At 69.5% G+C, this 224630-nt stretch carries 193 protein-coding genes, 3 tRNA genes, 14 pseudogenes and 2 riboswitches (2 of these 212 cut by a window edge); of the genes and pseudogenes, 87 read left to right on the top strand and 123 right to left on the bottom strand.

All coding sequences use genetic code 11. The annotated features are described in order from the left end of the window. Both ABTV91_RS15020 and ABTV91_RS15015 read right to left on the bottom strand, forming a co-directional pair. A protein-coding gene (locus ABTV91_RS15020) for a peptide chain release factor 3 (protein WP_433852141.1) crosses the window boundary here: on the bottom strand, positions 1-116 show its start. Its footprint begins 1489 nt before the window's first position; only the first 116 of its 1605 coding nucleotides appear in the window; the start codon lies at positions 114-116; its stop codon lies off the left edge, out of view. Between the two features lie 58 nt (positions 117-174). Next, positions 175-1005 (bottom strand): M23 family metallopeptidase, encoded by an 831-nt coding sequence (locus tag ABTV91_RS15015; RefSeq protein ID WP_433852140.1) that lies wholly within the window; start codon positions 1003-1005, stop codon positions 175-177. Positions 1006-1118: 113 nt separating this feature from the next. Continuing rightward, positions 1119-1238, top strand: a riboswitch (SAM riboswitch). On the opposite strand from ABTV91_RS15015, the gene metX reads away from it, so the two are divergent. From metX to ABTV91_RS15000, 3 genes and pseudogenes are all read left to right on the top strand, one after another. After that, complete coding sequence (gene metX / locus ABTV91_RS15010; protein WP_433852139.1) at positions 1232-2335, top strand: homoserine O-succinyltransferase MetX; 1104 nt, start codon at positions 1232-1234, stop codon at positions 2333-2335. Its footprint overlaps the riboswitch before it by 7 nt. Next, positions 2332-3519: pseudogene (locus ABTV91_RS15005) on the top strand (O-succinylhomoserine (thiol)-lyase); the annotation flags it as partial. The gene metX and the pseudogene ABTV91_RS15005, both read left to right, overlap by 4 nt. A gap of 103 nt (positions 3520-3622) precedes the next feature. Then, positions 3623-4647: pseudogene (locus ABTV91_RS15000) on the top strand (homoserine dehydrogenase). A gap of 360 nt (positions 4648-5007) precedes the next feature. On the opposite strand, the gene ABTV91_RS14995 reads toward ABTV91_RS15000, so the two are convergent. The 3 genes from ABTV91_RS14995 to ABTV91_RS14985 form a co-directional block, all read right to left on the bottom strand. Next, complete coding sequence (locus tag ABTV91_RS14995; RefSeq protein WP_433852138.1) at positions 5008-5775, bottom strand: hypothetical protein; 768 nt, start codon at positions 5773-5775, stop codon at positions 5008-5010. A gap of 215 nt (positions 5776-5990) precedes the next feature. Next, positions 5991-9014 (bottom strand): two-component regulator propeller domain-containing protein, encoded by a 3024-nt coding sequence (locus ABTV91_RS14990; protein WP_433852137.1) that lies wholly within the window; start codon positions 9012-9014, stop codon positions 5991-5993. A gap of 150 nt (positions 9015-9164) precedes the next feature. After that, positions 9165-10547, bottom strand: a complete 1383-nt coding sequence (locus ABTV91_RS14985) for an L-serine ammonia-lyase (protein WP_433852136.1) — start codon at positions 10545-10547, stop codon at positions 9165-9167. Positions 10548-10645: 98 nt separating this feature from the next. Here ABTV91_RS14985 and ABTV91_RS14980 point away from each other — a divergent pair, with 98 nt between their 5' ends. Further along, on the top strand, positions 10646-10870 hold the full coding sequence (locus ABTV91_RS14980; protein WP_433852135.1) for a glutaredoxin family protein: 225 nt from the start codon (positions 10646-10648) through the stop codon (positions 10868-10870). Further along, positions 10867-11331 carry a hypothetical protein gene (locus ABTV91_RS14975; protein ID WP_433852134.1) on the top strand — a complete coding sequence of 155 codons (465 nt, stop codon included), beginning with the start codon at positions 10867-10869 and terminating at the stop codon, positions 11329-11331. The genes ABTV91_RS14980 and ABTV91_RS14975 overlap by 4 nt, the downstream gene beginning before the upstream one ends. A gap of 24 nt (positions 11332-11355) precedes the next feature. Here the strand turns inward: ABTV91_RS14975 and ABTV91_RS14970 are convergent, their stop codons facing one another. Genes ABTV91_RS14970 through ABTV91_RS14960 form a run of 3 tightly spaced genes read right to left on the bottom strand, consistent with a single transcriptional unit; the run spans position 11356 to position 13213 of the window. After that, entirely contained in the window at positions 11356-11922 is a 567-nt protein-coding gene (locus tag ABTV91_RS14970) for a YceI family protein (protein ID WP_433852133.1), read from the bottom strand. Further along, on the bottom strand, positions 11919-12497 hold the full coding sequence (locus ABTV91_RS14965; protein ID WP_433852132.1) for a cytochrome b: 579 nt from the start codon (positions 12495-12497) through the stop codon (positions 11919-11921). Before ABTV91_RS14965 ends, ABTV91_RS14970 begins: the two co-directional genes overlap by 4 nt. After that, positions 12494-13213 (bottom strand): YceI family protein, encoded by a 720-nt coding sequence (locus tag ABTV91_RS14960; RefSeq protein ID WP_433852131.1) that lies wholly within the window; start codon positions 13211-13213, stop codon positions 12494-12496. The genes ABTV91_RS14965 and ABTV91_RS14960 overlap by 4 nt, the downstream gene beginning before the upstream one ends. 303 nt (positions 13214-13516) lie before the next feature. Here ABTV91_RS14960 and ABTV91_RS14955 point away from each other — a divergent pair. Beyond that, positions 13517-17206: pseudogene (locus ABTV91_RS14955) on the top strand (ATP-binding protein). Here the strand turns inward: ABTV91_RS14955 and mdtD are convergent. The 5 genes from mdtD to ABTV91_RS14930 form a co-directional block, all read right to left on the bottom strand. Then, positions 17207-18628 carry a multidrug transporter subunit MdtD gene (gene mdtD / locus ABTV91_RS14950; protein ID WP_433852130.1) on the bottom strand — a complete coding sequence of 474 codons (1422 nt, stop codon included), beginning with the start codon at positions 18626-18628 and terminating at the stop codon, positions 17207-17209. 136 nt (positions 18629-18764) lie between these two features. Further along, on the bottom strand, positions 18765-19838 hold the full coding sequence (gene hemE, locus ABTV91_RS14945; RefSeq protein ID WP_433852129.1) for a uroporphyrinogen decarboxylase: 1074 nt from the start codon (positions 19836-19838) through the stop codon (positions 18765-18767). 59 nt (positions 19839-19897) lie between these two features. Continuing rightward, positions 19898-20149 carry a WGR domain-containing protein gene (locus ABTV91_RS14940; protein ID WP_433852128.1) on the bottom strand — a complete coding sequence of 84 codons (252 nt, stop codon included), beginning with the start codon at positions 20147-20149 and terminating at the stop codon, positions 19898-19900. A 198-nt stretch (positions 20150-20347) separates the two neighbouring features. Continuing rightward, complete coding sequence (gene aroB / locus ABTV91_RS14935; RefSeq protein ID WP_433852127.1) at positions 20348-21484, bottom strand: 3-dehydroquinate synthase; 1137 nt, start codon at positions 21482-21484, stop codon at positions 20348-20350. Then, complete coding sequence (locus ABTV91_RS14930; protein ID WP_433852126.1) at positions 21457-21999, bottom strand: shikimate kinase; 543 nt, start codon at positions 21997-21999, stop codon at positions 21457-21459. The genes aroB and ABTV91_RS14930 overlap by 28 nt, the downstream gene beginning before the upstream one ends. 100 nt (positions 22000-22099) lie before the next feature. Between ABTV91_RS14930 and ABTV91_RS14925 the strand changes: the two genes are divergently transcribed. Next, positions 22100-22303 carry a dodecin family protein gene (locus tag ABTV91_RS14925; protein ID WP_433852125.1) on the top strand — a complete coding sequence of 68 codons (204 nt, stop codon included), beginning with the start codon at positions 22100-22102 and terminating at the stop codon, positions 22301-22303. 58 nt (positions 22304-22361) lie between these two features. On the opposite strand, the gene ABTV91_RS14920 is transcribed toward ABTV91_RS14925, so the two are convergent. Further along, entirely contained in the window at positions 22362-23180 is an 819-nt protein-coding gene (locus ABTV91_RS14920; RefSeq protein ID WP_433852124.1) for a kinase, read from the bottom strand. Between the two features lie 42 nt (positions 23181-23222). Between ABTV91_RS14920 and pdxH the strand changes: the two genes are divergently transcribed. The 3 genes from pdxH to ABTV91_RS14905 are packed head-to-tail and all read left to right on the top strand — an operon-like array spanning position 23223 to position 24978. Further along, positions 23223-23822, top strand: a complete 600-nt coding sequence (pdxH, locus tag ABTV91_RS14915; protein ID WP_433852123.1) for a pyridoxamine 5'-phosphate oxidase — start codon at positions 23223-23225, stop codon at positions 23820-23822. After that, the gene (locus ABTV91_RS14910) at positions 23819-24184 is read left to right on the top strand and encodes a hypothetical protein (RefSeq protein ID WP_433852122.1); all 366 of its coding nucleotides are present in this window, start codon (positions 23819-23821) and stop codon (positions 24182-24184) included. The genes pdxH and ABTV91_RS14910 overlap by 4 nt, the downstream gene beginning before the upstream one ends. After that, on the top strand, positions 24181-24978 hold the full coding sequence (locus ABTV91_RS14905) for a cobalamin-binding protein (protein ID WP_433852121.1): 798 nt from the start codon (positions 24181-24183) through the stop codon (positions 24976-24978). Before ABTV91_RS14910 ends, ABTV91_RS14905 begins: the two co-directional genes overlap by 4 nt. Before the next feature lie 267 nt (positions 24979-25245). On the opposite strand, the gene bla is transcribed toward ABTV91_RS14905, so the two are convergent. The 3 genes and pseudogenes from bla to ABTV91_RS14890 form a co-directional block, all read right to left on the bottom strand. Then, positions 25246-26220 (bottom strand): subclass B3 metallo-beta-lactamase, encoded by a 975-nt coding sequence (gene bla / locus ABTV91_RS14900; RefSeq protein WP_433852120.1) that lies wholly within the window; start codon positions 26218-26220, stop codon positions 25246-25248. 114 nt (positions 26221-26334) lie between these two features. Continuing rightward, positions 26335-27147, bottom strand: a complete 813-nt coding sequence (locus tag ABTV91_RS14895) for a citrate synthase (protein ID WP_433852119.1) — start codon at positions 27145-27147, stop codon at positions 26335-26337. Positions 27148-27443: 296 nt separating this feature from the next. Further along, positions 27444-27563, bottom strand: a pseudogene (locus ABTV91_RS14890) (helix-turn-helix transcriptional regulator); the annotation flags it as partial. A 113-nt stretch (positions 27564-27676) separates the two neighbouring features. Between ABTV91_RS14890 and prpB the strand changes: the two are divergent. The 10 genes and pseudogenes from prpB (at position 27677) to pbpC (ending at position 44818) form a co-directional block, all read left to right on the top strand. Beyond that, complete coding sequence (prpB, locus tag ABTV91_RS14885) at positions 27677-28564, top strand: methylisocitrate lyase (RefSeq protein ID WP_433852118.1); 888 nt, start codon at positions 27677-27679, stop codon at positions 28562-28564. A 32-nt stretch (positions 28565-28596) separates the two neighbouring features. Then, positions 28597-29193 carry a DUF1003 domain-containing protein gene (locus ABTV91_RS14880; RefSeq protein ID WP_433852117.1) on the top strand — a complete coding sequence of 199 codons (597 nt, stop codon included), beginning with the start codon at positions 28597-28599 and terminating at the stop codon, positions 29191-29193. Between the two features lie 25 nt (positions 29194-29218). Next, positions 29219-30379 carry a bifunctional 2-methylcitrate synthase/citrate synthase gene (gene prpC / locus ABTV91_RS14875; RefSeq protein WP_433852116.1) on the top strand — a complete coding sequence of 387 codons (1161 nt, stop codon included), beginning with the start codon at positions 29219-29221 and terminating at the stop codon, positions 30377-30379. A gap of 361 nt (positions 30380-30740) precedes the next feature. Continuing rightward, the gene (acnD, locus tag ABTV91_RS14870; RefSeq protein WP_433852115.1) at positions 30741-33359 is read left to right on the top strand and encodes a Fe/S-dependent 2-methylisocitrate dehydratase AcnD; all 2619 of its coding nucleotides are present in this window, start codon (positions 30741-30743) and stop codon (positions 33357-33359) included. Positions 33360-33444: 85 nt separating this feature from the next. After that, positions 33445-34170: a hypothetical protein gene (locus ABTV91_RS14865; RefSeq protein ID WP_433852114.1), complete on the top strand. Its 726-nt coding sequence runs from the start codon at positions 33445-33447 to the stop codon at positions 34168-34170. A gap of 81 nt (positions 34171-34251) precedes the next feature. Continuing rightward, positions 34252-35352, top strand: a complete 1101-nt coding sequence (locus ABTV91_RS14860; protein WP_433852113.1) for a virulence RhuM family protein — start codon at positions 34252-34254, stop codon at positions 35350-35352. A gap of 26 nt (positions 35353-35378) precedes the next feature. Then, complete coding sequence (locus ABTV91_RS14855) at positions 35379-36074, top strand: hypothetical protein (protein WP_433852112.1); 696 nt, start codon at positions 35379-35381, stop codon at positions 36072-36074. A 1-nt stretch (position 36075) separates the two neighbouring features. Next, a complete protein-coding gene (prpF, locus tag ABTV91_RS14850; protein WP_433852111.1) occupies positions 36076-37269 on the top strand; it encodes a 2-methylaconitate cis-trans isomerase PrpF in 1194 nt (397 codons plus the stop codon). A 124-nt stretch (positions 37270-37393) separates the two neighbouring features. Continuing rightward, a complete protein-coding gene (locus ABTV91_RS14845; RefSeq protein ID WP_433854197.1) occupies positions 37394-42289 on the top strand; it encodes an alpha-2-macroglobulin family protein in 4896 nt (1631 codons plus the stop codon). Positions 42290-42412: 123 nt separating this feature from the next. Continuing rightward, positions 42413-44818, top strand: a pseudogene (pbpC, locus tag ABTV91_RS14840) (penicillin-binding protein 1C). Between the two features lie 292 nt (positions 44819-45110). Here pbpC and ABTV91_RS14835 read toward each other — a convergent pair. Both ABTV91_RS14835 and ABTV91_RS14830 read right to left on the bottom strand, forming a co-directional pair. Next, positions 45111-45686, bottom strand: coding sequence for a ferritin-like domain-containing protein (locus ABTV91_RS14835; RefSeq protein WP_433852110.1), 576 nt, complete (start codon positions 45684-45686; stop codon positions 45111-45113). Positions 45687-45715: 29 nt separating this feature from the next. Beyond that, positions 45716-46198 carry a peroxiredoxin gene (locus ABTV91_RS14830; RefSeq protein WP_433852109.1) on the bottom strand — a complete coding sequence of 161 codons (483 nt, stop codon included), beginning with the start codon at positions 46196-46198 and terminating at the stop codon, positions 45716-45718. Between the two features lie 152 nt (positions 46199-46350). On the opposite strand from ABTV91_RS14830, the gene ABTV91_RS14825 reads away from it, so the two are divergent. After that, entirely contained in the window at positions 46351-46788 is a 438-nt protein-coding gene (locus ABTV91_RS14825) for an Hsp20/alpha crystallin family protein (protein ID WP_433852108.1), read from the top strand. Positions 46789-46912: 124 nt separating this feature from the next. Beyond that, a pseudogene (locus ABTV91_RS14820) lies at positions 46913-47816 on the top strand (DnaJ C-terminal domain-containing protein). A gap of 143 nt (positions 47817-47959) precedes the next feature. Here ABTV91_RS14820 and pilH read toward each other — a convergent pair. Continuing rightward, positions 47960-48346, bottom strand: a complete 387-nt coding sequence (gene pilH / locus ABTV91_RS14815; RefSeq protein ID WP_433852107.1) for a twitching motility response regulator PilH — start codon at positions 48344-48346, stop codon at positions 47960-47962. Positions 48347-48441: 95 nt separating this feature from the next. Next, positions 48442-49437, bottom strand: a complete 996-nt coding sequence (locus ABTV91_RS14810; RefSeq protein WP_433852106.1) for a YhdH/YhfP family quinone oxidoreductase — start codon at positions 49435-49437, stop codon at positions 48442-48444. A 147-nt stretch (positions 49438-49584) separates the two neighbouring features. Here ABTV91_RS14810 and hflK point away from each other — a divergent pair, with 147 nt between their 5' ends. From hflK to ABTV91_RS14790, 4 genes are all read left to right on the top strand, one after another. After that, positions 49585-50694: an FtsH protease activity modulator HflK gene (hflK, locus tag ABTV91_RS14805; protein WP_433852105.1), complete on the top strand. Its 1110-nt coding sequence runs from the start codon at positions 49585-49587 to the stop codon at positions 50692-50694. Further along, positions 50691-51554: a protease modulator HflC gene (gene hflC, locus ABTV91_RS14800; RefSeq protein ID WP_433852104.1), complete on the top strand. Its 864-nt coding sequence runs from the start codon at positions 50691-50693 to the stop codon at positions 51552-51554. The genes hflK and hflC overlap by 4 nt, the downstream gene beginning before the upstream one ends. Before the next feature lie 152 nt (positions 51555-51706). Next, the gene (locus ABTV91_RS14795; RefSeq protein ID WP_433852103.1) at positions 51707-51892 is read left to right on the top strand and encodes a DUF2065 domain-containing protein; all 186 of its coding nucleotides are present in this window, start codon (positions 51707-51709) and stop codon (positions 51890-51892) included. A 231-nt stretch (positions 51893-52123) separates the two neighbouring features. Continuing rightward, positions 52124-53416, top strand: a complete 1293-nt coding sequence (locus ABTV91_RS14790; RefSeq protein WP_433852102.1) for an adenylosuccinate synthase — start codon at positions 52124-52126, stop codon at positions 53414-53416. Positions 53417-53753: 337 nt separating this feature from the next. Here ABTV91_RS14790 and qatD read toward each other — a convergent pair whose 3' ends face one another. The 7 genes from qatD to ABTV91_RS14755 form a co-directional block, all read right to left on the bottom strand. Next, entirely contained in the window at positions 53754-54557 is an 804-nt protein-coding gene (gene qatD / locus ABTV91_RS14785; RefSeq protein WP_433852101.1) for a Qat anti-phage system TatD family nuclease QatD, read from the bottom strand. 5 nt (positions 54558-54562) lie between these two features. After that, positions 54563-55936: a Qat anti-phage system QueC-like protein QatC gene (qatC, locus tag ABTV91_RS14780; protein WP_433852100.1), complete on the bottom strand. Its 1374-nt coding sequence runs from the start codon at positions 55934-55936 to the stop codon at positions 54563-54565. Then, entirely contained in the window at positions 55933-56544 is a 612-nt protein-coding gene (gene qatB / locus ABTV91_RS14775; RefSeq protein ID WP_433854196.1) for a Qat anti-phage system associated protein QatB, read from the bottom strand. The genes qatC and qatB overlap by 4 nt, the downstream gene beginning before the upstream one ends. A gap of 243 nt (positions 56545-56787) precedes the next feature. Continuing rightward, positions 56788-58734 (bottom strand): Qat anti-phage system ATPase QatA, encoded by a 1947-nt coding sequence (qatA, locus tag ABTV91_RS14770; RefSeq protein WP_433852099.1) that lies wholly within the window; start codon positions 58732-58734, stop codon positions 56788-56790. Positions 58735-59099: 365 nt separating this feature from the next. After that, positions 59100-59924: a CYTH domain-containing protein gene (locus ABTV91_RS14765; RefSeq protein ID WP_433852098.1), complete on the bottom strand. Its 825-nt coding sequence runs from the start codon at positions 59922-59924 to the stop codon at positions 59100-59102. 198 nt (positions 59925-60122) lie between these two features. Beyond that, a complete protein-coding gene (locus ABTV91_RS14760) occupies positions 60123-61826 on the bottom strand; it encodes a DNA/RNA helicase domain-containing protein (protein WP_433852097.1) in 1704 nt (567 codons plus the stop codon). Between the two features lie 146 nt (positions 61827-61972). Next, positions 61973-62359, bottom strand: coding sequence for a nucleotide pyrophosphohydrolase (locus ABTV91_RS14755; protein WP_433852096.1), 387 nt, complete (start codon positions 62357-62359; stop codon positions 61973-61975). A 305-nt stretch (positions 62360-62664) separates the two neighbouring features. Between ABTV91_RS14755 and ABTV91_RS14750 the strand changes: the two genes are divergently transcribed. Continuing rightward, entirely contained in the window at positions 62665-63279 is a 615-nt protein-coding gene (locus tag ABTV91_RS14750; protein ID WP_433852095.1) for an XAC0095 family protein, read from the top strand. Positions 63280-63443: 164 nt separating this feature from the next. Continuing rightward, the gene (locus ABTV91_RS14745) at positions 63444-64229 is read left to right on the top strand and encodes a hypothetical protein (protein ID WP_433852094.1); all 786 of its coding nucleotides are present in this window, start codon (positions 63444-63446) and stop codon (positions 64227-64229) included. Positions 64230-64234: 5 nt separating this feature from the next. Here the strand turns inward: ABTV91_RS14745 and ABTV91_RS14740 are convergent, their stop codons facing one another. Beyond that, entirely contained in the window at positions 64235-64642 is a 408-nt protein-coding gene (locus ABTV91_RS14740; RefSeq protein WP_433852093.1) for a hypothetical protein, read from the bottom strand. 82 nt (positions 64643-64724) lie between these two features. Further along, positions 64725-64913 carry a hypothetical protein gene (locus ABTV91_RS14735; protein ID WP_427853173.1) on the bottom strand — a complete coding sequence of 63 codons (189 nt, stop codon included), beginning with the start codon at positions 64911-64913 and terminating at the stop codon, positions 64725-64727. Positions 64914-65070: 157 nt separating this feature from the next. Between ABTV91_RS14735 and ABTV91_RS14730 the strand changes: the two genes are divergently transcribed. Further along, the gene (locus tag ABTV91_RS14730) at positions 65071-65799 is read left to right on the top strand and encodes a helix-turn-helix domain-containing protein (protein ID WP_433852092.1); all 729 of its coding nucleotides are present in this window, start codon (positions 65071-65073) and stop codon (positions 65797-65799) included. A 105-nt stretch (positions 65800-65904) separates the two neighbouring features. Beyond that, positions 65905-68568, top strand: a complete 2664-nt coding sequence (locus tag ABTV91_RS14725) for a M1 family metallopeptidase (protein WP_433852091.1) — start codon at positions 65905-65907, stop codon at positions 68566-68568. 39 nt (positions 68569-68607) lie between these two features. Here the strand turns inward: ABTV91_RS14725 and ABTV91_RS14720 are convergent, their stop codons facing one another. Together ABTV91_RS14720 and ABTV91_RS14715 are read right to left on the bottom strand one after the other, a co-directional pair. After that, positions 68608-69036: a type II toxin-antitoxin system death-on-curing family toxin gene (locus ABTV91_RS14720; RefSeq protein WP_433852090.1), complete on the bottom strand. Its 429-nt coding sequence runs from the start codon at positions 69034-69036 to the stop codon at positions 68608-68610. 7 nt (positions 69037-69043) lie between these two features. Then, entirely contained in the window at positions 69044-69265 is a 222-nt protein-coding gene (locus ABTV91_RS14715; protein ID WP_153191670.1) for an AbrB/MazE/SpoVT family DNA-binding domain-containing protein, read from the bottom strand. 146 nt (positions 69266-69411) lie between these two features. Between ABTV91_RS14715 and ABTV91_RS14710 the strand changes: the two genes are divergently transcribed. Next, on the top strand, positions 69412-70941 hold the full coding sequence (locus ABTV91_RS14710; protein ID WP_433852089.1) for a PDZ domain-containing protein: 1530 nt from the start codon (positions 69412-69414) through the stop codon (positions 70939-70941). A gap of 84 nt (positions 70942-71025) precedes the next feature. On the opposite strand, the gene gcvP is transcribed toward ABTV91_RS14710, so the two are convergent. After that, positions 71026-73911: an aminomethyl-transferring glycine dehydrogenase gene (gcvP, locus tag ABTV91_RS14705; RefSeq protein ID WP_433852088.1), complete on the bottom strand. Its 2886-nt coding sequence runs from the start codon at positions 73909-73911 to the stop codon at positions 71026-71028. 106 nt (positions 73912-74017) lie between these two features. Then, positions 74018-74126: riboswitch (glycine riboswitch) on the bottom strand. Positions 74127-74714: 588 nt separating this feature from the next. Here gcvP and ABTV91_RS14700 point away from each other — a divergent pair. Together ABTV91_RS14700 and ABTV91_RS14695 are read left to right on the top strand one after the other, a co-directional pair. After that, the gene (locus ABTV91_RS14700) at positions 74715-75938 is read left to right on the top strand and encodes a multidrug effflux MFS transporter (protein ID WP_433852087.1); all 1224 of its coding nucleotides are present in this window, start codon (positions 74715-74717) and stop codon (positions 75936-75938) included. Positions 75939-76019: 81 nt separating this feature from the next. Then, positions 76020-76436, top strand: a complete 417-nt coding sequence (locus tag ABTV91_RS14695) for a hypothetical protein (protein ID WP_433852086.1) — start codon at positions 76020-76022, stop codon at positions 76434-76436. 86 nt (positions 76437-76522) lie between these two features. Here ABTV91_RS14695 and ABTV91_RS14690 read toward each other — a convergent pair whose 3' ends face one another. From ABTV91_RS14690 to ABTV91_RS14675, 4 genes are all read right to left on the bottom strand, one after another. Beyond that, positions 76523-76885 (bottom strand): GFA family protein, encoded by a 363-nt coding sequence (locus ABTV91_RS14690; protein WP_433852085.1) that lies wholly within the window; start codon positions 76883-76885, stop codon positions 76523-76525. A 118-nt stretch (positions 76886-77003) separates the two neighbouring features. Further along, entirely contained in the window at positions 77004-77498 is a 495-nt protein-coding gene (locus ABTV91_RS14685) for an N-acetyltransferase family protein (RefSeq protein ID WP_433852084.1), read from the bottom strand. Between the two features lie 52 nt (positions 77499-77550). Next, positions 77551-77925, bottom strand: coding sequence for a TonB family protein (locus ABTV91_RS14680; RefSeq protein WP_433852083.1), 375 nt, complete (start codon positions 77923-77925; stop codon positions 77551-77553). A 107-nt stretch (positions 77926-78032) separates the two neighbouring features. After that, on the bottom strand, positions 78033-78494 hold the full coding sequence (locus ABTV91_RS14675; RefSeq protein ID WP_433852082.1) for a hypothetical protein: 462 nt from the start codon (positions 78492-78494) through the stop codon (positions 78033-78035). 405 nt (positions 78495-78899) lie between these two features. Between ABTV91_RS14675 and ABTV91_RS14670 the strand changes: the two genes are divergently transcribed. Together ABTV91_RS14670 and ABTV91_RS14665 are read left to right on the top strand one after the other, a co-directional pair. Next, complete coding sequence (locus tag ABTV91_RS14670) at positions 78900-80597, top strand: Hsp70 family protein (RefSeq protein WP_433852081.1); 1698 nt, start codon at positions 78900-78902, stop codon at positions 80595-80597. Next, positions 80594-81400 carry a J domain-containing protein gene (locus ABTV91_RS14665; RefSeq protein WP_433852080.1) on the top strand — a complete coding sequence of 269 codons (807 nt, stop codon included), beginning with the start codon at positions 80594-80596 and terminating at the stop codon, positions 81398-81400. Before ABTV91_RS14670 ends, ABTV91_RS14665 begins: the two co-directional genes overlap by 4 nt. A 76-nt stretch (positions 81401-81476) precedes the next feature. Here ABTV91_RS14665 and ABTV91_RS14660 read toward each other — a convergent pair whose 3' ends face one another. From ABTV91_RS14660 to ABTV91_RS14640, 5 genes are all read right to left on the bottom strand, one after another. Then, positions 81477-83492, bottom strand: a complete 2016-nt coding sequence (locus tag ABTV91_RS14660; RefSeq protein ID WP_433852079.1) for a M2 family metallopeptidase — start codon at positions 83490-83492, stop codon at positions 81477-81479. Between the two features lie 163 nt (positions 83493-83655). Then, a complete protein-coding gene (locus tag ABTV91_RS14655; protein ID WP_433852078.1) occupies positions 83656-84090 on the bottom strand; it encodes an EamA family transporter in 435 nt (144 codons plus the stop codon). Positions 84091-84214: 124 nt separating this feature from the next. Then, on the bottom strand, positions 84215-85870 hold the full coding sequence (locus ABTV91_RS14650; RefSeq protein WP_433852077.1) for a phosphoethanolamine transferase: 1656 nt from the start codon (positions 85868-85870) through the stop codon (positions 84215-84217). Further along, complete coding sequence (locus ABTV91_RS14645) at positions 85867-86658, bottom strand: phosphatase PAP2 family protein (RefSeq protein ID WP_433852076.1); 792 nt, start codon at positions 86656-86658, stop codon at positions 85867-85869. Before ABTV91_RS14645 ends, ABTV91_RS14650 begins: the two co-directional genes overlap by 4 nt. Before the next feature lie 130 nt (positions 86659-86788). Further along, the gene (locus ABTV91_RS14640) at positions 86789-88576 is read right to left on the bottom strand and encodes an ArnT family glycosyltransferase (protein ID WP_433852075.1); all 1788 of its coding nucleotides are present in this window, start codon (positions 88574-88576) and stop codon (positions 86789-86791) included. Positions 88577-88712: 136 nt separating this feature from the next. Between ABTV91_RS14640 and ABTV91_RS14635 the strand changes: the two genes are divergently transcribed. Both ABTV91_RS14635 and ABTV91_RS14630 read left to right on the top strand, forming a co-directional pair. Continuing rightward, positions 88713-89405 (top strand): response regulator transcription factor, encoded by a 693-nt coding sequence (locus ABTV91_RS14635; RefSeq protein ID WP_433852074.1) that lies wholly within the window; start codon positions 88713-88715, stop codon positions 89403-89405. Continuing rightward, the gene (locus tag ABTV91_RS14630) at positions 89402-90679 is read left to right on the top strand and encodes a sensor histidine kinase (protein ID WP_433852073.1); all 1278 of its coding nucleotides are present in this window, start codon (positions 89402-89404) and stop codon (positions 90677-90679) included. The genes ABTV91_RS14635 and ABTV91_RS14630 overlap by 4 nt, the downstream gene beginning before the upstream one ends. A 276-nt stretch (positions 90680-90955) precedes the next feature. Here the strand turns inward: ABTV91_RS14630 and ABTV91_RS14625 are convergent, their stop codons facing one another. From ABTV91_RS14625 to ABTV91_RS14605, 5 genes and pseudogenes are all read right to left on the bottom strand, one after another. Then, the gene (locus ABTV91_RS14625; protein ID WP_433852072.1) at positions 90956-91444 is read right to left on the bottom strand and encodes a hypothetical protein; all 489 of its coding nucleotides are present in this window, start codon (positions 91442-91444) and stop codon (positions 90956-90958) included. A gap of 43 nt (positions 91445-91487) precedes the next feature. After that, complete coding sequence (minE, locus tag ABTV91_RS14620) at positions 91488-91745, bottom strand: cell division topological specificity factor MinE (RefSeq protein ID WP_055764330.1); 258 nt, start codon at positions 91743-91745, stop codon at positions 91488-91490. Positions 91746-91747: 2 nt separating this feature from the next. Then, positions 91748-92557, bottom strand: a complete 810-nt coding sequence (minD, locus tag ABTV91_RS14615) for a septum site-determining protein MinD (RefSeq protein ID WP_433852071.1) — start codon at positions 92555-92557, stop codon at positions 91748-91750. Between the two features lie 36 nt (positions 92558-92593). Next, positions 92594-93362 (bottom strand): annotated as a pseudogene (gene minC / locus ABTV91_RS14610) (septum site-determining protein MinC). Position 93363: 1 nt separating this feature from the next. Further along, positions 93364-93966: a GNAT family N-acetyltransferase gene (locus ABTV91_RS14605; protein ID WP_433852070.1), complete on the bottom strand. Its 603-nt coding sequence runs from the start codon at positions 93964-93966 to the stop codon at positions 93364-93366. Between the two features lie 147 nt (positions 93967-94113). On the opposite strand from ABTV91_RS14605, the gene ABTV91_RS14600 reads away from it, so the two are divergent. The 6 genes from ABTV91_RS14600 to ABTV91_RS14575 all read left to right on the top strand — a co-directional run bounded on the left by ABTV91_RS14600 (position 94114) and on the right by ABTV91_RS14575 (position 98811). Further along, positions 94114-95310: a sensor histidine kinase gene (locus tag ABTV91_RS14600; protein ID WP_433852069.1), complete on the top strand. Its 1197-nt coding sequence runs from the start codon at positions 94114-94116 to the stop codon at positions 95308-95310. After that, positions 95310-95951, top strand: a complete 642-nt coding sequence (locus ABTV91_RS14595) for a response regulator (protein ID WP_054666964.1) — start codon at positions 95310-95312, stop codon at positions 95949-95951. Before ABTV91_RS14600 ends, ABTV91_RS14595 begins: the two co-directional genes overlap by 1 nt. Continuing rightward, the gene (locus ABTV91_RS14590) at positions 95948-96103 is read left to right on the top strand and encodes a transcriptional regulator (RefSeq protein ID WP_433852068.1); all 156 of its coding nucleotides are present in this window, start codon (positions 95948-95950) and stop codon (positions 96101-96103) included. The genes ABTV91_RS14595 and ABTV91_RS14590 overlap by 4 nt, the downstream gene beginning before the upstream one ends. Before the next feature lie 351 nt (positions 96104-96454). Next, the gene (locus ABTV91_RS14585) at positions 96455-97585 is read left to right on the top strand and encodes an SRPBCC family protein (protein WP_433852067.1); all 1131 of its coding nucleotides are present in this window, start codon (positions 96455-96457) and stop codon (positions 97583-97585) included. Positions 97586-97759: 174 nt separating this feature from the next. Beyond that, positions 97760-98131 carry a DUF423 domain-containing protein gene (locus tag ABTV91_RS14580; protein WP_433854195.1) on the top strand — a complete coding sequence of 124 codons (372 nt, stop codon included), beginning with the start codon at positions 97760-97762 and terminating at the stop codon, positions 98129-98131. Positions 98132-98136: 5 nt separating this feature from the next. Further along, positions 98137-98811, top strand: a complete 675-nt coding sequence (locus ABTV91_RS14575) for a DNA-3-methyladenine glycosylase family protein (RefSeq protein WP_433852066.1) — start codon at positions 98137-98139, stop codon at positions 98809-98811. Between the two features lie 3 nt (positions 98812-98814). Here the strand turns inward: ABTV91_RS14575 and ABTV91_RS14570 are convergent, their stop codons facing one another. From ABTV91_RS14570 to ABTV91_RS14530, 9 genes are all read right to left on the bottom strand, one after another. Next, positions 98815-99135: a hypothetical protein gene (locus ABTV91_RS14570; RefSeq protein WP_433852065.1), complete on the bottom strand. Its 321-nt coding sequence runs from the start codon at positions 99133-99135 to the stop codon at positions 98815-98817. Then, positions 99132-99932: a M15 family metallopeptidase gene (locus ABTV91_RS14565; RefSeq protein WP_433852064.1), complete on the bottom strand. Its 801-nt coding sequence runs from the start codon at positions 99930-99932 to the stop codon at positions 99132-99134. The genes ABTV91_RS14570 and ABTV91_RS14565 overlap by 4 nt, the downstream gene beginning before the upstream one ends. 153 nt (positions 99933-100085) lie before the next feature. Continuing rightward, entirely contained in the window at positions 100086-100646 is a 561-nt protein-coding gene (locus ABTV91_RS14560; protein WP_433852063.1) for a PH domain-containing protein, read from the bottom strand. Between the two features lie 23 nt (positions 100647-100669). Then, positions 100670-101467, bottom strand: a complete 798-nt coding sequence (locus ABTV91_RS14555; RefSeq protein WP_433852062.1) for a CPBP family intramembrane glutamic endopeptidase — start codon at positions 101465-101467, stop codon at positions 100670-100672. Further along, a complete protein-coding gene (locus ABTV91_RS14550) occupies positions 101464-102759 on the bottom strand; it encodes an alpha/beta hydrolase (RefSeq protein WP_433852061.1) in 1296 nt (431 codons plus the stop codon). Before ABTV91_RS14550 ends, ABTV91_RS14555 begins: the two co-directional genes overlap by 4 nt. A gap of 1 nt (position 102760) precedes the next feature. Further along, on the bottom strand, positions 102761-102943 hold the full coding sequence (locus tag ABTV91_RS14545; protein WP_433852060.1) for a DUF4177 domain-containing protein: 183 nt from the start codon (positions 102941-102943) through the stop codon (positions 102761-102763). Further along, on the bottom strand, positions 102940-103122 hold the full coding sequence (locus ABTV91_RS14540; protein WP_433852059.1) for an Arc family DNA binding domain-containing protein: 183 nt from the start codon (positions 103120-103122) through the stop codon (positions 102940-102942). The genes ABTV91_RS14545 and ABTV91_RS14540 overlap by 4 nt, the downstream gene beginning before the upstream one ends. Further along, complete coding sequence (locus ABTV91_RS14535; protein WP_433852058.1) at positions 103122-103406, bottom strand: hypothetical protein; 285 nt, start codon at positions 103404-103406, stop codon at positions 103122-103124. Before ABTV91_RS14535 ends, ABTV91_RS14540 begins: the two co-directional genes overlap by 1 nt. A gap of 10 nt (positions 103407-103416) precedes the next feature. Further along, entirely contained in the window at positions 103417-104298 is an 882-nt protein-coding gene (locus tag ABTV91_RS14530) for an SPFH domain-containing protein (protein ID WP_433852057.1), read from the bottom strand. A gap of 118 nt (positions 104299-104416) precedes the next feature. Here ABTV91_RS14530 and purT point away from each other — a divergent pair, with 118 nt between their 5' ends. Then, positions 104417-105601 (top strand): formate-dependent phosphoribosylglycinamide formyltransferase, encoded by a 1185-nt coding sequence (purT, locus tag ABTV91_RS14525; RefSeq protein ID WP_433852056.1) that lies wholly within the window; start codon positions 104417-104419, stop codon positions 105599-105601. 146 nt (positions 105602-105747) lie between these two features. Here purT and ABTV91_RS14520 read toward each other — a convergent pair whose 3' ends face one another. Next, entirely contained in the window at positions 105748-106950 is a 1203-nt protein-coding gene (locus tag ABTV91_RS14520) for an endonuclease/exonuclease/phosphatase family protein (protein ID WP_433852055.1), read from the bottom strand. A gap of 46 nt (positions 106951-106996) precedes the next feature. After that, positions 106997-107761 carry an arginyltransferase gene (locus ABTV91_RS14515; protein WP_433852054.1) on the bottom strand — a complete coding sequence of 255 codons (765 nt, stop codon included), beginning with the start codon at positions 107759-107761 and terminating at the stop codon, positions 106997-106999. Between the two features lie 231 nt (positions 107762-107992). Here ABTV91_RS14515 and ABTV91_RS14510 point away from each other — a divergent pair, with 231 nt between their 5' ends. Continuing rightward, entirely contained in the window at positions 107993-108559 is a 567-nt protein-coding gene (locus ABTV91_RS14510) for an EF-hand domain-containing protein (protein ID WP_433852053.1), read from the top strand. A 151-nt stretch (positions 108560-108710) separates the two neighbouring features. Here the strand turns inward: ABTV91_RS14510 and ABTV91_RS14505 are convergent. From ABTV91_RS14505 to ABTV91_RS14490, 4 genes and pseudogenes are all read right to left on the bottom strand, one after another. Further along, positions 108711-109929 (bottom strand): annotated as a pseudogene (locus ABTV91_RS14505) (RNA polymerase sigma factor). A 67-nt stretch (positions 109930-109996) separates the two neighbouring features. Further along, a complete protein-coding gene (locus ABTV91_RS14500) occupies positions 109997-110533 on the bottom strand; it encodes a putative signal transducing protein (protein ID WP_433852052.1) in 537 nt (178 codons plus the stop codon). 2 nt (positions 110534-110535) lie between these two features. Continuing rightward, positions 110536-111435: an acyl-CoA thioesterase II gene (gene tesB, locus ABTV91_RS14495; protein ID WP_433852051.1), complete on the bottom strand. Its 900-nt coding sequence runs from the start codon at positions 111433-111435 to the stop codon at positions 110536-110538. Positions 111436-111589: 154 nt separating this feature from the next. Beyond that, the gene (locus tag ABTV91_RS14490) at positions 111590-112372 is read right to left on the bottom strand and encodes an enoyl-CoA hydratase/isomerase family protein (protein WP_433852050.1); all 783 of its coding nucleotides are present in this window, start codon (positions 112370-112372) and stop codon (positions 111590-111592) included. Positions 112373-112410: 38 nt separating this feature from the next. On the opposite strand from ABTV91_RS14490, the gene ABTV91_RS14485 reads away from it, so the two are divergent. After that, entirely contained in the window at positions 112411-112851 is a 441-nt protein-coding gene (locus tag ABTV91_RS14485; protein ID WP_433852049.1) for a copper chaperone PCu(A)C, read from the top strand. A 48-nt stretch (positions 112852-112899) separates the two neighbouring features. Here the strand turns inward: ABTV91_RS14485 and ABTV91_RS14480 are convergent, their stop codons facing one another. Further along, entirely contained in the window at positions 112900-113733 is an 834-nt protein-coding gene (locus ABTV91_RS14480) for a S1 family peptidase (RefSeq protein ID WP_433852048.1), read from the bottom strand. 220 nt (positions 113734-113953) lie between these two features. Between ABTV91_RS14480 and gltX the strand changes: the two genes are divergently transcribed. From gltX to ABTV91_RS14465, 3 genes are all read left to right on the top strand, one after another. Next, positions 113954-115357 carry a glutamate--tRNA ligase gene (gene gltX / locus ABTV91_RS14475; protein WP_433852047.1) on the top strand — a complete coding sequence of 468 codons (1404 nt, stop codon included), beginning with the start codon at positions 113954-113956 and terminating at the stop codon, positions 115355-115357. 16 nt (positions 115358-115373) lie between these two features. After that, positions 115374-115862 (top strand): transcriptional repressor, encoded by a 489-nt coding sequence (locus ABTV91_RS14470; protein WP_433852046.1) that lies wholly within the window; start codon positions 115374-115376, stop codon positions 115860-115862. A gap of 151 nt (positions 115863-116013) precedes the next feature. After that, complete coding sequence (locus ABTV91_RS14465; protein ID WP_433852045.1) at positions 116014-116136, top strand: hypothetical protein; 123 nt, start codon at positions 116014-116016, stop codon at positions 116134-116136. Between the two features lie 34 nt (positions 116137-116170). Here the strand turns inward: ABTV91_RS14465 and ABTV91_RS14460 are convergent, their stop codons facing one another. The 4 genes from ABTV91_RS14460 to ABTV91_RS14445 form a co-directional block, all read right to left on the bottom strand. Continuing rightward, positions 116171-117871 (bottom strand): amidohydrolase, encoded by a 1701-nt coding sequence (locus ABTV91_RS14460; protein WP_433852044.1) that lies wholly within the window; start codon positions 117869-117871, stop codon positions 116171-116173. A 75-nt stretch (positions 117872-117946) separates the two neighbouring features. Then, entirely contained in the window at positions 117947-119089 is a 1143-nt protein-coding gene (locus ABTV91_RS14455; RefSeq protein ID WP_433852043.1) for an HlyD family secretion protein, read from the bottom strand. 10 nt (positions 119090-119099) lie between these two features. After that, positions 119100-121316, bottom strand: coding sequence for an MFS transporter (locus ABTV91_RS14450; protein WP_433852042.1), 2217 nt, complete (start codon positions 121314-121316; stop codon positions 119100-119102). A gap of 155 nt (positions 121317-121471) precedes the next feature. Continuing rightward, a complete protein-coding gene (locus ABTV91_RS14445) occupies positions 121472-123700 on the bottom strand; it encodes a TonB-dependent receptor (protein ID WP_433852041.1) in 2229 nt (742 codons plus the stop codon). A 130-nt stretch (positions 123701-123830) separates the two neighbouring features. Here ABTV91_RS14445 and ABTV91_RS14440 point away from each other — a divergent pair, with 130 nt between their 5' ends. The 5 genes and pseudogenes from ABTV91_RS14440 to ABTV91_RS14420 all read left to right on the top strand — a co-directional run bounded on the left by ABTV91_RS14440 (position 123831) and on the right by ABTV91_RS14420 (position 128586). Continuing rightward, positions 123831-124241: a MerC domain-containing protein gene (locus ABTV91_RS14440; RefSeq protein WP_433852040.1), complete on the top strand. Its 411-nt coding sequence runs from the start codon at positions 123831-123833 to the stop codon at positions 124239-124241. Between the two features lie 109 nt (positions 124242-124350). Then, positions 124351-124533 carry a 30S ribosomal protein THX gene (locus tag ABTV91_RS14435; protein WP_054666917.1) on the top strand — a complete coding sequence of 61 codons (183 nt, stop codon included), beginning with the start codon at positions 124351-124353 and terminating at the stop codon, positions 124531-124533. Between the two features lie 335 nt (positions 124534-124868). Beyond that, positions 124869-126503: a serine hydrolase gene (locus ABTV91_RS14430; RefSeq protein WP_433852039.1), complete on the top strand. Its 1635-nt coding sequence runs from the start codon at positions 124869-124871 to the stop codon at positions 126501-126503. Further along, positions 126385-127761 (top strand): annotated as a pseudogene (locus tag ABTV91_RS14425) (sensor histidine kinase); the annotation flags it as partial. The gene ABTV91_RS14430 and the pseudogene ABTV91_RS14425, both read left to right, overlap by 119 nt. Positions 127762-127797: 36 nt before the next feature. Continuing rightward, complete coding sequence (locus tag ABTV91_RS14420) at positions 127798-128586, top strand: LytR/AlgR family response regulator transcription factor (RefSeq protein WP_433854194.1); 789 nt, start codon at positions 127798-127800, stop codon at positions 128584-128586. A gap of 21 nt (positions 128587-128607) precedes the next feature. Here the strand turns inward: ABTV91_RS14420 and ABTV91_RS14415 are convergent, their stop codons facing one another. The 3 genes from ABTV91_RS14415 to ABTV91_RS14405 form a co-directional block, all read right to left on the bottom strand. Continuing rightward, positions 128608-129870 (bottom strand): ectonucleotide pyrophosphatase/phosphodiesterase, encoded by a 1263-nt coding sequence (locus ABTV91_RS14415; protein ID WP_433852038.1) that lies wholly within the window; start codon positions 129868-129870, stop codon positions 128608-128610. 403 nt (positions 129871-130273) lie between these two features. Further along, complete coding sequence (locus ABTV91_RS14410; protein ID WP_433852037.1) at positions 130274-130783, bottom strand: methylated-DNA--[protein]-cysteine S-methyltransferase; 510 nt, start codon at positions 130781-130783, stop codon at positions 130274-130276. Continuing rightward, positions 130780-132249: an AlkA N-terminal domain-containing protein gene (locus ABTV91_RS14405; RefSeq protein ID WP_433852036.1), complete on the bottom strand. Its 1470-nt coding sequence runs from the start codon at positions 132247-132249 to the stop codon at positions 130780-130782. The genes ABTV91_RS14410 and ABTV91_RS14405 overlap by 4 nt, the downstream gene beginning before the upstream one ends. Before the next feature lie 163 nt (positions 132250-132412). Here ABTV91_RS14405 and ABTV91_RS14400 point away from each other — a divergent pair, with 163 nt between their 5' ends. Both ABTV91_RS14400 and ubiM read left to right on the top strand, forming a co-directional pair. Then, positions 132413-133537: a hypothetical protein gene (locus ABTV91_RS14400; protein ID WP_433852035.1), complete on the top strand. Its 1125-nt coding sequence runs from the start codon at positions 132413-132415 to the stop codon at positions 133535-133537. 126 nt (positions 133538-133663) lie between these two features. Next, a complete protein-coding gene (gene ubiM / locus ABTV91_RS14395; RefSeq protein ID WP_433852034.1) occupies positions 133664-134845 on the top strand; it encodes a 5-demethoxyubiquinol-8 5-hydroxylase UbiM in 1182 nt (393 codons plus the stop codon). Positions 134846-134993: 148 nt separating this feature from the next. On the opposite strand, the gene ABTV91_RS14390 is transcribed toward ubiM, so the two are convergent. Next, positions 134994-135206, bottom strand: coding sequence for an RNA-binding S4 domain-containing protein (locus tag ABTV91_RS14390; RefSeq protein ID WP_433852033.1), 213 nt, complete (start codon positions 135204-135206; stop codon positions 134994-134996). 344 nt (positions 135207-135550) lie between these two features. Between ABTV91_RS14390 and ABTV91_RS14385 the strand changes: the two are divergent. From ABTV91_RS14385 to ABTV91_RS14365, 5 genes and pseudogenes are all read left to right on the top strand, one after another. Then, a pseudogene (locus ABTV91_RS14385) lies at positions 135551-137486 on the top strand (DEAD/DEAH box helicase). 184 nt (positions 137487-137670) lie between these two features. Beyond that, on the top strand, positions 137671-138648 hold the full coding sequence (locus tag ABTV91_RS14380; RefSeq protein ID WP_433852032.1) for a hypothetical protein: 978 nt from the start codon (positions 137671-137673) through the stop codon (positions 138646-138648). Continuing rightward, a complete protein-coding gene (locus ABTV91_RS14375; RefSeq protein ID WP_433852031.1) occupies positions 138570-139337 on the top strand; it encodes a GGDEF domain-containing protein in 768 nt (255 codons plus the stop codon). The genes ABTV91_RS14380 and ABTV91_RS14375 overlap by 79 nt, the downstream gene beginning before the upstream one ends. 7 nt (positions 139338-139344) lie before the next feature. Further along, complete coding sequence (locus ABTV91_RS14370; RefSeq protein WP_433852030.1) at positions 139345-140067, top strand: pseudouridine synthase; 723 nt, start codon at positions 139345-139347, stop codon at positions 140065-140067. A gap of 90 nt (positions 140068-140157) precedes the next feature. Then, the gene (locus tag ABTV91_RS14365) at positions 140158-141222 is read left to right on the top strand and encodes a GGDEF domain-containing protein (protein ID WP_433852029.1); all 1065 of its coding nucleotides are present in this window, start codon (positions 140158-140160) and stop codon (positions 141220-141222) included. 4 nt (positions 141223-141226) lie between these two features. On the opposite strand, the gene ABTV91_RS14360 is transcribed toward ABTV91_RS14365, so the two are convergent. From ABTV91_RS14360 to ABTV91_RS14350, 3 genes are all read right to left on the bottom strand, one after another. Then, the gene (locus tag ABTV91_RS14360; RefSeq protein WP_433852028.1) at positions 141227-142150 is read right to left on the bottom strand and encodes a DMT family transporter; all 924 of its coding nucleotides are present in this window, start codon (positions 142148-142150) and stop codon (positions 141227-141229) included. Between the two features lie 46 nt (positions 142151-142196). After that, the gene (locus tag ABTV91_RS14355) at positions 142197-143036 is read right to left on the bottom strand and encodes a DUF72 domain-containing protein (RefSeq protein ID WP_433854193.1); all 840 of its coding nucleotides are present in this window, start codon (positions 143034-143036) and stop codon (positions 142197-142199) included. Positions 143037-143128: 92 nt separating this feature from the next. Continuing rightward, positions 143129-143560: a VOC family protein gene (locus ABTV91_RS14350; protein ID WP_433852027.1), complete on the bottom strand. Its 432-nt coding sequence runs from the start codon at positions 143558-143560 to the stop codon at positions 143129-143131. A gap of 134 nt (positions 143561-143694) precedes the next feature. Here ABTV91_RS14350 and ABTV91_RS14345 point away from each other — a divergent pair, with 134 nt between their 5' ends. Both ABTV91_RS14345 and ABTV91_RS14340 read left to right on the top strand, forming a co-directional pair. Continuing rightward, complete coding sequence (locus ABTV91_RS14345) at positions 143695-145239, top strand: serine hydrolase (protein ID WP_433854192.1); 1545 nt, start codon at positions 143695-143697, stop codon at positions 145237-145239. A gap of 171 nt (positions 145240-145410) precedes the next feature. After that, on the top strand, positions 145411-147243 hold the full coding sequence (locus ABTV91_RS14340) for an ABC transporter ATP-binding protein (RefSeq protein ID WP_433852026.1): 1833 nt from the start codon (positions 145411-145413) through the stop codon (positions 147241-147243). 104 nt (positions 147244-147347) lie between these two features. Here ABTV91_RS14340 and ABTV91_RS14335 read toward each other — a convergent pair whose 3' ends face one another. The 7 genes from ABTV91_RS14335 to ABTV91_RS14305 form a co-directional block, all read right to left on the bottom strand. Then, entirely contained in the window at positions 147348-147860 is a 513-nt protein-coding gene (locus tag ABTV91_RS14335; RefSeq protein ID WP_433852025.1) for a DUF1993 domain-containing protein, read from the bottom strand. 276 nt (positions 147861-148136) lie between these two features. Then, entirely contained in the window at positions 148137-148709 is a 573-nt protein-coding gene (locus ABTV91_RS14330) for a TMEM175 family protein (RefSeq protein ID WP_433852024.1), read from the bottom strand. A gap of 72 nt (positions 148710-148781) precedes the next feature. After that, entirely contained in the window at positions 148782-149273 is a 492-nt protein-coding gene (locus ABTV91_RS14325; protein ID WP_433852023.1) for an iron chaperone, read from the bottom strand. Positions 149274-149312: 39 nt separating this feature from the next. Beyond that, positions 149313-149564 carry a DUF6868 family protein gene (locus ABTV91_RS14320; RefSeq protein ID WP_433852022.1) on the bottom strand — a complete coding sequence of 84 codons (252 nt, stop codon included), beginning with the start codon at positions 149562-149564 and terminating at the stop codon, positions 149313-149315. 18 nt (positions 149565-149582) lie between these two features. Then, complete coding sequence (locus tag ABTV91_RS14315) at positions 149583-149921, bottom strand: tRNA-binding protein (RefSeq protein ID WP_433852021.1); 339 nt, start codon at positions 149919-149921, stop codon at positions 149583-149585. Positions 149922-150058: 137 nt separating this feature from the next. Next, positions 150059-150544, bottom strand: a complete 486-nt coding sequence (locus tag ABTV91_RS14310) for a LuxR family transcriptional regulator (protein WP_433854191.1) — start codon at positions 150542-150544, stop codon at positions 150059-150061. 269 nt (positions 150545-150813) lie between these two features. Beyond that, a complete protein-coding gene (locus ABTV91_RS14305; RefSeq protein ID WP_433852020.1) occupies positions 150814-152616 on the bottom strand; it encodes a DUF885 domain-containing protein in 1803 nt (600 codons plus the stop codon). Between the two features lie 191 nt (positions 152617-152807). On the opposite strand from ABTV91_RS14305, the gene ABTV91_RS14300 reads away from it, so the two are divergent. Beyond that, entirely contained in the window at positions 152808-153164 is a 357-nt protein-coding gene (locus tag ABTV91_RS14300) for a GFA family protein (RefSeq protein WP_433852019.1), read from the top strand. 42 nt (positions 153165-153206) lie between these two features. After that, a complete protein-coding gene (locus tag ABTV91_RS14295) occupies positions 153207-153959 on the top strand; it encodes a DUF4349 domain-containing protein (RefSeq protein ID WP_433854190.1) in 753 nt (250 codons plus the stop codon). 79 nt (positions 153960-154038) lie between these two features. On the opposite strand, the gene ABTV91_RS14290 is transcribed toward ABTV91_RS14295, so the two are convergent. Together ABTV91_RS14290 and ABTV91_RS14285 are read right to left on the bottom strand one after the other, a co-directional pair. Continuing rightward, positions 154039-154269 carry a hexameric tyrosine-coordinated heme protein gene (locus ABTV91_RS14290; RefSeq protein WP_433852018.1) on the bottom strand — a complete coding sequence of 77 codons (231 nt, stop codon included), beginning with the start codon at positions 154267-154269 and terminating at the stop codon, positions 154039-154041. A 125-nt stretch (positions 154270-154394) separates the two neighbouring features. Next, positions 154395-154688 carry a hypothetical protein gene (locus tag ABTV91_RS14285; RefSeq protein ID WP_433852017.1) on the bottom strand — a complete coding sequence of 98 codons (294 nt, stop codon included), beginning with the start codon at positions 154686-154688 and terminating at the stop codon, positions 154395-154397. A 209-nt stretch (positions 154689-154897) separates the two neighbouring features. On the opposite strand from ABTV91_RS14285, the pseudogene ABTV91_RS14280 reads away from it, so the two are divergent. Continuing rightward, positions 154898-155768, top strand: a pseudogene (locus tag ABTV91_RS14280) (DMT family transporter). 59 nt (positions 155769-155827) lie between these two features. On the opposite strand, the gene ABTV91_RS14275 reads toward ABTV91_RS14280, so the two are convergent. Further along, complete coding sequence (locus tag ABTV91_RS14275; protein WP_433852016.1) at positions 155828-156718, bottom strand: peptidylprolyl isomerase; 891 nt, start codon at positions 156716-156718, stop codon at positions 155828-155830. Positions 156719-156871: 153 nt separating this feature from the next. Here ABTV91_RS14275 and ABTV91_RS14270 point away from each other — a divergent pair, with 153 nt between their 5' ends. Together ABTV91_RS14270 and ABTV91_RS14265 are read left to right on the top strand one after the other, a co-directional pair. After that, positions 156872-157237 carry a PadR family transcriptional regulator gene (locus tag ABTV91_RS14270; protein WP_433852015.1) on the top strand — a complete coding sequence of 122 codons (366 nt, stop codon included), beginning with the start codon at positions 156872-156874 and terminating at the stop codon, positions 157235-157237. Then, the gene (locus tag ABTV91_RS14265) at positions 157234-158208 is read left to right on the top strand and encodes a sensor domain-containing protein (protein ID WP_433852014.1); all 975 of its coding nucleotides are present in this window, start codon (positions 157234-157236) and stop codon (positions 158206-158208) included. Before ABTV91_RS14270 ends, ABTV91_RS14265 begins: the two co-directional genes overlap by 4 nt. A gap of 60 nt (positions 158209-158268) precedes the next feature. Here ABTV91_RS14265 and ABTV91_RS14260 read toward each other — a convergent pair whose 3' ends face one another. The 3 genes from ABTV91_RS14260 to ABTV91_RS14250 form a co-directional block, all read right to left on the bottom strand. Then, positions 158269-159150, bottom strand: a complete 882-nt coding sequence (locus ABTV91_RS14260) for an IS110 family transposase (protein WP_433852013.1) — start codon at positions 159148-159150, stop codon at positions 158269-158271. A gap of 277 nt (positions 159151-159427) precedes the next feature. Then, positions 159428-160741, bottom strand: coding sequence for a polyhydroxyalkanoate depolymerase (locus tag ABTV91_RS14255; RefSeq protein ID WP_433852012.1), 1314 nt, complete (start codon positions 160739-160741; stop codon positions 159428-159430). A 407-nt stretch (positions 160742-161148) separates the two neighbouring features. After that, positions 161149-161745 (bottom strand): class I SAM-dependent DNA methyltransferase, encoded by a 597-nt coding sequence (locus tag ABTV91_RS14250; RefSeq protein ID WP_433852011.1) that lies wholly within the window; start codon positions 161743-161745, stop codon positions 161149-161151. A 59-nt stretch (positions 161746-161804) separates the two neighbouring features. On the opposite strand from ABTV91_RS14250, the gene ABTV91_RS14245 reads away from it, so the two are divergent. After that, positions 161805-162254, top strand: a complete 450-nt coding sequence (locus tag ABTV91_RS14245; RefSeq protein WP_433852010.1) for a CopD family protein — start codon at positions 161805-161807, stop codon at positions 162252-162254. A gap of 60 nt (positions 162255-162314) precedes the next feature. Here ABTV91_RS14245 and ABTV91_RS14240 read toward each other — a convergent pair whose 3' ends face one another. From ABTV91_RS14240 to rpsB, 17 genes and pseudogenes are all read right to left on the bottom strand, one after another. Beyond that, positions 162315-163319, bottom strand: a complete 1005-nt coding sequence (locus tag ABTV91_RS14240) for an acetyl-CoA carboxylase carboxyltransferase subunit alpha (RefSeq protein ID WP_433852009.1) — start codon at positions 163317-163319, stop codon at positions 162315-162317. Between the two features lie 76 nt (positions 163320-163395). Then, the gene (gene dnaE / locus ABTV91_RS14235) at positions 163396-166983 is read right to left on the bottom strand and encodes a DNA polymerase III subunit alpha (protein WP_433852008.1); all 3588 of its coding nucleotides are present in this window, start codon (positions 166981-166983) and stop codon (positions 163396-163398) included. A 240-nt stretch (positions 166984-167223) separates the two neighbouring features. Beyond that, positions 167224-167913: a ribonuclease HII gene (locus ABTV91_RS14230; protein WP_433852007.1), complete on the bottom strand. Its 690-nt coding sequence runs from the start codon at positions 167911-167913 to the stop codon at positions 167224-167226. Beyond that, positions 167910-169205, bottom strand: coding sequence for a lipid-A-disaccharide synthase (lpxB, locus tag ABTV91_RS14225; RefSeq protein WP_433852006.1), 1296 nt, complete (start codon positions 169203-169205; stop codon positions 167910-167912). Before lpxB ends, ABTV91_RS14230 begins: the two co-directional genes overlap by 4 nt. Further along, complete coding sequence (gene lpxA, locus ABTV91_RS14220) at positions 169202-169993, bottom strand: acyl-ACP--UDP-N-acetylglucosamine O-acyltransferase (protein WP_433852005.1); 792 nt, start codon at positions 169991-169993, stop codon at positions 169202-169204. The genes lpxB and lpxA overlap by 4 nt, the downstream gene beginning before the upstream one ends. Before the next feature lie 19 nt (positions 169994-170012). After that, complete coding sequence (fabZ, locus tag ABTV91_RS14215; protein WP_104939203.1) at positions 170013-170471, bottom strand: 3-hydroxyacyl-ACP dehydratase FabZ; 459 nt, start codon at positions 170469-170471, stop codon at positions 170013-170015. Further along, positions 170468-171490 carry a UDP-3-O-(3-hydroxymyristoyl)glucosamine N-acyltransferase gene (gene lpxD / locus ABTV91_RS14210; RefSeq protein WP_433852004.1) on the bottom strand — a complete coding sequence of 341 codons (1023 nt, stop codon included), beginning with the start codon at positions 171488-171490 and terminating at the stop codon, positions 170468-170470. Before lpxD ends, fabZ begins: the two co-directional genes overlap by 4 nt. Before the next feature lie 228 nt (positions 171491-171718). Then, the gene (bamA, locus tag ABTV91_RS14205) at positions 171719-174184 is read right to left on the bottom strand and encodes an outer membrane protein assembly factor BamA (protein ID WP_433852003.1); all 2466 of its coding nucleotides are present in this window, start codon (positions 174182-174184) and stop codon (positions 171719-171721) included. Between the two features lie 71 nt (positions 174185-174255). Continuing rightward, a complete protein-coding gene (rseP, locus tag ABTV91_RS14200; RefSeq protein WP_433852002.1) occupies positions 174256-175614 on the bottom strand; it encodes an RIP metalloprotease RseP in 1359 nt (452 codons plus the stop codon). A 26-nt stretch (positions 175615-175640) separates the two neighbouring features. Further along, a pseudogene (locus tag ABTV91_RS14195) lies at positions 175641-176856 on the bottom strand (1-deoxy-D-xylulose-5-phosphate reductoisomerase). A gap of 1 nt (position 176857) precedes the next feature. Then, positions 176858-177679, bottom strand: coding sequence for a phosphatidate cytidylyltransferase (locus ABTV91_RS14190; RefSeq protein WP_433852001.1), 822 nt, complete (start codon positions 177677-177679; stop codon positions 176858-176860). Then, positions 177676-178425, bottom strand: a complete 750-nt coding sequence (uppS, locus tag ABTV91_RS14185) for a polyprenyl diphosphate synthase (RefSeq protein WP_433852000.1) — start codon at positions 178423-178425, stop codon at positions 177676-177678. Before uppS ends, ABTV91_RS14190 begins: the two co-directional genes overlap by 4 nt. A gap of 27 nt (positions 178426-178452) precedes the next feature. Next, on the bottom strand, positions 178453-179010 hold the full coding sequence (gene frr, locus ABTV91_RS14180; RefSeq protein WP_433851999.1) for a ribosome recycling factor: 558 nt from the start codon (positions 179008-179010) through the stop codon (positions 178453-178455). Positions 179011-179153: 143 nt separating this feature from the next. Further along, positions 179154-179882, bottom strand: coding sequence for a UMP kinase (gene pyrH, locus ABTV91_RS14175; RefSeq protein WP_054666822.1), 729 nt, complete (start codon positions 179880-179882; stop codon positions 179154-179156). A 109-nt stretch (positions 179883-179991) separates the two neighbouring features. Continuing rightward, positions 179992-181497, bottom strand: a complete 1506-nt coding sequence (locus tag ABTV91_RS14170) for an HDOD domain-containing protein (protein WP_433851998.1) — start codon at positions 181495-181497, stop codon at positions 179992-179994. Positions 181498-181680: 183 nt separating this feature from the next. Beyond that, positions 181681-182562 carry a translation elongation factor Ts gene (gene tsf / locus ABTV91_RS14165; RefSeq protein WP_433851997.1) on the bottom strand — a complete coding sequence of 294 codons (882 nt, stop codon included), beginning with the start codon at positions 182560-182562 and terminating at the stop codon, positions 181681-181683. 131 nt (positions 182563-182693) lie between these two features. Beyond that, the gene (gene rpsB / locus ABTV91_RS14160; protein ID WP_433851996.1) at positions 182694-183500 is read right to left on the bottom strand and encodes a 30S ribosomal protein S2; all 807 of its coding nucleotides are present in this window, start codon (positions 183498-183500) and stop codon (positions 182694-182696) included. Positions 183501-183850: 350 nt separating this feature from the next. Here rpsB and map point away from each other — a divergent pair, with 350 nt between their 5' ends. The 8 genes and pseudogenes from map (at position 183851) to ABTV91_RS14120 (ending at position 194533) form a co-directional block, all read left to right on the top strand. Beyond that, positions 183851-184642 (top strand): type I methionyl aminopeptidase, encoded by a 792-nt coding sequence (gene map, locus ABTV91_RS14155; RefSeq protein WP_433851995.1) that lies wholly within the window; start codon positions 183851-183853, stop codon positions 184640-184642. Beyond that, positions 184639-187289: pseudogene (locus ABTV91_RS14150) on the top strand ([protein-PII] uridylyltransferase). The gene map and the pseudogene ABTV91_RS14150 overlap by 4 nt, the downstream one beginning before the upstream one ends. Further along, positions 187289-188353: a 2,3,4,5-tetrahydropyridine-2,6-dicarboxylate N-succinyltransferase gene (gene dapD / locus ABTV91_RS14145; protein WP_433851994.1), complete on the top strand. Its 1065-nt coding sequence runs from the start codon at positions 187289-187291 to the stop codon at positions 188351-188353. Before ABTV91_RS14150 ends, dapD begins: the two are co-directional and overlap by 1 nt. Before the next feature lie 50 nt (positions 188354-188403). After that, complete coding sequence (locus ABTV91_RS14140; protein ID WP_433851993.1) at positions 188404-190320, top strand: CocE/NonD family hydrolase; 1917 nt, start codon at positions 188404-188406, stop codon at positions 190318-190320. Beyond that, positions 190317-190676, top strand: coding sequence for an arsenate reductase (locus tag ABTV91_RS14135; RefSeq protein WP_433851992.1), 360 nt, complete (start codon positions 190317-190319; stop codon positions 190674-190676). Before ABTV91_RS14140 ends, ABTV91_RS14135 begins: the two co-directional genes overlap by 4 nt. 136 nt (positions 190677-190812) lie before the next feature. Further along, positions 190813-191940, top strand: coding sequence for a succinyl-diaminopimelate desuccinylase (dapE, locus tag ABTV91_RS14130; protein WP_433851991.1), 1128 nt, complete (start codon positions 190813-190815; stop codon positions 191938-191940). A gap of 333 nt (positions 191941-192273) precedes the next feature. Then, positions 192274-193959, top strand: a complete 1686-nt coding sequence (asnB, locus tag ABTV91_RS14125; protein WP_433851990.1) for an asparagine synthase B — start codon at positions 192274-192276, stop codon at positions 193957-193959. A gap of 148 nt (positions 193960-194107) precedes the next feature. Then, entirely contained in the window at positions 194108-194533 is a 426-nt protein-coding gene (locus ABTV91_RS14120; RefSeq protein WP_433851989.1) for a RidA family protein, read from the top strand. A gap of 37 nt (positions 194534-194570) precedes the next feature. On the opposite strand, the gene ABTV91_RS14115 is transcribed toward ABTV91_RS14120, so the two are convergent. After that, positions 194571-197015 (bottom strand): penicillin acylase family protein, encoded by a 2445-nt coding sequence (locus ABTV91_RS14115; protein WP_433851988.1) that lies wholly within the window; start codon positions 197013-197015, stop codon positions 194571-194573. Between the two features lie 143 nt (positions 197016-197158). Between ABTV91_RS14115 and bfr the strand changes: the two genes are divergently transcribed. Beyond that, positions 197159-197647 carry a bacterioferritin gene (gene bfr, locus ABTV91_RS14110; RefSeq protein ID WP_433851987.1) on the top strand — a complete coding sequence of 163 codons (489 nt, stop codon included), beginning with the start codon at positions 197159-197161 and terminating at the stop codon, positions 197645-197647. 74 nt (positions 197648-197721) lie between these two features. Here the strand turns inward: bfr and ABTV91_RS14105 are convergent, their stop codons facing one another. The 3 genes from ABTV91_RS14105 to ABTV91_RS14095 form a co-directional block, all read right to left on the bottom strand. Next, positions 197722-198381: a thiopurine S-methyltransferase gene (locus ABTV91_RS14105; RefSeq protein WP_433851986.1), complete on the bottom strand. Its 660-nt coding sequence runs from the start codon at positions 198379-198381 to the stop codon at positions 197722-197724. Positions 198382-198738: 357 nt separating this feature from the next. Next, positions 198739-200982 carry a DNA topoisomerase IV subunit A gene (parC, locus tag ABTV91_RS14100; protein ID WP_433851985.1) on the bottom strand — a complete coding sequence of 748 codons (2244 nt, stop codon included), beginning with the start codon at positions 200980-200982 and terminating at the stop codon, positions 198739-198741. 59 nt (positions 200983-201041) lie between these two features. Then, positions 201042-201926, bottom strand: a complete 885-nt coding sequence (locus ABTV91_RS14095; protein WP_433851984.1) for a helix-turn-helix domain-containing protein — start codon at positions 201924-201926, stop codon at positions 201042-201044. A 186-nt stretch (positions 201927-202112) separates the two neighbouring features. On the opposite strand from ABTV91_RS14095, the gene ABTV91_RS14090 reads away from it, so the two are divergent. The 4 genes and pseudogenes from ABTV91_RS14090 (at position 202113) to ABTV91_RS14075 (ending at position 206813) form a co-directional block, all read left to right on the top strand. Next, positions 202113-202553, top strand: a complete 441-nt coding sequence (locus tag ABTV91_RS14090) for a MarR family winged helix-turn-helix transcriptional regulator (protein ID WP_433851983.1) — start codon at positions 202113-202115, stop codon at positions 202551-202553. A 40-nt stretch (positions 202554-202593) separates the two neighbouring features. Next, a pseudogene (locus tag ABTV91_RS14085) lies at positions 202594-204049 on the top strand (efflux transporter outer membrane subunit). An 11-nt stretch (positions 204050-204060) separates the two neighbouring features. After that, complete coding sequence (emrA, locus tag ABTV91_RS14080) at positions 204061-205239, top strand: multidrug efflux MFS transporter periplasmic adaptor subunit EmrA (RefSeq protein ID WP_433851982.1); 1179 nt, start codon at positions 204061-204063, stop codon at positions 205237-205239. Between the two features lie 11 nt (positions 205240-205250). Beyond that, positions 205251-206813 (top strand): DHA2 family efflux MFS transporter permease subunit, encoded by a 1563-nt coding sequence (locus ABTV91_RS14075; RefSeq protein ID WP_433851981.1) that lies wholly within the window; start codon positions 205251-205253, stop codon positions 206811-206813. Positions 206814-207133: 320 nt separating this feature from the next. Here ABTV91_RS14075 and ABTV91_RS14070 read toward each other — a convergent pair. The 3 genes from ABTV91_RS14070 to ABTV91_RS14060 all read right to left on the bottom strand — a co-directional run bounded on the left by ABTV91_RS14070 (position 207134) and on the right by ABTV91_RS14060 (position 207990). Further along, positions 207134-207218, bottom strand: a tRNA-Leu gene (locus ABTV91_RS14070). Positions 207219-207587: 369 nt separating this feature from the next. Continuing rightward, a tRNA-Leu gene (locus ABTV91_RS14065) sits at positions 207588-207672 on the bottom strand. Positions 207673-207905: 233 nt separating this feature from the next. After that, positions 207906-207990: transfer RNA gene (locus tag ABTV91_RS14060), tRNA-Leu, on the bottom strand. Positions 207991-208206: 216 nt separating this feature from the next. Between ABTV91_RS14060 and rnr the strand changes: the two genes are divergently transcribed. Both rnr and rlmB read left to right on the top strand, forming a co-directional pair. Beyond that, positions 208207-210564, top strand: coding sequence for a ribonuclease R (rnr, locus tag ABTV91_RS14055; RefSeq protein ID WP_433854189.1), 2358 nt, complete (start codon positions 208207-208209; stop codon positions 210562-210564). A gap of 271 nt (positions 210565-210835) precedes the next feature. After that, positions 210836-211582, top strand: coding sequence for a 23S rRNA (guanosine(2251)-2'-O)-methyltransferase RlmB (rlmB, locus tag ABTV91_RS14050; RefSeq protein WP_433851980.1), 747 nt, complete (start codon positions 210836-210838; stop codon positions 211580-211582). Positions 211583-211643: 61 nt separating this feature from the next. Here the strand turns inward: rlmB and phoU are convergent, their stop codons facing one another. From phoU to ABTV91_RS13990, 12 genes are all read right to left on the bottom strand, one after another. Then, entirely contained in the window at positions 211644-212354 is a 711-nt protein-coding gene (gene phoU / locus ABTV91_RS14045; protein ID WP_433851979.1) for a phosphate signaling complex protein PhoU, read from the bottom strand. Between the two features lie 124 nt (positions 212355-212478). Then, a complete protein-coding gene (gene pstB / locus ABTV91_RS14040) occupies positions 212479-213309 on the bottom strand; it encodes a phosphate ABC transporter ATP-binding protein PstB (protein ID WP_433851978.1) in 831 nt (276 codons plus the stop codon). Positions 213310-213342: 33 nt separating this feature from the next. Continuing rightward, a complete protein-coding gene (pstA, locus tag ABTV91_RS14035; protein ID WP_433851977.1) occupies positions 213343-214203 on the bottom strand; it encodes a phosphate ABC transporter permease PstA in 861 nt (286 codons plus the stop codon). After that, on the bottom strand, positions 214203-215174 hold the full coding sequence (gene pstC, locus ABTV91_RS14030) for a phosphate ABC transporter permease subunit PstC (RefSeq protein WP_433851976.1): 972 nt from the start codon (positions 215172-215174) through the stop codon (positions 214203-214205). Before pstC ends, pstA begins: the two co-directional genes overlap by 1 nt. Before the next feature lie 224 nt (positions 215175-215398). Beyond that, positions 215399-216487, bottom strand: a complete 1089-nt coding sequence (pstS, locus tag ABTV91_RS14025) for a phosphate ABC transporter substrate-binding protein PstS (RefSeq protein ID WP_433851975.1) — start codon at positions 216485-216487, stop codon at positions 215399-215401. Between the two features lie 276 nt (positions 216488-216763). Further along, positions 216764-217783: a phosphate ABC transporter substrate-binding protein PstS gene (gene pstS / locus ABTV91_RS14020; protein ID WP_433851974.1), complete on the bottom strand. Its 1020-nt coding sequence runs from the start codon at positions 217781-217783 to the stop codon at positions 216764-216766. 539 nt (positions 217784-218322) lie between these two features. Continuing rightward, positions 218323-219534: an OprO/OprP family phosphate-selective porin gene (locus ABTV91_RS14015; RefSeq protein ID WP_433851973.1), complete on the bottom strand. Its 1212-nt coding sequence runs from the start codon at positions 219532-219534 to the stop codon at positions 218323-218325. Positions 219535-219933: 399 nt separating this feature from the next. Beyond that, entirely contained in the window at positions 219934-220032 is a 99-nt protein-coding gene (locus ABTV91_RS14010; protein ID WP_433851972.1) for a hypothetical protein, read from the bottom strand. A 40-nt stretch (positions 220033-220072) separates the two neighbouring features. Further along, positions 220073-220171 (bottom strand): hypothetical protein, encoded by a 99-nt coding sequence (locus tag ABTV91_RS14005; RefSeq protein WP_282883457.1) that lies wholly within the window; start codon positions 220169-220171, stop codon positions 220073-220075. Positions 220172-220214: 43 nt separating this feature from the next. Beyond that, positions 220215-220850, bottom strand: a complete 636-nt coding sequence (gene nth, locus ABTV91_RS14000) for an endonuclease III (protein WP_433851971.1) — start codon at positions 220848-220850, stop codon at positions 220215-220217. Positions 220851-221004: 154 nt separating this feature from the next. Continuing rightward, complete coding sequence (locus ABTV91_RS13995) at positions 221005-221346, bottom strand: hypothetical protein (RefSeq protein WP_433851970.1); 342 nt, start codon at positions 221344-221346, stop codon at positions 221005-221007. 11 nt (positions 221347-221357) lie between these two features. Further along, complete coding sequence (locus tag ABTV91_RS13990; protein ID WP_433851969.1) at positions 221358-222140, bottom strand: enoyl-CoA hydratase/isomerase family protein; 783 nt, start codon at positions 222138-222140, stop codon at positions 221358-221360. Between the two features lie 166 nt (positions 222141-222306). Here ABTV91_RS13990 and ABTV91_RS13985 point away from each other — a divergent pair, with 166 nt between their 5' ends. From ABTV91_RS13985 to ABTV91_RS13975, 3 genes are all read left to right on the top strand, one after another. Continuing rightward, the gene (locus tag ABTV91_RS13985) at positions 222307-223008 is read left to right on the top strand and encodes an FKBP-type peptidyl-prolyl cis-trans isomerase N-terminal domain-containing protein (RefSeq protein WP_433851968.1); all 702 of its coding nucleotides are present in this window, start codon (positions 222307-222309) and stop codon (positions 223006-223008) included. A gap of 144 nt (positions 223009-223152) precedes the next feature. Further along, positions 223153-223965 (top strand): CoA pyrophosphatase, encoded by an 813-nt coding sequence (locus tag ABTV91_RS13980; RefSeq protein WP_433851967.1) that lies wholly within the window; start codon positions 223153-223155, stop codon positions 223963-223965. Further along, positions 223962-224630 carry the 5' portion of a sulfurtransferase gene (locus tag ABTV91_RS13975; protein ID WP_433851966.1) on the top strand. The gene runs 234 nt beyond the window's last position, so 669 of the gene's 903 nt are visible here — the first part of the coding sequence; its start codon is at positions 223962-223964; its stop codon lies off the right edge, out of view. Before ABTV91_RS13980 ends, ABTV91_RS13975 begins: the two co-directional genes overlap by 4 nt.

Here is a 224630-nt window from a genome sequence, read left to right as displayed (position 1 = left end):
TGGATCGCGCCTCCGAACAGCAGCAGCTTTTCGGTCAGCGTGGTCTTGCCGGCGTCGGGGTGGGAAATGATGGCGAAGGTGCGGCGGCGCGCGGCTTCGGAGGCGACTTCGGACATGGCGGCTGCGCCCGCGGCGGGCGCGCATTGGGAAAGGGAAGCCGGCGATTATAGCCGCTCAGGGCGCGGCGCCCGTTTCGCGGGCGAAGCGCAGCTCGCCGTGCGGGCCGGCCATGCGGAACGGGATCGAAGCCAGCGCCAGCCCGGTATTGGCCTGCACCGCGAAGTGCAGGTGCGGGCCGGTGCTGCGGCCGGTGTTGCCGGAGCGGGCCAGCACCTGGCCGGCCTGGACCGCCTGCCCGGGGCGGACCGCCAGGCTGCCGGACTGCAGGTGGGCATACAGCGCCATGCCGCCATCGGCGTGCAGGATCCGGACCAGGCAGCCGTCCTCCGGCGAATCGGCCACCGCCTGCATCACCGTGCCGGCGCGGGCGGCGAGGACCGGCGTGCCTTCGGGCAGGGGGAAGTCGATGGCATGGCGGTTCTGCGCGTCGCGGTGGCTGCGGTGGCCGTCGATGCCCTGGCTGACACGGACCGGCGTGCCCTCGAACGGCAGCCGGTAGAGATGGTCGGTGGGGCGGGCGGACGGATCGCCGGGAACGGCATCAAGCAGCAGGCGCACGCCCTTGCCGTCGTCGGCCAGCCACAGCAGGCGGCGCTGCGCGCCGGCCGGCAGCAGCACCGGCGCGGCCATCGCGCCGCCACTGCCGCCATCGCGCAGGCGGACCTGGACCGGGCCGGCCAGCAGGTTGCGCGCCTGCGCCTCGTGGCCGCCGGCGCGGTGCTGCAGCTCCAGCAGGCGGGCGAAGCCGGTGCCGTGGGCAATGCCGTTTCCCTGCGGCGTCGAAGCGGTCAGCCCCCAGCCCTGGCGCCAGCGCGGCGCGGCGCCTTCGCCGTGGGCGGGCAGGGCGAGTGTCGCGGACAGGAGCAGGAGCGGCAGCTGGCGCATGCGATGACGGCGGAGGCGGGCCCCGGATTATGCCGGCATGGTTGCATCGGAAACTCCATCGCTCCATCCGAATAAAGAGATTGACAGGCGGCGGGGCGGCTGGCATCGTGTGCCCACCATCGAGACCGGCGGAGGGACAGGCCCTTTGATGCCGGGGCAACCAGCGGGTGCGCAAGCGCCTGTGTTTGGTGCCAAATCCTGCGGTGACCACTGTGTCCGCCGAAAGATGGTTCGATCCGTGCCAGCGCACGGCGAACACGGGCCCGCGAAGCTCGATGGCTGCTCCTTACCGGATATCGCCATGAGTTTCGCCACCGCCACCGCCCTCCGTGAAATCCCGGCCGCCGCGCATGACGGCGCGACGCCTGCCATTGCCGCCGTGCGCGGGGAAATCGAGGTGCGCCTGGCCATGCGCCATGCCGGCGCGCGCGTGCTGCGCCTGCGCTACGAGCTGGTCGGCCGCGCTGATGCGCCGGTGGTGCTGGTGGCCGGCGGCATTTCCGCGCACCGCCACATCGCCGCCAACGCGGTATTCGGCGAGAAGGGCTGGGCCGACGGCCTGGTCGGCGCCGGCCGCGCGCTGGACCCGTCGCGCCGCCGCCTGCTCGGCTTCGATTTCATCGGCGCCGATGGTGGGCTGGACGCGCCGATCGACACCGCCGACCAGGCCGACGCCGTCGCCGCGCTGCTGGACGCGCTGGGCATCGACTGCCTGCACGGCTGCGTCGGCTATTCCTACGGCGCCCTGGTCGGCCAGCAACTGGCCATCCGCCACCCGCAGCGGCTGGGCCGGCTGGTGGCGGTCAGCGGCGCGCACCGCCCGCATCCCTATGCCTCGGCCTGGCGCGCGCTGCAGCGGCGCGCGGTCGCACTGGGCCAGCTGCAGTGCGCCGAGACGCACGGGCTGGCGCTGGCGCGCCAGTTCGCCATGCTCAGCTACCGCACGCCGGAGGAGTTCGGCGAGCGCTTCGACGCCGCGCCCGAGGTGGTCAACGGCCGCGTGCGCGTGGCCGCCGAGGACTACCTCGACGCCGCCGGCGCGCAGTACGTGGCGCGCACCCGCGTCAACGCCTATCTGCGCCTGTCCGAATCCATCGACCTGCACCGCGTCGACCCGGCCGCCATCGGCGTGCCGACGCTGGTGGTCGCGGTGGAAGGCGACCGCCTGGTGCCGCTGTCCGACCTGGTCGCGCTGGTCGAGGGCCTGGGCACGCGCGGCAGCCTGCGCGTGCTGCGCTCGCCCTACGGCCACGACGCCTTCCTGAAAGAAACCGATCGCATCGACGCGATCCTCGCCAACGCCCTTCGCCTTCCCGGAGAAACCGCATGAGCCTGTCCACCGTTTCCGACGTGTCCTGTTGCCGCGCCACCGCGGCCGTGCGTGCCGGCATCGACCGCGATGCCGCCTTCGGCGCGGTGACGCCGCCGATCGTGCTGTCGTCCAACTTCAGCTTCGACGGCTTCGGCAACAAGCGCCAGTACGACTACACGCGCAGCGGCAACCCGACCCGCGACCTGCTGGGCGAGGCGCTGGCCGAACTGGAAGGCGGCGCCGGCGGCGTCATCACCTCCACCGGCATGGGCGCGATCAACCTGGTGCTCAACGCGCTGCTGCAGCCGGGCGACAGGCTGGTGGTGCCGCATGACGCCTACGGCGGCAGCTGGCGGCTGTTCAACGCGCTGGCGAGCAAGGGCCACTTCGAGCTGATCACCGCCGACCTGACCGATCCGCGCGCGCTGGCCGAGGCGCTGGCGCAGGCGCCGAAGCTGGTGCTGGTGGAGACCCCGTCCAACCCGCTGCTGCGCATCACCGACCTGCGCTTCGTGATCGACGCCGCGCACAGGGCCGGCGCCAGGGTGGTGGTGGACAACACCTTCCTGTCGCCGGCGCTGCAGAACCCGATCGCCTTCGGCGCCGACCTGGTGCTGCATTCGACCACCAAGTACGTCAATGGCCACAGCGACGTGGTCGGCGGCGCGGTGATCGCGCGCGACGCCGAGGTGCACCAGCAGCTGGTGTGGTGGGCCAACGCGCTGGGCCTGACCGGCTCGCCGTTCGACGCCTTCCTGACCCTGCGCGGCCTGCGCACGCTGGACGCGCGCCTGCGCGTGCACCAGGAAAACACCCGCGCCCTGGTCGATCTGCTCGCCACCAGCGACGTGGTGGCCAGGGTCTATTACCCGGGGCTGGAGTCGCATCCGGGCCATGCGGTGGCCGCGCGCCAGCAGAAGGGTTTCGGCGCGATGCTGTCCTTCGAACTGGCGCAGTGCGAAGGCGCCGATCCGCACGCGGCGGTGCGCGCCTTCGTCGAAGGCCTGCGCTATTTCACCCTGGCCGAATCGCTGGGCGGCGTGGAGAGCCTGGTCGCGCACCCGGCCACCATGACCCACGCGGCGATGACCGCCGAAGCGCGCGCCAAGGCCGGCATCAGCGATGGCCTGCTGCGCCTGTCGGTCGGCATCGAGGCCAGCGAGGACCTGGTGGCGGACCTGCAGGCGGGCCTGCTGCGCGCGCGCCGCGCGCGTGCTGGCCGACAGCCGCGCCGCCGCCCAGCGAAAAACGGTGGATGCATGAGCGCGCAGCTGCGTCCGCGGGCCGCAGCGCAGGCGGCTGCTGCTGCTGGGCACCGGCACGGTCGGTTCGGCGTTCGTGGCCCGCTACCAGCCCCCTGCGCCAGCGCCAGCTCAACCTGCCGCTGCTGCACGTGGTGGCGAACTCGCGCGTCGCGCTGGCCTGCGACGGCGCGCCCGACGCCGTGCTGTCGCGCGCGCGCGTCGCGGACCGGCAGGGCGACGCGCCGGCGCACCGTGAGGAAATCGGGCGCCTGCGCGCCGGCGACATCGTGGTCGACGCCACCGCCAGCGAGGATGTCGCCGCAGAACACGCGCACTGGCTGGCGCGCGGCATCCACGTGGTCACCGCCAACAAGCTGGGCAACGGCACCACGCTGGCGCGCGCGCGGCAGATCGGCGGGCTGGTGTCCGCGGGCGGCGTGCGCTACGGCGACGCGGCCACGGTCGGCGCGGGCCTGCCGCTGCTGTCCAGCATCCGAGCGCTGGTGGCCGGCGGCGACCAAGTGCATGCCATCGAAGGCGTGCTGTCCGGTTCGCTGGCGTGGCTGTTCCATCGTTTCGACGGCAGCCGGCCGTTCTCGGCCTGCGTGCGCGAGGCGGCGGCAGCCGGCTATACCGAGCCGGATCCGCGCATCGACCTGTCCGGCGAGGACGTGCGCCGCAAGCTGCTGATCCTGGCGCGCGCGGCCGGCCTGGCGCTGGACGCGGAGCAGGTGAAGGTCGAATCGCTGGTGCCGCCGGCGTTGGCGGCGCTGCCGGCCGACGAGGTCGATGCGGCGCTGGCGCAGCTGGATGCGCCGCTGCAGGAATGGCTGCAGCGGGCGCACGCGCAGGGGTTGAAGCCGTGTTTCGTCGGCCGCGTGGACGTGCAGGGCGCCAGCGTCGGCTGCTGCGCGCGCTGCCGGCCGACCACGTGCTGGCGGGGGCGGCCGCGGTACCGACAACCGCGTGGCGATCCACAGCGACCGCTACCGCGACCAGCCGCTGCTGATCCAGGGGCCGGGCGCCGGCGCCGGCGTCACCGCTGCGGCGCTGCTGGACGACGTGTTGGGCATCGTCAACCGCTGAGGGCGGAGGGGCGCGCGTCCGGCTGCACCTGGTTGGCAGACGGGAATGGAGGCTGGCCGACGGTCCGGCGCCGGAGGATTCATCGGCCAGGCCCTTTCGCGGCTCAAGCCGCTCCTACGGGGTCTTCTTGCGGCATGGCAGCGGCCTTTCGTGGATGCGGCGCTTCCCTGCGGATGGGGTGCGCCGATGCGCCGTGCGGCGGGCCGCGCCTTCGGGAACAAGGTGGGTGCCGGCCGTTGTCGTGCCCGCCGCAGAGCTTCCGTCCGGGCTGCTGTCGAACGCTGACCGCTGACCGCTGACCGCTGACCACGGACCGCGGACCGCGGACCGCGGACCGCGATAGCGGGCGCGGGCGGCTTCTCAATGCCGCGCGAACTTCCCGGCGAGAAAACGCTCGACCTCGGCGCGGCCCATGCGTGTTCCGTCGCCGTCCACGACGTTGAAATCGACGCCGTTGTCCCACAGCTGCGGCGCCGCCAGCACGGCGATGTCCTCCGACGCGGTGCGCGACTGCAGGTCGAGCAGGCGCTGGTTGAAGCCGGCGGCCTGCAGCCAGGCGCTGTAGCTGGAGTCGTGCTCGGTGGCGAACTGGTCCTGGTAGTGGCATTCCTCACGCGCCGGCGAGGGCAGGGCGTCGCACTGCGCGTTGCGCTGGTGCAGGCCGATCACGGCGTCCGGTTCCATCTGCCGCTGCGCGGCCGCGGCCCAGAGCGCGACGCAGATGCTGGCGCAATGCCCGCGCACGCGCACGGTGAGGTTGTTGCGGCGGACGATGCGCGCCGCTTCCAGCCCGGTGACGGCATAGCCGCCGCCGCTGGTGATGTCGATGCGCCGCACCGACGGCGCCGAATCCAGTATCGCCTTCAGGTCGGTGGCGAAGTTCCTGCCCACGCCGCCTTCGATGCGCAGCGTATTGCCCTGTTCCTGCAGGGACATGCTGGCCTCCCCGACGTTCGCCAGCGTGGTCGATTTCTCGCCGCGCACGACCATCGCTTCGGGTTGCGGGGAGGGCGCGGCGGCCACCGCCGGCGCGGCTTCCGCCGTTGGATCGGCGGCGCCCGGGTCCACCTTGACCGGCCTCCTGCCGATGAAATACGCCAGCACCAGCAGGACGATCGCCGCGATCACGAGCCTGGGCAGGGTGAGGCCGCCGCCGGTGCGCGGTGCAGGCCGCGCCGCGGGTCCGCGCAGGGCTGGCCGGCGCCGGCCGGTCGGTTGGCTGTTCGTTCTGCATCCTTTCCCCGCCCTGCCTGGTGATGCGGGATTCTGGTGCGCGCGGCGCGGTCGGCGCAATACGCGCGTCCGCGACGTGGGCGTCGCCGTGCGTGCCGGCCAGGGCATGGCTACGGCGTGGCTTCGCAGCGTATCTCGCCTTCGATGCCGAACATCTCCAGCAGGCCGTTTTCCACCAGCCACCATGGGTCGCCGGTGATGACCGACAGGTCGTCGGGCACGCGCGCGCCCGCTACCGGCTGGTAGGCGATCCAGCCGTTGCGGCCGGAGGTCTTGGCCCGGTACAGCGCCCGGTCGGCGAGGGTGACCAGCTGCTCCCAGCCGAGCAGCTGCGGGTGGCTGGGGAACAGCGGGCACTCGATCAGGCCGACCGAGGCGGTGAGCCGATGGCGCTTGCCGTTGCCCAGGTCGAAGCTGTGTTCGGCGATGCGCGTGCACAGGCGCTGTCCCAGCCGCGCCAGGCTGCCGCGCGGCAGCGGCCGGAACACCAGCAGGAATTCCTCGCCGCCCCAGCGCGCCACGTAGTCGCCGCTGCGCTTGAGCTCGCCGAGCAGTTGGCCGATCTGTTCCAGTACGCGGTCGCCTGCGGCGTGGCCGTGGGTGTCGTTGATCGACTTGAAATGGTCCACGTCGAGCAGTGCGAACACCACCGCCTCGGTGCCGCCCCTGTAACCGCCGTCGCGTTCGTAGAACGACAGGTCGGTGGGGATCTGCTGGGACAGGTAGCGCCGGTTGTGCAGGCCGGTGAGCGGGTCGGTGAAGCTGATCGCCTTGAGCTGCGCGTTGGCGGCCTGCAGGTCGCGGGTGCGCTCCTGCACCAGCCGTTCCAGCTGCGCGCGCTGGCGCGCGTAGCGGTGCTGCAGGCCGAGGTAGCCCAGCCAGATCAGGCCCGCCAGCCCCAGCACCGCCAGCAGGCGGAAGGCCAGGGTCTCGTGCAGGCGCCGCGGGATTTCCACCGCCACGTGCGCGGCGTGGCGCAGCGGCTCGGGGTGGCTGAAATCGGCGACCTCGAAGGTGTAGTAGCCGGGCGGCAGGCTGGCATAGCTGGCGTTGCGCATCGCCGGGTTGTCCAGCTCGCGCCAGTCCTTCTCGTAGCCGGCCAGGCGGTAGCGCAGCTGCGGGGTGTGCATCGGCTGGAAGTCGGGCAGGCTGAACTCGAAGCGCAGGTCGCGGGCGTCGAGCGGCAGCTTGAGCGTGCCCTGGCCGGCGGCCAGGCGGCGGCCCTGGACCTGCACGTCGTCGATCCTGATCGCGCGCGGCACGCTGTCCGCGGCCGTGCCCACGTCCACCAGCAGCGCGCCGTCGCGGGTGGGCAGCCACAGCTGGCCATCGCGCAGCACACCGCGGCTGTTGCCCGCGCCGTTGCAGCATTTGTCCTGCTGGCCACCGGCGCGGTCGGCGCCGGAGTTGATCACGATCTGCGCGGCCACCGGCTGCGCCGGATCGGCCAGCGCCCGGTCCAGCGACGACAGCGGCAGGCGGTAGACGCCGCGCATGCCGGCGACCCACAGGTCGTTGCCGTGCTCGGCCAGGTGGAAGGCGACATTGGCCGGCAGCTCGCGTTCGCGGTCCAGCCAGTGCCAGCGGCGGCCGTCGTAGAGGCGCAGGCTCTCGCCGTTGCTGGTGCCCAGCACCCAGCGCCCGTCCTCCAGTTCGAGGAAGGCGGTGACGGGGGTATCGTCGGACAGCCCGGTGAGCCGGCCGGTGGGCAGGATGCGCCCCTCGCGCCACTCGTACAGGCCCTGGTAGGTGCCCAGCAGAATGCGGCCGTCGCGGGTTTCGTGGACGAGGCGGATGCGCGGGTCGGCCAGGCCGTCGCGTTCGGCGTAGCGCGACAGGCGCGTGCCGTCCTCGAGCAGGAACAGGCCGCGGGTCGTGGCGAACCACAGCCGGTCGGCGCGGTCGCGCACGATGCCGTTGATCTGCGCGTCGCGCAGCGGCGCCAGTCCGGCCGGTTCCTCGATCCGGCCCTGGCGCAGCACCGCGACGCCAGCGCGGGTGCCGATCCAGACCTGGTCGCGCTCGGGCAGCAGGCTGTAGGCCTCGGGGTGCGGGAGCTGGCTGCCCGGTACGCGGTTGTGGAAGCGACCGTCGCGCCAGACGTCGACGCCGTCGCTGCTGCCGACCCAGACGTCGCCGTCCGGCGCGGCGGCGATCGACCACAGCAGGGGCGTGTCCAGACCGTCGGCCTGGCTCAGGCGCCGCGCCCAGCCGTTCCACGCGCGGGTCACGCCCTCGACCATGCTGCCCAGCCAGAGGTTGCCGTCGCGGTCCTCGAAGATCGAGCGGATGGCGATGGCGCCGGGCGTGTCGCGGATGCGCTCGGCCGGTTGCCCGGCGCGCAGCCGTTCCAGGTATTGCGGGGTCGCCACCCACAGGTTGCCGTCGCGGTCGGCCTGCATCGCCTCCACCGCCTGGGCGTCGGCCGGGCGGCCGGCGGCCGCCTGCCAGTTGCCGTCGTGCAGGCGGAACAGGCCATGGCGGGTTCCGGCCCAGAGCGTGCCGTCGGCCTGCGCCAGCGCGGTGACCGAGGCGCCGTTGGCCATGGCCGGCAGGGGCAGGGTCCGCACCTTGCCGTCGACCACGTGGAATACCCGGCCTTCGCCGCCGGCCCACAGCCCATCCTCGCGGGCCAGCAGGCTCAGCGCCGGGCCTGGCAGGGCGTGCACGCGCCGCAGCCGCCCGTCCTGTGGCGTGCAGATGCCTTCCGCGCAACCGACCAGGATGCGGCCGTCGACGTCCAGCAGGGCGCTGGCCGGCGCGGGGCGGTCGGCCACGGCTGGGGCGATGGCGCGGAAACGCTCGTCCTCCAGCACCAGCAGCCCCTGCGAGGTGCCGATCCACAACCGGCCGTCGCCGCCGGCGAGCAGGGCCAGGATGGTATTGCCCAGTTCGGGCGCGTCGCGCTGGGTGTAGCGCACGAAACGCACGCCGTCGAAGCGGGCGAGCCCGGTCTGGGTGCCGAACCACAGGTAGCCGGCCGGATCCTGGGCGATGGCCAGCACGCTGATCTGCGGCAGTCCCTGGTCCACCCCCCAGGTATCGGTGACGTAGTCGCGGAATGGCTTGCCGGCATCCAGGGCGGCAGCCGGCAGGGAAACCGCCAGCAGGACCAGCAGCCACAGGTGAGCCAACAGCCCGGCGCGGGCTGCCAGCGCCCGGCACGGATGGCAGATGGTGGATGGATTGTCGATCGAGATTCCCCCTGAATCCCGGACTGCGCGTCAGGTTACCTCGAATCCCTTAGCGGCCCCTCGACCGGCGACTTGAATCCCTTGCCGTATTCAGCATTCGATGACATTGACGGCCAGCCCGCCGCGGCTGGTTTCCTTGTACTTGTCCTGCATGTCGCGGCCGGTGTCGCGCATGGTCTTGATGACCTTGTCCAGGCTGACCTTGTGCTTGCCGTCGCCGCGCATGGCCATGCGCGCGGCGTTGATGGCCTTGACCGCGCCCATGGCGTTGCGCTCGATGCAGGGGATCTGCACCAGCCCGCCGATCGGGTCGCAGGTCAGGCCCAGGTTGTGTTCCATGCCGATCTCGGCGGCGTTCTCGATCTGCCCCGGCTTGCCGCCCAGGGCGGCCATCAGCCCGCCGGCGGCCATCGAGCAGGCCACGCCGACCTCGCCCTGGCAGCCGACCTCGGCGCCGGAGATCGAGGCGTTCTCCTTGTAGAGGATGCCGATGGCCGCGGCGGTAAGCAGGAAGTCGAACACGCCCTGCTCGTTGCTGCCCGGGCAGAAGCGGTCGTAGTAGTGCAGCACCGCCGGGATGATGCCGGCCGCGCCGTTGGTGGGCGCGGTGACCACGCGCCCGCCGGCGGCGTTCTCCTCGTTGACCGCCAGCGCGTACAGGTTGACCCAGTCCAGCGTGGTCAGCGGATCACGCATGGCCGCTTCCGGGCGCGCGGACAGCTCCCGGTGCAGCGCCGGGGCGCGGCGGCCCACGTGCAGGCCGCCGGGCAGGGTGCCCTCGGAGCGGATGCCGCGCGCCACGCAGGCCTGCATGGCGTCCCAGATCTCGCGCAGGCCGTCCCTGATTTCGGCCTCGCTGCGCCAGCACTTCTCGTTCTCGAACATCAGCGCGGCGATGCTCAGGCCGCTGCGCGCGGCCTGGGCCAGCAGCTCGTCGCCGCTTTTGAACGGATACGGCAGCGGCGTCTGGTCGGGCACGATGCGGTCGTCGGCGGCATCGTCGGCATTGACCACGAAGCCGCCGCCGACGGAGTAGTAGTCGCGCGTGGCGATGACGTCATCGTTGGCATCGAAGGCGGTGAAGCGCATGCCGTTGGTGTGGTAGGGCAGTTTCTGGCGCTTGTTCAGGGCCAGGTCGCGCTTCTCGTCGAAGGCGATTTCGTGCTGGCCCATCAGGTTGATGCGCTTGGCCGAGCGGATGCGCGCCAGCGTGGCGGGGATGATGTCCGGGTCGATCAGGTTGGGGCGGTGGCCTTCCAGGCCGAGCAGCACGGCGGTGTCGGTGCCGTGGCCGCGGCCGGTCAGGGCCAGCGAGCCGAACACCTCGGCGCGGATGCGCGCCACGTCCTGGAGCCTGCCCGGATCGAGCAGCCAGCGGTGGACGAAGCGCTCGGCCGCGCGCATCGGACCCACGGTGTGCGACGAACTCGGGCCGATGCCGATCTTGAACAGGTCGAACGTGCTGACGGACATGCGTTGTGCGTACTGCTTGGAGAGGATCGTTATTCTACGGGTTCGCCGCTGCCGGACCTGCCCGCAGCGCAGCATCGGACCGGCATGGGGTGTAGGGAATGGGCTTGATTCTGTATCAGCGCGACGACTGTCATCTGTGCGACCAAGCGCTGGCGGTGCTGGCGCAGGCGCGTGCGCCGGAGTTCGACAGCGTGTTCATCGACGAGGACGACGCGCTGGAAGCGCGTTACGGCACGCGCGTGCCGGTACTGCGCGACAGCGCGAGCGGCGCCGAACTGGACTGGCCGTTCGACGCGGACGGCCTGCGCCGGTGGCTGCGGTGAGCGCCCGCGCCTGGCCGCTGCTTGCCGCGCTGGGCATGACCGCAGCCACCGCCGGCGCGGCGGACGTGGACCTGGCCAAGGCGTCGCCGGAGCGGTCGGCGGGCTTCGCGTGGCAGGGGCGGACGCTGGCCCAGGTGGTAGCGGTGGACGATATCGAGCGCCTGGTCTTGCTGAAGGCGGTCACCAGCGCGCCGGCCGCGCTGGACATGCGCAACCTGCGGCGCATGCTGCGCGACGCGGCGGGCATGCCGTTGCAGGCCGCGCGGGAAGAAGAGCATCGGCCACTGCAGGCTGGCGGCCCGGACACGGTGTGGGAGGCGGTGCTGCTGATGCGCGACGGCGGCGTGTTCGGCCTGGCGGTGCGTCCCGGCGGGACGCAGGACCGGCGGCACCGCGCCTGCCTGACCGATGCCGCCGGCCGGCGCGGGTGTTTCGATATCCCGGCCGTCGCCCCCGGCTGATCGTCGCGCCGGGGGCGGAAGGGCTTACTTCGAGCGCAGCACGACCTTGGTGCTGATCGCGGTGTCGTCGGGAATGGTCTTGGTGTCGGCCCAGTCGCCGCCGCCGACGCCGAAGTCCAGGCGTTTCACCGTCGCCTTGCCGGTCAGCACCGGCTGCGTGCCGGGCGTCCAGGTGAAGGTGAGGGTGACCGGCTTGCTGACGCCGCGCAGCTGCAGCGTGCCGTCGGCCGCGTAGCGGTTCTCGCCCAGGGCGCGGAAGCCGCTGGCGGTGTAGCGCGCCTGCGCGAACTGGGCGACGTTGAAGAAATCCTTGCCCTGCAGGGTGGAGTCGCGGTCGCTGTTGCCGCTGCGCGCGCCGGCCAGCGGGATGGTGACGTCGAGCTTGCCGGCGGCCGGGTTGGCCGGGTCGAAGCTCAGCTGCGTCTGGAAACCGGGGAAGGTGCCGGTGAACACTTCGCCGTCGTACTTGGTGGCGAAGACCAGGATCGAGCCGGGCGCCTGTTCGTAGTCCGCGGCCATGGCCGGGGCCGCGGCCAGCATGCCGGCCAGGGCGGCCGCGACCGCGGACGGGGTGGTGAGCTTGATGTTCATGCGGATTCCTTCTGTGGGGTATCGAGCCAGCCCCGCGGCAGCATGCGGGCGAGCGTGGCGTCGCGCTGCTGGAGGTGGTGGTAGAAGGCGGCGCCGGCATGGCCCAGCACCGCCAGGATCAACAGCCAGAAGCCCCATTCGTGCAGGCCGTGCGAGAGCTGCGCGGCCTGCTCGCTGGGCGCGACGAGCTTGGGCATCTCGAACAGGCCGAACAGCTTGAACGGGCGCAGCCCGCTGGCCGAGTCGTACAGCCAGCCCGACAGCGGGATGGCGAACATCAGCGCGTACAGCAGCCAATGGGTGGCCGAGGCGATGCGCTCCTGCCAGCCCGGGGTGCCGGGCACCGGCCGCGGCGCGCCGGCGTAGAGCCGCCACGCCAGGCGCAGGGCCACCAGCGCCAGCACGCTGATGCCCAGCGATTTGTGCGCGGTATAGACCCAGAAATACTTCGGCGTCTTCGGCAGCTCGCCCATGGTCAGTCCGACGATGCCCAGGGCGAGGATCAGCAGGGCGATCAGCCAGTGCAGGGTCTGGCTGACGCCGCCCCAGCGGTCGGGCGTGTTTTTCAGGCTCATGGATGGTGTTCCGGTTGCGGGGAAGGATCGAGGGCGGCGTCGGCCGCGGCTTCGGTATCGGTATCGGGCGCGCCGGCGTCGTCGCCGGCTTCTGGCGCCTGGGCGTTATCGTCGCGTACCGCCTCGGCCTCGATGCGCAGCTCGACGCGGTCGCCGATCACCGAGGGCCATGCGGTGATGCCGAAGTCCGAGCGCTGCAGCGTGGCGGTGGCGGAGAAGCCGGCGGTGCGGCGGAACGGCGGCAGCGGGTGGCGCCTGAGCGCGTTGAGGCGGACGTCGAGCGCCACCTCGCGGCTGACGCCGCGCAGGGTCAGCAGGCCGTGCACGCGGGCATGGCCGGCCTCCAGCGGTTCGACGCGGGTGGAGACGAAGCGCGCCTGCGGGTGGCGCTCGCCGTCGAGCAGGTTGCGCGCCAGCGTGGCCTGGTTCCATTTGCCATCGCCCAGGTCGAGCCGGGCGATCGGGACGACCACGTCCAGGTGGGCGCTGCCCCAGTCGTCGGGGTCGAACTCCAGCACGCCCTCGCTGCCGGACACCGTGCCCAGCGCCTGCGAGAACCCGGCGTGCTCGACCGCGAACAGCACCCGCGTATGCACCGGGTCCAGCCGGTAGCGGTCGGCGGCGGACGCCGACAGCGGCAACAGGCAGGCGAACAGCAGGGCGAGGAAACGAGGCAAGGGTCCGGCTCCGGAAAGGATGGGGGATTCTAGGCACATGCCCGGCAGGGATTGTTGCCGTGCCGTGCAATGGATTGTTCCCGCCATCCCTGGCGGGAACCCTTCGGGCCATCGACAGGCGATGTCTAAAGACCGCCCCCGGCCGTTTTGGTTCCGGCCCTTCATGGCGGGAACGCCGTCGGCCACTGGCAAGCGATGTCGGACACCGTTCGTGGCGACTTCCCGCGGCTTGGCGCGGCTGCGGTCGCGCACGCATGGCGCCTGTCGCCGTACGGCTGCTGGACGATCGCGCCCGCGCCGGATGGTATTTTCCCCCGGGATACGGACAGCAGCGGGCGATGGATGGACGACGGGGACAGGCTTGAAACGAACGCATGCGCGCCGGCCTGCGCGGCCGGGACCGTGCGCGCTCCCGCTGTGCGGCGACGTTGGTTCCCGGCGCCGGTGCAGCATGCGGTGAACGGGTGGCGGTCGTGGCTGCTGTGCCTGTCGCTGCTGTCCGGCCCGGTGGTGCAGGCCGCCGCCGAGGTGCCGATCACCCCGCAGCCGCGCCGGCTGGGCGTGGCCGACGGCCTGCCCTCGGCCAACATCAACGCCTTCGCCGAAGACCGGCTCGGCTACCTGTGGCTGGCCAGCCATGACGGCCTGGCGCGTTTCGACGGGCGCAACTACCGCATCTGGCGGGCCGAGGACGGGCTGCGCGACAACCTGATCTGGAGCCTGCACGTGGATGCCGGCAACCGGTTGTGGTTCGGCACGCAGAACGCCGGCCTGGGCATGCTGTCGGCCGACCGCCGCAGTTTCCGTTTCTTCGACCGCGCGACCTATCCGCAGATCGGCAGCAACACGGTGTGGAGCGTGGCCTCCACGCCGGATGGCAGCGTCTGGTTCGGTACCCCGACCGCCGGCCTGCACCGGTTGGCCGCCGACGGCACGATCCAGCGCTTCATGCCGGTCGCCGGCCAGCGCGACAGCCTGCCCTCGGCCTCGATCGCCTACCTGGCGGTGACCCCGGACGGCGTGCTGTGGGTGGGAAGCAAGGGCGGCCTGGCGCGCTGGACCGGCACCGGTTTCGCGCGCGAGGGCGAAGGCGTGTTGCCGTCGCCGCGCATCAACGGGCTGAAGGTCGATGGCGGCCAGCGCCTGTGGATCGCGACCAACGGCGGGGTGGTGGTGCGCCACCGCGATGGCCGCTTCGAGCGCAAGGAATGGCCCGGCGCGGCGCCCGGCGACGTGCTCAACGTGCTGCAGTACGCGGCCGACGGCAATTACTGGCTGGATACGCTGCAGGGGCTGGGGCGCAGCCGCGACGGCGCGGCGGTGCGCAACGTGCCGCTGTACAGCGCGCAGGAGCGCGGGCTGGTCAAACCCAACTGGAGCACCGCCTACGAGGACCGCGACGGCGGCCTGTGGTTGGCCAGCACCAACGCCGGGCTGTGGCACCTGTCGCCGAACTGGCGGCAGTTCTCGGTGCTGACGCGGCATCTGGACGATCCGGCCTCGCTGCGCAACCCGTATGCGCTGGCGATGGCCGCGTCCGCCTCCGGCGGCATCTGGGTGGTCGGCACGCGCGGCGCGCTGGACCGGTTCGATCCGGCCAGCGGCGCGGTGGAGCACCACCTGCAGCCCATCGACGGCATCCACTGGCCGCAGTCGGTAGCCGAGGATACGCAGGGCCGGGTCTGGATCGGCAGCCTGGACACGCTGGTGCGCTACGACCCGCGCGACGGCGCGGTGCGCCACTGGCGCCACGACGACGCGGTGGACGCGGCGATGGTCGGCGACGGCGACATCGTGCGGATCTGCGACGGCGGCCGGATCTGGATCTATTCCGAGGACGGCGGCATCCAGCAGCGCGACGCGCAGGGGCGCGTGACGCTGCACCTGGCGCCGGGCCAGCGCGGATTCCCCGAGACCGCGCTGCAGGACATGCAGTGCGGCCCCGGCGACCGACTGTGGCTGTCCGGCGCCGCCGGCCTGGCCGCGTGGCAGCCCGATGCCGGCGCCTTCGCGCCGGTGCCGGGCGGTCCGCAGGCGCATGCCTATGCCTTCGATGCCGGTGCCGACGGCAGGGTGTGGGTCGCCGTGCTCGGCGGGCTGGAGCGTTACCGCTGGGACGGCGGGCGCCTGCTGCGCGAGGACGCCATCGGCGCCGGGCAGGGATTCCCCATGCTGGCCGCCGGTGCGCTGGTGGTGGATGCGAACGGCGTGGTCTGGGCGAGCAGCGCGCGCGGCCTGATCCGGGTCGATCCGGCGCGCCGCGCGGTGCGCCTGTACGGCGTGCACGACGGGCTGCCGGGCCAGGAGTTCCGGCGCCGCGGCCTGGTGCGGGCGCGCAGCGGCCAGGTGGCCGGCGGCACGCCCGACGGCGTGGTGCTGTTCGACCCGGCCCAGGTCAGGCCGCTGGCGCGGCGGCCGCCGCTGGTGATCGAGCGGATCAGCGTGCACCGCGGCGACCAGGAATTCGATCTTTCGGCGCAGCCATCCCTGCGCATCAAGGACGGCGACCGCGACCTGCACGTCGTCGCGCGCCTGCTGGCCTTCGCCGATTCCACCAACAACCTGTACCGGTTCCGGCTGACCGGCTACGACCCGGACTGGGTGAACGCCGGCGCCAACGGCGAGCGCGTGTTCCCGCGCCTGTCGCCGGGCAGCTACACCCTGCAGATCCAGGGCGCGGTGCCCGGCGGCGGCTGGATCGCCGCGCCCGACCTGCTGATCGAAGTCGCGCCGCCCTGGTGGCGCAGCGGCTGGGCGATGGCCGCCTACGCGCTGGCGGCGATCCTGGCGCTGGGCATCGCGGTGATGGCCTACCGCGCGCGCCTGCAGCGGCGCAGCGAGTGGCAACTGGCCGAGCAGCGGCGCGAGCTGGCCGAGCAGGCGTCCTCGGCCAAGACCCGCTTCCTGGCCACGCTCGGGCACGAGGTGCGCACGCCGATGACCGGCGTGCTGGGCATGACCGAACTGCTGCTGGACACGCCGCTGGACGCCACCCAGCGCCGCTATGCCAACTCGATCCAGCAGGCCGGCACCCACCTGCTGCACCTGGTGAACGACTCCCTCGACCTGGCGCGCATCGAGGCCGGCCGCCTGGAGCTGGACAGCCAGCCGTTCGAGCTGGCATCGCTGCTGGACGAGGTCGCCGCGCTCATCGCGCCGGTGGTGCGCAAGCGCGGCCTGCTGTTCGTGCAGGAGCCGCGCCTGCCGGTACCGGTCAGCGTGACCGGCGACGCGATGCGCCTGCGCCAGATCCTGATGAACCTGCTCGGCAACGCGGTCAAGTTCACCGAGCATGGCCAGGTCGGGCTGGGCGTGGCGCTGCTGGCGGACGGCGCCGGCATCCGCCTGGAGGTCAGCGATACCGGCCCGGGCATCACCGCCGAGCAGCAGGCGCGGCTGTTCCGCCGTTTCGAGCAGGCCGAGGGGCCGCATACGGCCTCGCGCTATGGCGGCAGCGGGCTGGGACTGGCGATCTGCCAGGAGCTGGCCGGCGCGATGGGCGGCCGCATCCGGATCGACAGCCGGCTCGGCGCGGGGCGCGCGTTTCATCGTCGAACTGCCGCTGCCGTGGACGCCGCTGCACGGTGGGCACGCCGTGCAGGCCAGGGCGCCGGGCGACGGGCCCGAAGGCAGCCTGCGCATCCCTGCTGGTCGAGGACGATCCCACCGTGGCCGACGTCATCGCCGGCCTGCTGCGCGCCCGCGGCCACCAGGTCGTGCACGCGCTGCACGGGCTGGCGGCGCTGGCCGAAGTGGCGGCGTGGTCGTTCGACATCGGCCTGCTCGACCTGGACCTGCCGGCGCTCGACGGGCTCGCCCTGGCCGCCCAGCTGCGCGGCCAGGGCCACCATTTCCCGCTGGTGGCGGTGACCGCCCGTTCCGACGCCGCCGCCGAACAGCAGCGCGCGCGCGGCCGGCTTCGACGGCTTCCTGCGCAAGCCGGTGACCGGCGAGATGCTGGTCGCGGCCATCGCCGCGGCGTGGCGTCCGGCCGCGGCGGAGGGCGCGCGGCCGGCCCCCGGCCTGGACTGACTACTCCACCACTTCCTCGACCGCGCGCGGATGCGGGCGGTTTTCCGGCAGTTGCCAGAACACCAGGGTCGAGCTGAGCGTGATCGCGCCGACGCAGACGAAGGTGGCGTGCAGCGCGGCGCTGGCGCCGTGGCCGGTGAGATGGGTGCCGAAGGCGGAAAGCAGGCTGCCGGCCGTGGCCGCGCCGAAGCCGGTGGCCAGCATCATCACCATCGACAGCAGGCTGTTGCCGCTGCTGGCCTGGCCCACGTCCAGGTCGCGCAGGGTCACGGTGTTCATCACCGTGAACTGCATCGAGTTGAACGCGCCGAACAGCGCCAGCTGCACCAGCCGCGCCCACAGCGGCTGCTGCACGGTGACGAACATGAAGCTGGCCATGGCCAGGCCCACGCAGACGGTGTTGATCATCAGGATGCGGCGGTAGCCGAAGCGTTCCACCAGGGTCACCGCCGCGCGCTTGGCGGCCATGCCGGCCAGTGCCACCGGGATCATCATCATGCCCGCGGCCATCGGGCTCATGCCCAGGCCCACCTGCAGCAGCAGCGGGATCAGCAGCGGCATGGCGCCGCTGCCGATGCGCGAGAACAGGTTGCCGAGGATGCCGATGCGGAAGCTGGCCACCTGGAACAGGGTCAGCGGGAACAGCGCGTCGCGGCGCCCGGCCGCGTGCAGCCAGTAGCCGGCCAGCGCGGCGATGCCGATCACCGCCAGCAGCAGCACCAGCGCGTGCGCCGAGCCGAAGCCGGAAGCGCCGTCCAGCGCCAGCGACAGCGCGACCATGCCGAAGGCCAGCATCAGGTAGCCGGCCAGGTCGAAGTGGTGCCGTTCCTGGCCGTAGTGGTCGGGCATGATGCGCAGCGCGGCGCACAGCCCGACCAGCCCGATCGGCAGATTGATCAGGAAAATCCAGTGCCAGGACGCGGCCTGCACCAGCCAGCCGCCGAGCGTCGGGCCCAGCAGCGGGCCGACCAGCGCCGGAATCGCGATGAAGCTCATCGCCGCCAGGAACTGCTCGCGCGGCACCGAACGCATCACCGCCAGCCGCCCCACCGGCAGCAGCATCGCCCCGCCGATGCCCTGCAGCACGCGCGCGGCTACCAGCCAGTGCAGCGTCGGCGACAGCGCGCAGGCCAGCGAGCCGAGGGTGAACAGCACGATCGCCGCCAGGAAGGTGCGGCGCGTGCCGAAGCGGTCGGCGATCCAGCCCGAGGCCGGGATGAAGCTGGCCACCGCCAGCGCATAGCTGAACACCACCGACTGCATCTGCAGCGGGCTCTCGCCCAGGCTGCGCGCCATCGCCGGCAACGCGGTGTTGACGATGGTCGAGTCCAGCATCTGCATGAAGATCGCCAGCGACACCAGCCACAGCAGGGGGCGGTGCGGATCGCCGGCGGGCAGCGGGCTGGAAGGGGGCTGGGACATCAGGCGCTCTCGTGACCGGGGCGGAGGCGGCATTGTCCCCGTTCATGCGTGCAGACGCCGCGCACGCCCCGGCGCGTATGCGCTGGGCGTCGTGAGGCTGTGGGAACCGGGCGGGCCTGGCCGCGCCCGGGCGCGCTCAGCGGCGGCTGAGGCGGTGCACGGCGTCCACCAGCACCGCCACGTGCTCGGGGTTCATGTCCGGCGACATGCCGTGGCCGAGGTTGAAGACGTGGCCCTCGCGCGAACCGCCGTTGCCGGCGGCGTAGCTGTCCAGCACCTTGCCCGCTTCGCGGGCGATGGCCTCGGGCGAGCCGTACAGCGTGGTCGGGTCGAGGTTGCCCTGCAGCGCCACCTTGCCGGCGGTCGCGCGCGCGGCGTCCTCCAGCGAAATGGTCCAGTCCACGCCCACGCCTTCGGCGCCGGTGGCGGCCAGCTCGGCCACGTACTGGCCGGTGCCCTTGCCGAACAGGATCAGCGGCGTGCGCTGCGCGCCGTCGCCGCGCTCCAGTTCGCGCGCGATGCGCGCCAGGTAGGGCAGCGAGAACTCGCGGTACATCGCCGGCGACAGCACCCCGCCCCAGGTGTCGAACACCTGCAGCGCCTGGGCGCCGGCCGCGCGCTGCGCCGCCAGGTAGGCGACGACCGCGTCGGTCACCACCTGCAGCAGCTGGTGCAGGGCCTTGGGTTCGTTCAGCGCCATCGCCTTGATGCGCGCGTAGTCCTTGCTGCCGCCGCCCTCGACCATGTAGCAGGCCAGCGTCCACGGGCTGCCGGAGAAGCCGATCAGCGGCACCTTGCCGTCCAGTTCGCGGCGGATCAGCCGCACCGCGTCCATCACGTAGCCCAGTTCGGTCTCCATGTCCGGCACCGCCAGCCGGGCGATGGCCGCGGCATCGCGCACCGGGTGGTGGAACTTCGGGCCCTCGCCCTCGGCGAAGTACAGGCCCAGGCCCATCGCGTCGGGCACGGTGAGGATGTCGGAGAACAGGATGGCCGCGTCCAGGTCGAAACGCTCCAGCGGCTGCAGCGTCACCTCGCAGGCGACCTCCGGGTGCTTGGCCATGCCCAGGAAGCTGCCGGCGCGGGCGCGGGTGGCGCGGTACTCCGGCAGGTAGCGGCCGGCTTGGCGCATCAGCCAGACGGGCGTGCAGTCCACCGGCTCGCGGCGCAGGGCGCGCAGGAAGCGATCGTTGCGGAGGGGGCGGGTCACGGAAAACTCCTTGGAACGTGGCCGTTGGGCCGGGGCGGCGCCAGGCGCGCCGGGGCCGGTCAGGGGTGCGGCTCGCCGCTGGCGAAGACGACCTGGAAACCGCGCTTGATCTGCGCATCGCGGGCCTTCTCGAAGGCGTGGCGGGCTTCGTCCTGCTGCAGGTACAGCTCGCGGCGCAGCTGCGCGCGGCCGCCGGTCTGGCCAGTCTCGCGCAGCAGCTCCCAGCCGCCGAGCAGGTCCGGCAACAGGGAAAGCTGCACATAACGGGGGGATTCATTGCCGCTGGGCGGCTGCTGCAGGTAGACGCGCATGGCGGCGATTGTAGCCGGGCACGCGGCATGGAGCGCGGTGCGCCACGCCTGGCGTTGCCTGCACAGCGCCCAACCGGGCGCATCCGCTCGGCGGATGCACGCCGCGCACTGCCTGTCCTTGCCGGGAAATCCCCGTAGAGCGCGGCTTGCCGCGCTTGGCATTGCCGCCGCGGACCCCGTATGGGGTGAGCCCCGCGGCTACGGGTGCGCGCGCAGCACCGCCAGCACCGCGGCTTCGTCCACGTCCGGCACTACTTCTGCCTTGCCGATGCCGCGCCACAGCACCAGGCGCAGGCGCCCGGCGATGTTCTTCTTGTCCAGGCGCATGTGCGCCAGCAGCGCTTCGGGTTCCAGCCCGGCCGGGATCGCCACCGGCAGGCCATAGGCGCGCAACAGGTCGCGCAGGATGTCGGCATCGGCGGCATCGGCCATGCCCAGCGCGGCCGACAGCCTTGCGGCCAGCACCATGCCCACCGCCACCGCCTCGCCGTGGTTGAGGTTGTCGTTGCCCGGCGCGCCATAGCCCTGCGCGGTCTCGATGGCGTGGCCGAAGGTATGGCCGAGGTTGAGCAGGGCGCGTTCGCCCTTTTCCAGCGGGTCGCGTTCGACGATCTCGGCCTTGTGCTCGCAGCTGCGGGCGATGGCCTGCGCCAGCGCGGCGTCATCACCGGCCAGCAGCGCCTGGCGTTCGGCCTGCAGCCACTGGAAGAACAGCGGGTCGCGGATGCAGCCGTACTTGATCACCTCGGCCAGGCCGGCGCGCAGCTCGCGCGCGGGCAGGGTGCGCAGCGCGGCGGTGTCGGCGATCACCGCGCGCGGCGGATGGAACGCGCCGACCAGGTTCTTGCCCTGGGCGATGTCCACCGCGGTCTTGCCGCCCACCGAGGAATCCACCATCGACAGCAGGGTGGTGGGCAGCTGCACGCAGTCCACGCCGCGCATCCAGCAGGCCGCGGCGAAGCCGGCCAGGTCGCCGACCACGCCGCCGCCGAGGGCGAGCACGCAGGCATCGCGGGTGGCGCCGAGCGTGGCCAGCGCGTCGATCGCGCCGCCGAAATGGTGCAGGGTCTTGGACGCTTCGCCGGCGGGAATCACGTGCTGGCCGATCTTCAGTTCCGGACGCGCGGCCTGCAGGGCGGCACGCACGCCGGCCAGGTACAGCGGCGCGACGGTGTCGTCGCTGACCAGCAGCGCGTGGCGGCCGCGCAGGGCGCCGGCCAGCAGGCAGCCGTCGCCGAGCAGACCCGGGCCGATGTGGATCAGGTAGGGCGAACCGCCGCCGACGGCGACGGTGCGGGGGGCGTTGCTCATGCGGGGAAGTCCGGGTTCTGCCATTGCGCGGCCAGGCGCACGACCAGCTGCGCGGTGGCCTCGGTAGGGGAATAGGGATCGGTATCGACGATCAGGTCGGCGACCTCGCGGTACAGCGGGTCGCGCAGCGCGGCCATGTCGTGCAGCACCTGCTCGCGGTTCTCGCGCTGCAGCAGCGGGCGGGTCTTGTCGCGCTGCAGGCGCTGCAGCTGCGCGGCCACGCCCACGCGCAGCCACACCACGAAGCCGCGCTGGCGTATCTGTCGGCGGTTGTCGGCGTCCAGCACCGCGCCGCCGCCGGTGGACACCAGCAGCCCGCCGCGTTCCAGCAGCCTGGCCAGCACGCGCTTTTCGTGCGCGCGGAAACCGGCTTCGCCGACGTTTTCGAAGATGGCCGGAATGGCCGAGCCCACGTCATCGACGATGGCCTGGTCGGCATCGACGAATTCCAGCCCGAAACGCTCGGCCAGGCGGCGGCCGATGCAGGTTTTGCCGGCGCCCATGGGGCCGACCAGGATGACGTTGGGGGCGGGATTCATTGCGGGCCGATGCTAGCACCTCGTGTCGGTGCCTTAACACGGTAGCAGCCAAGCTCGGTGCGGCCACGAGTGGTTCGTGGTGCAACCAACGGAGGCGGACATGGCAGTGGCGAAAATCATCGAAGTCAGCGCGTCGTCCGGCGCCAGCGTCGAGGACGCGGTGCGCAGCGGCCTGAAGAAGGTGGCCGGGACGGTCAAGGGCATCCAGGGCGCCTGGATCAACGAGACCAAGGTGGTCACCGACGGCGACGGCAACATCACCGAATGGCGGGTCAACCTGCGGGTGACTTTCTTGGTCGAGTAGGTGTGGGGCTTGCCCCGCACGGTTTTCCTGCATGGCGTGTGCGGGGCGGGCCCCGCACCTACGCCGCCACCCGGCGCTGCGCATCCAGCGCGATGGTGCGGTCAGCGATGTCCGGCAGGCAGCGCAGCGCCTGCCGGCTGACCCGCTCGTAGAACTGTACGAAGCGTTCGACCTGCGCGCGGTTCATGCCGGTGCGGCCGGGCGCGGCCTGCTGCAGCGCCTGCTTCTGCTGCCAGCGCCAGTGCGGCACCACCGAGAAGCCCGGCGGCTGCAGGAACCACAGCCGGTCGCAGCGCCGCCACAGCGCGGGGTAGTCGTCGGCCAGCGCCCGGTTGCACCAGCGCCGCCAGGTGCCCTGCGGGTCGGCGTCGCGTTCCAGCGCGTTCAGCGGTTCGTGCAGGGCGTCGTCGGTTTCGACCGGCGTGCCCAGGAACCAGCCCTCGAATACCAGCAGGTCCAAGCCGTCGATGCGTTCCCACTGCGCTTCGGGCACGCGTTCGTCGGCGAGCTTGTCGAAGCGCGGCAGCGCGAACGCCTGCCCGGCGCGCGCGGCGTCCAGCGTCGCCAACGCCAGCGGCAGGTCGTGCGTGCCCGGCGGGCCGCGCGTGGCAAGCAGCGGGTGGATGCGGTCGGCCAGGCGCTGGCGCTGGGCGCGGGTCAGGTAGACGTCGTCGATCGACAGCGCCGCCGCGCGCAGGCCGCGCGTGCGCGCCAGTTCCACCACCTGCGCGGCGAGGGTGGACTTGCCGCTGCCCTGCAGGCCGCTGATCGCAAGGACCGGCACGGGCTGGCCGGTGGCGAGCGCTTCGTCCAGTGCCTGCGCGACGAGTGCCTGCGGGAAGCGGCGTGCGGAGAAGCGGTGCGGAACGGACGACATGGCGCCACAATAGCCCAAACCCGTGCTGTCCGAAGTGGAGCCATGACCGATCTGTACGCAGAAGCGCTTTCGACCTTCGCCGACCTGTTCGAGGAGGCCAAGGCCAGCAATGAAATCGAGCCCAGCGCGATGACCGTGGCCACCGCCGACGTCGACGGCCGGCCGTCGGCGCGCACCGTGCTGCTCAAGGCCTTCGACGAGCGCGGCTTCGTGTTCTACACGCACCTGGACAGCCGCAAGGGCCGCGAACTGCACGCCAACCGCCAGGCCGCGCTGCTGCTGCTGTGGCGCAGCCTGCGCGGGGCCGGCATCCAGGTGCGGATCGATGGCGACGCGCAGCTGGTGTCCGCGGCCGAGGCCGACGCCTATTTCGCCTCGCGCCCGCGCATGAGCCAGATCGGCGCCTGGGCATCGATGCAGTCGCAGACGCTGGCCTCGCGCGAGGAGTTCGAGGAGCGCCTGCGCAATTTCGAGGCGCGCTTCGAGGGCCGCGACGTGCCGCGCCCGGACGGCTGGAGCGGCATCCGCGTGGTGCCGCAGCGCATCGAGTTCTGGTACGGGGCGACCTTCCGCCTGCACGAGCGCTGGTGCTACGAGGCCGACGCGGCCGGCACCTGGAGCAAGCGGCTGTTGTACCCGTGAGTACGCTGCGCCTGCACCCGGTCTACCGCATCACCGTGTTCGTGCCGCCGGCGCGGCTGGACGCGCTCAAGCGCGGCATCCTGGCGGTGGACGACCTGGCGGCCGGCGGCTACGCGGACGGCATGTGGGAATCGGCGCCGGGGCGGGAGCAGTTCCGCGCGCTGCCCGGCACCACCAGCGCCATGGGCGCTGCCGGCGAAGGGGTGAGCGAGCCCACGGTGCGGCTGGAGTTCTGCATTCCGCGCGGCGTGCCGGGCGACCGCGAACGGCTGCAGCGCCTGCTCGACCAAGGCATCGCCGCGCACCACCCGTGGAACAGCCCGGCGGTGTTCGTCGATGCGGTGGAGTTCGCCGCGCCATGAGCGGACCGCGCCGCATCGTCTGCCTCACCGAGGAGCCGACCGAGACCCTGTACGCGCTGGGCGAACAGGACCGCATCGTCGGCATCAGCGGGTTCACCGTGCGCCCGCCGCAGGCGCGCCGCGACAAGCCCAAGGTCAGCGCCTTCACCAGCGCCAAGGTGGAGGAAATCCTCAAGCTGCGGCCCGACCTGGCGATCGGCTTTTCCGACATCCAGGCCGACATCGCCGCCGAGCTGGTCCGCCGCGGCGTGGAGGTGTGGATCGCCAATCACCGCAGCGTCGCCGGCATCCTCGACTACGTCCGCCGGCTTGGCGCGCTGGTCGGCGTGGCCGCGCGCGCGCAGGCCTACGCCGATGAACTGCAGCGCGGGCTGGAGGCCATCGCCGCGCAGGCCGCGAGCCTGCCGCAGCGCCCGCGCGTATACGTGGAAGAGTGGGACGAGCCGATCATCACCGGCATCCAGTGGGGCGCCGAGCTGGTGGAGATCGCCGGCGGCATCGACGTGTTCCCCGAGCTGTCGCGCGAACCGCTGGCCAAAGCGCGCATCCTCGCCGATGGCGGGCCGGTGATCGCGCGCGACCCGGACATCATCATCGGCTCGTGGTGCGGCAAGAAGTTCCGCCCCGAGCGCGTGGCCGCGCGGCCGGGCTGGGACGCGATACGGGCGGTGCGCGACGGCGAACTGCACGAGATCAAGTCGCCGCTGATCCTGCAGCCGGGGCCGGCGGCGCTGACCGACGGCGTGCAGGCGATCGCGGCCATCATCCAGCGCTGGGCGCAGCGCCACGCGTAGGTGCGGGGGCTTGTCCCGCACGGGCTTTACCGATGGAGCACAAGACGGGGCGAGCCTCTGTCCTCTGTCGCCGCTCGTCTTTCTGCCTGCATCAAGCAATGGGCCGACCGGCGGCGTGCAGTGGTTGCGGTAATCATCCAGCGCTGGGCGCGGCATCACGCGTAGGTGCGGGGCTTGCCCCGCACGGGCTTTACCGACGGAGCACCAGACGGGGCAAGCCTCTGTCGCGGCCCGCCTTCCTTCCTTCATCAAGCAGCGGGTCCGGCCTCACGGTTTCAGTTCGCGGGCTTCATCGCCCAGCCTTTTCTCCAGATTGGCGCGCCCGCTCCGGGCGTAGCGCCTGCACGCCCCAGCGTCGACCAGAGGTTTGCCGTCCGTGCCCTGCAGGCGCGCGAACAGGTCGCTGGCCAGCGGGTGCGGGGTGATGTGGATGTCGCAGGGCAGGGCGGCCAGCGTGTCCAGGCCGCGGCGGAAGGCGGCCACCATCGCCGGGTGGTCGCTGTAGCGGTACTGGCTGTCCGACAGCGCGCTCACGCTGTCGGTGTAGGCCATGTCCAGGCAGCGCGTGCCCTCGCAGGAGCGCCAGGTCCAGCTGGTGCCGCCGGGGGTGTGGCCGGGCGTGGCGTGGGTGGTGAGCGCCAGCGCACCGACCCTCACCGCGTCGCCATCGTTGATGGTTTGCACCACCGGCACGGCGGGAAAGCCCTGCTCGAATTCCAGCTGTTGCGGGTCGCTGCGGTCGCTCACGCCGGTATGCAGCGTGTTGACGGCCGGCGCCCGCGCCAGCAGCGGCGCGCCGGTCGCGCGCTGCAGGTAGGCCAGGCCCGCGGCGTGGTCATGGTGCTCGTGCGAGTTCAGCAGGTACTTCACGTCCTTCGGGTCGAAGCCGAGCGCGCGGATGTTCGCTTCGATCAGCGGGCCGGCCGCTTCGGTGGCGCCGTCGATGAGGACGTGGCCGTCGTCGGAGGTGACCAGCAGCGCGGTCAGGCCGCAGGTGCCCACGTACCAGGTGTTGCCGAAGATGCGCCGCGGCGGCGCGCGCTCGTTCCAGCCCTCCATGGCGTTGTCGCTGGCCGGGCAGGCGGGGATATCCGGGGCTTCGTCCGTGCCCGCTGTCGCGGCGCTCGCGGCGGCGCCCGCCGGCGTGGACGCGCCCTGTGGCGCGGGTTGGCAGCCGGCCAGCAGGGCAAACCCCAGGGCGGCTGCGGCAAGCTGGTACGGCAGGAGGGCGTGTCGGCGCATCGCGGTCATCTGGCTGTTGGCTGCAGGTGCCGCAGCATAGGCAGGCCGGCGCATGGCGACCAACGCGAAATGTCTGCGGCAGGCATGAGCCGGATGCATGCCTCGCCGCGGGCATCACCGCCCGGGCGCCAGCCCCGTGTAACGCGCGCGCGGGCGGATCAGCGTGCCCAGCGCCTGCTGTTCCAGCGCGTGCGCCAGCCAGCCGGTCAGGCGTGCGGCGGCGAACATCACCAGCGCGTGCGCGCCGGGCAGGCCATGCACGTAGCAGATGGCCGCCAGCAGGCCATCGATGTTCGGATGCTGGCCGCTGTGCTCGGCGGTGGCGGCCAGCACCGTTTCGACGTGGCGCATGCGCGGCAGCTCGCCGCAGCGTTCGCGCAGCTGGCGCAGCATTTCGCTGCCGCGCGGGTCGCCGTCGGGGTAGAGCAGGTGATTGAAGCCGGGCAGCTCGTCGCCGCGGCGCCAGCGCTCGGCGATGAACGCAGCCGGCGCGCCGCTGGCCTCGGCGTCCAGCAGCAGCGCATGCGCGCGCGCGGTGGCGCCGCCGTGGCGCGGGCCGGACAGCGCGGCCAGGCCGGCGCTGACGGTGGCGTGCAGGTGCGCGCCGGTGGAGGCGACCACGCGCGCGGCGAACGCGGACACATTCAATTCGTGGTCGGCGCACAGCACCAGCGCCGAGCGCACCAGTTCGGCGAAGCCGGCGTCGCCCGGCTGCCATGTGTCGGCGAGCAGGCGATGCACCGGCCGCGCGTCGGGCTGGGTACCGACCAGCAGGGCCGCGTTCTGCCGCAGCAGCATCGCCGCCACCTCGCGCCGCACCGGCGCGGCGGCGTTGAGCGATTGCCGCTGCTCCAGCGCCAGCAGCGGGATGCAGGCCATGGTGCGTTCCAGCGGCGGCAGCGCGGCGTCCAGCGCCAGCGCCGCCACGCGCTCGGGCCAGGCCGCGGGCGGGCGGCGCCGCGGCGAACGGGTCCTGTTCCTCGCATTCCCACAGCAGCCGGGCGATGTCTTCCAGCGTGGCGCCGGCGCGTGCCGCCGCCACCGCCGAGCGGCCGCGATAATAGGGCGCATCCGGGCGGATCAGCGAGATCCGCGTCTCCAGCACCGGCAGGCCGCGGTCCAGGCTCTGCGCCGCCCCCGCGCGCGGCGCCGCGGCCGGCGCGCTTGCGCTGCACCAGCCGTTCCACCTCGGCGCGCAGGTAGACGCGGCTGCGCGGGTCCGGCCCGGGCCGCGAACTGAGCTGGCCGCGGCTGACATAGGCATAGAGCGTGGCCGGGCTGATGCCGAGCAGGGCGCAGGCGTCGCTGGCGGTAATCAGTTCCGGATCGGTGGGTTCGGCCATGGCGTTCGATATGTTGATTTGTTGAATCAAGATTGATCAATGGTTTGGATGGTGCCAGATTGTGCGCCATCGCGGAACGGCGCCCCCGCCGCCGCCAGACCAGGAGTCCCGCCATGTCCCTTTCCTCCGCCGGCGCCGCCTTCCGCGCCGCCCTGGCCGCCGAGCAGCCCCTGCAGGTGATCGGTGCGATCAACGCCAACCACGCGCTGCTGGCCAGACGCGCCGGCTACAAGGCCATCTACCTGTCCGGCGGCGGCGTCGCGGCCGGCTCGCTGGGCCTGCCGGACCTGGGCATCAACACCCTGGAAGACGTGCTGATCGACGTGCGCCGCATCACCGACGTGTGCGACCTGCCGCTGATGGTGGACATCGACACCGGCTTCGGCCCGAGCGCGTTCAACATCGCGCGCACGGTGAAGTCGCTGATCAAGGCCGGCGCCGCCGCCTGCCACATCGAGGACCAGGTCGGCGCCAAGCGCTGCGGCCACCGCCCGGGCAAGGAGATCGTGTCGCAGGGCGAAATGGTGGACCGGGTGAAGGCCGCGGCCGATGCGAAGACCGACCCGGACTTCTTCCTGATCGCGCGCACCGACGCCATCCAGATGGAAGGCGTGGATGCGGCCATCGAGCGCGCCATCGCCTGCGTCGAGGCCGGCGCCGACGGCATCTTCGCCGAGGCCGCCTACGATCTGGACACCTACCGCCGCTTCGTCGACGCGGTGAAGGTGCCGGTGCTGGCCAACATCACCGAGTTCGGCAAGACCCCGCTGTTCAGCCGCGACGAACTGGCCTCGGCCGGTGTCGCCATCCAGTTGTTCCCGCTGTCGGCGTTCCGCGCCGCCAACAAGGCCGCCGAGAGCGTGTACGAGGCGATCCGCCGCGACGGCCACCAGCGCAGCGTGGTGGACGCCATGCAGACCCGCGAGGAGCTGTACGACCGCATCGGCTACCACGCCTTCGAGGCGCAGCTGGACAAGGTATTCGCGCAGAAGGGCGCATGATGGCCGTCCCCGCGGCCACCTGAGTTCCCGCCATGGCGACGTCCTCTTCCCACCGCAACCGCGTCGACCGCCGCGACACCGCGCGGCGCCTGCTGCAGCGCGAGCTGGACCAGCTCACGCCGGAGGAACGGGTGGTGGTCGAACGCTTCATCTCCGGCGGGCGGGTCTCGCGCAACGTGCGGCGCGAGCTGCACGCCTCGCGCACCCTGGGCGAGCGCGTCGCCGACCGCGTCGCCGCGGTCGGCGGCAGCTGGGCCTTCATCGGGTGCTTCGGCGTGGTGCTGGTGGTATGGATGGTCGCCAACAGCTTCCTGCTGGCCAGGGCGTTCGATCCCTATCCCTACATCCTGCTCAACCTGGTGCTGTCGTGCCTGGCCGCGGTGCAGGCGCCGATCATCATGATGAGCCAGAACCGGCAGGCGGCAGTGGACCGCCTGCATGCGGAAAACGACTACCAGGTCAACGTGAAATCGGAACTGGAAGTGCTGCAGATCCACGAGAAGCTGGACGTGCTGCGCTCCCGCGAATGGGCACTGCTGGTCGAACAGCAGAACCGCCAGATCGAAATGCTGCAGCGACTGCTGGAATGCGCCACCGCGGCGCCCGGCGGCATGCAGAAACAACCGTAATCCTTCCCTCCAGAGGCAGAAGACCATGTCAGAACAGACCACCGCCACGCCCGGCTTCAAGCCCAAGAAGTCCGTCGCCCTGTCCGGCACCGCCGCCGGCAATACCGCGCTGTGCACCGTCGGCCGCAGCGGCAACGACCTGCACTACCGCGGCTACGACATCCTGGACCTGGCCAACACCAGCGAGTTCGAGGAAATCGCCCACCTGCTGGTGCACGGCAAGCTGCCCAACAAAGCCGAACTGCGCGCCTACAAGGCCAAGCTGAAGTCGCTGCGCGGCATCCCGGCCGCGGTCAAGGCCGCGCTGGAGGAACTGCCGCCGTCGGCGCACCCGATGGACGTGATGCGCACCGGCGTGTCGGTGCTGGGCTGCGTGTCGCCGGAGAAGGACGACCACAACCACCCCGGCGCGCGCGACATCGCCGACAAGCTGATGGCCTGCCTCGGCTCGATGCTGCTGTACTGGTACCACTGGAGCCACAACGGCCGCGTCATCGACGTGGAAACCGACGACGACTCCATCGGCGGCCACTTCCTGCACCTGCTGCACGGCGAGCAGCCGCGCGAATCGTGGGTCAGGGCGATGCACACCTCGCTGATCCTGTACGCCGAGCATGAGTTCAACGCCTCCACCTTCGCCTGCCGCGTCATCGCCGGCACCGGCAGCGACATGTACAGCGCCATCACCGGCGGCATCGGCGCGCTGCGCGGGCCCAAGCACGGCGGAGCCAACGAGGTCGCCTTCGAGGTGCAGAAGCGCTACGAGACGCCGGACGAGGCCGAGGCCGACATCAAGGCGCGCGTGGAACGCAAGGAAGTGGTCATCGGCTTCGGCCACCCGGTCTACACCGTGTCCGATCCGCGCAACAAGGTGATCAAGGAAGTGGCGCGCGAGCTGTCGGCCGAACAGCAGAACATGAAGATGTACGACATCGCCGAGCGCCTGGAGTCGGTGATGTGGGACATCAAGAAGATGTTCCCGAACCTGGACTGGTTCAGCGCCGTCAGCTACCACATGATGGGCGTGCCGACCGCCATGTTCACTCCCCTGTTCGTGATCGCCCGCACCGCCGGCTGGAGCGCGCACATCATCGAGCAGCGCATCGACGGCAAGATCATCCGCCCCAGCGCCAACTACACCGGTCCGGAAGACCAGCAGTTCGTGCCGATCGACCAGCGCGCCTGATGCGCTTTTAAGCCCCTCTCCCCATGGGGTGAGAGGGGCAGTTTGCGAACCCTCGGTTCGCTGCCCCACGAACGCCCTTGCGCCAGCGCCAGCGCCAGCGCAAGGGCCGGGGCCGGGGCGCGGAGCGGGGGTTGGGGTGAGGGCAGGAGGCCAAGCCCCTGCGATGTCCGATTGCACGAGGCTTCACCCGCACCCTCACCCGGCGCTTCGCGCCACCTGCATTCGGCACCTCCCTGTGCCTCACCCTTCGGGCGGCTTCGCCGCGCAGTCCGGCAATCCTGCCGGACTGTCTCCCGGAGGAAGAGGCAAAAAAGCGGGCCACAGCGCACCGTTTCCAACTCCCCAGCTTTCCGAGCCAGCCATGAACAGCCAGCACCGCAAACCTCTCCCCGGCACCACGCTGGACTACTTCGACGCCCGCGAAGCGGTCGATGCCATCGCCCCCGGCGCCTACGCCACCCTGCCGTACACCTCGCGCGTGCTGGCCGAGAACCTGGTGCGCCGCTGCGATCCGGCCACGCTCGGCGATTCGCTGAAGCAGCTGATCGAGCGCCGCCGCGATCTGGATTTCCCGTGGTTCCCGGCACGCGTGGTGTGCCACGACATCCTCGGCCAGACCGCGCTGGTGGACCTGGCTGGCCTGCGCGACGCCATCGCCGAAAAGGGCGGCGACCCGGCCAAGGTGAACCCGGTGGTGCCGGTGCAGCTGATCGTGGACCACTCGCTGGCGGTGGAATGCGGCGGCTACGACCCGCAGGCGTTCGAGAAGAACCGCGCCATCGAGGACCGCCGCAACGAGGACCGCTTCCACTTCATCGACTGGACCAAGCGGGCCTTCGAGAACGTGGACGTGATCCCGCCGGGCAACGGCATCATGCACCAGATCAACCTGGAGAAGATGTCGCCGGTGATCTACCAGCAGGACGGCGTCGCCTTCCCGGATACCTGCGTCGGCACCGACTCGCATACGCCGCACGTGGACGCGCTGGGCGTCATCGCCATCGGCGTCGGTGGCCTGGAAGCGGAGAACGTGATGCTGGGCCGCGCCTCGTGGATGCGCCTGCCCGACATCGTCGGTGTCCGGCTCGGCGGCCGGCCGCAGCCGGGCATCACCGCCACCGACGTGGTGCTGGCGCTGACCGAGTTCCTGCGCAGGGAACGCGTGGTCGGCGCTTACCTGGAATTCTTCGGCGAGGGCGCCGCGGCACTGACCATCGGCGACCGCGCCACCATCTCCAACATGTGCCCGGAATACGGCGCGACCGCGGCGATGTTCTACATCGACCAGCAGACCCTGGATTACCTGCGCCTGACCGGCCGCGAGGAAGCGCAGGTGGCGCTGGTGGAGAACTACGCGAAGACCGCCGGCCTTTGGGCTGACGCATTGCAGGCCGCGCAGTACGAGCGCGTGCTGGAATTCGACCTGTCCACGGTGGTGCGCAACATGGCCGGCCCGAGCAACCCGCACCGGCGCCTGCCGGTGTCCGAGCTGGCCGAGCGCGGCATCGCCGACGAAGCCAAGCTGGAAAACGGCAAGGGCGAAGAAGCGCAGGGCCTGATGCCCGACGGCGCGGTGATCATCGCCGCCATCACCAGCTGCACCAACACCTCCAACCCGCGCAACGTGATCGCCGCCGGCCTGCTGGCGCGCAACGCCAACGCGCGCGGCCTGCTGCGCAAGCCGTGGGTGAAATCGTCGCTGGCGCCCGGCTCCAAGGCCGTGCAGCTGTACCTGGAAGAGGCCGGCCTGCTGCCGGAGCTGGAGAAGCTGGGCTTCGGCATCGTCGCCTTCGCCTGCACCACCTGCAACGGCATGAGCGGCGCGCTGGACCCGGCCATCCAGCAGGAAATCATCGACCGCGACCTGTACGCCACCGCCGTGCTGTCGGGCAACCGCAACTTCGACGGCCGCATCCACCCGTACGCCAAGCAGGCATTCCTGGCCTCGCCGCCGCTGGTCATCGCCTATGCCATCGCCGGCACCGTGCGCTTCGACATCGAGAAGGACGTGCTGGGCATCGACGCCGACGGCAACGCCGTGCGGCTGAAGGACATCTGGCCGACCGATGCCGAGATCGACGCGGTGGTCAAGGCCTCGGTCAAGCCGGAGCAGTTCCGTAGCGTCTACAACCCGATGTTCAACGTGCGCGTCGAGCACGGCGGCAATGTCAGCCCGCTGTACGACTGGCGGCCGCGCAGCACCTACATCCGCCGCCCGCCGTACTGGGAGGGCGCGCTGGCCGGCGAACGCACGCTGCGCGGCATGCGCCCGCTGGCGGTGCTGCCGGACAACATCACCACCGACCACCTGTCTCCGTCCAACGCCATCCTGCCGTCCAGCGCCGCCGGCGAATACCTGGCGAAGATGGGCCTGCCGGAAGAGGACTTCAATTCCTACGCCACCCACCGCGGCGACCACCTCACCGCGCAGCGCGCCACCTTCGCCAACCCCAAGCTCTACAACGAGATGGTGCGCAACGACGACGGCAGCGTGAAGCAGGGCTCGCTGGCGCGGGTGGAGCCGGAAGGCAAGGTCATGCGCATGTGGGAGGCGATCGAGACCTACATGCAGCGCAAGCAGCCGCTGATCATCATCGCCGGCGCCGACTACGGCCAAGGCAGCTCGCGCGACTGGGCGGCCAAGGGCGTGCGCCTGGCGGGCGTGGAAGCCATCGTCGCCGAGGGCTTCGAGCGTATCCACCGCACCAACCTGATCGGCATGGGCGTGCTGCCGCTGGAGTTCAAGCCGGGCACCGACCGCAACACGCTTGGCATCGACGGCACCGAGACCTTCGACGTCATCGGCGCGCGCAGACCCGGCGGCGACCTGACCCTGCTGATCCATCGCAAGGACGGCAGCACGCTGGAAGTGCCGGTGACCTGCCGCCTGGATTCGGACGAGGAAGTGTCCATCTACGAGGCCGGCGGCGTGCTGCAGCGCTTCGCGCAGGACTTCCTGGAAGGCAGCAGGGTGGCCTGAGGCCGGCTGCCATGAGCGGACGCCGCCTGCGTGCCTGCGCCGGCGGCACGCTGGACACCCGCCGCTGGACACGCCGCACGATGCCATGACCGGAAGCCTGTTCTTCAACATCGCCGGTACGGTGAACACCGCCTTCATCCTGCTCAGCCTGGCCGGCGTGGCGGCGCAGCTGCGCCTGGTCCAGCGCCGCCGGCGGCGCGCGGATGCCAGCGACGGCGCCACCGCGGTGCTGTCGCTCAACCAGTTCACGGTCAGCTTCCTGGCCTACCTGTCCTTCTTCGTCTACGGCTACAGCATCGCCCCGTTCAACCACTTCATCGTCTGGCCGCGGCTGCTGGCCTCTCTGCTGGTACTGCTGATCCTGGCCGAGATCTGGCGCGACCGGCGCAGCCGCGCATCGCTGGCCAGCCTGCTGCTGGCGCTGGCGGCGTTCGCCTGCGCCCTGGCCGGGCTGTTGCGCGGCGGCCAGCACGTCGACGAGGGCAGGGTGCTCGCCAGCACGATGATCGTGGCGATCACCGCGCTGCTGGCGCAGGGCTATGCGCACCAGATCCTGCTGATCCTGAGCAGCGGCCACACCGGCGCGGTGTCGCTGCGGATGAGCCAGCTGATCCTGCTGATGGACCTGTCCACGGTGGTCTTCGCCTTCGCCATGGGCCTGCGCCTGGGTTGGCCGCTGCTATTGCTGGCGGTGGTCAGCGGCAGCACCAAATTGGCGATCCTGTGGCTGTTCCGGTGGCAACATGGGGCGCAGGCCGGCGAGCGCCGGCGGCGTTGCAACGCCGGTGGTCATGGGCGTCGCCATGCATAAGCCAGGTGTACGGGCAGGTGCGGATCCAGCGCTTGCCCGGCAAACTCTCTCCTTACTTTGACAGTTCCGGGACGGCACAAGATGCGCAAGGACATGGCTTCTGCCACGGAGGGGGAGCTGCTGATCTACCCGGCCGGGGGCGGTGCAGGCGGTGTCCGGGTCTGGTTGATCGGCGAGACGGTCTGGATGACGCAGCGCCAGATCGCCGAGTTGTACGGCGTGTCGGTGCCCACCGTGAACGAGCACCTGTCCAACGCTTACGACGAAGGCGAGGTTGAACCTGAACGAACCATTCGGAAATCCCGAATGGTTCAGGTCGAGGGTGGTCGCGAGGTCCGTCGCCTGCTGGACCATTACAGCCTGGAGGCGATTCTCGCCGTCGGCTACCGCGTCCGCTCCGCGCGCGGCACCGAATTCCGCCAATGGGCGACGGCGCGGCTGGCCGAGTACCTGGCCAAGGGGTTCGTGCTGGACGACGAGCGGCTCAAGGGCGGGCGTGGCCCGGTCGACCACTTCGACGAACTGCTGGCGCGCATCCGCGATATCCGCGCCAGCGAGGCGCGGGTGTATCAGCGTATCCGCGAGATATTCGCCATGGCCGTGGACTATCGCGAAGGCGAGCAGGCCAGCCAGCGCTTCTTTGCACTCATGCAGAACAAGATGCACTACGCGGCCACCGGCCTGACCGCGGCGGAAATCGTCCATCGGCGTGCCGATGCCGGCCAGCCCAACATGGGCCTGAATACCTGGAAGGGCAGCCGCGTGCTCAAGCAGGACGTGGGTACCACCAAGAATTATCTGGACGAGCAGGAAGTCGACACGCTCAACCGCATCACCGTGATGTTCCTCGACCAGGCCGAGTTCCGCGCCACGCGGCGCCAGGACATCCGCCTGGCCGATTGGGAGGGCTTCCTCGACAAGTTCCTGCGCGATACCGAATTGCCGGTGCTGGAAGGCGCCGGCAAGGTCAGTCACGTGCAGGCGCTGGACTGGGCCGAGCGCCAGTACGATGCCTTCGCCGAGCGGCGGCGAATGGACGCAGAGCGCGCCGCAGAAGCAATGTACATGGAGGACCTGCGCGCGACGGCACGAACCCTGGAGGCGACCGTCGCACGTAAAGCGCCTGTAGGGAAGAAGACGAGCAAGGTATCGAAGTCGAAGGGCAACGAAAGCAAGGAATGAACAGGAAAAGCGTTTCACGAATAGTCATGTCCATGCGCCGGATCACCGCTGGAATGGGCGCTGCCGGCCTCGCACTGCTGTCGCTGACCGGCTGCATGAGCCTGCCGGAGCACCATGTCGGCACCGAGCGCGTCGATGGCGCCTTCGTCTCCACCGACGGCAAGCTGTACCTGCTGGGTACCCTGCGCACCGCGGTGTTCGACGCCGCGCCGTTCCGCGCCTATCGCGAGCTGATGGACAGTCCGCTGAAGGACGCGGTGGCGTGCGCGCGCCTGAACTACCGCCTCGACGTCAAGGGCAATGCCCCGGCCGAAACGGTGCGCGGCACCTACGGCATGCTGCTGCACGCCGACCGGGTGACGCCGGAACAGGCGGCGCGCTTCGGCCTGCAGCGGCTGGACGTGGCGGCGCTGGACGATCCGGCGCGCGTGCCGGACCGCTACCTCAAGGCCGCCGACCCGGCCTGTGGCCTGCCTTCCGGCGGCGGCCACTATTACAGCGCGCTGTTCGAGGGCGACGGCGTCTGGGTGCGCCTGCCGGACACCTCCGCGCTGCTCGAAAAAAGCCGGCTGCCCACCCCCATCCAGGCGCGGCTGGAAGTGAACCGCGCCCCGGCGCCGCTGTTCACCCCGCTGCAGGCGGTGGGCAGCGTGGTCGGCGTGGCGGCGATCCCGGTATTCCTGGTTTCCATCCCCTTCCTGGGCCCCGATCATTGGAAGTGACATGAGCACGAAGACCCCCCCGCAGATCCGCATCCCGGCCACCTACATGCGCGGCGGCACCAGCAAGGGCGTGTTCTTCCGCCTCCAGGACCTGCCGGAAGCGGCGCGCGTCCCCGGCCCGGCGCGGGACGCGCTGCTGATGCGCGTGATCGGCTCGCCCGACCCGTATGGCAAGCACACCGACGGCATGGGCGGGGCGACGTCGAGCACCAGCAAGTGCGTGATCATCGCCCCCGCCTCGGTGCCGGACCACGATGTCGACTACCTGTACGGCCAGGTCTCCATCGACAGCGCCTTCGTCGACTGGTCGGGCAACTGCGGCAACCTCAGCACCGCGGTGGGGCCGTTCGCCATCGCCAACGGCTTCGTCCCGGCCACGCGCATCCCGCACGACGGCACGGTGGCGGTGCGGGTGTGGCAGGCCAACATCGGCAAGACCATCGTGGTGCATGTGCCGGTCCGCGACGGGCAGGTGCAGGAAACCGGCGATTTCGAACTGGACGGGGTCACCTTCCCGGCGGCGGAGATCGTGCTGGAATTCATCGACCCGTCGGACGATGAAGGCGAGGGCGGCTCCATGTTCCCCACCGGCAATCTCGTGGACGATCTGGAGGTGCCCGGCGTCGGCACACTCAGGGCGACGATGATCACCGCCGGCATCCCCACCGTGTTCGTCGACGCGGCCGCCATCGGCTACGACGGCACCGAACTGCAGCCGGCGATCAACGACGACAGGGCGGCGCTGGCCCGGCTCGAGGCCATCCGCGTGGCCGGCGCGCTGCGCATGGGCCTGATCAGGTCGCCGGAGGAAGCGGCCACGCGCCAGCACACGCCCAAGGTCGCCTTCGTGGCGCCGGCCAAGGACTACGTCGCCTCCAGCGGCAAGCGCATCGCTGCCGCCGACATCGATCTCAACGTGCGCGCCATGTCGATGGGCAAGCTGCACCACGCCATGATGGGCACCGCTTCGGTCGCCATCGCCACCGCCGCGGCCGTGCCCGGCACGCTGGTGAATCTGGCCGCCGGCGGCGGGCAGCGCGAGGCGGTGCGCTTCGGCCACCCCTCCGGCACGCTGCGGGTGGGCGCCGCGGTGGCCCAGGTCGATGGCCAGTGGACGGTGACCAAGGCGGTGATGTCGCGCTCGGCGCGGGTGCTGATGGAAGGCGCGGTGCGGGTGCCGGGCGACGCGTTCTGACCCGGCGCCGTGCTGCCGGCACGCCCCGCATGGCGTGCCGGGGCGCACACGGGGCGTGCGCCGGCGGCGGCTATACTCGCCGCGTCTGCAGGAGAACGCCATGGGCAACAGGAAGTGGAAGCACATGCGGTGGGCCGCGGTGGCGCTGGTGGCGCTGGCCATGCTCGCCGGCTGCAAGCGCAACGAGACCGGGCAGCTGCCCGGCGCCAGCGGCGAGGCGATCCAGGCCAAGCGCGACGAGGTCAAGGGCTTCGCGCTGGTGCGCGTATGGCCCGACCAGAAGGGCGGCGACGGCCTGTCGCTGGCGGTGGAGTTCTCGCAGCCGCTGGTCGGCACCCAGGATTTCGACAAACTGCTGCGCTTCGAGGAAAAGGTCGGCACCGAGGACAGCAGCTGGTCGCTGTCCGACGACGGCAAGACCCTGCGCTACCCCTACGTCGAGGCGGCCAAGGACTACACCCTGATCGTGTCGGCCGACCTGCTCGCCGCCGACGGCAGCCGCCTGGGCAGGGAAGTGCGCCAGCAGGTATTCACCGGTGAGCTGACGCCGGCCGCAGGTTTCGCCTCGCAGGGCAGCGTGCTGCCGGCGCGCGAGAGCCGCGGCCTGCCGGTGGTGTCGGTCAACGTGCCGGAGGTGGACGTCGAGTTCCTGCGCGTGGGCGAGAAGAACCTGCCCACCTTCTTCAGCCAGTACCAGCGTGGCGGCCGCCGCGGCAGCTGGGAACTGGACAGCGACTATGGCGAGCACACGCCGATCTCGCAGCTGGCCGAGCCGGTCTACCTCAACCGCTTCGTGCTCGGCGGCAAGCCCAACGAGCGGGTGCTGACCTACCTGCCGATCCAGGACATCAAGGAACTGCAGCAGCCCGGCCTGTACTTCGCGGTGATGAAGCGCACCGGCAGTTTCGAGGGCGAATACGACACCGCGTTCTTCACCGTCAGCGACATCGGCCTGCACACCCGCGCCTACAAGGAGCAGCTGTTCGTGCACACCGCCTCGCTGGCCTCCGGCGCGCCGGTGAAGAAGGTCGAGCTGCGCGTGCTCGACGGCAAGGGCGAGACCATCCTCAAGGGCCAGACCGACGCCAACGGCAACGCCCTGCTCAACTACACGCTCGACGCCTCGCACGTGCTGGTGGCCTCCAGCGGCGGCGACACCACGATGCTGCCGTTCAACCAGCCGGCGCTGGACCTGAGCGAGTTCGCCGTGGCCGGGCGCCAGAACGCCTGGTTCGACGTGTTCGCCTGGTCCGGCCGCGACCTGTACCGCCCCGGCGAGACCGTGCGCGTGTCGGCGCTGCTGCGCGACAACGACGGCAAGCCGGTCGCCGGCCCGGACAAGGGCGGGCAGCCGGTGTTCCTGCGCCTGAAACAGCCCGACGGCAAGGTGTTCCGCGAGACCCGGCTGCAGCCGGGCGCGCAGGGTTATTTCAGCTTCGAGCAGGCGATCCCGGTCGAGGCGCCGACCGGCCGCTGGCAGGTCGAGTTCCGCACCGACCCGGCCAGCAAGGAAGCGGTGCAGGGCATGACCCTGCGCATCGAGGAATTCCTGCCCGAGCGCATGAAGCTGGACCTGGACAGCGCGCAGAAAACGCTCAAGCCGGGCGAGCCGCTGAAACTGCAGGCCGACGCCGCTTACCTGTACGGCGCGCCGGCCGACGGCAACCGCTTCACCGCCCGGCTGGCGGTGGCGGTGGACCAGCACCCGGTGGAATCGATGCCGGGCTGGTTCTTCGGCGACCCCACCGTGACCCTGCCGCGCGAAGCCAACGACGTGATCGACACCACCCTGCCGAAGGACGGCAGGCTGCGCCAGGACATCGCCCTGCCGGAAGAGGTGGGCAAGGGCACGACGGTGGCGGCGGTGGTGTCCGGCAGCGTCTACGAGACCGGCGGCCGCACCGTCACCCGCACGCTCAAGCGCGTGCTGTGGCCGGCGCCGGCGCTGGTCGCGGTGCGCCCGTTGTTCAACGACGAAGATGGCGCCGATGCCAACAGCAACGCGCGCTTCGAGCTGCTGCGCGTGGACGCCGACGGCAGGCCGCAGCCAGCCAAGGGGCTGAAGCTCACCCTGGTGCGCGAACTGCGCGACTACCACTGGACCTTCAACGACAACCGCTGGGATTACGATTTCACCCGCCGCTTCGAGAACAAGGAAACCCGCACCGTCGACGCCGGCGCCACCTCGGTGAAGTTCGACTTCCCGGTGGAGTGGGGCGAATACCGGGTGGACGTGTTCGACCCGGCCACCGGCCTGACCACGCGTTACCCGTTCCGCGCCGGCTGGAGCTGGAACGACGACAACCGCGGCCTCGACGCGCGCCCGGACAAGGTCAAGCTGGCCCTGGACAAGACCGGCTACAAGGCCGGCGACACGCTGAAGGTGACGCTGACCCCGCCGCATGCCGGCCGCGGCGTGCTGATGGTCGAAAGCGACCGCATGCTCTACGTGCAGGACATCGACGCCAAGCCGGGCAGCACGTTTGAAATCCCGGTCACCCAGGAGTGGGAGCGGCACGACGTCTACGTCACCGCCCTGGTGTTCCGCGGCGGCAGCGCGCCGAGCAAGATCACCCCGGCGCGCGCCGTGGGTGTGGCGCACGTGCCGATGGACCGCCGCGACCGCCGTGTCGCGGTGGGCCTGGTGGCGCCCAAACAGATGCGTCCCGAACAGCCGATGACGGTCACCGTCAGCGCCCCGGAACTGGCCGGCAAGCCGGCGCACGTCACCGTCTCGGCGGTGGACGTGGGCATCCTCAACATCACCCGCTTCCCGGTGCCCGACGCCAACGCGCATTTCTTCGCACAGCGGCGGCTGGGCGTGGACGCCTACGACATCTACGGGCGGGTGATCGAGAGCTTCGAGGGCAACAGCGGCAAGCTTCGGTTCGGCGGCGACATGGCGCTGCAGGCGCTGCCGCAGGCGCGGCGCCCGACCGCGCGGGTGCAGACCGTGGACCTGTTCTCCGGCCCGGTCGCGCTCGATGCCAAGGGCAACGCCCGCATCGCCCTGCAGGTGCCGGACTTCAACGGCACCCTGCGGGTGTCGGCGCTGGTGTATTCGGACCAGCGCTACGGCAACCGCGACGTGGAAACCCTGGTGCGCGCGCCGATCCTGGCCGAGGCCAGCATGCCGCGGGTGATGGCGCCGGGCGACCGCAGCACGGTGACCCTGGACGTGCAGAACTTCACCGGCAAGCCCGGCGAGTTCGCGGTGCGCGTGGACGGCGAAGGCCCGCTGGCCCTCGGCGAACCGGCGCGCCGGGTGCAGCTGGCCGCCGACGCCAAGCAGACGCTGAGCTTCCCGCTCACCGCGCAGGAGGGCTATACCGTGGCCAGGGTGCGGGTGCGGGTGGACGGCAACGGCTTCAAGGTCGACCGCCGCTACGACCTGCCGGTGCGCGCGGCGTGGCCGCAGGTGCTGCGCTCGCAGACCCGCACGCTCGACCCGCTGGCGCCCATCACCCTGGACAGCGCGTTCGCCGGCGGGCTGATGGCCGGTTCGGTCAACGCGCGCATGCTGGTCAGCCCGCTGCCGCCGATCCCGTTCGCCTCGGCGCTGCAGGGCGCGTTGAACTACCCCTACGGCTGCGCCGAGCAGACCACCAGCAAGGGCTACGCGGCGCTGCTGCTGGACCAGGCGACCTCGGCCATGCTCGGCGCCGACGGCCTGGACGCCAAGGCGCGCCGCGAGCGCATGGAAGGCGCGTTCGGGCGGCTGGCCTCGATGCAGGTGGCCAATGGCAACTTCTCTATGTGGGGCAACGACGACTACGTCAACCCGGCGCTGACCCCGTACATCGCCGAGTTCCTGCTCGACGCCAAGGATGCCGGCTTCGCGGTGCCGGACAACGTGCTGCAGAAGGCGCTGAACCGGATCAGCGAGGACCTGCTCAGCGGCGGCAACCAGTTCTACGGCCAGGACCGCCGCGACGCGCTGAAGTTCTCCAACCAGGCCTATTCGGGCTACGTGCTGGCGCGCGTCAACCGCGCCCCGCTGGGCACGCTGCGCGCGCTGTACGACACCGAGCGCGGCAAGGCGGTGACCGGGCTGTCGCTGGTGCACCTGGGCGTGGCGCTGTCGCTGCAGGGCGACGGCAAGCGCGGCCAGGCCGCCATCGCCGCCGGTTTCGGCATGGCCGGCACGGACCGTCCCGCCTACTTCGGCGACTACGGCAGCCCGCTGCGCGACGATGCATTGATGATCGCGCTGCTGCACGAGCGCGGCCTGGCCAAGCCCGAGTACGACGCGCGCGCGGTCAGCCTGGGCCGCACGCTGGACGCGCGCCGCAACAGCGGCTGGCTGTGGCTGAGCACGCAGGAGCAGGTGGCGCTGGCGCGGCTGGGCAAGGCGCTGATGGCCGACCAGAAGAAACTGGTGTCCGGCGAACTGGCGGTGGGCGAGGCGCGCGAGGCCATAGACGCGCGCAAGCTGTTCGCGCGCGTGTTCGACGCCGCGCAGCTGGCGCAGGGCGTGCGCTTCTCGCCGCGGGGCCAGGCGCCGATGTTCGCCAGCCTGGAAGTGGCCGGCATCCCGCGCCAGGCGCCGGCGCCGGACAACAGCGTGATCGGCATCGAGCGCGACTGGTTCACCCCCGACGGCAAGCCGTGGACGCCGCGGCCGCTGAAGGAAGGCGAGGCGCTGATCGTGCGGCTGAGCGTCACCGCCAACACCGCCATGCCCGACGCGCTGCTGACCGACCTGCTGCCGGCCGGCCTGGAGATCGAGAACTTCAACCTCGGCGACGCCAAGCAGTGGGCCGACGTGGTGGTGGACGGCATCCAGATCAACGACCGTGGTGGCGCGGCCGATGCCAAGCACGAGGAGTTCCGCGACGACCGCTACGTGGCCGCGCTGAACCTTTCGCGTGGCAGCACCGCGCGGGTGTTCTACCTGGTGCGCGCGGTCACCCCGGGCACCTACACCGTGCCGCCACCACTGGCCGAGGACATGTACCGCCCCGACCTGCGCGGCGTCGGCCGTTCCAACCCGACCACGATCACCGTCGTGCAGCCGTGACGGCCACCGCGGGCGCCGGTTGAGGCAGGCGCCCGCGCTGCAATGAATGGATGGCGGATGGCGAGCGGTACATCACGGACACCAGCGACACAAAGCCCCTCTCCCCCCGGGAGAGGGGTTGGGGTGAGGGCCGGACGCACTAGCGGTCCCGAAAGGAACCAGGAATCCAGAGGTTTCGCACGCCGCTTCCGCCGCCTGCTGCCCTGGCTGCGCTGGGGCACCGCGGCCGCGCTGTCGCTGCTGCTGGTCCTCGACCTCGCCTTCCCGCCGCCGCTGCCGAGATCGCGCGACACCAGCACCCTGGTCGTCGCCCGCGACGGCACGCCGCTGCGCGCCTTCGCCGACGCCGAAGGCGTGTGGCGCTACCCGGCCGACGCCAAGAGCGTCTCGCCGCTGTACCTGCAGGCGCTGCTGACCTACGAGGACCGCTGGTTCTGGCGGCACCCCGGCATCAACCCGTGGGCGCTGCTGCGCGCCGGCGGGCAGATGCTGGCCGAGCGCCGCATCGTCTCCGGCGGCTCCACCCTGACCATGCAGGTGGCGCGCATCCTCGACCCGCACACGCGCACGCCATGGGGCAAGCTCAAGCAGCTGCTGCGCGCGCTGCAGCTGGAAGCGCACCTGGGCAAGGCGCAGATCCTGGACCTGTACCTGGAGCGCGCGCCCTACGGCGGCACCATCGAAGGCGTGGAGGCGGCCAGCTGGGCCTACCTGGGCAAGCCGGCGGCGCGGCTGTCGCATGCCGAGGCCGCGCTGCTGGCGGTGCTGCCGCAGTCGCCCAGCCGGCTGCGCCCGGACCGCCACCCCGAAGCGGCGCGCCGCGCCCGCGACAAGGTGCTGGCGCGCATGGCCGAACTGGGCGCCTGGTCGGCCGCGGACGTGGCCGACGCGCGCGTGGAGCCGTGGTGGTGGCGCGTTCGCTGCAGCAGCCGCTGCATGCGGCCCTGCTGGCGCAGCGCCTGCGCAGCGCCCGGCCGCGTGCGGCGCACATCCAGACCACCATCGACAGCGGCCTGCAGCGCACCCTGGAAGAACGCGTGGCCTCCTATTTCTCGCAGCTGCCCGAGCGCACCTCGGCCGCGCTGCTGGTGATGGACAACGCCACGCTGGAGGCGCGCGCCTACGTCGGCTCGGTGGCGTTCGCCGACAAGCCGCGGCTGGGCCACGTGGACATGGTGCAGGCCTGGCGCTCGCCCGGCTCCACGCTCAAGCCGTTCCTGTACGGCATGGCGCTGGACGACGGGCTGATCCATTCCGAAAGCCTGCTGGTCGATGCGCCGCAGAGCTTCGGCGGCTACCGCCCCGGCAATTTCGATGCCGCCTTCAACGGCCCGGTGGGCGCGGCCAGCGCGCTGCGGCTGTCGCTCAACGTGCCGGCGGTGGACCTGCTCGACCGCGTCGGCCCGTCGCGCTTCGCCGCGCGGCTGGGCAACGCCGGCATCAAGCTGCGTTTCCCGCACGGCGTGCAGCCCAACCTGGCGCTGATCCTCGGCGGCACCGGCGCGCGCCTGGAAGACCTGGTCGGCGCCTTCGCCGCGCTCAACCGCGAAGGCATCGCCGGGCGCGTGCGCTACACCGCCGACGATCCGCGCATCGAACGCCGGCTGGTGTCGCCGGGCGCGGCGTGGGTGGTGCGCGACATCCTCGCCTCCAACCCGCGCCCGGGCTATGGCGTGGGCACCTTCGACACCGGTGGCCGCCCGCCCGTGGCATGGAAGACCGGCACCAGCTACGGCTACCGCGACGCCTGGGCGATCGGCAGCACGCGCCGCTACACCGTCGGCGTATGGGTAGGGCGCCCGGACGGCACGCCGCTGCCCGGCCAGTACGGCGCGGTCACCGCGCTGCCGCTGATGTTCGAGGTGATCGACAGCCTGCCGCGCCAGCCCGGCGACGCCGCCGCGCCGGCGATGCCGGCCAGCGTGGGCGAGGTGGAGGTGTGCTGGCCGCTGGGCCTTGCCGCGGCCGACACGCCGCCGGCCATGTGCCAGCGTCGGCTCACCGCGCTGGCGCTGGACGGCACCGTGCCGCCGACCTTCGCCGAACGCGACGCGCGGCTGTGGCAGTCCGGCCAGGTGCGTTTCGAGGTCGATGCGCGCAGCGGCCAGCGCCTGTCCGCCGGCTGCGAGGGCCACCCGCAGCGACAGGCGCGCGAGGGCGCGGCGCGCTGGCCGGCGCTGGCCTCGCCGTGGCTGTCGCAGGCCCAGCGGCAGGCGCAGCGCCTGCCGCCGCTGGCGCCGGACTGCCCGGACGATGGCCGCGGCAGCGACGGCATGCTGCATATCGACGGGCTCACCGACCGCGCCACCCTGCGCGCGCGCGCCCGGCGCCACGCACGGGCCGCGCCTGCAGCTGCGCGCGATCGGCAGCGAGGCGACGGTGCAGTGGCTGCTGGACGGGCGCTGGATCGCCCAGACCGAAGGCGCGCGCAGCTTCGTGCACGACTTCGACGAACCCGGCGAGCACAGCCTCACCGCGCTGGCCGCCGACGGCGCCTGGACCCGTATCCGCTTCCGCGTGGCGCACTGAGCGGTGTGCGATGTGATTGCGTAGGTGCGAGGCTCGCCTCGCACGCTCTTCGTGACCGATATCGGGAACACCCCTGTGCCGGGCAAGCCCGGCACCTACGATGCCCTCGGCCGCTCCGGCATCCAGATGCCATTGGACGATCCAGCCGCGGCATATGCTCCATGGCTAGCCGCCGGCGGCGCCTGCAGGCCCTCCGCCCGGCGCATGGCATGGTGAGCGCTGTGCCTGCGTAGGTGCGAGGCTTGCCTCGCACGCCCTTCCACGAAAAGCGCCGGGGGCGCGTTCTGCGCGGTTACTCGCCGATCCAGCCGTCGAGCATGTCGGCGAAATCGTCGGCGTGTTCTTCTTCCTGCGCCAGGATGTGCTCGAGGATGCGCTTGGTGGTGGTGTCCTTGTCGCCGACGAAGTTGATCATCTCGCGGTAACTGTCGATGGCGATGCGCTCGGCCACCAGGTTCTCGCGCACCATGTCGCGCAGGTTGCCGCCTTCCTTGTACTCGGCGTGCGAACGGGCGGTGAGCGTGTCCGGGTTGAAGTCCGGTTCGCCGCCCAGCTGCACGATGCGCTCGGCCAGCATGCCGGCGTGCGCCTGCTCCTGCTGCGCGTGTTCCAGGAACTCGGCCTTCACCGCGTCGGCCAGCATGCCCTTGGCCATGTAGTAATGGCGGTAGTAGCGCAGCACGCATACCCACTCGGTGGCCAGCGCGTCGTTGAGCAGCTGGATCACCCTCTTGCGGTCGGCGCTGTAGGATGGCGTGATCGCGCCGTCCTCGATGCTCTTGCGCGCGTTGGCGCGCAGCGTCTTGCGGTCGGTGATGACGGTCGCCGGGACGGTCATGGCGGTCTTGCTGGCGGGCTGCTTGCTCATGGCGGGCGTGCTCCGTGGTGGAAAGGGGGCTACTCCGGGAGGTGGGCGAGCATGTACTCGGCCGAGGACACCTCGAACTTGCCCGGCTCCTCGACGTGCACGCCGCGCACCGTGCCGTTGTCCACGTACAGCGCGAACCGGCGCGAACGCATGCCCATGCCCGAACCGCTGGCGTCCATCTCCAGCCCCAGGGCGCGGGTGAAATCGCCGTTGCCGTCGGACAGCATCAGCAGCCCGTCCGGCACCGACTGCGCCCTGGCCCAGGCCTGCATCACGAACGGGTCGTTCACCGCCATGCAGAACACGTCGATGCCGCGGCTGCGGAACTGCTCGAAATGCTCGACATAGCCGGGCAGGTGGCGCGCCGAGCAGGTCGGGGTGAACGCGCCTGGCACGGCGAACAGCACCGCCTTGCGGCCATCGAACAGCGCCTGCGTGTCGATGGTTTCCATGCCCTCGCGGATGCGCTTGAGGGTGACTTCCGGGATGCGGTCGCCGACGTGGATGGTCATGGGGTTCTCCAGAGTCTGAATCGAAGTTTAGTGAGCAGGGGCTGAGGGCCGCGTCAAAGGCTTGAAAGGCTGGCCTTCACGCAGCATTTCCCGTGCATGGGCGCCAGGGCGCCATTCCGGCCGCCCGCCCCGCATCCCTGCAGGAGGACATGATGAGCATCGTACGTTACCGCCAGTGGCCGACCTCGACCGACATCCGCCATCTGCTGGCGCCGCTGCTGGACACGCCCCAGGACGCCGCGACCACCGGCAGCTGGCTGCCGGCCGTGGACATCCGCGAACACGACACGCAGTTCGTGCTGCACGCCGACCTGCCGGGCGTGGACCCGGCCTCGATCGAGGTGCAGATGGACAAGGGCGTGCTGTCGATCAAGGGCGAGCGCGCCGCGCCGGCACCGGTGGAAGGCCAGCGCTTCTCGCGCATCGAGCGCCGCCACGGCGCCTTCGAACGCCGCTTCGCGCTGCCCGACAGCGCCGACGCCGAGGGCATCGCCGCCAGCAGCCGCGATGGCGTGCTGGAAATCCGCATCCCCAAGCGCGCCGAAGCCGCGCCGCGCCGCATCCAGGTGGCCACCGCCAGCGCCGCGTAAGCGCGCCGCTGCGCACATCGGCACCGCCGTGGCCCGCTAGAATGGCGCCACGGCGGCAGCCGAACCCGTATCGGCCCGTTCGCCGCAAGGCGGCGGGCCCGACTCTTTCCGAAAGGGTGTCTGGATGGAATTCAAGGATTACTACGCGACATTGGGCGTGGAGCCCACGGCCGGCGATGCCGAAATCAAGACCGCCTACCGGCGGCTGGCGCGCAAGTACCACCCGGACGTGAGCAAGGAAGCCGGCGCCGAGGAAAAGTTCAAGGCCGTCAACGAGGCCTACGAGGCGCTGCGCGACCCGGCCAAGCGCCAGGCCTACGACCAGCTGCGCGCGCGCGGCTACCGGCCGGGCGAGGAGTTCCAGGCGCCGCCGGATTTCGGCGGCGGCCAGGGCTTCGACTTCGAGGAAGTGTTCGGCGGCGCGGGCGCCGGCGGCGGCTTCAGCGATTTCTTCGAAAGCCTGTTCGCGCGCGCCAGCGCGGCGGCGGCGGCGCGCGCGTGGCGGTTTCGAGGGCTTCGGCGGCAGCGCCGGCCCGCAGCCCACGCGCGACACCCGCGCCAAGCTGTCGGTGCCGCTGGAAGCGGCCTACAACGGCGACACGCTGCGCATCAACGTCGACGGCCGCCAGCTCGACGTGCGCGTGCCCAAGGGCATCCGCCCGGGCCAGGTGATCCGCCTGGCCGGGCAGGGCAGCGGCGGCGGCAACCTGATGCTGGAAGTGGAATACGCCGCGCACCCGCAGTTCGAGGTGGACGGCCGCAACATCCTCTACACCCTGCAGGTCACGCCCTGGCAGGCGGCGCTGGGCACCAGCATCAGCGTGCCCACCCTGGGCGGCGCGGTGGAACTGAAGGTGCCGGCCGATTCGGACAGCGGCCGCAAGCTGCGCCTGCGCGGCCGCGGCCTGCCGGGCAAGCCGGACGGCGACCAGATCGTGGAACTGGAGGTCATCGCCCCGGTGGCGACCAACGAGGCCCAGCAGAAGGCCTACCGCGCGCTGGCCAAGGCCTTCGGCGAGAAAATCTGAAGCATCGGGCGCATGCAGGCGCGCACTTGGGTGCGCTCCTGTGTCGTATATATGGGGCTTGCTGCAGCATCGTAGGTGTGGGGCTTGCCCCACACGGGGCTTGCCGGGAAAGCCTCATGCGGGGCAAGCCCCGCATCTACGCGTCAGGCTTCCGGTACGTCGCCGCCGCCGGCGAACACCCGCGCGATCACCTCGGACAGTTCGTCCTCGGAAAACGGCTTGGTGATGTAGGCCTTGGCGCCCTGGCGCATGCCCCACAGGCGGTCGGTGTCCTGGTCCTTGGTGGTCACCAGCACCACCGGGATGTGCGTGGTGCTGGCCTCGCGCTTGAGCGTGCGCGTGGCCTGGAAACCGTTGAGGTTGGGCATCACCACGTCCATCAGCACCAGGTCGGGCAGGACCGCCTTGGCGGCCTCCACGCCGGCGGCGCCGTCGGTGGCGGTGAAGGTTTCATGCCCCAGTTTTTCGACGATGCGCTGGATGCCGAGCAGCTGCGACGGCGAATCGTCCACGATCAGGATGCGCGCCACGTTCTTCCCCAAGATGATGTCGCCCGCCTAGTGTCGGCCCGCCGGCGGCGCGAAGCAACCGGCGCGCCGCCGCCAGAGCGTGCGCGCGGCCGCATTCAGTCGATCCGGACCACCGTGCGCCCGAACGAGCCGCCGGCCAGCATGGTGGCGAACACCTCCGGCAGCCCGTCCAGGCCCACCTCGCGGGTGCAGAGGGTGTCCAGGTGGCGCGGCTTCCAGTCATCGCCCAGGTGCTGCCAGACCTGCTGGCGGATGTCGCGCGCGGTGCCGGCCGAGGCCACGCCCAGCAGCGACACGCCGCGGATGATGAAGGGCATCACCGTCATGTCCAGCTGCGCGCTGGCGGCCAGCCCGGCCGAGGCCACGTTGCCGTAGGGCGCGGTCTGCGCCAGCAGGCTGGTGAGCATGGCGCCGCCGACATTGTCCAGGCCGCCACCGAAGCGCGCCGATTCCATCGGCCGGGTGGTGGCCAGCGCCTCGCGGCCCAGCACTTCGGTGGCGCCAAGCGTGGTCAGGTACTCCTTGGCCTCGGCCTTGCCGCTGATGGCGTGCACCTCGAACCCGGCGCGGCTGAAGATGTCCACCGCCAGCGAGCCCACGCCGCCGGTGGCGCCGGTCACCGCCAGCGGGCCGTGTTCGGGCGTCTGCCGGTTGTCCTTCATGCGCAGCAGCGCCAGCGCGGCGGTGAAGCCGGCGGTGCCCAGCACCATGGCCTCGCGCAGGGTCAGCCCCGCCGGCAGCGGGATGGCCCACTTCGATTCCAGCCGCACGTACTGGCTGTAACCGCCGTCGCGGGTCTCGCTCAGGCCGCAGCCTGTGGCCAGCACCGCATCGCCCTCGCGAAACGCCGGATCCGTGGAAGCCACCACCTCGCCGGCCACGTCGATGCCGCCCACCAGCGGGAAGCGGCGCAGGATCTTGCCCTGGCCGGTGCCGGCCAGCGCGTCCTTGTAGTTGACCGACGACCAGCGGGCGCGCACCACCACCTCGCCAGGGGCGAGCTGGTCCAGCGTCACCTGCTCCAGCCCGCTGCGGTAGCCGGCGTCGTCGTTGTGGATGCGGAAGGCGGTGAAGGGGGCATGGGCGGACATGGCGCGGCCTGCAGCGGAACGGGGGAATAACCAAGATAGCGGTTGCGAAACGTCAGGTCTGCCCCATCTAGTAGAATCCGGATTCGATTGACCACGGCCAGGATTGCGGGAACGCCCCGCATACAGGCCCTGACAGATGGAGCATGCATGGCCTGGAACACACCTGGCGGCAACGACAGTGGCGGCCCCGCCGACAACCGGCGCGGATCGCGCACGCCGCGCGGCGGCAATGGCGGCGGCGGATGGGGCGGACTGCCCGGCCCGCTGCGCGACCTGTTCGACGGCGGCATCTGGCGCTGGGTACTGCTGGCGGTGGCGCTGCTGGTGCTGTTGTCCAGCTTCCAGCTGATCGGCGAACAGCAGCGCGGCGTGGTGCTGCGCTTCGGCCAGTTCTCGCGCATCCTGCAGCCGGGCCCGAACTTCAAGCTGCCGTGGCCGATCGAGTCGGTGGTCAAGGTCAACGCCACCCAGATCAAGACCTTCAGCAGCAACGTGCCGGTGCTCACCCGCGACGAGAACATCGTCAACGTGGCGCTGAACGTGCAGTACCGCGTGGACGACCCGCGCCTGTACCAGTTCGGCACCATCGACGCCGACCAGGTGCTGGAGCAGTCCGCGCAGAGCGCGGTGCGCGAGCAGGTGGGCCGCGCCGACCTCAACACCGTGCTCAACAACCGCGGCCCGCTGGCCGTGGCCGCCGAACAGCGCCTGGAAGCCTCGCTCAAGGCTTACCGCACCGGCCTGGTGGTCACCGGCCTGACCCTGCCCGACGCGCGCCCGCCGGAAGAAGTGAAGCCGGCCTTCGATGAGGTGAACGGCGCCCAGCAGGTCAAGGAACGCCTGATCAACGAAGCCCAGGCCTACGCCGCCAAGGTGGTGCCCGAAGCGCGCGGCCAGGCCTCGCGCGCGCGCACCACCGCCGAAGGCTACAAGCAGGCCATCGTGGCCCGCGCCGAAGGCGATGCGCGCCGCTTCACCCTGCTGCAGGCCGAATACAAGAACGCCCCGGAAGTCACCCGCAAGCGCCTGTGGCTGGAAACCGTGCAGCAGGTGCTGGCCGAGAACCGCAAGGTCATCGGCGGCGACGGCCGCCAGCTGATCTACGTGCCGATGCCGGCCGATGCCGGCAAGACCGGTAATGCCCCGCAACTGACGCCTGAAATGGCGGTGCCGGCGCTGCCGCCCACCACCGACAGCATTCGCAACGCGGACCGCTCCGGTTCGCGCTCGGCAAACCGTGAGGAGGCCGGCCGATGAAGAATTCCCTTGTGATCGGCCTGCTGGTCGTGCTGCTGATGGGCCTGCTGGGCTCGGTGTACGTGGTGCGCGAAGACCAGACCGCCATGGTGCTCAACCTGGGCAAGGTGGTGCGCTCGGACATCAAGCCCGGCCTGCACTTCAAGGTGCCGCTGGTGGAAACCGTGCGCGTGTTCGACCGCCGCTTCCAGGTGCTGGACACCGCCCCGGCGCGCTACTTCACCGCCGAGCAGAAGGACGTGAGCGTCGACTTCTTCGCCATCGGCTACATCTCCGACGTGCGCGCCTACTACCGCGCCACCGGCGGCGACGGCAAGGTAGCCAACGCCCGCCTGGCGCCGATCATCACCGACTCGCTGCGCAACCAGATCAACGCCCGCACCCTGCAGCAGCTGGTGTCCGGCGACCGCGGCGAGCTGATCGCCGGCCAGCTCAAGGGCATCAACGAAGCGGTGCAGACCCTGGGCATGCAGATCATCGACCTGCGCATCAAGCAGATCGACCTGCCCACCGACAGCCAGGTGATCACCGACGTCTACGAGCGCATGCGCGCCCAGCGCAAGCAGGAAGCGGCCAAGCTGCGCGCCGAGGGCGAGGAGCAGTCGCTGACCATCCGCGCCCAGGCCGACCGCGAAAGCACCGTGCTGGTGGCCGAGGCCGAGCGCGACGCCCAGCAGCTGCGCGGCGAGGGCGACGCCCAGGCCGCGGCCATCTACGGCAAGGCCGGCTCGGCCGACCCGGCGTTCTATGCCTTCTACCGCAGCCTGGAGGCCTACCGCGGCTCCATGACCGACGGCAACGGCGTGATCGTGCTGGACAAGAACGACCCGTTCCTCCAGTACCTCAAGAACGACCGCTGAGCCTCCAAAGCCCCTCTCCCTCCGGGAGAGGGGTTGGGGTGAGGGCAGGGGGCGAAGCCCTCGAGTTGTTCCCTATCCCTGGGCTTCGCCCGCACCCTAATCCGCCCTACGGGCCCCTTCTCCCGATGGGAGAAGGGGAGAAACAGCCCCCCATGCAAGACCTCCTCTCCGCCCTCTGCCTGGTCGCCATCCTCGAAGGCCTGTTCCTGTTCGCCGCCCCGCTGGTGTGGAAACGCCTGGCCGCGCGCCTGCTGGAACTGCCCGCCGCGGCCCTGCGCCAGTCCGGCGGGCTGATGCTGGCCATCGGCCTGGCCGTGCTGTGGTGGCTGCGCCACTGAACCGCTGCCGGCCGCCCGCCGCGGCCCGGGCCGGCGGGGGTGGTAGCCGCCAGGCAAAACCCGGATAATCCAGAAAAGCCGGCCGGGGCACTCCCGTTCGGCTTTTTCCGTGTAGGGCGCATGCGTTTGCCGGCCGCCCCCCGATGGGGCCGCCACCCAGGCAGGCCCGCCGGCCCCGCACGGTCCCGTCCGCGGCCCCGATGGCTGCAGCCAACCTAGGAGTCACCCGTCATGGGTCAATCAGTTGTTGTTCTCGGCGCCCAGTGGGGCGATGAAGGCAAGGGCAAGATCGTCGATCTGCTCACCGAGGAAATCGGTGCCGTCGTGCGTTTCCAGGGCGGCCACAACGCCGGCCACACCCTGGTCATCAACGGCAAGAAGACCGTCCTGCACCTGATTCCATCCGGCATCCTGCGCGACGACGCGCTGTGCCTGATCGGCAATGGCGTGGTGATTTCCCCGGCCGCGCTGAAGAAAGAGATCGAAGAGCTGGAAACGGCCGGCGTGGAAGTGCGCTCGCGCCTGAAGATTTCCCCGGCCGCGCCGCTGATCATGCCGTACCACATCGCCCTGGACCAGGCGCGCGAAAAGGCCGCCGGCGGCAAGGCCATCGGCACCACCGGCCGCGGCATTGGCCCGGCCTATGAAGACAAGGTGGCGCGCCGCGGCATCCGCATCGCCGACCTGCACTACCCCGAACAGCTGGCCGAAAAACTGCGCGCCGCGCTGGACTACCACAACTTCGTGCTGACCAAGTACCTGGGCGTGGAACCGGTGGATTTCGACGCCGTCTACGCCGAGGCGCTGGCCTTCGGTGAGTACGTGGAGCCGATGAAGAGTGACGTGGCCGGCATCTGCCACGACCTGCGCAAGCAGGGCAAGCGCGTGCTGTTCGAAGGCGCGCAGGGCGCGCTGCTGGACATCGACCACGGCACCTACCCGTACGTCACCAGCTCCAACACCACCGTGGGCGGCGCGCTGGCCGGCACCGGCGTGGGCGCGGATTCCATCGACTACGTGCTGGGCATCGCCAAGGCCTACGCCACCCGCGTGGGCGGCGGCCCGTTCCCCACCGAGCTGGACGATGAAATCGGCCAGGGCATCCGCGACCGCGGCGCCGAATACGGCGCCTCCACCGGCCGCCCGCGCCGCTGCGGCTGGATGGACATCGTCGCGCTCAAGCGCGCCGTGGCCATCAACGGCATCACCGGCCTGTGCATCACCAAGCTGGACGTGCTGGACGGCATGGAGAAGCTCAAGGTGTGCATTGCCTACGAATACCGCGGCAAGCGCACCGAATACGCCCCGCTGGACGCCCAGGGCTGGGAAGAGTGCACCCCGGTGTACCTGGAATTCCCGGGCTGGAGCGAGAACACCCACGGCATCACCCACTGGGACGACCTGCCCCCGGCCGCCCGCGCCTACCTGCGCTCGCTGGAAGAACTGGCCGGCTGCCCGATCAGCATCGTCTCCACCGGCCCGGACCGCGACCACACGATGGTGTTGCAGGACCCGTGGGGTTGAGGCCTTAGTCCCAGGAGCTGGGTCACTAGCTCCGAATTGATGAGGTCGAACTAAGAAGCCCCGCATGTGCGGGGCTTCTTGTTGCTAGTTAAAGAAATTTCAGTTTATCGCTAACAATAAGCAGAGCGGTTATTTCTCGGCGCAGACTTGGGGTGGTGTCCGTTTCAATTGCCAGTTTGTACATAAGAGAATTGGCGGGGCTTACAAAAAGGCCATAAAAAATAACGCTCGCTTTCGGCCAAGAGCGGAGGTGTCAATGCGCCTCGCTATGCTGCGTTTCGTCCGAAAGAAAATAGACAAAGAGGTCCTTTTTTGCTGCCGGCCCTTACAGCCCATCTCATGGCTGCTTAAATAACGATCGCTGCTTCCCTTCCCGCACGGCAGGTTCTATAGATTGAATCGCACGTAATGTCTTCAGTACTTGTTCTGCCAAGTGGGCTGAGTCGGTATTCTTGATCGCGGCGAGTAACCCCACAGTCTCCGGCATATCCGAAGGTCTGGCAGGACGTTCTCCAAACTGAACGAAGGGTCCATCCGACTCGGTAAGTAATCGATCCTCTGGTATGAATCGAATGAGTGCATGCGTCTTCGCATTCCGCATCATCTCTGCGTTCACCGAGAAGTAACACCCCTGCTCGATCGCCCGATGCGCTTCGGACTTCGTCCCCGTGAACCAGTGCAGCACCGGGATGCAGGTCGGATTCTTCAGGTTCTCTTCCAAGGATCCGAGCACCCACGCGACCGAACGGACGCTGTGGATGCTCAGTATCTTGCCGCCCTGTTCGCTACATGCCCGGAGTATCCGATCAAATAAGCGTCGCTGCTGCTGGAAGCTCGCATAGAACCTAGGGCTGGCATCCAACCCTACCTCTCCGACATAGTCGGTGCACTCGAGCAGCCTTTCGAACAACGGCAACTCGTCGGACCGCTCCGCAACGAGTTGCGGATGCAAGCCTAATCCGACGGTCACATAAGGAGAGCCGAGGGCGAAGTCGACATTGCGTGCGAACGCCTTCGGCGTCGTTGTTACCGCAAGTGTCGCGATCCTCCGTGCATCGCACTCACGGATGACTCCGAGATGGTCCTGGTACAGATCCAAGTGGCAATGGAAGTCGACCCAGCTTGGCGATGCATGACTCATGTCTGTCATTCCAAAGGCCGTGCCTCGACGTTCTGGAGCAGGTCGGCAACCTCTTCCAAGCCATCCCGATAAACGGCCTCATAGTCCCCCCAATCGTCAGGAAAGTCTATTAGCGGCCCTGGCTTATGGATGTCGAAGCGGGCACGCCCCGGCTTGGTACGGAGACGCGAGATGGCCAACTGGAATGATCGCACGTGCTCGCCCTCGGCCGACTTGCTGTCGAGCTCGGCATTTTCCAGATCCTCGAGTTGGTATTCGGTGTCGTCCTGGCCGAATCCACGCTTCAACGCAGCCCGCCTGATCAGGCAGGGAACACAATGTCCGCAGTTCTTTGGCTTTCGCCGCTCCTCGTCCGCGGAGAACCTGGCCTTCGCAGGCGATGAACACGAAATAGTCTCCTTGGCGTGCTCCCGGAGGAAGTCGATGTCCTCGCACTCCTCGACCATCTCGCCCTTCGTCATATGACGATAGCTATTGTGGAGAGATCCGCCGAGTCCTATGGCTCGCAACAGTTCGTTGAAGCGGGACATGTAATACGGGTGGGTCGTTCGCGTACTCAGCGATCCGAGTCGCAGTGGATCCAGTGGCACGTTCAGCGAGATCAGGCCGTTCTCCGGCACATGGATGGTCACGTTCCTCCCGATGGCGTCCGCTGCGAGTGCGGCCAGGGAGAAAAATAGAAAGGAGCGGGCGCGCAAGGTATTCTCTGCCCAGCTGCCATCGATTGCTCCCGTCTCGAAACCAACCCGCGCGCGTACCGAAAAAAATGATACGTCTTTATATCGCTCCTCCAGCGCATTGAGACATACATCTTGGTGCTTGCTGGTAACACTGTCCCAGTAATGACTGACCAGTAGGACGCTTTTCCCCTCCGAAAGAAGATCAATGGCACCAATAAAGCTGTCCAGTCCTCCGGAAAAAAGACACACGTCGGTCGGACGTTCCGCGAGCGTCTCCGTAAGCGGTTCGATGATCCGCGCCGCGGACGGCGACCTGGGGCGGAATGTCACCGTCCACCGATCGCCTGTCAGGAAATTCAGCGTCCTCTCCAAGAGAGACACGACCGGTAGCCATGCCTCCTGATCGTGGACCGGAAGACATATCTCCAGTTCCCTCGTCCACCCGTCCTGCCCTTCCTTGCTTCTTTCGACACGTGTATCCGCTGCGGTTATTGCGGCGGCCAGCATCGCCAGGTCCAGAGACCGCTCGGAGGGTTGGAGGCCCAGCCGTTCCAGCTTGGATAGGACGCCGCCAAGCAGACGGTCGATATCGGCGAATCCATCGAAAGCGAATTCCGTGGCATGCGAACCCTCGAGCCGCGTGGCGACTACCAGTCTGTCATCGGCCCCTACCCTGAAAACGATTGATTGCCTGCTCATTCCACATCTCCTGCCATCGCTGAGACCAGTTCGAAAGCTGCTTCGTAGATACGTTCGACGGTCTCCTTCACCTGCTCGTCCGTTTTCTCGGCAAGCCCATCGAAATGCTCGCCGAGGTGGCCCCTGACGCAGTTGGATACGAATCCGTGCAGTTGCTCCTGAACCTGCTCGACCCCGTCGACGGTCTCCGGGAAATCGATAGCGTGCGTGCCGATGTCGGCTATCACGCGACCCTCGATGGTGTAGATGACGAAGTCTTGGAAGAACTCGGACAACTGCTCCGGTGTCATCTGCTCGAATGTCTCCCCACCGGCATCTGCAAGACCCGCGATCGCGTCGAGCATGGCCTGCCTCGCGATGGCCTCGTCGATCCGTCCACCGGGTGGGCAGATGGTTTCCAGCATCGCGACGAACACGTCCGCCGCCGGTCTGCCGGAAAGATGTTGCAGATTGAGCTTCTGCAACGTCGCAGCCGCGCCCTGCCGGTTGACGTCGCGGATGACCTGTAGCAGCTGGGTTCCGGCGCTGCGGGAGGCACCCATCCGCCTGGCGGCCTTACGCGCAGACCCGGTCCCGTTGCGGACGTACTGCGATATCGATCTACGCAACGTGTCCGAATCACCGCTCCTGACGAACCGCGTGAAGTTGCCCTTTGCGGTACTGAGCCGACCCGCCGACGAGACGTCCGGCACGGCGGCGGGCACTTTTGGCGCCACCTCTGGCGATGCTCCCGCCGCTCCACCACCACCGGGAACAGCTGTGGGCGCAGCGGCGCCTGGCGCGGTGTCGTCAACCCAACTCGGAACAAGCCCACTCGGGGCACCACCGTATCCTTTCGATGTCCCCATGGCTCACTTGTCTCCCATCTTCGAAATAGCGCCGGCCGCAGCCTTGAGGGTGGTGCTGTCTGTCTGCTCGGACCAACTCTTGAGGAGACCTTGGTAATCACGCAAAACGGCAAGATCCTTGAAGACGTTTCCGAACGCTGCGGGTACCCAAGCACCCAGCTTGGGCACGGGAAGTTCCTTCGCAAAGTCCAACAGCCTCCGCTCCAATTCCGGGCGAATCTTCACCAGCTCCACCAAGCCCCGGGCTCCCGGGGGTTCCTTCGCGAACGACTCTCCCTGGAGGACGCGCATACGCACGACATCGAAGAGTTCCTCGGCAGCAGCGGCCGTCAATTCCCCCGCCTCCTTCGCGGCAGCCTTCGCCTGGATGGGTCCGGCCATCAGACCGTCCGCGATCTGCTCGAGTCGGCTGGCGCTACCGGAACCACTGAACAGCATCCGCTTATCGCGGGTGACGAACACGTACGGCCGGAGATCAACGTCGGCCAGCTTGGGTTCGAGAGCTGCCCACGACTTGATCCAGTCGATCTTCAGCCAGTCCTCGATATCTGTCGGAACCGCCGGTTTGGCCGACTTGGCACGTATCAGCGCCCCCGCCTTTTTGGGCTCGGCAGGCGGCTCATCAGAGTCGGCGGGCGCGGCGATATGCTCTTCGAGGCTCCGAATGCGTGGGGAACGCCCCTCCATCGCGGCGCTCGCTTCACGCGCTATCTCGTCGAAGAAATCCGGCTTGAATCGCTCCGCCAGCATCAGCTTTGCGAGCACGGGCACGGTTACCTGCGCAGCGAATCCACGCGCCTCGCCGATCTCCCTGCGCAACAGCATGGAGTTCAGGAAGCGCTTGATCTGGCGAGGGTTGCCCTTGGTCCCTTCCGCCAGCATTGACGTGATCTGGTTCGCCAATACCAGCGCCTGACCGACGTCCGGCCCCTCCTTGCCAAAGGCATCCGCCAACGTTTTCGGCGTAATCCCCTTGCTCAACCAAGGCTGCCGCATATCCTCGCGCGCCTGCCCGAGCAGCTTCTTGAATCCCTCGTCGCCCGGACCCAGCTCTGCTTCGACCAGCAGGAGAGTGATGTAGGTTCGTGTCTCCGCGACGCCGAGGGCGGGAATGCGGAAAGGAACCTGAATCAGTTTCTCCAGATAATTCCGTGCATAGCTCACCGGGCCCGCAGATGGCGGGAGGTCGGGGAAGTGATCCCTGACGGCATACTCGATCATCATCTCGTCGGCACCAATGACGAATGCGGTTCGATCGACGAAAAGGAAAAGTCGTATTGCCTCCAGCGTACCGATCGCGGTCGGCGGCAGGCACCTGTCCAGATCGTCCACCATCACGACCAGTTGTTTCACCTCCGCCGCGTCGAGGAGCTCTAGGAACTCTTCGCGGAACGCGTGGATATGTGCGGGGACGCTGTCTTCCTCGGCCTTCATGAGAAAGCCGGAGGCTTCGTCCGCGAATCCCTCGATGTCCTCGCGTGAGAGTTCCCCGGCACTCTTACCGAGCGCAGACCTGGCAGCGCCGATGAGGTCGCCGATCTGACCAAGCGTTGGGATGCCCGTCGCAAGCGTGAATGCGAGTCCGCCCGCCTTCTTCGCCGTCTTCAGCCAATCGACGCGCTTCAGCAGCTTCTTTGCGGCATCCTTGACCTTCTGTGATTTCGGTCTAGCCCGCTTCAACTCCTCGATGATCGTCTCGAGGACCACGGTCTTCGCGTCCTCGAACCCCTCGAATGCCCAGCCGTTGAACCAGATGCACAGGACACCATCCGTCCCTTCCAAGGAAGATTGCGCCATCTTGAGGACGCTGGATTTACCGGCACCCCAGTCACCATGAACGCCGATAGTGATCGGCACCCCCGGTGATTTCTCGATGAGCTTTACGACGGTCTTGGCGATCGCCTCGTACTGCAACATGTCCGTCGCAGTTTCCTGATCACTGATGAACATCCCCCCCTCCTTCACGATTCAGATTTTCTTTCGACCAAAGCGAACGCATTACCTAAAGCGGAGCGGATCCAATGTTGCTGAACAGGCCTGAAACTCGTTCCGGACGACAGTATCATCCTCTTCTTTTTTCCCCAAGCATCGGCAAGACGTCTCAAATACGCGATTCCCTCGATCAATTTGCTTTCTCAATAGCTTCATTGAACTCCGGGACGGTTGCGTCAGGGATCCTGGAATTGATGAATGCTCCATTCGACGGTGGAGTGAAACCTGAGAAGTGAAGTCCCATTGTGCGTTCTCCGTTGACGCGCAATGCCTGAATTGAGTCGACCTGCGAAGCGGGTTCGGCTTGATTGAGTTTCTAGTAGTCAGTCCGTCATAGTCGCCCATGTGCCAATTACGCCAACGAGTAGTCCAGCAATACCCACGATTAAGCTTGTCCAGCTAAGTGCGCCAGTTTGCCCGGCCTCAAATATCCACTGGCTCCAATTCGGCCTATCGATTCGCATGCGCTTTACCCCGGTCTCAAATTTCGAATCATGGGAGTATGAGAAGCGACCAAGTGCTCTTGCGAGATTCCCTTTAATGTTCCCAATCTTTTGTGAAGCCAGATGGGTAAGTGCTTCAACCTCGACCTCGAATAGCTGATTCGAAGTTCTACCTGTCTTTGGGTTGGTAAAAAAGTAGACATCAAGAGAGAGTCTGTATTTCTCTCCGGGTTTTTCTACAAGGTAGTTGTGGCGCTCGTTCGTTACCTTGAGTACGTGCTCAAACTGTGCAGAGGTGAGATCCGGAAAAGCTTTCAACGCCATCGTGTGAAAGTTGTTCACAATCTCAGACTGCAGCGCAGGCTCCGATGACTCCTGTTGGTACTCACTGCGCTTGAACTCGCCCTGTGCCTGACTGAGCATCGACTTGGCGACGATCTTTGGGTTTCCGCCATCTCTGCGGACGCGCAACAATGAGTGATCTCGAAACAGCGTTAATGAGCTAGTGTCATAGTAGTCGTCCGTTACGTTCTTTCTATTCTCGGGGTTGACCGTATAGTCGGCCAAGCCAAACATTCCCTTCAAGGTGTCAGCGAAATGGGCAAGCTCTTGAGACCGCATTGACGCGAAAAGCTTTACTTGTGTGGTTGAGCTCAATTGAATCTTGATTTCATGCTCGGTAGCGCCGTCAATTTCCGTGGTCAAAAATGTCTCTCCTAACTACTAACTGTCTTATAGGCGGGGCTCGTGGGTCCGGCTATGCGGCTTATCCACAAGGCACCGTGTGGTGGGCTTCCTTTTTGATGCCGCTCGATATTAGGGCTGCTCTCAGCGGAGGGCCCCAGTGACCGCTGCAAGCTCGCTGCGGTAGAGATTCTGATGCCCGCTATGGGCCGAAAGCAGTCATCTGGATATCGCCTCTTTCAATGCTTGGTCACTGACATAGACATAGCACCCCTTCATTCCCCGGCTCATCAGTGTTTTGTAGGTATTCCGGATGATCCGATCCACCCGGTCGTGAACCTCGGAGTTGCGCTTGGTCTGTGACTTGTAACCCCAAATCGAACGGTCCTGCTTTGAGCGCTTGCTTGGGTCGGTAACGAGTCGGCCATCGCGCCAAGCCAGGTCTGGGCCGATGATCACGCCTACGTAGTCCATCTCCAGGCCTTGGCTGGTGTGGATGCAGCCGACCTGCTCGACGGAATTGTCGGCGATGGCCCACAGGCTGCCGTCGCTGCCCAGGTTCCATTGGGCGCGGTAGTCGTGTTCGGGGATTTCGATGTCCCAGGCGTTGGGGTCTTTCTTGCTCTTCCAGTCCCAGCAGTAGCCGGCGACCATGCGCGATTTGTTGTTGGCGCGGTTCTTCTCGCGGATCAAGTGGTGCAGGTCGCGTGGGGAGTCGACGATGCCGAACTCGAAGGCGCCGCGGTCGAAGTCGGTATTGGCGGTCTGACGGATGCCGAGCAGGTTGTCCAGCCATGCGATGTAGCCGTCCGAGCCGGCGCAGCGGAATTGGGATGACAGTTCGAGCAGGCTGACCTCGGCGTCAAAGTAGGCCGCCCAGCGGCGCAGTTCTTCGGTATGGCCGATGTCGGACAGGGTGACTATCTGGTCGTCATCGACGAAGAATACGGTGCAACGGGCGCTGCGGATCAGTTCCATGACCTGGTTGTCGCCGAGGTTGCCGTACAGGCCGCTCTTCTCGTTGAGGCGGTGGGCCTCGTCCACCACCAGCACGTCGAAGGTGTTGGGCTCGGTGGTGTGGAAACCACCGGAGCCGGAGAACAGGCCGGCGATTTCGTACTTGCGGATATGCCCGGCAAGCTTCTGCGCGTAGACGGCGCGCGGCGCGGCGTTCTTGGAAACGTACTTGGTGGTCAGGCCGCGCTTGGTCAGTTCGACCAGCAGGTTGATGGCGACGACCGATTTGCCGGTGCCCGGGCCACCCTTGACGATGACGACCTGCTTGCGGGTGTCGCTGGCCTGGGCCGCGCGGGCGAGGCAGTTTTCGTAGACCAGTTTCTGGTCGTCGATCAGGACGAATTCCTCGTTGCCCTTGAGCATGCTGGCAACGCTGTCGGCCAGCATCTTGGACGGGCGCACGCGGCCGTTTTCGATGCGGTACAGCAGTTCGGCCTTGTCGCCACGCTTGACGTGCTGCTTGATGAAGGCGCGCAGCTTCTGCTTTTCGCTCGGCCCGCGCAGGAATACCGGCGCCTTGTCCAGATGGGCGGCATAACGTGGGTCGTCGATGGCGCCGTTGCGCACATGGTTGTGCAGGTAGGCACAGGGTTTGAGCTGGATGCCGCCTTCATGCACGGCCTCGTTGAAGCCTTCCAGCAGGGCGGCGTAGGACCAGGCCTGGTAGCTGGGGTGGATGCCTTCGGTTTCCACCGGGCCGCCGCGCTGGGCGATGATGATGCCGTCCTTGTCGGTGACCTTGGACTCGGACCACTGCTTGAGTTCAACGATGATCGCGCGCGGGTCGCTGTCGGCGGCATGGCCGCTCAGGATGAAATCGATGCGCTTGTTGCTATAGGGAATGCCGAACTCGATGCCGACGCCCATGTCGTCGGGCAGGTCGTCGTCGCTGAGTACGTCCACCATCTGCATCAGCGAATGGCGCCACGCTCGGAATTCCGGGGTAGGGGCATACCGCTTGGTCTTCTGGAGGAAGGCCTGCGCTACGATTTCCTCGATGGCGTTTTCCTCGGAATCCCTGAGGAACCCGGACCGTGTGGACTGATAGACAATCACGCTGGCTCTTTCCCTGATGTTTCCCCGCTTCCGTGAAGCTCGGTGTACTTGTCGCTGCGCCCTTTTGCAAGTTCAACCGGGTATTTCTTTGCGTTGAGCGCGAGTTTTCCGCGCGCGGCGTCGGCCGGGTCGATCTGCAGCACATCGCAAAGGCGCAACAGGTAAAGCAGGACATCGGCAATTTCCGTGCCGACTTGAGCCTTGCGCTCGTCGGTCAGGTTCCGGCTCTGAGTTTCGGTGAGCCATTGAAAGTGTTCCATCAGCTCGCTGGCTTCGATGCTCAGGGCCATGGCGAGGTTCTTGGGGCTGTGGAACTGCTCCCAGTCACGCTCCTGTGCGAACTGGCGCATGGCGGACTGGAGTTCATGGAGTGCGTCGGACATGGCATCGATTTGCTGTCAGAAATTTCTGAACATGGTAATCCCCGATTGACGCCGGTGGGCTTCGGTAGCATCCTCGCGCCACGGAGCCTAGAAACTCCCCACACAGCGGTACCCACCTCCGATAAACCGGTGGGTTTTTTGTGCCTGCTTCGCGGGCGCAACCGACGCGATGCCTGCGTCGGGAGGGCGGCGAATACAACACCCGCAAGGGAAATAAGCCCGCCGTCTGTGTGCGGTTTCTAGCCTCCCGACTTCCCGTCCGCCGTTCGCGGCGGGCGGCCACTTCACGGAAGGAGACGGCAACGATGGCAAAGCACACATTGGACGATGACAGGCCGGGCTACTACCTGCCCGCGGACAGCCAGCAGCGGCTGGTGCGGCTGAGCGACCACATCCGGTTCCTGCTGCGGTTGATGCGGCCGCTGGCCGATGCGGCGGGCGGGCCGGCGCGCGAGGTGCGCATGGCCGAGGTGGCGTTCTGCCTGGAACTGTTGGGCGACCAGGTGGACCTGGTGCTGGATGAGATGTCGGGGCCGGCGCAGCGGGCGGTTCAGGCGGGCGCGCCCGCACGCTACGCGGCGGGCGAGGCGCAGGGCTACACCTTCGGCGTCACGTTGGCGCAGATGGACACGCTGGAAGGGCTGGTGCGCACGCTGGCCGCGCATGGCGACGTGGTGGCCACGGGCGATGCGGCAGGGTGGGTGGGCGGTACGTTGCCGGCGATGGGCAGTGCGGTGTTCGATGCGGCGGCCGCCGTGCGCGGGGTGCTGGATGCGGTGGAAACGCAGCGGCTGGCGACGGGCGCGGATGCGCGCTCGCGGGTGGAGGAGGCGCGGGCGGTGTATGCGGTGCCGGCGCGTCTGTCCGCCGATCACACGCCGGTGGAGGCGCAGCTGCCTTACGGCGACTATCTGCACTGAGGCGGGCGTACAACCCGGGCGGTGCAGCCGTGGGCAGCCGGGCTTTCGGCACGCCCGTAACCGCATGGGTGCGGACGGCTTGTGTCACATAGGGCGCGTGGCCCACGTCGCTTCTCCCGAACAAGGCAATCGGCGATGCTGCCGCAGCAAAAAGGGGGGAAGGAATGACGCACGGGCAGCAGGACGACAACAGGGATGCGCAGGGCAGTACGCTGCCCGCCGAGCCGATCAACTGGTCGCCGATTCCCGATGTGGGCGCTGGCGACGAGTCGTGGGTGCTCAACCTGTGGCGGCGCGGTTGCCGCGAGCCGGCGCTGATGTTTTCCGCCGCGTATGTGCTGGTAGCGTTCCTGGGGTTGTGGTCGAGCGCGTGGTTCTACCAGGGCTTTGGCATCACCATTGCCGATTACCTGCAGGCCAGCGATTACCTGGTGGCGGGCCTGCGCGACCCGGCGTATGCGCTGATTTTCGCCATTGGCGTGCTGCTGGCGGCGCTGGTGAGCTGGCCGGAGGCGCTGCGCCGCCGTTACCCCGAGTACGTGGCCGACCTGCGCCGGCGCCGCTGGTGGGCGCGCCTGGCGTTCCCGCGTTCGCGGATCATGACGTGGGATGGCGTCGGCATCCACCCCATCACCGGCGTCAGCCTGGTGGTGGCGAGTTTCATGCTGCTGGGCTCGGCGGTGTACGTGCAGACCAAGGGCGAGCTGGTACGCGAGAAGGGCCGCGGCACGCCGGTGCGCGTGCATATGCTGGGCGATGCCGCGCCGCTGCCCGGCGAGGCGCGGCTGTTGGGCACCAGCAGTGCCTTCGTCTACCTGTGGTGGCCGGCGCAGCAGCGTGCCGAGGCGTTGCCGATCACGTCGGTAAGGCAAGTGCAGGGCATGCCGAAATCAGCCCGTAGCGCCAAGGCACCGCAACCAGCGCCCGCCGCTTCGCCCGCTACGCGCTGACCCGCTTACGCCTGGTCCAGCGGAATGCCGTTGAGCTGGCGCTCCACGATTTCCAGAATGGTCGGCACGCTCACGCCGAAGGAGCCGGCGCGCCCCGCATCGAACGCCTGCCGCCATTCGTCGTAGCCCTTGCGGTAATCGGCGGCCGGCGCCTGCGGGCCCACGTACACCATGCCGCTGCGCTCGAAGGTCTGTTCGATGACCGGCGCATGCGCCAGCCGCGTCATCACGCCGCCGGGCAGGCCGGGGTGGCGCAGGCGCAGGCCGTCGAGCGTGACGTGGAAGATGCGCCCGCCCAGCGGGTGCGTTTCCACCAGGTTGATCAGCAGCGTGGGCTGCTCGTCGGGCCCGCGGCCATTGCAGCGCCACAGCTGGCCGGCGGCGTAGTCGGTGGGAACGGGCGGCTGGCTCATGGTCACGGTCCGGTGGGTGGACCGCCGATGATGCCTTGCGGCCGCCGCCCTGACGTTGCGCAATCGGGCCGGATGCGCCCGGTCAGTGCTTGGTGTCGTGCTTGCGCCCGCTGCCGGATTTCTTGCCGCCGCCGTCCTGCTTGTTCACTGTGGCCCAGGCGATGCGCTCGGCGGTCTTGGTGCTGGCGCCGCGCGCTTTCTCGCTCTTTTCGATGTGTTCGGCCTGGCGCTTCTGCTTGTCGGTGTAGCTGGATTTGTCGCCCTGGGTCATGGCGGCGCTCCCTGGGTGGGTGGGGCCTGCAGGTATAGGCCGGGCAGTGGGTGGAGAAGGTGAAGCCGCCGTTGGCGGCGCGTTAGGGCCGGCCCGCGCCCGGGCGTGGAGAAGGGGTTGGCTAGAATGCGGCGATTGCACCGCTGCTGGACCCTGCTTGATGCGCATAGACCCCGCCGAGATCGAAGCCCTGTTCGACGCCATTCCCAGCGTGCTGTTCTTCGCCAAGGACATGGACGGCCGCTACACCCACGTCAACATGACGATGATGCAGCGGCTGGGGGTGCGCTCGCGCGGCGAGGTGATCGGGCGGCGCGCCGACGAGCTGTACCCGGCCGGCATGAGCGAGGCCTATGTGGCGCAGGATGCGCGCGTGCTGGCCGGGGAGGTGATCGAGAACGTGATGGAGCTGCAGCTGTTCTCCAACCGCCAGCCGGGCTGGTGCCTGACCTGCAAGCGGCCCATCGTGGAGAACGGCAGGGTGGTGGGGCTGATCGGCATCTCGCGCGACCTGGGCCAGCGCGGCGGGCTGGAATCGCAGTACGAGCCGCTGCGGCTGGCGCTGGAGTACCTCAATACGCACTACGCCGAAAACGTGCGCATGCAGACCCTGCTGGACATCACCGGGTTCTCGCTGTCCAAGCTGGAGCGCAGTTTCCGCAAGGTGTTCCAGATGACGCCGCAGCAGGTGCTCACGCGCCTGCGCATCCAGATCGCCCTGCACCTGCTGCACGGGCAGGACAGCGTGGCCAGCATCGGCCAGGCCTGCGGGTTCACCGACCAGAGCGCGTTCACCCGCAAGTTCAAGGCCGAGGTGGGCATGGCGCCGCGCCAGTACCGGGCGATGATCGCGGCGCGGCAGGACGGCAAGGCGCTGGAAAACTGAACGAAGCATGACTTCCGGCGCTGTCGGGCCGGCGCCCGCGCGCGGACGATGGATGGCTGGGGATTTCCATCGACACATTCCATCGATAAACGGGGGAGAACAGGCATGCGCCGTATTCTGGCAACCGCGATCACGCTGGCCTTGGCCGGCATCGGCCTTCCGGCATCCGCACAGGAACAGGCGCCTGCCGCGCCGGCTGCGCAGTCGGCGGCGGTGACGACGCAGTTGCCGCGCACCGCGCGGCCCACGCACTACCGCGTCGACGTCACGCCGCATGCGCAGCAGATGGCGTTCGACGGCAAGGTCGGCATTGACCTGGAGGTGCTGGAGCAGACCTCGAGCATCGTGCTGCAGGCCGCGGACCTGCGTTTTGCCAACAGCACGCTCACCGCCGCCGGCGGCAAGCCGATGCCGGCCAGGGTGAGCATCGACGCGGAGAACCAGACCGCGACCTTCAGCTTCGACAAAGCGCTGCCGCCCGGGCGCTACACGCTGGCCACCGACTACAGCGGCGTCGTCAACACCCAGGCCAACGGCCTGTTCGCGCTGGATTACCCCACCGAGGCCGGCAGCCGCCGCGCGCTGTTCACCCAGTTCGAGAATTCCGATGCGCGGCGCTTCATCCCTTCGTGGGACGAGCCGGGCTTCAAGGCCACCTTCGACCTGGCCATCACCGTGCCCGAGGCCGAGATGGCGGTGAGCAACATGCCGGTGGCCAGCAGCAAGTCGCTCGGCAACGGGCTGAAGCAGGTGGTGTTCCAGACCACGCCGAAGATGTCCACCTACCTGCTGTTCGTGGCCACCGGCGATTTCGAGCGCGCCGCGCTGAAGGACGACGCCGGCACCGAGATCGGCGTGGTGACGCAGAAGGGCAAGGTGGAGCAGGCGCGTTTTGCGCTGGAAGGCAGCCGCGCCGTGCTGCGCGAGTACAACGATTACTTCGGCGTGCCGTACCCGCTGCCCAAGCTGGACAACGTGGCCGCGCCGGGCAGCAGCCAGTTCTTCAGCGCGATGGAGAACTGGGGCGCGATCTTCACCTTCGAGCACACCCTGCTGCTGGACCCGGCGGTATCCGGTGTGTCGGACAAGCAGCGCGTGTTCTCGGTGGCCGCGCATGAAATCGCGCACCAGTGGTTCGGAAACCTGGTGACGATGGCGTGGTGGGACGACCTGTGGTTGAACGAAGGTTTCGCCAGCTGGATGGAGGACCGCACCACGCGCAAGCTGCACCCGGAATGGGACGTCAACCAGGTGGGCGCGGCGCTGACCAGCCGTGGCGCGATGGGGCGCGACGCGTATGCCACCACCCACCCGATCGTGCAGCATGTGGCGACGGTGGAGCAGGCCAGCCAGGCGTTCGATGGCATCACCTACGGCAAGGGCGCGGCGGTGATTGCCATGTTCGAGGATTACGTGGGCGCCGAGGCCTGGCGCGAGGGCGTGCGCAGCTATGTGCGTGCGCACGCCTACGGCAACGCGGTCACCGACGACCTGTGGCGCGAGATGGACAAGGCCGCGCCGGGCAAGCGCTTCGTCGAGGTCGCGCACGATTTCACCCTGCAGCCGGGCGTGCCGCTGATCCGCGTGGCCAGCCAGTGCGTGGGCGGCCGCACGCAGGTGACGCTGGCCCAGGGCGAATACACCCTGGACCGCAAGGACAAGGTGCCGCTGCGCTGGCGCGTGCCGGTGACCGTGCGCGGCGCCGATGGCACCATTGCGCGCACGCTGGTGGACGGCAACGGCGCGCTGGAGCTGCCCGGCTGTGCCGGGCCGGTGCTGGTCAATGCCGGGCAGAAGGGTTACTACCGCACGCTGTATGCGCCGGCGCAGTTCAAGGCGCTGGGCCAGGGCTTCGCGCGGCTGCCGGTGGTGGACCAGCTGGGCGTGATGATGGATGCCAGCGCGCTGGCGGCGGTGGGCCTGCAGCCGGAATCGGACGTGCTGGACCTGACCGCGCAGGTGCCGGCCGATGCGCCGTCGGACCTGTGGGAAATGGTGTCCGGCACGCTGGGCGGCATCGACGTGCTGTTCGACGGCGATGCGCCGCGCCAGGCGGCGTTCCGCAGGTATGCGCGTTCGCGGCTGTCGCCGGTGCTGCAGTCGCTGGGCTGGGACGCGCGCGAGGGCGATGCGGCGCAGACCCGGCAGCTGCGCAGCGGCCTGATCCGCGTGCTCAGCACGATGGACGATGAGCAGGTGATCGCCGAGGCGCGGCGCCGCTTCGATGCGTTCCTGGCCAACCCGGACTCGCTGCCGGCCGATCTTCGCCGCACGGTGCTGGGCGTGGTGGCGCGCAATGCCGACGCCGCCACCTGGGACCGGCTGCACGCCCTGGCGAAGAAGGAAACCTCGGCCATGGTGCGCGACCAGTACTACGGCCTGCTGGCGCGGGCCAAGGACAAGGCGCTGGCGCAGCGCGCGCTGGACATGGCGCTGACCGGCGAGCCGGGGGCGACCAACGCCGCCGAGATGATCAGCCTGGTGGCGCACGAGCATGCGGATCTTGCGTTCGACTTCGCCGTGGCCCACCGCGAGAAGGTGGACACGCTGGTGGACAGCACCTCGCGCGCGCGTTACTACCCGGGCCTGGCGATGGGTTCGGACGACCCGCGCATGGTGGACAAGATCCGCGCATTCGCCGAGCAGCACATCGCCCCGACCTCGCGCCGTGATGCGGAGACCGCCATCACCGGCATCCAGACCCGGCTGAAGCTGCGCGCCGAGCGCAAGCCGCAGATCGATGCCTGGCTGAAGAAGAACGGTTACTGAGGCCGGTAACGGGCTGGGGCGCGGCGGTGGTGCCGCGCCTCAGCCGGCGTAGTTCGCGCGCGGTTCCTGCACGCGGCCGCCCGCGTCGATGCGGATGCGCGGGCGCAGCCAGGCGGCGAATTCGGCTTCGCTGGTGGAGCCTTCGGCCAGGCGCAGCATGGCGATGTATTTCTCTTCGTCGCTCGCGATCAGCTGCCCGTCGTTGAGGGCGATGAGCACGCGGTAGCAGACATGCGCGGTGCGCTTGTTGCCGTCGACGAACGGGTGGTTGCGGGCCAGGCCGAATGCCAGGCTGGCGGCAAGGTCGGCCAGGTCCGGTGGCGGGTCGCCATAGGCATGCAGCTGCTGCGGGCGGGCGAGCGCGGAGTCGAGCAGGGAATCGTCGCGCACGCCGCTGGCGCCGCCATGTTCGGCAAGTTGGCGGTCGTGGATGGCCAATGCCAGCGGCTTGCTGATCCAGCGGATCATGGTCGCCTCACTGCGCCAGCTTGTGGAGCACCTGCCGGTCCTCGCGCATGATCGCCTCGGCCACTTCCATCTGCGCGGCCAGTTCCGGGTCGAAGGCGGTCAGGCGGATGCCGTCGGGGGTTTCCAGCGCGTAGAGCTCGTCACCTTTTTCCAGGCGCAGGCGCGCAAGCAGTTCCTTGGGCAGGATGATGCCGGACGAATTGCCGATGCTGGTGATCTTGAGTTTCATGGCGGGATTTCGCGATTGTTATAACGAACGTTATCACTCGGTAATGCGCGGGGCAAGCGCATGGCTGGTACAGGGTTCATGGCACACTGCTTCGCCGGCCCACCGGGCCGGTGCGGAGGGGGCTCCGCATCACAGGGGAAACGAACATGCATCGTCTTGTCGTGCTGGCGGTTGTTGCGCTGAGCCTGTCGCCGTGGGTTGCCGCCGCGCAGTCGCCGACGACGGGCTATGTCCTGTGCACGTTGACCGATATCGGGCATACGCCCGCGCGGATATGGGCGTCGCCGGTATTCGAGTCCGATGTGGCGGCGTACGACATGGAGGCCCTCAACCGCCTGGCGGGTGCCTTCCATCGCCATGCGGCGGGACTGGGCGGTGCGGGCGAGAAGAGCTGCGTTGCGACAAGCACACGGGCCGAAGCCGAAGCGCTGCGCCAGGAGCAGCGTGCGCTGTGGGAAAGGCGCACATTCTTCGTGAAGGCCGGCAGCTGGCATGACGTGCCGTGGACGCCGCCGGCGGACGTACTCGTCGCCAGGAATCCGGAGCAGGCACAGACGCGCTATTTCCGTTGCCATGCAACCATGACAGATGTGCCAGGGCGCATCGACATCGCATGGACCGTGAGCAGCGGCGTATTCGAGAAGCCGGTACCGGGAGATCGCGCCTTGGCAGCGGCGCTGGAGCAGGCGCATTCCTATCGGGAGGAGTTCAAGAAGGTCGCGCAGGCCGCGGGTATTCCAGCCGAACTTTCGTCGTGCTTTCCCTACGACACCCGCGGTGAGGCGGACAAGGCCGAACGCGACTACCGCCGCCTGATCGGCGGCTTCAACACGAAGTACAACGTGATCGCCTGGGTACCGAGTGGCAAGGCGATACCACCACCGGTGATGCCGTCGGCAACGGCGCAAACAGCGGACGTCAATGCCAAGCCTGCGGGACTGGGCATGAGGATCGGGGTGGTCGGCGCGGAACTGGCGCGGGCGTCGGGGTTGGGGGCGCCGAGGGGCGCCTGGGTCATCGGGGTTGCCGACGGCAGCCCGGCACGACAGAGTGGTTTCGAGACGATGGATATCGTGCTCGAGATTGCCGGCCAGGCAGTTGCCGTGCCCGGCGATGTGGCGGCCATCATCGAACGCCTGCGGCCCGGTTTCGAGGCGCCGATACAGGTATGGCGTGCGGGAGTGTTACGCGAACTGAAGTTCATCGTGCCTGTGCCGCAGGCGCCAGCGGCTCCGGTCGTGGCGGATGCGGTGGCTTCGCCTTCGCCGGAGGCCGTCCGCCGGCAGGCGGCCGTGGTGGTGGAGCCCGCGACGCTGTACTGCCTGGGCTCGGTGCAGCGCTCCAAGCCGCCGTTGCTGTTGCGCACGCCGATCCGCCAGCAGGCGACGGCCGACGCAGATCCAATTGTTCTGAGAGAAACACTGGCGTCCCTGTATGCGGCAGCCAGGCAGGCCTATCCGGGCGACTGGCGCGACCAAGAGGTCAAATGCGAGGCCACGTCCAACATGTTTCCCGGCGAAACCATGTGCATCGCCGTCAGCAACAGCCGTTTCGGCGGCTTGCAGAACGCCTTGCTGTTCTGCAACGCCTCGCGCGAGCAGATTCAGGCGCGCTCGCAGGGCATGGACAAGGCCGATGGCGGCACTGCACAGGCGTTCGACTGGCCTTCACCTTGATCCGGGGGCAGGCGTTCCGGTGGTGAGCTACATAAGGAAACGGCCCGCTTGCGCGGGCCGTCTGCTTTCCCCTGCCTCGGCCCGTCAGGCCTCGACGTCTTCCTTGTAGGCATCCACCGGGATGCAGGCGCACATGATGTTCTTGTCGCCGTAGACGTTGTCCACGCGCGCCACCGGCGGCCAGTACTTGGACTGCTTCAGCGACGGCAGCGGGAACGCCGCCAGCTCGCGCGGGTAGGCGTGGGCCCACTCGCTGGCCGATACCGCGGTGGCGGTGTGCGGGGCGTGCTTGAGCGGGTTGTCCTCGCGGTCCAGGCGGCCGTCCTCGATGGCGCGGATTTCCTCGCGGATCTGGATCATCGCGTCGATGAAGCGGTCCAGCTCGTACTGCGATTCGCTCTCGGTCGGCTCGACCATCAGCGTGCCGGCCACCGGGAAGCTCAGGGTCGGGGCGTGGAAGCCGAAGTCGATCAGGCGCTTGGCCACGTCCTCGGCGCCGATGCCGGAGGTCTTCTCCAGCGGCCGCACGTCGAGGATGCACTCGTGCGCCACCAGGCCGTTGCGGCCGGTGTACAGGGTCTTGTAGTGCGGGGCCAGGCGCTTGGCGATGTAGTTGGCGTTGAGCAGGGCGACCTGGGTGGCCTTGCGCAGGCCGGCCGCGCCCATCAGCGCGATGTACATCCAGCTGATCGGCAGGATCGAGGCGCTGCCGAAGGTGGCGGCCGAGACCATGGCGCCGTTGCCCACGCCCTGCGTGCGCAGGCCGTCGGCGACCAGCGCGCCCGGCAGGAACGGCGCCAGGTGCGACTTGACCGCGCACGGGCCCACGCCCGGGCCGCCGCCGCCGTGCGGGATGCAGAAGGTCTTGTGCAGGTTCAGGTGCGACACGTCCGAGCCCCACTTGCCGGGCTTGGCCACGCCGACCAGGGCGTTCATGTTGGCGCCGTCGGTGTACACCTGGCCGCCATGCTGGTGGATGATCTGGCAGATCTCCACCACCTCTTCCTCGAACACGCCGTGCGTGGACGGGTAGGTCATCATGATCGCGGCCAGGCGGTCGCTGTACTTCTTGGCGTTGGCGCGGATGTCCTCGACGTCGACGTTGCCGTTGGCGTCGGTCTTGGTGACCACCACCTTCATGCCGCACATCTGCGCCGAGGCCGGGTTGGTGCCGTGCGCCGAATCCGGGATCAGGCAGATGTCGCGGTGGCCTTCGCCGCGCGAGGCGTGGTAGGCGCGGATCGCCAGCAGGCCGGCGTATTCGCCCTGCGCGCCGGAGTTGGGCTGCAGGCTCACCGCGTCGTAGCCGGTGCATTCCACCAGCATCGCTTCCAGCCCGTCGATCAGTTCCTTGTAGCCCTGCGCCTGGTCGGCCGGGGCCAGCGGGTGGATGTTGGCGAACTCCGGCCAGGTCACCGGGATCATCTCGGCGGTGGCGTTGAGCTTCATGGTGCACGAGCCCAGCGGGATCATCGTGCGGTCCATCGCCAGGTCCTTGTCGGCCAGCGAACGCAGGTAGCGCAGCAGTTCGTGCTCGCTGTGGTGGGTGTTGAACACCGGGTGGGTCAGGAACGCGGACTGGCGCACCAGGCCGGCCGGCAGCGCGTCGGCGGTGGCCGCGTCCAGCGCGTCCACGTCCACGCTGGCGCCGAACACCGCGCCCAGCGCGACGATGTCCTCGCGGGTGGCGGTTTCGTCCAGGCTGATGCCCACCGCCTCGCTGTCGATCACGCGCAGGTTGAAGCCGGCGGCCACGGCCCTGGCCTGCAGCGCGGCGGCGTCGACGTTGCGCACGTGCAGGGTGTCGAAGAAGTGCTCGCCCACGTCCACGCCGTTCTTGCGCAGCGCGGCGGCCAGCAGGGCGGCCAGGCGGTGGGTGCGGCGGGCGATGCGGGTCAGGCCTTCCGGGCCGTGGTAGACGGCGTACATGGAGGCCATCACCGCCAGCAGCACCTGCGCGGTGCAGATGTTGGAGGTGGCCTTCTCGCGGCGGATGTGCTGCTCGCGGGTCTGCAAGGTCAGGCGGTAGGCCGGCTTGCCTTCGGCATCGACCGACACACCGATCAGGCGGCCCGGCATCGAGCGCTTGTAGGCGTCGCGGCAGGCCATGAACGCGGCGTGCGGGCCGCCGAAGCCGAACGGCACGCCGAAACGCTGGCTGTTGCCGACCACGATGTCCGCGCCCCATTCGCCGGGCGCGGCGATCAGGGTCAGCGCCAGCAGGTCGGTGGCCACCGCCACCAGGCCCTGGCGGGCGTGCACGGCCTCGACCAGCGCCTTGTGGTCGCCGATGTGGCCGAAGCTGTCCGGGTACTGCAGCAGTACGCCGAAGGAATCGGCTTCCAGCGCTTCTGCCGGGGTGCCCACGCGCAGCACGATGCCCATCGGCTCGGCGCGGGTGCGCAGCAGTTCCAGCGTCTGCGGGTGCACCGCGTCGTGCACGAAGAACACGTCCGACTTCGACTTGGCCGAGCGCTTGGCCAGGGTCATCGCCTCGGCGGCGGCGGTGGCTTCGTCCAGCAGCGAGGCGTTGGCGATCTCCATGCCGGTCAGGTCGGCGACCATCTGCTGGAAGTTGATCAGCGCTTCCATGCGGCCCTGCGAGATTTCCGCCTGGTACGGGGTGTAGGCGGTGTACCAGGCCGGGTTCTCGAGGATGTTGCGCAGGATCACGTTCGGCGTATGGGTGCCGTAATAACCTTGGCCGATGAAGCTGCGCAGCACCTTGTTCTTGCCGGCGATGGCGCGGATTTTGGCCAGTGCCTGCACTTCGGTCAGCGACTCGGGCAGGGCCAGCGGGGCGGGCGATTTGATCGCGCCGGGAACGATGGCGTCGGTCAGCGCATCGAGCGAATCGTGGCCGACCACGCGCAGCATCTGCGCGATTTCGGCATCGTTGGGACCGATATGGCGGTCGACGAAGGCGGAGGCGTGTTCGAGTTCGCGCAGCGAGGGCGTGTTCTGGGGCATGACGGACGTCCGGAGAGTGGCGTGCGGGGCTGGGTCGGCGAGTCCCTCCCGGTCCGGCAGCGGTACCGCGCACGCGGCACCCCGGCCGGCAAGCCGGCGGCTCGCCTCGTGCCCCTCTGTCCTTTTGCCTGAGAGTTTGGAAGGCGCAACCTGGGGGTTACGCGCCTCGTGCACCTTCGGCGCCGGATTGAACCGGTCTCTCCAGAGTTTTGACGCAGGTGGTATCGGGGCCTGAGCGATTGCGGGCGTTTGCGCCTTCGGCAGCGATGAACCGCTTCTCCCACCGTGTAGCGCGCCGATTATAGCGGTTGGCCCGGCCGGGCGGTGCCGGTTCCTTCTCCCTCCGGGGTGAAGGCGTGTGGTTTGCGAGCCATCGGCTCACGAATGCCTGAACGCCCGGCGCGTGAAGCCGGGCCGGGGCGCGAAGCGAGATGCCCCGCAGGGGCGGATGAGGGGCGCCCAACGATGAACACGTCGCCACGCGTCCAAGTGGGAAAACAATCGGGATACCGCGGTGTTTCAGGCGGTACTTGGGCTTCGCCCCGTCCCTCACCCCAACCTCCGCTTCGCGGCCAAGTACACGCTGGTGCCATGGGCGCTCGAAGGCACGCGAGCCAGCGGCGTGCGGGCTGTGCCTTCCCGCCCCGTGGGGAGACGGGCTTCCCGAGCGCGGGCATTCAGCTACATGCCTACCGACGGCGGGCCTGCGCCTCTATCATGTGCGGCCTTCCCGTTTCCTCCCGGCGCCGCCCGTACAGGGCCGGCGCCCGTCGTGCGTCCTCGCGCGCCCCGCCGGATACCCCATGACCGCCGCTTCGCCCTCCACCCGCCGCCTGGCCCTGCTGCTCGCCGGGCTGTCCATGTTCGGGCCATTCTCCATCGACACCATCTTCCCGGCGTTCCCGCTGCTGGCGCGGGAACTGGCGGTGGACGAGGTGGCGGTGCAGCAGACCATCAGCGTCTACCTGCTGTTCTACGGCCTGATGAGCCTGGCGCACGGCCCGCTGTCCGATGCCTGGGGGCGCAAGCGGGTGATCCTGGGCGGGCTGGTGCTGTTCACCGCCGCCTCGGTCGGCTGCGCGCTGTCCACCCACCTGGGCACGCTGCTGGCGTTCCGCGCGCTGCAGGGCGTTTCCGCCGGCGTGGGCATGATCGTCGGCCGCGCGGTGATCCGCGACCTGTACCACGGCGCCGACGCGCAGCGGCTGATGAGCCAGGTGTCGATGATCTTCGGCATCGCCCCGGCCATCGCGCCCATCATCGGCGGCTGGATCCTGCTCGGCGGCGGCGACTGGCCGCTGATCTTCTGGTTCCTGGTGGTGTTCTCGCTGCTGCTGGTCGTCGCCACCGCGCGCTGGCTGCCGGAAACGCATCCGATCGAGGCGCGCACCGGGCTGTCGCCGCGCGGCCTGGTGCGCGACTACCTGCGCATCGGCTTCAACCCGCGCTTCCTGCGCCTGGCGCTGGCCGGCAGCGTCAACTTCGGCGGCATCTTCCTGTACATCTCCTCGGCGCCGGTGTTCGTGATGCAGCACCTGCGCCTGGGCGAAGGCGGCTTCGCCTGGCTGTTCATTCCCACCATCGGCGGCATGACCACCGGCGCCTTCCTGTCCGGGCGCATGGCCGGCCGCACGTTGCCGGTGCGGCAGATCAGCATCGGCTTCGCCTGCTGCGCGCTGTCGGCGGTATTGAACATCGCCTACGCCGCGTCGGTAACGCAGCTGGAACTGCCGTGGGCGGTGCTGCCCATTTTCCTCGGTGGCCTGGGCATGGCATTGATCTTCCCGGTGCTGGCGCTGGCGGTACTGGACATGTACCCGCAGCAGCGCGGCCTGGCCTCGTCGCTGCAGGCCTTCGTGCAGCTGATGATCAGCACGGTGGTGGCGGGCGTCGTCTCGCCGCTGCTCAGCGGCCGGCCGCTGCACCTGGCGCTGGGCATGGCCGGTTTCATGCTGCTGGGCTTCGCGTTCTGGTACTGGGAACACCGCCGCGAGCGCCGCCTGGCCGGCCCGCACATGCACGTCTAGGCTGGGCGTCCATTCCCGCATCACCCCGCCTGCGTCACTCTCCCCATCACCGGCCATCGGCCGTCATCGGAAGTTGCCACCATGTCCATCCATTCCAAGGGCCGCCGCGAGGCGAAGAAGAAGCTGGCCGAGCGCGAGCGCAACCAGGCCGCCGCCAACCCGGCGCCGAAGGCCACGGTGGAACCGCATGCCGAACTGCGCGACCAGCAGCGCACCCTGCTGGCCGGCATCGTCCGCCGCGACGGCGAATGGGTGCTGGGCATGGACGGCAAGATCGCCGGCGAAACGCCCAGCGCCGCCCGCGTGCTGGCGCTGATCATGCAGGCCGCCGAACTGCATGAGCGCAGCGGCACCCCGGTGCGGCTGATGTACTCCGACGCGCTGAAGGACGCCGCGCACGCCGAAGCGGCGGAGCAGGGCATCGACTTCGATACCTGGAAGCGCAACCTGGCCACGGAACTGGGCCTCGGCGGGAAGGACGCCGCGACCACGCATTGAGTTCCGACGGCAAAGCTTGAACGGACAAGGGCGCCTCGAGCGCCCTTGTCGTTTTACGGACGCGCCGCGTTGTGGCCCCGGCCGCGCTACGGCATGCCGGCGCCCACCGTGGCCCGCACCGGGATGCCGGCCGGGTCGAAATCCTCCAGGCAGAACACGTTGATGCCGTAGTGGTCCGGGGTGACGCGCTTGCGGTGGAACGGATAGATGCCGCAGGTCCGGCAGAAGTAATGCGTGGCGGTGAAGGTGTGGAACCGGTATGCCGACAGGTGCTCCTCGCCCGAGAGCAGGCGGAAGTCGCTTTCGTGCACCTTCACCATCAACGCGTTCTTGCGCCGGCAGATGGAGCAGTCGCAGGTCGTCAGTTCGGGGAAGTCGCTGGTGATCTCGAAGCGGACGGCGCCGCAATGGCAGCTGCCGGTGCAGGTGGTTCGGGGGCGGGAGGACATGGGCGTGCAGGGAAGAGTACGGTCGAACAAGACTAAGGCCAAAGTGCCTCAGGGGTTGGCGGGTCATTCGCCATTGCGCCCGCCATGCAGGTGTTCCTGTCGTGGTTGAGCCCGCTGGTCAGTCGCTTTGGGACGACAAATGCCTGTACATGACATGGGCGTCCACAAAGCCCAGCTGCTTGTGGCGGAAGGCCTGGGGCAGGGTGCCGACGACGTCGAACCCCAGCCGCCTGTACAGCCCCACCGCCGGCGCATTGGTGCTCACCACGTAATTGAACTGCATGGCCCTGTAGCCGGCGTCCTGCGCCCGGGCAAGGCTGTGTTCGACAAGTGCCCGTCCGATTCCCCGGCCCTGCGCTTCCGGACTGACCAGGTAGGTGGCGCTCGCCACATGCGCGCCGCGCCCGGGGTAGTTGGCCCCGAACTTGTACATGCCCACGATGCCGGCTTCCGCGACGGCGACGAAGGACGCGTGCGATCCGAACCAGTGCGACCGGAAGGTCTCCAGGTCGAAGTCGTCCGAGAATGGCAGCGCATCGCCCGCGGCGATGACCGCCTGGCATATGCGCCACATCGCGTCGAGGTCGGAATGCCGTGCCTGTCGGATCTGCATGGAATGGGTAGAAGCCTGAGGCATCGCTAAACCGTCCGGCTTGAATGGATCGTCAGCGCCCACTGCGGCGAACGGCGCTGTAGGTGCGGATGTAGTAGCACGATTCCTCCACTGCTCCCGGGGCGAACTGCGTGCGGCCGAGAAGAGCGATGGTTGTCTGGTCGAAAATCCTGGCTGGCCGGGAGAAAACTACTGTTGCGTCTTTTGCTTTTCCTGATCCATCGAGCCTGAAGGAAGCAACGACCACTGCGTTGTGCTCACGGCCGCGCGCCTGTTTGGGAAGATCGTTCCAGGTCATGGGGGCGGCCTGAAGAAGGTGCTCCTCGCAGGTGCGCCCGGAAAGAATTTCCGGGGGGATCTCATTGTCGTCGGCAGCATGCGTGCCGATGGCCGCGAAGGCCAGGAGAAAAAACGCAGGCAATCTCACGATGGTCTCCAGCAGGTGCCTATGTTTGAATCAAGCCGCGTTGCGGTAGTGAGGCGGTTCGAACGGAGATCAGACGCGCGGTTCGTCAGTGCGCCCGCCTCTCGATCTCATCCTATTTGCCCCGATAGCGCGCCGCAGTACATCAGGAAGCGACATGCAACGATCTGGGCGACGACGAAGCCAATGCTGCAGGCCACCAGGCCTGCAGCAAAAGCCATCCAAGGGCGTGCCCGACGCCGGCGAACAGCTACGGCGGCCATGACAGCGGCGATGCCGAGCCCCGGCAGTGAGAACAGGTGACCGAGACCAAGCAGGCCTTGCGGCTGCGGCAACGAGGCCTGCCATGTCCAATAGAAGAGGAAGGAACCGGCGAGCGCCATGGCGGCGCCGGTTGTGAGCAACGGCGGTGCCTTGGCGATCTGCACCAGGCCGACAAGCGCAAACCAGGCAATCAGGTAGTACCAGGCACCTGCGTAGATCGGGTCGCCAAAAACGAATGCCGCTGCCAGCACAATGGCCCCGATCCCGAAAGCGATGACGCTGTCCATCCGGCGAGAGAGTGTGCGCATGGGGCCCCGACGCCTGTTGGGCCGCCTGATGGCGGCATGGCGCGGATCATGGCCGACTGGCCGACGCCTGGCAACGCGGGGCTTCCCTTGTGTGTCCAGTTATGTCGGACGGTCGAATAGTCCTTCAACCGCTCTTGTCGCTTTAGGCTGTTGAACGCTGCAACATCATCGGGGCAGCTGGAAAATCGGCAGGTGGGCCGGCAGAAAGACCAGCGGTACACCGCCGGACACCGGCGGCGAATGGCATGGTCAGAAGCGTAAGCAGCTGAGGGGCTCTTGAACATGTTCAGTCGTTCCCTGGTGTAGCCCGTGCTGGTGCCTGGTATGGCGGCATGGCCGGGGCTATTTCAGGCCGGGGCAGTGCCGATAGACTTGTATCCAAGGTAAAGGGGAGCCAAGGAAAGGATGATCATCGGTATCGATCTGGGCACCACCAACTCACTGGTGGGGGTGTATGAGGAAAGCGGCGTGCGGCTGGTTCCCAATGCACTAGGGGAGTTGCTAACGCCGTCGGTGATTAGCGTGGCGGAAGATGGACAGATACTGCTGGGGCGTGCGGCGCGCGACCGGCTGGTCAGCCATCCCTCTGCCAGCGTGGGCAGCTTCAAGCGCTGGATGGGCAGCAAGCGGGAAACTCGCTTGGGTACGCGGACCTACCTGCCCGAGGAGTTGTCGGCGCTGTTGATCCGCGGGTTGCTTGACGATGTGCAGGCTGCGCTGGGAGAACGCGCGACCGAGGCGGTCATCAGCGTGCCGGCGTATTTCAGCGACGTACAACGGCGAGCGACCAAGCGCGCCGGCGAACTGGCCGGTCTGCGCGTGGACCGGTTGATCAATGAGCCCACCGCCGCCGCGTTGGCCTATGGCCTGACCGAACGACTGGATGATGCGCACGTGATGGTGCTGGACCTGGGCGGAGGCACCTTTGACGTATCCATCCTGGAAATCTTCAGCGGCGTCATCAAGGTGCACTCCAGTGCGGGGGATAATTTCCTGGGCGGGGATGATTTCACTGCTGCACTGGAGGCGCACTGGGTGCGTATGCATGGCATCCACCAGCACGCTATGCGCCCGGAAGAACGGGCTCAGCTGCGACGCCGCGCCGAGCAGGCAAAACACACGTTGGCCAGCGGTCAGATGGCCACCGTGCGTGGCTCCGTGGCGGGTCGCGAGTTTGACACGATCATCGACGAGGCCGAGTTCGAGCGGCTGATCGCCCCTTTGTTGCAGCGCATGCGACAGCCGATCGAGCGCGCGCTGCGTGATGCCGGCCTGCGCGGCAGCGACTTGTCCGACGTGGTGATGGTGGGCGGCGCATCGCGCATGCCACAGCTGGCCAAGCTTTCTGCACGTCTGCTCGGGCGGCTGCCCCTGCGCCATGTAGCACCGGATGAGGCGATCGCGCACGGTGCGTGCGTGGCAGCTGGCTTGAAAGCGCGTGATGCTTCGCTGGATGAGATCGTGCTGACTGACGTATGCCCGCATTCGTTGGGGGTGGAAGTCAGCATGGACCTGGGCAGCGGGCAGCGCAGTGCCGGTCACTTCGACCCGATCATCGATCGCAATTCCACGGTTCCGGTCAGCCGCGTACGCGAGTACTTTCCGGTGGAGGAGCAGCAGAGCTCTGTCACCTTGAACGTGTACCAGGGCGAGAGCCCTGCTATCCGCGACAATATTCTCCTGGGTTCGCTGAGTATCCCGGTGACTCCGGGCGCTCCGGCCGAAAACGGACTGGACGTGCGTTTCACCTACGACATCAACGGCGTGCTGCAGGTCGAGGCTACTCTGCAGAAGAGTGGCCTGAAGCGTGAGCTCATTCTCATTCAGGAAGGCAGCCGGATTGGCGAAGCCGAAGCGCGCGAGCGGATGCGGGCATTGGCCGAGCTGAAGACCCATCCGCGGGACGAACAACCCAACATCGCGGTGATCGCGCGTGCCGAACGCCTTTACGCTGAATCCCTCGGCGCGGACCGCAAGCAGCTGCAGCAGATGCTGGTGAAGTTCCAGTCGGTGCTGGGTGGCCAAGACAAAAAGCAGGTTGCCGAGCACCGGGCGGCGTTCACCTTGGCGCTGGATGCGTTCGAGTCGGGGAGAGCATTTTGAGCCGCACTGCATGGGATGTGCTGGGGATCGAGGAAACGCTTGATGGCAAGGCCATCCGCAAGGCCTATGCGTTGGCGCTGAAGCGCACCCGACCCGACGAGGATGCCGAGGGTTTCCAGCGGCTTACCGACGCCTTCGAATGGGCGGTGGGCTGGGCACGCCATGCTGCTGCCCAACAGGCAGCCGAGCAGTCGCCAGAGCCTGATCCGGCGCACGATACGCTGGACATCATGCCTGCCGCGCCCGCGGATGCCATGGCGGTTGATGCTGATGCGGCGGCGGGCACAGGCACCGACGACGCGGATGGCCAGGCGCAGTCGTTCGCTTTCGCGCCGTTCTTCGAGGAGATGGCCGGGAAGGTGCGGCAGCGCAACCCGATCGTGCTGCGGCAGTGGCTGGACGAGCATCCGGATCTGTACTCGATCGAGTTGAAGTGGGCGCTGATGCCGCATGTATTCGACGCGCTTGCCCACTCGGCGGTGGAGCTGGACCCCCACCAAGGACACCTGAAAGTGCTGATGGAGTTCTTTGGCGTGGATGCGCGCCTGCGCCAGCACCCTGCTCTGGCGGCGCCGCTGAATTACCTTGAGTCGGCCAGCTGGCGCATCCCGCCGCCGCAGCGGACCGGTGATGTCCAAGGTACAAAACCTGGATGGGACAATTTGGGCGCCGTGCTCCACAACCGCGCGGAGGAGCGACGGCGCAAGCCGGCGGAGTCCTCGTCCAATTGGTTACACGTCTTGTGGCTGCTGTTGGGATTGAGTGTCCTGTCCCAGGTCGCCCGGCAGTTGTCTGGTAGCTGAGCGGCAATCTGGAAGCCTGTTTCCATGCATCGAGGGCGCCCATAGGCGCCCTCGATGGTCGGTCATGCTCGTCGGTTTACGGTGAGGCTGGCTTGGTTTGTTCGGCTGCCGGGGCCGTTGCGGTCTGCGACGCCTGCCAGCCGCACATCTGCCCTTCGTTCTGCTGCTTGAGCCATTCCTGCAGCGGGGCGAAGTATTCCAGCATCGGCGCGGCGTCGAGTTTCTCGGTGCCGGTCAGTTCCTTGAGGGTGGCCTGCCATGGCTGGCTGGCGCCCTTGCTGAGCATGGCCCAGTACTTCTGGCCGGCTTCCTTGTTGCCGTAGAAGGTGCACTGGTTGAGCGGACCGGTGTAACCGGCCGCGTCGCACAGGCCCTTGTAGAACTGGTACTGCAGGATGCGCGCCAGGAAGTAGCGCAGGTACGGGGTGTTGCCCGGCACGTGGTACTTGGCGCCGGCGTCGAAGTACTCCTCGCCGCGCGCGCTGGCCGGGGCCACGCCCTGGTACTGGGCCTTCAGTTCCCACCACTTCTGGTTGTACTGCTCGGGCTTGATCGAGCCGTCGAACACGCCCCAGCGCCAGCGGTCGATCATCAGGCCGAACGGCAGGAACGACACGCCGCTCAGCGCCATGCGCATCTGCGCGTTGATGGTGGCCTCGCGGCTTTCCTGCGGCTTGTCGACCAGGCCGATGGAGTTCAGGTATTGCGGGGTCATCGCCAGCACGATGGTGTCGCCGATGGCTTCGTGGAAGCCGTCGTTGGCGCCGCCCTGGAACAGCGGCGGCAGCGGGTTGTAGGCCAGGTCGTAATAGATGTGGCCCAGCTCGTGGTAGATGGTGGTGAAGTGCTCTTCGGTGGGGGTGATGCACATCTTGGTGCGCACGTCCGCGCCCACGTCCTTGCCGTCGCCGCCCATGTTCATGTCCCAGGCGCTGGCGTGGCAGACCACGTTGCGGTCCAGCGGCTTGATGAACTGGGTGTTCTGCCAGTAGCCCGCCGGCAGCTTGGGCATGCCCAGGGACACGTAGAAGTCCTGCGCGCGCTCGGTCATCTGCTTGGCGGTGGCAAGCTCGGCCTCGCGCTGGGCCTTGAAGCGGGCGGCGACGTCGGCGCCGGCGCCGGCCTTGGCCAGCGCCGCGCTCAGGTTGCCCTGGTGCTGCTTCTCCAGCGCGGCGGTGATGTCCAGGCTGCCGGCGCCGGGGTAGGGCTGCAGCTGGTCCCACAGGTTGCTCCAGTCCTGCTGCCACATGTTGCCGGTCAGGTGCGCGGCGATCAGGCCGCCGTCGACTTCGGCCTTGTCCTTGCCGTATTCCTTGTCCAGTTTGGCGCGGGTATAGCAGTGCAGCTGCTCGTACAGCGGCTTGACCTGTTCCCACAGGCGGTCGGTTTCCGGGCCGACCTGTTCGGCAGGCATGTCGTAGCCGGCGCGCCACATCTGCCCGGCGTCGGTGTAGCCCAGTTCGCGCGCGCCTTCGTTGACCAGTTCGACGAAGCGCTGGTACGGCTTGCGCGAGGCCACGGCGGTGGAGTGCCAGCCCTGCCAGGCGTCGAGCTGCTTGTCGTAGTCGTGCGAGCGCGCCAGCACCTGCTCCAGCTCGCCGAGCTGGCGGCAGTTCTGCTGGTCGCCTTCGCCGGTGCAGTAGGTGCCGGCGCCGTAGTCGCCTTCCAGCTTGGTGGCGATGCCGGCCAGTTCGGCGAGCTTGGCCGGGTCGCGCGGGGCCGGCATGGCGGTCATCAGCTTGAGCAGGTGCAGGGCACGCTTGGTGTCCTCGCTCATCGGCTGGCCTTCGTACTTGCCGGCCTGTTCGATCCAGCCGTTGAGCGTGGTCAGCCAGCGCTCGTTGGCCTTGGCCGCCACGCGCGCGGAATCGTCGTTGATGTAGGTGGACGACAGCCACTGCGCCGAGGTCATTTCCGGGTACATGGCCTTGTACTCGGCGTTGACCCGGGCGATGAACTGGTCGGCGCTCTCGGCCGGCGCGGCCTGGGCCGCCGGTGCGGCGGTGTCGGTGGCGGCTTCCTTCTTGCAGGCGGCCAGCGACAGCACGCCGGCGCTCACGGCAAGGGCCAGCAGCAGATGACGTTGTTTCACGCGATTCCCCGGTGGTAGTGGATCGGCGAAGGCTAGAGGGCCGCGGCGGCGGCGGCAAGTGGAGCGGGGTGGGGGTGTGCCCAGGAGCGGCTCCAGCCGCGATGCGGCTTTGCCGGGAAAGCTTCTTGGCGGCTGAAGCCGCTCCTACGCGGGGCCGGGATTCTCAGCGCTTGAGGGCCATCAGCAGCACGCCGCCGCCGATCATTGCCACGCCCAGCCATTCGCGCCAGGCCAGGCGCTCGTGCAGGAAGGCGACGGCGAACACCGCCACCAGCACCACGCTGAGTTTGTCCACCGGCGCCACCTGCGAGGCCGGGCCGCGCTGCAGGGCGCGGAAGTAGCACAGCCAGGAGGCGCCGGTGGCCAGGGCCGAGAGCAGCAGCCAGAGCAGCGTCTTGCCCGGCAGCATCAGCGGGTTGCTCCATTTGCCGGTGGCCGCCACGAACAGCCCCAGCACCGCGACGATGGCGACGGTGCGCAGCAGCATCGCCAGGTCGGCATCGACCTGCTGCAGGCCGAGCCTGGCGAAGATGGCGGTCAGCGCGGCGAAGGCGGCCGACAGCAGGGCCCAGGGCAGCCATTGCGGGAAGGTAGCCATGGTGGTTCTCCGGGTCGGGGCGTATCCATCTTCCCACCACCGTAGGAGCGGCTTCAGCCGCGAATGCTTTTCGCCGGGAAGGCCCGGGAGCATCGCGGCTGAAGCCGCTCCTACGAAGGCGGGCTTACCCTGCGCAGCCGGCGAACAGGTCGCGGTCGCGGGCGTAGACCGAGGTGGCGACCTGCATCAGGCCCAGCACCGAAGGGAACAGGTTGTCCTGGTCGGTGCGGCGGTGCGCACGCTCGCGCAGGCACTGCAGGTCCAGGCCGCGGTCGGCGGCGAACTGCGGCGAGAACCACATCACCATCGGTACGCGGGTCTGTTCGTCCGGCGCGATCGCATACGGCACGCCGTGCAGGTACAGGCCCTTTTCGCCCAGCGATTCGCCGTGGTCGGAGAGGTAGATCATGGCCGTGTCGTAGTCGTCCAGGCCGCGAAGGGTGGCGATGGTGCGGGCCAGGAAGTGGTCGGTATGGCGCACCGCGTTGTCGTAGCTGTTGACGATCTGCCCGCGGCTGCACTTGCCCAGGTCCGGGGTGTCGCAGGTCGGCGCGAACTGGCGGAACTGCGCCGGGTAGCGCTGGAAATAGCTCGGGCCGTGGTTGCCCAGCTGGTGCAGGACGACCACCCGGTCGCCCGGTCTGGCACGCACCTGCGCGGCCAGGTCGTCGAGCAGGATCTCGTCCATGCAGCGGCCGTCGGCGCACAGGCCGGGCTTGGTCGCGTCGTCCAGGCGCTGGATGTCCAGGCCTTCGCACACGCCCTTGCAGCCGGACTGGTTGTCGCGCCACAGCGTGGCGATGCCGGCGTGCTCGAGCACGTGCAGCAGCGACTGGTGGGCGCGGATCTTCTTCTCGTCGTAGTCGTGGCGGCCGAACGGCGAGAACATGCACGGCAGCGATACCTCGGTGCTGGTGCCGCACGCATGCATGTCCGGGAAGTTGATCACGCCGGCCTGCGCCAGTTCGGGCGTGGTCTGGCGGGCGTAGCCGTTCAGGCCCCAGTTCTGCGCGCGCACGGTTTCGCCGACCACCAGCACCAGCAGGCGCGGGCGGCTGCCGGCCGCGCGCGGCATGGCCCTGGCGTCGGTGCCGAGCGGCAGCCTGGGCGCGTGCTTGATGGGGTTGGACGCGCCGAGGTTCTGCTTCAGCGCGATCAGGTAGTTCACCGGCGTGGCGAGGTAACGCACCTCGCGGTGGTTGCGCATCAGCGCCGACACATTCTGGAACGAGGCCAGCGTGCCGGCGCCAGCCACCACCACCACGCCCGCCAGGAACAGCAGGCGCCACAGCAGGGTGCGGCCCCAGCTTCGGCGGCGCAGGCGCACACGCCACAGCAGCACGCACGGCACCAGCGCGTAGCCGAGCAGCGGCAGGAGCAGCGCGGGCGTCATCAGTTCGCGCGATTCCTTGTGGTCGGTGGCCAGCACGTTGCGCAGCATGTCCGCGTCCAGGTAGACGTTGAAGCTGTTCATGTAGTGCGTGGCGAAGGCGGTGGTGACCAGCAGCATCGTCAGCAGCACCCTGGCGTTCCAGCGCCACACCAGCAGGCCGAGCAGGAAGGCGTGCACGCCCATCAGCAGGGCGAACAGCGACAGCGCGAACAGCACGCTGCCGGGGTTGGTCGCCATCGCGTTGCGCCAGAACAGGCCGTTGCAGGCCAGGGCGAAGAACGCGCTGGCGAGCAGGATCAGCGTTTCGGTGGCGATTTCCGGGCGCCAGCGGCGCAGGCGGGCGAAGGGCGTGGCCGCTGCCGGCAGGTGCGGGGATGCGATGCTCATGCGCGGTTTCCGTCCTTGAAAGTGCCGGCCCAGGCTGGCGCGAACATCAGCAGGTAGAGCAGCACGGCCACCGTCCAGCCCACCGCCAGCGACCCCACGTCGTGGGAGAGGAAGTGCGCGCCGCGCAGCTGCTGGGAGACGCCGAACAGCAGGCCGGTGGCCAGCGCGGCCGCCAGCGCCGGCCAGCGCCATTGCGGGCGCAGCAGCAGCGCGAAGAAGTACAGCGCCACCCAGCCGTAGCCGGCGCTGGCGTGACCGGCCGGGAAGCAGGCGGCATGGCCGAGCAGCACCGGGCGCGGCTGGAACAGGCCGACGAACGGGCGCAGTCCGCCATACCGCTGCAGGTCCCAGGGGCAGTCCATGTGGGTCATCGACTTGAGCAGGGCGACCACGCCGGTGGACAGGCCCACCGCCAGCAGCAGGTACAGCAGCGGCAGGCGCAGCGGCTTCCAGCGCGCATCGACGCAGGCGCGCACCAGGGCCAGCATCACCAGCAGCGCGGCAAGGGTGCTCAGGTTCTTGCCGCCGCGGTGGATCACGTGGCTGGTCCACCACGCATCCTTGAGCGCCCACTGGCCGCCTTCCCAGCGATAGAGCAGGTCGGCCAGCCACTGGTCGCCGTTGCCGGCCATCAGCAGCACGCTGGCGACGGCCAGCGCCGCCAGCGGCAGCAGCAGGTGGCGGCGCAGGAAATCACCGCGGCTGGCGGCGGCGAGGTCGGCGGGTAACGCGTAGGGAGGGGTGGAAGCCAGGGGCACGGGCGATACGCCATCGGAACGTGGGCGCATCGTCGTTGCCGGCATGTCGGAGACGGGTCGGAGCGGTGTCCGAACCGCGTTAAGCGGTCAGCGGCCGGCAAGCTTTCCGTGTTTCGCGTGTCCGCGCACGCCGGTGCCGGGGCGTCGCCCGGCGGCGGCCTCACTCCTCGGCGTCGGGGTCTTCGATCGCGCCGGCCACCGCGCCGTGGCTGCGCGCCACGCAGGCGGCGTCCAGCGCGGTGCCGGGCAGCAACTGCCAGTCGTTGCGGTTGGCACTGCCGATGTCGATGACCCGGGCCGGATCGGCGCAGGGCGTCATCGCCTGTTTGAGCACGAACAGCCAGCGCCGGCCGGGATCGGCGGCGACCCACTGCGCGGCGCGTTCCCACTGTTCGGCGAGCGGGCGCTTGAAGCCGAAGTCGGTGGCCTGCGGCGAGGTCTGCAGCAGGTTCTGCTCGCGCCAGGCGACCATGCCCAGTTCGGCGTCGGCGCCGATGCGCGCGCGTGCCTTGGCCATCACCGCCGAAGCCGAGCTGTACGGGTCCAGTGCCGGCATCAGGCCTGCGCCGTACATGATCCACAGCAGCGCCGTGGCCAGCACCACCGCCAGCCCGGCGCGGCGCAGGCGCAGGAACGCCACCAGCGCCAGCGCGGCGATGCCGAAGCCCAGCAGCCAGGCGCCCACCTGCGGCAGCACCCACGGGTCGATGGCGCGTTTGGCCGCGTTGCGCTGCGCCCAGCCGTCGCCGTGCAGCGCGCCATGGCCGATGGCCAGGGTCGCCACCGCCAGCAGCAGCACGTACAGCAGCAGCACCCAGCGCACGCCGGTGCGGCGCAGCAGCCCGGCCAGCAGCGGCGCGGCCGCCACCGCCAGCGCCGGCAGCATCGGCAGGATGTAGACCTCGCGCTTGCCCGGGCTGGCGCTGAAGAACACCAGCACCAGCAGCGCCCAGCCCAGCAGCACGATGTAGCGCGGGTCGGCGCGGCGCAGGCGGCGCCACCAGGCCGGCACCAGCCACGGCAGCAGCAGGCTGCCCGGCAGCCACAGCGTGGCCATCACCTGCAGGTAGTACCAGGCCGGCTTGTGGTGGTGCCAGGCGTTGGCATAGCGGGTGCCGGTCTGCTTGAACAGCAGTTCGTGGGCATAGGCCTGCAGGTGCGGGTCGGGGGTGCGCAGCAGGGCGATGCCCAGCGGCGCCAGCCATACCGCGGCGCCGGCGACGAACAGCGGCAGGATCAGCCACCAGCCCCATCCGCGCCCGGCGCCGGCCGCGCCCGGATGGCGCCAGCGCCAGATGGCCCAGGGCAGCAGCGCCAGCAGCGGCAGGAAACCCACGCCCTTGGTCACCGTGCCCAGGCCGGCGGCGAAGGCGCCCAGCGCCAGCAGCTTCCAGTTGGGCCCCAGCAGCAGGTGCCGCAGCAGCGCCCACAGCGACAGCGTGGTCATGCCCACCAGCACCATGTCGATCTGCGCGCGCTTGGCCATCAGCCCGAACTGGATGACGACGAACAGCCCCAGCACCGCGTAGCGCGCCACGCGCCGGTTCCACAGCCGCCGCGCCAGGTCCCAGGTCAGCCACAGGGTCAGCAGCGCCGACAGCAACGACGGCAGCAGGAAGGCGACGGTCCAGTTGCCCAGCACCGAATAGGTGGCGGCCTGGATCCACATGAAGGTCGGCGGCTTCTCCGCGTACAGCTCGCTGCCGCGGTGCGGCAGCAGCCACTGCCCGGTCTCCACCATCTGCCGCGCGGCGAGCACGAAACGCGGTTCGTCCGGCGGGGAGGGTTCGCGCATGCCGAGCCCGGCCAGCAGGCTGGCCACGACCAGCGCCAGCAGCAGGAACCAGGGGGCGGAGGACCGGGGGCTGGACAGGCGCACGCGAGGCTCGCTTGGAAGAGGGGCGGGGATGGTCGCGCGGCCGGCGTGGGAAGCGCGTCGGAGCCGCATTGTCGCCGTTTCGACGCCGCTCCGACCATCGATGTGGCTACGATGGGCGCACCTTCGGCGCTGGCCGTCGCCGCCGGCCGCGCCTTGGCCGGCCGCCGCCGGCGACGGGGCGTACCGTTCCTCCCGGGATTCCCACATGCGGCTGCTGGTCATCGAAGACAATCGCAACCTGATCGCCAATCTTTTCGACTATTTCGAAGCGCGCGGCCATGTGCTCGACGTCGCCCCCGATGGCGTGACCGGTCTGCACCTGGCGGCCACCCAGCCCTACGACGCGATCCTGCTGGACTGGATGCTGCCGCGGCTGGAGGGGCCGGAGGTACTGCGGCGCCTGCGCGAGGAGCACCGCTCCGAGGTGCCGGTGATCATGCTCACCGCGCGCGACGAGCTGCCCGACAAGATCGCCGGCTTCCGCGCCGGTGCCGACGACTACCTGACCAAGCCCTTCGCCCTGCCCGAGCTGGAAGTACGGCTGGACGCGGTGCTGGCGCGCACCCGCGGCCGCAACCCGCGCAAGGTGCTGGAGGTGCACGACCTGCGCCTGGACCTGGCGACGCTGGAAGTGCAGCGCGCCGGCCAGCCGCTGCACCTGTACCCGGCCTGCCGCAAGCTGCTGGAGGTGCTGATGCGTGCCAGCCCGGCGGCGGTGCCGCGCGGCCAGCTCGAATACGCGCTGTGGGGCGACGAGCCGCCCGATGGCGACATGCTCCGCTCGCACATCTACGAACTGCGCCGCAGCGTCGATGGCCCGTTCGAGCAGAAGCTGCTGCACACCCTGCCGCGGGTGGGCTACCGCCTGTGCGCGCCCGGCGCGACGGAGGCGCAATGAAGCGGCGCACGTTGCGGCGCAAGCTGCTGGGCTGGCTGGCCAGCTACCTGGCGCTGCTGACCCTGGTGGTGTTCAGCGCGGCCAACTACGTGCACGAGCGCGCCGAGCATTCGGTGTGGCGCGCGCTGCTCAACTCCGAGCTGGACAGCGTGATCGCCAACAAGCGCAGCGATCCGCACTACCGCTGGCAGGACTCGGACACCCTGCATTTCTTCAGCGAGCACGACGCGCACGGCATCCCGGACGTGCTGGCGCACCTGAGGCCGGGGCTGCACGACGGCGTGTGGCTGGAAGGGCACCGGAGCGCGGTCATGGTGCGGCAGACCAGCGATTTCGGCCGCACGATGCTGGTGCTGGACATCACCGATTTCGCCGAACTGGAGCACTTCATCACCCGCTGGGCGGTGCTGGCCGGCATCGCGATGGCGATCGTCACGTTGCTGATGGCGTGGGTCGGCATGAACCGGCTGGTGCGGCCGCTGGTCGGCCTGGCCGACGACATCGCCGGACTGCAGCCCGAGCGCAGCGGCCAGCGGGTGCAGGTCGCCGCGCGCGGCAGCACCGAGATGGAAGTGATCGCCGATTCGGTCAACGACTACCTGGAGCGCAACGAGCGCTTCGTCGAGCGCGAGCGTGCCTTCATCAGCACCGCCAGCCACGAGCTGCGCACGCCGATCGCGGTGATCACCGGTGCGGCCGAGCTGGCGCTGGAACAACCCGAGCTGCCGCCGCGCGCGCGCCAGCAGCTGCAGCGGGTGCGCGGCACGGCATCGGGCGTGGAGCAGCTGATCGAACTGATGCTGGTGCTGGCGCGCGACCCGGCGCGGCTGGCGGCGTTGAGCGAGCCGCTGGCGCTGGAACAGCTACTGCCGGAGATCGTGGCCGACCACGCCTACCTGGCCAGCGGAAAGGAGCTGTCGGTCGAGGTGGCGGACGCCGCGCCCTGCACGATCGTGGCACCGGTGGGCGTGGTGCAGGCGGCGGTCGGCAACCTGCTGCGCAACGCGCTGGAAAACAGCGACCGCGGCGTGATCCGCATCGCGCTGTCCGCGCGCGCGGTGGTGACCATCGACGACCCTGGCCACGGCATGAGCCCGGAGGAAGTGGCCGCGGCCTACGCCAAGATCGCGCGCGGCGAACGCAACATGCGCACCGGCATCGGCCTGGACCTGATCGGCCGCCTGTGCGAGCACCTGGGCTGGAAGCTGGACATCCACTCGGGCCCGGAGCGCGGCACGCGGGTCACGCTGGACATGGGGGCGTCGCTGCCTTAGCGCCGGGGAGCGCCCCTCACCCCAACCCCTCTCCCGGCGGGAGAGGGGCTTCAGGTCAGCGCGCGCTGCGCTGTTTCCCTTCTCCCACCGGGAGAAGGTGCCCCGAAGGGGCGGATGAGGGGCGGGACGAAGCCTCACGCAGCCTGCTGCCCGAGCAGCCAGGTTTCCGGATGGATACGTAGCCACGGGCCCTCGCCACGATCAAGCCGGTTTCCGTGCGATGCAGGCGGCTCTGCCCTCGCCCCGACCCCTCTCCCGGCAGGAGAGGGGCTTTTCTCACGCCGGCAGCAGCCCGCGTTCGACCAGCCACTGCCTCGCGTCGTCGGCGTCCTGCTCGAACCACGCCTGTGTCGAGCCGAGTCGGTACGTATAGCCCCATGCATCCATGTCGGCCATCAGCCGCGCGCTGCCGACGCCCGGCAGCTGCCCGGCCAGCACGATCTGCAGGTAGCAGGTGGCGTCTTCCTCGGCCACCGAATCGGTGGCGTCGGTGTGCACCAGTGCGCGCCGCCCGGGTGGCAGCACGATCAGGTGGCAGGCTTCGTGCAGCATCGAGTGCACCGGCGTGTCGGCGCGCACATGGACGTCGCTGGCGATGATGCCGGCTTCGGGTTCGCCCCAGTAGCTGCCGGGGATCTTCTGCCCGTCCTCGACCCGGTTCAGGCGCAGGCCGTGGCGGGCGAGCAGGGCGGCCGCGTCGTCCCAGGCGATATCGCCCACGCACAGGATGGAGGCGGCGGGAGCGGTGGCAGGCGGGATGGACATCGGCAAGGGCATCCGGGGCCAGCGCGTGGCCCCGGGCGTGGAATCAGCTCTGCGGGCCTTCGGGCAGGGCCACGGAAATGTCGAGCACGTCGTGCTCGCCGTCCTTGACCAGGTCGACCTTGACCGCGTCGGCGTCGATGTTGACGTACTTCTTGATCACTTCCAGCAGTTCGCGCTGCAGCAGCGGCAGGTAGTCCGGGCCGCCGCGGGTGCTGCGCTCCTGGGCGATGATGATCTGCAGGCGGTTCTTGGCGGTTTCGGCGGTGCTCTTCTTCGCCTTGAAGATGTCGAAAAGTCCCATCGTCACCCTCCGAACAGCTTGCTGAAGAAGCCCTTCTTCTCCACGGAAGTGAAGCGCATCGGGCGCTCCTCGCCGAGGATGCGGCCGACCGCGTCCTCATAGGCCTGGCCGGCCATGGATTCGGTGTCCAGGATCACCGGCTCGCCCTTGTTGGAGGCGTTGAGCACGTCGCCGGACTCGGGGATCACGCCGATCGCCTTCAGCCCCAGCACTTCCTCGACGTCGCCGATGCTGAGCATCTCGCCGCTTTCCACGCGCGAGGGGCTGTAGCGGGTCAGCAGCAGGAAGGCGGGCACGTTCTTGCCGGCCTCGGCGTTGGCGGTCTTGGAGTCGAGCAGGCCGATGATGCGGTCCGAGTCGCGCACCGAGGACACTTCCGGGTTCACCACCACCACGGCGCGATCGGCGAAGTACATCGCCAGGAAGGCGCCCTTCTCGATGCCGGCCGGCGAGTCGCAGATGATGAAGTCGAAGCCGTCGGCGGCCAGGTCCTTGAGCACCTTCTCCACGCCTTCCTTGTTCAGCGCGTCCTTGTCGCGGGTCTGCGAGGCGGCCAGCACGTACAGGTTGTCGAAGCGCTTGTCCTTGATCAGGGCCTGCTTCAGCGTGGCCTCGCCATGAACGACGTTGACGAAGTCGTACACCACCCGGCGCTCGCAGCCCATGATCAGGTCCAGGTTGCGCAGGCCGACGTCGAAGTCGATGACGGCGACCTTCTTGCCGCGGCGGGCCAGGCCGCACGCGATGCTGGCGCTGGAGGTGGTCTTGCCGACGCCGCCCTTGCCGGAGGTGACTACGATGATTTCAGCCAAAGGATTTCTCCTGAATGTTCCGTGGTGGGCTGCGCGTCAATCCAGCGCAGCGATCATGATCTGGTCCTGTTCCAGCCAGACCTGCACGGCCTTGCCGCGCAGGTTGTCGGGAATATCGTCCAGCACCTTGTATCGTCCCGCAATCGCGACCAGTTCAGCGTGGAAGTCGCGGCAGAAGATGCGGGCGCCGGTATTGCCCTGCGCGCCGGCGAGGGCGCGGCCACGCAGGGTACCGTAGATGTGGATGCTGCCGTCGGCGATCACCTCGGCGCCGGCACCCACCGTTGAGAGTACGGTCAGGTCGCAGTTCTCCGCGTACAGCTGCTGGCCCGAGCGCACCGCGCCCAGCTGCATGCGGCCGGGCTGCGCGGCGGGCGCCGCGGGCGAGGGTGCGGGCGCCGGTTCGGGCGCGCGCGCGCGCCGGGGCGGGGGCCGGCGGCGGTGCCGCGGGCGCGGCCTCGGCGCGCTCGTACTGGGCGCGGAACTTGGCCAGCAGCGGCAGCCCGAGCTGGACGGAGAGCTGTTCCACTTCCGTGGTGCCGTAGGCCAGCGCCACCGGCAGCACGCCGGCATCGCGCAGCCCGTCCAGAAGCGCCTGGGCGCTGGCCTGGTCGGGAACGCGGCTCAGGCCGCCGAAGTCGAGGATGACCGCGGCGCGCCCGAACAGCTTGGGCGCGCGCGCCACGCGCTCGCGCATTTCCTGTACCAGCCGCTCCACGTCGAGGGTGCGGATGCGCAGGTTGGCGATGCCCACCTGCCCGATCTTCAGTTCGCCTGCCTGTTCGTAATCCGGATTCACTGCCATCTCAGGTTCCCGTCGGCCGCTGCTGCATGGGCCGGCGTGTGTGGCCCACCCATGGAACATCGGGCAGGTTGTCGCCATAGGTTTCCTTCACCCACTCGTAGCTGCATAGGTCCTTGAGCAGCATGCTGGCACGCACGTCCACCTCGCCCTGGGCGTTGTGCATCGTGTTCTGCCCGACCTCGCGGAAGCCGAAGCTGCCGTGGAACAGCAGCGCGGCGTCGGCGCCGTGGTCCAGGAACACCTCGCAGGCCATCTGCGGGTAGCGCAGCTCGGCGTAGCTCTGCGCATCGGCGTAGAACGCACGGCCGACGCCGCCGCCGCGACGGCGGCTGGCGACCACGATGCGGTCGATATAGAAGAAGCTGGGGTAACGCTGCTGGAACCAGGCGAAGTTGCAGCTGTCGTGCTCGCTGCTGCTGCCGTAACCCACCAGGAAGCCGGCCATGTTGCCGTCGCGCTCGGCGACGCGGAAATACTCGGCGGTCTCGTAGAAGCGGCGGATCTTGGCGGCATCCAGCGGCAGGATGGCCAGGCCGGCGTTGTTGTTCAGTGCCAGGACGGAATCGAGCTCGTGCTCGCGCACGTCGCGGATGACGATCGACATTGTGACTCCGTGGGTGAAGCGGTCGGCCCCGAGTGGGGGTGGGGGCTGGCCGGCGATTATCGCATGGCCGGCCGGACCCGGCGAGCGCCGGCCGGGCATGACTTCCGTGGGAGGGCGCGAAGCGCCCGGGCTCCTTACCATGCACGCATGTTGGGATACCTCAGCCATACCCGCGTCCTGCGCCTGGCCGGCCTGTTCACCTGGGCCATCGTCAGCCTGCCGCTCATCTACAGCCAGTACGCACTGGACGAGGAGGCCGTGCCCGGGTGGCCGGGCGAGGTGCTGTGGCTGTTCGTGGTCTATGCCGCGTTTGGCGGCTGCTATTTCTGGTTGACCCGCCGGCTCAACAGCGGCGGCCACGCGCACTGGTACGACCGCCTGCTGCTGGTGGTGCTTACCCTGTGCGCGCTGGCGGTCAGTTTCCTCAACGGCTCGGGCCTGGGCAGCATCCTGATGATGGTCGCGGCCGGGGTCATCCCATGGCTGCTGCCGGTGCGCATGGGCGTGCTGTGGCTGCTGCTGAGCCAGCTGACGGTGCTGCCGGTGTACCTGATGCTGGGCTTCTCGATGTTCGAGGCGCTGATGCAGTCGCTGCTGTATGGCGGCTTCTCGATGTTCATCTTCGTGACCAGCCTCGTGGCGCGGCAGCAGACCCAGGCCCGCGAGGAGCAGCGCCGGCTCAACGCCGAGCTGCGCGCCACCCGCCTGCTGCTGGCCGAAAGCGCCCGGGTCAACGAGCGCACGCGCATTTCCCGCGAGCTGCACGACCTGCTCGGCCACCACCTGACCGCGCTGAGCCTGAACCTCGAGGTGGCCGGGCACATCACCGAGGGCCAGGCGCAGGAGCATGTGCGCCAGGCCCATACCCTGGCCAAGCTGCTGCTCACCGACGTGCGCGAGGCGGTCAGCCAGCTGCGCGAGAGCGGGGCGATCGACCTGGCCGCGGCGCTGCGGCCACTGGCCGAGCGCGTGCCCTCGCTCGAGATCCACCTGGACATGGACGACCCGCTGAGCGTGGAAGACCCCGAGCGCGCCCACGTGCTGCTGCGCTGCACCCAGGAAGTGATCACCAACGCGGTGCGCCATGCCGGCGCCCGCAACCTGTGGATCCGGGTCGAGCGCGACCGCGGGCGCATCGTGATCGACGCCCGCGACGATGGCGTCGGCGGCGAGGTCGAGGACATCCTGCCCGGCAACGGGCTGCGCGGCATGCGCGAACGCCTGTCGCAGTATGGCGGCGAACTGGACGTGTCGGCACGGCGCGGCGAAGGCTTCCACCTTCGCGCCTCGCTGCCGGTGGCAACCAATATGATGCTGGCCTCCGGGCCGCAAGGAGTGAACTGATGATCCGCGTCTGTCTGGTCGATGACCAAACCCTGGTACGGCAGGGCATCCGTTCGCTGCTGGCGCTGGACGACGGCATCGAGGTGGTGGCCGAGGCCACCGACGGCCGCCAGGCGGTGGAGATGATCCCGCAGGTGGCGCCGGACGTGGTGCTGATGGACATGCGCATGCCGGTGATGTCCGGCCTGGAGGCGCTGCAGACCCTGTCGCGGCTGGGGCAGCTGCCGCCGGCGATCATCCTCACCACCTTCGACGACGACCAGCTGGTGCTGGCCGGGCTCAAGGCCGGCGCCAAGGGCTACCTGCTCAAGGACGTGACCCTGGAGCAGCTGGTCGGGGCGATCCGCACCGTGGCCGAGGGCGGGTCGCTGGTGCAGCCGGCGGTGACCCAGCGCCTGCTGTCGGGGCTGGAACACATGCGCAACGAGTTCGTCAGCCTCGACCGGCCCGACCCGCTGACCGACCGCGAGACCGAGATCCTGCGGCTGATGGCCAGCGGCTTCTCCAACAAGGAGATCGCCAATTCGCTGGGCGTGGCCGAAGGCACCATCAAGAACCACGTTTCCAACATTCTCAGCAAGCTGGGCGTGCGCGACCGCACCCGGGCGGTGCTCAAGGCCTTCGAGCTGCAGCTGGTATGAAGCCAGGATGCCCGGCCCGCCGCAGCGCGGCGGGCGTTCGCCGGCAGCACGAGGCGGTGCCGCGTGAGCGCTGCCGCCTCACCCTCAGCAAGCTGGGCGTGCGCGACCGCACCCGGGCGGTGCTCAAGGCCTTCGAGCTGCAGCCGGTGTGAACCGGGCGGCGCGCGTGCCATGCCGTACGGTTGCGTCCGGTGCCGGGCGCCGCGGATGGCGATGCCGACATGGCGGAATCTGCTTTCGAATGAATCTCAAGGAACGGCTGGTGTGAAGACCATGTGTGGAGGGAAAATGGGCGCGCCGGGCTCCTTCGCCACCCGGGCCTTCGCGTGACAGCGCGCACGGCAGCCGAGGCAGGAGGTACCCTTTACGGCCTTCGGCCCGCATGCCTGCACCGGACACGGAAACCGGTGCGCCAAATCCGTCAACAACCTGCGCAAAGCCTGATAGGATGGGGGCTTCGCTTCAATCAACCCGGCCGTGGGATCGGCCCCGGAGACTCCTGAATGACCCGTATTATCGAGTTCCTGATCGCCTTGGGGATCGTGGCTGGCCTGTTCGTCATCATTGGCGTGTGCCTCCCGGGCGAGCGCCATATTTCCGAAAGCATCGAAACCAACCGCAAGATGACGATCGTGTATGACACGGTCAACAGCCTGCGCCGCTTCAAGGACTGGAACCCGCTGGTGCTGCGTGACAAGAGCATCGAGCTGAAGTACAGCGGTCCGGACGCCGGCGCGGGCGCCAGCATGGAGTACACCTCCAGGGACCTGGGTTCGGGCAGCTGGAAGATCACCGACAGCGAGCAGAACAAGCGCGTCGTGATCGCCATCGAGGACCAGACCAAGGGCAAGGACAAGGTCACCACCTTCACCCTTGAACCGACCGGCAAGAACGACCGCAACGTCAAGATCACCCAGGACTACTCGGTCAACTACGGCTTCGACCTGTTCGGCCGCTACGCCGGCCTGTACGTCAGCCGCCACATCGGCGACGACCTGAAGCTGGGCCTGTCGCGCCTGGCCAACATGCTGGCCTCGGTGCCGAACGTCGACTACCGCGCACCGGAAGCCCCGCTGACCGACCTGAAGCTGGTGGAAGTGCCGGCCGAGGACCTGCTGGTGGTCAACGCCGGCAACATCGACCGCAGCAACGAGAGCATCCGCAAGTCCATCCAGGACAACCAGGAGTGGATCAAGCGCGCGATGGAAGCCAACGGCCTGGAGGCCGCCGGCCCGGTGCGCATCGTGACCACCGACTTCGGCGCCGAGAAGTACGCCTTCGACGTGGCCCAGCCGGTCCGCAAGAAGAGCGGCGCCGCTGCTGCCGGCGACAAGAAGGAAGGCGAGGCCGACAAGGCCGAGGCCGCTCCGGTCGCCGCCGCCGATGGCAAGCTCGACGTGAAGATCCCGTCCGGCAACCCGGTCACCTACGTGCATGCCGATGCGCACCGCTCGGCGTTCGCGTCCTACACCGGCCACATGGCGGGTCTGGACGTGGCCCGCAACGCGCTGCGCGCCTGGGCGACCACCGCCGGCTACGAGGTGATCGACCGTCCGTACGAATCGTGGAAGGGCGGCGTGGACAAGGCCTTCACCACCGACGGCACCTACGACGTGTACTGGTCGGTCAAGTAACCGGCCCGTCGCGGAAGATGAAGTGATGCACAGAAAACGCGCCGCCTCCAGCGGCGCGTTTTTTGTTGCCTCCCTGCCTGGCGGCAACCGGACGCGCGTCCAGGCAGGCGTAGCGATCAGCGTCCGGGCGATCATGGGCCACGCCGTGGTGGCCGACGAACCGGGGGAAGGATGATGCTGGGAATGGAACGGAGGGTGCGCAAGCCATCGCTGCTGGCGTTCTGCGGGGCGTTGCTGGCCGCGTCCGCGGTGGGGTTGTCGGCCTACGCCTCGCATGCGGTGAACGATCCGCTGGCGCAGTCCCACCTCGACACCGCCGCGCTGTACGCCTTCGGCCATGGTGCCGTGCTGGCGGTGCTCGGCCCGGCCTCGTTGAACGCGGCCGGACGCACCGCGCTGTACGTCCTGCTGCTGGGCGTGCTGCTGTTCTCCGGCAGCGTGGCCGGCGGCGCGCTGGGGCTGTGGCCGACGCGCCTGGCGCCGGCCGGCGGCACCGCGCTGATGGCCGGCTGGGTGCTGCTGGCGCTCAGCGCGCTGAAACGGTAGCCGCGATGCCCCGGCATGCGCGCGGTTTCGATGTGGAGCAGGCGCTGGCGCACCTGCAGCGCCGCGACCGGCGCCTGGCGGGCTGGATCCGCCGCGTCGGCCCGCTGGAAGCGCCGCCGGGATGGCGGCGTCCGTTCGACCCGGTCGACGCGCTGGCGCGCGCCATTTTGTTCCAGCAGCTCAGCGGCAAGGCCGCCTCGACCATCGTCGGGCGGGTGGAGGCGGCCATCGGCAGCCCGCGCCTGCACGCCGACACGCTGGCCCGCATCGACGACGCCGGCCTGCGCGCCTGCGGCGTGTCGGGCAACAAGGCGCTGGCGCTGCGCGACCTGGCGCGGCGCGAGCTGGCCGGCGAAATTCCCTCGACCCGGCAGATGGCGTGGATGCATCACGACGCCATCGTCGAAGCGCTGGTGCCGATCCGCGGCATCGGCCGCTGGACGGTGGAGATGATGCTGATGTTCCGGCTCGGCCGGCCGGACATCCTGCCGGTGGACGACCTGGGCATCCGCAAGGGCGCGCAGCGGGTGGACGGGAGCGACACGATGCCCACGCCGCGCGAGCTGCAGGCGCGCGGCGAACGCTGGGGCCCGTACCGCACCTGGGCCAGCCTGTACCTGTGGCGGATCGCCGACCTGGCCGATGCCGGCGGCGCGAAGACCAACCGGTCGCAGGATTGAGCGTCAGCCCGGATACGGGCAGTGGACCGAGGGCAGCAAGGCCAGCGCGACGAGGGTCGCCAGCCCGATCAGCAGCGCCGGCAACAGCCAGCGGAGCACCCGCCAGTCCACGGCGAGGGTGACGGCCAGCATGACCAGCAGCAGACCGCCCAGGGCAATCAGGGCGAAGACGAACAGGTAGCCGCCGCCACAGCCCATGAGCCCGGAGAGCGATTGGACGCTGACGCCCGCGAGCAGGGCGGCGATGCCCGCGGTGATGATCGCCAGCACCCGCGCGGCGAGCCGCCGCGGGTTTCCGGTCGATGGCATCGAGACCCCGCTCACCGCGCGGCGCCGCCGAAGCACCAGTGCCACGGCTCGTAGACGATGCCGTGCGGGTTGTCGCGCGGGTAGCTCATGCGGAAGCCGAAATCGCCGGCGTTGGCCTGCAGCCAGGCGAAGGCGGGCGTGCGCTCGAAAGATTCTTCCGCCGGCGGCTCGCCCGGCGTGCCGATGTCCAGCGCGTTGCCGCCGTGGTGCTCGCTGTAGCCGGGCGCCGCATTGACGGTGAGGATCTGGGCCACGCCCAGGCCGCGCGCGAGTTTGCGTTCGAAAATGCCCAGCTGGTAGTCGTGGCTGCGGTAGCCGGAGATCGCGTGCAGGGCGATGCCGTCGGCCGCGGCGGCGCCATGCAGGCGCTGCCAGGCGCGCGCGGCGCCGCGGGTCAGCCACAGGGCGCGGCGGTAACGGTCCAGGCCGGCCAGATGCAGGCAGGACGGTTCGGCCACCAGCACCAGGCCGCTGCGGTCGGCATAACTTTCGTCCAGGCCGAGGCAGTGCAGGCGTTCGTTCAGGCGCTCCAGCGGCAGCGGCGTTTCCGCTGGCGCGCCGCGCCGCAGCAGGGGATCTTCGAGACGCTGCAGTGCCTCGTCGATCCCCGGCTCGCGGGCCAGGCGTTCGACCATCGGCATCAATCCCTCCGGCAGCACCGCCGCCAGATAACGCCCGTCGCGCTTGCGCCGCAGCACCGTGCGCGCGCGGGAGAGCAGGCGCGCATCGTGGCTGCCGCGCGCGCGCAGCAGGCCGGCGGGCCACAGTTCGATGTCGGGGGTATTGAGCAGCAGGCGTGGAGCGGGGCGCATGGGGCTAGCTTGGGCTATCGATGCGGGGCTGTCGAATGCCGGGAGAGGAAGGAAGGCGCTGCCGTGGAGGCGGGACTTGTTGGCATGGCATCCAGCGTCCGTGTCAGACCTGTCCGGCATTGCGCGGAATCGCATGCGGGGCAGGCCCTGCCTCTACGCGGTGGAGTCGCCGGCCCGTTGCTCCAGCGCGTCGAGCAGGGCGCGGGGATGCTCCGGCGAAAGCAGCACCAGCGCGCCGTCGCGCAGCGGCAACGCCAGCACGCGGCTGTTGTCGGTGACCAGGCAGAACGCCTTGCCGCCGTCGCGCATGCGGAAGTGGCCGGAGCGGAAGCCCGGCAGGGCGTAGCCGTTGGTCTTGATCGCCGGTTTCAGTTCGCGGTGTTCGGCCAGGTCGACGATGCGCGCCCGTTCCAGCCGCATCGCGCTGACGGCCACGGTCCTGGTATAGAACGTGGAGCGGACGACCAGGCCGCCGGCGCCGAGCGTGATGCGCCGGCGCAGGTAGGCCAGGCTCACCACTACGCCGGTCAGTGCCACCAGCCCCGGACTCAGCCAGGCGCGAGGGCTCGCCAGATCGGCCATGCCCTTGTCGCCGGGCATCAGGGCCAGCGGCAGCACGATCGCCGCCGCCAGGATTGCCCACAGGACCAGCATCGGCATGCCGGTCGGCGGGGCGACCGGGTAATCCTTCGGTGCGTGTGTCCCGGACGGCATTGCGCGGGTTCCTCCGGGAAACGTCATGGCGCGCCGGCTCCCGGCAAAGGCGCCAGCACGTGCAGCACGATGTCGGCGCTGAAATGGGCGAGCATCGCCATCTCCAGCCCGCGCCGCCAGTACAGCCAGCCGCAGACGCAGCCGACCAGCGCGTTGAGGACGATGGTGCGCAGCACGACGATGGCATCCAGTCCCCACAGCTGGGCGGCGGCGGGCAGGTGGCCGACGCCGAACAGCACGGCGGCCAGCACGATGGCCACGTGGAAGGCCGCGTTTCCCGGCAGGCGCCGGCGCAGGCGGGCGACCACCCACAGCATCAGCGTCATCAGGAACAGCCGCAGCTGCAGCTCTTCGGCGATGCCGCCGTAGAACGAGGCCAGCAGCCCGTTGAAGGCGGACATGCCGGCGGCCGTGGCCTGTGGCGGGTTGATCATCGTGGGCAGCCACGGGTCGATCCACTGCGCGCACAGCAGCACCACCGCGCCCGAGGCGCTGCCCAGCAGGATCGCCTGCAGCGGCGCAGGGCGCTGCGCGCTGTCCTGTCCGCCGCCGAGCCAGCGCCGCAGCAGCGGCGCGCCCAGGCCGAGCCGGTGGCCCATGCGCAGGCCCAGCAGCGACAGCGCGCCGAGCAGCACGAAGGCCTGCAGCGACTGCACGGTCACCAGCAACGGCAGCGGCAGCGGAATGCGCGCCAGCTTCTCCGGCATGAGCTGCAGCAGGTAGGGGAACAGGCCGGCGGTGGCCAGCGCGGCGGCCAATGCGAGCACGCCGGCGATCTTCAGGTCGATCTTCCACGCCGGCGCGGCCACGGCGGAATTCACCGCTGCGCCTCCACCCAGCGGGCGATGTCGTCGATCAGCGTGGCATCGACGTGGCCGGGCTTCCGGTACTCGTCCAGCGTGCCGGGGCCTTCGCCGGCGATGCCGAGGTGGTTGAGCGCGGGATAGAGATGGAAGCGGTAGCGTGGGCCCTGCAGGCCCTGCTTCCAGCGCTGCCAGTCGGCGTCGATCACCTGGAAGTCGCGGCCGCCGTGCAGCAGCAGCACCGGCAACCCGCTGTCGCGCGCGTCGGCGACGGGATCGACCTGCTCCAGCTGCTGCCAGTAGCGGCCCGGAAGCTCCAGCAGTTTCGCCCCGTGATCGCGGCGCACGTTGGCGATGGCCGCGTCGAGCGCATCCAGGTGCGTCTGTTCCGCGGCGCTGATGCTGCCATCGAGATTGGCCAGGTAGCGGTTCTGCTCGCCGAGCAGGTCGAGGATCGGCCGCGCGGGCGCGGCCAGCAGGATCAACCCGGCGACCTTGCCCTGGCTGTTGTCGGCGATGCGGCCGGCGAGCATGCCGCCCTGGCTGTGGCCGAGCACGTAGATGCGGTCGCGGTCGCTGGCGGCGTTGCTGGCCAGCGCCGCGACGGCGGCGACGGCATCGTCGGTCGTTTCGTCGTCGATGCCGAACGCGCCCTGGAAATCCTGCGGCCGCCCCCGGGTGCGCTTGTCGTAGCGCAGCGTGGCGATGCCGTGCGCGGCCAGGCCGCGCGCGATGTCCAGGAACGGGCGGTTGGCGCCGATGCTCTCGTCGCGGTCCTGCGGACCCGAGCCGTGCACCAGCACCACGGCCGGGAACGGCGCCCTGGTCCGCGGCAGGACCAGCGTGCCCGGCAGCCCCGGCTTGCCCGACGCGGTGGCGGGCAGGGTGATGCCCTGCTCGATGAAGGGTGCGTCGGTGAGCGCCGGCGGGGGCGGTGGCGGCGCCGGCTGCACCAGGAAGCCGGCGATGCGGTCGTCCTTGTCCAGCACCACGCGCGCCAGCACGCTGGCGGCGGCGTATTCCAGCGGGATGACGACGATGCGGAAACCGTCGGCTTCGCTGGTCGTGGCCTCGCCGCGCCTGCCCGCCGCACCCAGCTGCGCGGGCAGCGATTCCCACACGGTCTTGAGCTTCTCGGCGGGCACCGCGGCCTTCATCTGCGGCGAGAACGTGGCTTCGGCGGCGGCGTACTGGCCGGCGTCGAGCTGGTCGAGCAGGCGCGTGGCCAGGGCGACGGGAGAATCGGCGGCCGATGCGGTGGCCGAGATCGCGAGTGCGACGCCGGCGATCCATGCCTGCAGGCGCCGCACCTCAGGCCTCCCGCTTGAACAGCAGGGTCGGCGAGGAATAGCCGGGCATGGAATGCACCACGTTGACCAGCTCCCAGCCCAGCCGGCCCTGCTTGTCCAGTTCCTCCTGCAGCGTCTCCATCTTGAAGCCGCCGAATACGCTGGTGTCCACTTTGACGACGAGATACTTCCATTGCTTGTTCATGGTTCTTCCTCGCTGGATTCGTGCTTCGGTGCGGGCAGCCGCCCGGCCTTGCGCAGGGCGTCGCGTATCACGTACTCGATCTGCGCGTTGAGGCTGCGCAGTTCGTCATCGGCCCAGCGCTGCGCCGCCGCCAGCACGTCGGCGTTGATGCGCAGCGGGTAGGCCTTCTTCTCGCTCACTACCGTCCCGTCCCCGCCGGCGCGCGGCGCAGGTGCAGGACCAGCGCGACGCCCAGCGCGTTGACGACCACCACCAGCGCGATCGCCACGCCATAGGTGGCCATGCGGTTGCCGGCGGCCAGGTACAGGCCGATGGCGCCGAGGAACAGGCTCAGCGCGATCAGCGCCCAGCGCAGCCCCAGGCCGCGGGCATGCCGGCTGCCGTCGCGGCTGCTCCAGGCGGCGATGCCCAGGGCCGGCAGGCCGGTGAGAGCGACGATCAGCGCGGCGAGCACGTCATTCATCACGGTGCCTTCAGTACAGCGAGCCGGTGTTGACCACCGGCTGGGTGCCGCGGTCCGAGCACAGCACGGTGAGCAGGTTGCCGACCATCTGCGCCTTGCGTTCCTCGTCCAGCGCGACCAGACCGCTCTTCTGCAGTTCGGACAGCGCCATTTCGACCATGCCCACGGCGCCGGCGACGATGCGCTGGCGGGCGGCGATGACCGCGTTGGCCTGCTGCCGCTGCAGCATCGCCTGGGCGATTTCTGGCGCGTAGGCCAGGTGGCTGATGCGCGCGTCGAGCACCTGCACGCCGGCGTCGGCCAGGCGCTCGGCCAGTTCGTCCTGCAGGTGCTGGGAAATCTCGCTGGCATGGCTGCGCAGCGACAGCTGGCCTTCCTCGTGCTGGTCGTAGGGGTAGCTGGTGGCCATCGCGCGCAGCGCCGATTCGGACTGGATGTGCACGAAGCTCTCGTAGTCGTCGACGTTGTAGACCGCTTCGGAGGCGTCCACCACCTGCCACACGATCACCGCGGCGATCTCGATGGGCGAGCCGTCCAGTTCGTTGACCTTGAGCTTGCCGCTTTCGAAGTTGCGCACGCGCTGGCTGACCTTCTTCTTGGTGAAGAAGGGGTTGTTCCAGCGCAGGCCGTTGTCCTTGACCGTGCCCACGTACTTGCCGAACAGGCTCAGCACCGCGGCCTGGTTGGGCTGGACCATGTACAGGCCGGTGCTGATGAAGATGCCGGCCACCACCACGACCACGCCGAAGATGACGTACGGGCCACCGCCGCCCGCGCCGGTTTTGGTGAGCGCCACCGCGGTGATGAAGGCGGCCACGCCGGCCAGCATCAGGACGAGCGAGCCCAGCAGGGTGGGGATGCCGGGCAGGGAACCGAGGGCTTTCTCTTTCATGGCGCGTCTTCCGTGGTGGTTGAAATGGAAGATATCAAATTGATATCAGCATGCAAGAGGGGCGGGGAGAGGGGCCGCGGCTAGAATGTGCGGCCCTGTTCCCGCCCGGATCCGCCCGATGACCTGCCTTGGTACCCCGCTGTCGCCTTCCGCCACCCGCGTGCTGCTGCTCGGCTCGGGCGAACTGGGCAAGGAAGTGGCGATCGAACTGCAGCGCTTCGGCGTGGAAGTCGTCGCCGTCGACCGCTACGCGGACGCGCCGGCGATGCAGGTCGCGCACCGCAGCCACGTCATCGACATGCTCGACCCGGCCGCGCTGCGCGCGGTGATCGCGCTGGAACAGCCGCACCTGGTGGTGCCCGAGATCGAGGCCATCCACACCCAGACCCTGGTGGAGCTGGAAGCCGCGCAGAACCTGCGGGTCATTCCCACCGCGCGCGCCGCGCGCCTGACCATGGACCGCGAGGGCATCCGCCGGCTGGCCGCCGAAACGCTGGGCCTGCCGACCTCGGCGTACCGCTTCGTCGATACAGAAGCCGAGTACCGCGCCGCGGTGCAGGCCATCGGCCTGCCGTGCGTGGTCAAGCCGGTGATGTCGTCCTCGGGCAAGGGCCAGAGCACGGTGCGCAGCGAGGCCGACATCGGCCCGGCGTGGGATTACGCGCAGACCGGCGGCCGCGCCGGCGCCGGGCGCTGCATCGTCGAGGGCTTCATCGATTTCGACTACGAAATCACCCTGCTGACCGTGCGCCACGCCGGCGGCACCGCGTTCTGCGATCCGATCGGCCACCTGCAGCGCGACGGCGACTACCGCGAGAGCTGGCAGCCGCAGGCGATGTCGGCCACCGCGCTGGCGCGCGCGCAGGACGTGGCGCGCGCCATCACCGACGATCTCGGCGGCTGGGGCGTGTTCGGCGTGGAGCTGTTCGTGAAGAACGACGAAGTGTGGTTCAGCGAAGTCAGCCCGCGCCCGCACGACACCGGGCTGGTGACGCTGGCCTCGCAGGAGCTGAGCGAATTCGCGCTGCACGCGCGCGCCATCCTCGGCCTGCCCGTTCCCGTGATCTGCCACCACGGGCCGTCGGCGTCGTGCGCGATGCTGGCGCAGGGCAACGGCGTGCCGTTCTTCAGCGGCGTCGATGCCGCGCTGCGCGCGCCGGACACCGCGCTGCGCCTGTTCGGCAAGCCGGTAGTGCAGGGCCAGCGCCGCGTCGGCGTCACCCTGGCGCGCGCCGCGGACGTGGAGCAGGCCCGCGCCATCGCCCGCGAAGCGGCCGAAGCCATCGGCATCGAACTGCGCTGACGGGTGCAGGAGCGCACTTCAGTGCGCGATGTAGCTTTCCCGGTGAAGCCCCATCGCGCACTGAAGTGCGCTCCTGCAAGGGCAACGAAGAACGCCGGCGATCGCCGGCGTTCTTCGTTATGACCCTCGTTGCATTGCGTGCAACCTCAGCGCACGTCCACCCACACCAGGTGGTGGTCGCTGCCGTCGGCGATCGCCGCTTCCGCGCTGCCGTCGGCCGGCCAGAACACGCCGCTGCCGATGTAGCTGAAACCGGTCGAGGGCAGCACGTAGTCCAGCCGCATCGTGCCCGAGCGCGGGCCGAAGTCGCCGGTGGCGTGCTGTGGCGCGCCGCGGCGCGCGATGCCCTTCTCGGCATAGGCCAGGCTGGTCTGCTCGCCGCCGACGCTGGTCGGGGTGGGGTAGCGCAGCACGCGCGGGTGTTCGAGCAGTTCGAGGATGGCGTCGTGGCGGCCGTCGCCGTCCACCGGGTCGTTGTTGAGGTCGCCGACGATCACGAAGCGCGCGTCCGCCGCCAGCCCGCCGCAGCGGCCCTGGTCGTCGCACAGCCACGGCGTGTCGCCGCCGTCGAGATATTCCTTCCACAGCCGCAGCTCGTCGTGGTTGCGCGCGGCGTTGCGTTTTTCACGGCCGTCGAACACCGGCGGCGTCGGGTGCGAGGCCAGCACGTGCACCGTGCCCAGCGGCGTGTGCACCGGCACGTCCCAATGCGACTTGGAGGAAAGCCGCAGCTGCGACCACACCGCGTCGTTCCAGAACGGCTTGCCGGTTTCCGGATCGACCGGCCGCAGCGCGCCCGGCAGCGCGCTCCACTTCAGCAACTGGAAGCTGCGCACGGCGGCGGTGTCGATCGGGTACCTGGACAGCACCAGCATGCCGTACTGGCCGGGATGCAGGCCGTAGCCCCAGGCGTCGTTGCCGCGTTCGCGGCCCTTGCCGCCCACGCTGCCGTTGTTGTCCAGGTCCAGGCCGCTGGGCACGCCGGTGTTGACCGGGGCCAGGTAGCGGTAGGGGTAGCGCAATGCTTCGCCGCCGCCGGCCTGCGGCGTTTCCAGGTAGCGCTGCTGGAACAGGTCGGCGGCGCGGTGAGCATCGTCGAAATCGAACTCGTTGAGCAGCACCAGGTCCGGGCGGACCTGCTGCAGCACCGCGGCGATCTTGCGCGCATGCGCGCTGTCGCCTTCCAGTTCGGCGATCAGGCCGCCGGCCTCGTCCGAGTACAGCGAGGTGTTGTAGGTCGCCAGGCGCAGCTGCGCGGTGGCCGCGGGCGCGTCCGGAGCGGCGGGGGCGGTGCTGGTGCAGGCGGCGCAGAGCATCGTCAGGGCCAGGAGCAGGGAGTGTCTGTTCATGCCGGCATTCTCGCATCCGGACGATGAAGGCGTGATGGCAGCGGCGCTAGGGCGTGCCGTCCGCGGGTGCGTCCGCTTCCCGCCAGCGCCTGCCGTCGAAGTGTTCAAGCGGCCGGTAGCGGCGTTTGTAGTCCATCTTGCGGTGGTTCTCGATCCAGTAACCCAGGTACAGGTGCGGCAGGTGCGCGCGCCGTGCCCAGTCGATCTGCTGCAGGATGGCGTAGGTGCCGAGCCCGCGCGCGTGTTCGTCCGGGTCGAAGAAGGTGTACACCGCCGACAGGCCCAGCGGGGTGACGTCGGTGACGGCGACGGCGAGCAGCCGGCCACGCCGGCCGGCTGCTGCTGCGGCGGCGGTGCGGATCTCGAGGAAACGCCCGTGCGACCAGCCGCCGATCAGGAACTGGTCGAACTCGTGCGGGCCATGCTCGTCCATGCCGCCCTTGGCATGGCGCGCGGCGAGGTAGCGCCGGTACAGCGCGAACTGTTCATCGGTGCGCTCGGCCGGCAGCACCCGGCATTCGAGGTCGGCGTTGCGCGCCAGGCAGCGGCGCTGGCTGCGGTCGGGCGTGAAACGTTCCACCGGCACCCGCACCGGCACGCAGGCGCGGCACTGCTGGCAGTGCGGCCGGTAGACCAGGTCGCCGGAGCGGCGGAAGCCCCAGCCCAGCGCCATCGGGTACAGCTCGCCGAGCCGGCTGTCCTGCGGGTCGAGCACGAGATCGCGCGCGCGCCGCTCGGGGAAGTAGCCGCAGGGGTGTTCGCCTGTCTGGAACAGGCGCAGTTCTTCGTTGGAGTCGCCGTGCAAAGCCATGGCGGCAAGCATAGCGGCAGGCGATCTCACCACGTGCGCATGCCGCTGGTTCCGAGGGGCGCCGACGGGTACTGGCCACGGCCCCGGGGCCACGCGGCGCTACCGTGCCGGCGGCGGCACCTGTCCGTGCGATGAATGCGTCCGGCGCGCGGTCAACGGCTTCGGTGCTGGCACGTTGATGTCAACAAGGCGCAGCGATGTGTCCTTTCATCCACTACCGGAGCCAGACCCATGACCCACCGCAAACCCCTGATCCTGCTGGCCGTGCTGATGGCCGCTTCCGTCACCGGCGTCGCCCTGGCCGCCACCGCGCCGGCGCAGAAGCCGGCCCGCGCGCAGCTGGATGCCAACGGCGACGGCGCGATCGACCGCCAGGAAGCCGCTGCCCGTCCGCGCCTGGCGCAGCGTTTCGACGAGATGGACAGGAACAAGGACGGCAAGCTCTCGCGCGAGGAGATGCCGCGCTGGCACGCCCGTGGCGGCGACGGCCACCGCGGCATGGCGCGCCATCATCGCGGGCACCGCGGCGACGGGTTCCAGCGCATGATGGATACCGACCGCGACGGCCGCATCAGCGCCGCCGAGCACCAGGCCTTCTTCGCGCGCATGGACGTGAACAAGGATGGCTTCATCGACCAGGCCGACCGCGACGAGCGCGCCAGGCAGCGTCGCGAGGAATGGTTCCGCAACGCCGATACCGACAAAGACGGCAAGCTGAGCCCGGCCGAACTGGAGGCCGCCCGCGCGAAGATGGGCACGCACGGTCCGCGCGCTATGCAGGCGCCCGCGGCGAAGTGACCCGCCGCCGATGAAAAACGCCCCGCCGTCGCGCGGGGCGTTTTTTGTTGCCGCCATCCCTGACGGCCACCCTTGGACCATCGACGGGCGATGTCAAAAACCGCTCTCCCGGCGGTTTTTGTCCGCCGGCACCGCCGCCGGACGACGGTCCTCAGCGCTTGAGCAGCACGAACAGCACCGCGGCGATGGCCAGCGCGCTGGTCACGACCACCGCGCTGCGGCCGAACAGGCTGTTGTACACGCGGCTGGGACCGCTGCGGCCGTGACGGGCGGCATCGCGCGCGAGCATCGGTCCCATGATCCGCGGCAGCGTCACCAGGTACTGGTAGTTGATCGCGCACATGCCCAGCGCCAGCGTCGCCAGGGTCGCGACCATTCCCAGGCGCAGCGCCACCGCAAGCAGGGTGCTGCCGCAGAACAGCGCGGCGGTGACGGTGTGCAGGCGCATGAAACGCTGCACCTGCGCGCGCTCGCCCGCCGATTCGGCGTAACGCAGCAGATACAGGCAACCCAGCCACGCCGCGGCGGTGCCGCCGATCGTCGCGCCCAGCGTCAACCCCAGGTGGAAACCGTCGGCCATCAGCGTGTTGGCGAGCATGCCCAGCGAGCCGCCCACCGCGCCGCCGCCGCCCACGGCGGTGGCGCCCATGCCGCCGGCGCCGAGCTTGCCGGCGCCGGCCAGGCCGGCGGCGGTGCTGCGATCACCACGGCCTGGCCGTGCCCCGGCCCGGCGCGGCCACCATCAGCAGCGAGCCGATCGTCGCGGCGAAGGCGGTGCCCGGCGCGCTGCTGCGCGCGAACTCGCCGAAGCGGCGCAGCATTTCCTCGCGCACGGTGGCGCGGGCGCGCGACAGGCGCTTGCGCACCGCCGCGTCGCTCAGGCCCAGCAGCGTGGCGACCTGCTGCGAGCTCTGCCCTTCGCGGTAGAACAGCAGCAGCGCTTCGCGGCTGTCCTCGGGCAGGGCCGAGATGATCTCTTCGGCGGCCAGTTCCTCCTCCACGCGCGCCATCGCCTCCGCGGCACCGGGCGTGGGGTCGGCGGCCATGCCGATGGCGATCTCCGCCGCTTCGCCGCTGAGCGGGCGGTTGCGGTTGGCGCGCAGCCAGTCGCGGGCGAGGTTGCGGGTGATCTGCCGCAGCCAGGGCAGGAAGCTGGCCGCGTTGTTGAGCTGGTTGAGCTGCTGCCAGGCCTTGATGAAGGCTTCCTGGGCGATGTCCTCGCTGGCCTGCACGTCGCGGGTGATGGCCAGCGCGATGGCGGTCACCGTGTTCTGGCAGGCCAGCACGATGCGCCCATAGGACTGCGCGCAGCCGCCGCGGGCGGCGGGCAGTTCGTGATGCAGCAGGTTTTCGAGCGTGGCGGCGGTCATGGGTGGCTCCCGGTGGTCTGCAGGACAGGACGGAAGCCGCCGGACGATGTGACCGCCACGCCGCCGGTCAGGGCTTCGGTGGCGGGGCCGGCACGGGCGAGGGCGTGGCGGGCGCCGGACCGCTGGGCTGGATGCGCACGCGGAAACCATCCTCCTCCTGCGCCGGTTGCACCTGCGGTGCCGGTGCCGGTGCCGGCGCGTGCGGCGGCGCCTGCGTGCCGCGATGGCGCAACATGATCACCAGCGTCACGCCGGCGATCACCACCAGCAGGGCGATGCGGATGCGCCAGGCCCAGCCGCGGCCGGCGGACGGTGCCGGCGTTTCGCGGAAGGCGTACTCGGCGACCGGGTGGTCGCGGCGGGTGGTGTCGAGCAGGCGCGCGTCGCGCAGGATTTCGCGCGCGCGCGGCTGGTCGTCGGCACGCACCACCCACACCGTGGGCAATTCCGCGTCGCTCTTCCTGTCCAGGTAACTGAACTGGCCGCGGCGCTTGCTGTGGTACGAGCGGCCGTTGGTGATGCGCACCTCGATGCCGGCCTCGCGCAGCATGTTGGCCACGCCCTCGGCGTTTTCCACGCGCTGGCTGGTGAAGATCTTGCGCATGGCTATTCCTTGTTGCCTTCGCCGGCGGCCGGCGGCGCGACGCGGATCAGCCCTTCTTGCGCGGTGCTGGCCACCAGCACGCCGTCGCGGGTGAAGAACTGGCCGCGCGCCAGGCCGCGCGAGTCCTGCGCGCTGGGGCTGTCGAGCGAGTACAGCAGCCAGTCGTCCACGCGGAACGGCCGGTGGAACCAGATGGCGTGGTCCAGCGAGGCCATCTGCACGTGCGGCTGGTAGTAGCTGATGCCGTGCGGGAAGGTCGCCGTGCCCAGCAGGTGGAAATCCGAGGCGTAGGCCAGCAGCGCCTGGTGCAGCTCCGGCGCGTCGCCGACGCGCTCGTTCAGGCGCATCCACACCTGGTGGTAGGGCGGGCGCTTGGGCGGGTTGAGTTCGTCGCGCGGGTAGACGTGGCGGAATTCGAACGGGCCGCCGCGCGAGAGCCAGCGCTGCACCTTCACCGGCAGGCGCTCGAGCACGTCCGGCGGCAGCGGGCGGTTGGGCTCGATGTCTTCCGGCTGCGGCACCTCGGGCATCTTGTGCTGGTGCTCGGCGCCGTGCTCGGCCTGCTGGAACGACGCCGCGCAGAAGAAGATCACCTTGCCGTGCTGGATCGCGGTGACCCGGCGCACCGAGAAACTGCCGCCGTCGCGGGTGCGGTCCACGTCGTAGATGATCGGGTGGTCGATGTTGCCGGCGCGCAGGAAATAGGCGTGCAGCGAATGCACGTGGCGGCCGTTGTCGAGGGTGGCCTGGGCGGCGGCCAGCGCCTGGCCCAGCACCTGCCCGCCGAACACGTACTTGGTGCCGATGTCGCGGCTCTGGCCCCGGAACAGATTGTCCTCCAGCCGCTCCAGCGACAGCAGGTCGATCAGTTCGGTGACGACGGGTTCGGGGTTGGAGGACAAGACGGCGGGCCTGGGTTTCGACAGGCGGCGATTATAGCGGGCAGGGCCAGGCGGCCATGCCGCCAGACGTGAACCGGTAGGAGCGCACTTCAGTGCGCGAGGGGCTTCACCGGGGAAGCCCCCTCGCGCACTGAAGTGCGCTCCTACCCGGGGATCAGGCTTTGCCCAATTTCGAGGCCAGCGCCTGCAGCGCCGCCTGCGCGTCGGCCGAATACCAGGCTTCGACGAAGCGCTCGAGCTGGATGTGCTGCGGCTGCATCGCCTCGTGCAGGTCGGCGCGGGCGATGGCGCGGGTCTGCAGCATCGGCTGGCGCGGCAGTTTCAGCTGCGCCTGCAGCCAGGCGATGGCCTGCCCGACTACATCGGCGGCGCCATCGGCCAGTTCGTCCACCAGGCCGATCTCCAGCGCGCGCTCGGCGCTGACCAGCTGGCCGCCGGCCAGCAGCACGCCGGCGCGGTGCGTGCCGACCACGCGCCGCATCAACCGCTGGATGCCTTCCGGCGCGACCAGGCCCACCTGCACTTCGTTCAGGCCGATCAGGAAGGGCTTGGCCGGATCGGCGCTGCGCGCCATCACCCGGTAGTCGCAGCACAGCGCCAGCACGCAGCCGCCGGCCGGGGAATGCCCGGTCAGCGCGGCCACGACGGGGATGCGGCTTTCGGCCAGGGTGCGCGCCGCGCCGAAGAAGGCCTGCCAGCTGTCCAGCAGCCGCTGCCGGTCCTCGCCGTGGCGCAGCAGGTACGGCACGTCCATGCCGCCGGTGAACACGCGCTCGCTGCCGGACAGCACCACGCCCTGCACGTCCTCGGCCATGGCCTGGTTCATCGCCGCGATGAGCGCGCGGCACAGCTCGGTGTCCAGCGCGTTGACCGGCGGCCGCGCCAGCCGCAGTTCGCGGACGGGGCCGTGGTTGATCGTGTCGATGAGCGTTGTCATGCTGCGGCCTCGAATACGGCTAGGGAGTCGAGGGTCCGATGATAACCAAACCATTCGCGTGCGTACTGTTGGCGGTGGCGAGCTTCGCCGCGGGCGGCGCGGCGCAGGCGGCGGAATCCCCGTGCGTGCGCATGAGCGAGGGCTGGATCCGTTTCCCGGCGATGGCGCACATGGCCGGCGGCTTCGGCCGCATCGACAACGCGTGCAGGACGGACGTGGCGGTGACCTCGGTGCGCAGCGCGGCGTTCAAGGACGTGTCGCTGCACGAGACCACCCTGGTCGATGGCGTCAGCCGCATGCGCGAGGTCGAGCGGCTGCCGGTGGCGGCCGGGAAGGGCGTCGAACTCAAGCCCGGCGGCCTGCACCTGATGCTGATGGACGGCACCGGCTCGCTGCAGGAAGGCCAGCGCGTGCCGCTGCTGCTGGGCCTGTCCGACGGCACCGAGGTGCGCGGCGAACTGGTGGTGCGCAGGCCCTGAGCGGACAGCATCCGCACCCGCCGGCGGCAGCGCCGGCAGGTGCGGCGCTCAGCTTCCTGCCGGTGCCTGCGGCCGCGCGGAGATCACCTCTTCGATCCAGCCGGCGTAGTGGCCCACGCGCACGTTGCAGGCGGTCTGGCCGTAACGTCCCGGCCGCGCGGTGCGCACATCGCCTGCGACCACCTTCCACGACGCCAGGCCGGCCAGGCGCCACTGGCCGCCGTCCTCGATGAGCACGGGGCCGCCGCTGTCCCCGTTCCCCAGCATGCCTTCCAGGGGCAGCGCGGCTGGCGGTTCGTCGAACACGTAGCAGAGCCAGCGGTCGTAGGCGCTGGTGACGGTATTGAACGCGCGGCGGAGTTCGGTGCGGTTGGGGCCGGCGGGATCGTGCCCGCTGGCGCCGGTGCCGGTGGCGCCCTTGCCCACGATCGCGATGGTCCGGCCCGGCTCGTCGCCGCTCCGGTAGAGGGCCATCGGCGCCACGTCCGCCACCGGTTGCCTGAGTTCGATCAGTGCGATGTCGTCGGAGGCGGCGAGGAACACCACGATCAGCATCGCCTCGCCGCTGGCCATGGCCTGGTCGACCAGCGGCTGCGGCAGCGTCCGGTAGCCGGGATGGATGACGACGCGCGCGACCTCGCGCGGCATGCCGCCGATCACGACCTGTCCGAGCGCGGAATGGGCAGGAAGGGTGTGCGCCGCGGTCACCACCCAGCGCGGGGCGATCAGCACGCCATGGCCCTCGCCGGGCATGTCGACCAGCGCCGGGAAGCTGGAGGCGGGCACGCGGTATTTCGCATCCTCGACGTCGTGCCGGATCACGACGGCGCCGGCGGCCAGGGGAACGGCGAGAAGGAGCAGGAGCCAGGCGAATCGGAGCATGGGCGGTTCCGGGGAGGAGGCGGTGGACTGTCCAGGGAGGCGCCGTTCCGTTCTGTGGATGCGGCTGGCCATGTCCCCGGCATGCGTCGCCGTCATCGTAGTTGCCCGGGCGCTCCTGCGCACACGCCGCGGTCCGGGGCGCGGTTCCGCCCGGGGGCAGGGGAGGCTTGTTGCAGCCATCACGCGGTAAAATGCGCCGATTCCCACTTCCACGCCCGTCATGACCGTCCGCACCCGCTTCGCCCCCAGTCCCACCGGCTACCTGCACATCGGTGGCGCCCGCACCGCGCTGTACTGCTGGCTGGAGGCCCGCCACCGCGGCGGCGAATTCGTGCTGCGCATCGAGGACACCGACCGCGAGCGCAGCACCCAGGCGGCGATCGATGCCATCCTGGAGGCGATGGACTGGCTGGGCCTGGACTACGACGAAGGCCCGGTCTACCAGACCCAGCGCGTCGCCCGCTACAAGGAAGTGGCCGAGCAGCTGATCGCCGCGGGCAAGGCCTATTACGCCTACGAGACCCGCGAGGAGCTGGACGCCATGCGCGAGGCGGCGATGGCCAGGCAGGAGAAGCCGCGCTACAACGGCGCCGCGCGCGACCTGGGCCTGCCGTTCAGGGACGACCCGAACCGCGTCATCCGCTTCAAGAATCCGCTCGACGGCGTGGTCGCCTTCGACGACCTGATCAAGGGCCGCATCGAGATCGCCAACAGCGAACTGGACGACATGGTGATTTTCCGTCCGGACGGCTACCCCACCTACAACTTCGCGGTGGTGGTGGACGACTGGGACATGGGCATCACCGAGGTCATCCGCGGCGACGACCACATCAACAACACCCCGCGCCAGATCAACCTGTACGAGGCCATCGGCGCGCCGGTGCCGAAGTTCGGCCACATGCCGATGATCCTGGACGAGCAGGGCGCCAAGCTGTCCAAGCGCACCGGCGCGGCCGACGTGATGCAGTACAAGGACGCCGGTTACCTGCCCGACGCGCTGCTGAGCTACCTGGCCCGCCTGGGCTGGTCGCACGGCGACCAGGAGCTGTTCGGCCGCCAGGAACTGATCGACCTGTTCGACGTGACCCACTGCAATTCCAAGGCCTCGCGCCTGGACATGGCCAAGCTGGGCTGGGTCAACCAGCACTTCCTGAAGACCGAGGCGCCGGCCAGCATCGCGCCGCACCTGGTCTACCAGCTGGAAAAGCTGGGCCTGGACCTGGCCGCCGGCCCGGCGCCGGAGGACGTGGTCATCGCCCTGCGCGAGCGCGTGCAGACGCTGAAGGAAATGGCCGAAAAGGCGGTGGTCTGGTACCAGCCGCTGACCGTGTACGACGAAGCGGCGGTGGCCAAGCACTTCAAGGCCGGCGCCGAACTGGCGCTGGGCAAGGCGCGCGAACTGCTGGCGGCGCTGCCGCAGTGGACCGCCGAGAGCGTCGGCGCCGCCCTGCACGACACCGCCGCCGCGCTGGAGATCGGCATGGGCAAGGTCGCCCAGCCGCTGCGCGTGGCCATCACCGGCACCCAGGTCAGCCCGGACATTTCGCATACGGTGTACCTGGCCGGCCGCGACGAAGCCTTGAAACGCATCGACGCCGCACTCATCAAGGTACCGAAGGGCTGATCCGGCCGAGGCAGACATGAGCGCACACGAGCACAGCTGTACCGCCCCCCACCACCACGTCGACGACGCGGCGGGCTTCATCGCGGTGGTCGAACGGGTGTGCCGCGAGCGCGGGCTGCGGCTCACGCCGATCCGCGCCAACGTGCTGCGGCTGATCGCCGAGGCCGGCAAGCCGGTCAAGGCCTACGAACTGCTGGAATGGGTGCGCGAGGGCAAGGGCGTGGGCGCCGACGCCCCGCCCACGGTGTACCGCGCGCTGGATTTCCTGATGGCCAACGGCTTCGTGCACAAGTTGTCCTCGGTCAATTCCTTCGTCGCCTGCCACCACCCCAGCAGCAACCAGCATTCGGTGCCGTTCCTGATCTGCGACCGCTGCCACAGCGCGGTCGAACTGGAGGACCGCGACATCGTGCGCCAGCTCGAGACGCGCGCCCGTGAACTGGGCTTCAAGCCGCAGGCGCAGACGCTGGAAGTGCACGGCCTGTGCGCGGACTGCGCCGGCTGAGCCTGCTGGCGGGGCCTGCCACGTCGCGCGCACCCCGTGGCGCGGTGAGGATTTCGCCGCGCGGCCTGCGCGTGCTGTGGGGCTCGACCGCCGCCGCCGTGGTGCTGTGGATCGCCTGCTTCGTGGCGGCGCCGGCTCCAGCTGCCGCAGCATGGTCGACTATCCGGAGTTCCTGCTGATCGCGGCGGTCTTGGGCGTGGTGCTGCTGATCCCGGTGATCGCCGTGGTGGCGTTGGTGGCGACTCTCATGGCGAAGCGCAGGCCGACGGGTTGAAGGCCCCGCATGCGGCCAGCGGCCGATCGTCGGCCTACTTCGCCAGATCCCCCGCGCTGTAGACGACCTCGCCGTCCTTGATGGTCCGCAGCACCTGGATCGTGTGCAGCGCGGCCGGCGCGATGGTCAGCGGATTGTCCGAGAGCACCACCAGGTCGGCGCGCTTGCCGGTTTCGATCGAGCCCTTGCGCGCCTCTTCCGAATACTGCCGCGCGGCCCACAGGGTGATGGATTTGAGCGCCTGTTCCGGCGTCACCCGCTGCGCCGGACCGAGCACGCGGCCGCTGCGCGTGGTGCGGTTGATGGTGGCGTCGAGCACCCGCATCGCATCGGGGAACACCACCGGCGCATCGTGGTGCGAGGTGAACACCATGCCCGCGTCCAGCACCCAGCGCGTGGGCGAGATGTTCTCCGCGCGCTCCGGGCCGAGCACCGAATCGCGGTGCCAGTCGCCCCAGTAGTAGGTATGCATCGGGAACAGCGAGGGGAAGATGCCGAGCCGGCGCAGTTCGCCCACCTGGTCGCGGCGCAGGGTCTGGCCGTGGATCAGCACCGGCATCAGCCGTTTGTCCGGATGCGCGGCCTCGGCGGCGGCCACGGCGTGGATGAACTGGTCGATGGCCGCATCGCCATTGGCATGCGCCAGCACCTGCCAGCCGTTGTCCCAGGCCTTGCCGATCAGCGCATCGGCCTGCGCGTCGCTGTAGGCGGGATAGCCGGCGTAATCCGCCTTTTCGCCTGCAGGCACCCGGTAGTAGGGCCGGCTCAGCCAGGCGGTCTTGCCCTGCGGCGAACCGTCCAGGCTGATCTTCACCCCGCCGATGCGGAAATGGTCGATGTAGTCCGGGCCGTAGTAGGGGCCGCGCATAGCCGGGCTGTCCAGCGCCACCTGGATGTCGGGGTAGGCGACGACGTCGATCTTCAGCCTGCCCGCCTTGCCGGCCATCGGCAGCATCGCCAGCGTGCCGGCATCGGTCTTGCCGTCCTGCGCGGTGGTGTAGCCATGTTTCATGTACAACGCCTGGCCGGCCTCGAACATGGCCATGGCCTGCTCCAGGCTCAATGCCGGCATCAGCCGGGCCAAGGCGAGGGTGTGTGCGCTTTCCTCCAGTACGCCGTCGGGTACGCGGCTGCCGGGCTCACGGCGGATCACTCCGCCTTCGGGATCGGGCGTGCCGGCGTTGATGCCGGCCTGTTCCAGCGCCTTGCTGTTGTACGCGCCCAGATGCCCGGACTGGTGCATCAGGATCACCGGGATGTCGGTGGCGATGGCGTCCAGCTCGGTGCGCGTGGGGTGGCGTTTTTCCGCCAGCTGCGAGTCGTCGTAGCCGAAGCCGATCAACACCTTGTAGCCGCCGGGCACCGTGGCCGCCGCGCGGAACCGGCGCATGATGTCCTGCAGCGCGGGAATGGAATTGCCCTCGCCGTCGGGCGCGGGCAGCAGGTTGGCCGACAGCGCCTGCAGGCCGACGCCGGAGACATGCCCGTGGCTGTCGATGAAGCCCGGCACCAGGGTGCGGCCATGAAGGTCCACCTGCCGCGCCTGCGGACTGAAGGCCAGCGCGGCGCTGCGCGTGCCGACGAAGGCGATGTCGCCGCCGCGCACGACCACCGCTTCGGCCTGCGGTTGCCGGTCGTCCAGGGTGACGATCGGTCCGCCGGAGTACAGCGTGTCCGCCGCGCCGGCGGTGCCATGCAGCGCCGCCAGGAGCGGCAGGGCCAACAGGGGTTTCATGCGCGCGCTCCGCGGCGATGGACGATGCCGAAGCCTAGCGTGCCGCCGGCATGGGCACGGTGATTGCGGCGTCGCTCAGCGCCGCGGTCCGGCGGCCGTGTCCACTTCCACCACCACCGACATGCCCGGGCGCAGGCGCGCGGCCAGCGGCTGGTCGGGGTCGATGGCGATGCGGATCGGCAGGCGCTGCACGACCTTGGTGAAGTTGCCGCTGGCGTTGTCCGGCTTGAGCACGGCGAACTCCGAACCGGTGGCCGGCGCGATCTGTTCGACATGGCCGCGCAGGCGCTGGCCCTGGAAGGCGTCGACGCTGAAGCTCGCCGGCTGGCCGATGGCCATCTTCCAGGTCTGGCCTTCCTTGAAGTTGGCCACGATCCACAGGGTGTCCGGCACCAGGAACAGCAGCTGGCTGCCGGCGGTGACGTACTGGCCCAGCCGCACCGAGGCCTCGGACAGCTGGCCGTCGCGCGGGGCGCGGATGACGGTGTTGTCCAGGTCGATGCGCGCCAGCTCCAGCGCCGCTTCGGCGCTGGCGACCCGGGCCTCCAGCCCCTGGCGCGCGACGCGAGTGGCGGTGAGGTTCTCCTCGGCGATGCGGATGGCCGCCTGCGACTGCGCCACGTCGGCGCTTGCCGCCTGCGCGCCAGCGCGCAGCTTGTCGCGGTCGCTGCTGGACACCAGCTGCTGCGCGGCCAGCGTCTCGTAGCGCCGCAGCTCGGCGCGGCTGCGCTGCTGCTCGGCCTGGCCGGCCGACAGGTTGGCGCGCGCGGAGGCGATCTGCGCACGGTTCTGCGCCTGGCTCTGGTCGGAATTGGCCAGCTGCGCGCGCGCATCGGCCAGCGCCGCCTCGGCCTGGTCGACCTTCTGCCGGTAGGTGCGCTCGTCGATGCGCAGCAGCGGCTGGCCCTGCTTCACATGGTCGAAGTCCTTCACCAGCACCTCGGTGACGTAGCCGCTGACCTGCGGCGCCAGCACCGTGACCTGTCCGCGCACATAGGCGTCGTCGGTATGCACGTGGCTGCTGTTGAACGGCCACAGCTGCCAGGCGCGCAGGATCAGGGTCAGCCCGACCAGGGCGATGACCACCATCACCACCACGCTGGTGCGGCTGGGCGTGTTGTATTTGGAGACCGGCGCCGGTGACGCGGCCGCCTGGCCGTCGCTGGCGTCGGTGATCGGTTCGTCGGCGTTGCCGGGGTTTTGCTGCTTGTCGCTCATGTCGGTTGCTTCATCTGGAAGGCGCGGCGGCCGCGGCCGGCCGGATCGCCTTTTTCACGGTGGGATTGCGGAACAGCACTTCCAGCAGCAGCCAGCCGAGGAAGCCGATGGCCAGCCAGCCGCTCAGCGCGAACACGTCGTTGAAGGCGCGTACGTTGGCCTCGCGCCGGGTGGCTTGCGCCAGCGACGCGGCGGCCTGTGCCTGGCGTTGTGCCGGGTCGGTGACCAGGCGGGCGTAGCCCTGTTGCTGCGCGCGCAGGCGCTGGGCGACGACCGGGTCGGCCGGGTCCAGCTGGCTGACCAGCTGGCTGGAGTACACATGCTCGCGGTGCAGCTGGTAGCTGCCCAGCAGGGCCGAGCCGGCCAGGCCGCCGAAGGTCTGGGTCAGCGACAGCACCACGATGAAGGACACGATGTGGTCCAGCCCGCGCGCCATCGCCTGGCGGATGCCCATCAGCATCAACGGGCCCATGAACATGCCGCTGCCCACCGCCGCCAGGAACTGGCTCAGCGCGAAATCCATCGGCCGGTCCAGGCTGGTGCGGTGCTGGTCGAGGAAGGCGGCGCTGCCGAGCAGGAGGATCGAGGCCAGCAATTGCGGGATCAGCGCCTTCGGCCCGAAGGTCAGCGCGCCGGCGGCGATGCCCACCAGCACGCCGAGCAGGATCACCGCGAACAGCGGCGCCATCTGGTCCGGCCCCATGCCCAGGGTGCGCATCATCGTGACCATGCCGTAGGACTGCTCGTTGGTCAGGAAGCGGATCAGGAACGCGCCGGCGATGAAGCGCAGCATCGTCGGCCCCATCAGCCAGCGGATCTGCAGCAGCGGGTTGCGGCGGTAGTGCTCGATCAGGAACGCCGCCAGGATCAGCACCGTCGCCGCGGCCAGCAGCCAGCCCAGCCACGGCGTGTCGAACCACCAGTGCAGGTAGCCCTGGCTGAGCACGATGACCAGCATCGCCAGCGCCGGGGCGAGCAGGGCGAAGGTGACGAAATCCAGCGGCTCGAACACCTTGATCTGGATGCCCGGCGGAAGCTTGAGGATCACCACCGCGGCGAACGCGCACAGCGCCAGCCCGGCTTCGAACAGATAGAGGTTGTGCCACTCGCCGTGGTCGAGCAGGCCCGGCGAGACCAGCCACGCCAGCGGCACCGCCAGCTGCGACAGGCCCATGCCGACCACCAGCAGGTTGCCCACGTACTTCCTGGGCAGCGCCTGCAGCATGTACAGCGTGCCCAGCGTTGTGCAGGCCGCGCCGGCGAAACCGCTGGCCGCGCGCACCAGCATGGTCGTCGCCAGCCCGCCCACGGCCAGGTGCAGCACCGCCAGCGCGGCGTAGACGCCCAGGCCCAGTTCGGCGAACAGCCGGATGCCGTACTCCTGGCGGAACTTGAACACCAGCAGGTTGGCGGTGACGTTGACCATCAGGTAGGCGGCCACCAGCCAGTTCGCCTCGGCCGGCTGCAGGCCCATCTGCCCCTGGATCCACGGCAGGTTGGCGCTGAGCAGTGCGTTGCCCAGGCCGCCGGTGATCGCCACCAGCACCGCCACCGCGGCGTAGGCCGCGCGCCGGTGCGGCGGGTGCCAGGGCATCGAGGCGGAGCCGGGCAGGGTGGGTTTTTCGTGTTCCTCCCAGTCCGGGATCGGCTTGAGCGGTTTCATGCGCCTGCTCCGGCCGGTGCGCGCAGCCCCGGGCGCAGCAGCTCCAGCGCACGCGCGGCCAGGCGGGCGCGGTCGGGCGCGGGTGCGCCCGCGCAGCGCGGCGCCGAGCATGCTGGAAATCAGCGACAGGTCGGCCAGTTCCAGGTCGGCGCGGCACAGGCCGGCGGCACGTGCGCGCTGCAGGGCGGGCTCCATCAGTTTCAGCACGCGCTGGCGGGCGGCGCGGATCGGCGGATCGTTCTGGTCCACGGCGCGCCAGTAATCGGCCAGCGCCGGCGAGTGCACGATGCGCCGGGCCATGCCGCCGATCAGCTCGAACAGGGCGTCGTCGCGGTCGCCCAGTTCGGCCACGTGCGCCTGGATCTTCTCCACCGTGCGCTGGAGCATCGCCTCGATCAGCGCGGCGCGGTCGGGGAAGTTGCGGTACAGCGTGGCGCGGCCGACGCCGGCGCGTTCCACCACCAGGTCAAGCGGGGCGGTGATGCCGTGTTCGCCGAACACGGCGTCGGCCGCGTCCAGCAGCTGGGCGCGACGCGCGGCGGCATCGGAACGGATCGAGGTCATGCGCACATGATCCGGACAAAAGTGTCCGCTTACAATGAGCGCGGTGTGAAACGTTGCGTCCGGCAAAGCCGGCATTCAGGTCGCCGTGCGCCGGCTCCGGAAAAGCGGAAGGGGCCTTGCGGCCCCTTCCTCCCTCGTTGCCTCGGCGGCGCCGGTCAGAACCAGGCGCGGATGCCGAAGGCGACGCCGCGGCCGGGCAGCGGCGAGTAGTCGCGCAGCAGCGAGGTGTGCGGGCGGGCTTCGCGGTTGGTCAGGTTGCTGCCGTCCAGGAACAGCTCATAGCTGTTGCTGCCGCTGCGGTCCCAGCGGTAGGCCAGGTGCGCATCGACCAGGGTGTAGCCGGCGCTGGGCGCCTCGTTCGGCGCCACGTCGTTCTGGCTGCCGTAGCGGACCGCGCCCAGCGAGGCGCGCCAGCCGTCGCGCGCCCAGCGCAGGTCGGCGCCGACGCGCGCCGGCGAGATCCGCGGCAGGTAGCCGCCATTGGCCAGGTTCACGCTGTAGCGGTGGCTGTGGTCGCCGTGCGGCACGGCGATGTCCGCGCGGCGGCTGCCACTGCCGTCCAGTTCGGCCTTGACGTAGTCGCCGAACACGCGCAGGTCCCAGTCGCCGCTTTCGCCTTCGGCCAGGTGGAACATGGCCTCGGCCTCGGCGCCCTTGAAGGTGGCGTCGTGCTGGGTCCAGACCCGGACCGGCAGTCCCTGCTCGACCACGCCGGTGTCGGCCAGGTAGATGAAGTCCTTGAACTTCGTCTGGTAGACCGCGGCCGAAACGTCGATGCGGTCGCTGTGCGCGTGCACGCCCAGTTCCATGCGGTGGCCCCGCTCGGTGTCCAGGTTGGCGTCGCCGATCTCCAGCGAGCGCGTGGCGATGTGGGCGCCGGCGGCGTACAGCTCCTCGTTGGTCGGCGCGCGTTCGGAACCGTCCACGCCGAAGCGCAGGTCGAAATGGTCGTTGACCGTCCAGATGCCGGCCGCCGACAGGTTGGTGGCGCCGAAGTCGCGGTCGCGCAGCGCATCGTCCGGGCTGAGCTTGACCCGGTCGTGGCGGCCGCCCAGTTCCAGCTTGAGCGGGCCGAACTGCTTTTCCTGCAGCACGAACAGGCCCAGCGTGCGCGTGCGCGTATCCGGGACGAAGGCCTCTTCGCCCTGCGCGCCGAAATCGCTGTCGCCGAACTGCAGGCCGAACGCGCCGTTCCAGCCGGCCAGCGGCTTCTGCACCGCTTCCACGCGGCCTTCCACGCCCTTGTTGGTGAAGCGCGTGGACGGCGTGCCGGCTTCCAGTTCGGTGTGCTCGTAATCGGTCCAGGCCGCACGCACGGTCACGCTCTGCAGGAACGGCAGCGGATCGTAGAGGCCGCCTTTCACGTCGAAGCGGTTCTGCACCATGTCGATGCGCACGTCGTGTTCGCCTTCGCCTTCCTCGTCGCCATGGTCGTGGCCGTGGTCGTCATGGTCGTGATCGTGGCCGTGATCGTCGTCGGCATGGACGTGGGCGCCGTTGGGAATGCCGTAGTTGCTGCGATACGTGCCCAGCGAGGCACCGAGGAAACCCGACTCGCCCAGCCAGGTGGCGCCGACGCCGCCGGCGCGGGTGCGCGTGGCGCTGTTTTCCAGGCGGCCGCGCGGGCCGAGTTCGTCGCCGTGGTCATCGTGCTCGTCATGGCCGTGCTCGTCGTCCAGCGCCGCCGGATTGATCGCGTGACCGGGGATGCGGTAGTCGTCGCCGTTGCGCACCAGGCCGTCGACGTGCAGCACCAGGTTGTCGCCGCTGACGCCGTCGAGCCGGAACATGCCGCTGCGCTCGCTGTTGACGCTGTTGCCGCGCAGTTCGGCGCGGCCGCTCAGCGGGCGCTCGGGCAGGTCGCGGGCGATGCGCCCGTCGACCACGTTGACCGCGCCGCCGATGGCGCCGCTGCCGAACAGCAGGGTCGCCGGGCCCTTCAGCACTTCGATCTGGTCGGCCAGGAACGGCTCGATGCTGGTGGCATGGTCGGCGCTGACGGTGGAGGCGTCCATGTTGCCGACGCCGTTGGCGACCACCGCCACGCGCGGGCCTTCCTGCCCGCGGATGATCGGCCGGCCGACGCCGGGGCCGAAGGAGGTGGTCTGCACGCCGGGCATGCGCGAGATGGTGTCGCCGAGCGTGGCCCCCTTGCGCGCGTCCAGTTCCTCGCCGGTCAGCACCGCGACCGGGCGGGCCAGCGATTCGGCGTCGCTCTGCAGCGGCGAGGCGGTGACCTTGACCGCGGAGAGTTCGGTCAGGTGGTGGCTCTGCCCGTCGCCGTCGTCGGCGGCATGGGCGGCGGGAAGGGCCGCGGCGAGCGCCAGGAACAGCGCCGGGCGGGCGAGATGCGGGAGGGAGCGGGAGGAGATCGGTCGGGTCATGGTGTTGTTACTTTGTATCAATGGAGGGGCGTGGGACGGCCAGGAAGGGCGGCGGTCAGGAAAGGGTGTGGGCGGGCAGGACGATAATGTTATATTATTCCATAACGCGCCGCCGCCCCTGCTGGAAGTCATGCCGCCGAAATCGTCCCGCCAGTTCCTCGACCGCTTCGGCGCCGCCGGCTCGCTGCTGTGCGCGGCGCATTGCGCGATCCTGCCGGCGCTTCTGGCGCTGGCGCCGTCGCTGGGGCTGTCGTTCTGGCTGAGCGACGGCATCGAGCAGGCGGTGGTGGTCTTCGTGACCTTCCTTGGCCTGTTCAGCCTGCTCTGGGGCTACCGCCGCCATCGCGCGCTGCGCGCGCTGGCGCTGCTCGTCCCCGGCCTGGCGCTGCTGTGGGCCGGGCTGCTGCATGCCGAACTGCACCATTCTCGGGTGCCGCACGCGCTGGTGATGACCGTCGGCGGCGTGCTGGTGGGCCTGGCCCACCTGATGAACCTGCGCCTGAACCACCGCCACGTGCACGACGCCAGCTGCGCGCATTGAGGGGCGCATGTTAGGCTTTCACTTCACGCGCGGGGGCGCTCTCAAAGCGGCCTCGCCGAACCCGTGTCAGTACGGGGCAATTTGATTTCACACTTGAGGAGTTGACGACATGGGTAAGGGTGACCGCAAGACCGCCAAGGGCAAGCGCTACAACGCCAGCTACGGCAATGCGCGTTCGCATTCGGTGAGCAAGGTGGCCGTGGGCGCAGCTGCGCCGGTCGCCAAGAAGACTGTCGCCAAGGCACCGGCCAAGAAGGCCGTCGCCAAGAAGACGGTGGCCAAGGCCGGTTGATCCCGGTCCGGCATCAGCGAAAAAGCGGCGCTTGCGCCGCTTTTTTCATGCCCGGCTTCAGCCGCGATGGGGCATCCATGCGGCGCCTTCTACAACGGGCCAGCGCCCTGCGTGAGGAATGGGGTGATGGGAATGCCCCGTCGCGGCTGAAGCCGCTCCTGTGGGTACCGCTATCCACACCGCGGCGCGCGCGCTGCCGGGCCGGGGTGGCCCGTCGGAGCACGCTGGCTCCGGCCATGGCCGGTTTCGTCGCGCCCGGGCGGGCGTTCGTCGCATTCCCGCCGGCGCGCATGGCGATGCGACAGGATGCCGGCTCCCCGGATAAGGAGACCGACATGCGACTTGCCTTGGCGTTGTTCGCCACCCTTTCGACCACCGCACTGCCCGGACCGGCCCTGGCATCGGCGGACGCGACGCTGGCGCGCGTCGTGGCGCAGCGCCTGCAGGGCGACCGCACCGGCGCCTGCCTGGCGGTGGCCGTGGTGGAGCGTGGACAGGTCGCGCGCACTTACCAGTGCGCCGACGACCGCGCGCCCTTGCGCATCGGCGCCGACAGCGCGTTCGAGATCGGCTCGGTCAGCAAGACCATGACCGCGGCCCTGCTGGCCGATCTGATCCGCGACGGCAAGGGCTCGCTGGAGGACCCGCTTTCGGCGTGGCTGCCGGCGGGCACGAAGGTGCCGGCCTACGAAGGCCAGCCGATCCTGCTGCGCCACGTGGTGACGCACACCTCGGGCCTGCCGGCGCTGCCGCCGGGGCTGGCGCCGTCCGATCCGGACGACCCCTACGCCGGCCTGGACGCCGCGGCGCTGCTGGCCTCGCTCGGCGAGGTGCGCCTGGCGGCCGTGCCGGGCAGCGGTTTCGAGTATTCCAACTACGCCTCGATGCTGCTCTCGTACGCGGTCGCGCGGCGCGCCGGCAGCGATCTGGAAACGCTGCTCTCGCGGCGCCTGTTCGCGCCGCTGGGCATGACCGGCGCCTACATCGAGGCGAAGCCGGCGCAGGTGCGCGCGGCGGTCGGGCATCGTCCGGGCGCGGCCGTGCCGGCATGGCGTTTCGCCACCGACCTGGCCGGTGTCGGCGGCGTGCGCGCCACGCTCCAGGACATGGTCCGCTACGTGCAGGCCCAACTGGGCTGGATCGAGGCGCCGGTGGCGCCGGCCCTGGCGATGACCCATGCGCCGCTGTCGGCGGAGCCGGCGATGGGCATGAACTGGATGCGGGTGCCGGTGAACGGCCGCACCGCGCTGATGCATGAAGGCGGCACCGGCGGCTTTTCCTCCTTCGTGGCGCTCGATCCGGAGCGGCAGCGCGGCGTGGTGATCCTGTCCGACACCAGCTGGACCGCGATCGGCGGCCTGGGCAGCCTGGGCCTGCACTTGGTCGACCCCGCCTTCCCGCTGGGCAAGCCGCGCCGGGAAGTGGCGCCGGCGCCGGCGCTGCTGCAGGCGCTGGCCGGCGAGTACCAGTTGCAGGGCGCGATGAAAGTGGCCCTGCGCGCACGCGATGGCCAACTGTACGTCCAGCCCGACGGGCAGGCCGAACTGGCGATGGGCCACGACGATGCCGGCGAGTTCCATGCGCTGCAGGCCGACGTCGTGCTGCGCCCGCAGCGCAGGGCCGACGGCAGCTACGGCTTCGTCTGGTCGCAGATGGGCGCGGAGATCCCTGCCGTGCGCGTCGATCTGCAGCGCGCTCCGCCGCCGGTGCTGTCGGCGCAGGCGCTGGCCGCCTATGCCGGCACCTATCCGCTGATGCCGGGATTCGCGCTGGAAGTGCGCGGGCGCGACGGTCGGCTGCATGCGCAGGCGAGCGGGCAGGGCGAGTTCGCGCTGGACGCGGTGGCGGCCGATGCCTTCGAAGCGCCGGCCTACGGCATCGAGATCCGTTTCCTGCGCGGTGCCGACGGCGGCGTGCGTTCGCTGGAACTGCACCAGGCGGGACAGGTGCTGCGCGGCACGAGACAATGACCGCCTGCCCGGGAACGGAAACGAGGGTCTTTGCATGGCATCCACGCACGAGCCGCCCACGGCGCGGGACGGGCGCTCCGGCGCGGCGGACGCGCGGATGAGCGGTTTTTCCGGCTATTCGCTGCGGCAGCCGCTGCCGGCCGAGGTGATCGTCGGCGGCAGCGCGGCGTGGAGCCGCTACCGCCAGTACCCGGTGTTCAGCGCGCCGTGGCTGGGCAGGCGCAGCCTGCTGTTCATGGCCCTGATCGCGCCCGCGGCCGTGCTGCTCGGTGCCGTGGCCGTGGCCGAGGGGCATGGTTACCGTGCCGGGTTGCTGATGTTCGCGCTGCAGTTCACCGGGTTCTCGCTGATGGCCACCGCCGGGCCGGCATTCGCCACGTGGGTGCGCCACCGCCGCTGGAGCGAGGCGCGCGAACGCCGCGGCGTGGTGGTCGCGGTGCTGCTGGGTGTGGTGTCGAGTTTCGTGGTGGACCACTTCGTGTCGGCCGAAGTCACGCGCCTGGTGGCGCTGGAAACGCCGGAGCCTGGGGGCCGCGCCGGGCTCGGGCCGGTGGCGCGCGTGGTGGCGCTGTCGATCAATATCGCGGTGCTGCTGCTGGTCTACGGGCTGTTCGGTGGCGGGCTGGCGCTGCGCGCCTATTTCAGCGAGCGCCGGCGCTGGACCGGGCATCGCCACCGCCAGGAACTGGAAGATGCGCAGCGGCGCGCGCGCGATGCCGACCTGCGCCTGGGCGTGCTGCAGGCGCAGGTGGAACCGCATTTCCTGTTCAACACCCTGGCCTCGGTACGCGCGCTGGTGCGCCAGGAACCGGCGCAGGCCGAGGCGATGCTGGACGCGCTGGCCGGTTTCCTCCGCGCCACCATTCCCCGGCTGCGCGAGGACAGCGTCGCGCTGCACTCCACGCTCGGCCAGCAGCTGGACCTCTGCACCACCTACCTGGCGCTGATGCAACTGCGCATGGGCGGGCGCCTGCAGTACGGCGTGCAGGCCGACGCGTCCCTGCGCGCGCATCCGTTCCCGCCAGCGCTGCTGATCACCCTGGTGGAGAACGCGATCCGGCATGGGCTCGAATCCCGGCCCGGCGGCGGCTGCATCGATATCGTGGCGGTGCAGCGGGAGGATCGCCTGCAGGTGGAAGTGATCGACGACGGCACCGGCCTGAAACCGGGGCCGGTCGGCGGCGTCGGCCTGGCCAACATGCGCGAGCAGCTGGCGCAGCGGTTCGGCGGCCGCGCGCGCCTGCGCCTGCATTCGCGCGACGGGCGTGGCGTGGCGTGGTCGCCGGGAGGTGCCATGGGAGGACAGGGCAGCGGGGAAGCGGCGGTGCGCGCGGCCGGGTTGATCGCCGAGGACGAGGCGCCGCAGCGGCGCGCGCTGCACGAACAGCTGCGGCAGGCATGGCCGGAGCTGGAACTGGTGGGCGTTTGCGAGGACGGCGTGGCGGCGCTGGAAGCGGTCGAGCGGCACCGGCCCGATGTCGCGTTCCTGGACATCCGCATGCCCGGCGTCAGCGGGCTGGAAGTGGCGCGCGCGGTGGCGGCGCAGGGCGGGCTGGTGGTGTTCACCACCGCCTACGACGACTACGCCGTGCGTGCGTTCGAGACCGGCGCCGTCGATTACCTGCTCAAGCCGGTGCAGCCGGCGCGGCTGGAACAGGCGGTGGCGCGGGTGCGCGGGCGGTTGGCGCAGGCGTTCCGCCCCGACGTGCAGGCGCTGATAGACGACCTGGAAGCGCGCCTGCGGCCGCGCGGCGAACGCCTGGTGCGCTGGATCAGTGCCAGCGTCGGCGACAGTGTCAGCATGACCGGCATCGACGAGGTGCTGTATTTCCAGGCCCAGGACAAATACCTGAAGGTGGTCACCGCCGACGGCGAAGTGCTGATCCGCACCCCGCTGAAGGAGCTGCTGGCCGGCCTGGATCCGGACGAGTTCTGGCAGGTGCACCGCGGGGTGGTGGTGCGGGTGGCGGCGATCGAACGGCTGCGTCGCGACGAGTTGGGGCGGACGACGATCCGGCTGAAGCAGCGCCCGGAGGTGCTGCCGGTCAGCGCCGCCTTCCTGCACCGTTTCCGCGGCATGTAGGCCGAAGGCGGCGGCGCCGGCTCAGCGCGCCGGCTGGCGCAGCGCCGGCAGCAGCGCCTGCGGATCGCCGTCGTTGGGCGCGGCGGTGATGCCGGTCAGCCGCGCCAGCAGCGGATAGAGGTCGACATTGTCGAAACGCGGCAGCACCGCGCCCTGCCGGAACGCGGGGCCGCGGGCGACGAATACCGCCTGCATCGACGGCAGCGCCGGGTCGTAGCCGTGCGAGCCGCGGTTGCCGGGCGAGCGCTTGGCGATGCCCTTGCGGGTCAGCGCGTCCCAGCCTTCGTGCATCTGGCAGACGATGGGCGGAACGCGCGGATGGGTGCCGTAATGCCAGCGCGCCGGGAGCTGTTCCTTCTTCCAGCAGTCGTAGTGCGCATGCGCGCCCAGCAGCGCCTTCTCCGCCTCCCGTTCACGGCCCGGCTGCGGGGCGAAGCCGACCGACTGGCCGACCGATACCTCGCGCGCGATCTCCGGCGCGACCATGTCCTCGGTGGCGATCACCTGCCCGGCCGGGACGCTGGCCATGCCATGGTCGGACACGACGATCACGTTGGTCCTGTCGAGCAGGCCTTGGCGGCGCATGCCGTCCAGCAGCTGGCCGATGGCCGCGTCCACTTCCTGCAGCGCGGCGGCGTATTCGGGCGAATCCGGGCCATGGTCGTGCCCGGCCTGGTCCACCTGTTCCATGTAGGCGGCGACCAGGCGCGGCGTGCGGCCGTCGGGCGCGCCTTCCAGCCACGACAGCACCAGCTGCATGCGTTCGGGCAGGGGCACGCTCTCGTCGTAGGCGTGCCACTGGCTGGCGTGCACGCCCTGGATGGCGGCCTCGCTGCCCGGCCAGGACCAGGTCGCGCTCTTGTAGCCGGCCTTCTCCACGCCCACCCAGATCGGCTCGCCGCCCCACCAGGCGGGATTGGTCACCGCAGCGCGGTCCTGGAGGCTGAAACGCCCCAGGTCCTCGGCGCTCATGCTGTTGTGGATGATGCCGTGGTGGTCCGGGCGCAGGCCGGTGACCAGGGTGTAGTGGTTGGGAAAGGTGAGCGAGGGGTAGGACGGCGACATGCCGGCCGAACGCACGCCTTCGCGCGCCAGGCGGGCGAGGTTGGGACTGTGGCCGCGCTCGACCATGTCCGCGCGCAGGCCGTCGATGGACAGCAGCAGGACGGTGGGGGCGCGCCGTGGCGCGGCTGCGGTGGTGGAGGACGGGGCGGGGCCGGTCGAGGCGCAGGCGGCGAGCAGGCTGGCGCCGAGCAGCGCGAGGGAAGTGCGGAACGGAATCATGCGCCCATGATAGTCCCGGCCCGATGACAGCTGGCATGCAGGAACGGGCGGCAGGCGCAGGGTGATGGCCATGCGGCCTGTCTTGTCGCGCGGTCTGTGACGGGCGTTGCGGAAACGTGTGCCGGCGCCGTGGCGGCGCGTCGTGTCCCGCTGCCGCGACACGTGGCAACGCGTGCCCATGCCTTCGACGATGATCGGCCCATTGGCGCATGCAGGCACTGCCGGCGACCACGCTGGCCAGCGGCGCGGCGATGGCCGTGGCGCTGCTGCTGCGCGATGTCGTGCGGCCCGCGAAGGAAGCACCCCGTGATGCGGCGCATATAGGCGGGGACCGCGTTCGGCGCGCTTTGCCTGAGGCGGATGTCCACCGGGCGCCTGCGCCTCCGGGGCCGCGGCGCCCTGCTCAGTCGAACAGCGAAGGCGCCGTGGCTTCCTCGTGCAGGGCGCCTTCCAGCCTCAGCAGCGCGGCTTTGGTCGGCAGGCCGCCGCCGAAGCCGGTCAGCGCGCCGTCGTTGCCGATCACCCGGTGGCAGGGCAGCACGATGGGCAGCGGATTGCGGCCATTGGCCGCGCCCACGGCGCGGGTCGCGGTGGGGCGGCCGATGCGTTGCGCCAGCTGGCGGTAGCTCCAGGTGGCGCCGAACGGAATCTCGGCCAGCGCGTGCCAGACCTGCAGCTGGAATTCGGTGCCCACCGGCGCCAGCGCCAGGTCGAAACCGCGGCGCCGGCCGTGCAGGTAGTCCAGCAGCTGCCGGCGCGGTTCGGCGACGGCGTCCGGGTCGCGCTGCCAGCCTTCGCGGCCCTTGGCGTCGTGGCGGTTGCGCGCGAACAGGATATGGCGCAGGCCGGTGGCATCGGCGGCGATGGTGAGCGGGCCGATGGGCGTGTCGAAACGGTCGTAGTAGAGGGTCATTGTTCGGGTTCCTTGTTCGGTTCCGCAGCCAGGTGCCAGAGATGGAGTACCGCGTAGGCGCGCCACGGCCGCCAGGCCTGCGAACGGGCCTCGGTGGCGCGCTCGCCCAGGCGCTGGCCTTCGCCGAGCACCTGCTGCAGCACCAGGTCGCCGGCGGGAAAGGCGTCGGGCATGCCCAGCGCGCGCAGGGCCATGTAGTGCGCGGTCCAAGGGCCGATGCCGGGCAGGGCGGTGGCCTGATGGACGAACTGCTCCAGCGTCTGCGCGCGGCTGAATTCCAGCCGGCCCTCGGCGCAGGCCAGCGCCACCGCGCGCAGCGTGGCCGCGCGGGTGCGCGGCAGGCCGATGCTTTCCAGCGGCGCCTCGGCCAGCACCTCGGGCGTGGGGAACTGCCGGTCCAGGCCGTCGGGCATGTCCGGCAGAACCTGTCCGAAGCGGTCGACCAGGCGCCGCGCCAGCGTGGTCGCCGCCGCCACGCTGACCTGCTGGCCCAGCACGGCGCGCGCGGCCACCTCGAAGCCGTCCCAGCCGCCGGGAATGCGCAGGCCCGGACGCCGGGCGATGCCTTGCGCCAGCAGCGGTTCGTGCGCCAGGCAGGCATGCACGGTGGCCAGGTCCGCATCCAGATCGAACACGCGCCGCACTTTCGCCACGATCGCCGGGATCGCGCGCGCGTCGGTGGTGCCCAGCTGCAGGCGCAGCTCCGGTCGCTTCGGATCGGCGCTGACCCGGATCAGGCTGGCGCGGCCGCCGGCGACGATCACGCGCTGGTAGCTGTCGGCGTCGATGCGTTCGATGCCGGGAATCGCGCGCCGGCGCAGGAAGCCGAGCATCGCCGGAAAATCCAGCGGCGGCCGGTAGGCCAGGCGCAGCACCGGCTCGCCGCCGGGCACCGCGCCGTGGCGCTTGCGCAGCGCGCTCGGCGGCATGCCGCAGCCGGCCAGGAAGGCGTCGTTGAAGCGGCGCAGGCTGTTGAAGCCGGCGGCCAGCGCCACTTCGGTCACCGGCAGGTGGGTTTCGGTCAGCAGCTGCTTGGCCAGCAGCAGGCGGCGGGTGGCGTGCAGCTGCGCCGGCGTCGCGCCCAGCCGCGCCACGAACAGCCGCTGCAGCTGGCGCGCGCTCAGTTCCATCGCCTCGGCCAGCGCGGTGGCCGGCTGGTCCTGCAGGATGCCTTCGTCCAGCAGCGCCAGGGCGCGGTGCAGGGTGTGGTCCTGCATGTAGCTGGCGTCGTCCGGCGACAGTTCCGGCCGGCAGCGCAGGCACGGCCGGTAGCCGGCGGCGGCCGCGGCCGCGGCGGTGGGGTAGTAGCTGACGTTGTCGCGGCGGGGCGGCGGCGCCGGGCACACCGGCCGGCAATAGATGCCGGTGCTGCGCACGGCGGTGAAGAACAGCCCGTCGAAGCGCGCGTCGCGGGCCAGGCGCGCCTGTTCGCATTGTTCGTGGCTGGGCAGGGTCGATGGATGCATGGCGCCAGTCTAGGCCCGTCGGCGGACGCGGACTGGCCATTTCCGGACATCAATGCCCAAGGCGGATCGTCAGTTCAGGAGGCATTGCGGCGCGGACGGCGATGCGCACTAGACTGTCCGTTCCCCGGCGCCCGCCGCCGCCCCACGGATCCGATCGTTGTCCATGTTGCCCAGATTCTGGTGGTCGCCTCTGCTGTGCCTCGGGCTGCTGGCCTGCAACCCCGGCGACAAGGACAAGCCGGTCGCGGCGGCCGACCCGGCCACGGCGCTGGCCGCCGACGGCGACCACATGGTGTCGATCAACGCGGTCGACGCGCCACCGCCGCCGGCGCCGGTGAAGCCGGCCCGCGACAAGGCCTGGCCGGAGGTGACGCTGGAGAACGGCAGGGCCTGGGTCAGCTGCGACACCGACTACACCGGCGAGGCCGGCGACGGCGCCGAGCTGGAAGCACTGGACCGCAAGACCTTGGACGCGGCGCTGGAGCACTGCCGCGAGCGCGGACTGGTGCGGGTGCGTTACGCCGGCAAGATCAACCCGTCCTTCGCCGCGATGGTTTCGCGCCTGGCGGTGGTGGCCGACGCGATGAAGATCGGCAAGCGCGTGCTCGACCTGGACTCCAGCGGCGGCCAGGTGGAAGCGGCGATCGTCGCCGGCGACAGCATCGGCGAGGCCGGCTGGACCATCTGGGTGCGCGAGGGTTCCATCTGCCACAGCGCCTGCGTGTTCGTGCTGGCCGCCGGCGACAACCGGCTGATTTCCGGCAAGGTCGGCATCCACCGGATGATGCGCATCAGCTCCACCGCCACCTCGCGCGCCGAGCTGAACAAGGAACTGCACGAGGTCTACGACAACGTGAAGGATTACCTGCAGCGCAATGGCGTGGCGGTGGGCGTGGCCGACCTGATGATGACCGTGCCCAACCGCAGCCTGCGCCTGCTCACCAGCGAGGAGCTCAAGCAGTACGGGCTGGACGGCACCAACGCGGTGCAGGACGACCTGGAGCGGATCAAGCAGATGCGCAAGTGCGGCGACGATTTCGTGCGCCGCAAGGACGCGTTCCTGATCGCCTTCGACCGCCAGTGCAAGGTCGAGGGCGCCGACCTGGAAGCGGTGACCACCTGCGGGCAGGCGCTGAAGGAACACTTCGGTTTCCCCGACGAGACCTGTCCGGACGAGAGCCCGCTGTCTGAGATCGACACCGCGCTGCTGGAAATGCCGACCGAGGCCGCGCCGCTGCCGGTGGTCGCGCCGACAGCGGTGGGCGTGGAGCCGCGCGCCGGGCTGTGACGGGCGCGCCGGCCTGGCGCGCGCGGCGCGGCTTGGCGGGCGATCCCCGCCGCGCATGATCCGGATCAAGGTCGGCGCGGGCCGCGGGCCGTAGGCTGTGCCGGACACCGAATGCGGAGGCCGAAGATGCGTGTTGTCGATGTACTGGTGGTCGGCGCGGGCCCGGCCGGGCTGTGCCTGGCGCGGGGGCTGGCCGATACGGGGCTGTCGGTGACGGTGGTCGAGCTGCAACCGGCCGCGGCGCTGGCCGAACCGGCCTTCGACGGGCGCGAGATCGCGCTGACCCACGCGTCGCGGCAGATCCTGCGCGGGCTCGGCCTGTGGGAGCGCCTGGATCCGGCGCAGGTCTCGCCGCTGCGCAGCGCCAGGGTCATGAACGGCGCGTCCCCGTTCGCGCTCGGCTTCGCCGCCGGCACGGAGAACGTGGACGAACTGGGCTGGCTGGTGCCCAACCACCTGATCCGCCGCGCCGCCTGGGAGGCGGTGCAGGGGCAGGCGGGGCTGGAACTGGTCGATGGCGCGAAGGTGACCGCGATCGAGACCGGCGAGGCGGCCAACACGGTGGTGCTCGACGATGGCCGCCGCCTGCGCGCGCGGCTGGTGGTGGCCGCCGACAGCCGGTTCTCGGCGACCCGGCGCATGATGGGCATCGGCGCGCAGATGCGCGACTTCGGCAAGTCGATGCTGGTATGTCGGCTAGAGCACGAGCAGCCGCACCATCACGCCGCTTGGGAGTGGTTCGGCTACGGCCGCACGCTGGCGATGCTGCCCCTGCCGGGCGACCGGTGCTCGGCGGTGATCACCCTGCCGCCGCAGGGCATCCAGGAACTGGTGGCGATGGACGATGCGGCGTTCGGGCAGGCCGTCACCGGCTTCTTCGAGCAGCGCCTGGGGCCGATGCGGCCGGTGGGCACGCGCCATGTCTATCCGCTGGTGGGCGTGTACGCGCACCGCTTTGCCGCGCACCGCTACGCGCTGGCCGGCGATGCCGCGGTGGGCATGCATCCGGTGACCGCGCACGGGTTCAACTTCGGCCTGCAGAGCCAGCAGCGGCTGGTGAAGGAAATCGCCACCGCGGCCGCGCGCGGCGGCGACATCGGCGCGCCCGCGGTACTGGCTCGCTACGAACGCGGGCACCGGCTGGCGACCCGGCCGCTCTACGAGGCGACCAACGCCATCGCCGCGCTGTACAACGACAGCCGCCTGCCCGCGCGCCTGCTGCGCGGCGCCGCGCTGCGCGCAGCGCACGGCGTGGCGCCTTTCAGGAAGATGATCGCCGCGCACCTGACCCAGGCCAGAAACGAGTGAAGAGGAGTGAGGAGCGAGAGAAAACTGTAGCTGCGGGACTTGTCCCGCAGGAGCCTTCGCGCGCAAGTCCCGTGCCGGGCAAGCCCGGCACCTACGAGATTGCTCTGGCTTTCCCTCGTTCCTCGTGCCTGTTCACTCGTTCCTCGCTTCACCGCACGCGGATGCGTACCTCGCCCAGCTCCACCTGCTGGCCCGCGCGGATCTTGCAGGCCTTGCGCAGTTCCACTTCGCCGTCGACGCGGACCTGGCCTTCGCCGATCAGCATCTTGGCCTCGCCGCCGCTGGCGACCAGGTCGGTCAGCTTGAGCAGTTGCTTCAGTTCCACGTACTCGCGGTCCAGTTCGAAATCGATGGTCTGCATGGGGAGGCCGGCAGGGAAAGGGCGCGATTATCGCCTGCCGCGGCCGTGAACCGGCGCAACCGCAGCGGCCGCACGATATCCGCCGCCCGGCACGGGGCACCGGCGCTGCCTCGGGTGCCGCGGTCCCGCCGGTAGCGGCCCGTCCGCCCGGGGGCGGACCCGACGCCGTCCTGCAGCGGCCGGTAGGCGACCGGAATCCGGCCGGGACGGGCACCTGCGGGCGGCCGCCGGGGGAGAACAGCTGAACGGACGCCATCGGGGATTTCGACAGGGGCCGGCGCAAGGCGCACAATACGCCCCATTTTCCTGCCCGCTGCGTTCGCCGCGGTGCCCCCGGAGCCCCCATGTCCCAAGAATCCCCCGCGCCGCTGCTGTTCGCAGATCTCGGCCTCTCCGAGCCTGTGATGAAAGCGGTCGCCGACGTCGGTTACGAGACCCCGTCGCCCATCCAGGCCGCCACCATCCCGGCGATGCTGGAAGGCCGCGACGTGCTCGGCCAGGCGCAGACCGGCACCGGCAAGACCGGCGCCTTCGCGCTGCCGGTGCTGTCCAACATCGACCTTTCCGCCACCAAGCCGCAGGTGCTGGTGCTGGCGCCGACCCGCGAACTGGCCATCCAGGTCGCCGAGGCGTTCCAGACCTACTCGGCCTCGATGCCCGGCTTCCGCGTGCTGCCGGTGTACGGCGGCCAGCCCTACGGCCAGCAGCTGTCGGCGCTGCGCCGCGGCGTGCACGTCGTGGTCGGCACCCCCGGCCGCGTCATCGACCACCTGGACCGCGGCACGCTGGACCTGTCCGAGCTGAAGACGCTGGTGCTGGACGAAGCCGACGAAATGCTGCGCATGGGCTTCATCGACGACGTCGAGGCCGTGCTCAAGAAACTGCCGGAAACCCGCCAGGTGGCGCTGTTCTCGGCCACCATGCCGCCGCAGATCCGCCGCATCGCGCAGACCTACCTGCGCGAGCCGGTGGAAGTGACCATCGCCTCCAAAACCACTACGTCGGCCAACATCCGCCAGCGCTACTGGTGGGTGGCCGGCATGCACAAGCTGGACGCGCTGACCCGCATCCTGGAGGTGGAAACCTTCGATGCGATGATCATCTTCGCGCGCACCAAGGCCGGCACCGAGGAACTGGCAGGCAAGCTGCAGGCGCGCGGCCTGGCCGCGGCCGCCATCAACGGCGACATGCAACAGGCCCAGCGCGAGCGCACCATCGGCCAGCTCAAGGAAGGCAAGCTCGACATCCTGGTCGCCACCGACGTGGCCGCGCGCGGCCTGGACGTGGAGCGCATCAGCCACGTGCTGAACTACGACATCCCGTACGACACCGAGAGCTACGTGCACCGCATCGGCCGTACCGGCCGCGCCGGCCGCAGCGGCGAGGCGATCCTGTTCGTCACCCCGCGCGAGAAGGGCATGCTGCGCCAGATCGAGCGCGCCACGCGCCAGCCGATCGAGGAAATGCAGCTGCCGAGCGTGGACGCGGTCAACGACCACCGCGTGAGCAAGTTCATGGACCGCATCAGCCAGGCCCTGGCCGGCGGCGACATGGATTTCTACCGCGACCTGCTGCAGCGCTACGAAGGCGAGCACAACGTGCCGGCGATCGAGATCGCCGCCGCGCTGGCCAAGCTGCTGCAGGGCGACGCACCGTTCCTGCTCACACCCCGCCGGTGCGCGAGCGCCGCGAGCCGCAGGCCGGCCGCACCGAGCGCCCTGCGCGCGCGACGGCGGCTTCCCGCGCGCGCGAGCGCGGCGAGCGCCCGGCGCGTTTCGAGCCGCGTTTCGAACGTGGCCCGCGCAATGACGAAAGCGCGCGCGCGCCGCGTCCGCCGCGCGGCGAGGCGAGCACGGCGAGCGTCCGCGCCGTGAGATGCCGCCGCGCAGCGCGCCGGAGTTCGGCATGGAGACCTACCGCATCGAGGTCGGCCACATGCATGGCGTGAAACCGGCCAACATCGTCGGCGCCATCGCCAACGAAGCCGGGCTGGAAAGCCGCTACATCGGCCGCATCGACATCCACGACGACCACTCGGTGCTCGACCTGCCGGCGGAAATGCCCGCCGACACGCTGCAGCACCTGCAGAAGGTGTGGGTATCGGGCCAGCAGCTGCGCATGCGCCGGGTCGAGGCGGGCGAGGAGCAGGGCGCCGCGCCCTCGTTCAAGTCGCGCTTCGGCAAGGGCCCCAAGCCGGCCGGCCGCCCCGGCGGCCCGCGTTCGGCCGCTCCGGGTGGCCGCCCGGGCGGGTTCAAGCCGCGCGGTCCGCGCGGCGCCTGAGTCCCCGCGCAAGACCAGGCCCGCCGGCGCGGCGGGCCGTGCGACCCGGTTCCGGTGGCGACGCCGGTATCGGGGGTTTTCCCCGACAGGGGCGGAAAAACCCGCATGCGATAATCGCGCCTGCATCGGGGAGTGCGCAGGGGAAGGGATGGTGATCGCGGGCGGTGGGGGGAAAGCGCAGGTGATGGCGGGACGGTTGTTGCTGTCCCTGCTGCTGGCGCTGCTGCTGTTGCCGCTGGCCGCCGCCGCGCAGTCCCCGCAGCCCGGCCGCGACTACCTGCTGATCGGTGCGCCGACCGACGAACAGACCCCGATCCGCGCCTGCCCGCCCGACGCGCTGGAGCGCCTGCAGGACGGCATCCTGATCCCCGCGCCCGCCGAAGGCTGGTCCGGCGCGCCGCAGGCGGTGGACGTGTTCAACGTGTTCGCCGGCGAGGTGATGATCTCCCACGGCGACCGCCGGATCTGCGGCAACATGCAGGACGCGCGCACCCGCGACTCGCGTTTCCGCGCCGGCATCGGCATGGTCATGGTGCCCAGGCAGGGCGATCTCGAACCGATCCGCGTGGCCTGGGAAAAACCGCTCAAGGCGCGCTGGATCCCCACGCTGCGGCTGGGCGCGCCGAGCCCGGTGCAGCAGATGGATACGATGCGCCTGCTGGTGCGCACGGCCTGCATCGCCATCGCCATCGCCCTGGCGCTGTCGGCGCTGATGGGTTTCCTGACCACCCGCGACCGCGACTTCCTCGTCTATACGCTGGCCACCGCGCTGCTGGTGGTCTGGCAGTCGGTGCTCAGCGGCCTGAGCGGCTATCCCGAACCCTGGCTGCCGGTGGGCGGCTTCGCCTCGTGGTGGCTGGTGTCGGCCTCGGCGCTGAGCATCGCGGTGATGGGCTGGGTGCTGTGGCGCCTGTGCGGCGGTCTGCAGGCCTGGCCGCGTTCGCGCGCGTGGGTGCGCGGCATGGCGCAGCTGCTGCTGGCGCTCGCGCTGCTCTGCTCACGCCGCTGCTGCCCTGGTCCGCGCTGGCGTGGCTGGCGGCCGCGCTGGACCAGATATTCACCCTGGTCTGCGCGCTGGCGCTGGTGGCGGGCATCGTCTCGCTGCGCCGCGGCGACTACCAGGCGGTGGACGGCCTGGCCGCGGTGGCGCCGTTGCTGCTGATGGCGCTGGCCGACCTCGCCGGCAGCCGCGAGCTGGTGCGGTTCCGCGTCGAGGCCGTGCAGCTGTCGGTGACCTGGTTCCTGATGATGTACGCCTACGGGCTCAACCGCCGCCTCGGCCACCTGCGCCGGCAGCGCGACGAGATGCGCCAGCTGGCCGATACCGACGCGCTCACCGGACTGCCCAACCGCCGTGCCGGCCTGCGCCAGCTCGAACGCCACATGGCGCGCGCGGGCAGGGAAGGGGCGCCGCTGTCGATCGGCTTCCTCGACATCGACCTGTTCAAGCAGATCAACGACCGTTACGGCCACGAGGCCGGCGACGCGGTGCTGGTGTCGGTGGCCGATACGCTGCTTGCCGCGGTGCGCGACCGCGACGACGTGATCCGCATGGGCGGCGAGGAATTCCTGGTGCTGCTGCCCGGCACGCGCGCCGACGCGGCGCTGCCGCGGCTGGAACAGCTGCGCGAGCGGATCGCGCGGCAGGCGGCGGCGCTGCCGCACGACGGGCTGGCGGTGACGGTGAGCATCGGCCTGGCCGAGATGCAGGCGCGCGGCGACGACCTGGCCGCGCTGCTGCGCCGCGCCGACAACGCCATGTACCAGGCCAAACGCGGCGGCCGCGACCGCGTGATCGCGGCCGTCGCCGACGAGGCCGTGCTGTCCGGCGACCCGGGCGATGGCGGATAATCCGCCGATGACGACCCGACTCAACAAGCACATCGCCGAAACCGGCTTCTGTTCCCGCCGCGAGGCCGACCGCCTGATCGGCGCGCGCCGCGTGACCGTCAACGGCATCGCCGCCGGTACCGGCGCGGTGGTCGGCGAGGGCGACGAGGTGCGCGTGGACGGCCAGCCGCTGCGCGCCCGCGCCGTGCACAAGAGCACCGGCCGCAGACACGTCTACATCGCGCTGAACAAGCCGGTCGGCATCACCTGCACCACCGAGAGCGCGGTCAAGGGCAACATCGTCGATTTCGTCGGCCACGAGCAGCGCATCTTCCCGATCGGCCGCCTGGACAAGGATTCCGAAGGCCTGATCCTGATGACCAGCAACGGCGACATCGTCAACCAGATCCTGCGCGCCGAGAACGGCCACCAGAAGGAATACCTGGTGGCGGTGAACAAGCCGGTCACCGACGAGTTCCTGCGCGGCATGGCGCGCGGCGTGCGCATCCACGACCAGATGACACTGCCGTGCCGCGCCACGCGCATCGCCAAGTTCGGTTTCCGCATCGTGCTGGAGCAGGGCCTGAACCGGCAGATCCGCCTGATGGCCGCCGCCTTCGGCTACCGCGTCACCCAGCTGCGCCGTGTGCGCATCGACAACATCAAACTGGGCGCGCTCAAGCCCGGCCAGTGGCGCAACCTCACCGAGCAGGAACTGCGTGGGCTGCTGCCGCAGCAGCGCGAGTGGTGAAGTGTGACCGGCTCGCCGCACTGACCGGCGCGCGCCGAGGCTAGACTTCTCCTGTTCCCGCCGCTCCCAGGGACACAGACCCGGACCCGGATGATCAAGCCCGACCTTCCCGCCAACGAGGCCGAGCGCCTGGCCGCGTTGCAGCGTTACCGCATCCTCGACACCCCGCGCGAAGACGAATTCGACGACCTGGTCACCATCGCCCGCGCCATCTGCGGCACGCCGATGGGCGCGGTCACCCTGATCGACAGCGAGCGGCAGTGGTTCAAGTCGCTGCAGGGGCTGGACGGCGAGCAGACCCCGCGCGACGAGGCGTTCTGCGCGCACGCCATCCTGCAGCCGACGCGCCTGACCGTGGTCGAGGACGCGCGCCAGGACGCGCGTTTCCGCGGCAATCCCTCGGTCACCGCCGATCCCTTCATCCGCTTCTACGCCGGCGCGCCGCTGCTGAGCAGCGACGGCTACGCGCTGGGCACGCTGTGCGTGTTCGATTCGCGCCCGGGCCAGCTCGCCGTCACCCAGGCCGAGGCGCTGCAGGCGCTGTCGCGGCAGGTGGGGCGGATGCTGGAGATGCGCGGCCTGCGCCGCCGGATCGACCACCACCAGGACGAGCACGACTGGTACGAGGCGCGCCTGGCCGAGTACTACGTGCAGCTGGAACAGCAGAACCTGGAGCTGTCCGAACAGACCCGCACCGATCCGCTGACCGGGCTGCCGAACCGGCGCGCGCTGTCCGTGGCGCTGGCCGGGGCGATCGGACGCGGTGCCGCCGCGCCGCCGGCGGTGGCCATCGTCGACATCGACCACTTCAAGCAGGTCAACGACATCCACGGCCACACCGAGGGCGACCGCGTGCTGGTCGAACTGGCCGGCGTGCTGCGCGCGCAGTTCGCCGGGAGCGGCATGGCCGCGCGCTACGGCGGCGAGGAGTTCGTGATCCTGCTGCCGGACACGCCGCTGGCGCAGGCCGAACTGCAATGCCAGTACCTGCGCGAAGAGGTCACGCTCCTGCCGATGGGGCTGCCGGTCACGATCAGCGTCGGGCTGGCGGCGCACCGCCCCGGCGAATCGGCGCAGGAAACCCTGCGCCGCGCCGATGCCGCGCTCTACCAGGCCAAGGCGCAGGGCCGCGACCGGGTGGTGGTCGCCGGCTGAGCGCCTATTCCAGCCCGGCCCCGGCAGCGGGTACGGGCCGCGTGCGGTTGAGCAGCGGGTGCAGGAACACCGCGCCGATGATGATCGCCACGCCCAGGTAGAACAGCGGCGTCAGCTCGCGCTGTTCGCCCAGGAACAGCATCGCCAGCACGATGGCGTAGACCGGCTCCAGGTTGGTGACCAGCTGCATGGTGTAGGCGCTGAGATGGCGCAGCGCCACCAGCGCCAGGGCGAACGGCAGCAGGGTGCACAGGCCCGACAGCGTCAGCAGCAGGACGCCGTCGTGCAGGTTGGGGATCACCCACAGGTCGCTGGCCAGCGCCGGCAGCAGCAGCGGCAGGGCCGGTGCCAGCACGGTCAGGGTGAGGGTGCCGGCGCCCAGTTCCAGCGCGGTGACGGTCAACGGATCGGCATGGCTGACCAGGCGCTTGTTGAACGAGCCGAACAGGGCCACCAGCAGCGCCGACAGCGCGCCCACCGCCACGCCCAGGCGCATGCCGTCAGGCACGCCGCCGACCACCAGCGCCACGCCCGGCAGCACCGCCAGGCCGAACGCCAGTTCGCGCGGCTGGAACGGCCGCCGGGCGATCCACGGCTCGACGATGGCGGTGAACACCGGCGCCAGCGCGATGCAGGTGGCCGCCACCGAAGCGTTGGCCAGCTTCACCGCGCCGTAGAACGTGAGCCAGTGCAGCGCCACCAGCGCGCCGATGCCGCAGTAGCCCAGCGCCAGCCGCGGGGTCAGCGCCGACAGCCCGCGCCAGACCCGCGGCAGCAGCGCCAGCATCGCCACCACCAGCAGCATGCGCCACCACACCAGCGGCAGCGCGGGCAGGGTGATGAGCTTGCCGAGGATGGCGGTCACGCCCCATAGCAGCACGCAGAAATGGATCTGCAGCAGGGCCTTGCGGGTATCGGGACTGGACATCGGCAGATTGTCGCCGATGCGCGCGGCCCGCGCCGCCCTGCGTGCTTCAGTTTTCGCCGAGCAGGCGCAGCAGTTCACGCGCGGCCGCCGGGTTGCGGTGCTTGGCCGCGCTGATGAAGAAGACGAACACCTCGCGCTGCGCCGGCGTGGCCGCCACCGCGCTGGCGTGCGGCAGGTCGTGCGGATCGCCGCCCTGCCGCCAGTGGCCGATGCGTCCGGCCCAGCGGGCCAGTTCCCGCGGTGGATAGCCGGTCGCGCATTCGTCGCGGCTGCGCATCAGCCGCGCATAGACGAAGTCGGCGCACAGGTCGGCGGCGTTGGGGTGGTCCGGCGAATCGGTGAAGACCAGCGCCATCCCGCGCCGCCGCGCCAGCGCCACCAGCGCGGCATCGAGGAAGGCCGGATCGCGGATTTCCAGCGCGTGCCGCTGCGCGCGGCCGTCCACCTGCGGCGGCAGCAGGTCGAGGAAGGCCGCGACGTCGTCGCGGTCCAGCGTGCGCCCGGCCTCGAACTGCCAGACCAGCGGCCCCAGCCGGTCGCCCAGCGCGGCGATGCCGGCGATGAAATCCTCCACCTGCGCGCCGGTGCCGGCCAGCCGCCGCGCGCCGGTGATGCGCTTGGGCGCCTTGGCCGAGAATACGAAGCCTTCCGGCGTGGCGTCGCGCCAGCCGGCGTAGATGGCCGGCTTCTGCGTGCCGTAGTAGGTGCTGTTGATCTCGATGGCGGTGAGCTGGCGGCTGGCGTATTCCAGCTCGCGCCGCTGCACCAGTCCCGTCGGGTAGAACATGCCGCCGCGCCAGGGCGCGTAGGTCCAGCCGCCGATGCCCACGTGCACACCCTGCGTGGCGGCGGCAGTGGCGGGGGCGGGAGCGAACAGGTCATCCATGGGCGTGCGGGTCGGGCGCGGCGTCATCGCGTCGATTCTATCGATCGTTCCGCGGACGCATCGCGGTCGCGCATGTCCCTGTCATCGTCCGCCTACGGCGCTTGCGCGGCCCACGGATCGTAGCTGCCGAACCACCACAGGTGGCCTTCCGGATCGCGGCAGGCATAGCCGCGGCCGCCGTAGTCCTGGTCGGCGATGTCGATGACGATCTCCGCACCGGCCGCTTTGGCACGCGCGTAGTGGGCGTCGGCGTCGCTCACGATCACGCAGGCGCTCTGCGTCTCCATGCCGCCGACCTCGTCGGGCTGGACGATGTTGCTGCCCCAGGCGCTGGGCTGCACCGAACCCAGCATCACCATGCCGTTGCCGAACGCCAGCTGCGCGTGGTGCACGGTGTCGCCGTCCTGGTAGACGGCGTGGCGCTGGAAGCCGAAGGCGCGGCACAGCCAGTCGATGGCGGCCGGCGCGTCGCGGTAGCGCAGGCACGGGATGATGGTGGCGGTGGTGCGGGCGGCGAGGTCCATGGCGGCGTTCCGATGGCGTGGAAGGCGAGGGTGGCCGCGACCACGTTACCATCGCGAGAAGGCCGGGTGCCGGCATCGATCCAGACAGGGAGAACGCATTGAACAAGTGGCTGGGGAGCGGGCTGGTGCTCGCGATGGGCGTGGCGGCGCAGGTGGCGGACGCACAGGAGGCGGCGATGCCGGTGGAACTGCAGCAACTCGATGCCACGGTGGAGCGGGTGCGGCAGCAGTTCGACGTGCCGGGCGTGGCGGTGGCGGTGGTCAAGGACGGCAAGGTGGTGCTGGAGCGCGGCTGGGGCCTGCGCGAGATCGGCAGGCCCGAGCCGGTGCAGGCCGATACGCTGTTCGCCATCGCCTCCAACACCAAGGCGTTCACCGCCACCTCGCTGAACCTGCTGGCCGAGGAAGGCAAGCTGAAGATGAGCGACCGGGTGATCGACCACCTGCCCGGTTTCCGCATGTCCGATCCCTACGTCACCGGCGAGATGCGCATCCGCGACCTGCTCTCGCACCGCAGCGGCCTGAGCCTGGGCGCCGGCGACCTGCTGTTCTGGCCGACCACCACCTACAGCAACGCCGAGGTGGTGGCGCGGCTGGCGCACGTGCCGCTGAAGAACGGCTTCCGCGACCGCTACGCCTACGACAACATCCTCTACGCGGTGGCGCAGCAGGTGATCGAGAAGGTGTCCGGCCTGTCCTACGCCGATTTCCTGCAGCAGCGCATCTTCGACAAGGTCGGCATGGCCGGCACCCGCTACAACGCCGATCATCTCCGGCCCGGCGACAAGCCGGCCATCGGCCATGCCAAGTTCGATTTCAAGGACCTGCGCCCGGTGGCGCCGCTGACCTGGTCCAACAACGCCGGCGCCGGCGGCATCTATTCCAGCGTGCACGACCTGGCGCGGTGGATGAACGTGCAGCTGGCCGGCGGCAGGCTCGTCGACGGCACGCCGCTGTTCTCGGAGAAGACCCAGCAGCAGATGTGGCAGATGCAGATCCCGCAGGTGGTGGCCGCGCCTTCGGTGCCGGAGCTGGCGCCGGCCAGGCCCAATTTCGCCGGTTACGGCGAGGGCTGGAGCCTGAGCGACTACCGCGGGCAGAAGCTGGTGTGGCACACCGGCGGCTGGCCGGGGCAGGTGTCGCGGCTGACCCTGGTGCCCGACCAGAAGCTGGGCGTGGTGGTGCTGACCAACCAGGAATCGGGCGCGGCGTTCAACGCCATCACCCTGAGCGTGCTCGACGCGATGCTCGGCGCGCCCGCGCACGACTGGGTGGCCGCCTACGCGGCCAGCGTCGCCAAGGCGCAGGACAACGCCGACGAAGGCTGGCAGAAGCACGTGGCCGCGCGCGACGCGAAGAGCCGGCCGTCGCTGCCGCTGTCCGGCTATGCCGGTACCTACCGCGACGCGTGGTACGGGGACGTGCACGTGGAGCAGAAGGCGGGCGGGCTGCGCCTGCGCTTCGGCGCCACCGCCGACCTGGTGGGCACGATGGAGCACTGGCAGCACGACACCTTCCTGGTGCGCTGGGACAACCGCTCGCTCAACGCCGACGCCTTCGTCAACTTCAGCCTCGATCCCGACGGCAAGGTGCGCGAGGTGCGCATGCAGGCGGTTTCCTCGCTGACCGATTTCAGCTTCGACTTCCAGGACCTGCTGCTGGTGCCGGCGAAGGAATGACGCCCTGCGCGGCGCCCGGCCGATACCGGGCGCCGCGTACCCGCAGGCGCGTACATCCGTGCACGGGAGGCGGTGCCGTTAAAGCCCCGTCGCGCACAGAGGTGCGCTCCTGGGCACGCCACGCGCACATACGCGACAATGCCCGCATTGTCCGTCCGCTGGTCCGTGTCCATGTTCCGTTGGTTCGAATCCCGCCTCGACCCGTTTCCGTCCGACCCGCCCGCGCAGCCGCCGCGCGGCCTGTATGCCTTCTGCCGCCACTACACGCGCGGCGCGGAGAAATGGCTGCTGCTGATGGCGCTGACCACCGCCGGCATCGCCGTGGCCGAACTGGCGCTGTATGCCTATGTCGGTTCGCTGGTGGACCGGCTCGGCGCCAGCACGCCTGCCACCTTCCTCGATGCCGAAGGCCCGCGCCTGCTGTGGATGGGGCTGCTGGTGCTGGTGGCGCTGCCGCTGCTGGTGCTCGCCAATTCGCTGGTGCAGCACCAGACCCTGCTCGGCAACTTCCCGATGCGGATCCGCTGGAGCGTGCACCGCTACCTGCTGCGGCAGTCGATGGGCTACTTCCAGGACGAATTCGCCGGGCGCATCGCCACCAAGCTGATGCAGACCTCGCTGGCGGTGCGCGAGACGGTGGTCAAGCTGTTCGACATCGGCAACTACGTGCTGGTGTTCTTCATCGGCACGCTGGCGGTGGCCGGCGCTTCGGATTGGCGGATGATGCTGCCGTTCGTGGCCTGGCTGGTCGGCTACGCGCTGCTGATGTGGCATTTCGTGCCGCGCATGGAGCGCATTTCGCGCGAGCAGGCCGACGCGCGCTCGGAGATGACCGGGCGCATCGTGGACAGCTACACCAACATCGCCACGGTCAAGCTGTTTTCGCATTCGCGTCGCGAGCAGGCCTACGCGCGCGAGGCGATGGCCGGCTTCCTGGACAAGGTGCACCCGCAGATGCGGCTGGCCACGCGCATCTACTCGCTGCTGTACGCGCTGAACATGCTGCTGCTGTTCTCGGCGGTGGCGCTGGGCCTGTGGCTGTGGCACGGCGGTTCGGTGAGCGCCGGCGCGGTCGCCGTGGCGGTGGCGCTGGTGCTGCGCATGCTGGGCATGTCGCAGTGGATCATGTGGGAGCTGTCGGCGCTGTTCGAGAACATCGGCACCGTGCACGACGGCATCAACTCGATCTCGCTGCCGCCCACGGTGGACGACGCGCCCGGCGCGCCGGAACTGGCCCGCCTGGCCGGCGACATCCGCTTCGAGGACGTGTCCTTCCACTACGGCAAGAACCACGGGGTGATCGAAGGGCTGAACCTGCACGTGCGCGCCGGCGAGAAGATCGGCGTGGTCGGGCGTTCCGGCGCGGGCAAGTCGACCCTGGTCAACCTGCTGCTGCGTTTCCACGACGTGGAGCGCGGCCGCATCCTCGTCGATGGCATCGACATCGCTTCCGTGCAGCAGGACTCGCTGCGCGCGCAGGTGGGCGTGGTCACCCAGGACACCTCGCTGCTGCACCGCTCGATCCGCGACAACCTGCTCTACGGCCGTCCCGACGCCAGCGAGGAGCAGCTGCGCGCGGCCGTCGCCAAGGCGCGCGCGGCCGACTTCATCGCCGAACTGCGCGACAGCGCGGGCCGCAGCGGCTACGACGCGCATGTCGGCGAGCGCGGCGTGAAGCTCTCCGGCGGCCAGCGCCAGCGCATCGCCATCGCCCGCGTGCTGCTCAAGGACGCGCCGATCCTGGTGCTGGACGAGGCGACCTCGGCGCTGGACTCGGAGGTGGAGGCGGCGATCCAGGAAAGCCTGGACGAACTGATGGGCGGCAAGACGGTGATCGCCATCGCCCATCGCCTGTCCACCATCGCGCGCATGGACCGGCTGGTGGTGATGGACCAGGGCCGCATCGTCGAGACCGGCACCCATGCCGCGCTGATCGCCGCCAACGGCCTGTACGCGCGGCTGTGGGCGCGCCAGACCGGCGGCTTCGTCGCGGCCGGGGATTGAGCATGCGCTGCCACCGGCCCGTGCACGCCACCGCCGGAAGAAGAAGGCCTCCGCCAGCAGCGCCGGCGGAGGCCTTCAGGCAGCGGCCGACCCGCGCGGTGGACTCAGGGGTTGCCCATGTAGTCGCGCTTGCCGATCTCCACGCCGTTGTGGCGCAGGATCGCGTAGCTGGTGGTCACATGGAAGAAGAACTGCGGCAGGCCGTACTGCAGAAGGTACACGTCGCCCTGCAGCTTCTTCTCCTTCGGCGTGCCGGCGCGCAGCACGATCTCGCGCGAATCGCTGCCTTCAAACTGCCCTGCGCTGAAGCTGTCCACATGTGCCAGCGTCCTGGCGATCAGTTCCTGCAGCTCGGCGAAGCCGGCCTCGGGGTTGTCCGGCCACGACGGCACCTCGGTATTGCCAAGACGCGAGCTGATGCCCTTGGCGAAATCGGCCGCGATCTGCACCTGGCGCACCAGCGGGAACATGTCAGGGAACAGGCGCGCACCCAGCAGCGCGGCCGGATCGATCTTCTTCTCGGTGGCGTGGGCCTCGGCCTTGGCCAGCACATCGGACAGGGCGCCGAGCATCTGCTTGAGGACGGGAACCGAAGCGCTGTACATCGAAAGGGACATGGTGGAACTCCGTGGAAGGGGAAACCGGCGTGGCGGGGCCACGCGCGTACTGAAACCCCGACAGCATAGGCCGTGCGTGCCCGGGATGCGCCCCGGGGTGACAGTACGTTCAGCGATACGGCATCGCCGGGGCGCGGATGGCCACGCTGGCAGGCTGATCCGCATCAGCGCCGGCGCAACGTTACGATACGGGGCCAGCGTGGCGGTGGGTACCGTTGCGCGGGCCATCACCGCCGCCTCATGCATCCGTTGCGGCCCGTTGCCGCGCCGGGGAAGTCAGCCCATGCGACGTTCGATGCGTCTGTCCGGGATCAGCCAGATCAACGCCACCAGCGCATAGGTCGCCTGCGCCAGATGCACCTGCACGAAGCTCAGGCCGATGCCCGCCAGGTACAGGACCGGCGACAGCCGGCCTTTCCAGTCATGCGCCAGCATCTGCTTCAGCGCCGATTGCTCCCCTTCGGCGGCGATGATGCGCTGTTGCAGCAACCAGTACGCCAATGCGGCGGCCAGCAACACGAGGCCATAGGCCGCATTCGGCAGTGCCTGGCTGTGGTAATCGTCCATCCAGCGGGTGCTGAACGGCAGCAGCGACAGCCAGAACAGCAGATGCAGGTTGGCCCACAGCACGCTGCCGGAAACGCGGGTGGAGGCCTGTAGCAGGTGATGGTGATTGTTCCAGTAGATGCCCACATAGATGAAGCTGAGCACATAGGCCAACAACGTGGGGACCAGTGGTTTCAGCGCGACCAGCGTGGCGCCCTCCGGGGCTTTGATCTCCAGCACCATGATGGTGATGATGATCGCCAGTACGCCATCGCTGAATGCTTCAAGACGCCCCTTGCCCATCTGATGTCCCCTTCGGTGGCTGTGTTCGTGGTGCTCTCCCGCGGTGGGAGAGAGAGAAGAGTCGATTAGGGCTCAGCCGACCGCCCTGCGCACCAGCGCCGCCAGCGTCGCGGCCTCGGCGTCGCCGAAGCGGTGGATGGCGAAGGAGGTAGGCCACAGGCCGCCATCGTCCAGCGCCGCCTGGTCGCTGAAACCGAAGGTGGCGTAGCGCGTCTTGAACTTGCCCGCGCTCTGGAAGAAGCACAGCACCTTGCCGTCCTTCGCCCAGGCCGGCATGCCGTACCAGGTGCGCGGCTGCAGGCCGGGCGCGGTGGCCATCACCAGCGCGTGGATGCGGCGCGCCACGTCGCGCTCGGCCGCGGCCATTTCGTCGACGCGGGCCAGCAGGTCGGCCTCGCCTTCGGCGCTGCTGCGGTTGGCGCGGGCTTCGGCCTTCAGCTCGCGCGCCCGCGCCTTCATCGCGGCCTGTTCCTCCGCGGTGAAGGTGGCCGCGCTCTTTTTGGCGGCGGTCTTTTTTGCCGCGCTCTTGCGCGGGCTGCTCTTGGAAGCGGTGCTGCGGGTCATGGGATTCCTCTTCGGGTGGGACAGTGCCGTTGAAGGGGGTCAACCGCTGCCGCGCGCCAGCCAGAGCGCGGCCAGCGGCGCGAGATTGAACAGCAGGATGCCGATCTTGTACGCGGCCATGCCGGCGTAGTGGACCGTGTCGAACGCCGCGTCGGTCAGCGTGAACCAGCGGCCGTGCAGGCGCCGCAACGCGCCGCGTGCGGAAACGAAGGCAAGGAACCAGGCCAGCAGCACGGCGTAGTTGAAGGCCAGCGACCACAGCAGGAAACGGCAGAGGGCATCGCGGTCCATGGGGCTCTCCGGAAGGCGCTACAGCAGCCGGGTACCGAGGGGAACCTCGTGTTCGGGCACGCACAGCGATACCTGTCCGTCGGCATTGTGGAAGCCGGTAACCAGGCATTCGGACATGATCGGCCCGATCTGCTTCGGCGGGAAATTCACCACCGCCACCACCAGCTTGCCGACCAGCGCCTCGGGCGCGTACAGGTCGGTGATCTGCGCGCTGGACTTGCGCATGCCGAGCTCCGGGCCGAAGTCGACCTGGAGGATGTAGGCCGGCCTGCGCGCCCTGGCGAACGGCTCGGCGGCCACCACGCGGCCCACGCGCAGTTCCACCTTGGTGAAATCGTTCCAGTCGATCGTTTCCACGCGTGGTCCTCGGCATGACGAGTGCGGATCAATAGCGCCGGCGGATGCTGGCGTCAACATGGCTTTCGTCGCCGACGCCAAGGGGGCGCATGGTCCACGCGCAGCCGGACCGCGCGCCAGTATGAACGGTCCGTCCGTCAGTGGCCGCCGTCCGCGCGGTTGAACAGCGCCGTCCGCAGCACCGGCGTGCCGTCCTTGAAGTAGGCCTCCGTCTCGGTCAGGACCTTGCCGTCCTCGCTGACGGAATAGACGCGCGTGGAGCGCGGGATGCCTTCGTAGACGAACTGCATGACCAGGACGTTGGGCGCCGGCATCTTGGCGGCCAGCACGTCGACCCAGTAGGTGCCGGTGGCGCGGCCGGGCGTGCCGTCCAGCGACAGGGTGGATTCGGAGTGCAGGGTCTTGTCGTTCTGGTCGACGATCTCCACGCGTTCGTTCCAGCGGCCATCGGGTGTCGCGGCGAAGGCAATGCTGACGCGCTTCGGGCGCGCCTCCGGCGGCATCGGCAGGCTGTCCACGTCCAGGGCCCACTGGCCGACCAGCGGCGAGGTCGCTGGCGAAGCGGGAGGGGCGGCGAACGCGGGTGCGTTGGCAAGGGCGGCGCACAACAGCACGGCGGGCATCACGTTCATACGATCTCCTGGGGCGGGGCCTGGGGTGGATCATGCACCGGCGCAGGCCGGCACGCGTGAACGATGGCACAGGTTGCATGGGAGCATGAAGGCGACGGGGTAGCCAGGGCCGGTACGGCGCCATGTCTGGCGCCGGCGAAAAGCGGACTGGAAGGCAATGGTCGGCGGCAGGAGCGGCGGCGGGCAGGTTGCGGTTCCCTTGGGTACAACGGCAAAGGCCCGGGAATCCCGGGCCTTTGCACGTTGCATCGAGCCTGCGCTTACTCGATCGGCTGGTCCAGCATCAGCTGGCGGGCGAAGCGTACCGGCGGCGCGCCGTAGGACAGGATCTGGTCGTGGTAGGCCTTCAGGTTGAAGTTGGCGCCCTGCTTCTCTTCCACCGCCTTGCGGGTATCGAAGTGCTCCTGCGCGCCGACGAAGTAGGTCGGCAGCTGCGCCGAGGTGAGCTGCGCGCGCACCCACTTGCCTGCGGCTTCGCTCTCCTGCTGGAAGGCGTCGTGGGTCATCAGCTGCATGGCCTGCTCGCGGCTCCAGTTGTCCACGTGCACGCCCTGGTCGAGGATGGCGTTGGCGATGGTGCGCAGGTAGAACTTCAGCTGCACCAGGTGGAACAGCGGGTCGTTATCCAGGTAGCCCTGTTCCTGCATCATGCGTTCGGTATAGACCGCCCAGCCTTCGGCGAACAGGCCCGAACGCAGCACCGCGCGCAGGGTGGAGGGGAACTTGCCGGAGTGCCAGCCTTCCAGGTAGTGGCCCGGCGTGCCCTCGTGGATGGAGAGCAGGTGGATCATGCGGCTGTTGTATTCGCGCAGGAACGAATCGACCTGCTTGTCGTTCCAGTCGTCCGGAATCGGCGACACCGCGTAGAAGGTCTTCAGGTTCTTGTCCAGCGGGCCGGGCGAATCGCAGTAGGCCACGGCCACGCCGCGCTGGAATTCCGGCATCAGGATGATGTCCACCGGCGCGTCGGGCAGGGTCATCAGGTCGTGCGTGCGCACGAATTCGGTGGACTGCGCCAGCGAGGCCTTGGCGTCCTCCACCACCTTGTCGCGCGCCGGCTTGTCGGCGTAGGCCAGTTCCAGCGCGGCCTCGATGGCCTTCTGCTGCTGCTCGTCGCTCGGCTCGGCCGGCATCTCCGGCGCGCCCGGCTTGTCCTTCAGCACCACCTGGGCGATGCCGTACATGTCCTTGCGCACGCGCGCCAGTTCGGCGCGGGCGCGTTCGCCGATCTCGGCGCGCGACAGCGAGGAGTTGAGCGAGAACTTCAGCTTCTGGTCGTACTTCTCCGCGCCGATGCGGAAGTCGCCCTTGGCGTTCGGCACCAGGGTCTTGTCCAGCCATTCCTGCTGCTCGGCGACGGCGGTCTTGAGCGCCTCGATGGCGGCCTTCAGCCGCTGCTGGTCGGCCGCTTCCAACTGGCCGATGTTGGGCGTGATGAAGGTTTCGACCAGGCTGAGAATGCCCTTGTTCTGCTTGGCCACGGTCTCGGCGTGGATCTTCGGCACGCGCGCCGGATCCAGGTTGGCGCGGGCGGCGGCGAAGATCTGCGGGATCTTCTCGATGCGCGCGGTGGCCGACTTCAGTCGTTCGGGCAGCGGCGCGAATTCGCGCGCCATCAGGCCGTAGATGGCGCTGCCGGCCAGGCCGTTGTACACCTGCGGGTCCCACTGCCAGGACTGCAGGGTTTCGTTGTTCCAGATGTCGGACTGCAGCTGGTTGCGCAGGATCGCCGCGTCCACCTGGTTCTCGCGGCCGAGCTTGCTGGCATCGATCCTGTCCAGTTCGGCGAGCAGCGCCTTGCTGGCCTCCAGGCTCTTCTGCTGGCCGGCGGCGCTGAGGTCGTCCAACTCGCCGTCGTAACGGTGCTCGCCGATCTGGGTGGCGCTGACCGGGGACAGCTGCATCCAGGTATCGAGCGCCTTCTTCGACAGTTCGGCGAACTGCGCATCGGCCTGGCTCTGCCCGGCCTGTTCGGCGGCGGCGGTCGGGGCGGTCGGGGCGTCGCTGTTCTGGCAGCCGGCCAGGCTGGCCAGCAGGGCGGCGGCGAGCAGGTGCTTGCGCATGGAGATACCTGATTGCTGTGGGAAACGCGAAGCATAGGGCAGCGGCCGCGGCCGCGCCCATGCCATTGGCTGGGGCCGGTCCAGCGCCCATGCGCTGGCCTGGCGACGGCCGGCGGGCCGTGACCGGCGTGCCCTCGACGGATCGCGGGCGGGTTCCTACCATGGCGGCCGGTATCCATGGAGTCCGGGCGATGCATTACGAAGGCAGCTGTCACTGCGGGCGCATCGCGTTCGCGTTCGAATCCGCCGAGCCGATCACCGGCGCGTTGTCCTGCAACTGCTCGATCTGCCGGCGGCGCGGTTCGCTGCTGTGGTTCGGCCCACGCAGCGCGTTCGAGTTGAAGAGCGAGGCGGCCGACCTGGAAAGCTACCGCTTCAACTCCGGCCACATCGACCATCACCACTGCCGCGTCTGCGGCGTCGCCCCGTTCAGCGAGGCGCCGGACCCGCGCAGCGGCGAGCAGACGGTGGCGGTCAACCTGCGCTGCGTCGACGGCGTGGACCTGGACGCGCTGGAAATCACCCGTTACGACGGGGCCAGCCGGTGACGGCAGGGCGGCGCCGCTCCGGCGGGGGGGGGGGGCGCGCTGCTGGCGCTGGCGCTGCTTGCCGGATGCGCCAGGGACGAGGCGGCCAGCGCCGGCGCGGGCGCCGAGGCCGCGCTGGCATCGCCGCAGGGCGCGTTCCTGGCCTACGAGCACACGGTGCAGCTGCGCCTGCCCGGCGAGCAGATCGCGCCGCGCCTGAAGACGGTGTCCGAGGCCTGCCAGGGCGGGAAGTTCGGCGACTGCGCGGTGCTGCAGCTGTCGCAGGGCGGTGGCGACACGGCGTCGGGCTCGATCGAGATGCGCATCGCGCCGCAGGGCGTGGAGCCGATCATCGCCCTGGCCAGCGCCAAGGGCGAGGTGACCGCGCGCGACACCCGCGCCGAGGATCTCGCGCAGCAGGTCGCCGACACGCGCCTGACCCAGGCGCGGCTGAAGAACGAGCACGCGCGGCTGGTGGAGTACCAGCAGCGCAAGGACCTGGCGGTGGCCGACCTGCTGACCCTGTCCCAGCGCCTGTCCGAGATCGAGGCGGGGCTGGAGCAGGCCGGCCGCGATGCGGCCCAGCAGCACCGGCGCATCGATACGCAGAAAGTGACGATCCAGCTGGAATCGACCAGCAGCCAGCGCAACCGCAGCGAGATCGGCCGCGCGCTGGCCGAGTCCGGCGGCATTTTCACCACCAGCCTGGCCTACCTGATCCGCATCTTCGCCGGCGTGCTGCCGCTGCTGCTGGTCGGCGGCGCGCTGTTGTGGGGCGGACTGAAGCTTTGGCGTTGGCGGCGCAGGCGCAATTGATCCAGGCGGGAGCGCACCCGGTACGCGATGGGGCTGAACCGACACGCCACATCGCGTACCAGACAGTGCTCCCGCGTTCTTACGGTCGCCAGTAATTGTTGGCCGCGGCCACCGTCTGGAAGTTGATGGCCACGACCTGCGAAGCGGCGGTGAGCCCGTCGGCGGAGTCGGCGTATTCCGGGCGCAGCTTCTTCAGGATGGACAGGTCCGGCTGGGTGTACCTGACGGCGCGGCGGCTCAACAGCACGGCGAGTTCGAAGCCTTCCTGCGGTGTTGCGGTGACGAGGGTGTCGAGCCAGGGATCGTTCATCGGATGGTTTCCTGTGCCGGGATGCGGACAGGCGAATGTGCGCCGCGCCCGGCCGCGCCGTCTTGACCTGGATCAAGCGGCGCGCGACGCCGGACGACGCGCGCGCTTGGCAACCAGGCGCCGGCTCAGCCCTCGTCCTGCTCGTACTCGATCACCAGCCCGCGCTCGCGCGCCAGCAGTTCCACGGCCTGCCGCGCCTTCTGCGCGGTGGCGGCGTTGCCGACCTCCACCTCCAGCTCGTGGATGCCCGGGCCGATATCGTCGGACAGGCAGGCCGAGCTGGAATCCTCGTCGTCCATGTGCGGCATCAGGTCGTCGGTTTCCTCGACATGCTCGATGCCTTCCAGGCCATGCAGCAGGTCGCTCACGGCCAGGGCGTCGTCGGCGCTGCCGGTGATGCGGATGCGCAGCAGGGACATGGCGGTCTCCGTGGGGTGGGGCGTCCAGCTTGGGCAGCGGCCGGGCAAGGACGCGTGAAGCGCGATGAACGCCGGCGCGACGGCGGGCGTGGCCGCCATGTTTGTCAGCGCACCCGGTTGGGCGGATGCTTGCGTTCCATTACCGGAGGGATGTCCATGGCGTGCGGCGTGCGTGCGGGAAAGAGCGTGGTATCGACAGGAGATGCACGATGAGCGGCGCGACGCCGGCACCGGCCGCGCGCGACTGGGCCACGCCGCTGGAGCTGCTGGGCCTGGGCATGGTCTGGGGTTCGTCGTTCCTGTTCATGCGCATCGCGGTGCCCGACTTCGGCCCGTACGCGCTGGTGGAAGTACGCCTGCTGCTCGGCGCGCTGGTGCTGATGCCGTTCCTGTGGCGCGCACGCGCGCAGTTCCCGGCGCGGCGCTGGCTGTGGCTGGCGCCCATCGGCCTGGTGAACTCGGCGTTGCCGTTCGTGCTGTTCGCCTGGGCGGCCGAGCGCGCGCCGGCGGCGATCGGCGCGATCTGCAACGCGATGACGGTGCTGTTCGCCGCGCTGATCGGCTTCCTGTTCTTCGGCGAGAAGATCGGCCCGCGCCGCGCGTTCGCGTTGCTGGTCGGTTTCTCCGGCGTGGTGGTGCTGGCCACGGCGAAGGTGTCGGGCCTGGCGATCGGCGCGGCGGTGGTGGCCGGCACGGGCGGCGCTGCTCTACGGGCTGGGCGCCAATCTCGTCCGCCGCCACATGAGCGGACTGCCGCCAGCGGCGTCGGCGGCGGCGACGCTGGGCTGCGCCTCGCTGTGGATGCTGCCGATGGCGCTGAGCCACTGGCCGCGGCAGCCGGTGCCGGCGGCCTCGTGGGCCAGCGCCATCGCCCTGGGCATCCTCTGCACCGGCCTGGCGTTCCTGGTGTTCTACCGCCTGATCGGCCGGGTCGGGCCGTCGCGCGCGGCCACCGTCACCTACCTGATCCCGCTGTTCGGCGCGCTGTTCGCGTGGCTGTTCCTCGGCGAACCGGTGACCGTGCAGATGCTGGTCGCCGGTGGCCTGATCCTGGGCAGCGTGGCGGTGAGCCAGCGCTAGGCGGCAATCGATGACGGCATGCGGTGACGGCGGCCGCCGTCATCCGCACGGGGCTGCGCTCAGCGCACCGGCAGCGGGATGTTGCACAGGTCGATATGGCCGGCCGGACGCTTGTAGAAATCGTCGCGGCGGTTGCGGCGCGCTTCCACCGCGTCGGCAAACGTCCTGGAGTCGGTGCGCAGCACCCGCAGCGGCGTGCGCTGGTCGGCGGGCACCTCGCTGGCCAGGCGGATGGAGCGGATCGGCGTGCGCTGCGCGGCGTCCTCGTAGAAGCCCATCGGCTCGGGTCCGCGTTTGATCGTGCTGAGCAGTTCCATGCCCTTGAGCACGCGCCCGACCAGGGTGATGTTGCGGTCGAGCTGGCGCGGCGACTGGCCGGTGACCACGTACAGCTCGGCGCCGATGCTGCTGTCCTCGTCGTTGTTGCGGCCGGCGCCGACCGCGCCGTAGCAGTGCGCCAGCCAGGTGTGTTCGCCGTCGCTGGCCACGGCGAAATCGCCGACGAAGCCGGTCTGCGCGGCCCAGCCGTCGCGGTCGGGCAGGGCGGTGAAGGCCAGTCCGCGCGACGGGCGCTGGAACTCGGCCGGCAAGTGGGTCTTCGCGCTGCCCAGCGGCCGCGCCTTGGCGGGGTCCTCGCCCTCGGCGTCGCCGAACTGGACCACGAAATTGTCCTGCGAGCGGTAGATGCTGGTGCCGTTCCAGAAGCCTTCGCGCGCCAGCGTGCGGATGTTGCCGGCGTGCTCGGGCGCGAATTCAGGCGCCAGCTCGATGATCACGCGGCCGGCGTCCAGGTCCATGTACAGCAGGTTGTCGGCGGCCGGCGCGTGCCAGTCGCTGTCCGGCGATGCGGCGAGGATTTCCTGCACGCTGCGGTACTTGGCCGGCGCATCGGCGGCCAGCGCAGGCAGCGGGGACAGCATCAGGGCCAGCAGGGTCGGGCGTAGCGTCATCGGGCGCGTTCCGTGGTCGGGTGTGGGCCGATTCTGCGTGATCGCCCGGTGCCGCCGCCAGACCGTGCCGGCAGTGGGGTGACTACCGGCACATCCGCTATAGCGAAGTGAGTAATAGTGTTGGCTTCAGGCTAGTTGGCAGGAGCAGGGGCCATGGGCGACTTCGAAGCCCAGCTGCGCAAATTCCAGAAGGAGCTCAGCGCCGGCACGGTGTCGCTGGCGCTGCTGGCGGTACTGGCCAAGGCGCAGGAGCCGCTTTACGGCTACCTGATCGCCAAGGAGCTGGAGCGCACCGGCGACGGCGTGCTCAGCGGCAAGCAGAGTGCGTTGTACCCGGTGCTGCGCAACCTGGAAGGTGCTGGATTGCTGGAAAGCCATGTCGAGCCGTCGGTGGCCGGGCCGCCGCGGCGCTATTACCGCATCAATGACGAGGGGCGCGCCGTGCTGCGGCAGTGGATCGCGGCCTGGAACGCCACCCGGGACTCGCTGGAGTCCGTACTGGAGGGAGTCGAACGATGAACAACCAGAGCAACCCGCGGCCGCTGCCGACCACGATTCCCGAGTACCTGGAGCAGCTGCGCGCCGCGCTGGCCGGCGCCGACCCGGCGATGATCCAGGACGCCCTGTACGACGCCGAGGAATACCTGCGCTCGGAACTGGCCGAACAGGCCGGCAAGAGCGAGGCCGAGGTGATCGCCGGCGTCGCCGGCAGCTACGGCGCGCCGGAGGAAGTGGCCGAGATCTACCGCGAGACCGAAGTGACGGTGAACCGCGCGCTGCGCACGCCGGCCGCCGGGCGCAGGCCCGCGCCGGTACCGCCGATGGCCGGCGCCGCGGCAGCGGCCGGCGCGGCGGTGCCAGCGAAGCCGCGCTCGGCGGCGGCACGTTTCTTCGGCGTGGTGCTGGACCCGCATACCTACGGCGCGCTGTTCTACATGCTGCTGTCGCTGGTCACCGGCATCTTCTTCTTCACCTGGGTGGTGACGGGGCTGTCGCTGTCGATGTCGCTGCTGATCCTGATCGTCGGCATCCCCGTGCTGCTGCTGTTCCTGGGTTCGGTGCGGGTGCTGTCGCTGGTGGAGGGCCGCATCATCGAGACGCTGCTCGGCGTGCGCATGCCGCGCCGGCCGGCGTATACCGACAGGAGCCAGGGCTGGCTGGCGCGGATCGGCGCGATGTTCACCGACGGCCGCACCTGGCTGACGATGCTGTACTTCGTGCTGATGCTGCCGCTGGGCGTGGCCTATTTCAGCGTCGCCACCACCTTGCTGTCGACGTCGCTGGCGCTGGTGTTCGCGCCGATGGCCGAGGTGGTGTTCGACCAGCCGGTCGGCATCTGGGTCGACGGCGTGAAAATGGCCAGCGGCGTCTGGCTGTGGCCGCTGGCCATCGCGGCGGGCGTGCTGCTGCTGTTCGCCACCCTGCACCTGGCGCGCGCCATCGGCAGGCTGCACGGCGCTGTCGCCAAGCACCTGCTGGTGCGGTTGTAATCAGACGGGCGCGTGCGGGGCAAGCCCCGCACCTACGAATGCATGTAGCAACTGTGTTCGTCATGCTCCTGCTTGGCGAGGTATCCCTGCATCGCGTGCCCGGGCATTGAGGATCACCAGCATCTTTCGCATGACGGCCACGATGGCCACCTTGGCGGCCTTGCCGCGAGCGCGCAGGCACTGATAGAAGTCGCGCAGGCGCGGTTCGTGCCGCAAGGCCGACAGCGCCGACATATACAGGGCCTGACGGATGTCGGCCCTTCCGCCCCAGATGCGGCGGGTACCGCGCATCGTGCCACTGTCGTGCGCCAGCGGCGCCACACCGACCAGTTTGGCGACCGCCTTGCCATCCAGCTTCCCCAGTTCCGGAAGCTGGCTGGCCAGCACTGCCAGCAAGACCGGTCCGACCCCCTTGAGGGTCTGCAGGGCGTGCAGCTGCGGCTGCTCGCTGACCTGTTGGGCGATCTGCTGGTCCAGGAAGTCTTTGCTCTTGCGCAGTTGAGTGAGGTTGCCCTGCAGCATCCGGCGCAGCGCTCGATCCTTCACCGCCCGCAGCTGTTGTTCCGCCCGGACCAGCAACTGCACCACCTGCCGTCGGCTTTGCACATGCTCGGCCAGGCGCCGCTGCCACGGGGCCGGTGGTTGGTACGCCGGCAGATCCAGGACCTGGGCGATATGGGCCAAGACCGTGGCCCGGGCAAAGTCCCGGACCTGGCGGGCATTGGCCCGCACTACCGGCAGTCCCGCCGCATGCAGGGTATCGAGCACATCCTGTTCATAGCCTCCAGTAGGCTCCAGCACCACCTGCCGAACCGGCAGGGTCTTCAGCCAGAGAATCAGCTTGCGGTGGCCGGCGGCAGTGTTGGCAAAGGACCGGTGGCCGCCTTGGTGGACCGCCACATCCAGCGTGGCCTTGCTCACATCGATCCCGATCCCGTTCATGGCAGAACTCCGTTAGGCTGGAAGGGTCGAGAGCTCCCCCGCTTGCCCAGTCTTATCACTACGAGCGCCTACTCGAGCAACTGTTCGGGCGGATCAGGGAGATTCCGGCGTGGGCACCTTGCTACGGAACGATCGCTGCGGATCCAGAGCGGGGACGGTGGCCCACGTCGGCTCTCGACACCTAAATTGCCTGATCACGAACAGATAAGATGCGGGGCTTGCCCCGCATGGGCTTCACCGGGAAATCTCACCATGCCGGGCATGCCCGGCACACCCCTCAGCGCTGCGCGCGGCGGCGCAGCGGGGTGACGTTGCTTGCGGACTTCTTCGCCTTCTTGGCGGCTGGCTGCGCGGACTGCGCGGCGAAGAAGTCGCGCACCTTCGGGTAGACCACCTCGCGCCAGCGGCGGCCGCTGAAGATGCCGTAATGGCCGGCGCCCTCGACGATGAAGTGGCTGCGGCGCGCGGCCGGAATGCCGGTGCACAGCGCCTGCGCGGCCTCGGTCTGGCCGAGGCCGGCGATGTCGTCCAGCTCGCCTTCGATGCTCAGCAGCGCGGTATCGCGGATCGCCGACGGGTCCACGCGCTCGCCGCGCACATGCCACTCACCGCGCGGCAGCAGGAATTCCTGGAACACCACGCGGATGGTGTCCAGGTAGAAACGCGCCGGCATGTCCAGCACCGCGTTGTATTCGTCGTAGAAACGGCGGTGGGCGTTGGCGTCGTCCAGGTCGCCCTTGACCAGGTCGGTGTAGAAATCCCAGTGCGACATCAGGTGGCGGCTGGGGTTCATCGCCATGAAGCCGGCGTGCTGCAGGAAGCCCGGATACACGCGGCGGCCTTGGCCCGGATACGGCGCCGGCACGCTGTGGATGACGTTGTTCTCGAACCATGACAGCGGATTGCGCGTGGCCAGGTTGTTGACCGCGGTGGGGCTGCGACGTGCGTCGATGGGGCCGCCCATCATCACCAGCGAGCGCGGCGTGGCTTCGCCGCGGCTGGCCATCAGCGACACCGCGCCCAGCACCGGCACCGTGGGCTGGCAGACGCTGACCACATGCAGGTTCTCCGCGCCGAGGTGGCGGATGAACTCCTGTACGTACCCGACATAGTCGTCCAGGCCGAACTCGCCTTCTTCCACCGGCACCATGCGCGCATCGACCCAGTCGGTGACGTAGACGCGGTGGTCGCGCAGCAGGGTGCGCACGGTGTCGCGCAGCAGGGTGGCGTGGTGGCCGGACAGCGGCGCCACCACCAGCACGGCCGGCTGGGCGAGCAGGGCTTCGACGCGCGCGCTGTCGTTGCTGTGGCGCTTGAAGCGCAGCAGGCGGCAGAACGGCTTCTCGACCTCGGTGAGCTGGGCGATGGGCACGACCTCGCCCTCAAGCTCCAGCTCGTGGATGTCCCACTCCGGCTTTTCGTAGTCCTTGCCGATGCGGTGGAACAGCTCGTTCATCGCCGCCAGCCGGTCGGCGCCAGGCATGGACGACCACCAGTGCCCCGGATTGTTGAAGAACGCCGCGTTGGCCTGCGCCTGGTGGACCCAGGGCGCCAGCAGATTGCGGGTCATCTCATGCAGTTGATAGAGCATGCCGGGCAATATGTATGGTCATATGGTGCCGTGCAGCATAGCGCAAACAGGCGGATGCGGCGTTAAGCGGGGAATGACGGATGTGGCGCCGGCGGGATCCGGCCATTGCGCGGATTGGGGGCTCTCATGAACCTGCCGGGCGGCATTGACCAGCACCTGTGGGAAGTGTCTGGAGAAAAAGTCCCCTGAGTCAGGGGGCGCGCCGAAAGGCGCGGGGGTATGGCAGGCGAAAGACGGCACCCGCGGTCTGCAGTGCAGACCGTGGGGCGACAGCGCGAAGTGACGGCGTGTTCCCCTGAGTCAGGGGGCGCACCGCCAAGCGCGGAGTGTGGCAAGCGAAAGATGAGACCCGCGGTCTGTGGCGCAGACCGTGGCGCGACAGCGCAAAGCGATGGCGTGCCGCGGCTTCAGCCGCCGCTTTCAAGCGCGGCCACTTCCTCGGCGCACGCCGGCCCCAGCCAGCAGTGGGAGCCGGCCGCGCGGAAGCCGGCGTCGCGCAGCTGGCGCCGGTACCAGCGCGCCGGCCGCGCCTGGAAGCCTTCGTGGTCGCCAAGGAATTCGTCCTCGGCGGCGAAGGTTTCCAGGAAGGCCACGCCGCCGCACAGTTCGGCCAGCCCGGCCAGGCCCTGGCGCAGTTCTCGGTCGGGCACGTAGTGCATCACGTCCGAGCAGACCAGCAGGTCCACCGGCGCGCACGGGCGCAGCCACTGGAAATCGCCGAACCGCGCCAGGTGCAGGTTGCGGGTGCGGCCATAGCGCCGCACGGCGTATTCGCTGCCGTCGAACCCCATGTACTGCAGCTTCGGCCGCAGTTTCAGCAGCGGCGCGCGCCAGGCGCCTTCGCCGCAGCCGATGTCGAGCACGCTGCGGACCGGGCGCTCCAGGTAGTACTCGGCCGTGGCCACGGCCAGCTGCACCTTGCGCGCCAGCCGCGCGGGACCGCCGATGTCGCCGCGGCGATACCAGTGCTGGAAGTAGGCGGCGTCGTACTGCTTTTCCTGCATGTGCGTGTCGGCGGCGGATGGGCGAAAATGGCGCCCATCCTAACGCCGCGGAGCCGCGCATGTACGAATGGGTCAAGACCTTCCACATCGTGTTCGTGGTGGCGTGGATGGCGGCGGTGTTCTACCTGCCGCGCATCCTGGTCAACCTCGCCGAGGCCGCCGGGCAGGCCCAGGTCGGCGAGCGCCTGCAGCTGATGGGGCGGCGCCTGTACCGCTTCGGCCACGTCATGTTCGGCCTCGCCTTCGTGCTGGGGCTGGTGCTGTGGCTCGGTTACCGCTTCCTGCCGGACTTCCGCACCATGGTCGCGCCGGGCGCCGCCGGCTGGCTGCATGCCAAGCTGGGGCTGGTGGCGCTGCTGCTGGTCTATTTCATCTTCACCGGGCGCTGGCTCAAAAGCGCGGCCAGGGGCGGGGCGCTGCCGTCGGCGCGCACGCTGCGCTGGTTCAACGAGCTGCCGCTGCTGTTGTTCATCGCCATCGTCTACCTGGTGCTGGCCAAGCCGTTCTGAGGGTTTGAACAAACGAAAGGCCGGCATTGCCGGCCTCGCGTTCCGTAGGTTGAAAGCGGTTTACTTCTTCGCCGCCTTGCCCTTCTTCTCGGTGGATTCGGCAGACGGGACGGCCTCGTAGGCGCCGTAGCCGCGCAGGCGCGCATAGCGCTGCGCCAGCAGTTCGTCGACCGGCAGCTTTTCCAGCGCGTCCAGTTCGTTGAGCAGCACCGCCTTCAGGCGCCGTCCCATCTGCTTCGGGTTGCGGTGGGCGCCGCCGATCGGCTCGCGCACGACCTTGTCGATCAGGCCCAGTTGCTTGAGCCGCGGTGCGGTCATGCCCAGCTGCTCGGCCGCTTCCTTGTTCTTGCCGGCGTCCTTCCACAGGATCGAGGCGCAGCCTTCCGGGCTGATGGTCGAATAGACGCTGTATTCCAGCATCACGGTGCGGTCGCCCACGCCCAGCGCCAACGCGCCGCCGGAGCCGCCTTCGCCGATCACGGTGCAGATCACCGGCACCTTCAGCTCGGCCATTTCCATCAGGTTGCGGGCGATGGCCTCGGACTGGCCGCGCTCCTCGGCGTCGATGCCCGGCCAGGCGCCGGCGGTATCGATCAGGGTCAGCACCGGCAGGCCGAAGCGTTCGGCCATCTTCATCAGGCGCAGCGCCTTGCGGTAGCCCTCCGGCTTGGGCATGCCGAAGTTGCGCTTGATCTTTTCCTTGGTGTCGCGGCCCTTCTGGTGGCCGATCAGCATCACCGGGCGGCCGCCGATGCGGGCCAGGCCGCCGACGATCGCCTTGTCGTCGGCGAAGGCGCGGTCGCCGGCCAGTTCCTGGAACTCGTCGCAGAAAATCCCGATGTAATCCATGGTGTAGGGGCGCGACGGGTGGCGCGCCACCTGCAGCACCTGCCAGGACGACAGGTTGCGGAAGATCTGCGCGGTACGCAGGCGCAGCTTGTCTTCCAGTGCCCGGACCTCGGCCTCGACATTGACCGCCGGGCCCGCGCTGGCGCTGCGCAGGTCCTGGATCTTGGTTTCCAGATCGGCGATGGGCTGCTCGAAATCGAGGTAATTCGGATTCATCGGAAACCGTCTTGAATGAAAGTGGGAAAGTGTAGCCGAAGGCGTCGGCCGGACCCGTACGCGGCCGTCCGGACCTTCAGTTGGCCCAGGGCGGGCTGTAGGCGAGCTTGACCCGGCGCACCGCCGGGTCCTCGCGCAGGGCGTCGAGCAGCTGGGTGCTGACCCGTACCGCGCCGCTGCCGCCGAGGTCGAGCATGCCGGCGACGCCGCCCTCCCTGCTCCTGAGCAGCAGGTCCAGGCGGATCGGCGTGCGCCCCGGGCGGTGCGTGGCCAGCAGCGGTTCGATGCGCTGCCAGATCGGGCCGCCGCGGCCGTCCACGCGCAGCGACAGGCGCACCGCGTGGTCGGCGCATAGTTGCTCGAAATCCCAGCACTGGCGGATGCGCAGCGCGTAGCCGCCGTTGAATTCGTCCTCGCGCAGGCCGCCCTTGACCACCAGGATGCGGTCCTTGGTCATCAGCTGGCCGAACTCGGCCAGGCCGTCGGAGAAGGCGCTGCACTCCACCCGGCCCTTGCCGTCCTCCAGTTGCACGAACACCTGGCTGTCGCCCTTGCGGCGCACGCCCACGACCATGCCGGCCAGGATCACCTGCGCCTCCTGTCGCCAGCCGCGCTTCTCGCCGTCGCGCGGCGGCGGGGCGGGGGCGACCAGCTTGTCCAGCGCGCCCAGGTCGGTGCCGACCAGTTCCTTGACGTCGTCGGCGTACGGGTCGAACGGGTGGCCGCTGAGGTAGAAGCCCAGCGTCTCGCGCTCGCCGCCCAGCAGTTGCGCCACCGGCCATTCGCGGCTTTCCGGCAGGTCCAGCTGCGCGGCGGCGTTGACCGGGTCGGGCGCGCCGAACAGCGAGTTCTGGCCCGATGCCTTCTCGCGCGCCATCTGGTCGGTGGCCTTGAGCACCTCGGGCAGCTGCATCATCAGCGAGGCACGGTTCTTGCCCAGGCCGTCGAGCGCGCCGCACTGGATCATCGCTTCCAGGGTGCGGCGGTTGAGCTTGGCCGATTCCACGCGCGCGCAGAAATCCAGCAGCGAGGCGTACTCGCCACCGCGCTGGCGCTCGGCCACCACCGCTTCGCAGGCGCCCTGGCCGACGCCCTTGATCGCGCCCAGGCCGTAGCGGATGGTGTCGGCGCTGGAGGCCTCGAACATGTAGGCCGAAGCGTTGACCCGCGGCGGTTCCACGTTCAGCCCGAGGTTGCGCACCTCGGCCAGGAACCCGACCACCTTGTCGGTGTTGTCCATGTCCGAGGACAGGGTCGCGGCCATGAACTCGGCCGGGTAATGACGCTTGAGCCATGCGGTCTGGTAGCTGACCAGCGCGTAGGCGGCGGCGTGCGACTTGTTGAAGCCGTAGCCGGCGAACTTCTCCATCAGGTCGAAGATCTCGTCGGCCTTGGGGCCGTCGACGCCGCCCTTGGCCGCGCCTTCGCGGAAGATCTCGCGGTGCTTGGCCATCTCGGCCGGCACCTTCTTGCCCATCGCGCGGCGCAGCAGGTCGGCGCCGCCCAGCGAGTAGCCGCCGACGATCTGCGCCATCTGCATGACCTGCTCCTGGTACACCATGATGCCGTAGGTGTCGCTCAGGATGGCCTCGGTGCGCGGGTCGGGATAGATGATCTCCTCCTGCCCGTGCTTGCGCGCGTTGAACGAGGGAATCAGGTCCATCGGGCCCGGGCGGTACAGCGACACCAGCGCGATCAGGTCCTCGAAGCGGTCCGGGCGCGCGTCCTTCAGCAGGCGGCGCATGCCCGAGGATTCGAACTGGAACACCGCGCCGGTGTTGCCGTTGGCGAAGATGTCCTTGTAGGTGGGCGCGTCGTCGAGCGGGATCGCGGCGATGTCCACCGGCGGGATGCCGGCGCGCGCGTGGCGGGCATTGATCGCCTTCACCGCCCAGTCGATGATGGTCAGCGTGCGCAGGCCGAGGAAGTCGAACTTCACCAGGCCCACTTCTTCCACGTCGTTCTTGTCGAACTGGGTGACCGGGTTCCTGCCCAGGCTGCCTTCGTCGTGTTCGGCGTACAGCGGGCAGAACTCGGACAGCGGCTCCGGCCCGATCACCACGCCGCCGGCGTGCTTGCCGGCGTTGCGGGTCAGGTCTTCCAGCTGCAGCGCCAGGTCGATCAGGTCGCGGACGTCGTCCTCGCTCTGGTAGCGCTGGATCAGCTCGGCCGAGGCCATTTCCGAATCCGGGCCTTCCTTGCCCTTGCCCAGCGCGTCCTTCAGGCCGATGCCCAGGATGTTGGGGATCAGCTTGGAAACGCCGTCGACCAGGCCGTACGGGAAGCCGAGCACGCGGCCGGTATCGCGCACCACCGCCTTGGCCGCCATGGTGCCGTAGGTGATGATCTGGCTGACGCGCTCGCGGCCGTACTTGCGCGCGACGTAGTCGATCACCTCGTCGCGGCGGTCCATGCAGAAGTCGATGTCGAAGTCGGGCATCGACACGCGTTCCGGGTTGAGGAAGCGCTCGAACAGCAGGTTGTACGGCAGCGGGTCCAGGTCGGTGATCTTCAGCGCCCACGCCACCAGCGAACCGGCGCCCGAACCGCGGCCCGGGCCGATCGGGATGCCCTGGTTCTTTCCCCACTGGATGAAGTCGGCCACGATCAGGAAGTAGCCGGGGAAGCCCATCTTGATGATGGTGTTGAGCTCGAACTCGAGCCGCTCGAAGTAGTCCTCGCGGGTCTTGCCCGGCGCCAGCGGGTTCTTCTGCAGGCGTTCTTCCAGGCCCTCGCGCGACTGCTTCTGGATCCAGGTGTCCAGGGTCTCGTCGTCGGGCACCGGGTAGTTGGGCAGGAAGTAGGTGCCCAGCCGCATCTCGACGTTGCAGCGCTGCGCCAGCGCCAGCGTGTTGTCGATCGCGTCGGGGATGTCGGCGAACAGTTCGCACATCTGCTCGGGCGACTTGAGGTACTGCTCGCGGCTGTACTCGCGCGGGCGCTTGGGGTCATCGAGCACGCGGCCGGTGGAGATGCACACGCGCGCCTCGTGCGCGTCGAAGTCCCTGGCCTCCAGGAAACGCACGTCGTTGCTGGCGACCACCGGCAGGCCGCGCTGGCCGGCGGCCATCAGCGCGAACTGGTTGAAGGGCTCCTCGCCGTCGCGGCCGGTGCGGGTCAGTTCCAGGTGCAGGCCGTCGCCGAACACGCGCTGCCAGTCGGCCAGCTGCTGCTCGGCCAGGTCATGGCGGCCTTCGCCGGCCAGGCGCCCGGCCAGGCTCTGGCGCCCGGCCAGGGCGAACAGGTTGTGGCAGCCGTCCTTCAGCCACTGCGGGTGGACGGCGACGCCGCCCTCGGGGCGGTGGCCCTCCAGCCAGGCGCGGCTGAGCAGGCGCGACAGGCTCAGGTAGCCCTCGCGGTCGCGGCACAGCAGGGTCATGCGCCACGGGTCGTGGCCGTCCTCGGCGATCAGCACGTCGGCGCCGGCGATGGGCTTGATGCCCACGCCTTCGGCGGCCTTGTAGAACTTCACCAGCGCGAACATGTTGTTCAGGTCGGTGACCGCCAGCGCCGGCGCGCGCATTTCCACCGAACGGCTGAGGAGATTGGCCTGCTTGGCCTTCTTCGGGTCGGCCTGGTCCGGCTTGGCCGGGACGCGGATGGTGGAGTCCACCATCGAGAATTCGGTGTGGACGTGGAGATGGACGAAGCGGGGAGTGCTCATGCCGGATCACTGCGATGACACGGCAGGGTAACGGCGAGGGCGGTGGTGGACAAGCTTGACAGGTGCCACACCGTCCGCCGTGGGAGCGGCTTCAACCGCGACAGGGCATTACCGCGTTGTGTGCTCGGCAGGCGGGGACCAAGGAACCGCGCAAGTCCCTGATGATGCCCCGTCGCGGTTGAAGCCGCTCCTACGGTGCGCGGGGCATCCGTAGGTGCCGGGCTTGCCCGGCACGGTGCTTCACCGGGAACGCCCATGCGGGGCAAGCCCCGCATCTACGGGAGCGGACAACGGCGCATGCATGGCCAAGGTCTCGCGGACCGGGGCGAAGCTGCGGCGGTGCTCCGGGCAGGGGCCGTGCGTGCGCAGCGCGGCCAGGTGGGCCGGGGTGCCGTAGCCCTTGTGCTGGTCGAAGCCGTACTCGGGATGGCGCTGGTGCAGGGCCTGCATGTAGCGGTCGCGGCTGACCTTGGCCAGGATCGAGGCGGCCATGATGGCGCGGTCGATGGCGTCGCCGCCGACCAGCGCCTCGGCCGGGCAGGGCAGACCCTTGGGCACCTTGTTGCCGTCGATGCGGGCGAACCGCGCCACGTGCGCCACCCCTTCCGCCGCGCGGCGCATGCCCTGCATGGTGGCCTGGAAAATGTTGATGCCGTCGATCTCGGCCACGTCCACCAGCACGATGCTGTGGGCCAGGGCGCGATCGACGATGCGCTCGAACAGCTGCTCGCGGCGCGCGGCGCTGAGCGCCTTGGAGTCGTCCAGGCCGTTGATGCGCGGCCGCTGCGGATCGAACACCACCGCGGCCACGGCCACCGGCCCGGCCAGCGGGCCGCGCCCGGCTTCGTCGATGCCGGCGTAGAGCAGGGATCGGGGATCGGAGGCCGGAGGCAAGGGGAAAAGCGGCAGACTGGCGGCAGATGACTTCACTGCTGATCCACCTGCTCCGGCCTCTGGCCCCCGGCCCCTGGCCTCAGCATCCCCGCCACCGCGTCGGCGGCGCGGGCCGAGGCGTCCTGGCGCAACTGCAGGTGCAGGCGCTGGTAGTCGTCCTGCAGCCCGGCCACGCAGTCGGGCTGGGCGAACCACTGCAGCACCGCCGCGGCCAGGCGGTCGGGCGTGCAGTCGTGCTGGATCAGCTCCGGCGCGAGGTCGCGGCCGGCCAGCACGTTGGGCAGGGCGAAACGGTCGACCTTCACCAGCTTCAACGCCCTTGCGATGCGGTAGGTCAGTTCGGACACGCGGTAGCCGACCACCATCGGCCGCTTGACCAGCATGGTTTCCAGCGTGGCCGTGCCGGAGGCGAGCAGCACCACGTCGGCGGCGGTCACCGCGTCGCGGGCCTGCCCGTCGAGCACGTGCAGGCGCGCGGCGGGCAGGGCCGAGGCGGCGATCTGCTGGTCGATCAGCTGGCGGCAGCGGGCGTTGGCCGCCGGCACCACGATATGCAGGTCGGGCATGCGCTCGGCCACCTGCCAGGCGGCCTCGAAGAAGGCCGGGCCCAGCCGGCCGATCTCGCCCAGGCGGCTGCCGGGCAGCACCGCCAGCACCGGCGCGGTGGCCGGCAGGGCCAGGTCGGTGCGGGCGTCGGCGCGGTCGCTGTCCAGCGGGATCGCATCGGCCATCGGGTGGCCGACGAAGCGCGCGTCCACGCCATGGCGCGCGTAGATCGGCGGCTCCATCGGGAACAGGCACAGCACCAGGTCGGCGCTGGCGCCGATCTTCTCGGCGCGCTTCTCGCGCCAGGCCCAGACCGAGGGGCTGACGTAATGCACGGTGCGGATGTCGCGCTGTTTCAGCCAGCGCTCCACGCCGAGGTTGAAATCGGGCGCGTCGATGCCGATGAACACGTCCGGGCGCCAGTCGAGTACGCGCTGGCGGAACGCGCGGCGCAGTTTCAGCAGGCGCGGCAGGTGGCGCAGGATCTCGGCCAGGCCCATCAGCGCCAGTTCGCTGGCGTCGAACCAGGTCTGGCAGCCGGCGCCGCGCATGGCGTCGCCGCCGATCCCGGCGAATTCGGCATCGGGAAAACGCTGGCGCAGTTCGGCGATCAGGCCGGCGCCGAGGAGATCGCCGGAGGTTTCCCCGGCCACCAGCGCGATGCGCGGGGAACGGGGAAGCGGGAAGCGGGAAGCGGGAAGGGAAGCGGCGGGGACGGTCGCCTGGCCGCCGTCATTCCCCGTTCCCGCTTTCCCGTTCCCGTTGTTGCTGCGGGCATTCATCGCTGCAGCGGGCGGTCCGCGTGCTCGATGAAGTCCAGCATCTGCCGCACGTCGTCGCTCTCGCGCGCCTGCTCGGCCAGCTGCTGCTTGGCCTCGGCCAGCGGCACGCCGGCCACGTACAGGGTGCGGTAGGCGCGCTTGATGGCGCTGATGCGCCCGGCATCGAAACCGCGGCGCTTCAGGCCTTCGCTGTTGATGCCGCGCGGGCGGCCGTGGCCGTCGATGCCGACCATGGTGAACGGCGGGATGTCGCCGGTGACCAGCGCCCCCATGCCGAGGAAGGCATGGTCGCCGATGCGGCAGAACTGGTGGGCGCCGGCGAAGCCGCTGATGATCACCCAGTTGCCGACGCTGACGTGGCCGGCCAGCGTGGTGTTGTTGGAGAACACGCAGTGGTTGCCGACGTGGCAGTCGTGCGCGACGTGCGTATAGGCCAGCAGCCAGTTGTCGTCGCCGACGCTGGTGATGCCGCCGCCGCCGCCGGTGCCGCGGTTGATGGTGACGAACTCGCGGACCACGTTGCGGTCGCCGATCACCAGTTCGGTGCGCTCGCCGGCGTATTTCTTGTCCTGCGGCTCGCCGCCGATGGCGGCGTGGCCGATGAAGCGGTTGTCGCGGCCGATGCGGGTCGGACCCTGGATGCTGCAATGCGGGCCGACGACGGTGCCCGCGCCGATCTCGACGTCGGCGCCGATCAGGCTGAAGGCGCCGACGCGCACGTCGGCGGCCAGCCGGGCCGACGGATCGACGACCGCCGTGGGATGGATCAGGGGGGCGCTGTCGCTCATGCGCGGGCTCCGGTCGGTGTCATTCGCGGGTGCCGGCGCACAGCACCTCGGCATGCGCCACGACTTCGCCGTCCACCTTGGCCTCGCCGTAGTAGACGGCCATGTTGCGGATCACGCGCTTGACCTGCACGTGCAGTTCCAGCACGTCGCCCGGCACCACCTGCTTCATGAAGCGCACGTTGTCCACCTTGACCAGGTAGAACAGCTTGGACTGCGCGTCGCGGCCCAGGCTCAGCTGGGTCAGCACGCCGCCGGCCTGCGCCAGCGCCTCGATGATCAGCACGCCCGGCATGATCGGCTGGCCCGGGAAATGCCCCTGGAAGAACGGCTCGTTGATGGTGACGTTCTTGTGCGCGACGATCGTCCTGGCCTCGGTGTCCAGCGCGACCACCTTGTCCACCAGCAGGAACGGGTAGCGGTGCGGGATCAGCGTGCGGATCGTGTTGACGTCGATGGGCAACGGCAGCGGTGAGTTCATTCCTTCTCCTTGCTCACAGCCAGGACCCGGCGTGCCAGGCTGTCCAGCTGCTTGAAGCGCGCGGCGTTCTTGCGCCACGTGCGGTTGTCGGTCAATGGGGTGCCGGACGAGTACTCGCCCGGTTCGGTGATGGAGTTGCGCACGACCGACTTGCCGGTGACGACGACGTGGTCGCAGATTTCCAGGTGGCCGACCACGCCGACCGCGCCGCCGAGCAGGCAGTAGCGCCCGATCCTGGCGCTGCCGGCGATGCCGGTGCAGCCGGCGATCGCGCTGTGCGCGCCGATGTGGCAGTTGTGGGCGATCTGCACCAGGTTGTCCAGGCGCACGTCTTCTTCCAGCACGGTGTCTTCCAGCGCGCCGCGGTCCACGCAGGTGTTGGCGCCGATCTCGCAGTCGTCGCCGATGCGCACGCCGCCCAGCTGCGGCACCTTGATCCAGCGGCCGGCGTCCATCGCCAGGCCGAAGCCGTCGGCGCCCAGCACGGCGCCGGGATGGACGCGCACGCGCTTGCCCAGCCGCACCCGGGTGACCAGGGTGACGCGGGCGATCAGTTCGCAGCCGGCGTCCAGGCTGCAGTCCTCGCCGATGATGCTGCCGGCGCCGACGATGCAGTTCTCGCCGACCACGCTGCGCGCGCCGATGCTGACGAACGGGCCGACGTGGGCGCTGGCGGCCACCCGTGCGGACGGGTCGATCACCGCGCTGGGGTGGATGCCGGCCTCGCGCAGCGGCACCGTTTCGAACAGCGCGCCGATCTTGGCGAAAGTGGTGTACGGGTCCTTGGCGACCAGGGCGGTGCCGGGCGCGGCCTCGGCATCGTCGGCGCGCAGCACGACGATGGCCGCCCTGCTGTCGGCCAGCTGCGCGCGGTAGCGCGGATTGGCCAGGAAGGTCAGCTGGCCCGGACCGGCATGGGCCAGCGTGGCCACCCCGTGGATCGCGGTGGACGGATCGCCGTGCACCTGCAGCCCGAAACGGTCGGCCAGTTCCTGTGCGGTATGGGTCGGAGTATTCACGCCGGGAGTTTAGCGTCTGGAAGTGGCGCGGTCATGCGGCAGGTGGGGGCATGGGCCGCGCGCAGGCCGGCCCGGCTCGGAACCGCCGGAATGATTCTGGAGAACAGCCCCCCCCTGGTAAGGGGGCGCGCCGAAGGCGGGGGATCGGAAGGCCAAGGCGCGTCCCCAGGTTTCGCGCAGCGAAACCTGGGGTGCCCAAGGCGCCGCCTTGGGCGCGCGGGCAGTTCCTTAGAACTGCCCGCCGAAGGTGAACTGCAGGCGCTCGATCTCGTCGCCTTCCTTCTTCTTGAGCGGGAAGGCGTAGCTGATCGAAATCGGGCCGACCGGGGCGCGCCACAGCAGCGCGACGCCGGCCGAGGCGCGCAGTTCGCCCGCATCGAAGTTGTCGGTGCCGTTGTAGACGTTGCCGAAATCGAGGAAGGCCGACACGCGCGCCGACGGGCTGTCGAACAGCTTCGGGAAGTAGGCTTCGACCGAACCGACCGTCTTCAGCGAGCCGCCCAGCGGCTGGCCGCGGTAGTAGCCGCCCATGATCTCCGAGCGCGGGCCCAGGGTGTTGTCGCGGAAACCACGCACCGAGTTGGTGCCGCCGGCGTAGAAGTTCTCGAAGAACGGCAGGCCGGTCGCCTTCACCTGGCGGTGCTTGGCGGTCGGGTTGGTGGCGCAGTCCACCACTTCGCTGGTGGCCGGCTTGCCCGGGACCGCCGGCTTGTCGCCATCGGCCGGGATGCCCGGAACGGCGGGCGTCTCGAACCAGCAGATGTCGCGCGTCTTTTCGTTGCCGTACGAGTCGCCATAGCCGAACTCGACACGGGTGTTGATCACCAGCGACGGCATGATCGGCCAGTACTTGGAGATCTGGTAGCTGAGCTTGTAGTACTCGGCGGTGGAGCCGGGCAGCGTGGCTTCCAGGCCCAGGCGCTGGTAGGTGCCGCGGGTCGGCATGAAGTAGTCGTTGCGGGTGTCGCGCGCCCAGCCCAGTTCGGTACGCCAGGAATGGAAGGTGCGCGTGCCCATCGCATCGATGTAGTCGATGATCGCCTGCGGGGTGAAGCCGGTGTAGGTGGTGATCTGGTTGCTGTCGATGCCGAACATCAGCGAGAAGCTGTCGTTCTCGGTGATCGGCACGCCGAACACCATCTGCGCGGCGCCGTTGGTGCTGTTGTACTGGGCGGTGTTGAAGTCCGAGTAGTCCAGTTCGCGCCAGGACAGGTTGTAGCCCAGCGACACGCCGTCGTCGGTGAAATAGGGGTTCAGGTACGAGAAGCCGTAGCGCTGCAGGTAGCTGCTGCGCGAAGCCTCGACCGAAACGCGGTTGCCGCCGCCCAGGAAGTTGTTCTGCGACAGCTGCACCGAGGTGGTCATGCCGTAGGACTGCGAATAGCCCAGGCCGAACACGAAGCTGCCCGAGGTGGTTTCCTTGACGTTGTAGACCACGTCGACCTGGTCGTTGCTGCCGGTAACCGGGCTGGTCTCCACGTCGACCGATTCGAAATAGCCCAGGCGCTGCAGGCGGATCTTGGAACGGTCGATCGCCGCCTGCGAGTACCAGGCGTTCTCGAACTGGCGCATCTCGCGGCGCAGCACCTCGTCGGCGGTACGGGTGTTGCCCTTGAACACGATGCGGCGCACCGACACGCGCGGGCCGGGCACGACCTGCATGTTGACCGCCACGGTGCGATCGGCGCGGTTGCTGGTCGGGATCGGGTTGACCTTGGCGAAGGCGTAGCCGACGTTGGACAGGGTGTTGGTGATCGCGTCGGCGCTCAGCTCCAGCAGGCCGCGCGAGAACGTGTCGCCGGCCTTCTGGAACACCATGCGCTCGACGTCTTCCTGCGGCAGGATGGTGTCGCCGGTGACCTTGATCTCGGAGATCTTGTACTGCTCGCCCTCGGTCACGCCGGCGGTGATGAACATGTCGCGCTTGTCGGGGCTGATCGAGACCTGGGTGGAATCGACGCTGAAATCGACGTAGCCGCGGTCCAGGTACCAGGAGTTGAGCTTCTCCAGGTCGCCGGACAGTTTTTCCTTGGAGTACTGGTCGTCGCGGCGGTACCACGAGGCCCAGTTGTGTTCCTTGGACTCCCAGGTATCCAGGATGTCTTCGGCCTCGAACTTCTCGGTGCCGACCAGGTTGACGTGGCGGATCTTGGCCGCCTTGCCTTCCTTGACGGCGATGGCGACGTCGACGCGGTTGCGGTCCAGCGGACTCACCGTCGGGGTGATCTCGACGTTGTACTTGCCGCGGTCGTTGTACTGACGGCGCAGCTCCTGGGTCACGCGGTCCAGGCTCAGGCGGTCGAAGGTGCCGCCCTCGCTCAGGCCGATGTCGCTCAGGCCCTTGAGCAGCTGCTCGCTCTTGATGTCCTTGTTGCCGGTGACGGTCAGCTTGTTGATCGCCGGGCGCTCCTTGACCGTGACCACCAGGATGTCGCCCTGGCGGTCCAGCTGCACGTCCTCGAAGAAGCCGGTCTTGTACAGGGCGCGGATGGTTTCGCCGACCTTGGCGTCGTCGACGCGGTCGCCGCGTTCCACCGGCAGGTAGGTGAAGACGGTACCGGAAGAGATGCGCTGCAGGCCGTCCACGCGGATGTCGCTGGCGGTGAAGGGCTCGGCTGCCTGCGCCAGCGCGGGCGCGGCCAGGCCGGCGGCGAGGGCGAGGGCAAGCAGGCGGCGATTGGGAAGTCGCGTCATGTCACGTCCGGTTGGAGTCGATTTCATTGTTGCGTGGGTGCCGGCGTATGACGACGTCAGCGGGAAAAAGTTCATCGCGGGACCAGGCCGAGGATGTCGTTGTAGAACGCCAGCCCCATCAGTCCGGCCAGCAACGCCAGGCCGACATATTGTCCCGCGGCCATGGCGCGCTCGCTCAACGGGCTGCCCTTGACCAACTCGATAAGGTAATACAGCAGGTGACCGCCGTCCAAGATCGGGATCGGCAGCAGGTTGATGATGCACAGGCTCAGCGACAGCAGGGCCAGGAAGTACAGGAACCAGTCCACGCCGCGCTCGGCCGAGGCATTGGCGACGCGGGCGATGGTGATCGGGCCGGAGATGTTCTTGACCGAGGCATGGCCGGTGAGCATGCGCCGCATCATGCCGAGGGAGTCGCTGGCCAGCCGGCCGGCCTCGCGCACGGCGGCCGGCAGCGCCGCCAGCGGGCCGTACTGCTGGCGCGCGTCGTAGGCCGGCGCCTGGCCGGTGACGAAGCCCACGCCGATCAGCCAGCGGTCCTTGCCCGCCTCGCCCGGCGCCTTGTGCGGCTGCAGTTCCAGCGCCAGGCGCTGGCCGGCGCGTTCGACCTCGACCATGCCCGGGCCGCCGCGCTCGCCCAGCTGCTGCACCAGCGGCGCGACCTGGTCGGCGCTTTCCACGCGCTGGCCGTCGATGGCCAGGATCAGGTCGCCGCGCTGCAGCTGGCCGCTGGCGGCCGAGCCTTCGGCCACCGACTCGACCTGCGCCGGCTGCAGCCAGAACTGCCAGGCCAGGCCGGCCTGCACCGGCACCGTGCGTTCGTCGAAACCGGCCGGCAGGGTGGACAGCGGCAGTACCCGGGTGTGGGTGTTGTCCAGCGTGTCGAGCACCCGCACGCGGGCGTCCTGGCGGTCCATGGCGGCGGTGGTGAGGGCCATGCTGGCCTCGGCCCAGGTGCCGATGGCGCGGCCGTCCACCTCCACGATGCGGTCGCCGGCGCCCAGGCCGGCGGCGGCGGCCATGCCGGTGCTGCGGCCGATGGTGGCCGAGTAGTCCTGGCGGCCGATCACGAACATCGCCCACAGCAGCACGATGCACAGCAGCAGGTTGGCGGCCGGTCCGGCAGCCACGATCGCGATGCGCTGCCAGACGCTCTTGTTGTTGAACGCCACGGCGCGCTCGCCGGCCGGAACCTCGACCTCGCGCTCGTCCAGCATCTTCACGTAGCCGCCGAGCGGGATGGCGGCGATGGCGAACTCGGTGCCGTTGCGGTTGCGGCGGCTCCACAGCGGGCGGCCGAAACCGACCGAGAAGCGCAGCACCTTCACGCCGCAGCGCCGTGCCACCCAGTAATGGCCGAATTCATGGAACGTCACCAGCACGCCGAGGCTGACGATCATCCACCACACGGAACCGAGGAAGTCAGCCATGGGCGCGGCTCGGTTGGAAGTCGGGATCAGGCATGGGGCAGGCGGGCGATGGCGGTGGTGGTGACCTGGCGGGACCGCGCGTCGGCTGCCAGCAGGGCATCCAGTGTATCGGCAGCCATATGAGGCAGGGCGGACAGGGCGTCTTCCACCAGCGCGGGGATCGACAGGAAGCCTATGCGGCCCTGAAGAAAGGCTGAAACGGCGACTTCGTTGGCCGCGTTCAGGATCGCCGGGGCGCTGCCGCCGGCTTCCATGGCCTGCCAGGCCAGGCGCAGGCAGGGGAAGGCGTCCAGGTCCGGCGCCTCGAAATCGAGCCGGCCCTGGGCCAGCAGGTCGAGCCCAGCCACGCCCGACTCGATGCGCCGCGGCCAGCCCAGGCCGACCGCCAGGGTGGTGCGCATGTCCGGCAGGCCGAGCTGGGCCAGGGTGGAGCCGTCGATGAACTCGACCAGCGAATGCACCAGGCTCTGCGGGTGCACCAGCACGTCGATGCGCGCGCCGGGCACGCCGAACAGGTGGTGGGCCTCGATGACCTCCAGGCCCTTGTTCATCAGCGTGGCCGAATCGACCGAGATCTTCGGGCCCATCGACCACTTGGGATGCGCCACCGCCTGGGCCGGGGTCACCGCCTGCAGTTCGGCGCGGCTGCGGCCGCGGAACGGGCCGCCGGAGGCGGTGAGCAGGATGCGGCGCACGCCGGCGCCCTCGACGCTGGCCTCGCGCGAGCGCAGGCACTGGAAGATGGCGTTGTGTTCGCTGTCGATCGGGATGATGTCCGCGCCGGCCGCCGCCGCGTCGCGGGTCAGCAGTTCGCCGGCCAGCACCAGCGATTCCTTGTTGGCCAGCAGCAGGCGCTTGCCGGCGCGGGCCGCGGCCAGGGTGGAGGACAGCCCGGCCGCGCCGACGATGGCCGCGACCACGGTGTCGCAGGCGTCGCCCAGCGGCCAGCGCGTCGATCGCCGCGGCGCCGGCGTGGGCCTCGGTGGCCAGGCCGGCGTCGCGCAGCCCGTCGCGCAGGCGCCCGAACAGCGCCGGATCGGCGATCGCGGCATGCGCGGGCCGATGGCTGCGGCACAGCGCGACCAGCGCGTCGACGTTGTTGCCGGCGACCAGCACGCTGGCGCGCATCTGCCCCGGATGGCGGGCGATGACGTCCAGCGCCGAGGTGCCGATCGAGCCGGTGGCGCCCAGGATCGCGACCCGGCGCGGGGCGGCGGAGTGGGAAAGCGGGGAAGCGGACATGTCAGAAGCCGAAGATTTCCTTGCCCAGCGCGAACACCGGCAGCGCGGCCAGCACGCCGTCGATGCGGTCGAGCACGCCGCCGTGGCCGGGGATCACGTTGCCCGAATCCTTGGCGCCGGCATGGCGCTTGAGCAGGCTTTCGAACAGGTCGCCGAGCACCGAGGCCAGCACGGTGACCGCGGCCACCAGCAGCAGCCAGCCGATGGCGCCGGGCTGCACGCCGGCCAGCCAGCCGAAGCCGACCGCGACGGCCAGGCCGGCGGCCAGCCCGCCGAGCAGGCCTTCGATGGTCTTGTTGGGGCTCACGCGCGGCGCCAGCTTGCGCCTGCCGAACGCGCGCCCGGCGAAATAGGCGCCCGAATCGGCCGCCCAGACCACGGCCAGCGCGGTCAGCAGCCAGCGGTTGCCGTGCGGCTGCCCGGCGTGGATCAGCACCAGCGCCGCCCAGGCCGGGACGATGGCCAGGGTGCCGGCGGCCAGCTTGAGCATGCGCGCGCCGCTTTCCTCGTGCGCGCCGAAATCGAAGAAGCGCAGCCACAGCAGCGCCAGCAGCCAGAAAGCGACGCCGGCCAGGGTCGCCAGCTGGAACAGCACCAGGCTGCCGGCCGAGGCCCATACCAGCAGCACCATCAGCAGCAGGTTGAGCACCAGCAGTACGGTGCGCGGCAGGCCGTCCACGCCGGTGAGGCGCAGCCACTCCCACAGGCCGGTGAGGAACACCAGCGCGGCGGCGGCGGCCAGCCACTGGGTGGGCAGCAGCAGGATCGCGCAGATGGCCACCGGGGCCATGATCAGCGCGGCGATGACACGGGTCTTGGTCATGGGGAAACGGTCTCCGTGGCCGCCGCGGCGACCTGTGCGCTGGTCAGTCCATAGCGGCGCTCGCGCCGGGCGTAGTCGTCCAGGGCCTGCTGCAGCAGGCCGGCGTCGACGTCCGGCCACAGCACCTCGGTGAACCACAGCTCGGTGTAGGCCAGCTGCCACAGCAGGAAATTGCTGATGCGGGTATCGCCGCCGGTACGGATGAACAGGTCCGGCGGCGGCAGGTCGGTCAGCGCGACGTGCCGGCCGAGCAGCTGCTCGTCGATCTGTTCCGGCAGCAGGGTGCCGGCGGCCACCTGCTCGGCGAGCAGGCGCGCGGCATGGGCGATGTCCTGGCGTCCGCCGTAACTGGCGGCGATGCTCAGGGTCATGGCGCCGTTGCCGGCGGTGCGCTGTTCGGCCCGGTCCATGCGCTGGGCGATGCCGGCGGAGAAGCGCGTGCGCTCGCCGATGAAGCGCACGCGCACGCCGCGGCGGTCCAGTTCGTCCACCTCGCGGTCGAGCGCGCCCAGGAACAGCTTCATCAGCGCGTCCACCTCCTCCTGCGGCCGTCCCCAGTTCTCGCTGGAGAAGGCGAACAGCGTGAGCGCGGCGATGCCGCGCTCCAGGCAGAAATCGATGGTGCGGTTGACCGCGCGCGCGCCGGCGCGGTGGCCGATCATGCGCGGGCGCCGCCGCTGCTGCGCCCAGCGGCCGTTGCCATCCATGATGATGGCGACGTGCGCGGGCAGGCTTGGTGCTGGCATGCCGTTGGGCATGGCGGACGGCACCGGTCAGACCGCCATCAGTTCCTGTTCCTTGAGCCTGACCACCTCGTCGACGTCCTTGATCGCCTTGTCGGTCAGCTTCTGGATCTCGTCCTGGGCGCGGCGGTCCTCGTCCTCGGTGATGGCCTTGTCCTTGAGCAGCTTGGCCACTTCCTGGTTGGCGTCGCGGCGGATGTTGCGGATGGCGACCTTGCTGTCCTCGCCTTCCTTGCCCACGGTCTTGGCCAGCTCCTTGCGGCGCTCCTCGGTCAGCGGCGGCAGGTTCAGGCGGATCACCGTGCCCATGGTGGTGGGCGTGATGCCGATGTCCGACGCGTAGATGGCCTTCTCCACTTCCTTGATCATGTTCTTGTCGAACAGGGTGATGACCAGCGAGCGGCCTTCGGACACGCTGATGCTGGCCACCTGGTTCAGCGGCGTGTCGGTGCCGTAGGCCTTGACCTTGATGCCGTCCAGCAGGGCCGGCGATGCGCGGCCGGTGCGGATGGTGGTGAGGGTGTGGCGCAGAGCGTCGAGGCTCTTGGCCATGCGCGCCTGCGCATCTTGCTTGATGTCGTTGATCATCGCCGGAATCCTGGATGTTTCTGGAACCGGCCGATTATAGGCGAACAGCCCTGCCGGCCGGACGGGAATCGTGGAGCCGGGACGCGCCGGCCCCTTCCGGCGCGCCTCGTGCCCTGCCGGGCCGGCAGGAGGCGGGCGGGACGTCAGTGCGCGTCGCGGCCGTGGACGAGGGTGCCGATGTTCTCGCCGCGCAGGATCTTCAGCAGCTCGCCAGGCTGGCCCATGTCGAACACGCGCAGAGGCAGGTCGCTGTCGCGGGCCAGGGCGAAGGCGGCGGTGTCCATGACCTCCAGGCCCTGGCTGATGACCTGGTCATAGCTCAGGGTGTCGTAGCGCACCGCGTCGGCGTGCTTGTTCGGGTCCTTGTCGTACACGCCGTCGACCTTGGTGGCCTTGAGCAGCAGGTCGGCGCCGATCTCGATGGCGCGCAGCGCGGCGCCCGAATCGGTGGTGAAGAACGGGCTGCCGACGCCGGCGGCGAAGATCACCAGGCGGCCTTTTTCCAGGTGGCGGATAGCGCGGCGGCGGATGTAGTCCTCGCACACGTCGTTGATCTTGATCGCGCTCATCACCCGCGCCTTGGCGCCGAGTTTCTCCAGCGCGTCCTGCATGGCGAGTGCGTTGATGACCGTGGCCAGCATGCCCATCTGGTCGCCGGTGACCCGGTCCATGCCGCCGGCGGCCAGGCCGGCGCCGCGGAAGATGTTGCCGCCGCCGATGACCAGCGCCACCTCGGCGCCGGCCTGCTGTGCCTCGATGACCTCGCGCGCCAGGCGGTTGATGACCTTGGGGTCGATGCCGTAGTCCTCGTCTCCCATCAGCGCCTCCCCGGAAAGTTTCAGAAGGATGCGTTGGTAGGCGAGCTGGGACATGGCGACCTCGGGTGGCTGGAAAACGCGGGAATTCTAACGGATCGGACGCTTTCCGCGCAGCGCTCGTGTTGCACTGCAATGACGGTTTTCCACCTGCGTTCGCCCGCGTTCAGCCAGCGGCCGGCTGTGGCTCGGGGGCGCGGGCGATCACCCGGTTGCGGCCCAGGCTCTTGGAGCGGTAGAGCACGTCGTCGGCGGCCTTGAGCAGGTCCTGCACGTTGGCGAAGCGTTCGTAGTCGCCGTGGGTGGCCACGCCGGCGGAGAAGGTGACGTGCAGCGGCGCGCCCTCGATCTCGGCCATCGGCGTCTGCGCGATGGTGTCCAGCACGCGCCGCACCACCTCCAGCGCGAGGCGCTCGTTGGTATCGGGGAACAGCACCACGAATTCCTCGCCGCCGAACCGGGCGACGGTGTCGCTGTTGCGCAGCTGTTCCTGCAGGTGCGAGGCGAAGGACTGCAGCACCTGGTCGCCGGCCAGGTGGCCGTGGGCGTCGTTGATCTTCTTGAAGTCGTCCAGGTCGATGAAGGCGATGGACAGTGGCCGGTTCATGTGCGCGGCGCGGGCGAATTCCTGTTCCAGCACCGTTTCCAGATGTCGGCGGTTGAGCACGCCGGTCAGCGCGTCCAGGTGCGCCTGCTCGGCCAGGCGCCGCGCCAGCAGCTCGAAGTCGTCGGCGCGCCGGCGCGTGGCCGAGGCGTCCTGCAGTTCGCGCAGGTTGCGCAGTTCCTTGAGTTCGTTGGCGTGGTCGAGCAGGAAACGCACGCGCGCGGAGCTGGGCACGGGCACGTCGAGCAGGGCGCAGAGCTCGGGCAGCATCTGGCTGACCCGCTGCAGCACCAGTTCGAAGCCCTGGCTGTCCATGCCCAGTCCCTGGTAGGCCTGGCGCAGCGCATGGTTGCGGGCGATGTCGGCATCGGGCGCGAGCCAGATCTCGGCCACGCAGCCGGACAGGGCGACGCAGCGCTGGAACAGGTCTTCCGGTTCGGCCGGGGCTTCGCTGCGGGCGATGGCCTCGACGAGATAGCGCGGCAGGTGCCACTGCTCGCACAGCTGGGCGCCGGCGTCGGCGTGGCTGCAGCCGAGGATGGCGCGCTCGTGGGCGAGCAGTTCCTCGTTGCAGGTGGCGCTGTCGAACAGCGCCGGGTAGATGTCCGGGCTGGCCTGCATCAGCGCCAGCGTGCCGATGTCCTGCAGCAGGCCGGCGAGCATCAGCTCCTCGACGCGCCGCACCCCGCAGCCCAGGCCGAGGAAACGCGCGGCCAGGGCGCAGAGCACGCTGCGGCGCCAGATGCGTTCGAGCAGGCGCGGGTCCTGGCCTTCGCGGTCCAGCGCATGCGCCAGCGAGAAACCCAGCGCCAGCTGCAGGGTCGCGTTCAAGCCGAGCATGGTCAGCGCCTGCCCGAGGTTTTCGATCCGGCGCCGGCTCGCGTACAGCGGCGAGTTGGCGATGCGCAGCATGCGTGCGCTCAGCGCCATGTCCATCGCGATGGCATCGGCCGCGGTGGCGATGTCGGTCTCCGGGTCCTGCGCCAGCTCGATGATGCGCAGGGCGATGCCGGGCGGCGAGGGCAGGTTGCGGCAGAGTGACAGCGCTGCGTTGAGCTCGGGGGACATGTCGGGGAGGTGTTCAGCAGGCCATCAAGGATACGGGCGGGGCGGGCGCGAGGCGTGTTTGCGTCACAGTATCGGGCAATGGGACTTGAAGTCCACAGGAGAAACGGGATCGGCTTCCGGTAATCCGGATAAAAAGAAGCCGCGGAGTCCGCGGCTTCTTTCAGGCTCCTGGTCGGGGCCGTATCAGACCTGCATCGCCTTGGCGACTTCGGCGGCGTAGTCCTCGACCACCTTCTCGATGCCTTCGCCGACCACCAGGCGCTGGAAGCCGACGACGTCGCCGCCGGCGGCCTTCACGGCCTGCTCGACGGTCTTGTCGCTGTCCAGCACGTAGTTCTGGCCGTACAGGGTCACTTCGCTGATGATCTTGTTGATCTTGCCGCTGATGATCTTCTCCAGGATCTCGGCCGGCTTGGCCTTGTCCTTCTCGCTCATCTTGGCCAGCTCGATTTCCTTTTCCTTGGCGACGAATTCGGCCGGCACGTCGGCGGCCTTGTTGTGCGGCGGGTTCATCGCGGCCACGTGCATGGCCAGGCCGTTGGCCAGCTCGGCGTTGCCGCCGGCCAGGTCGACCAGCACGCCGATCTTGCCGTTGCTGTGCACGTAGGCACCGACGGTGTTGTTGCCGTCGACCTTGGCCAGGCGGCGGATCTGGATGTTCTCGCCCAGCTTCTGGATGGCGGCGGTGCGGGATTCCTCGACGGTCTCGCCGGAAGCCAGCTTGGCCGACTTCAGGGCCTCGACGTCGGCGGCGCCGGAAGCCAGCGCGGCGGCGGCGACGGCGTCGACGAACGCCTTGAAGTTGACGTCGTTGGCGACGAAGTCGGTTTCCGAGTTCACTTCGACCAGCACGGCCTTGCCGCCGTTGACGGCGACGCCGATGCGGCCTTCGGCGGTGACGCGGTCGGCCTTCTTGTCGGCCTTGGCGGCGCCGGACTTGCGCAGGGCTTCGGCAGCGGCGTCGATGTCGCCGTTGTTCTCGGCCAGAGCCTTCTTGCATTCCATCATGCCGGCGCCGGTGCGCTCGCGCAGTTCCTTGACCAGGGAGGCGGTGATTTCAGCCATGGGATTACCTCAACGATAGAAAGGGGCAGGCCGGCGATGATCGCCGGCCGTTGTTACGTGGCCCTGTCAGTGGCCGGCGCCGATGGCGCCGCCGCAGGGGGAGCGGGCGCGCAGGGCGCCCGCCGGGTGCATCAGGCCGAAGCCTCGTCGCCCTTCTTGGCGCCCTTCTTGGCCGGAGCGCGGCGGGCCGGCTTGGCTTCTTCGGCGGCAGCGGCGTCGGCGAACTCTTCCTCGCGCACCGAAGCGGCGTTCGGGGCGGCGGCCTTGCCTTCCAGCACGGCGTCGGCGGCGGCGCGGGCGTACAGCTGCACGGCGCGGATGGCGTCGTCGTTGCCCGGGATGGCGTAGTCCACCAGTTCCGGGTTGTAGTTGGTGTCGACCACGGCGATCACCGGGATGCCGAGCTTCTTGGCTTCCTTGATGGCGATGTCTTCATGGCCGATGTCGATCACGAAGATCGCGTCCGGCAGGCGGTTCATGTCCTTGATGCCGCCCAGCGAGGCTTCCAGCTTGTCGCGCTCGCGGCGCAGGCCCAGCACTTCGTGCTTGACCAGGCGCTCGAAGGTGCCGTCGGTTTCGCCGGCTTCCAGCTCCTTCAGGCGGGCGACCGACTGCTTGACGGTGCGGAAGTTGGTCAGGGTGCCGCCCAGCCAACGCTGGTTCATGAACGGCATGCCGCAACGCTCGGCTTCTTCCTTGATGGCGTCGCGCGCGCTGCGCTTGGTGCCCAGGAACAGGATGGTGCCGCGCTTCTGGGCAACGGACGAGATGAAGTTCATCGCGTCGTTGAACAGCGGGACGGTCTTTTCCAGGTTGATGATGTGGATCTTGCCGCGGGCGCCGAAGATGTACGGCGCCATCTTGGGGTTCCAGTAGCGGGTCTGGTGGCCGAAGTGGACGCCGGCTTCCAGCATCTGGCGCATGGTGATCTGGGACATTGCAGAACTCCTGACGGGGAACCGGCGATTCCGCCCGCGATCGATGTGTGCGGGACGCGTGGAAGCGCGAAAGGTTCCGGGGTTGGGCTTCCCTGCTGCCTCCGTGACCGACGACATGCGTACTGGGGCCTTGGCTCCAGCTGGCACGCGCACCCCGGCACGGATGGGGGCAGCAGGTGTGGATTCGCCGGTGACGCCCGGCGTGGGCGGCCCGGAGCGGCGCAGGGCCGGCAACGGAGCCGCGGAATTATAGGGCGCAAGGCCCCGGTGCGCAAACCGCGGCCCCGGCCGGCCCCCGCGGGCGGGGCAAAGGTCGTTCAGACAGGCGCCGATGGGTGATAATGGCGGCCATGAGCGTGAACCTGAAAACCCCCGAAGAAATCGCCAAGATGCGTGTCGCCGGCCGCCTGGCGGCCGAAGTGCTGGACATGATCGGCCAGCACGTCAAACCCGGTGTCACCACCGAGGAACTGGACCGCATCTGCCACGACCACATCGTCAACGTGCAGGGCGCGATCCCGGCCAACGTCGGTTACCGCGGCTTTCCCAAGACCCTGTGCACCTCGGTCAACAACGTCATCTGCCACGGCATCCCCAGCGAGGCCAAGGTGCTGAAGGACGGGGACATCGTCAACATCGACGTGACCGTCATCAAGGACGGCTGGCACGGCGACACCAGCCGCATGTACTACGTCGGCACGCCGTCGGTGATGGCCCGGCGCCTGGTGGAGACGACCCGGGAGGCCATGTGGCGCGGCATCCGCGCGGTCAGGCCGGGCGCCACCTTGGGCGACATCGGCAACGCGATCCAGGAATACGCCGAATCCGAGCGCTTCAGCGTGGTGCGCGAGTACTGCGGCCACGGCATCGGCAAGGTCTACCACGACGAGCCGCAGGTGCTGCACTACGGCCGGCCCGGCCAGGGGCTGGTGCTCAAGCCGGGCATGACCTTCACCATCGAACCGATGATCAACGAGGGCACCCGCTACACCAAGGTGCTGCCCGACGGCTGGACCGTGGTCACCAAGGACCGCAAGCTTTCGGCGCAGTGGGAGCACATGGTGGCGGTGACCGAGGACGGCGTGGAAGTGCTGACGCTGTCGCCGGCCGAGTCCGAACACGCGCGATCCGGGACGGCATGAGCCCACTGCCGGCGGATCTGGTCCAGCACGTACCGGACGCGCCGGCCGATCCCGCGGGCGATGCGCAGTGGGCCGCCGCGGCGCGGCAGTCGCTGGCCCACGCCGATGCGCGGCTGTGCCGGCGCTTCGAGCAGGGCGACAACATCGAGCGGCTGCTGGCGCTGCGCGCGCGCTGCGTCGACCACCTGATCCAGCAGGCCTGGCGGCGCTGCCTGCCGGCCGACGCCGGGCTGTCGCTGTTCGCGGTCGGCGGCTACGGCCGCGGCGAACTGTTCCCCCGCGATCGGACATCGACCTGCTGGTGCTGGGCGAGCCGGACGCGCAGCAGACCGGCGAGGCCGCCCTCGCGCGCCTGTTCGCGCTGCTGTGGGACGCCGGGCTGCCGGCCAGTCACGCCGTGCGTTCGGCCGCGCAGTGCGTGCAGGCCGCCGCCGACCAGACCGTGCTCACCGCGCTGATCGAGGCGCGGCCGCTGTGCGCGGAACCAGGCGCGCAGCAGGCGCTGGCGCGCGCGGTGTCGCCGGCCCTGATCTGGCCGGCGCGCGACTACTTCCTGGCCAAGCGCGAGGAACTGCTGCTGCGCCACCAGCGTTTCGGCGATACCGCCGACAACCTGGAACCGGACCTCAAGGACGGCCCGGGCGGCCTGCGCGACCTCAACACCCTGGGCTGGATGGCGCTGCGTGCGTTCGGTGTGAGCGACATCGACGCGCTGGTCGGGCTGGGGCACCTGGGCCTGGACGAGGCCGCCGCGCTCAAGCGCGAGCGCGCCGTGCTGGCGCGGCTGCGCTTCGGCCTGCACCTGGTCGCGCAGCGCGCCGAGGAGCGGCTGCGCTTCGACCACCAGAAGGCGCTGGCCGAGCGCATGGGCTTCGCCGACGACGCCGGCAACCTCGGCGTGGAAAAGATGATGCAGGGCTTCTACCGCAGCGCGGCGGTGGTGCGGCGGATCAGCGACCGCCTGCTGCAGCGCTTCGAGGAGCAGTTCGACGGCGAAGCGGCGCCGGAGCCGGTCGGCGACGGCTTCTCGCTGCGCCGCGGCTACCTGTCGGCCGACGATCCGCTGTGGCCGCATGGCGACATCGCGCGCATCTTCGCCCTGTTCGCCTGCTGGGCGCGCACGCCGCAGGTGCGCGGCCTGCACTCGCTGACCGCGCGCGGCCTGGCCGAGATGCTGGACGAGATCCCCGCCTACACCGAGGTGGGCGAGGCCGTGCGCGAGCAGTTCATCGCCCTGCTGCGCGGCCCGCGCGCGGTGGACACGCTGGCGCGCATGGCGCGGCTGGGCGTGCTCGGGCAATGGATACCGGCCTTCGCGCAGGTGTCCGGGCGCATGCAGTTCGACCTGTTCCATGTCTACACCGTGGACCAGCACACGCTGATGGTGCTGCGGAACATCGGCGTGTTCGCTGCCGGCCGCGCCGACGAACGGTTCTCCATCGCCCACGAAGTCTGGCCGCGGCTGCGCAAGCCGGAATTGCTGCTGCTGGCCGGGCTGTTCCACGACATCGCCAAGGGCCGCGACGGCGACCATTCCGAACTGGGCGCGGTGGACGCGCGCGCGTTCTGCGCCGCGCACGGCCTGGGCGCCACCGACACCGACCTGGTCGCGTGGCTGGTGGAACAGCACCTGCGCATGTCGGTCACCGCGCAGAAGCAGGACATCACCGACCCGGAGGTGATCCACCGCTTCGCCGGGCTGGTGGGCAGCCGCGAGCGACTGGATTACCTGTACCTGCTGACCTGTGCCGATATCGCCGGCACCAGCCCCAAGCTGTGGAACGCCTGGAAGGACCGCCTGCTGGCCGACCTGTATTTCGCCGCGCGCCGCGCCCTGCGCGAAGGACTGGAGCCGCCGCTGCCTGAGGCCGAGCGGGTGCAGGAGGCGCGCGCCAGCGTGCGCGAACTGATGCGCACGCTGGGCCATGGCGAGGCGGCGATCGAACGCCAGTTCGGCGCGATGCCGGACGAGAGTTTCGTGCGCTTCCGGCCCGAGCAGCTGATGTGGCAGGCCACCTCGCTGATGGAGGTCTCGCGCGGCGGCACCCTGGTGAAGGCGCGGCGGATCGCGCCTGAGAGCGACGCGCTGGAAGTGTTCGTGCATTCGCCCGACCGCGACGGCCTGTTCGCCGCGATCGTGATGACGCTGGACCGCGCCGGCTACAGCATCCACCGCGCGCGCGTGCTGGACGGGCCGGAGGACACCATCTTCGATACGTTCGAAGTGACGCCGGCCGGCAGCTTCGCCGACGGCGACACCGCGCGCCTTGAGCTGCTGCTGCGCAAGGCGTTGGCCGGCAACATCCAGATCCTGCGCCCGGCGCGGCGGGTGATTCCGCGCCAGCTCAAGCACTTCCGCTTCGCCCCGCGCATCGAGTTCATCGAGAACGCCGAGCACGGCCGCACGGTGCTCAACCTGGTCGCGCCCGATCGCCCCGGCCTGCTGGCCGACGTCGCGCACGTGCTGCGCGACCAGCAGCTGCGCGTGCAGGACGCGCGCATCGCCACCTTCGGCGAGCGCGCCGAGGACCAGTTCCAGCTCACCGACCGCCACGACCGCCCCCTTACCGAAACCTCCCGGCAGGCACTGCGCGACGCATTGCTGGCCTGCCTGGATCCCGACAGAACGCCAGGAGACCCCCACTGATGGCCACCAGGAAGACCGCCGCCAAGCCCGCGGCAGCGAAGAAGAGCGCGACCAGGAAGACGGCGGCCAAAAGCGCCGCGCCGGTGAAGAAGGCGGCGGCGAAGAAGGCAGCGCCGGCGAAGAAGCCGGTGAAGCCCGCGGCGAAGAAGACGCCGGCGAGCGCGCCTGAGGCCGCGCCCAAGGCCATCGAGTCGATCGGCCCGCGCAGCCTGCGCAAGCCGCCGGCGCCGGGCGTGGCGGAGATGAAGTTCGGCATCGAGAGCGCGTTCGAACGCCGCGCGATGCTGACCATGGACGAGATCGAGGGCTACACCCGGCCGCTGGTCAACCGCGTCATCGACGGCCTGGAGTCGGGCGAGTTCCGCGTCGCCGAGCCGGACGGCAACGGCGGCTGGAAGGTCAACGAGTGGCTGAAGAAGGCGGTGCTGCTGTACTTCCGCGTCAACGACATGAGCGTGATGGACGGCCGCCCGGCGCCGTTCTGGGACAAGGTCGAATCGCGCTTTGCCGGTTACGGCGAGGCGGAGTTCCGCGCCGCCGGCGTGCGCGTGGTGCCCGGCGCCATCGCCCGCCGCGGTTCGCATTTCGGCCGCGACGTGGTGCTGATGCCCAGCTTCACCAACATCGGCGCGCACGTGGGCGAGGGCACCATGGTCGATACCTGGGCCACGGTCGGCTCCTGCGCGCAGATCGGCAAGCACTGCCACCTGTCCGGCGGCGCCGGCATCGGCGGCGTGCTGGAGCCGCTGCAGGCCAGCCCGACCATCATCGAGGACCACTGCTTCATCGGCGCGCGTTCGGAAGTGGTGGAAGGCGTGGTCGTCGGCCACCACAGCGTGATCGGCATGGGCGTGTTCCTGAGCCAGAGCACGCGCATCTACAACCGCGCCACCGGCGAAATCAGCTACGGCTACATTCCGCCCTACAGCGTGGTGGTGTCCGGCTCGCTGCCGAGCAAGGACGGCAGCCACTCGCTGTACTGCGCGGTGATCGTCAAGCAGGTCGACGCCCGCACCCGCAGCAAGACCAGCGTCAACGACCTGCTGCGCGGCCTGGCCGACTGAGGGCTGCGCCGCAGGGGGAATTCCAGCACCATCCAACCGGGGAGCACGCAATGAAGACATGCACCGCGGCAGTCCGCCTGCCTGCCACGTTCCTGTTCACCGCCACGCTGGCGCTGGCCGGCGCCGCCTCCGCGCAGGACCTCAGCCGCTACAGCGAGGAAGGACTGCGCGCCGAACTGGCCGGCATCGCCGACGCCGAGGCCGCGGTGCTGGTGCCGATGCGCGACGGCATCGGCCTGTCCACCAACATCTGGCGCCCCAAGGGCGCCACCGGTCCGCTGCCGACGGTGTTGTGGAAGACCCCGTACAACGAGCACAACCCGCGCGGCACGAGCGCGCGGCTGGCGATCGAGGCGGTGCGCCACGGCTACGCCTTCGTCGTGCAGAACGAACGCGGCCGCTATTTCAGCCAGGGCAAGTACCAGATCCTGGGCCATCCGCAGACCGACGGCTACGACGCGCTGAGCTGGATCGCCGCGCAGCCGTGGTCCAACGGCAAGGTCGGAACCCTGGGCTGCTCGTCCTCGGCCGAATGGCAGCTGTCGCTGGCGGCGATGGACCACCCGGCCCACGCGGCGATGGTGCCGATGGCCGCCGGCGCGGGTATCGGCAAGGTCGGCCCGTTCCGCGAGCAGGGCAATTTCTATACCGGCGGCGTGCCGCGCACGCTGTTCGCGGTGTGGATGTACGGCGTGGACAATCCCCTGCGCGCCGAACTGCCGCAGGACCTGTCCGGTCCGATGCGCGCGCGCGTGGCGCAGTACAACGACCTGGACGCGAGCAAACCCAAGGTCGACTGGCAGAAGCACATCTGGCACCTGCCGTACGCGCAGCTGCTGTCCTCGCTGGGCGAGCCGCCGGCGACTTTCGAATCGATGATCGGGCGCGGCCCGGCCGATCCGTTCTGGGAGCAGGGTGGGCTGTACCACGATTCGATGGGCTGGGGCGTGCCGGCGCTGTGGTTCAACAGCTGGTACGACGTTTCCATCGGCCCGAACATGGCGCTGTTCAACCACGCGCGTTCGGCCGGCACCGACGCCGAGGCCCGCCAGAACCAGTACGCCGTGATCGGCCCCAACCCACACTGCCAGTTCTGGCAGCTGGGCAAGGACTACAAGGTCGGCGACCGCGACATGGGCGATGCGAGCTTCCCGGTCGCCGGGCAGATCTGGGCATTCTTCGACCGCTGGCTGAAGAACCAGCCCAATGCCTTCCCCGCGTCCACGCCGCACGTTCGCTATTTCACGATGGGCGCCAACCGCTGGCAGTCCGACGCGCAGTGGCCGCCGAAGGCGGCCAGGCCGGTGCGCATGTACCTGCGTTCGGGCGGCGCGGCCAATTCGATGTACGGCGACGGCCGCCTGACGTTCGAGGCGCCTTCCGGCGACGAGCCGAAGGATGCCTACCGCTACGACCCGGCCAACCCGGTGCAGACCATCGGCGGCGGCGACTGCTGCAACGGCGGCCTGGTGACCGCCGGCGCCTTCGACCAGCGCCAGATCGAGGCGCGCCACGACGTGCTGGTCTATACCAGCGAACCGCTGGACGCGCCGATGGAAGTGTCCGGTTTCGTCGATGCCGTGCTGAAGGTGTCCTCCAGCGCCAGGGATACCGACTTCGCGCTCAAGCTGGTGGACGTGGCGCCGGACGGCACCGCCTGGATCGTCGGCGACACCATCCTGCGCGCGCGCTACCGCGACGGCTACGCCACGCCGGCGCTGATGCAGCCGGGCCAGGTCTACACGCTGAAGCCGACCCCGATCACCACCTCGATCCGCTTCGACAAGGGCCATCGCGTCCGCGTCGAGGTGACCAGCTCCAACTTCCCCAAGTTCGCGCGCAACCTCAACACCGGCGGCGCGAACGAAACCGAGGACGTCCCGGTGGTGGCGGACAACGCCGTCCACCACTCGGCCGACGCGCCCAGCTATATCGAACTGCCGGTGGTGCAACAGGGCAAGCAATGACCACGACTCTCTACGGACTCAAGAACTGCGACACCTGCAAGAAGGCCACCAGGTGGCTGGACCGCTTCGGCGTCGCCTACACCTTCATCGATTACCGCGAACACAAGCCCAGCCCGGAAACGCTGGTGGAGTGGGCCGGCAAGGCGGGCGGCTTCGACGCGCTGGTCAACAGGTCCTCGACCACCTGGCGGCAGCTGCCGGATGCCCGCAAGGCGCCCGGTTCCGACGCCGAGTGGAAGCTGCTGCTGCGCGAATACCCGCAGCTGATCCGGCGGCCGCTGGTCGTCACCGGCGACGGGGCGGTGACGCAGGGCTTTTCCGACAACGGCTTCAAGCAGCGCTTCGGCGTCGCCTGAACCACAGCCCCGCAGGAGCGGCTTCAGCCAGGAAGGGGCTTTGCGCAGTTCCCGCAAAGCCCGCGTGTGCAGGGGGGATTCAATGGGAAAGCCCTTTCGCGGCTGAAGCCGCTCCTACGGAGGCGGGAGATACAAGATGAGTGACGTGCTGCACCTGACCTGCGAACTGATCGCTCGGCCGTCGGTGACGCCGGCCGACGCCGGTTGCCAGCAGCTGATCGCCGGCCGCCTGCAGGCGGCCGGTTTCCAGTGCGAACACCTGCGCCTGGGCGAGGTCGACAACCTGTGGGCCACGCACGGCAGCGGTGCGCCGGTGCTGGTGCTGCTGGGCCATACCGACGTGGTGCCCAGCGGCCCGGCCGGGGCCTGGACCAGCGATCCGTTCCGGCCGGAGGTACGCGACGGCGTGCTGTACGGCCGCGGCGCAGCCGACATGAAGGGCAGCGTGGCCGCGTTCGTGGTGGCCGTCGAGCAGTTCGTCGCCGCCCATCCCGACCACCCCGGCACGCTGGCGGTGCTGCTGACCAGCGACGAGGAGGGCGACGCCATCGATGGCGTGCGCCATGTCGCGCGCCTGTTCCGCGAGCGCGGGCAGCGCATCGACTGGTGCATCACCGGCGAACCCTCGTCCACCGCGCGGCTCGGCGACCTGCTGCGCGTGGGCCGCCGCGGCAGCCTGTCGGCGAAGCTGCGGGTCAAGGGCGTGCAGGGCCACGTCGCCTATCCGGACACGGCGCGCAACCCGGTCCACCTGGCCGCGCCGGCGCTGGCCGAGCTGGCCGCGCGGCACTGGGACGACGGCTACGAGAGCTTCCCGCCGACCAGCCTGCAGATCTCCAACATCAATGCCGGCACCGGCGCCAGCAACGTCATTCCCGGCGACCTGCAGGTGCTGTTCAACCTGCGCTACAACCCGCACTGGAACGCCGACCGGCTGGAAGCGGAGATCGCCGCGCTGCTGGACCGCCATGGGCTCGATTACGACCTGCACTGGCACCGCAGCGGCGAGCCTTTCCATACCCCGGAAGGCCGCCTGCGCAGCGTCGCGCGCGAGGTGCTGGCCGGGTTCGCCGGCGCCGCGCCGGAGGAAAGCACCGGCGGCGGCACCTCGGACGCGCGCTTCATCGCGCCGCTGGGCGCGCAGTGCATCGAGGTGGGGCCGGTGAACGCCAGCATCCACCAGGTGGACGAACACGTGCGACTGGACGACCTGCGCGCCTTGCCCGAGCTGTACCGGCAACTGATCGTCAGATTGCTGGCCTGAACTGGCGCATGGGGGGGCGGGCGCGTCGAAAGAGGGCGGGGCTGACGGTTGCCCACGAAACAGTTGCGTGCCTTCCGCAAGCCACGCTATCGTCGGCCGCATGAACCGCAACGCCCGCACCAACGCGAACCTGTCGAACAACCGCAATAACGCGGTTGCGAACAATCGCGCGCGGCCGATGCGGGTCTGCGACTGAGCCAAAAGCACCATACGCCCAGTGACCAGAAAACCCGCATCGGCCGATGCGGGTTTTTTTGTTTCCCGCTTCCGCGATCCAGGCCATCGAAGTCGCTGCTTCCGATGTTCGACCCCACGAAATCCAGGAGCTTTCCCATGTGTTCCATCTTCGGCATCTTCGGCCTGCAACCCGGCGACGACCTGCAGGCGCTGCGCCGCCAGGCGCTCGAACAATCGCAGCGCCAGCGCCATCGCGGCCCCGACTGGAGCGGCGTCTACGTCGATGATCGCGCCATCCTCGTGCATGAACGACTGGCCATCGTCGATCCAGCCGGCGGTTCGCAGCCGCTGCTGTCCGAGGACGGTGCGCTGGCGCTGGCGGTCAACGGCGAGATCTACAACCACCGCGAACTGAAACAGGAACTCGCCCAGCCCTACGCCTTCCAGACCGGCTCGGACTGCGAGGTGATCAACGCGCTGTACCGCGAGGATGCGCCGGCATCCTTCCTCAACCGCCTCAATGGCATCTTCGCCTTCGCCCTGTGGGACAAGGCCGCCGGGCGCGCGATCATCGCCCGCGACCCGATCGGCGTCGTACCGCTGTACTGGGGCCACGACAAGCAGGGCCGGCTATGCGTGGCCTCGGAGATGAAGTCGCTGGCCGATACCTGCGCCGACGTGACGCAGTTCCCGCCGGGCCACTGGTACGACAGCGCCACCGGCGAGCTGACCAGGTACTACGAACGGCCGTGGCGCGACTACGACGCGGTGCAGGGCGTGGACGTGTCCAGGCAGGAACTGCGCGAAGCCTTCGAGGCCGCCGTGCACCGCCAGCTGATGACCGACGTGCCCTATGGCGTGCTGCTTTCCGGCGGCCTGGATTCCTCGCTGGTGGCGGCGGTCGCCGCGCGCTACGCCCGCCACCGCATCGAGGACGGCGACCGCAGCGAGGCGTGGTGGCCGCGCCTGCACAGCTTCGCCATCGGCCTTGCCGGATCGCCCGACCTGGCCGCGGCGAAGATCGCCGCCGACATGCTTGGCACCGTGCACCACGGCTTCGAGTACACCTTCGAGGAAGGCCTGGACGCGCTGCCGGAAGTGATCCGCCACATCGAGACCTACGACGTCACCACCATCCGCGCATCGACGCCGATGTTCCTGCTGGCGCGGCGGATCAAGGCGATGGGCGTGAAGATGGTGCTGTCCGGCGAGGGCAGCGACGAGATCTTCGGCGGCTACCTGTACTTCCACAAGGCGCCCAACGCGCGCGAGTTCCACGAGGAGCTGGTGCGCAAGATCGACGCGCTCAACAACTACGACTGCCTGCGCGCCAACAAGTCGATGATGGCCTGGGGTGTTGAGCCGCGCGTGCCGTTCCTGGACCGCGCCTTCCTCGACTTGGCGATGCGCATGGACGCCAGCCACAAGATGGTGGACAAGGCCAGCGGCCGCATCGAGAAGGCGGTGCTGCGCGAGGCCTTCGAGGGTTACCTGCCGAAGGAGATCCTGTGGCGGCAGAAGGAGCAGTTCAGCGACGGCGTCGGCTATGGCTGGATCGACGGGCTGAAGGCGCATGCCGAGGCGCAGGTGAGCGACCGCGAACTGGCCGCCGCCGACAAGCGTTTCCCGTACAACCCGCCGCAGACCAAGGAGGCGTACTACTACCGCAGCCTGTTCGAGCAGTTCTATCCCACGCCGGCCGCGGCCGAGACGGTGCCGGGCGGCAAGTCCATCGCCTGCTCCTCGCCGGCGGCGATCGCCTGGGATGCCAGTTTCGCGACGATGGCCGACCCGTCGGGCCGCGCGGTGGCCGGCGTGCATGAGCAGGCGCTGGCGGGGTGAACGGGCTGGCGCGGCGGAGTACCCGCCGCGCGGTCCTCGCCTGTCGCCGGGCTTTTCCAGACAGCTTTACCCCGTCGAGCCGGCAACGGCGGTGCCCATGCGGGCTGCCGTTGCCGCTCCTCTCTCCATTCGATCAAAAGGACTTCCGATGCGTGCGTGTTCGTTGCTGGTGTTCGGTCTGTTGTGCGGTGCGTCTGCCCATGCCGCGGAGGCGCCGCTGGAGCGCCACCAGCTGGGTAGCTGGGAGGCGGACATCGGCTATGCCGGCGTGGTGCGCGACGGCGACACCCTGCATGTTTCCGGCGTGCCCTGCCGCGGCAAGGACATGCCGGCCGCGGTGCAGGCGTGCTACGGCGAGCTGGCCAGGATCCTGCAGCGCTTCGGCGCCGACAGCAGCCAGGTGGTCAAGGAGACCGCCTACACCACCGACATGGATGCGCTGGTCAAGGCGATTCCCGAGCGCAAGGCGTTCTTCGCCGATGGCAAATACCCCGCCGCGAGCTGGGTGCAGGTCAGCCGCCTGTTCAACGCCGAGGACATGCTCGAAGTCGAGTGGACGGTGCGGTTGAAGTAGTGCCGTCCGCCTGTCGGCCGGCGCGCCGCGCGTCGTTTCAGCGCGGGCGCAGGACCAGGGTGTGCCGGGTGGCACCGGGCAGGAACGGTGTCGGCAGGCCCTGCAGCCAGTCGTCATGGCCGGCGCCCCAGAACGGCGACAGCGGATGCCCGCTCTGGCCGCCGGGCATGTGCACGATGCCGTCGGCCTCGTGCCCGGGCGAAACCACCATGCGTTCGGACGCGCCGAAATCGGGCCCCTGCACGCGTGGCAGGTTGCCGTCGCCGGGCAGCGGCTGCGCCGGCATGCACAGCCAGCGCCTGAACAGGCCGGGCAGCGCACGCGAGACCGGGTGGCAGATGGCGGCGGTGTTGCGCTCGCCCCAGGTGCGCGCGGCGAGGTCGCCGCCCTGTGCGGCAAGATCGGCTTCCAGTTGCCGCGCGCTGTGCGCGAGCAGGTCGTCCCAGCTCTCGAACGGCGGCGGCAGCAGGTTCGGCGGGCGCTGCTCCAGCATCGGCCAGGCCACGCCTTCCAGCTGCGGCAGGCGCGGGGCGACGTAGGCATCGCCGAGCCGTTGCCGCGCGGGCGCGAGCAGGCCCGCTTCCAGCGTGTCCAGGGTGATGCCGCGGAAGCCGCGGGCGATGCGGTAGCTGGCCGAATCGACCGCGGCGCGGCCGTCCCAACGACGGCTGGCCGCTTCCAGCCGCCGCAGCGCCGGATCGTCGCTGTGTTCGACGGTGGCGCGCAGCAGCTTCCACCAGCGCTCCATCAGCACCGCGCGGTCGTCGAGCTGGATGGCGAGCAGGTCGCGTTCGTCGAAGCGTTCGCGGGCGAACAGGCCGTCGCGGATCTGCCGCGCACGCGCGCCCAGGTCGTAGCCGCCGTCGCCGGCCCGGGCCAGCGCGTCGTCGTCGAGCACGCGGGTGTTGGCTGTCCACAGGCGGTGGTCTGGGGGATCGACCAGCGACGGCGCCTGATTCGTGCGCAGCGGCCACGGGTGGCAGGGCTCGTTGAACGGCGACGTGTCGGGTGGCAACGGCGCGTCGGGTGTGTTGGTGATGCCATCGGCCGTGCATGTCCCGCTGCGGTCCGGACGCGCGCCGATCAGGCGCCAGGCGATGCGGCCGCGGCTGTCGGCCAGCAGCAGGTTCTGCGCCGGGATGCCGGAGCGGTCGGCCACCGCCAGCGCGGCGTCCAGGTCGGCGGCGCGCGTCATGTCGGCGAAATCCAGCCGTACCGCGCCCGGCAGCTGCGCCACCCAACGCAGCGCCAGCAGGCTGCCGTCGGCGTTCTGGTGCAGCACGGGGCCCCAGTCGCTTTCGCGCACGACCAGGGTTTCGGCAGGCGCGCCGGCCACGGCGATGGTTTCGCGGTGTTCGCGCAGCGGCGCGCCGGCGGGCAGGCGTGCGAAATCGGCGGTATCGATGTAGCTGTTGGTGAAGCCCCAGGCCACGTGGGTATTGCTGCCGACGATGACTGCCGGCAACCCCGGCAGGCTGAAACCGGCCACGTCGACCTTGCCGCCCGGCGCGGCGGGATCGGCGTGGCGCAGGCGCACGCGGAACCAGATGTTGGGCGCGCGCAGGGCCAGGTGCATGTCGTCGGCGAGGATCGCGCGGCCATCGCCGGTGAGCGCGCCGGCGACGGCGAAATTGTTGCTGCCCGGCGAGGAATCGGCCGCCACCGGCGGCCAGCCGACGCCTCTCTCCCGCGCGGGAGAGAGGGGGACCCTCCGCGGAGCGGAGGGTGGAGTGAGGGCTGCCGAGTCAGCGGCGTTTGCCTCGCCTTCCAGCTTTCGCAGATCCAGCGTCGTCGCATCGGGCAGGGACGCATCGCCGCGCGCGGCGCCGAACAACGGCGCATCCCAGCCGCTGCCGTCGTGCGCGATCAGCGCGTAGAGCGCGGGCGGCACCACCTCGCGGATGCGCGCCAGCGCCAGCTCGCGGCTGTTGCCCGGGTCCTGCAGGTCGGCGTACATCGCCAGCCCGGTCAGCACCGAATCGTCCAGGCTCCACGGGCGCGGCTGCTGGCGCAGCAGCAGGTAGGGCCAGGGCCGCACCGGCAGCGCCGCCAGCCCGGCGTTGACGCCGTCGCGGTAGGCCTCGAGCACAGGGCGCTTGTCGCCCAGCGCGAGGTCGAGATCGGCGTGCACGCGCGCGCGCAGGCGGTGGACGCGCATGCGCCGGTCCAGCGGCAATGCGCCGGCGCCGAACAGTTCGGACAGCTCGCCGGCCGCCGAACGCCGCATCAGGTCCATCTCGAAGAAGCGCTCCTGCGCGTGCACATAGCCCAGCGCGTGCGCCATGTCGCGCTCGTCGGCGGCGTCCACCGTCACCACGCCGTTGCCGTCGCGCCGCACCTGGACGGGCGCGGCCAGGCCGGGCAGGGCCCGTTCGCCGTCCAGCTCCGGCAGGCTGCCGCGCAGCAGCAGCCAGATGCCGCCCGCCACGAGGATCGAAAGTCCCAGCAGTACCCACAGCGAACGCAGCAGCCAGCGCGTCATGCGCCTCTCCCCACCCAGGCAACCGTGGCGATTGTAGGTGAGGCCGATGACGGACGGAGAGCGCAACTGAAACTGATTCCGATTAGATCATCGCCGCGCCGGATCGGGCATCCTGTGCCGACACGAACATCAGGAGCACCCCCATGCAGGGCCACCCGGAAGTCATCGAATGCCTGAAGGAACTGCTGCGCGGCGAGCTGGCCGCGCGCGACCAGTACTTCATCCATTCCCGCCGTTACGAGGACCAGGGCCTGCATGCGCTGTACGAGCGCATCGGCCACGAGATGGAAGAGGAAACCGGGCACGCCGACGCGCTGCTGCGGCGCATCCTGTTCCTCGGCGGCGACCCGGACATGCGCCCGCATGCCTTCGCGCCGGGCAGGACCGTGGTGGAGATGCTGGAAAAGGACCTGCAGGTCGAATACCAGGTACGCGCCAACCTCGCCGCGGGCATGAAGCTGTGCGAGGAGCGCGGCGACTACGTCAGCCGCGACATCCTGCTGGCGCAGCTGCGCGATACCGAGGAAGACCATGCCTGGTGGCTGGAGCAGCAGCTGGGCCTGATCAGGCGCATCGGCCTGGAGCTGTACCAGACCAGCAAGATGGACGCGAAGGGTTCGCCGGCGCATTGAGCGTCGCCAACCCGCAGCGATGAACGACGAAGGCCGGGAATTCCCGGCCTTTTCGTTGATGCATGGCGCGCGTATCAGTCGCCGGCGCGCCGCATGCGGTAGACCGCGGTGGACAGCGCGGTGACGCCTTCGGCGCGGAAGCCGGGTTCCTGCGCGAGGATGTCGCGGCGCTCGGCCAGCTCCACCCGCCATGCCGGCGCGAAGGATTCCACTTCCGCCTGGCCCACCGCGAATGGCGGCCCGGCCTTTTCCGCCTGCGGGTACTCGAGCGTGATCAGCAGCGCCTGGCAGCCGGCCGGCAGCCGCGCGTAGACGGTGTCGCGGTAGCGCTGGCGCAGTTCAGGCGGCAGCGCGATCAGCGCTGCGCGGTCGTAGAGCCCGGCGATGTTGGCCAAGGTGTCATCGTCAAGGGCGAAGGCGTCGCCCAGGATGATCTCGATCGGCCCGGCGCTGTAATGCTCGCCCAGCGGGCTGCTGCGGCGTTCGGGCTGCAACCCGGCCTCGGTAAAGAACTGCTCCACCGCCAGCGGCGAGATTTCGACGCCGAGCACGCGATGGCCCTGCGCGGCCAGCCAGTGCATGTCCAGGCTCTTGCCGCACAACGGCACCAGCACCCGGCCGCCCGGCGCGACCTGCAGCGCAGGCCAATGCCTTTCCAGCAGCGGCATCACTTCGCCGCGGTGGAAGCCGATCTGGCCTTGTTGCCAGCGTTGCAGCCAGAAATCGGGTTGCATGGGAGCTTCCGGTGAGTTGAGGACAAGGCGGGAACAATAGCCATCTTGCGCCCGAAGGTGGCCATCCGCAGGTGCGGGGCTCGCCCCGCACAGGGGCTTTACCGGTGAAGCCTCATGCGGGGCAAGCCCCGCATCTACGACGGTGGATGCATCCAACGGTGGCGCGGACTGCCATGCTATTGGACGTCCGCCCCTTCCACCGCGCCACGCATGCGCGTGGCAGCGGTGGTGCCGGCCACGCCGCCGCGCGCCCGTGAAACGGGTTACTGGACGTCGAGGCCTTCCACCTTCTGCCGCGCCACGCATGCGCATGGCAACGGCGGTGCCGGCCGCGCCGCCGCGCGCCAGTGAAACCGGTTACTGGACATCGAGGCCTTCCACTTTCTGCCACCCCCTCGGCAGCAGATGCCCGCGGCTGGCCCGCGCGCCCACATACGCATCCAGCTCCTTGAACGACAGGTTCATGGTGCGCTGGCCGCTGCGCACCTGCAGGGTGGCGCCGGGCGATACCGCGACCACCGCGACCACGCGCTCGGTGGCGAGCTTGGCCTTGGGGATCTCGATGATCTTGTTGCCCTTGCCCTTGTCCAGCTCGGGCAGGTCGCTGGCCGGAATGGCGAGCATGTTGCCGGCGCTGGTGACCGCGACGATGCGGTCGCTCTGCGGGTTGGCGACCACCATCGGCTGCAGCACCGCCGCGCCGGTCGAGAGATTGAGCATGGCCTTGCCGGCCTTGTTGCGGCCGGTGAGGTTCTCGAAGCGGGTGACGAAGCCGTAGCCGTGCGAGGAAGCGAGCACGAAGCGGGTGTCGTTGTCGCCGCTGGCTAGGGTCACGAAGCTGCTGCCGGCGGCCGGCGAGAAGCGGCCGGTCAGCGGCTCGCCATTGCCGCGCGCCGAGGGCAGGGTATGCGCCGGCGTGGAGTAGGCGCGGCCCTCGGTGTCGAGGAAGGCCACCTGCTGCGTGCTGCGCCCGCGCACCGCCGCCAGCAGGCTGTCGCCCTCGCGGTAGGACAGGCCGGCGGCGTCGACGTCGTGGCCCTTGGCCGCGCGCACCCAGCCCTTCTCCGACAGCACCACGGTGACCGGTTCGCTGGCGACCAGCTCGGTCTCGTCGATGGCCTGGGCGGCGCCACGCTGCACCAGCGGCGAGCGGCGTTCGTCGCCGAACTTCTTGGCGTCGGCCAGCAGTTCGTCCTTGACCAGCTTCTTCAGCTTCGCCGCGCTGCCGAGGATGGATAGGATCTTCTCGCGTTCGGCGGCCAGCTCGTCCTGCTCGCCGCGGATCTTCATTTCCTCCAGGCGGGCCAGCTGCTTGAGCTTGGTTTCGAGGATGTACTCGGCCTGGTCCTCGGACAGCCCGAAGCGGGCGATCAGCGCCGCCTTGGGCTCGTCCTCGGTGCGGATGATGCGGATCACCTCGTCCAGGTTGAGGAAGGCCACCAGCAGGCCTTCCAACAGGTGCAGGCGGCGCTCGACCTTCTGCAGGCGGTGGTTGAGGCGGCGGGTGACGGTGTCCTGGCGGAAACGCAGCCACTCGCCCAGCAGCTGCCGCAGGTTCTTGACCTGCGGGCGGCCGTCCAGGCCGATGACGTTGAGGTTGACCCGGTAGCTCTTCTCCAGGTCGGTGGTGGCGAACAGGTGGCCCATCAGCTGCTCGGCGTCGACGCGGCTGGAGCGCGGGATCAGCACCACGCGCACCGGGTTGGCGTGGTCGGATTCGTCGCGGATGTCCTCCAGCCACGGCAGCTTCTTGGCGCGCATCTGCTGGGCGATCTGCTCGATCACCTTGGACGGGGAGACCTGGTGCGGCAGCGCGGTGATGACGATGTTGCTGCCTTCCTTGAGGAAGGTGGCGCGGGCGCGCACGCTGCCGTTGCCGGTCTCGTAGAGCTGCCGCAGGTCGCTGGCCGGGGTGATGATCTCGGCGGTGGTCGGGTAGTCCGGGCCCTTCACGTGCTCGCACAGGTCGGCGACGGTCGCATCCGGGTCGTCGATCAGCCGCACCAGCGCGCTGACGATCTCGTTGAGGTTGTGCGGCGGCACGTCGGTGGCCATGCCCACGGCGATGCCGGTGGTGCCGTTGAGCAGCAGGTGCGGCAGCCGCGCCGGCAGCCAGCTCGGCTCCTCCAGCGTGCCGTCGAAGTTGGGCGACCAGTCGGTGGTGCCCTGGCCCAGTTCGCCCAGCAGCACCTCGGCGATCGGGGTCAGCTTGGATTCGGTGTAGCGCATGGCCGCGAACGACTTGGGGTCGTCGCTGGAGCCGAAGTTGCCCTGGCCGTCGATCAGCGGGTAGCGGTAGGAGAACGGCTGGGCCATCAGCACCAGCGCCTCGTAGCAGGCGCTGTCGCCGTGCGGGTGGTATTTGCCGATCACGTCGCCCACGGTGCGCGCGGACTTCTTCGGCTTGGCCGCGGCGTTCAGGCCCAGCTCGCTCATCGAATAGATGATGCGGCGCTGCACCGGCTTCAGGCCGTCGCCGATGAAGGGCAGGGCGCGGTCCAGCACCACGTACATGGAATAGTCGAGATAGGCGCGCTCGGCGTATTCGCGCAGCGGCTGCTGCTCGAAACCGTGGAAGGCGGGGCGTACGAGATCGGTCATGCGGGGCTGTTACCTGTGACTGGGGGGCGGCGACGGCCGTCGCCCCCGCGAGCGGGTGATTATCCGGATGCGGTGGGGGATGCCAAGCCGCGCGCCGGGTCCAGGCCGTCGGCCTGTCCGGCACGCGCGAGGTAGCGGCCCGGCGGCAGCCCGAAATGGCGGCGGAACACGGTGACGAAGGCGCTGGGGCTGCTGAATCCCAGCGCATGGGCGATGTCGGCCACGCTGCGGCCGTCGCTGAGCTGGCGCAGGGCCGCGGCCAGCCGCGCCTGCTGCCGCCACTGGGCGAAGCTGAGCGTGGTTTCCTCGCGGAAATGCCGGGTCAGGCTGCGTGGCGACAGCCCGGCCCAGCGCGCCCACTGCTCCAGGCTGCGGTCGTCGGCCGGTTCGGCCAGCAGTTGCGATGCGATGCGCAGCAGACGGCGGTCGCGGGGCAGGGGAAGATGCATGCGACGGCGCGGGGCATGGCGGATTTCGTCCAGCACTACCTGGACCAGGTGGTGCTGGCGGGTGGAGGTCGCCGCGTCGCCGGTGCACAGGCGTTCGGCCAGGGCCTGCAGCAGGCGTGAGATGGCGATCACGCAGGGGTCGCCAGGCAGATCGACGCAGACCGGCGCGGCCAGCGCCATGCCCCAGCCGCGCAGCGGCCCGTCGATGGCGACGGTATGCGGTTCGGTGGCGGGCATCCAGCCCCCCGAGCCGGCGGGAAGGGACCAGGTGCCGTGGCGGGTGCGGGTGGTCAGCAGGCCGTGTTCGACGCAGATCAACTGGGCGCGGGCGTGCTGGTGCCAGTCCACCTCGTGGGCCAGGCCCTGTGGGCTGTCGAAGCGGAAGCCGAACACCGGCGGGCCGTCGTCGCGTTCGAACCAGTCCAGCGCGTGGCCCTGCCGCAGCGATGCGGGCAGCTGCAGGTCGAACCCGGGCGGCGCGGGGTACGACGTCATGGCGCGCCCGTGCCCTGGGTCGATGGCCGGATAGTGAAATTCATTGGCTGGATTGTATTACCCGGCCAGTTCCCTGTGCCATTAACGTGTGCGCTCGCCGATCAGCCCACTGCTGCAACACAGCATTTGATGCCAGATCGAATATTTCCATTGAGAAATATTTCTTTTGGAATAAAATGCTCGCCCATGATCTGCGCTCCCAACCCCCCCAGCTTCGGCCTGCTGCTGCGCCAGACGCGCGACGGCCTTGCCCGCCAGCTCGACGCCTCGATGGCCGAGGAGAACCTCGGCATCGGCTTCACCCATTTCGTGGGGCTGAAGACGCTGGCGCACATGGCCCCGTGCACCGCCAACGAACTGGCGCAGGCGCTGGACCAGGTGCCCAGCGCGGTGACCCGCCTGCTCGACAAGCTCGAATCGCTGGGCTGCGTGCGCCGCGAAGCGCACGCGCAGGACCGGCGTGCGCTGCAGATCGTGCTGACCGAGCAGGGCCGCGAGCTGTGCGCGCGGCTGAAGAAGCGCGGCGACGCGGTCATGGATTACGCCATGCGCGACCTGAGCCCCGAAGAACGCGCGCTGCTGCTGTCCCTCCTTACCCGCATCCGCGATTCCCTGACGCCCCCATGATTCCTTCCCCCGTTCTCCATTCCCTGCGCCGCCGCGCCCGCTGCTGCCGGCGACGCTGGTGCTGGCGCTGGCCGCCTGCGCCAGCAGCGGCGGCCTGCAGCCGCAGGCCGGCTGCTCGATGCCGGCGACCTGCACAGCGAGCGCACCCTGGCCACCAGCGACCTGTCCGTGGCCGGTTTCCCGGCCAGCGACTGGTGGCGCGCCTTCGGCGATCCGCAGCTGGACGCGCTGGTCGCCGAAGGGCTGGCCGGCCACCCGGGCCTGGACGCGGCCGACGCGCGCCTGCGCCAGGCCCAGGCCCCAGGCCGGCGTCGCCCGTGCCGAGCGCCTGCCCAGCCTGTCCGTCTCCGGTGGCTATACCGGCGTGCGCCTGCCCGAGTCTATGGTGGGCGAGGAAATGGGCGGCCACTACATGGGCAGCGGCCAGGTCGCCTTCGATTTCAGCTACGGCTTCGACCTGTGGGGCGGCAAGCGCGCCAGCTGGGAAGCGGCGGTGGACGCGGTGCATGCCGCCACCGTCGATGCCCAGGCCGCGCGCCTGAAGCTGTCCGCCGGCATCGTCCAGGCCTATGTCGAACTCGACCGCGCCTGGCGCGCCAACGACATCGCCGAGCAGGAACTGGAGCGCGCGCAGAAAACGCTGCAGCTGGTGCGCCAGCGCCGCACCGCCGGCATCGACAGCGACCTGCAGGTCCGCCAGGCCGAGGCCCGCATTCCCGCCGCGCAGCAGCAACTGCAGGCCGCGCAGCAGCAGATCGACGCGGCGCGTACCGCGCTGGCGGCGCTGGTCGGGCAGGGCCCGGACCGCGGCCTGGGCATCGAACGCCCGCAGGCGCTGAACGCCACGCGCGCTGCAGCTGCCGGGCGTGCTGCCCAGCGAACTGCTCGGCCGGCGCCCGGACATCGTCGCCGCGCGCTGGCGCGTGGAAGCGGCCGGCCGGCAGATCAAGGCCGCCAAGGCCAGTTTCTACCCCAGCTTCAACCTGACCGCGCTGGCCGGCGTGGTCGCGCCGAACGTCGGCGACCTGCTCAGGAGCAGCTCGACCTTCGCCTACCTGGGTCCGGCGCTGAGCCTGCCGATCTTCGATGGCGGACGCCTGCGCGCCAACCTCGCCAACGCCGACGCCCAATACGATCTGGCCGTGGCCGGCTACAACCAGGCCGTGGTCGATGCGCTGCGCGAGGTGGCCGACCAGGTCAACGCGGTGCGCTCGCTCGAACAGCAGGCGCAGTCCCAGCAGCAGGCGGTCGCCACCGCCAGCTCGGCCTTCGACCTGGCCGGCCAGCGCTACCGCGCCGGCGTCGGCAATTACCTGGACGTGCTGTCCGCGCAGTCGCAGCTGCTGTCCGCGCAGCAGGCGCTGACCGCGCTGCACGCGCAGCAGCTGCTGGCCGCGGCGCTGCTGACCCAGGCGCTGGGCGGCGGCTTCGAGCCGTCCGCCGACGGCGTCGCCGCCCCGGCGTCCTCCCCTTCCTCCGTGTCCCCGCATTCCTGAGAAACACCCCCATGAGCCAGACCAACACTCCTGAAGCCCCCGTCGCGCGCAGCCGCCGTGGCCGGCTGCTGCGCGGGCTGCTTGCCATCGTCGTGCTGCTGCTGGCGGCCTTCGCGCTGTGGTATTTCGCCTTCGGCCGCTGGTTCGAGGAAACCGACGACGCCTACGTGCAGGGCAACCAGGTGCAGATCACCCCGCAGGTGGCCGGCACCGTGGTCGCCATCGCCGCCGACGACGGCATGCGCGTGGAGCGCGGCCAGCTGCTGGTGCAGCTGGACCCGGCCGATACCGAAGTGGCGCTGCAGCAGGCCGAAGCGAACCTCGCGCGCACCGTGCGCCAGGTCCGCGGCCTGTACCGCAGCGTGGAAGGCGCGCAGGCCGACCTGAGCGCGCGCCAGATCACCCTCAAGCGCGTGCGCGAGGATTTCGCCCGCCGCAAGGACCTGGCCGCCACCGGCGCCATTTCCAACGAGGAACTGGCCCATGCCCGTGACGAGCTGGCCGCGGCCGAAGCGGCGGTGGCCGGTTCGCGCGAAACCGTGGAGCGCAGCCGCGCGCTGGTGGACGACACCGTGGTCGCCACCCAGCCGGACGTGAAGGCGGCGGCCGCGCAGCTGCGCCAGGCGTGGCTCAACAACGCCCGCGCCGGCATCGTCGCGCCGGTCGCCGGTTTCGTCGCGCGCCGCTCGGTGCAGGTCGGCCAGCGCGTGCAGCCGGGCACCGCGCTGATGGCCGTGGTGCCCGCCGAGCAGATGTGGGTGGATGCCAACTTCAAGGAAACCCAGCTGCGCCACATGCGCCTGGGCCAGGAAGTGGAACTGCGCTCGGACCTGTACGGCGGCGACGTGAAGTACAAGGGCCGCATCGCCAGCCTCGGCCTGGGCACCGGTTCGGCGTTCTCGCTGCTGCCGGCGCAGAACGCCAGCGGCAACTGGATCAAGATCGTGCAGCGCGTGCCGGTGCGCATCGCCATCGATGCCAAACAGCTGGCCGAGCACCCGCTGCGCATCGGCCTGTCGATGAAGGCGGAGGTGAGCCTGCGCGACCAGAAGGGCGACGTGCTGCCGGCCAAGGCGGCCGAAGGCACGGTGTTCGACACCGATGTCTACGCCAAGCAGCTGCATGATGCCGACGAGGCGATCGCGCGGATCATCCACGACAACCTGCCGCGCCAGGCCAAGGCCGGCTGAGGTCGCCCCGCATGTCCGCTCAAGCTCCGGCCGCGCCGCAGCCGGCCGCCGGTTTCGCTCCGCCCAGCGTGGCGCTGTGCACCTTCGGCCTGGCGTTGGCCTCGTTCATGCAGGTGCTCGACACCACCATCGCCAACGTCTCGCTGCCGGCCATTTCCGGCAACCTCGGCGCCAGTTCGCAGCAGGCCACCTGGGTCATCACCTCGTTCGCCGTCAGCACCGCCATCGCGCTGCCGCTGACCGGCTGGCTCAGCCGCCGCTTCGGCGAAACCCGGCTGTTCGTGTGGGCCACGCTGGCCTTCACCGTCGCTTCGCTGCTGTGCGGCCTGGCGCAGAGCATGGGCATGCTGGTGGTGTCGCGCGCGCTGCAGGGCTTCGTCGCCGGGCCGATGTACCCGATCACCCAGTCGCTGCTGGTATCGATCTACCCGCGCGAGAAACGCGGGCAGGCGCTGGCGCTGCTGGCGATGGTCACCGTGGTCGCGCCGATCGCCGGGCCGATCCTCGGCGGCTGGATCACCGACAACTACAGCTGGGAATGGATCTTCCTGATCAACGTGCCGCTCGGGGTGCTGGCCGCCTCCATCGTCGGCAGCCAGCTCAAGGGCCGGCCCGAGCAGATCGAGAAGCCGAAGATGGACTACGTCGGCCTGATCACCCTGGTGATCGGCGTCGGCGCGCTGCAGCTGGTGCTGGACCTGGGCAACGACGAGGACTGGTTCTCCTCGCCGACCATCGTGATGCTCAGCTGCGTGTCGGTGGTGGCGCTGGCGGTGTTCCTGATCTGGGAGCTGACCGACAAGGATCCGATCGTCGACCTGCGCCTGTTCCGCCACCGCAACTTCCGCGCCGGCACGCTGGCGCTGGTGGTGGCCTACGCGGCGTTCTTCAGCGTGGCGCTGCTGATCCCGCTGTGGCTGCAGCGCGACATGGGCTACACCGCGATCTGGGCCGGCCTTGCGACCGCGCCGATCGGCGTGCTGCCGGTGATCCTGACGCCGTTCGTGGGCAAGTACGCCTCGCGCTTCGACATGCGCATGCTGGCCTCGATCGCCTTCGTGGCCCTGTCCTTCACCAGCTTCCTGCGCTCGGGCTTCAACCTGCAGGTGGACTTCCAGCACGTGGCCGGGGTGCAGCTGCTGATGGGCGTGGGCGTGGCGCTGTTCTTCATGCCGGTACTGCAGATCCTGCTGTCGGACCTGGACGGGCGCGAGATCGCCGCCGGCTCCGGCCTGGCGACCTTCCTGCGCACGCTGGGCGGCAGCTTCGCTGCCTCGCTGACCACGTGGCTGTGGGCGCACCGCACCCAGGAACACCACGCGCACCTGACCGAACACGTCTCCACCTATACGCCGGGCATGCAGGAGCAGGTGACGGCGATGGGCGGCGGCGACCTGCAGCACGGCGCCGCGCTGTTGAACACCATGATCAACCACCAGGCCTCGCAGATGGGTTTCAACGACATCTTCTACCTGCTGGGCTGGACCTTCCTGGCGATCATCGCCTTCCTGTGGCTGGCCAGGCCGCCGTTCGGCGCCGGTGCCGGCAGCGCGGCCAGCGCCGGCGGCCACTGAGGCACGACGATCCCCGCCCGCAAGGCGGGGATTTTTCATGCAGGGAAACGAAAGGCCGAGCGAGCGGCGCGTACCTGCGATTGCCTTGCGGGAGCGCTCGGTGTGTGTCCACGCAACAGATGCTGTCCGGTGGTTGCTCGTCCGGGTACACAAGAAAACCGGATGCAGCGGTTCTGACGCCGTCATGCTGCGATGGCCGTCCGGCGGCGTGATCAAGACGATAGGTAAAAAACGCCGGAGCGGTTTTTGCCATCAACTGTCGATGGCCCCAAGGGCGGGCACAAAAAAACCCGCTTCCGCGGGTTTGATGTGTTGAGTCTTGGTGCCCAGGAGAGGACTCGAACCTCCACGGTTTTACCCGCTAGTACCTGAAACTAGTGCGTCTACCAATTCCGCCACCTGGGCGACTCAGGCGGAGAATTGTGCCGGCGCCGAAGCGGCATGTCAACGTTTCGTGCAGGCGACGTGGGCGACCGGCAGGTCTGTTGCGTGCGGAATGCATCGGCCATCGGAGACGCGCATGGAAAGCCACCGGCGGCGGCTTCGAGCCGTCGTACTGCGACGGTCGGCGAACAGCGTGATCTGGACGACAGGCAGACGTCGGGAGCGGTTCTGGCATCGCCCGTCGATGGCCGAAGGGTGGGGCATGGACGACGGGCACAAAAAACCGCCTGGAGCGGTTTTTGACATCGCTTGTCGATGGCCCGACAGGGTTCCCGCCAGGGATGGCGGGAACAAAAAAACCCGCTTCCGCGGGTTTGATGTGTTGAGTCTTGGTGCCCAGGAGAGGACTCGAACCTCCACGGTTTTACCCGCTAGTACCTGAAACTAGTGCGTCTACCAATTCCGCCACCTGGGCGACTCAGGAGCGGAATTATGCAGGGCGTCCGTGCAGGCGTCAACAAAAAAATGCGTCGTCGCGCGTGCCGCATCGGCGCCCGCGGCGGCCATGCCGCAGCGCGGCCATCGGGCATGTCGACCGCCATGGCCGTTTGCGTTTCCACCCTGATTCCGGCGGCCGGGCGAGGCGATGTCCGGCTGGATCGCAGGCAACAAAAAACCCGCTTGCGCGGGTTTTTTCGTTCCGAATCATGGTGCCCAGGAGAGGACTCGAACCTCCACGGTTTTACCCGCTAGTACCTGAAACTAGTGCGTCTACCAATTCCGCCACCTGGGCGATTCGGGCCGGCAATTCTGGTGGCGGCCGCGGCCTTTGTCAATGGTTTCAGGCGAGGGGAGCCGCCGCGCGGCGTACGCGCTGCATGCACACCGCAGCGGGGTACCATGGCCTGCGATGAAAAACAAAAAGACCACTGGGGCCGGCAAGGCCCGCAAGTCCGCTCCCGGCGACAAGCCGGGCAATGCACGCAAGTCCGCCAAGCTGCCGCCGTGGATGCCGGACAGCCTGGCCGCCCCGGCCAAGGGCGGCCGCGGCAAGCCGAAGGACAGCGCCGCGCCGAAGAGCTTCGTGCGCGGCCGCTCCCGGCCCGCGCCGGCGGCCGCATTCGACGATCCGTACGCGCGCGCGCGCGAGGCCGAGCGCTACGCCCAGCCCATCGCCAGCCGCGAGGCGATCCTGCAGCTGCTCGACCGCTGCGAGGGGCCGCAGAACGCCGAGGAGATCGGTGCCCGGCTCGGCCTGGTCGAGCCGGACCGCGCCGACGCGCTGGCCAAGCGCCTGGGCGCGATGGTGCGCGACGGGCAACTGGTGCAGAACCGCCGCGGCGGCTTCGCCCCGGTGCTGGTCACCAACCTGATCCCGGGCGTGGTCATCGCCAATCCGGAAGGCTTCGGCTTCCTGCGCCCCGACGAGGGCGGCGACGACCTGTTCCTGCCGCCGTATGAAATGCGCAAGGTCATGCACGGCGACCGCGCCCTGGCCAACGTCACCGGCATCGACCGCCGCGGCCGCCGCGAAGGCAGCATCGCGCGCGTGCTGGAGCGCGGCGTCAACCGCCTGATCGGCAACTTCAGCGTGGAGATGGGCATCAACTACGTGGTGCCCGACGACAAGCGCATCCAGCGCAGCATCCAGATCCCGGCCGACGCCACCGGCGGGGCGAAGGACGGCCAGCTGGTGGTGTGCGAGCTGACCCAGGCGCCGGATTCGCGGCGCCCGCCGATCGGCAGGGTCATCGCCGTGCTCGGCGACAAACTGACGCCGTCGCTGGTGGTGGAAACCGCCATCCACGGCCACGACCTGCCGCACGAGTTCCCACCGGAAGTACTGGACGAAGCCACCGCCATCCCGATGGCGGTCGAGCCGTCGATGATCGGCAGGCGCGTAGACCTGCGTTCCATGCCGCTGGTGACCATCGACGGCGAGGACGCCAAGGACTTCGACGACGCGGTGTACTGCGAGCCGAACCGCGACGGCTTCCGCCTGGTGGTGGCCATTGCCGACGTCTCGCACTACGTGCGTCCCGGCACGCCGCTGGACGATGAAGCGCAGAAGCGCGCCACCTCGGTGTACTTCCCCGGTTTCGTCGTGCCGATGCTGCCGGAGACGCTGTCCAACGGCATCTGCTCGCTGCGGCCGAAGGAAGACCGCATGTGCTTCGTCTGCGACATGCAGGTGGGCCGCGACGGACAGGTGACCGGCTCGAAGTTCTACGAAGCGGTGATGAACTCGCACGCGCGCCTGACCTATACCCAGGTATGGAACGCGGTGGGCGAGGACGACGCCGACGCCAAGGCCTTCATCGGCCCGCTGCTGCCGCAGGTCCAGAGCCTGCACCAGCTGTACCGCATTCTGGCCAAGGCGCGCGAACGCCGCGGCGCCATCGAGTTCGAATCCTCCGAAGTGCGCTTCGTGCTGGACAACCGCGGCGAGGTCACCCAGGCCGGCATGCTGGTGCGCAACGACGCGCACAAGCTGATCGAGGAATGCATGATCGCGGCCAACGTCGAGGCGGCGCGCTACCTGCTGTCCACGCACATCCCGGCGCCGTTCCGCGTTCACGAGCGGCCGCCGGAATCCAAGTTCGCCGACCTGCTGGAGTTCCTCAAGGAGTTCAAGCTCAGCCTGCCGGCGTGGAGCAAGGTGCAGCCGGGCGACTACACCCGGCTGCTGAAGAAGGTGCGCGAGCGCCCGGACGCGGCGCTGCTGGAATCGGTGCTGCTGCGCAGCCAGTCGCTGGCGGTGTATTCGCCGGACAACAACGGCCACTTCGGCCTGGCGCTGGAGGCCTACGCGCACTTCACCTCGCCGATCCGCCGCTACCCGGACCTGCTGGTGCACCGTGCCATCAAGTACGCGCTCACCGGCGGCCCGCGCGAGAAGTACGCCTACACGCCGCGCGAGATGACGGCGCTGGCGCTGCAGTGCTCCGAGCGCGAACGCCGCGCCGACGAGGCCGAGCGCGAGGTGGACGAGCGTTTCCGCGCGGCGTGGATGGAAAAGCATGTCGGCGGCCAGTTCGACGGGGTGATCAGCGGCGTGACCAGCTTCGGCCTGTTCGTCGAACTGGACGAGTCCAAGGTCAACGGGCTGGTGCACGTCACCCAGCTGCCGCACGACTATTACCAGTTCGACCCGCTGCGCAAGACGCTCACCGGCGACCGCCGTGGCGTCCAGTTCCGGCTCGGCGACCGCGTGCGCATCCTGGTGCTCAAGGCCAGCATGGAGGAGCGCAAGATCGACTTCCGCCTGGTCGAGCGGCTCGACGGCGAGGGCGGCGCGATGGACGAGGGGATGCCGCCGTTGCCGCCGCGCGGCAAGCCGGCCAAGCGCGCCAAGCAGAAGTACTGAGGCAGGAACGGCCGGTGCGCGCACCGGCCGTTTCCGTTCCGGCCCTGCGCAGGGCCAGCGGCCCCGCGTCTGGCACCTGTCCACGGGCTGCCGGCGTTTCCCCGGGGATGCGCCGGTAGCCCGGGCATCGAGGGCGCCTTTCGAGCCCGTGCCGGCCGGAGCCGGACGGCGCCAGGATGGGCGGGCACCGGGCCTGCATTCAGCCAGCGCCGGTGCCGGCCGGGCCGATGCACTACCATTACGCGCCCAACTCCCCCCTCGCGCGGTCGCAATGAGCAAGCAGAACCAGTGGATCGTCGGCGTCAACGCCGTGGCTTCGTCGATCGAGAAGGACCCGGACAACGTCCGCGAGGTGCTGATCGAGGCCGGCAGCAAGAACGCGCGGCTGGTCGAGATCGAGGAGAACGCGCGGCGCAAGGGCATCGACGTGCGCCGCGTGGGCGCCCAGGCGCTGGGCGGCGTGGCCGGGCAGGTGCGCCACCAGGGCGTGGTCGCGCGCTATGCCGCGGCGAAGCTGTGGGGCGAGAACGAGCTGGAAGGGCTGGTCGAGGCCGCCGAAGGCAGGGCGCTGCTGCTGGTGCTGGACGAGGTGCAGGACCCGCACAACCTCGGCGCCTGCCTGCGCAGCGCCGCCGCCGCCAGCGTCACCGCCGTGGTGATCCCCAAGGACAAGAGCGCGCCGGTCAACGCCACCGTGCGCAAGACCAGCGCCGGCGCGGCCGACCGCATCCCGGTGGTGGCGGTGACCAACCTGGTGCGCTGCCTGAAGGACCTGCAGAAGCAGGGCGTATGGCTGTACGGGCTGGCCGGCGAGGCGGAACAGACCATCCACCAGCTGGACCTGCGCGGCAACGTCGCGCTGGTGATGGGCGGCGAATCCGACGGCCTGCGCCGCCTGACCCGCGAGACCTGCGACGGCCTGGTGCGCATCCCGATGCCGGGCGACGTGGAAAGCCTCAACGTGTCGGTGGCCACCGGCGTGGCGCTGTTCGAGGCGGTGCGGCAGCGGCTGGGGTAAGGCGGGGCGCAAACCGCCATCGGAAAGAAAAGACGCCGGGCGATGCCCGGCGTCTTCGTTTTCAGGTGTGGTCGACCGTGCTGGTCTCGTCGCGCTTCTCGCGCGGCGGCAGCGGCGCGTCGCCGTGCACCAGGAACCAGACGTTCTCGGCGATGTTGGTGGCGTGGTCGCCGATGCGCTCCAGGTTCTTGGCCATGAACAGCAGGTGCGTGCACGGGGTGATGTTGCGCGGGTCTTCCATCATGTAGGTGAGCAGCTCGCGGAACAGCGCGGTGTACTGCGCGTCCAGCCGGGCGTCGTCCTGGCGCAGCGCCAGCGCGGCATCGGCGTCGTTGCCGCGATAGGCGTCAAGGGCGCGCCGCACCTGCTGCGCGGCGGGCCGGCCGAGGGCGCGCAGCCCCTGGATCTGCGGCATCGGCGGCACCGTGGCCAGCGCGATGGAACGCTTGGCGACGTTGGCGGCGTAGTCGCCGATGCGCTCGATGTCGGCCGGGATGCGCAGGCCGGCGAGGATCTCGCGCAGGTCGCGCGCCATCGGGCCGCGCAGCGCCAGACGCATCACGTCGTGGCTGATCTGCTGTTCCAGCGCGTCGATGGCCTCGTCGTTGGCGATGATGCGGCGCGCGGCGTTCTCGTCGCGGCGCTCGATCACGTCCAGCGCGGCCTCGAGCTGGGCGACGGACATCTCGCCCATGCGCACGATCTCGGCCACCAGGCGGTGCTGTTCTTCGTCGTAGCTTTTCACGATGTGGTCGTTGGGATGGGTGTTCATTCTGGGAGCCGGGAACAGGGAAGGGGGAAGAGGGAACGGCCGGGGCGGGGCGGCAAGGTCGGGGCCTGTGGCAGGCGAAGCGCTGCTTCCATTCCCGCTTCCCTGTTTCCCCGCCTTCGCGCTTTCAGCCGAACCTGCCGGTGATGTAGTCCTCGGTCTGCTGCCTGGACGGGTTGGAGAAGATCACGTCGGTGCGGTCGTGTTCGATCAGGTCGCCCAGGTACATGAAGGCGGTGTAGTCGGACACGCGCGCGGCCTGCTGCATGTTGTGGGTGACGATGGCGATGGTGTAATCGTTCTTCAGTTCCTCGACCAGCTGCTCGATGCGGCTGGTGGAGATGGGGTCCAGCGCCGAGGTCGGTTCGTCCAGCAGCAGCACGTCGGGCTTGAGCGCCACCGCACGGGCAATGCACAGGCGCTGCTGCTGGCCGCCGGACAGGCCCAGCGCGCTCTGGTTCAACTTGTCCTTCACCTCGTCCCACAACGCGCCCTGGCGCAGCGCCTGTTCGACGCGGTCGGCCATGTCGGCCTTGGACAGCTTTTCGTGGTGGCGGATGCCGTAGGCCACGTTCTCGAAGATGGTCATCGGGAACGGCACCGGCTTCTGGAACACCATGCCGACCTTGGAGCGCAGGCGGTTCATCGGGTACTTCGGCGAGAGGATGTTCTCGCCGTCCAGCAGCACTTCGCCGCGCGCTTCCAGCTTGGGATACAACGCGTAGATGCGGTTGAAGATGCGCAGCAGGGTGGACTTGCCGCAACCTGAGGGGCCGATCAGCGCCGTAACCCGCTTCTCCGGGATTTCCAGGTTGATGTTCTTCAGCGCGTGGAACTGGCCGTAGTAGAAGTCCAGGCCGCGCGCGGCGAGCTTGACCGGTGCCGGCGTCTGCAGGTCCTGGTGCGCGGTGGGCACGGCGATGCGCTGCATCGGCACGGCATTGGTGAGGTCGTTCATGGGCAGGTCCATGGAAGGAAGTCGGTCGTTCGGTCAGTCGTTGGAGATGCGATTGCGCAGCAGCAGGCCACGCGCGGAGAGGCTGACCAGCAGCACGAACACGGTCAGCACCAGGGCGCCGGCCCAGGCCAGCACCTGCCACGATTCGTAGGGGCTGCCGGCGAACTGGTTCATCACCACCGGCACCGAGGCCATCGGCTGGAACACGTTGCTGTTCCAGTACTGGTTGCCGAAGGCGGTGAACAGCAGCGGCGCGGTCTCGCCGGAAATGCGGGCCAGCGCCAGCAGGATGCCGGTGACGATGCCGGCCATGGCGCTGCGGTACAGCACCTGCACGATCACCTTCCACTGCGGCACGCCCAGCGCCAGCGCCGCTTCGCGCATCTGCACCGGCACCAGCCGCAGCATCTCGTCGGTGGTGCGGATCACCACCGGCAGCACGATGAAGGCCAGCGACAGGGCGCCGGCGAAGGCGGAGAAGTTGCCGCCGGTCTGCATCACGTACAGGGTGTAGACGAACAGGCCGAGCACGATCGACGGCGCCGACAGCAGGATGTCGTTGACGAAGCGCACCACCGTGCCTGCCTTGCGTGCGTTGCCGTACTCGGCCAGCCAGGTGCCGGCGGCCACGCCCAGCGGCGTGCCGATGGCGATGGCCAGGGCGCACATCACCGCGCTGCCGAAGAAGGCGTTGAGCAGGCCGCCTTGCTGCATCGGCGGCGGCGTCATTTTGGTGAACAGGTCCAGGTTGATGCCGGGCAGGCCCTTGGACAGCAGGGTCCACAGGATCCAGCCCAAGAACAGCAGGCCGAACGCGGCGGTGGCGCAGGCCATCAGCAGCGCCGCGCCATTGGTGATGCGGCGGCGCAGGTACAACGAATCAGCGGCGGACATCAGTTGCCCTCCTTGCGGGACAGGCGCAGCAGCATCAGGCGGGCGATGGCGAGCACCACGAAGGTGACGATGAACAGCACGAAGCCCAGCAGCAGCAGGGCCGAGCGGTAGGTCTCGGTGGCTTCGCCGAAGTCGTTGGCGATCAGCGCGGCGATGGTGGTGCCCGGCTCCAGCAGCGACGGCGTCAGGCGCACGCTGTTGCCGATCACGAAGGCCACCGCCATGGTCTCGCCGAGGGCGCGGCCCAGGCCCAGGAAGATGCCGCCGATCACCGCCGAGCGGGTGTAGGGCAGCACGATGTCCCAGCTCACCTCCCATTTGGTCGAGCCCAGCGCGTAGGCCGATTCCTTCAGGCGGGTCGGCACGGTGAGGAACACCTCGCGCATCACCGAGGAAATGAACGGAATCACCATGATCGCCAGCACGAAGCCGGCGGTGAGCATGCCGATGCCCAGCGGCGGGCCCTGGAACAGCACGCCGATCAGCGGCAGCCCGCCCAGGTGGTCGTTGAGGAAGGGCGTGACGTACTCGGTCATCACCGGCACCAGTACGAACAGGCCCCACATGCCGTAGATGATCGAGGGGATGCCGGCCAGCAGCTCGATGGCGGTGCCGACCGGGCCGCGCAGCCAGCGCGGCGCGACTTCGGTGAGGAAGAAGGCGATGCCGAAACTGACCGGCACGGCGATCAGCATGGCGATGACCGCGGTGACGATGGTGCCGTAGATCGGTGCCAGCGCGCCGAACCGGTTCTCCACCGGGTTCCAGTCGGCGGTGTAGAAGAAGCTCAGTCCCTGTTCCTGCAGGGCATGGCGTCCGCCCCACAGCATCGACAGCGCGGCGCAGGCCAGCGCGGTGAGCACCAGCACGACGGTGACGATCAGGAACCCGCGGAACAGGCGGTCGTTGCGCGCGTCGCGCAGGTCGCGCGAGGTGGGCGAGGAGGCTAGGGGCGGTGCGATGGCATTCATGGCAGCGGCGGGGGCCCAGGAGGATGCGGTGGTGTTTCTGTCCCCGAAGTCGGGGAATGCATGTATTCGAGGTCGTCATCCCCGCGCAGGCGGGAATCGCTCCTGCTGTTGCCGCGCGTGGGACTTCAGAGCAACAACAACGGCAGAATCAAGAGCGATCCCCGCCTGCGCGGGGATGACGCACTGGCGGAGGCGGGGCCGCTGGGCGGCCCCGCGCCAGTGCGTCACTTGAACTCGCTGGCCCAGTAGCCCTCGATCTGCGTCACCAGTTCGGCGGGCAGCGGCACGTAGTGCAGTTCGTTGGCCTGCTGCTGGCCGTTCTCGAACGCCCACTTGAAGAAGGCCAGCGTGTCCTGGTTGCGCCTGGCGTCCTTGGGCTGCTTGCGCATCAGCATGAAGTTGGTGGCGGTGATCGGCCACGCGTTGGCGCCCGGGGCGTTGGTGATGACCAGGTTGAAGTCGCGGGCGTTGGCCCAGTCGGCGCTGGCCGCGGCGGCGGCGAAGGTCTCGGCGGTCGGCTGCACCCAGTTGCCGGCGGCGTTCTGCATCGACGCGTACGGCATGCCGTTCTGCAGCGCGTAGGCCAGTTCGACGTAGCCCAGCGCGCCCTTGATCTGCTGCACGTAGGAGGCCACGCCCTCGTTGCCCTTGCCGCCGACGCCGTCCGGCCACTGCACCGAGGTGCCTTCGCCGACCTTGTCCTTCCACTCGCCGCTGACCTTGGACAGGTAGTTGGAGAAGTTGAAGGTGGTGCCCGAGCCGTCGGAGCGGTGCACCAGGGTGATCTTGGTGTCGGGCAGGGACACGCCCGGGTTGGCGGCGGCGATGGCCTTGTCGTTCCAGGTCTTGATCTTGCCCAGGAAGATGTCGGCGAGCAGCGCGCCGCTCAGGCGCAGCTGGCCCGGCTGCACGCCTTCCAGGTTCACCACCGGCACCACGCCGCCGATGGCCGAGGGGAACTGGCCCAGGCCGGCCTGCGCCAGCTCCTCGGAGGAGAGCGGCTTGTCGGACGAGCCGAAATCGACGGTGCCGGCCTTGATCTGGGCGATGCCGCCGCCCGAGCCGATGGACTGGTAGTTGATTTTGGCGCCGGTGGCGGCGTTGTAGTCGGCCGACCATTTGGACACCAGCGGGAAGATGAACGACGCGCCGGCGCCGGAGATCTCGGCGGCGACCTTGTCGCCGGCGGCCGGTGCCGATGCCGGCGCGGAGCCAGTGCTGGAAGCGGCGGAGTCGCTCTTGCCGCCGCAGGCCGACAGGCCCAGCGCGATGGCAAGGGAAAGGGCGGCAAGGCCGGTCGTATGCAGTTTCATGGGGGCTCCATGGCGGGAAAGTACCGGCGTCGCCGGCGGATGCGGCTATGAAATGATGTTTTTGTTACAGGCTGATTACATGGGGCGGGAAAGGGGAGGCGGGCACGGGGAAGGGAGGGGGCTCGGCAGGGCTTCATTCCAGGGATCTGGCCGCGTTTCTCGGGTAGACGCCTCCGGCGCGCCACCGCTTCCCGCTTCCCCGCTCCAAAAAAAAGCGCGGATCACTTGATCCGCGCCCGAGGCGACGAGGGAGAGGGGCCCGCCGGCTCTTTGCTCTCAGTAACGCATGTTCTGCTGCCAGTAGGTCTCGATCTGGCGGACCAGCGGGGCGGGCAGCGGCACGTAGTCCAGCTGGCGTGCCTGGGCGCTGCCGTTGGCATAGATCCAGCGGAAGTACTCGACGGTGGCCTTGGCGCCTTCGGCCGTCTTGGGCTGCTTGCGCATCAGGATGAAGTTGGTGGCGGTGATCGGCCAGGACTGCTCGCCCGGGGCGTTGGTCATCACCAGGTAGAAGTCCCTGGCGTTCGCCCAGTCGGCGCTGGCGGCGGCGGCCGAGAAGGTCTCGTCGCGCGGCTGCACGAAGTTGCCGGCGGCGTTCTTCATGCGCGAGAAGGTCAGGCGGTTCTGCAGCGCGTAGGAGAACTCGACGTAGCCGATCGAACCGCGGATCTGCTTGACGTAGGCGGCCACGCCTTCATTGCCCTTGCCGCCGATGCCCACCGGCCACTGCACCGTGGTGCCTTCGCCGACCTGCTTCTTCCAGTCGGCGCTGACCTTGGACAGGTAGTTGGTGTAATTGAAGCTGGTGCCCGAGCCGTCCGAGCGGTGCACGACGGTGATCTTGGCGTCCGGCAGGGTCAGGCCGGCGTTGAGGGCGACGATGGCCGGATCGTTCCACTTGGTGATCTTGCCCAGGAAGATATCGGCCAGGGTCGGGCCGTCCAGCTTCATCGCACCGGCTTCCACGCCGGCCACGTTGATCACCGGGACCACGCCGCCGATCACCGACGGGAACTGCACCAGGCCGGCCGAGGCCAGCTCTTCCGGCTTGAGCGGGGCGTCGGACGAACCGAAATCCACCGTGTTCGCCTTGATCTGGGCGATGCCGCCGCCCGAACCGATGGACTGGTAGTTCACCTTCTTGCCGGTGGCGGCGCTGTAGTCGGCCGACCACTTGGACATGACCGGGTAGATGAAGGAAGCGCCGGCGCCGGTGACATCGGCGGCATTGGCGGTGAACACGGACGACGCGGCGAGGATGGCGACGACGGCGCGCGATTTGATGGCGTGGATCACGAATGGCTCCTGGGAGGTGAATGTGCGGTGAGTTCCGCCCGGCGCCTATTCCATAACCATTCGATGACAGCGCCGCGTCCGTCCCGTGACGCGGATATGACAGGGCTGGTCGAAGAGGCGATACCTGGGCGCTACCCGGCGGCGAGCGGCGGCCTCTTGGCAGGCCGCGGATGGATCGCGTCGGGAAGCGTTGGACGATTGCACGCGGTTGCCGGCAATCGTGCGCTGCTGGCGGGTGTCGTCGTCCGCGGATGCACGGGGCTGTACCGCTGGCCCACAGGCGGGGCGGATGTCCCGCGTGCGTATGTGTCATGGAAGTCGCCGATGCGCTCGACGTGCGATCCGCCCAGCGTTGTGGGGCGATGACCAGGTGGTTGATGAGGTCATCCAGCTGCGATCAGCCCGCATGGGTGTAGGCGCCCCTGCCAGCGACGGGACCGCGGCAGCGCTGCTGCTGGCGCTCTTCTCTGCTGGCCGGGAGCCCGGAACGACGAACGCCCCTTGCGGGGCGTCCGTATTGCTGCCTGGAGGGGCGCCGCTTACCAGAAGAACTGCAGGCGGGCTTCCAGGATGTCCGGCTTGTCGGCGACGAAGCTGCGCGCGCTGGAGGAGTACTTCTTGCTGTCGACCATCACGTAGTTCAGCGAGGCCTTGAAGTTGGAGCGCCAGTACCAGTTGGCGCCGACGGTCCAGATGTCCATCTTGCCGCCCAGCACGCCGTCCACCAGCGGGGCGCCGCCGGCGACGGCCGGTGCGCGCAGGCCGCCATCGTTCAGGTCGATGTGGTCGAAGCGCGCGCCCAGCTGCCACATGCCGCGGCCCGGCTCGTCCGGCAGGCCCAGGGTCGGGGTGCCGCCCTTGTAGCCCCAGGTCTCGCCGGTGACGTTCCACACGCCGCTGACGTAATAGCCGTCGCTGGTGTAGTTGCCGTGGTCGTAACGCTTGACCTTGGCGCTGTAGTACTCGCCCTGGGCCTTGAACGGGCCGTGCACGTACATGGCTTCGGCGCCGAGCGTGCCGATGCGGTCGGTGTCCTTGAGGTCGCCGCTGTCGACCAGGCGCACGGTGGCCAGGTCGGCGTTCGGGCGGGCGCGCAGGCGCAGCGTATCGGCGTCGGTGTCGTAATCGGCGTAGCTCAGGCCGAAGTGCAGGATGTTGCCCTTCTCGTTGATCGGGGCGAAGGTGCCGCGCACGCCATAGCCGCTGCCGTGGGCCAGCTTGCGGGTCAGTTCACGGCCGAAGGCCGACGCGGTGATCGACCAGTCGGCATCGCCGACGCCGTAGCCCACGCCGAGGCGGCGGGCTACGGCGTAGGTATTGGTGACGGTGGCCTTGGAGATGAAATCGTTGTTCTTGGTGCTGGACAGCTCTTCCAGGCTGTTGGGCTGCTTGAACTGGCCGGCCTGCAGGAAGTGGCTGCCGTTGCCGCCCAGCTTGTACTTGAGGTTGGTGTCCAGGAACTTGTCGGCCTTGGCGTCGTAGCCCACCACCCACTCGATGTTGCCCGGGCCCTTGCCCTTGAGCACCAGCTCGGCGCGGCGCAGCTCGAACTCGCTGTTCTTGCCGTTCAGGCCGGCGGTACCGTTGAGGTCGGCCTTGTCGTTGCTGAACCAGTTGCCGTCGGCCTGCACCAGGCCTTCGAAGGTGATTTCGGAACCGCCAATGACGTCGATGGCGACTTCAGCGTGAGCAGCCGGCGCGAACAGTGCTGCGGCGACGGCCGCCGTAAGGAGTTGGCGATGCAGTTTCATGGGGTGGGTAGCCTTGCAGGCAGGTTGAGGATGCTGCGCAGGCTAGAGCGTAAGGATTGCGTAAATATGACAGTCCGGCGACGTGCGCCACGTGCGGCTGCGCCCAACCTAGCGTATTGAACGGACGGGCTGTTACCGGCAGGTGTCGCGCAGATGGCAGTCGGCCGGCCCGTAGGGGCGGTTCGGCGCCGTTGTGCCGAAGCCGCGCCCGCGGCTGGCCATGCCGCCGTTGCGTCAGGCGACGGTTTTGTCCTTGAAGTTGCATAGAGCACGGATGACGCACTGCGGACAGTCCGGTTTGCGCGCCGGCCCGCAGCGAAGGATCGGCGCTACCCGCAGCGACGGATCGGCGCTCTTGGGGTCGAAGCCGCGCCCGCGGCTGGCCACGCTGCCGCTGCGTCAGGCGACGGTCTTGTCCTTGAAGTGGCACAGGTCGCGGATGACGCACTGTGGGCAGTCCGGTTTGCGCGCCGGCCCGCAGCGACGGATCGGCGCCATTGGGGTCGATGCCGCGCCCGCGGCTGGCCATGCCGCCGCGTCAGGCGACGGTTTTGTCCTTGTAGTGGCACAGGTCGCGGATCACGCACTGCGGACAGTCCGGCTTGCGCGCCGGCCCGCAGCGACGGATCGGCGCCATCGGGGTCGATGCCGCGCCCGCGGCTGGCCATGTCGCCGCTGCGTCAGGCTACGGTCTTGTCCTTGTAGTGGCACAGGTCGCGGATCACGCACTGTGGGCAGTCCGGTTTGCGCGCCTTGCACACGTAACGGCCATGCAGGATCAACCAATGATGCGCATCCTGCAGGAACTCGGCCGGAATCGCCTTCAGCAACCCATCCTCCACCGCGCGCACGTCCTTGCCCGGCGCCAGGCCGGTGCGGTTGGAGACGCGGAAGATATGCGTGTCCACCGCCATGGTCGGTTCGCCGAAGGCGGTGTTGAGCACCACGTTGGCGGTCTTGCGGCCGACCCCGGGCAGGGCTTCGAGCGCGGCGCGGTCGGCGGGCACCTCGCCACCGTATTTCTCGACCAGGATCGCGCAGGCGGCGATCACGTTCTTCGCCTTGGCGTTGAACAGGCCGATGGTGGAGATGTACGGTTTCAGCCCTTCCTCGCCCAGCGCGAGGATGGCCTGCGCGGTGTTGGCCACCGGGAACAGCCGGCGCGTGGCCTTGTTCACGCCCACGTCGGTGGCCTGCGCCGACAGCGTCACCGCCACCAGCAGCTCGAACGGCGTGCTGTATTCCAGTTCGGTGGTCGGATGCGGGTTCAGTTCGCGCAGGCGCGTGAACATCTCGCGCACTTCCTCGCGGGTCATGCGTTTGGAGCGCGGGGTGGAGCGAGGAGTGAGTGAAGAGGAGTGAGGAGTGAGAGGGGGGCGCTGCTTCTTCACTTTCTTTGTCGTCTCAGGGCCCGCTTTGTTTTTTGTCTTGGCTGTGGTTTTTGTCTTCACTCTTACTTCTCACTCCTCTTCACTCGCTCCTCGCTTTCGCCTTTGCCCGCGCCAGGATCGCCGCGGCCGCCGGCGGCAGGGCGGGCTTGCGGTCGGGCGCGGGCGGCGGCGCGCGCCGCGCCTCGCGTTCGGCGGCGCGACGGGCCAGGCGCACGGCGCGCGCGCGGTGGCGCTCGCGCGCGGCCCAGGCGTCGCGCACGCGCTGCTGGGCATCCCGCAGCAGCCGCGGCAGGCGCGGGTCCAGCGCCGCGTCGCCCGGCTGCGCGACGTAGTCCATCAGCCCGGCGTCGAGCGCCGTGTCGATGTCGTCGTCCAGCACGTACCGCAGCAGCTGGCGCGGGGAGGCGGAAGGAACGGGCATCGCGGCGCGGATCAGCAGTTGCGGAATTCCGGCGCGCGGCGTTCGAGGAAGGCGCTGGTGCCCTCGCGCATGTCCTGGGTGGAGAACATCAGCCCGAACTGCGCGCTTTCGTACTCCAGCCCTTCCTCGATGCCGCATTCGCCGCCGACGTTGACCGCGTCGAGCATGCCGCGCAGCGCCAGCGGCGCGGCCTTAGCCAGCTGCGTGGCGATCTTCAGGGTTTCCGCCTCCAGCTCGGCGGCCGGCACGACGCGGTTGACGATGCCCAGCTGCTGGGCGCGGGCGGCGTCGATCGGCGCGCCGAGCAGGCACAGTTCCAGGGTGGCGGCGCGCCCAGCCAGGCGCAGCAGGCGCTGGGTGCCGCCAAAGCCCGGGATCAGGCCGAGGTTGATCTCCGGCTGGCCGACTTTGGCGCTGTCGGCGGCGATGCGCAGGTGGCAGGCCATCGCCAGTTCCAGGCCGCCGCCCAGGGCGAAGCCGTTCACCATCGCGATCACCGGCTTGGGCAGGCGCTCGATGCGCCGCATCAGGCGCTGGCCGAGCAGGGAGAAGTCGCGTCCCTGCACCGCGGTGAGCCCATTCATCTCGGCGATGTCGGCCCCGGCCACGAAGGCCTTGGCGCCGGCGCCGGTCAGCACCACCACCCGCACGTCCACGGCCGCGGCGGCCTCGGTGAAGGCCGCATCCAGCGCCTCCAGGGTCTGGCGATTGAGCGCATTGAGCTTTTCCGGGCGCTGCACGGTGAGGGTGCGCACGCCATCGCGGGTGCTGATCGAAACCGGTGCGTCGGACATGCTGACTCCAGGGGAAAGTTAAGAAAAAGTGATCCGGGAACTCCCGCCACGACCGTTGGTCAGAAGCCCTTGTCGTCAGTGGCGGTCCGCCGTTGTGGCGGCTATCCTAACCCGTCGCCTCTAGCGGCATGGTTGCCCTGAGACATCTTTCCTGGAGAACTGTTTGATGAAGTTGCGTTCTATCGCGGTCGCCGTGGCCGCCCTGGCCCTTACCGGCACTGCAATCGCCCAGGACGTCTCGTCCGAGAAGGGCAAGCTGAGCTACTACTTCGGATACGACTACGGCAACAACCTGGCCGAGCTCACCGCCCGCGGCGAACAGCTGGACATCGCCTCGGTCGTCAAGGGCCTGCAGGACGCCTACGCGAAGAAGCAGCCGGCGATCACCAGCGACCAGCTCAAGCCGGCCGTCGAGGCGTTCCAGCGCCGCGAGCAGGGCCGCGCCGAGGCCGCCAAGGCCGAGTACGAGAAGGCCGCCGCTGAGAACAAGACCCGCAGCGACCAGTTCATTGCCGCCAACAAGGCCAAGGCCGGCGTGCAGACCCTGCCCAGCGGCGTGCAGTACCGCGTGATCGAAGCCGGCGCCGGCGCCAAGCCGACCCAGGCCAGCACCGTCGCGCTGGAAGTGGCCGGTCCGTTCCCGTACGGCCAGCGTCCGCAGGAGGCCCGCCCGGCCCAGCAGATCCCGTCGATCAAGGTCAGCGAAGTGGAAATGCAGGCCATGCGCGAGACCCTGCTGCAGATGCCGACCGGCGCCAAGTGGGAAGTCACCCTGCCGCCGGAGAAGGCCTACGGTGCCGATCCGCGCACCCCGTTCCCGCCGAACGTGGCCGTGCAGTTCGAGATCAAGCTGGTCAGCGTCAAGTAACCAGCAAGTGACGGAACGACGCGCCGGTGGCCTCCACCGGCGCGTTTTTCGTTTGTGCGGCCGGCCGTTCCATGGCGACAGGCCCGTCCATGCGACGCCATCGCGTCGGGGACGATTGCAGTAGGCTTGGGAGTGTCGTGACCGATGGATGCCGTACGCCGTGCCATTTCCAGTCCCTGTATCGGAATCTGCTCGCTGGATGGCGCCGGCCGCTGCCGCGGCTGCCTGCGCACGGGCGAGGAGATCGCCGGCTGGATGCGCATGAGCGAGCAGCACCGCCAGCACCTGATGCGGGACGTGTTGCCGGCGCGCGCGCTGGAAGCCGGTTCGCTGGCCGCCGCGCTGCCGGGCCATGAGCGCCTGCTGCGCGCGTTGAATCCGCTGGGCACCGCGCCCACCGACAAGGGCTGGAACTACGGCGAACTGGCCGACCTGCTGCCGCCCGGGCCGCCGGCCGAGGCCGCGGTGCTGGCCGGGCTGGTGCCGCGCCCGCAGGGCGTGCAGGTGCTGCTGCTGCTGCTCACCCGCCGTACCGAGACGCTGCGCAACCACGGCGGCCAGGTCGGCTTTCCCGGCGGGCGCATCGAACCGGGCGACCGCAACCCGGTGGCGGCGGCGCTGCGCGAGAGCGGCGAGGAGATCGCGCTGCCGCATGAGCGGGTGCAGGCGCTGGGTTATCTCGACCCGTTCGTCACCATTTCCAGCTTCCGCGTCACCCCGGTGGTGGCGGTGATCGACCCGGCGTTCGTGCCGGTGCCGCAGCCGTCGGAAGTGGCCGAAGTGTTCGAGGTGCCGCTGGATTTCCTGATGGACCCGGCCAACCTGCGCCAGGTGGAGATCGACCACCGCGGCCGCATCCGCCACGTGCTCGAATACACCTGGCCCGGCCAGCGCATCTGGGGCGCGACCGCGGCCATCCTCTACAACCTGCGTCACCGACTGGAGCAGACCCCATGAATGCCATCGACCCGCCGTGGACCACGCTGGTGGATGCGGCCTCGCTCGCCGCCGCCCTGGCTGCCGCGCCGCCGCGCCTGGTCGATGCGCGCGCCACCGCCAGCACCGCCACGCGGCTGGTGGACGCGCGCTTCTCGCTGGCCGATCCGCAGTCCGGCGCCGCGCAGTACGCGGCCGGGCATCTGCCGGGCGCGGTATACGCCGACCTCAACCGTGATCTTTCCGACCTGTCGCGGCAGGGCCACGGCCGCCATCCGCTGCCGGACAGCGATGCCTTCGCCGCCACGCTGGGGCGCTGGGGCATCGGCCCGGACACGCAGGTCGTGGTCTACGACGCCGGCGACGGCAGCATGGCGGCGGCGCGGCTGTGGTGGCTGTTGCGGCTGATCGGCCATCGCCGGGTCGCGGTGCTCGATGGCGGCTTGGCGGCCTGGCAGGCCGCCGGGCAGCCGCTGTCCACCGGCGAGGTGGACGTACCGGCGTTGCCGGCGTATCCGGGGCGGTTCGACCTGTCCCAGGTCGCCAGCGCCGACGAGATCGCCGCACGCCTGTCGCAGGCGCCGGGCTGGCTGATCGACGCGCGCGCCGGCGAGCGCTACCGCGGCGAGGTCGAGCCGCTGGACCGCGTTGCCGGCCATGTGCCCGGCGCGCTCAACCGCCCGTTC

Origin of the sequence: Stenotrophomonas nitritireducens (genome assembly GCF_050984405.1) — a bacterium.
GTDB lineage: Bacteria > Pseudomonadota > Gammaproteobacteria > Xanthomonadales > Xanthomonadaceae > Stenotrophomonas > Stenotrophomonas nitritireducens_B.
Note: the sequence above shows the minus strand (reverse complement) of the source record. Positions and strands in the feature narration are given on the sequence as shown.

What these genes read in the sequence shown, in the direction of transcription:
- ABTV91_RS15015 (WP_433852140.1), bottom strand. Translation starts at nt 1,005, where the DNA reads ATGCGCCAGCTGCCGCTCCTGCTCCTGTCCGCGACACTCGCCCTGCCC.
- metX (WP_433852139.1), top strand. Translation starts at nt 1,232, where the DNA reads ATGGTTCGATCCGTGCCAGCGCACGGCGAACACGGGCCCGCGAAGCTC.
- ABTV91_RS14985 (WP_433852136.1), bottom strand. Translation starts at nt 10,547, where the DNA reads ATGTCCGTCAGCACGTTCGACCTGTTCAAGATCGGCATCGGCCCGAGT.
- ABTV91_RS14980 (WP_433852135.1), top strand. Translation starts at nt 10,646, where the DNA reads ATGGGCTTGATTCTGTATCAGCGCGACGACTGTCATCTGTGCGACCAA.
- ABTV91_RS14970 (WP_433852133.1), bottom strand. Translation starts at nt 11,922, where the DNA reads ATGAACATCAAGCTCACCACCCCGTCCGCGGTCGCGGCCGCCCTGGCC.
- ABTV91_RS14965 (WP_433852132.1), bottom strand. Translation starts at nt 12,497, where the DNA reads ATGAGCCTGAAAAACACGCCCGACCGCTGGGGCGGCGTCAGCCAGACC.
- ABTV91_RS14960 (WP_433852131.1), bottom strand. Translation starts at nt 13,213, where the DNA reads ATGTGCCTAGAATCCCCCATCCTTTCCGGAGCCGGACCCTTGCCTCGT.
- mdtD (WP_433852130.1), bottom strand. Translation starts at nt 18,628, where the DNA reads ATGTCCCAGCCCCCTTCCAGCCCGCTGCCCGCCGGCGATCCGCACCGC.
- ABTV91_RS14940 (WP_433852128.1), bottom strand. Translation starts at nt 20,149, where the DNA reads ATGCGCGTCTACCTGCAGCAGCCGCCCAGCGGCAATGAATCCCCCCGT.
- aroB (WP_433852127.1), bottom strand. Translation starts at nt 21,484, where the DNA reads ATGGCAGAACCCGGACTTCCCCGCATGAGCAACGCCCCCCGCACCGTC.
- ABTV91_RS14930 (WP_433852126.1), bottom strand. Translation starts at nt 21,999, where the DNA reads ATGAATCCCGCCCCCAACGTCATCCTGGTCGGCCCCATGGGCGCCGGC.
- ABTV91_RS14925 (WP_433852125.1), top strand. Translation starts at nt 22,100, where the DNA reads ATGGCAGTGGCGAAAATCATCGAAGTCAGCGCGTCGTCCGGCGCCAGC.
- ABTV91_RS14920 (WP_433852124.1), bottom strand. Translation starts at nt 23,180, where the DNA reads ATGTCGTCCGTTCCGCACCGCTTCTCCGCACGCCGCTTCCCGCAGGCA.
- pdxH (WP_433852123.1), top strand. Translation starts at nt 23,223, where the DNA reads ATGACCGATCTGTACGCAGAAGCGCTTTCGACCTTCGCCGACCTGTTC.
- ABTV91_RS14905 (WP_433852121.1), top strand. Translation starts at nt 24,181, where the DNA reads ATGAGCGGACCGCGCCGCATCGTCTGCCTCACCGAGGAGCCGACCGAG.
- bla (WP_433852120.1), bottom strand. Translation starts at nt 26,220, where the DNA reads ATGCGCCGACACGCCCTCCTGCCGTACCAGCTTGCCGCAGCCGCCCTG.
- prpB (WP_433852118.1), top strand. Translation starts at nt 27,677, where the DNA reads ATGTCCCTTTCCTCCGCCGGCGCCGCCTTCCGCGCCGCCCTGGCCGCC.
- ABTV91_RS14880 (WP_433852117.1), top strand. Translation starts at nt 28,597, where the DNA reads ATGGCGACGTCCTCTTCCCACCGCAACCGCGTCGACCGCCGCGACACC.
- prpC (WP_433852116.1), top strand. Translation starts at nt 29,219, where the DNA reads ATGTCAGAACAGACCACCGCCACGCCCGGCTTCAAGCCCAAGAAGTCC.
- acnD (WP_433852115.1), top strand. Translation starts at nt 30,741, where the DNA reads ATGAACAGCCAGCACCGCAAACCTCTCCCCGGCACCACGCTGGACTAC.
- ABTV91_RS14865 (WP_433852114.1), top strand. Translation starts at nt 33,445, where the DNA reads ATGACCGGAAGCCTGTTCTTCAACATCGCCGGTACGGTGAACACCGCC.
- ABTV91_RS14860 (WP_433852113.1), top strand. Translation starts at nt 34,252, where the DNA reads ATGCGCAAGGACATGGCTTCTGCCACGGAGGGGGAGCTGCTGATCTAC.
- ABTV91_RS14855 (WP_433852112.1), top strand. Translation starts at nt 35,379, where the DNA reads ATGTCCATGCGCCGGATCACCGCTGGAATGGGCGCTGCCGGCCTCGCA.
- prpF (WP_433852111.1), top strand. Translation starts at nt 36,076, where the DNA reads ATGAGCACGAAGACCCCCCCGCAGATCCGCATCCCGGCCACCTACATG.
- ABTV91_RS14845 (WP_433854197.1), top strand. Translation starts at nt 37,394, where the DNA reads ATGCGGTGGGCCGCGGTGGCGCTGGTGGCGCTGGCCATGCTCGCCGGC.
- ABTV91_RS14835 (WP_433852110.1), bottom strand. Translation starts at nt 45,686, where the DNA reads ATGAGCAAGCAGCCCGCCAGCAAGACCGCCATGACCGTCCCGGCGACC.
- ABTV91_RS14830 (WP_433852109.1), bottom strand. Translation starts at nt 46,198, where the DNA reads ATGACCATCCACGTCGGCGACCGCATCCCGGAAGTCACCCTCAAGCGC.
- ABTV91_RS14825 (WP_433852108.1), top strand. Translation starts at nt 46,351, where the DNA reads ATGAGCATCGTACGTTACCGCCAGTGGCCGACCTCGACCGACATCCGC.
- ABTV91_RS14810 (WP_433852106.1), bottom strand. Translation starts at nt 49,437, where the DNA reads ATGTCCGCCCATGCCCCCTTCACCGCCTTCCGCATCCACAACGACGAC.
- hflK (WP_433852105.1), top strand. Translation starts at nt 49,585, where the DNA reads ATGGCCTGGAACACACCTGGCGGCAACGACAGTGGCGGCCCCGCCGAC.
- hflC (WP_433852104.1), top strand. Translation starts at nt 50,691, where the DNA reads ATGAAGAATTCCCTTGTGATCGGCCTGCTGGTCGTGCTGCTGATGGGC.
- ABTV91_RS14795 (WP_433852103.1), top strand. Translation starts at nt 51,707, where the DNA reads ATGCAAGACCTCCTCTCCGCCCTCTGCCTGGTCGCCATCCTCGAAGGC.
- ABTV91_RS14790 (WP_433852102.1), top strand. Translation starts at nt 52,124, where the DNA reads ATGGGTCAATCAGTTGTTGTTCTCGGCGCCCAGTGGGGCGATGAAGGC.
- qatD (WP_433852101.1), bottom strand. Translation starts at nt 54,557, where the DNA reads ATGAGTCATGCATCGCCAAGCTGGGTCGACTTCCATTGCCACTTGGAT.
- qatC (WP_433852100.1), bottom strand. Translation starts at nt 55,936, where the DNA reads ATGAGCAGGCAATCAATCGTTTTCAGGGTAGGGGCCGATGACAGACTG.
- qatA (WP_433852099.1), bottom strand. Translation starts at nt 58,734, where the DNA reads ATGTTCATCAGTGATCAGGAAACTGCGACGGACATGTTGCAGTACGAG.
- ABTV91_RS14760 (WP_433852097.1), bottom strand. Translation starts at nt 61,826, where the DNA reads ATGGTGGACGTACTCAGCGACGACGACCTGCCCGACGACATGGGCGTC.
- ABTV91_RS14755 (WP_433852096.1), bottom strand. Translation starts at nt 62,359, where the DNA reads ATGTCCGACGCACTCCATGAACTCCAGTCCGCCATGCGCCAGTTCGCA.
- ABTV91_RS14750 (WP_433852095.1), top strand. Translation starts at nt 62,665, where the DNA reads ATGGCAAAGCACACATTGGACGATGACAGGCCGGGCTACTACCTGCCC.
- ABTV91_RS14745 (WP_433852094.1), top strand. Translation starts at nt 63,444, where the DNA reads ATGACGCACGGGCAGCAGGACGACAACAGGGATGCGCAGGGCAGTACG.
- ABTV91_RS14740 (WP_433852093.1), bottom strand. Translation starts at nt 64,642, where the DNA reads ATGAGCCAGCCGCCCGTTCCCACCGACTACGCCGCCGGCCAGCTGTGG.
- ABTV91_RS14735 (WP_427853173.1), bottom strand. Translation starts at nt 64,913, where the DNA reads ATGACCCAGGGCGACAAATCCAGCTACACCGACAAGCAGAAGCGCCAG.
- ABTV91_RS14725 (WP_433852091.1), top strand. Translation starts at nt 65,905, where the DNA reads ATGCGCCGTATTCTGGCAACCGCGATCACGCTGGCCTTGGCCGGCATC.
- ABTV91_RS14720 (WP_433852090.1), bottom strand. Translation starts at nt 69,036, where the DNA reads ATGATCCGCTGGATCAGCAAGCCGCTGGCATTGGCCATCCACGACCGC.
- ABTV91_RS14715 (WP_153191670.1), bottom strand. Translation starts at nt 69,265, where the DNA reads ATGAAACTCAAGATCACCAGCATCGGCAATTCGTCCGGCATCATCCTG.
- ABTV91_RS14710 (WP_433852089.1), top strand. Translation starts at nt 69,412, where the DNA reads ATGCATCGTCTTGTCGTGCTGGCGGTTGTTGCGCTGAGCCTGTCGCCG.
- gcvP (WP_433852088.1), bottom strand. Translation starts at nt 73,911, where the DNA reads ATGCCCCAGAACACGCCCTCGCTGCGCGAACTCGAACACGCCTCCGCC.
- ABTV91_RS14700 (WP_433852087.1), top strand. Translation starts at nt 74,715, where the DNA reads ATGACCGCCGCTTCGCCCTCCACCCGCCGCCTGGCCCTGCTGCTCGCC.
- ABTV91_RS14695 (WP_433852086.1), top strand. Translation starts at nt 76,020, where the DNA reads ATGTCCATCCATTCCAAGGGCCGCCGCGAGGCGAAGAAGAAGCTGGCC.
- ABTV91_RS14690 (WP_433852085.1), bottom strand. Translation starts at nt 76,885, where the DNA reads ATGTCCTCCCGCCCCCGAACCACCTGCACCGGCAGCTGCCATTGCGGC.
- ABTV91_RS14685 (WP_433852084.1), bottom strand. Translation starts at nt 77,498, where the DNA reads ATGCAGATCCGACAGGCACGGCATTCCGACCTCGACGCGATGTGGCGC.
- ABTV91_RS14675 (WP_433852082.1), bottom strand. Translation starts at nt 78,494, where the DNA reads ATGCGCACACTCTCTCGCCGGATGGACAGCGTCATCGCTTTCGGGATC.
- ABTV91_RS14670 (WP_433852081.1), top strand. Translation starts at nt 78,900, where the DNA reads ATGATCATCGGTATCGATCTGGGCACCACCAACTCACTGGTGGGGGTG.
- ABTV91_RS14655 (WP_433852078.1), bottom strand. Translation starts at nt 84,090, where the DNA reads ATGGCTACCTTCCCGCAATGGCTGCCCTGGGCCCTGCTGTCGGCCGCC.
- ABTV91_RS14650 (WP_433852077.1), bottom strand. Translation starts at nt 85,870, where the DNA reads ATGAGCATCGCATCCCCGCACCTGCCGGCAGCGGCCACGCCCTTCGCC.
- ABTV91_RS14645 (WP_433852076.1), bottom strand. Translation starts at nt 86,658, where the DNA reads ATGCGCCCACGTTCCGATGGCGTATCGCCCGTGCCCCTGGCTTCCACC.
- ABTV91_RS14640 (WP_433852075.1), bottom strand. Translation starts at nt 88,576, where the DNA reads ATGCGGCTCCGACGCGCTTCCCACGCCGGCCGCGCGACCATCCCCGCC.
- ABTV91_RS14635 (WP_433852074.1), top strand. Translation starts at nt 88,713, where the DNA reads ATGCGGCTGCTGGTCATCGAAGACAATCGCAACCTGATCGCCAATCTT.
- ABTV91_RS14630 (WP_433852073.1), top strand. Translation starts at nt 89,402, where the DNA reads ATGAAGCGGCGCACGTTGCGGCGCAAGCTGCTGGGCTGGCTGGCCAGC.
- ABTV91_RS14625 (WP_433852072.1), bottom strand. Translation starts at nt 91,444, where the DNA reads ATGTCCATCCCGCCTGCCACCGCTCCCGCCGCCTCCATCCTGTGCGTG.
- minE (WP_055764330.1), bottom strand. Translation starts at nt 91,745, where the DNA reads ATGGGACTTTTCGACATCTTCAAGGCGAAGAAGAGCACCGCCGAAACC.
- ABTV91_RS14605 (WP_433852070.1), bottom strand. Translation starts at nt 93,966, where the DNA reads ATGTCGATCGTCATCCGCGACGTGCGCGAGCACGAGCTCGATTCCGTC.
- ABTV91_RS14600 (WP_433852069.1), top strand. Translation starts at nt 94,114, where the DNA reads ATGTTGGGATACCTCAGCCATACCCGCGTCCTGCGCCTGGCCGGCCTG.
- ABTV91_RS14595 (WP_054666964.1), top strand. Translation starts at nt 95,310, where the DNA reads ATGATCCGCGTCTGTCTGGTCGATGACCAAACCCTGGTACGGCAGGGC.
- ABTV91_RS14590 (WP_433852068.1), top strand. Translation starts at nt 95,948, where the DNA reads ATGAAGCCAGGATGCCCGGCCCGCCGCAGCGCGGCGGGCGTTCGCCGG.
- ABTV91_RS14585 (WP_433852067.1), top strand. Translation starts at nt 96,455, where the DNA reads ATGACCCGTATTATCGAGTTCCTGATCGCCTTGGGGATCGTGGCTGGC.
- ABTV91_RS14580 (WP_433854195.1), top strand. Translation starts at nt 97,760, where the DNA reads ATGCTGGGAATGGAACGGAGGGTGCGCAAGCCATCGCTGCTGGCGTTC.
- ABTV91_RS14575 (WP_433852066.1), top strand. Translation starts at nt 98,137, where the DNA reads ATGCCCCGGCATGCGCGCGGTTTCGATGTGGAGCAGGCGCTGGCGCAC.
- ABTV91_RS14565 (WP_433852064.1), bottom strand. Translation starts at nt 99,932, where the DNA reads ATGCGCCCCGCTCCACGCCTGCTGCTCAATACCCCCGACATCGAACTG.
- ABTV91_RS14560 (WP_433852063.1), bottom strand. Translation starts at nt 100,646, where the DNA reads ATGCCGTCCGGGACACACGCACCGAAGGATTACCCGGTCGCCCCGCCG.
- ABTV91_RS14545 (WP_433852060.1), bottom strand. Translation starts at nt 102,943, where the DNA reads ATGAACAAGCAATGGAAGTATCTCGTCGTCAAAGTGGACACCAGCGTA.
- ABTV91_RS14535 (WP_433852058.1), bottom strand. Translation starts at nt 103,406, where the DNA reads ATGAATGACGTGCTCGCCGCGCTGATCGTCGCTCTCACCGGCCTGCCG.
- ABTV91_RS14530 (WP_433852057.1), bottom strand. Translation starts at nt 104,298, where the DNA reads ATGAAAGAGAAAGCCCTCGGTTCCCTGCCCGGCATCCCCACCCTGCTG.
- purT (WP_433852056.1), top strand. Translation starts at nt 104,417, where the DNA reads ATGACCTGCCTTGGTACCCCGCTGTCGCCTTCCGCCACCCGCGTGCTG.
- ABTV91_RS14520 (WP_433852055.1), bottom strand. Translation starts at nt 106,950, where the DNA reads ATGAACAGACACTCCCTGCTCCTGGCCCTGACGATGCTCTGCGCCGCC.
- ABTV91_RS14515 (WP_433852054.1), bottom strand. Translation starts at nt 107,761, where the DNA reads ATGGCTTTGCACGGCGACTCCAACGAAGAACTGCGCCTGTTCCAGACA.
- ABTV91_RS14510 (WP_433852053.1), top strand. Translation starts at nt 107,993, where the DNA reads ATGACCCACCGCAAACCCCTGATCCTGCTGGCCGTGCTGATGGCCGCT.
- ABTV91_RS14500 (WP_433852052.1), bottom strand. Translation starts at nt 110,533, where the DNA reads ATGCGCAAGATCTTCACCAGCCAGCGCGTGGAAAACGCCGAGGGCGTG.
- ABTV91_RS14490 (WP_433852050.1), bottom strand. Translation starts at nt 112,372, where the DNA reads ATGACAACGCTCATCGACACGATCAACCACGGCCCCGTCCGCGAACTG.
- ABTV91_RS14485 (WP_433852049.1), top strand. Translation starts at nt 112,411, where the DNA reads ATGATAACCAAACCATTCGCGTGCGTACTGTTGGCGGTGGCGAGCTTC.
- ABTV91_RS14480 (WP_433852048.1), bottom strand. Translation starts at nt 113,733, where the DNA reads ATGCTCCGATTCGCCTGGCTCCTGCTCCTTCTCGCCGTTCCCCTGGCC.
- gltX (WP_433852047.1), top strand. Translation starts at nt 113,954, where the DNA reads ATGACCGTCCGCACCCGCTTCGCCCCCAGTCCCACCGGCTACCTGCAC.
- ABTV91_RS14470 (WP_433852046.1), top strand. Translation starts at nt 115,374, where the DNA reads ATGAGCGCACACGAGCACAGCTGTACCGCCCCCCACCACCACGTCGAC.
- ABTV91_RS14465 (WP_433852045.1), top strand. Translation starts at nt 116,014, where the DNA reads ATGGTCGACTATCCGGAGTTCCTGCTGATCGCGGCGGTCTTGGGCGTG.
- ABTV91_RS14460 (WP_433852044.1), bottom strand. Translation starts at nt 117,871, where the DNA reads ATGAAACCCCTGTTGGCCCTGCCGCTCCTGGCGGCGCTGCATGGCACC.
- ABTV91_RS14455 (WP_433852043.1), bottom strand. Translation starts at nt 119,089, where the DNA reads ATGAGCGACAAGCAGCAAAACCCCGGCAACGCCGACGAACCGATCACC.
- ABTV91_RS14450 (WP_433852042.1), bottom strand. Translation starts at nt 121,316, where the DNA reads ATGACCTCGATCCGTTCCGATGCCGCCGCGCGTCGCGCCCAGCTGCTG.
- ABTV91_RS14445 (WP_433852041.1), bottom strand. Translation starts at nt 123,700, where the DNA reads ATGACCCGACCGATCTCCTCCCGCTCCCTCCCGCATCTCGCCCGCCCG.
- ABTV91_RS14440 (WP_433852040.1), top strand. Translation starts at nt 123,831, where the DNA reads ATGCCGCCGAAATCGTCCCGCCAGTTCCTCGACCGCTTCGGCGCCGCC.
- ABTV91_RS14435 (WP_054666917.1), top strand. Translation starts at nt 124,351, where the DNA reads ATGGGTAAGGGTGACCGCAAGACCGCCAAGGGCAAGCGCTACAACGCC.
- ABTV91_RS14430 (WP_433852039.1), top strand. Translation starts at nt 124,869, where the DNA reads ATGCGACTTGCCTTGGCGTTGTTCGCCACCCTTTCGACCACCGCACTG.
- ABTV91_RS14420 (WP_433854194.1), top strand. Translation starts at nt 127,798, where the DNA reads ATGGGAGGACAGGGCAGCGGGGAAGCGGCGGTGCGCGCGGCCGGGTTG.
- ABTV91_RS14415 (WP_433852038.1), bottom strand. Translation starts at nt 129,870, where the DNA reads ATGATTCCGTTCCGCACTTCCCTCGCGCTGCTCGGCGCCAGCCTGCTC.
- ABTV91_RS14410 (WP_433852037.1), bottom strand. Translation starts at nt 130,783, where the DNA reads ATGACCCTCTACTACGACCGTTTCGACACGCCCATCGGCCCGCTCACC.
- ABTV91_RS14405 (WP_433852036.1), bottom strand. Translation starts at nt 132,249, where the DNA reads ATGCATCCATCGACCCTGCCCAGCCACGAACAATGCGAACAGGCGCGC.
- ABTV91_RS14400 (WP_433852035.1), top strand. Translation starts at nt 132,413, where the DNA reads ATGTTGCCCAGATTCTGGTGGTCGCCTCTGCTGTGCCTCGGGCTGCTG.
- ubiM (WP_433852034.1), top strand. Translation starts at nt 133,664, where the DNA reads ATGCGTGTTGTCGATGTACTGGTGGTCGGCGCGGGCCCGGCCGGGCTG.
- ABTV91_RS14390 (WP_433852033.1), bottom strand. Translation starts at nt 135,206, where the DNA reads ATGCAGACCATCGATTTCGAACTGGACCGCGAGTACGTGGAACTGAAG.
- ABTV91_RS14380 (WP_433852032.1), top strand. Translation starts at nt 137,671, where the DNA reads ATGGCGGGACGGTTGTTGCTGTCCCTGCTGCTGGCGCTGCTGCTGTTG.
- ABTV91_RS14370 (WP_433852030.1), top strand. Translation starts at nt 139,345, where the DNA reads ATGACGACCCGACTCAACAAGCACATCGCCGAAACCGGCTTCTGTTCC.
- ABTV91_RS14365 (WP_433852029.1), top strand. Translation starts at nt 140,158, where the DNA reads ATGATCAAGCCCGACCTTCCCGCCAACGAGGCCGAGCGCCTGGCCGCG.
- ABTV91_RS14360 (WP_433852028.1), bottom strand. Translation starts at nt 142,150, where the DNA reads ATGTCCAGTCCCGATACCCGCAAGGCCCTGCTGCAGATCCATTTCTGC.
- ABTV91_RS14355 (WP_433854193.1), bottom strand. Translation starts at nt 143,036, where the DNA reads ATGGATGACCTGTTCGCTCCCGCCCCCGCCACTGCCGCCGCCACGCAG.
- ABTV91_RS14350 (WP_433852027.1), bottom strand. Translation starts at nt 143,560, where the DNA reads ATGGACCTCGCCGCCCGCACCACCGCCACCATCATCCCGTGCCTGCGC.
- ABTV91_RS14345 (WP_433854192.1), top strand. Translation starts at nt 143,695, where the DNA reads ATGGGCGTGGCGGCGCAGGTGGCGGACGCACAGGAGGCGGCGATGCCG.
- ABTV91_RS14340 (WP_433852026.1), top strand. Translation starts at nt 145,411, where the DNA reads ATGTTCCGTTGGTTCGAATCCCGCCTCGACCCGTTTCCGTCCGACCCG.
- ABTV91_RS14335 (WP_433852025.1), bottom strand. Translation starts at nt 147,860, where the DNA reads ATGTCCCTTTCGATGTACAGCGCTTCGGTTCCCGTCCTCAAGCAGATG.
- ABTV91_RS14330 (WP_433852024.1), bottom strand. Translation starts at nt 148,709, where the DNA reads ATGGGCAAGGGGCGTCTTGAAGCATTCAGCGATGGCGTACTGGCGATC.
- ABTV91_RS14325 (WP_433852023.1), bottom strand. Translation starts at nt 149,273, where the DNA reads ATGACCCGCAGCACCGCTTCCAAGAGCAGCCCGCGCAAGAGCGCGGCA.
- ABTV91_RS14320 (WP_433852022.1), bottom strand. Translation starts at nt 149,564, where the DNA reads ATGGACCGCGATGCCCTCTGCCGTTTCCTGCTGTGGTCGCTGGCCTTC.
- ABTV91_RS14310 (WP_433854191.1), bottom strand. Translation starts at nt 150,544, where the DNA reads ATGCCCGCCGTGCTGTTGTGCGCCGCCCTTGCCAACGCACCCGCGTTC.
- ABTV91_RS14305 (WP_433852020.1), bottom strand. Translation starts at nt 152,616, where the DNA reads ATGCGCAAGCACCTGCTCGCCGCCGCCCTGCTGGCCAGCCTGGCCGGC.
- ABTV91_RS14300 (WP_433852019.1), top strand. Translation starts at nt 152,808, where the DNA reads ATGCATTACGAAGGCAGCTGTCACTGCGGGCGCATCGCGTTCGCGTTC.
- ABTV91_RS14290 (WP_433852018.1), bottom strand. Translation starts at nt 154,269, where the DNA reads ATGAACGATCCCTGGCTCGACACCCTCGTCACCGCAACACCGCAGGAA.
- ABTV91_RS14285 (WP_433852017.1), bottom strand. Translation starts at nt 154,688, where the DNA reads ATGTCCCTGCTGCGCATCCGCATCACCGGCAGCGCCGACGACGCCCTG.
- ABTV91_RS14275 (WP_433852016.1), bottom strand. Translation starts at nt 156,718, where the DNA reads ATGACGCTACGCCCGACCCTGCTGGCCCTGATGCTGTCCCCGCTGCCT.
- ABTV91_RS14270 (WP_433852015.1), top strand. Translation starts at nt 156,872, where the DNA reads ATGGGCGACTTCGAAGCCCAGCTGCGCAAATTCCAGAAGGAGCTCAGC.
- ABTV91_RS14265 (WP_433852014.1), top strand. Translation starts at nt 157,234, where the DNA reads ATGAACAACCAGAGCAACCCGCGGCCGCTGCCGACCACGATTCCCGAG.
- ABTV91_RS14260 (WP_433852013.1), bottom strand. Translation starts at nt 159,150, where the DNA reads ATGAACGGGATCGGGATCGATGTGAGCAAGGCCACGCTGGATGTGGCG.
- ABTV91_RS14255 (WP_433852012.1), bottom strand. Translation starts at nt 160,741, where the DNA reads ATGCTCTATCAACTGCATGAGATGACCCGCAATCTGCTGGCGCCCTGG.
- ABTV91_RS14250 (WP_433852011.1), bottom strand. Translation starts at nt 161,745, where the DNA reads ATGCAGGAAAAGCAGTACGACGCCGCCTACTTCCAGCACTGGTATCGC.
- ABTV91_RS14245 (WP_433852010.1), top strand. Translation starts at nt 161,805, where the DNA reads ATGTACGAATGGGTCAAGACCTTCCACATCGTGTTCGTGGTGGCGTGG.
- ABTV91_RS14240 (WP_433852009.1), bottom strand. Translation starts at nt 163,319, where the DNA reads ATGAATCCGAATTACCTCGATTTCGAGCAGCCCATCGCCGATCTGGAA.
- dnaE (WP_433852008.1), bottom strand. Translation starts at nt 166,983, where the DNA reads ATGAGCACTCCCCGCTTCGTCCATCTCCACGTCCACACCGAATTCTCG.
- lpxB (WP_433852006.1), bottom strand. Translation starts at nt 169,205, where the DNA reads ATGAATGCCCGCAGCAACAACGGGAACGGGAAAGCGGGAACGGGGAAT.
- lpxA (WP_433852005.1), bottom strand. Translation starts at nt 169,993, where the DNA reads ATGAGCGACAGCGCCCCCCTGATCCATCCCACGGCGGTCGTCGATCCG.
- fabZ (WP_104939203.1), bottom strand. Translation starts at nt 170,471, where the DNA reads ATGAACTCACCGCTGCCGTTGCCCATCGACGTCAACACGATCCGCACG.
- bamA (WP_433852003.1), bottom strand. Translation starts at nt 174,184, where the DNA reads ATGACGCGACTTCCCAATCGCCGCCTGCTTGCCCTCGCCCTCGCCGCC.
- rseP (WP_433852002.1), bottom strand. Translation starts at nt 175,614, where the DNA reads ATGGCTGACTTCCTCGGTTCCGTGTGGTGGATGATCGTCAGCCTCGGC.
- ABTV91_RS14190 (WP_433852001.1), bottom strand. Translation starts at nt 177,679, where the DNA reads ATGACCAAGACCCGTGTCATCGCCGCGCTGATCATGGCCCCGGTGGCC.
- uppS (WP_433852000.1), bottom strand. Translation starts at nt 178,425, where the DNA reads ATGCCAGCACCAAGCCTGCCCGCGCACGTCGCCATCATCATGGATGGC.
- frr (WP_433851999.1), bottom strand. Translation starts at nt 179,010, where the DNA reads ATGATCAACGACATCAAGCAAGATGCGCAGGCGCGCATGGCCAAGAGC.
- pyrH (WP_054666822.1), bottom strand. Translation starts at nt 179,882, where the DNA reads ATGTCCCAGCTCGCCTACCAACGCATCCTTCTGAAACTTTCCGGGGAG.
- ABTV91_RS14170 (WP_433851998.1), bottom strand. Translation starts at nt 181,497, where the DNA reads ATGTCCCCCGAGCTCAACGCAGCGCTGTCACTCTGCCGCAACCTGCCC.
- tsf (WP_433851997.1), bottom strand. Translation starts at nt 182,562, where the DNA reads ATGGCTGAAATCACCGCCTCCCTGGTCAAGGAACTGCGCGAGCGCACC.
- rpsB (WP_433851996.1), bottom strand. Translation starts at nt 183,500, where the DNA reads ATGTCCCAGATCACCATGCGCCAGATGCTGGAAGCCGGCGTCCACTTC.
- map (WP_433851995.1), top strand. Translation starts at nt 183,851, where the DNA reads ATGAGCGTGAACCTGAAAACCCCCGAAGAAATCGCCAAGATGCGTGTC.
- dapD (WP_433851994.1), top strand. Translation starts at nt 187,289, where the DNA reads ATGGCCACCAGGAAGACCGCCGCCAAGCCCGCGGCAGCGAAGAAGAGC.
- ABTV91_RS14140 (WP_433851993.1), top strand. Translation starts at nt 188,404, where the DNA reads ATGAAGACATGCACCGCGGCAGTCCGCCTGCCTGCCACGTTCCTGTTC.
- ABTV91_RS14135 (WP_433851992.1), top strand. Translation starts at nt 190,317, where the DNA reads ATGACCACGACTCTCTACGGACTCAAGAACTGCGACACCTGCAAGAAG.
- dapE (WP_433851991.1), top strand. Translation starts at nt 190,813, where the DNA reads ATGAGTGACGTGCTGCACCTGACCTGCGAACTGATCGCTCGGCCGTCG.
- asnB (WP_433851990.1), top strand. Translation starts at nt 192,274, where the DNA reads ATGTGTTCCATCTTCGGCATCTTCGGCCTGCAACCCGGCGACGACCTG.
- ABTV91_RS14120 (WP_433851989.1), top strand. Translation starts at nt 194,108, where the DNA reads ATGCGTGCGTGTTCGTTGCTGGTGTTCGGTCTGTTGTGCGGTGCGTCT.
- ABTV91_RS14115 (WP_433851988.1), bottom strand. Translation starts at nt 197,015, where the DNA reads ATGACGCGCTGGCTGCTGCGTTCGCTGTGGGTACTGCTGGGACTTTCG.
- bfr (WP_433851987.1), top strand. Translation starts at nt 197,159, where the DNA reads ATGCAGGGCCACCCGGAAGTCATCGAATGCCTGAAGGAACTGCTGCGC.
- ABTV91_RS14105 (WP_433851986.1), bottom strand. Translation starts at nt 198,381, where the DNA reads ATGCAACCCGATTTCTGGCTGCAACGCTGGCAACAAGGCCAGATCGGC.
- parC (WP_433851985.1), bottom strand. Translation starts at nt 200,982, where the DNA reads ATGACCGATCTCGTACGCCCCGCCTTCCACGGTTTCGAGCAGCAGCCG.
- ABTV91_RS14095 (WP_433851984.1), bottom strand. Translation starts at nt 201,926, where the DNA reads ATGACGTCGTACCCCGCGCCGCCCGGGTTCGACCTGCAGCTGCCCGCA.
- ABTV91_RS14090 (WP_433851983.1), top strand. Translation starts at nt 202,113, where the DNA reads ATGATCTGCGCTCCCAACCCCCCCAGCTTCGGCCTGCTGCTGCGCCAG.
- emrA (WP_433851982.1), top strand. Translation starts at nt 204,061, where the DNA reads ATGAGCCAGACCAACACTCCTGAAGCCCCCGTCGCGCGCAGCCGCCGT.
- ABTV91_RS14075 (WP_433851981.1), top strand. Translation starts at nt 205,251, where the DNA reads ATGTCCGCTCAAGCTCCGGCCGCGCCGCAGCCGGCCGCCGGTTTCGCT.
- rnr (WP_433854189.1), top strand. Translation starts at nt 208,207, where the DNA reads ATGCCGGACAGCCTGGCCGCCCCGGCCAAGGGCGGCCGCGGCAAGCCG.
- rlmB (WP_433851980.1), top strand. Translation starts at nt 210,836, where the DNA reads ATGAGCAAGCAGAACCAGTGGATCGTCGGCGTCAACGCCGTGGCTTCG.
- phoU (WP_433851979.1), bottom strand. Translation starts at nt 212,354, where the DNA reads ATGAACACCCATCCCAACGACCACATCGTGAAAAGCTACGACGAAGAA.
- pstB (WP_433851978.1), bottom strand. Translation starts at nt 213,309, where the DNA reads ATGAACGACCTCACCAATGCCGTGCCGATGCAGCGCATCGCCGTGCCC.
- pstA (WP_433851977.1), bottom strand. Translation starts at nt 214,203, where the DNA reads ATGTCCGCCGCTGATTCGTTGTACCTGCGCCGCCGCATCACCAATGGC.
- pstC (WP_433851976.1), bottom strand. Translation starts at nt 215,174, where the DNA reads ATGAATGCCATCGCACCGCCCCTAGCCTCCTCGCCCACCTCGCGCGAC.
- pstS (WP_433851975.1), bottom strand. Translation starts at nt 216,487, where the DNA reads ATGAAACTGCATACGACCGGCCTTGCCGCCCTTTCCCTTGCCATCGCG.
- ABTV91_RS14015 (WP_433851973.1), bottom strand. Translation starts at nt 219,534, where the DNA reads ATGAAACTGCATCGCCAACTCCTTACGGCGGCCGTCGCCGCAGCACTG.
- ABTV91_RS14010 (WP_433851972.1), bottom strand. Translation starts at nt 220,032, where the DNA reads ATGGCGCCGATCCGTCGCTGCGGGCCGGCGCGCAAACCGGACTGCCCA.
- ABTV91_RS14005 (WP_282883457.1), bottom strand. Translation starts at nt 220,171, where the DNA reads ATGGCGCCGATCCGTCGCTGCGGGCCGGCGCGCAAGCCGGACTGTCCG.
- nth (WP_433851971.1), bottom strand. Translation starts at nt 220,850, where the DNA reads ATGACCCGCGAGGAAGTGCGCGAGATGTTCACGCGCCTGCGCGAACTG.
- ABTV91_RS13995 (WP_433851970.1), bottom strand. Translation starts at nt 221,346, where the DNA reads ATGCCCGTTCCTTCCGCCTCCCCGCGCCAGCTGCTGCGGTACGTGCTG.
- ABTV91_RS13990 (WP_433851969.1), bottom strand. Translation starts at nt 222,140, where the DNA reads ATGTCCGACGCACCGGTTTCGATCAGCACCCGCGATGGCGTGCGCACC.
- ABTV91_RS13985 (WP_433851968.1), top strand. Translation starts at nt 222,307, where the DNA reads ATGAAGTTGCGTTCTATCGCGGTCGCCGTGGCCGCCCTGGCCCTTACC.
- ABTV91_RS13980 (WP_433851967.1), top strand. Translation starts at nt 223,153, where the DNA reads ATGGATGCCGTACGCCGTGCCATTTCCAGTCCCTGTATCGGAATCTGC.